The sequence below is a fragment of the Corynebacterium sp. Marseille-P4321 genome (genome assembly GCF_903645305.1).
Lineage (GTDB): Bacteria > Actinomycetota > Actinomycetes > Mycobacteriales > Mycobacteriaceae > Corynebacterium.
Genome location: NZ_CAHJXO010000001.1, coordinates 917,709 through 1,145,593 on the forward strand (window position 1 = coordinate 917,709; position 227,885 = coordinate 1,145,593).

216 protein-coding genes, 8 tRNA genes and 6 pseudogenes (2 of these 230 cut by a window edge) are annotated in these 227,885 nt (G+C 65.0%); 152 read left to right on the forward strand and 78 right to left on the reverse strand.

The features are described from left to right. The 9 genes from rimP to HWX32_RS04140 all read left to right on the forward strand — a co-directional run. Positions 1-411: the 3' portion of a ribosome maturation factor RimP gene (gene rimP, locus HWX32_RS04100; RefSeq protein WP_175934816.1), read on the forward strand. It extends 129 nt beyond the left edge of the window; 411 of the gene's 540 nt are visible here — the last part of the coding sequence; the start codon falls outside the window, past its left edge; the stop codon is at positions 409-411. A gap of 24 nt (positions 412-435) precedes the next feature. After that, positions 436-1,440, forward strand: a complete 1,005-nt coding sequence (gene nusA, locus HWX32_RS04105; protein ID WP_175934817.1) for a transcription termination factor NusA — start codon at positions 436-438, stop codon at positions 1,438-1,440. Positions 1,441-1,683: 243 nt separating this feature from the next. After that, positions 1,684-2,016 (forward strand): YlxR family protein, encoded by a 333-nt coding sequence (locus HWX32_RS04110; RefSeq protein WP_082259900.1) that lies wholly within the window; start codon positions 1,684-1,686, stop codon positions 2,014-2,016. Positions 2,017-2,107: 91 nt separating this feature from the next. Continuing rightward, a complete protein-coding gene (infB, locus tag HWX32_RS04115; protein WP_175934818.1) occupies positions 2,108-5,008 on the forward strand; it encodes a translation initiation factor IF-2 in 2,901 nt (966 codons plus the stop codon). A gap of 105 nt (positions 5,009-5,113) precedes the next feature. Continuing rightward, positions 5,114-5,554, forward strand: a complete 441-nt coding sequence (rbfA, locus tag HWX32_RS04120; RefSeq protein ID WP_075468941.1) for a 30S ribosome-binding factor RbfA — start codon at positions 5,114-5,116, stop codon at positions 5,552-5,554. A 1-nt stretch (position 5,555) separates the two neighbouring features. Further along, a complete protein-coding gene (locus HWX32_RS04125) occupies positions 5,556-6,554 on the forward strand; it encodes a bifunctional oligoribonuclease/PAP phosphatase NrnA (protein ID WP_254868259.1) in 999 nt (332 codons plus the stop codon). Beyond that, a complete protein-coding gene (locus tag HWX32_RS04130; RefSeq protein ID WP_175934819.1) occupies positions 6,551-7,897 on the forward strand; it encodes an MATE family efflux transporter in 1,347 nt (448 codons plus the stop codon). The genes HWX32_RS04125 and HWX32_RS04130 overlap by 4 nt, the downstream gene beginning before the upstream one ends. A gap of 4 nt (positions 7,898-7,901) precedes the next feature. Next, positions 7,902-8,702 (forward strand): metallophosphoesterase, encoded by an 801-nt coding sequence (locus tag HWX32_RS04135; protein WP_175934820.1) that lies wholly within the window; start codon positions 7,902-7,904, stop codon positions 8,700-8,702. Further along, positions 8,702-9,355 (forward strand): 4'-phosphopantetheinyl transferase, encoded by a 654-nt coding sequence (locus HWX32_RS04140; RefSeq protein ID WP_075468938.1) that lies wholly within the window; start codon positions 8,702-8,704, stop codon positions 9,353-9,355. Before HWX32_RS04135 ends, HWX32_RS04140 begins: the two co-directional genes overlap by 1 nt. Positions 9,356-9,412: 57 nt before the next feature. Here HWX32_RS04140 and truB read toward each other — a convergent pair whose 3' ends face one another. Next, complete coding sequence (gene truB / locus HWX32_RS11195; protein WP_175934821.1) at positions 9,413-10,306, reverse strand: tRNA pseudouridine(55) synthase TruB; 894 nt, start codon at positions 10,304-10,306, stop codon at positions 9,413-9,415. Between the two features lie 30 nt (positions 10,307-10,336). Between truB and HWX32_RS04150 the strand changes: the two genes are divergently transcribed. The 4 genes from HWX32_RS04150 (at position 10,337) to HWX32_RS04165 (ending at position 15,089) form a co-directional block, all read left to right on the forward strand. Further along, the gene (locus HWX32_RS04150) at positions 10,337-11,314 is read left to right on the forward strand and encodes a bifunctional riboflavin kinase/FAD synthetase (protein WP_175934822.1); all 978 of its coding nucleotides are present in this window, start codon (positions 10,337-10,339) and stop codon (positions 11,312-11,314) included. Next, a complete protein-coding gene (locus tag HWX32_RS04155) occupies positions 11,311-12,261 on the forward strand; it encodes a nucleoside hydrolase (protein WP_075468936.1) in 951 nt (316 codons plus the stop codon). Before HWX32_RS04150 ends, HWX32_RS04155 begins: the two co-directional genes overlap by 4 nt. A 129-nt stretch (positions 12,262-12,390) precedes the next feature. Next, positions 12,391-12,660, forward strand: coding sequence for a 30S ribosomal protein S15 (rpsO, locus tag HWX32_RS04160; RefSeq protein WP_075468935.1), 270 nt, complete (start codon positions 12,391-12,393; stop codon positions 12,658-12,660). A 137-nt stretch (positions 12,661-12,797) separates the two neighbouring features. After that, entirely contained in the window at positions 12,798-15,089 is a 2,292-nt protein-coding gene (locus HWX32_RS04165; RefSeq protein ID WP_254868260.1) for a polyribonucleotide nucleotidyltransferase, read from the forward strand. A 49-nt stretch (positions 15,090-15,138) separates the two neighbouring features. On the opposite strand, the gene HWX32_RS04170 is transcribed toward HWX32_RS04165, so the two are convergent. The 3 genes from HWX32_RS04170 to HWX32_RS04180 form a co-directional block, all read right to left on the reverse strand. Continuing rightward, the gene (locus HWX32_RS04170; RefSeq protein WP_075468933.1) at positions 15,139-15,393 is read right to left on the reverse strand and encodes a hypothetical protein; all 255 of its coding nucleotides are present in this window, start codon (positions 15,391-15,393) and stop codon (positions 15,139-15,141) included. A 19-nt stretch (positions 15,394-15,412) separates the two neighbouring features. Continuing rightward, on the reverse strand, positions 15,413-16,084 hold the full coding sequence (locus HWX32_RS04175) for a hypothetical protein (protein WP_175934824.1): 672 nt from the start codon (positions 16,082-16,084) through the stop codon (positions 15,413-15,415). Positions 16,085-16,147: 63 nt separating this feature from the next. Then, positions 16,148-16,822: a hypothetical protein gene (locus HWX32_RS04180; protein WP_175934825.1), complete on the reverse strand. Its 675-nt coding sequence runs from the start codon at positions 16,820-16,822 to the stop codon at positions 16,148-16,150. 67 nt (positions 16,823-16,889) lie between these two features. Here HWX32_RS04180 and dapB point away from each other — a divergent pair, with 67 nt between their 5' ends. The 10 genes from dapB to HWX32_RS04230 all read left to right on the forward strand — a co-directional run bounded on the left by dapB (position 16,890) and on the right by HWX32_RS04230 (position 28,383). Beyond that, positions 16,890-17,633 carry a 4-hydroxy-tetrahydrodipicolinate reductase gene (gene dapB, locus HWX32_RS04185; protein ID WP_175934826.1) on the forward strand — a complete coding sequence of 248 codons (744 nt, stop codon included), beginning with the start codon at positions 16,890-16,892 and terminating at the stop codon, positions 17,631-17,633. Then, entirely contained in the window at positions 17,633-18,274 is a 642-nt protein-coding gene (locus HWX32_RS04190) for an FAD-dependent thymidylate synthase (protein ID WP_175934827.1), read from the forward strand. Before dapB ends, HWX32_RS04190 begins: the two co-directional genes overlap by 1 nt. Positions 18,275-18,310: 36 nt before the next feature. After that, positions 18,311-19,219: a 4-hydroxy-tetrahydrodipicolinate synthase gene (gene dapA / locus HWX32_RS04195; RefSeq protein WP_175934828.1), complete on the forward strand. Its 909-nt coding sequence runs from the start codon at positions 18,311-18,313 to the stop codon at positions 19,217-19,219. 2 nt (positions 19,220-19,221) lie between these two features. Continuing rightward, on the forward strand, positions 19,222-21,312 hold the full coding sequence (locus HWX32_RS04200; protein WP_303049134.1) for a ribonuclease J: 2,091 nt from the start codon (positions 19,222-19,224) through the stop codon (positions 21,310-21,312). A gap of 75 nt (positions 21,313-21,387) precedes the next feature. Beyond that, on the forward strand, positions 21,388-21,819 hold the full coding sequence (locus HWX32_RS04205) for a hypothetical protein (protein WP_175934829.1): 432 nt from the start codon (positions 21,388-21,390) through the stop codon (positions 21,817-21,819). Positions 21,820-21,833: 14 nt separating this feature from the next. Further along, positions 21,834-22,277: a hypothetical protein gene (locus tag HWX32_RS04210; RefSeq protein ID WP_075468925.1), complete on the forward strand. Its 444-nt coding sequence runs from the start codon at positions 21,834-21,836 to the stop codon at positions 22,275-22,277. Positions 22,278-22,297: 20 nt separating this feature from the next. Then, positions 22,298-22,927, forward strand: a complete 630-nt coding sequence (locus HWX32_RS04215; protein ID WP_175934830.1) for a TIGR03085 family metal-binding protein — start codon at positions 22,298-22,300, stop codon at positions 22,925-22,927. A 248-nt stretch (positions 22,928-23,175) separates the two neighbouring features. Then, a complete protein-coding gene (locus HWX32_RS04220) occupies positions 23,176-26,400 on the forward strand; it encodes a DNA translocase FtsK (RefSeq protein WP_175934831.1) in 3,225 nt (1,074 codons plus the stop codon). 3 nt (positions 26,401-26,403) lie between these two features. Beyond that, entirely contained in the window at positions 26,404-27,006 is a 603-nt protein-coding gene (locus HWX32_RS04225; RefSeq protein ID WP_175934832.1) for a DJ-1/PfpI family protein, read from the forward strand. A 204-nt stretch (positions 27,007-27,210) separates the two neighbouring features. Further along, positions 27,211-28,383: a TerC family protein gene (locus tag HWX32_RS04230; RefSeq protein WP_175934833.1), complete on the forward strand. Its 1,173-nt coding sequence runs from the start codon at positions 27,211-27,213 to the stop codon at positions 28,381-28,383. Positions 28,384-28,453: 70 nt separating this feature from the next. Here HWX32_RS04230 and HWX32_RS04235 read toward each other — a convergent pair whose 3' ends face one another. Then, a complete protein-coding gene (locus HWX32_RS04235) occupies positions 28,454-28,747 on the reverse strand; it encodes a YciI family protein (RefSeq protein WP_175934834.1) in 294 nt (97 codons plus the stop codon). Positions 28,748-28,799: 52 nt separating this feature from the next. Here HWX32_RS04235 and pgsA (HWX32_RS04240) point away from each other — a divergent pair, with 52 nt between their 5' ends. The 4 genes from pgsA (HWX32_RS04240) (at position 28,800) to HWX32_RS04255 (ending at position 31,245) form a co-directional block, all read left to right on the forward strand. Further along, positions 28,800-29,354, forward strand: a complete 555-nt coding sequence (gene pgsA, locus HWX32_RS04240; protein ID WP_175935030.1) for a CDP-diacylglycerol--glycerol-3-phosphate 3-phosphatidyltransferase — start codon at positions 28,800-28,802, stop codon at positions 29,352-29,354. Further along, the gene (locus HWX32_RS04245; protein ID WP_254868264.1) at positions 29,347-29,883 is read left to right on the forward strand and encodes a CinA family protein; all 537 of its coding nucleotides are present in this window, start codon (positions 29,347-29,349) and stop codon (positions 29,881-29,883) included. Before pgsA (HWX32_RS04240) ends, HWX32_RS04245 begins: the two co-directional genes overlap by 8 nt. 23 nt (positions 29,884-29,906) lie before the next feature. Then, positions 29,907-30,287 carry a helix-turn-helix domain-containing protein gene (locus HWX32_RS04250; RefSeq protein ID WP_175934836.1) on the forward strand — a complete coding sequence of 127 codons (381 nt, stop codon included), beginning with the start codon at positions 29,907-29,909 and terminating at the stop codon, positions 30,285-30,287. A 91-nt stretch (positions 30,288-30,378) separates the two neighbouring features. Continuing rightward, the gene (locus HWX32_RS04255; protein WP_175934837.1) at positions 30,379-31,245 is read left to right on the forward strand and encodes a PspA/IM30 family protein; all 867 of its coding nucleotides are present in this window, start codon (positions 30,379-30,381) and stop codon (positions 31,243-31,245) included. A gap of 74 nt (positions 31,246-31,319) precedes the next feature. Here the strand turns inward: HWX32_RS04255 and HWX32_RS04260 are convergent, their stop codons facing one another. From HWX32_RS04260 to HWX32_RS04270, 3 genes are read right to left on the reverse strand one after another with little or no spacing between them, the layout of a single operon-like run. After that, the gene (locus tag HWX32_RS04260; protein ID WP_175935031.1) at positions 31,320-31,922 is read right to left on the reverse strand and encodes an energy-coupling factor transporter transmembrane protein EcfT; all 603 of its coding nucleotides are present in this window, start codon (positions 31,920-31,922) and stop codon (positions 31,320-31,322) included. After that, complete coding sequence (locus HWX32_RS04265; RefSeq protein WP_175934838.1) at positions 31,922-32,611, reverse strand: energy-coupling factor ABC transporter ATP-binding protein; 690 nt, start codon at positions 32,609-32,611, stop codon at positions 31,922-31,924. The genes HWX32_RS04260 and HWX32_RS04265 overlap by 1 nt, the downstream gene beginning before the upstream one ends. Next, complete coding sequence (locus HWX32_RS04270; protein ID WP_075468914.1) at positions 32,611-33,228, reverse strand: biotin transporter BioY; 618 nt, start codon at positions 33,226-33,228, stop codon at positions 32,611-32,613. Before HWX32_RS04270 ends, HWX32_RS04265 begins: the two co-directional genes overlap by 1 nt. 67 nt (positions 33,229-33,295) lie before the next feature. On the opposite strand from HWX32_RS04270, the gene HWX32_RS04275 reads away from it, so the two are divergent. The 5 genes from HWX32_RS04275 to HWX32_RS04295 all read left to right on the forward strand — a co-directional run bounded on the left by HWX32_RS04275 (position 33,296) and on the right by HWX32_RS04295 (position 37,683). Next, entirely contained in the window at positions 33,296-33,511 is a 216-nt protein-coding gene (locus HWX32_RS04275; RefSeq protein WP_175934839.1) for a DUF3046 domain-containing protein, read from the forward strand. 214 nt (positions 33,512-33,725) lie between these two features. Then, positions 33,726-34,856, forward strand: a complete 1,131-nt coding sequence (recA, locus tag HWX32_RS04280; RefSeq protein ID WP_175934840.1) for a recombinase RecA — start codon at positions 33,726-33,728, stop codon at positions 34,854-34,856. Continuing rightward, positions 34,856-35,428 carry a recombination regulator RecX gene (gene recX / locus HWX32_RS04285; protein ID WP_175934841.1) on the forward strand — a complete coding sequence of 191 codons (573 nt, stop codon included), beginning with the start codon at positions 34,856-34,858 and terminating at the stop codon, positions 35,426-35,428. The genes recA and recX overlap by 1 nt, the downstream gene beginning before the upstream one ends. A 43-nt stretch (positions 35,429-35,471) precedes the next feature. Then, positions 35,472-37,046, forward strand: a complete 1,575-nt coding sequence (gene miaB / locus HWX32_RS04290; protein WP_175935032.1) for a tRNA (N6-isopentenyl adenosine(37)-C2)-methylthiotransferase MiaB — start codon at positions 35,472-35,474, stop codon at positions 37,044-37,046. Between the two features lie 10 nt (positions 37,047-37,056). After that, on the forward strand, positions 37,057-37,683 hold the full coding sequence (locus HWX32_RS04295) for a hypothetical protein (protein ID WP_175934842.1): 627 nt from the start codon (positions 37,057-37,059) through the stop codon (positions 37,681-37,683). Between the two features lie 29 nt (positions 37,684-37,712). On the opposite strand, the gene HWX32_RS04300 is transcribed toward HWX32_RS04295, so the two are convergent. Beyond that, a complete protein-coding gene (locus HWX32_RS04300) occupies positions 37,713-38,792 on the reverse strand; it encodes a GNAT family N-acetyltransferase (RefSeq protein ID WP_175934843.1) in 1,080 nt (359 codons plus the stop codon). Beyond that, positions 38,793-40,187, reverse strand: coding sequence for a DUF349 domain-containing protein (locus tag HWX32_RS04305; RefSeq protein ID WP_175934844.1), 1,395 nt, complete (start codon positions 40,185-40,187; stop codon positions 38,793-38,795). 154 nt (positions 40,188-40,341) lie between these two features. Here HWX32_RS04305 and HWX32_RS04310 point away from each other — a divergent pair, with 154 nt between their 5' ends. Genes HWX32_RS04310 through dapF form a run of 3 tightly spaced genes read left to right on the forward strand, consistent with a single transcriptional unit; the run spans position 40,342 to position 42,622 of the window. After that, positions 40,342-40,929 (forward strand): hypothetical protein, encoded by a 588-nt coding sequence (locus tag HWX32_RS04310; protein ID WP_175934845.1) that lies wholly within the window; start codon positions 40,342-40,344, stop codon positions 40,927-40,929. Next, entirely contained in the window at positions 40,923-41,825 is a 903-nt protein-coding gene (gene miaA / locus HWX32_RS04315) for a tRNA (adenosine(37)-N6)-dimethylallyltransferase MiaA (protein ID WP_175934846.1), read from the forward strand. Before HWX32_RS04310 ends, miaA begins: the two co-directional genes overlap by 7 nt. Continuing rightward, complete coding sequence (gene dapF, locus HWX32_RS04320) at positions 41,822-42,622, forward strand: diaminopimelate epimerase (protein WP_175934847.1); 801 nt, start codon at positions 41,822-41,824, stop codon at positions 42,620-42,622. Before miaA ends, dapF begins: the two co-directional genes overlap by 4 nt. Before the next feature lie 133 nt (positions 42,623-42,755). On the opposite strand, the gene HWX32_RS04325 is transcribed toward dapF, so the two are convergent. Both HWX32_RS04325 and HWX32_RS04330 read right to left on the reverse strand, forming a co-directional pair. Then, complete coding sequence (locus tag HWX32_RS04325; RefSeq protein ID WP_082259897.1) at positions 42,756-43,271, reverse strand: hypothetical protein; 516 nt, start codon at positions 43,269-43,271, stop codon at positions 42,756-42,758. Between the two features lie 21 nt (positions 43,272-43,292). After that, positions 43,293-44,036, reverse strand: coding sequence for a hypothetical protein (locus tag HWX32_RS04330; RefSeq protein ID WP_175935033.1), 744 nt, complete (start codon positions 44,034-44,036; stop codon positions 43,293-43,295). Positions 44,037-44,140: 104 nt separating this feature from the next. Between HWX32_RS04330 and hflX the strand changes: the two genes are divergently transcribed. Beyond that, positions 44,141-45,667, forward strand: a complete 1,527-nt coding sequence (hflX, locus tag HWX32_RS04335) for a GTPase HflX (protein ID WP_082259905.1) — start codon at positions 44,141-44,143, stop codon at positions 45,665-45,667. A 51-nt stretch (positions 45,668-45,718) separates the two neighbouring features. Here hflX and nagB read toward each other — a convergent pair whose 3' ends face one another. Continuing rightward, positions 45,719-46,480, reverse strand: a complete 762-nt coding sequence (gene nagB / locus HWX32_RS04340) for a glucosamine-6-phosphate deaminase (RefSeq protein ID WP_175934848.1) — start codon at positions 46,478-46,480, stop codon at positions 45,719-45,721. Positions 46,481-46,652: 172 nt separating this feature from the next. Beyond that, entirely contained in the window at positions 46,653-46,925 is a 273-nt protein-coding gene (locus HWX32_RS11200; RefSeq protein ID WP_254868267.1) for a hypothetical protein, read from the reverse strand. Between the two features lie 75 nt (positions 46,926-47,000). Between HWX32_RS11200 and HWX32_RS04345 the strand changes: the two genes are divergently transcribed. Both HWX32_RS04345 and HWX32_RS04350 read left to right on the forward strand, forming a co-directional pair. Further along, positions 47,001-47,723 (forward strand): HNH endonuclease signature motif containing protein, encoded by a 723-nt coding sequence (locus HWX32_RS04345; protein WP_254868268.1) that lies wholly within the window; start codon positions 47,001-47,003, stop codon positions 47,721-47,723. Positions 47,724-47,735: 12 nt separating this feature from the next. Then, the gene (locus HWX32_RS04350; RefSeq protein ID WP_175934850.1) at positions 47,736-49,013 is read left to right on the forward strand and encodes a uracil-xanthine permease family protein; all 1,278 of its coding nucleotides are present in this window, start codon (positions 47,736-47,738) and stop codon (positions 49,011-49,013) included. 81 nt (positions 49,014-49,094) lie between these two features. Here HWX32_RS04350 and HWX32_RS04355 read toward each other — a convergent pair whose 3' ends face one another. The 3 genes from HWX32_RS04355 to lexA all read right to left on the reverse strand — a co-directional run bounded on the left by HWX32_RS04355 (position 49,095) and on the right by lexA (position 51,042). Further along, entirely contained in the window at positions 49,095-49,364 is a 270-nt protein-coding gene (locus tag HWX32_RS04355) for an HPr family phosphocarrier protein (protein ID WP_075468900.1), read from the reverse strand. A gap of 65 nt (positions 49,365-49,429) precedes the next feature. Next, positions 49,430-50,209, reverse strand: coding sequence for a DeoR/GlpR family DNA-binding transcription regulator (locus HWX32_RS04360; RefSeq protein WP_175934851.1), 780 nt, complete (start codon positions 50,207-50,209; stop codon positions 49,430-49,432). 140 nt (positions 50,210-50,349) lie between these two features. Next, on the reverse strand, positions 50,350-51,042 hold the full coding sequence (lexA, locus tag HWX32_RS04365; RefSeq protein ID WP_075468898.1) for a transcriptional repressor LexA: 693 nt from the start codon (positions 51,040-51,042) through the stop codon (positions 50,350-50,352). 225 nt (positions 51,043-51,267) lie between these two features. Here lexA and HWX32_RS04370 point away from each other — a divergent pair, with 225 nt between their 5' ends. Next, on the forward strand, positions 51,268-51,633 hold the full coding sequence (locus tag HWX32_RS04370; RefSeq protein WP_175934852.1) for a hypothetical protein: 366 nt from the start codon (positions 51,268-51,270) through the stop codon (positions 51,631-51,633). A gap of 109 nt (positions 51,634-51,742) precedes the next feature. Further along, positions 51,743-52,204, forward strand: a complete 462-nt coding sequence (gene nrdR / locus HWX32_RS04375) for a transcriptional regulator NrdR (RefSeq protein ID WP_175934853.1) — start codon at positions 51,743-51,745, stop codon at positions 52,202-52,204. Positions 52,205-52,270: 66 nt separating this feature from the next. On the opposite strand, the gene hrpA is transcribed toward nrdR, so the two are convergent. Further along, the gene (gene hrpA, locus HWX32_RS04380; protein WP_175934854.1) at positions 52,271-56,206 is read right to left on the reverse strand and encodes an ATP-dependent RNA helicase HrpA; all 3,936 of its coding nucleotides are present in this window, start codon (positions 56,204-56,206) and stop codon (positions 52,271-52,273) included. A gap of 13 nt (positions 56,207-56,219) precedes the next feature. Then, positions 56,220-57,176, reverse strand: coding sequence for a hydrogen peroxide-inducible genes activator (locus tag HWX32_RS04385; RefSeq protein WP_175934855.1), 957 nt, complete (start codon positions 57,174-57,176; stop codon positions 56,220-56,222). A 133-nt stretch (positions 57,177-57,309) separates the two neighbouring features. Here HWX32_RS04385 and HWX32_RS04390 point away from each other — a divergent pair, with 133 nt between their 5' ends. Together HWX32_RS04390 and HWX32_RS04395 are read left to right on the forward strand one after the other, a co-directional pair. After that, positions 57,310-57,906, forward strand: coding sequence for a peroxiredoxin (locus HWX32_RS04390; protein WP_075468894.1), 597 nt, complete (start codon positions 57,310-57,312; stop codon positions 57,904-57,906). Between the two features lie 106 nt (positions 57,907-58,012). Further along, a complete protein-coding gene (locus tag HWX32_RS04395; protein ID WP_175934856.1) occupies positions 58,013-58,537 on the forward strand; it encodes a carboxymuconolactone decarboxylase family protein in 525 nt (174 codons plus the stop codon). A 75-nt stretch (positions 58,538-58,612) separates the two neighbouring features. Here the strand turns inward: HWX32_RS04395 and HWX32_RS04400 are convergent, their stop codons facing one another. The 3 genes from HWX32_RS04400 to HWX32_RS04410 are packed head-to-tail and all read right to left on the reverse strand — an operon-like array spanning position 58,613 to position 63,608. After that, positions 58,613-59,869 carry an FAD-binding oxidoreductase gene (locus HWX32_RS04400; RefSeq protein WP_217702888.1) on the reverse strand — a complete coding sequence of 419 codons (1,257 nt, stop codon included), beginning with the start codon at positions 59,867-59,869 and terminating at the stop codon, positions 58,613-58,615. Positions 59,870-59,921: 52 nt separating this feature from the next. Further along, positions 59,922-62,450 (reverse strand): RNA helicase, encoded by a 2,529-nt coding sequence (locus HWX32_RS04405; protein ID WP_175935034.1) that lies wholly within the window; start codon positions 62,448-62,450, stop codon positions 59,922-59,924. A 57-nt stretch (positions 62,451-62,507) separates the two neighbouring features. Further along, positions 62,508-63,608: a PAC2 family protein gene (locus HWX32_RS04410; RefSeq protein WP_175934858.1), complete on the reverse strand. Its 1,101-nt coding sequence runs from the start codon at positions 63,606-63,608 to the stop codon at positions 62,508-62,510. Positions 63,609-63,810: 202 nt separating this feature from the next. Between HWX32_RS04410 and HWX32_RS04415 the strand changes: the two genes are divergently transcribed. Continuing rightward, positions 63,811-64,959, forward strand: a complete 1,149-nt coding sequence (locus HWX32_RS04415; RefSeq protein WP_175934859.1) for a DUF4192 domain-containing protein — start codon at positions 63,811-63,813, stop codon at positions 64,957-64,959. On the opposite strand, the gene galE is transcribed toward HWX32_RS04415, so the two are convergent. The 6 genes from galE to HWX32_RS04445 all read right to left on the reverse strand — a co-directional run bounded on the left by galE (position 64,956) and on the right by HWX32_RS04445 (position 70,478). Then, positions 64,956-65,939 (reverse strand): UDP-glucose 4-epimerase GalE, encoded by a 984-nt coding sequence (gene galE, locus HWX32_RS04420; RefSeq protein ID WP_175934860.1) that lies wholly within the window; start codon positions 65,937-65,939, stop codon positions 64,956-64,958. The genes HWX32_RS04415 and galE overlap by 4 nt on opposite strands. A 15-nt stretch (positions 65,940-65,954) precedes the next feature. Next, entirely contained in the window at positions 65,955-66,647 is a 693-nt protein-coding gene (locus HWX32_RS04425; protein ID WP_175934861.1) for a metal-dependent transcriptional regulator, read from the reverse strand. Positions 66,648-66,800: 153 nt separating this feature from the next. Continuing rightward, a complete protein-coding gene (locus tag HWX32_RS04430; RefSeq protein ID WP_075468888.1) occupies positions 66,801-67,805 on the reverse strand; it encodes a sigma-70 family RNA polymerase sigma factor in 1,005 nt (334 codons plus the stop codon). A gap of 138 nt (positions 67,806-67,943) precedes the next feature. Beyond that, positions 67,944-68,378, reverse strand: a complete 435-nt coding sequence (gene dtd / locus HWX32_RS04435) for a D-aminoacyl-tRNA deacylase (RefSeq protein WP_175934862.1) — start codon at positions 68,376-68,378, stop codon at positions 67,944-67,946. Positions 68,379-68,416: 38 nt separating this feature from the next. After that, a complete protein-coding gene (locus HWX32_RS04440; protein WP_175934863.1) occupies positions 68,417-69,985 on the reverse strand; it encodes a methyltransferase in 1,569 nt (522 codons plus the stop codon). A gap of 25 nt (positions 69,986-70,010) precedes the next feature. Continuing rightward, the gene (locus tag HWX32_RS04445; RefSeq protein WP_175934864.1) at positions 70,011-70,478 is read right to left on the reverse strand and encodes a DUF3099 domain-containing protein; all 468 of its coding nucleotides are present in this window, start codon (positions 70,476-70,478) and stop codon (positions 70,011-70,013) included. A 51-nt stretch (positions 70,479-70,529) separates the two neighbouring features. Between HWX32_RS04445 and HWX32_RS04450 the strand changes: the two genes are divergently transcribed. Next, on the forward strand, positions 70,530-70,784 hold the full coding sequence (locus HWX32_RS04450) for a DUF3039 domain-containing protein (RefSeq protein ID WP_075468982.1): 255 nt from the start codon (positions 70,530-70,532) through the stop codon (positions 70,782-70,784). After that, positions 70,781-72,550 (forward strand): DEAD/DEAH box helicase, encoded by a 1,770-nt coding sequence (locus HWX32_RS04455; protein WP_175934865.1) that lies wholly within the window; start codon positions 70,781-70,783, stop codon positions 72,548-72,550. Before HWX32_RS04450 ends, HWX32_RS04455 begins: the two co-directional genes overlap by 4 nt. A gap of 82 nt (positions 72,551-72,632) precedes the next feature. Here HWX32_RS04455 and HWX32_RS04460 read toward each other — a convergent pair whose 3' ends face one another. Both HWX32_RS04460 and ppgK read right to left on the reverse strand, forming a co-directional pair. After that, on the reverse strand, positions 72,633-74,225 hold the full coding sequence (locus HWX32_RS04460; protein WP_175934866.1) for an RNA polymerase sigma factor: 1,593 nt from the start codon (positions 74,223-74,225) through the stop codon (positions 72,633-72,635). A gap of 275 nt (positions 74,226-74,500) precedes the next feature. Then, positions 74,501-75,295: a polyphosphate--glucose phosphotransferase gene (gene ppgK / locus HWX32_RS04465; protein ID WP_175934867.1), complete on the reverse strand. Its 795-nt coding sequence runs from the start codon at positions 75,293-75,295 to the stop codon at positions 74,501-74,503. Between the two features lie 208 nt (positions 75,296-75,503). Here ppgK and HWX32_RS04470 point away from each other — a divergent pair, with 208 nt between their 5' ends. Next, positions 75,504-75,797 carry a DUF4193 domain-containing protein gene (locus tag HWX32_RS04470; RefSeq protein ID WP_075468881.1) on the forward strand — a complete coding sequence of 98 codons (294 nt, stop codon included), beginning with the start codon at positions 75,504-75,506 and terminating at the stop codon, positions 75,795-75,797. Between the two features lie 94 nt (positions 75,798-75,891). Here HWX32_RS04470 and HWX32_RS04475 read toward each other — a convergent pair whose 3' ends face one another. Continuing rightward, positions 75,892-76,425 carry a DUF3093 domain-containing protein gene (locus tag HWX32_RS04475; RefSeq protein ID WP_242648306.1) on the reverse strand — a complete coding sequence of 178 codons (534 nt, stop codon included), beginning with the start codon at positions 76,423-76,425 and terminating at the stop codon, positions 75,892-75,894. A 94-nt stretch (positions 76,426-76,519) separates the two neighbouring features. Here HWX32_RS04475 and dut point away from each other — a divergent pair, with 94 nt between their 5' ends. From dut to dxs, 4 genes and pseudogenes are all read left to right on the forward strand, one after another. After that, positions 76,520-76,996: a dUTP diphosphatase gene (gene dut / locus HWX32_RS04480; protein ID WP_075468980.1), complete on the forward strand. Its 477-nt coding sequence runs from the start codon at positions 76,520-76,522 to the stop codon at positions 76,994-76,996. A gap of 798 nt (positions 76,997-77,794) precedes the next feature. Further along, positions 77,795-78,529: pseudogene (locus HWX32_RS11205) on the forward strand (DUF3710 domain-containing protein); the annotation flags it as partial. Then, entirely contained in the window at positions 78,530-79,777 is a 1,248-nt protein-coding gene (locus HWX32_RS04490; protein ID WP_175934869.1) for a class I SAM-dependent RNA methyltransferase, read from the forward strand. A gap of 100 nt (positions 79,778-79,877) precedes the next feature. Next, on the forward strand, positions 79,878-81,803 hold the full coding sequence (gene dxs / locus HWX32_RS04495; RefSeq protein WP_175934870.1) for a 1-deoxy-D-xylulose-5-phosphate synthase: 1,926 nt from the start codon (positions 79,878-79,880) through the stop codon (positions 81,801-81,803). Here dxs and HWX32_RS04500 read toward each other — a convergent pair. After that, positions 81,800-83,065 carry an HRDC domain-containing protein gene (locus HWX32_RS04500; protein WP_175934871.1) on the reverse strand — a complete coding sequence of 422 codons (1,266 nt, stop codon included), beginning with the start codon at positions 83,063-83,065 and terminating at the stop codon, positions 81,800-81,802. The genes dxs and HWX32_RS04500 overlap by 4 nt on opposite strands. A 9-nt stretch (positions 83,066-83,074) precedes the next feature. Beyond that, positions 83,075-83,731 (reverse strand): DUF3000 domain-containing protein, encoded by a 657-nt coding sequence (locus tag HWX32_RS04505; protein ID WP_254868270.1) that lies wholly within the window; start codon positions 83,729-83,731, stop codon positions 83,075-83,077. Between the two features lie 127 nt (positions 83,732-83,858). Here HWX32_RS04505 and hemQ point away from each other — a divergent pair, with 127 nt between their 5' ends. Next, positions 83,859-84,560, forward strand: coding sequence for a hydrogen peroxide-dependent heme synthase (gene hemQ, locus HWX32_RS04510; RefSeq protein ID WP_175934872.1), 702 nt, complete (start codon positions 83,859-83,861; stop codon positions 84,558-84,560). 69 nt (positions 84,561-84,629) lie between these two features. Here the strand turns inward: hemQ and msrB are convergent, their stop codons facing one another. The 9 genes from msrB to HWX32_RS04555 form a co-directional block, all read right to left on the reverse strand. Then, positions 84,630-85,043, reverse strand: coding sequence for a peptide-methionine (R)-S-oxide reductase MsrB (gene msrB, locus HWX32_RS04515; protein ID WP_175934873.1), 414 nt, complete (start codon positions 85,041-85,043; stop codon positions 84,630-84,632). Next, positions 85,040-86,278: a glycosyltransferase family 87 protein gene (locus HWX32_RS04520; RefSeq protein WP_254868273.1), complete on the reverse strand. Its 1,239-nt coding sequence runs from the start codon at positions 86,276-86,278 to the stop codon at positions 85,040-85,042. The genes msrB and HWX32_RS04520 overlap by 4 nt, the downstream gene beginning before the upstream one ends. Before the next feature lie 28 nt (positions 86,279-86,306). Further along, the gene (locus tag HWX32_RS04525; RefSeq protein ID WP_175934875.1) at positions 86,307-86,990 is read right to left on the reverse strand and encodes a dihydrofolate reductase family protein; all 684 of its coding nucleotides are present in this window, start codon (positions 86,988-86,990) and stop codon (positions 86,307-86,309) included. A 42-nt stretch (positions 86,991-87,032) separates the two neighbouring features. After that, positions 87,033-87,108, reverse strand: a tRNA-Gly gene (locus tag HWX32_RS04530). Positions 87,109-87,167: 59 nt separating this feature from the next. Next, positions 87,168-87,242: transfer RNA gene (locus HWX32_RS04535), tRNA-Val, on the reverse strand. Between the two features lie 16 nt (positions 87,243-87,258). Next, positions 87,259-87,332 (reverse strand) — tRNA-Cys (locus HWX32_RS04540). Between the two features lies 1 nt (position 87,333). Beyond that, positions 87,334-87,409: transfer RNA gene (locus HWX32_RS04545), tRNA-Gly, on the reverse strand. 56 nt (positions 87,410-87,465) lie between these two features. Beyond that, positions 87,466-87,540, reverse strand: a tRNA-Val gene (locus HWX32_RS04550). Between the two features lie 17 nt (positions 87,541-87,557). Next, positions 87,558-87,633 (reverse strand) — tRNA-Gly (locus tag HWX32_RS04555). A gap of 260 nt (positions 87,634-87,893) precedes the next feature. Between HWX32_RS04555 and HWX32_RS04560 the strand changes: the two genes are divergently transcribed. The 20 genes from HWX32_RS04560 to HWX32_RS04655 all read left to right on the forward strand — a co-directional run bounded on the left by HWX32_RS04560 (position 87,894) and on the right by HWX32_RS04655 (position 108,447). After that, positions 87,894-87,965, forward strand: a tRNA-Val gene (locus HWX32_RS04560). A 539-nt stretch (positions 87,966-88,504) separates the two neighbouring features. Further along, positions 88,505-89,122: a copper resistance CopC family protein gene (locus tag HWX32_RS04565; protein WP_254868274.1), complete on the forward strand. Its 618-nt coding sequence runs from the start codon at positions 88,505-88,507 to the stop codon at positions 89,120-89,122. Between the two features lie 19 nt (positions 89,123-89,141). After that, entirely contained in the window at positions 89,142-89,684 is a 543-nt protein-coding gene (locus HWX32_RS04570) for a copper chaperone PCu(A)C (protein WP_175934876.1), read from the forward strand. 28 nt (positions 89,685-89,712) lie between these two features. After that, entirely contained in the window at positions 89,713-90,981 is a 1,269-nt protein-coding gene (locus HWX32_RS04575) for a Dyp-type peroxidase (RefSeq protein ID WP_254868275.1), read from the forward strand. 160 nt (positions 90,982-91,141) lie between these two features. Next, positions 91,142-93,193 carry a threonine--tRNA ligase gene (gene thrS / locus HWX32_RS04580; RefSeq protein ID WP_075466669.1) on the forward strand — a complete coding sequence of 684 codons (2,052 nt, stop codon included), beginning with the start codon at positions 91,142-91,144 and terminating at the stop codon, positions 93,191-93,193. Continuing rightward, positions 93,177-93,782: an HIT domain-containing protein gene (locus HWX32_RS04585; RefSeq protein WP_303049135.1), complete on the forward strand. Its 606-nt coding sequence runs from the start codon at positions 93,177-93,179 to the stop codon at positions 93,780-93,782. Before thrS ends, HWX32_RS04585 begins: the two co-directional genes overlap by 17 nt. After that, a complete protein-coding gene (pgsA, locus tag HWX32_RS04590) occupies positions 93,775-94,410 on the forward strand; it encodes a phosphatidylinositol phosphate synthase (protein ID WP_075466671.1) in 636 nt (211 codons plus the stop codon). Before HWX32_RS04585 ends, pgsA (HWX32_RS04590) begins: the two co-directional genes overlap by 8 nt. After that, positions 94,411-95,328 carry a phosphatidylinositol mannoside acyltransferase gene (locus tag HWX32_RS04595; RefSeq protein ID WP_175934877.1) on the forward strand — a complete coding sequence of 306 codons (918 nt, stop codon included), beginning with the start codon at positions 94,411-94,413 and terminating at the stop codon, positions 95,326-95,328. It begins immediately after the preceding gene. A gap of 3 nt (positions 95,329-95,331) precedes the next feature. Beyond that, positions 95,332-96,426, forward strand: a complete 1,095-nt coding sequence (locus HWX32_RS04600) for a glycosyltransferase family 4 protein (protein ID WP_075466675.1) — start codon at positions 95,332-95,334, stop codon at positions 96,424-96,426. Next, the gene (locus HWX32_RS04605) at positions 96,408-96,878 is read left to right on the forward strand and encodes a hypothetical protein (protein ID WP_254868276.1); all 471 of its coding nucleotides are present in this window, start codon (positions 96,408-96,410) and stop codon (positions 96,876-96,878) included. Before HWX32_RS04600 ends, HWX32_RS04605 begins: the two co-directional genes overlap by 19 nt. Positions 96,879-96,956: 78 nt before the next feature. Continuing rightward, positions 96,957-97,709 carry a YebC/PmpR family DNA-binding transcriptional regulator gene (locus tag HWX32_RS04610; protein WP_175934878.1) on the forward strand — a complete coding sequence of 251 codons (753 nt, stop codon included), beginning with the start codon at positions 96,957-96,959 and terminating at the stop codon, positions 97,707-97,709. A 164-nt stretch (positions 97,710-97,873) separates the two neighbouring features. After that, positions 97,874-98,431 carry a crossover junction endodeoxyribonuclease RuvC gene (ruvC, locus tag HWX32_RS04615; RefSeq protein ID WP_075466679.1) on the forward strand — a complete coding sequence of 186 codons (558 nt, stop codon included), beginning with the start codon at positions 97,874-97,876 and terminating at the stop codon, positions 98,429-98,431. After that, positions 98,428-99,042 carry a Holliday junction branch migration protein RuvA gene (ruvA, locus tag HWX32_RS04620; protein WP_175934879.1) on the forward strand — a complete coding sequence of 205 codons (615 nt, stop codon included), beginning with the start codon at positions 98,428-98,430 and terminating at the stop codon, positions 99,040-99,042. The genes ruvC and ruvA overlap by 4 nt, the downstream gene beginning before the upstream one ends. A 3-nt stretch (positions 99,043-99,045) precedes the next feature. After that, positions 99,046-100,122, forward strand: a complete 1,077-nt coding sequence (gene ruvB / locus HWX32_RS04625) for a Holliday junction branch migration DNA helicase RuvB (protein ID WP_175934880.1) — start codon at positions 99,046-99,048, stop codon at positions 100,120-100,122. A 63-nt stretch (positions 100,123-100,185) separates the two neighbouring features. Then, positions 100,186-100,584 (forward strand): preprotein translocase subunit YajC, encoded by a 399-nt coding sequence (yajC, locus tag HWX32_RS04630; RefSeq protein WP_254868277.1) that lies wholly within the window; start codon positions 100,186-100,188, stop codon positions 100,582-100,584. A 190-nt stretch (positions 100,585-100,774) separates the two neighbouring features. Beyond that, entirely contained in the window at positions 100,775-102,715 is a 1,941-nt protein-coding gene (secD, locus tag HWX32_RS04635) for a protein translocase subunit SecD (protein ID WP_175934881.1), read from the forward strand. Positions 102,716-102,717: 2 nt separating this feature from the next. Beyond that, positions 102,718-103,887 (forward strand): protein translocase subunit SecF, encoded by a 1,170-nt coding sequence (gene secF, locus HWX32_RS04640; protein ID WP_175934882.1) that lies wholly within the window; start codon positions 102,718-102,720, stop codon positions 103,885-103,887. Positions 103,888-103,920: 33 nt separating this feature from the next. Beyond that, positions 103,921-105,531, forward strand: coding sequence for an ABC transporter substrate-binding protein (locus tag HWX32_RS04645; RefSeq protein ID WP_175934883.1), 1,611 nt, complete (start codon positions 103,921-103,923; stop codon positions 105,529-105,531). A gap of 28 nt (positions 105,532-105,559) precedes the next feature. Beyond that, on the forward strand, positions 105,560-106,114 hold the full coding sequence (locus HWX32_RS04650; RefSeq protein ID WP_175934884.1) for an adenine phosphoribosyltransferase: 555 nt from the start codon (positions 105,560-105,562) through the stop codon (positions 106,112-106,114). 56 nt (positions 106,115-106,170) lie between these two features. Beyond that, positions 106,171-108,447: a bifunctional (p)ppGpp synthetase/guanosine-3',5'-bis(diphosphate) 3'-pyrophosphohydrolase gene (locus HWX32_RS04655; RefSeq protein WP_175934885.1), complete on the forward strand. Its 2,277-nt coding sequence runs from the start codon at positions 106,171-106,173 to the stop codon at positions 108,445-108,447. Positions 108,448-108,517: 70 nt separating this feature from the next. Here the strand turns inward: HWX32_RS04655 and HWX32_RS04660 are convergent, their stop codons facing one another. Both HWX32_RS04660 and HWX32_RS04665 read right to left on the reverse strand, forming a co-directional pair. Then, positions 108,518-108,769, reverse strand: a complete 252-nt coding sequence (locus HWX32_RS04660) for a hypothetical protein (protein WP_075466691.1) — start codon at positions 108,767-108,769, stop codon at positions 108,518-108,520. Positions 108,770-108,921: 152 nt separating this feature from the next. Beyond that, positions 108,922-109,893 carry a peptidylprolyl isomerase gene (locus tag HWX32_RS04665; protein ID WP_175934886.1) on the reverse strand — a complete coding sequence of 324 codons (972 nt, stop codon included), beginning with the start codon at positions 109,891-109,893 and terminating at the stop codon, positions 108,922-108,924. A 118-nt stretch (positions 109,894-110,011) separates the two neighbouring features. Here HWX32_RS04665 and HWX32_RS04670 point away from each other — a divergent pair, with 118 nt between their 5' ends. After that, positions 110,012-110,653, forward strand: a complete 642-nt coding sequence (locus HWX32_RS04670) for an MBL fold metallo-hydrolase (protein ID WP_175934887.1) — start codon at positions 110,012-110,014, stop codon at positions 110,651-110,653. A gap of 36 nt (positions 110,654-110,689) precedes the next feature. Further along, complete coding sequence (hisS, locus tag HWX32_RS04675) at positions 110,690-111,988, forward strand: histidine--tRNA ligase (RefSeq protein ID WP_175934888.1); 1,299 nt, start codon at positions 110,690-110,692, stop codon at positions 111,986-111,988. Positions 111,989-111,999: 11 nt separating this feature from the next. On the opposite strand, the gene HWX32_RS04680 is transcribed toward hisS, so the two are convergent. Genes HWX32_RS04680 through HWX32_RS04690 form a run of 3 tightly spaced genes read right to left on the reverse strand, consistent with a single transcriptional unit; the run spans position 112,000 to position 115,129 of the window. Then, positions 112,000-113,391 (reverse strand): L-serine ammonia-lyase, encoded by a 1,392-nt coding sequence (locus tag HWX32_RS04680; protein WP_075466697.1) that lies wholly within the window; start codon positions 113,389-113,391, stop codon positions 112,000-112,002. A gap of 29 nt (positions 113,392-113,420) precedes the next feature. Further along, positions 113,421-114,185 carry a CBS domain-containing protein gene (locus tag HWX32_RS04685; RefSeq protein WP_175934889.1) on the reverse strand — a complete coding sequence of 255 codons (765 nt, stop codon included), beginning with the start codon at positions 114,183-114,185 and terminating at the stop codon, positions 113,421-113,423. Between the two features lie 14 nt (positions 114,186-114,199). Next, positions 114,200-115,129 (reverse strand): neutral zinc metallopeptidase, encoded by a 930-nt coding sequence (locus HWX32_RS04690; protein WP_082259735.1) that lies wholly within the window; start codon positions 115,127-115,129, stop codon positions 114,200-114,202. A gap of 196 nt (positions 115,130-115,325) precedes the next feature. Here HWX32_RS04690 and aspS point away from each other — a divergent pair, with 196 nt between their 5' ends. From aspS to HWX32_RS04770, 16 genes and pseudogenes are all read left to right on the forward strand, one after another. Next, positions 115,326-117,200, forward strand: coding sequence for an aspartate--tRNA ligase (gene aspS, locus HWX32_RS04695; protein ID WP_175934890.1), 1,875 nt, complete (start codon positions 115,326-115,328; stop codon positions 117,198-117,200). A gap of 64 nt (positions 117,201-117,264) precedes the next feature. After that, positions 117,265-118,512, forward strand: coding sequence for a phosphotransferase (locus tag HWX32_RS04700; protein ID WP_175934891.1), 1,248 nt, complete (start codon positions 117,265-117,267; stop codon positions 118,510-118,512). Between the two features lie 10 nt (positions 118,513-118,522). Further along, positions 118,523-119,887: a replication-associated recombination protein A gene (locus HWX32_RS04705; protein WP_254868300.1), complete on the forward strand. Its 1,365-nt coding sequence runs from the start codon at positions 118,523-118,525 to the stop codon at positions 119,885-119,887. A gap of 40 nt (positions 119,888-119,927) precedes the next feature. Beyond that, positions 119,928-122,597, forward strand: a complete 2,670-nt coding sequence (alaS, locus tag HWX32_RS04710; protein WP_175934892.1) for an alanine--tRNA ligase — start codon at positions 119,928-119,930, stop codon at positions 122,595-122,597. A 145-nt stretch (positions 122,598-122,742) separates the two neighbouring features. Then, entirely contained in the window at positions 122,743-123,237 is a 495-nt protein-coding gene (ruvX, locus tag HWX32_RS04715) for a Holliday junction resolvase RuvX (RefSeq protein WP_175934893.1), read from the forward strand. Next, positions 123,237-124,388 carry an endolytic transglycosylase MltG gene (mltG, locus tag HWX32_RS04720; RefSeq protein WP_175934894.1) on the forward strand — a complete coding sequence of 384 codons (1,152 nt, stop codon included), beginning with the start codon at positions 123,237-123,239 and terminating at the stop codon, positions 124,386-124,388. Before ruvX ends, mltG begins: the two co-directional genes overlap by 1 nt. Further along, complete coding sequence (locus HWX32_RS04725; protein WP_075466713.1) at positions 124,388-125,236, forward strand: shikimate dehydrogenase; 849 nt, start codon at positions 124,388-124,390, stop codon at positions 125,234-125,236. Before mltG ends, HWX32_RS04725 begins: the two co-directional genes overlap by 1 nt. 27 nt (positions 125,237-125,263) lie before the next feature. After that, the gene (locus HWX32_RS04730; protein ID WP_175934895.1) at positions 125,264-125,680 is read left to right on the forward strand and encodes a prepilin peptidase; all 417 of its coding nucleotides are present in this window, start codon (positions 125,264-125,266) and stop codon (positions 125,678-125,680) included. 92 nt (positions 125,681-125,772) lie between these two features. Next, positions 125,773-127,017 (forward strand): chorismate synthase, encoded by a 1,245-nt coding sequence (gene aroC, locus HWX32_RS04735; protein WP_175934896.1) that lies wholly within the window; start codon positions 125,773-125,775, stop codon positions 127,015-127,017. Positions 127,018-127,156: 139 nt separating this feature from the next. Next, positions 127,157-127,645: a shikimate kinase gene (locus HWX32_RS04740; protein WP_175935041.1), complete on the forward strand. Its 489-nt coding sequence runs from the start codon at positions 127,157-127,159 to the stop codon at positions 127,643-127,645. 44 nt (positions 127,646-127,689) lie between these two features. Beyond that, positions 127,690-128,742 carry a 3-dehydroquinate synthase gene (gene aroB / locus HWX32_RS04745; protein ID WP_175934897.1) on the forward strand — a complete coding sequence of 351 codons (1,053 nt, stop codon included), beginning with the start codon at positions 127,690-127,692 and terminating at the stop codon, positions 128,740-128,742. A gap of 21 nt (positions 128,743-128,763) precedes the next feature. Beyond that, positions 128,764-129,198, forward strand: coding sequence for a type II 3-dehydroquinate dehydratase (gene aroQ, locus HWX32_RS04750; RefSeq protein ID WP_175934898.1), 435 nt, complete (start codon positions 128,764-128,766; stop codon positions 129,196-129,198). Further along, on the forward strand, positions 129,198-130,289 hold the full coding sequence (locus HWX32_RS04755) for an aminopeptidase P family protein (protein ID WP_175934899.1): 1,092 nt from the start codon (positions 129,198-129,200) through the stop codon (positions 130,287-130,289). The genes aroQ and HWX32_RS04755 overlap by 1 nt, the downstream gene beginning before the upstream one ends. A gap of 51 nt (positions 130,290-130,340) precedes the next feature. Then, positions 130,341-130,904 (forward strand): elongation factor P, encoded by a 564-nt coding sequence (gene efp / locus HWX32_RS04760; protein ID WP_175934900.1) that lies wholly within the window; start codon positions 130,341-130,343, stop codon positions 130,902-130,904. Beyond that, a pseudogene (gene nusB / locus HWX32_RS04765) lies at positions 130,904-131,389 on the forward strand (transcription antitermination factor NusB); the annotation flags it as partial. The gene efp and the pseudogene nusB, both read left to right, overlap by 1 nt. Positions 131,390-131,689: 300 nt before the next feature. Next, entirely contained in the window at positions 131,690-132,532 is an 843-nt protein-coding gene (locus HWX32_RS04770; protein ID WP_175934902.1) for a PPK2 family polyphosphate kinase, read from the forward strand. A gap of 3 nt (positions 132,533-132,535) precedes the next feature. On the opposite strand, the gene HWX32_RS04775 is transcribed toward HWX32_RS04770, so the two are convergent. The 3 genes from HWX32_RS04775 to HWX32_RS04785 form a co-directional block, all read right to left on the reverse strand. Continuing rightward, on the reverse strand, positions 132,536-132,997 hold the full coding sequence (locus HWX32_RS04775) for a YbjN domain-containing protein (RefSeq protein ID WP_175934903.1): 462 nt from the start codon (positions 132,995-132,997) through the stop codon (positions 132,536-132,538). Beyond that, positions 132,997-133,527, reverse strand: coding sequence for a YbjN domain-containing protein (locus tag HWX32_RS04780; protein WP_254868278.1), 531 nt, complete (start codon positions 133,525-133,527; stop codon positions 132,997-132,999). The genes HWX32_RS04775 and HWX32_RS04780 overlap by 1 nt, the downstream gene beginning before the upstream one ends. 61 nt (positions 133,528-133,588) lie before the next feature. After that, a complete protein-coding gene (locus HWX32_RS04785; RefSeq protein WP_175934904.1) occupies positions 133,589-134,932 on the reverse strand; it encodes a TIGR01777 family oxidoreductase in 1,344 nt (447 codons plus the stop codon). 141 nt (positions 134,933-135,073) lie between these two features. Between HWX32_RS04785 and pyrR the strand changes: the two genes are divergently transcribed. From pyrR to metK, 11 genes are all read left to right on the forward strand, one after another. Beyond that, positions 135,074-135,667, forward strand: a complete 594-nt coding sequence (gene pyrR / locus HWX32_RS04790; protein ID WP_175934905.1) for a bifunctional pyr operon transcriptional regulator/uracil phosphoribosyltransferase PyrR — start codon at positions 135,074-135,076, stop codon at positions 135,665-135,667. Positions 135,668-135,669: 2 nt separating this feature from the next. Continuing rightward, complete coding sequence (locus HWX32_RS04795) at positions 135,670-136,608, forward strand: aspartate carbamoyltransferase catalytic subunit (protein WP_175934906.1); 939 nt, start codon at positions 135,670-135,672, stop codon at positions 136,606-136,608. Further along, complete coding sequence (locus tag HWX32_RS04800; protein ID WP_254868279.1) at positions 136,595-137,869, forward strand: dihydroorotase; 1,275 nt, start codon at positions 136,595-136,597, stop codon at positions 137,867-137,869. The genes HWX32_RS04795 and HWX32_RS04800 overlap by 14 nt, the downstream gene beginning before the upstream one ends. A gap of 50 nt (positions 137,870-137,919) precedes the next feature. Then, the gene (locus HWX32_RS04805) at positions 137,920-138,393 is read left to right on the forward strand and encodes a carbamoyl-phosphate synthase domain-containing protein (RefSeq protein ID WP_175934908.1); all 474 of its coding nucleotides are present in this window, start codon (positions 137,920-137,922) and stop codon (positions 138,391-138,393) included. A 14-nt stretch (positions 138,394-138,407) separates the two neighbouring features. Beyond that, a complete protein-coding gene (carB, locus tag HWX32_RS04810) occupies positions 138,408-141,779 on the forward strand; it encodes a carbamoyl-phosphate synthase large subunit (protein WP_175934909.1) in 3,372 nt (1,123 codons plus the stop codon). Continuing rightward, positions 141,779-142,606 (forward strand): orotidine-5'-phosphate decarboxylase, encoded by an 828-nt coding sequence (gene pyrF, locus HWX32_RS04815; protein ID WP_175934910.1) that lies wholly within the window; start codon positions 141,779-141,781, stop codon positions 142,604-142,606. The genes carB and pyrF overlap by 1 nt, the downstream gene beginning before the upstream one ends. Before the next feature lie 210 nt (positions 142,607-142,816). Then, a complete protein-coding gene (mihF, locus tag HWX32_RS04820; protein ID WP_075466895.1) occupies positions 142,817-143,140 on the forward strand; it encodes an integration host factor, actinobacterial type in 324 nt (107 codons plus the stop codon). 4 nt (positions 143,141-143,144) lie between these two features. Continuing rightward, positions 143,145-143,732, forward strand: a complete 588-nt coding sequence (gene gmk, locus HWX32_RS04825; RefSeq protein ID WP_075466744.1) for a guanylate kinase — start codon at positions 143,145-143,147, stop codon at positions 143,730-143,732. A gap of 75 nt (positions 143,733-143,807) precedes the next feature. Next, positions 143,808-144,062 carry a DNA-directed RNA polymerase subunit omega gene (rpoZ, locus tag HWX32_RS04830; protein WP_121509018.1) on the forward strand — a complete coding sequence of 85 codons (255 nt, stop codon included), beginning with the start codon at positions 143,808-143,810 and terminating at the stop codon, positions 144,060-144,062. An 84-nt stretch (positions 144,063-144,146) separates the two neighbouring features. Further along, positions 144,147-145,364, forward strand: coding sequence for a bifunctional phosphopantothenoylcysteine decarboxylase/phosphopantothenate--cysteine ligase CoaBC (gene coaBC, locus HWX32_RS04835; protein ID WP_175934911.1), 1,218 nt, complete (start codon positions 144,147-144,149; stop codon positions 145,362-145,364). Between the two features lie 156 nt (positions 145,365-145,520). Further along, positions 145,521-146,741: a methionine adenosyltransferase gene (gene metK / locus HWX32_RS04840; protein ID WP_175934912.1), complete on the forward strand. Its 1,221-nt coding sequence runs from the start codon at positions 145,521-145,523 to the stop codon at positions 146,739-146,741. A gap of 50 nt (positions 146,742-146,791) precedes the next feature. Here the strand turns inward: metK and HWX32_RS04845 are convergent, their stop codons facing one another. Next, a complete protein-coding gene (locus tag HWX32_RS04845; protein ID WP_175934913.1) occupies positions 146,792-147,706 on the reverse strand; it encodes a polysaccharide deacetylase family protein in 915 nt (304 codons plus the stop codon). 100 nt (positions 147,707-147,806) lie between these two features. Here HWX32_RS04845 and HWX32_RS04850 point away from each other — a divergent pair, with 100 nt between their 5' ends. The 18 genes from HWX32_RS04850 (at position 147,807) to secG (ending at position 166,238) form a co-directional block, all read left to right on the forward strand. Then, positions 147,807-149,810, forward strand: coding sequence for a primosomal protein N' (locus tag HWX32_RS04850; protein ID WP_175934914.1), 2,004 nt, complete (start codon positions 147,807-147,809; stop codon positions 149,808-149,810). Between the two features lie 49 nt (positions 149,811-149,859). After that, the gene (def, locus tag HWX32_RS04855) at positions 149,860-150,345 is read left to right on the forward strand and encodes a peptide deformylase (RefSeq protein ID WP_175934915.1); all 486 of its coding nucleotides are present in this window, start codon (positions 149,860-149,862) and stop codon (positions 150,343-150,345) included. Next, positions 150,342-151,265, forward strand: a complete 924-nt coding sequence (gene fmt / locus HWX32_RS04860) for a methionyl-tRNA formyltransferase (protein WP_175934916.1) — start codon at positions 150,342-150,344, stop codon at positions 151,263-151,265. The genes def and fmt overlap by 4 nt, the downstream gene beginning before the upstream one ends. 200 nt (positions 151,266-151,465) lie before the next feature. Then, on the forward strand, positions 151,466-152,824 hold the full coding sequence (locus tag HWX32_RS04865) for an RsmB/NOP family class I SAM-dependent RNA methyltransferase (protein ID WP_254868301.1): 1,359 nt from the start codon (positions 151,466-151,468) through the stop codon (positions 152,822-152,824). Between the two features lie 5 nt (positions 152,825-152,829). Beyond that, entirely contained in the window at positions 152,830-153,492 is a 663-nt protein-coding gene (rpe, locus tag HWX32_RS04870) for a ribulose-phosphate 3-epimerase (protein WP_175934918.1), read from the forward strand. A 26-nt stretch (positions 153,493-153,518) separates the two neighbouring features. Beyond that, the gene (gene ribD, locus HWX32_RS04875; protein ID WP_175935042.1) at positions 153,519-154,508 is read left to right on the forward strand and encodes a bifunctional diaminohydroxyphosphoribosylaminopyrimidine deaminase/5-amino-6-(5-phosphoribosylamino)uracil reductase RibD; all 990 of its coding nucleotides are present in this window, start codon (positions 153,519-153,521) and stop codon (positions 154,506-154,508) included. Further along, positions 154,489-155,076, forward strand: a complete 588-nt coding sequence (locus HWX32_RS04880; RefSeq protein WP_175934919.1) for a riboflavin synthase — start codon at positions 154,489-154,491, stop codon at positions 155,074-155,076. The genes ribD and HWX32_RS04880 overlap by 20 nt, the downstream gene beginning before the upstream one ends. Positions 155,077-155,087: 11 nt before the next feature. After that, positions 155,088-156,350, forward strand: a complete 1,263-nt coding sequence (locus HWX32_RS04885; RefSeq protein WP_175934920.1) for a bifunctional 3,4-dihydroxy-2-butanone-4-phosphate synthase/GTP cyclohydrolase II — start codon at positions 155,088-155,090, stop codon at positions 156,348-156,350. A 13-nt stretch (positions 156,351-156,363) separates the two neighbouring features. Further along, positions 156,364-156,858, forward strand: coding sequence for a 6,7-dimethyl-8-ribityllumazine synthase (gene ribH, locus HWX32_RS04890; RefSeq protein WP_075466764.1), 495 nt, complete (start codon positions 156,364-156,366; stop codon positions 156,856-156,858). Positions 156,859-156,902: 44 nt separating this feature from the next. Further along, entirely contained in the window at positions 156,903-157,415 is a 513-nt protein-coding gene (locus HWX32_RS04895) for a PH domain-containing protein (RefSeq protein WP_075466766.1), read from the forward strand. A 3-nt stretch (positions 157,416-157,418) separates the two neighbouring features. After that, positions 157,419-159,497, forward strand: coding sequence for an excinuclease ABC subunit UvrC (gene uvrC, locus HWX32_RS04900; RefSeq protein ID WP_175934921.1), 2,079 nt, complete (start codon positions 157,419-157,421; stop codon positions 159,495-159,497). 55 nt (positions 159,498-159,552) lie between these two features. Then, on the forward strand, positions 159,553-160,485 hold the full coding sequence (gene rapZ / locus HWX32_RS04905; protein ID WP_175934922.1) for an RNase adapter RapZ: 933 nt from the start codon (positions 159,553-159,555) through the stop codon (positions 160,483-160,485). A gap of 14 nt (positions 160,486-160,499) precedes the next feature. Next, positions 160,500-161,459: a uridine diphosphate-N-acetylglucosamine-binding protein YvcK gene (yvcK, locus tag HWX32_RS04910; protein ID WP_082259737.1), complete on the forward strand. Its 960-nt coding sequence runs from the start codon at positions 160,500-160,502 to the stop codon at positions 161,457-161,459. Between the two features lie 49 nt (positions 161,460-161,508). After that, positions 161,509-162,474, forward strand: coding sequence for a DNA-binding protein WhiA (gene whiA, locus HWX32_RS04915; RefSeq protein ID WP_075466772.1), 966 nt, complete (start codon positions 161,509-161,511; stop codon positions 162,472-162,474). Positions 162,475-162,812: 338 nt separating this feature from the next. Then, positions 162,813-163,823, forward strand: a complete 1,011-nt coding sequence (gap, locus tag HWX32_RS04920) for a type I glyceraldehyde-3-phosphate dehydrogenase (RefSeq protein ID WP_175934923.1) — start codon at positions 162,813-162,815, stop codon at positions 163,821-163,823. A gap of 64 nt (positions 163,824-163,887) precedes the next feature. Continuing rightward, positions 163,888-165,105: a phosphoglycerate kinase gene (gene pgk, locus HWX32_RS04925; protein WP_175934924.1), complete on the forward strand. Its 1,218-nt coding sequence runs from the start codon at positions 163,888-163,890 to the stop codon at positions 165,103-165,105. Between the two features lie 37 nt (positions 165,106-165,142). Further along, a complete protein-coding gene (gene tpiA / locus HWX32_RS04930; RefSeq protein WP_075466778.1) occupies positions 165,143-165,916 on the forward strand; it encodes a triose-phosphate isomerase in 774 nt (257 codons plus the stop codon). 85 nt (positions 165,917-166,001) lie between these two features. Beyond that, positions 166,002-166,238, forward strand: coding sequence for a preprotein translocase subunit SecG (gene secG / locus HWX32_RS04935; RefSeq protein WP_075466780.1), 237 nt, complete (start codon positions 166,002-166,004; stop codon positions 166,236-166,238). Between the two features lie 54 nt (positions 166,239-166,292). Here secG and pgl read toward each other — a convergent pair whose 3' ends face one another. Genes pgl through tkt form a run of 5 tightly spaced genes read right to left on the reverse strand, consistent with a single transcriptional unit; the run spans position 166,293 to position 172,765 of the window. Beyond that, complete coding sequence (pgl, locus tag HWX32_RS04940) at positions 166,293-167,012, reverse strand: 6-phosphogluconolactonase (RefSeq protein WP_175934925.1); 720 nt, start codon at positions 167,010-167,012, stop codon at positions 166,293-166,295. Then, positions 167,009-167,935: a glucose-6-phosphate dehydrogenase assembly protein OpcA gene (locus tag HWX32_RS04945; protein WP_175934926.1), complete on the reverse strand. Its 927-nt coding sequence runs from the start codon at positions 167,933-167,935 to the stop codon at positions 167,009-167,011. The genes pgl and HWX32_RS04945 overlap by 4 nt, the downstream gene beginning before the upstream one ends. Positions 167,936-167,945: 10 nt before the next feature. Further along, positions 167,946-169,490, reverse strand: a complete 1,545-nt coding sequence (gene zwf, locus HWX32_RS04950; RefSeq protein ID WP_175935043.1) for a glucose-6-phosphate dehydrogenase — start codon at positions 169,488-169,490, stop codon at positions 167,946-167,948. A gap of 30 nt (positions 169,491-169,520) precedes the next feature. Then, positions 169,521-170,603 (reverse strand): transaldolase, encoded by a 1,083-nt coding sequence (gene tal, locus HWX32_RS04955; protein ID WP_175934927.1) that lies wholly within the window; start codon positions 170,601-170,603, stop codon positions 169,521-169,523. Positions 170,604-170,620: 17 nt separating this feature from the next. Beyond that, on the reverse strand, positions 170,621-172,765 hold the full coding sequence (tkt, locus tag HWX32_RS04960) for a transketolase (protein WP_175935044.1): 2,145 nt from the start codon (positions 172,763-172,765) through the stop codon (positions 170,621-170,623). Positions 172,766-172,966: 201 nt separating this feature from the next. Here tkt and HWX32_RS04965 point away from each other — a divergent pair. After that, positions 172,967-173,887 (forward strand): annotated as a pseudogene (locus HWX32_RS04965) (heme o synthase); the annotation flags it as partial. A 34-nt stretch (positions 173,888-173,921) separates the two neighbouring features. Here the strand turns inward: HWX32_RS04965 and HWX32_RS04970 are convergent. The 5 genes from HWX32_RS04970 to mptB all read right to left on the reverse strand — a co-directional run bounded on the left by HWX32_RS04970 (position 173,922) and on the right by mptB (position 179,280). Next, positions 173,922-174,884 carry a quinone oxidoreductase gene (locus HWX32_RS04970; protein ID WP_175934929.1) on the reverse strand — a complete coding sequence of 321 codons (963 nt, stop codon included), beginning with the start codon at positions 174,882-174,884 and terminating at the stop codon, positions 173,922-173,924. Position 174,885: 1 nt separating this feature from the next. Further along, positions 174,886-175,773, reverse strand: a complete 888-nt coding sequence (locus HWX32_RS04975) for a heme A synthase (protein WP_075466910.1) — start codon at positions 175,771-175,773, stop codon at positions 174,886-174,888. A gap of 134 nt (positions 175,774-175,907) precedes the next feature. Next, complete coding sequence (locus HWX32_RS04980) at positions 175,908-176,681, reverse strand: ABC transporter permease (protein WP_075466796.1); 774 nt, start codon at positions 176,679-176,681, stop codon at positions 175,908-175,910. Further along, a complete protein-coding gene (locus HWX32_RS04985) occupies positions 176,681-177,607 on the reverse strand; it encodes an ABC transporter ATP-binding protein (RefSeq protein ID WP_175934931.1) in 927 nt (308 codons plus the stop codon). Before HWX32_RS04985 ends, HWX32_RS04980 begins: the two co-directional genes overlap by 1 nt. Beyond that, positions 177,604-179,280 carry a polyprenol phosphomannose-dependent alpha 1,6 mannosyltransferase MptB gene (gene mptB, locus HWX32_RS04990; RefSeq protein WP_175934932.1) on the reverse strand — a complete coding sequence of 559 codons (1,677 nt, stop codon included), beginning with the start codon at positions 179,278-179,280 and terminating at the stop codon, positions 177,604-177,606. The genes HWX32_RS04985 and mptB overlap by 4 nt, the downstream gene beginning before the upstream one ends. A 186-nt stretch (positions 179,281-179,466) precedes the next feature. Here mptB and HWX32_RS04995 point away from each other — a divergent pair, with 186 nt between their 5' ends. The 8 genes from HWX32_RS04995 (at position 179,467) to HWX32_RS05030 (ending at position 187,562) form a co-directional block, all read left to right on the forward strand. Continuing rightward, positions 179,467-180,195 carry a metalloregulator ArsR/SmtB family transcription factor gene (locus tag HWX32_RS04995; RefSeq protein ID WP_303049136.1) on the forward strand — a complete coding sequence of 243 codons (729 nt, stop codon included), beginning with the start codon at positions 179,467-179,469 and terminating at the stop codon, positions 180,193-180,195. Next, positions 180,182-181,633, forward strand: coding sequence for a Fe-S cluster assembly protein SufB (sufB, locus tag HWX32_RS05000; protein ID WP_075466807.1), 1,452 nt, complete (start codon positions 180,182-180,184; stop codon positions 181,631-181,633). The genes HWX32_RS04995 and sufB overlap by 14 nt, the downstream gene beginning before the upstream one ends. Positions 181,634-181,638: 5 nt before the next feature. Further along, positions 181,639-182,844 (forward strand): Fe-S cluster assembly protein SufD, encoded by a 1,206-nt coding sequence (gene sufD / locus HWX32_RS05005; protein WP_175934933.1) that lies wholly within the window; start codon positions 181,639-181,641, stop codon positions 182,842-182,844. Between the two features lie 54 nt (positions 182,845-182,898). Next, a complete protein-coding gene (gene sufC, locus HWX32_RS05010; protein ID WP_075466810.1) occupies positions 182,899-183,654 on the forward strand; it encodes a Fe-S cluster assembly ATPase SufC in 756 nt (251 codons plus the stop codon). Then, complete coding sequence (locus tag HWX32_RS05015; protein WP_175934934.1) at positions 183,654-184,886, forward strand: cysteine desulfurase; 1,233 nt, start codon at positions 183,654-183,656, stop codon at positions 184,884-184,886. Before sufC ends, HWX32_RS05015 begins: the two co-directional genes overlap by 1 nt. After that, complete coding sequence (gene sufU / locus HWX32_RS05020; protein WP_175934935.1) at positions 184,883-185,332, forward strand: Fe-S cluster assembly sulfur transfer protein SufU; 450 nt, start codon at positions 184,883-184,885, stop codon at positions 185,330-185,332. Before HWX32_RS05015 ends, sufU begins: the two co-directional genes overlap by 4 nt. A 3-nt stretch (positions 185,333-185,335) precedes the next feature. Then, positions 185,336-185,710, forward strand: coding sequence for a metal-sulfur cluster assembly factor (locus HWX32_RS05025; protein WP_175934936.1), 375 nt, complete (start codon positions 185,336-185,338; stop codon positions 185,708-185,710). A gap of 223 nt (positions 185,711-185,933) precedes the next feature. Further along, the gene (locus tag HWX32_RS05030; protein WP_175934937.1) at positions 185,934-187,562 is read left to right on the forward strand and encodes an ABC-F family ATP-binding cassette domain-containing protein; all 1,629 of its coding nucleotides are present in this window, start codon (positions 185,934-185,936) and stop codon (positions 187,560-187,562) included. Here HWX32_RS05030 and HWX32_RS05035 read toward each other — a convergent pair. From HWX32_RS05035 to HWX32_RS05045, 3 genes and pseudogenes are all read right to left on the reverse strand, one after another. After that, complete coding sequence (locus tag HWX32_RS05035; RefSeq protein WP_175934938.1) at positions 187,559-188,434, reverse strand: hypothetical protein; 876 nt, start codon at positions 188,432-188,434, stop codon at positions 187,559-187,561. The two genes, HWX32_RS05030 and HWX32_RS05035, sit on opposite strands and share 4 nt — an antisense overlap. A 44-nt stretch (positions 188,435-188,478) precedes the next feature. Further along, positions 188,479-190,113, reverse strand: coding sequence for an HNH endonuclease signature motif containing protein (locus tag HWX32_RS05040; RefSeq protein WP_175934939.1), 1,635 nt, complete (start codon positions 190,111-190,113; stop codon positions 188,479-188,481). Between the two features lie 196 nt (positions 190,114-190,309). Next, positions 190,310-190,474: pseudogene (locus HWX32_RS05045) on the reverse strand (DUF711 family protein); the annotation flags it as partial. On the opposite strand from HWX32_RS05045, the pseudogene HWX32_RS05050 reads away from it, so the two are divergent. Both HWX32_RS05050 and HWX32_RS05055 read left to right on the forward strand, forming a co-directional pair. Beyond that, positions 190,448-190,719, forward strand: a pseudogene (locus HWX32_RS05050) (ABC transporter ATP-binding protein); the annotation flags it as partial. The pseudogenes HWX32_RS05045 and HWX32_RS05050 sit on opposite strands and share 27 nt — an antisense overlap. Positions 190,720-190,740: 21 nt before the next feature. Next, positions 190,741-191,259 carry a DUF421 domain-containing protein gene (locus HWX32_RS05055; RefSeq protein ID WP_254868280.1) on the forward strand — a complete coding sequence of 173 codons (519 nt, stop codon included), beginning with the start codon at positions 190,741-190,743 and terminating at the stop codon, positions 191,257-191,259. Between the two features lie 36 nt (positions 191,260-191,295). On the opposite strand, the gene HWX32_RS05060 is transcribed toward HWX32_RS05055, so the two are convergent. Further along, positions 191,296-192,030, reverse strand: coding sequence for a glutamine amidotransferase (locus tag HWX32_RS05060; protein WP_082259739.1), 735 nt, complete (start codon positions 192,028-192,030; stop codon positions 191,296-191,298). Positions 192,031-192,073: 43 nt separating this feature from the next. Here HWX32_RS05060 and HWX32_RS05065 point away from each other — a divergent pair, with 43 nt between their 5' ends. Continuing rightward, complete coding sequence (locus HWX32_RS05065) at positions 192,074-192,322, forward strand: PLDc N-terminal domain-containing protein (protein ID WP_075466832.1); 249 nt, start codon at positions 192,074-192,076, stop codon at positions 192,320-192,322. A gap of 117 nt (positions 192,323-192,439) precedes the next feature. After that, positions 192,440-193,390: a trypsin-like serine protease gene (locus HWX32_RS05070; protein WP_082259740.1), complete on the forward strand. Its 951-nt coding sequence runs from the start codon at positions 192,440-192,442 to the stop codon at positions 193,388-193,390. Between the two features lie 60 nt (positions 193,391-193,450). Here the strand turns inward: HWX32_RS05070 and HWX32_RS05075 are convergent, their stop codons facing one another. Then, positions 193,451-194,821: a PFL family protein gene (locus HWX32_RS05075; protein ID WP_175934940.1), complete on the reverse strand. Its 1,371-nt coding sequence runs from the start codon at positions 194,819-194,821 to the stop codon at positions 193,451-193,453. Positions 194,822-194,833: 12 nt separating this feature from the next. Further along, a complete protein-coding gene (locus HWX32_RS05080) occupies positions 194,834-195,103 on the reverse strand; it encodes an ACT domain-containing protein (RefSeq protein WP_075466838.1) in 270 nt (89 codons plus the stop codon). A gap of 40 nt (positions 195,104-195,143) precedes the next feature. Here HWX32_RS05080 and HWX32_RS05085 point away from each other — a divergent pair, with 40 nt between their 5' ends. Continuing rightward, positions 195,144-195,857 carry an NAD(P)H-binding protein gene (locus tag HWX32_RS05085; RefSeq protein ID WP_175934941.1) on the forward strand — a complete coding sequence of 238 codons (714 nt, stop codon included), beginning with the start codon at positions 195,144-195,146 and terminating at the stop codon, positions 195,855-195,857. Positions 195,858-195,861: 4 nt separating this feature from the next. Here the strand turns inward: HWX32_RS05085 and HWX32_RS05090 are convergent, their stop codons facing one another. The 3 genes from HWX32_RS05090 to acnA all read right to left on the reverse strand — a co-directional run bounded on the left by HWX32_RS05090 (position 195,862) and on the right by acnA (position 200,114). Next, the gene (locus tag HWX32_RS05090) at positions 195,862-196,593 is read right to left on the reverse strand and encodes a glutamine amidotransferase (protein WP_075466844.1); all 732 of its coding nucleotides are present in this window, start codon (positions 196,591-196,593) and stop codon (positions 195,862-195,864) included. 35 nt (positions 196,594-196,628) lie between these two features. Continuing rightward, complete coding sequence (locus HWX32_RS05095) at positions 196,629-197,195, reverse strand: TetR/AcrR family transcriptional regulator (RefSeq protein ID WP_175934942.1); 567 nt, start codon at positions 197,193-197,195, stop codon at positions 196,629-196,631. Positions 197,196-197,336: 141 nt separating this feature from the next. Continuing rightward, on the reverse strand, positions 197,337-200,114 hold the full coding sequence (gene acnA, locus HWX32_RS05100; RefSeq protein WP_175934943.1) for an aconitate hydratase AcnA: 2,778 nt from the start codon (positions 200,112-200,114) through the stop codon (positions 197,337-197,339). Between the two features lie 186 nt (positions 200,115-200,300). On the opposite strand from acnA, the gene HWX32_RS05105 reads away from it, so the two are divergent. The 3 genes from HWX32_RS05105 (at position 200,301) to HWX32_RS05115 (ending at position 204,193) form a co-directional block, all read left to right on the forward strand. Beyond that, entirely contained in the window at positions 200,301-200,813 is a 513-nt protein-coding gene (locus HWX32_RS05105; protein ID WP_075466853.1) for a DUF6676 family protein, read from the forward strand. A gap of 556 nt (positions 200,814-201,369) precedes the next feature. Further along, on the forward strand, positions 201,370-203,121 hold the full coding sequence (locus HWX32_RS05110) for a DIP1281 family NlpC/P60 protein (protein WP_254868281.1): 1,752 nt from the start codon (positions 201,370-201,372) through the stop codon (positions 203,119-203,121). A 19-nt stretch (positions 203,122-203,140) separates the two neighbouring features. Continuing rightward, positions 203,141-204,193 (forward strand): ferrochelatase, encoded by a 1,053-nt coding sequence (locus HWX32_RS05115; RefSeq protein ID WP_175934944.1) that lies wholly within the window; start codon positions 203,141-203,143, stop codon positions 204,191-204,193. A gap of 18 nt (positions 204,194-204,211) precedes the next feature. Here HWX32_RS05115 and HWX32_RS05120 read toward each other — a convergent pair whose 3' ends face one another. Further along, on the reverse strand, positions 204,212-204,970 hold the full coding sequence (locus HWX32_RS05120) for a hypothetical protein (protein ID WP_175934945.1): 759 nt from the start codon (positions 204,968-204,970) through the stop codon (positions 204,212-204,214). Positions 204,971-205,010: 40 nt separating this feature from the next. On the opposite strand from HWX32_RS05120, the gene HWX32_RS05125 reads away from it, so the two are divergent. Genes HWX32_RS05125 through HWX32_RS05135 form a run of 3 tightly spaced genes read left to right on the forward strand, consistent with a single transcriptional unit; the run spans position 205,011 to position 207,572 of the window. Further along, positions 205,011-205,856: a DUF3097 domain-containing protein gene (locus HWX32_RS05125; protein ID WP_075466867.1), complete on the forward strand. Its 846-nt coding sequence runs from the start codon at positions 205,011-205,013 to the stop codon at positions 205,854-205,856. Between the two features lie 33 nt (positions 205,857-205,889). Next, the gene (locus tag HWX32_RS05130; RefSeq protein ID WP_075466870.1) at positions 205,890-206,318 is read left to right on the forward strand and encodes an NfeD family protein; all 429 of its coding nucleotides are present in this window, start codon (positions 205,890-205,892) and stop codon (positions 206,316-206,318) included. Further along, positions 206,319-207,572, forward strand: a complete 1,254-nt coding sequence (locus HWX32_RS05135; protein ID WP_175934946.1) for an SPFH domain-containing protein — start codon at positions 206,319-206,321, stop codon at positions 207,570-207,572. On the opposite strand, the gene HWX32_RS05140 is transcribed toward HWX32_RS05135, so the two are convergent. The 3 genes from HWX32_RS05140 to HWX32_RS05150 form a co-directional block, all read right to left on the reverse strand. Then, positions 207,541-208,119: a MarR family transcriptional regulator gene (locus HWX32_RS05140; RefSeq protein WP_175934947.1), complete on the reverse strand. Its 579-nt coding sequence runs from the start codon at positions 208,117-208,119 to the stop codon at positions 207,541-207,543. The genes HWX32_RS05135 and HWX32_RS05140 overlap by 32 nt on opposite strands. 63 nt (positions 208,120-208,182) lie before the next feature. Beyond that, positions 208,183-208,851: a TVP38/TMEM64 family protein gene (locus HWX32_RS05145; RefSeq protein ID WP_254868282.1), complete on the reverse strand. Its 669-nt coding sequence runs from the start codon at positions 208,849-208,851 to the stop codon at positions 208,183-208,185. Between the two features lie 48 nt (positions 208,852-208,899). After that, positions 208,900-208,988 (reverse strand) — tRNA-Leu (locus tag HWX32_RS05150). 185 nt (positions 208,989-209,173) lie between these two features. Here HWX32_RS05150 and HWX32_RS05155 point away from each other — a divergent pair. Beyond that, a complete protein-coding gene (locus HWX32_RS05155; RefSeq protein ID WP_175934948.1) occupies positions 209,174-209,707 on the forward strand; it encodes a YbhB/YbcL family Raf kinase inhibitor-like protein in 534 nt (177 codons plus the stop codon). 23 nt (positions 209,708-209,730) lie between these two features. After that, the gene (locus HWX32_RS05160) at positions 209,731-210,078 is read left to right on the forward strand and encodes a hypothetical protein (RefSeq protein ID WP_075468571.1); all 348 of its coding nucleotides are present in this window, start codon (positions 209,731-209,733) and stop codon (positions 210,076-210,078) included. 47 nt (positions 210,079-210,125) lie between these two features. Here the strand turns inward: HWX32_RS05160 and HWX32_RS05165 are convergent, their stop codons facing one another. Beyond that, positions 210,126-211,202, reverse strand: coding sequence for a quinone-dependent dihydroorotate dehydrogenase (locus HWX32_RS05165; protein ID WP_075468569.1), 1,077 nt, complete (start codon positions 211,200-211,202; stop codon positions 210,126-210,128). A 32-nt stretch (positions 211,203-211,234) separates the two neighbouring features. After that, entirely contained in the window at positions 211,235-212,299 is a 1,065-nt protein-coding gene (locus HWX32_RS05170) for a hypothetical protein (protein ID WP_131820128.1), read from the reverse strand. Positions 212,300-212,428: 129 nt separating this feature from the next. Here HWX32_RS05170 and HWX32_RS05175 point away from each other — a divergent pair, with 129 nt between their 5' ends. From HWX32_RS05175 to HWX32_RS05205, 7 genes and pseudogenes are all read left to right on the forward strand, one after another. Next, positions 212,429-213,256, forward strand: coding sequence for an undecaprenyl-diphosphate phosphatase (locus HWX32_RS05175; RefSeq protein WP_175935048.1), 828 nt, complete (start codon positions 212,429-212,431; stop codon positions 213,254-213,256). 30 nt (positions 213,257-213,286) lie between these two features. Beyond that, positions 213,287-214,501, forward strand: a complete 1,215-nt coding sequence (gene mshC / locus HWX32_RS05180; RefSeq protein WP_175934949.1) for a cysteine--1-D-myo-inosityl 2-amino-2-deoxy-alpha-D-glucopyranoside ligase — start codon at positions 213,287-213,289, stop codon at positions 214,499-214,501. A gap of 15 nt (positions 214,502-214,516) precedes the next feature. Beyond that, a complete protein-coding gene (locus tag HWX32_RS05185; protein ID WP_254868283.1) occupies positions 214,517-214,918 on the forward strand; it encodes a hypothetical protein in 402 nt (133 codons plus the stop codon). Further along, positions 214,911-215,618, forward strand: a complete 708-nt coding sequence (locus tag HWX32_RS05190) for an HAD family phosphatase (RefSeq protein ID WP_303049137.1) — start codon at positions 214,911-214,913, stop codon at positions 215,616-215,618. Before HWX32_RS05185 ends, HWX32_RS05190 begins: the two co-directional genes overlap by 8 nt. A 44-nt stretch (positions 215,619-215,662) precedes the next feature. Continuing rightward, positions 215,663-217,078: pseudogene (gene aspA / locus HWX32_RS05195) on the forward strand (aspartate ammonia-lyase); the annotation flags it as partial. 187 nt (positions 217,079-217,265) lie between these two features. Beyond that, complete coding sequence (locus HWX32_RS05200) at positions 217,266-218,576, forward strand: anaerobic C4-dicarboxylate transporter (RefSeq protein WP_303049138.1); 1,311 nt, start codon at positions 217,266-217,268, stop codon at positions 218,574-218,576. Between the two features lie 4 nt (positions 218,577-218,580). Beyond that, positions 218,581-220,260, forward strand: coding sequence for a formate--tetrahydrofolate ligase (locus HWX32_RS05205; protein WP_175934950.1), 1,680 nt, complete (start codon positions 218,581-218,583; stop codon positions 220,258-220,260). On the opposite strand, the gene HWX32_RS05210 is transcribed toward HWX32_RS05205, so the two are convergent. Further along, positions 220,257-221,096, reverse strand: a complete 840-nt coding sequence (locus HWX32_RS05210; RefSeq protein WP_075468554.1) for a RecB family exonuclease — start codon at positions 221,094-221,096, stop codon at positions 220,257-220,259. The genes HWX32_RS05205 and HWX32_RS05210 overlap by 4 nt on opposite strands. 23 nt (positions 221,097-221,119) lie before the next feature. On the opposite strand from HWX32_RS05210, the gene HWX32_RS05215 reads away from it, so the two are divergent. From HWX32_RS05215 to HWX32_RS05230, 4 genes are all read left to right on the forward strand, one after another. Further along, positions 221,120-222,319, forward strand: coding sequence for a M18 family aminopeptidase (locus HWX32_RS05215; protein ID WP_175934951.1), 1,200 nt, complete (start codon positions 221,120-221,122; stop codon positions 222,317-222,319). Between the two features lie 16 nt (positions 222,320-222,335). Next, positions 222,336-223,169 carry a tRNA (adenine-N1)-methyltransferase gene (locus HWX32_RS05220; protein WP_175934952.1) on the forward strand — a complete coding sequence of 278 codons (834 nt, stop codon included), beginning with the start codon at positions 222,336-222,338 and terminating at the stop codon, positions 223,167-223,169. A 27-nt stretch (positions 223,170-223,196) separates the two neighbouring features. Then, positions 223,197-224,720, forward strand: coding sequence for a proteasome ATPase (gene arc / locus HWX32_RS05225; RefSeq protein WP_175934953.1), 1,524 nt, complete (start codon positions 223,197-223,199; stop codon positions 224,718-224,720). Positions 224,721-224,902: 182 nt separating this feature from the next. Further along, positions 224,903-225,919: a bile acid:sodium symporter family protein gene (locus tag HWX32_RS05230; RefSeq protein WP_175934954.1), complete on the forward strand. Its 1,017-nt coding sequence runs from the start codon at positions 224,903-224,905 to the stop codon at positions 225,917-225,919. Here the strand turns inward: HWX32_RS05230 and HWX32_RS05235 are convergent. Beyond that, positions 225,916-227,292 (reverse strand): PLP-dependent aminotransferase family protein, encoded by a 1,377-nt coding sequence (locus tag HWX32_RS05235; protein WP_175934955.1) that lies wholly within the window; start codon positions 227,290-227,292, stop codon positions 225,916-225,918. The two genes, HWX32_RS05230 and HWX32_RS05235, sit on opposite strands and share 4 nt — an antisense overlap. 70 nt (positions 227,293-227,362) lie before the next feature. Between HWX32_RS05235 and pdxS the strand changes: the two genes are divergently transcribed. Next, positions 227,363-227,885 carry the 5' portion of a pyridoxal 5'-phosphate synthase lyase subunit PdxS gene (pdxS, locus tag HWX32_RS05240; protein WP_175934956.1) on the forward strand. Its footprint extends 353 nt past the window's final position, so 523 of the gene's 876 nt are visible here — the first part of the coding sequence; its start codon is at positions 227,363-227,365; the stop codon falls past the right edge of the window.

Below are 227,885 nucleotides of genomic sequence, written 5' to 3' on the forward strand. Positions count from 1 at the left end.
TCGGACGCGCACCCGACGCTGGATGATTTGGAGGAGGTGTCGAATGAGCTTTCCGCGCTTTTCGACGCTAAAGAGGACGCAGGCGAGATCAACTTCGGCGCCGGTTACACCCTGGAGCTGACCACCCCGGGTGTGGACTTGCCGCTCACTGCGCCGCGCCACTTCCGCCGCAATCGGGGCAGGGTGCTCAAGCTTGACGACGGCGCATGGCGTGTCGGACCCCTCAACGCGGAGGAAACGCAGGTCGCGCTAGTGCGTGCGGGCAAAAAAGGCGAAGAAGTGCGTCTGGCGGCGGTTTCCGAATTGTCCGGTGCGGTGGTAGAAATTGAGTTCAACGCGCCGCCGGCCGAGGAGGTCGAGCTGGCGCAACGCACGTTCGACGAGCTGGAAGCGGCCTCGGCCGAGGCGTAACCGGCGTAACTGGAGGGAAGACAAGTGAATATCGATATCAACGCGCTCAAAGGCATCGAAACGCAGCAGGGCATCCCGGTCGAGGACCTGCTGGATACGATCGCCCGGGCGCTTTTGTCCGCTTACCGGGAGTTCAAAGAGGTTCCCGCGGGGGAGCGGATGCCTGCCACGGTGGAGATCGACACCGAAACCGGCGACGTGCGCGTGATGGTCAGCGAGTTCGACGAGGACGGCGAGGTGGTGTCGCAGTACGATGACACTCCGGCGAACTTCTCCCGCATCGGCGCGACCGCTGTGCGCGACGCGATCAAGGGGCGCCTGCGTCAGGCCGAGGCAGGCCGCGTGTACGACGAGTACGCTGGCTTCGAAGGTCAGGTCGTCTCGGGTCTCGTGCAGCGCGACGCGCAAGCCGAGGCTCGTGGCATCTCGATCGTGCAGCTGGGTACCGAGGCTGACCCGCAGGACGGCATCCTCCTGCCGGCGGAGAAGATTCCGGGTGAGGCGCTCAGCCACGGCGACCGCGTGAAGGCGTACGTGGTGGGCGTGAACCGGGAAGACAAGCGCGTGCAGGTGAACCTGTCCCGCACACACCCTGAGCTGGTGCGCGGCCTGTTCGCGCTCGAGGTGCCGGAGGTGGCCGACGGCTCGGTGGAGATCGTCGGCATCGCCCGCGAGGCTGGCCACCGCTCCAAGGTTGCGGTGCGCCCGACGGTGAAGGGCGTCAACGCCAAGGGCGCCTGCATCGGCCCGCGCGGTGCCCGCGTGACCAACATCATGCAGGCCCTTGGCGGAGAGAAGATCGACATCATCGATTACGACGAGGACCCGGCGAAGTTTGTCGGCAACTCGCTAGCGCCGTCGAAGGTAGTCAACGTGGAGGTCGTGGACCCCGACGCGCAGGTGGCTCGGGTGACGGTGCCGGATTACCAGCTTTCGCTGGCCATCGGCAAGGAGGGGCAGAACGCCCGCCTGGCTGCGCGGTTGACCGGCTGGAAGATCGACATCCGCTCCGACGCCGATACCGAGTAGGCGTTTTCCGCGCGCTGCCGCTGTCTGTTGGCAGGCCGCGCCCCGCTACAGGGCCCCGGCCACCGACAGCCCCAACACACTCGCAACCTGGGAGTATTCATCTCGCGTAATTTGGCGTAAGCTGTACTACGGCTTTGCGCCCGCGTCTTACAAGGAATGCTTTCGTAGGCGGGCGGCCAGAAACGCGCAGCACCGCGCGTTCGGCACTGTCGGCACCCGCGGCGAGCGGGAGGAAGGATACGGATGACTCAGACGCGCAAGCGCCCGATCCGTACCCGCACCTGTATCGCCACGCGGTCCGCGCTGCCGGACACGCAACTGCTCCGCGTGGTCGCCGACCCGGATGTACCCGGAAGGGTGCTCGCAGACCCAGCCAGGAAGCTGCCTGGCAGGGGAGCGTGGATTATTCCGACGATGGACGCGTTTGAGCTAGCGGAACAACGCCGGGCCTTTGGCCGGGCGCTCCGCTTGTCCACTGCGGTGGACCTAGGTCATGTACGTGAGTACTTGCAGAATGCATCTGCACGACCCAGACGAACAAAGGAAGACCGAACACTGATGAGTACGCAACCATGAAGCAGCATCAGCGATGAAAGTCACTGACCACGTCTAGGGGCCGGTACCCGTTTTCCGGTGCCGTCTCCTAGCGCAACCAAAGAGGAGACACGTGCCCGGAAAGCTACGCGTACACGAGTTGGCTAAGCAGCTCGGCGTAACAAGTAAGGAACTGCTCGCCACCCTGAAGGAACAGGGCGAGTTTGTGAAGACGGCTTCATCCACCATTGAGCCGCCTGTTGTAAAGAAGATGAAGGCCTACTACGAGGCCCAGAACGGCGGTGCGGAGAAGTCCGCTGAGGCGAAGGAAGAGCCCGCGCCGAAGAAGCCTCCGCTGAAGAAGCCGGGGCAGAACCGCACAGCAGCTCCGAAGCCGGGTGCGGCAAAGACGGCCGCGCCGAAGCCCGGTGCTGCTAAGTCGGACACCCCGGCTGACAAGGCTGAGAGCGACAAGGCGCAGCCCGCACCGAAGCCGACCCCTGCGGCGCCGAAGCCGCAGGCGGCAAAACCTGCTGCGCAGGAACCCGCCCCGAAGCCCGGCGCAGCTAAGCCTGGCGCACCGAAGCCCGGGGCCCCTAAGCCTGCAGCGAAACCCGGCGCAGCCAAGCCGGCAGCAGGCAAGCCGGGTACAGCCAAGCCGGCAGCAGCCAAGCCAGGCGCACCGAAACCTGCGGCGAAGAAGGAAGGCGGCCCGACCCCGGGTGGCATGCCGCGTCCGATGCCGAAGCCGGGCGGTCGCCCGCGCGTGGCGAACAACCCGTTCTCGTCCAACACCGGTGGGCAGCGTCCGCCGCGCCCGGGCGGTGGCCGTGGCGGTCAAGGCCAGGGCCAGGGCGGCCAAGGGCAAGGCCAGGGTCAAGGCGGCCCGCGTCCGGGCGGTGCACGCCAGGGCGGCGGGAAGCGTCCGTCGCCTGCAGATATGGCGGCAGCTCCGTCGCCGACCCAAATGCCGTCGAAGGCGGCTCCGGCTGGCGGTCGCGGTCGCGGCGGCCAGGGCGGTGGCCGTGGCCGTGGTGGCCAGGGCGGTCCTGGTGGCCCGGGTCGTGGCGGTCCGGGCGGCGGCTTCCGCGGACGCGGCGGTCGTCGTGGCGGCACCGCGGGTGCTTTCGGGCGTCCGGGTGGTGCACCGGGTAAGCGTCGCAAGTCCAAGGGTCAGAAGAGGGCCGAGTACGAAGAGATGCACAAGCCGAACGTCATCGGTGGCGTTCGTCTGCCGGACGGCGGCGGTCAGACCGTGCGCCTGCGCCAGGGTGCAACTCTGAGCGACTTGGCGGAAAAGATTGGTACCGAGGCTTCGGCGCTCGTGCAGGCGCTGTTCAACCTGGGTGAGATGGTCACCGCGACGCAGTCGGTGTCTGAGGAGACGCTGCAGCTGCTCGGCGCGGAGATCAACTACGAGGTTGAGATTGTATCGCCGGAGGACGAGGACCGTGAGCTGCTCGAGTCCTTCGACCTGCAGTTCGGCGAGGACGAGGGCGGCGATGAAGCCCTCGAGCAGCGCCCGCCCGTGGTGTCCGTCATGGGCCACGTCGACCACGGTAAGACCCGCCTTTTGGACACGATCCGTAAGGCGAACGTGGGTAAGGGCGAGGCCGGCGGCATCACCCAGGGCATCGGCGCCTACCAGACCGAGGTGGAACTCGAGGACGAACCGCGCAAGATCACGTTCCTGGATACCCCGGGCCACGAGGCGTTTACCGCGATGCGTGCCCGCGGCGCGAAGTCGACCGACTTGGCCATCCTGGTGGTCGCGGCGGACGACGGCGTGATGCCGCAGACCGTTGAGGCGATCAACCACGCCAAGGCGGCTGAGCTGCCGATCGTGGTTGCGGTGAATAAGGTGGATAAGCCTGAGGCACAGCCGGACAAGATCCGCGGTCAGCTCACCGAGTACGGCCTCATCCCGGAGGAGTACGGCGGCGACACGATGTTCATCGACATCTCCGCGAAGCAGGGGCAGGGTATCGACGAGCTCTTGGAGGCCGTCCTGCTCACCGCAGACGCGGCGCTCGAGCTCACCGCTAACCCGGACATGGATGCCCAGGGTCTGGCTATCGAGTCGCACCTGGACCGTGGCCGCGGCCCGGTGTCTACCGTCATCGTGCAGCGCGGTACCTTGCGCGTCGGCGACTCCATCGTGGTCGGCGGCAACTTTGGTCGCGTGCGTCGCATGCTCGACGAGTGGGGCCAGGACGTTGAAGAAGCTGGCCCGTCCCGTCCGGTGCAGGTCCAGGGTCTCAACGGCGTGCCGGGCCCGGGCGACAACCTGCTCGTGGTGGAGGACGACCGTGTTGCCCGCCAGATCGCGGCGCAGCGCGACGCCCGCCACCGGGCGGCGATGCAGGCTCGCACCAAGAAGCGTGTCTCCCTGGAGAACCTGGATCAGGCGCTCAAGGAGACGAGCCAGCTCAACCTCATCCTCAAGGGCGACAACGCGGGTTCCGTGGAGGCGCTCGAGGAGGCGCTTCTGGGCATCGAGGTCGACGACGAGGTCGAGGTGAACATCATCGACCGCGGTGTCGGTGCGATCACCCAGACCAATGTCACCCTGGCCGCCGCGTCGGATGCTGTGATCATCGGCTTCAACGTCCGTGCGGACGGCAAGGCGACCGAGGAAGCGAACAACGAGGGTGTGGAGATCCGCTACTACTCGGTGATCTACAACGTCATCGAGGATGTGGAGAACGCGCTCAGGGGCATGCTCAAGCCGATCTACGAGGAGCGCGATCTGGGCGAGGCGGAGATCCGCCAGATCTTCAAGGCGTCCGCCGTCGGCCTCATCGCCGGTTGCATGGTCACCGAGGGCAAGGTCAAGCGGGGCGCGAAGGTGCGCCTCGTGCGCGACGGCAACGTTGTCACCCCGGACGCGACGATCGACTCGCTGCGCCGCGAGAAGGACGACGTCACCGAGGTGGCGAAGGGTTACGAGTGCGGTATGGTCCTGTCCTACCCGGACATCCAGACCGGCGACCTCATCCAGAGCTACGAGATGGTGGAAGTGCCGCGCGATTAATCAGGCGGCAGCGAAACGTCGTAAAGCAAAATGCCCCGAACCCCGCCTCGAGCAGGCGGGGTTCGCCCATTACACTGTGAGAAGTTTTGAAACGAAGGAGTTGACATGGCAGACAACCCCCGCGCGCAGCGGCTGGCCAAGCAGATTCAGACCATCGTCGCGCAGGCGATCGAGCGCGAGATCAAGGACCCGCGTCTCGAGCTGGTCACTGTCACCGACGTGCGCGTGACCGGTGATCTGCACGATGCCACCGTGTACTACACGGTGCGCGGGCGCGACATCAACGACGAGCCGGATTACGACCAGGCCGCGGAGGCGCTCAACCGCGCCCGCGGGCAGATCCGCAAGATTGTCGGCGATCAGCTCTCCGTGCGCTTCACGCCCACGATCACCTTCGAACGCGACCAGGTGCCGGAGGCCTCCGCGCACATGGAGGAGCTGCTCAACCGCGCCCGCGCGCGCGACGAGGAGCTGGCGAAGCTGCGCGCCAACGCGAAGCCGGCTGGCGACGCGGACCCGTACAAGCGCTCTGGCGAGGAGGACTAGGGTGCCGAAGGCATCACTGTTCCCGGAGGCGCATGACGAGTTCGCGTCGGCTGCGGACCTGTTGCGCGCCCAGGGCGAGGTGGCCGTAGTCGCCCACGTGCGCCCCGACGCCGACGCGGTCGGTTCCGCCTGCGCGCTCGCGGCCGGGCTGAACCAGATCGGCGTGCAGGCCAAGGCGTACATCGGCCAACCCTTGCCGCACTCCGCGAATTTGCGCACCGTGCCGGGCGTGGAGGACATCGCGTACGGCGACCCGGTGCCGGCCGGGGCGTTTGTGGTGACGGTGGACTGCGCTTCCATCGACCGTACCGGCGGCCACCAGGAGCTCATCGAAGCGGACCCGTCACGCGTGCTGGTCATCGACCACCACGCCACCAACCCGGGCTTCGGCGGGCACAACCTGATCGTGGAGTCCGAATCCACCACCGCGATGGTGCGCGAGCTGTTTTTCCACCTGGGCGTGGAGCTGGACTACGAGCTGGCGTACCAACTGTACGCGGGCCTGGTTACGGACACTGGCAGCTTCAGGTGGGGCACGCCGCGCATGCACGTGCTCGCCGCGGAGCTCATGGCGCACGGGTTGAACACGCGCCAGATCGCGCTCGATCTCATGGACACGATGAGCGCGGTGGACCTGCAGCTCATGGGCGCGGTGCTTGCGGAGACGCAGGTGCTGCCGGTGAAGGGGCTGACACTTGCGATCATCACCATCGCCACCCCGGTTCTGGCGCGGATGAGCCAGACCACGGTGGAGGCGATCATCGATTACGCTCGCTCGCTCGAGGGCACCGACGTGGGTGTGGTGTTCAAGGAACAGGCACCCGGCTACTGGGCGGCGTCGTTGCGCTCGACTGCTATCGACGCTTCCGCAGTGGCCAAGACCCTCGGCGGCGGCGGCCACCACGCCGCTGCTGGCTATTCTGCCGCGGGGCGCAGGGAGGACATTGTGCGCGCGCTTGTCGACGCCCTGCCGGACACCACCGCCCCCGCGAACGCATGACGGGGCAGGGAAGTGGGCGGCAAGCGGCCGCTGCGTCGCCAAGCGCGCGCGACATCCTCGCGCTCGCGCTTCCTGCGCTGGGCGTGCTCGCGGCGATGCCGCTGTACCTGCTGCTGGATACCGCCGTGGTGGGCCGGCTTGGTACCGCGCAGCTCGCGGCACTCGCCGCCGGCACCGCGATCCAGTCAACGGTGACCACCCAGCTGACGTTTCTTTCCTACGGCACGACGGCGCGCAGCTCGCGCTTCTTCGGGCAGGGCAGGCGCGACAAGGCCGTCGCGGAGGGCGTGCAGGCCACGTGGGTGGCGCTTGGCGTCGGCGCGCTGCTGGGGCTGGTGGTGTGGGTGTTCGCCCAGCCGCTCGCGCAGATGCTCGCTGGCGACTATGAGACCTCGGTGCGCTCCGCGCAGTGGCTTCGCGTGTCCGCGTTCGCCATCCCGCTGACGCTGACCATCATGGCCGGCAACGGCTGGATGCGCGGCGTGCAGAACACGCGCCGGCCGTTCCTGTTCACGCTCGCAGGCGTGATCCCGGGCGCGGCCGCGCTGCCGGTGTTGGTGGACCGCTTCGGCCTGGTCGGCTCCGCGTGGGCGAACCTGCTCGGCATGGGGATCACCTCGGCGCTGTTCGTGGTGCACCTCGTGCGTGAGCACGGCGCGTACTCCGGCGATTGGGCGCCGCGATGGTATGTGATCCGCGAGCAACTGGTGCTCGGCCGCGACTTGATTTTGCGCTCGCTGTCCTTCCAGATCTCGCTGCTCGCGGCCGCAGCGGTTGCGGGCCGTTTCGGCGTGGTGGCGCTCGCCGCCCACCAGCTCATGTTGCAGCTGTGGAACTTCCTCACGCTCGTGCTCGACTCGCTGGCGATTGCCGCGCAGACGCTCACCGGTTCCGCGCTCGGCCGCGGTGGCGCCGCTCAGGCGCGCGCGGTGGGCGTGAAGACGGTGCAGTACTCCATGGTGTTCTCCGTCGTGCTTGCCGCCGTGTTCGCGCTGTTCGGCACACAGATTCAGTCGATCTTCACCCGAGACGACGCGGTGATCGACGCGCTCGGTGTGCCGTGGTGGCTGCTCATCGCCATGATCGTGCTCGGCGGCGTGGTTTTCGCGCTTGACGGCGTGCTGCTAGGCGCCGCCGACGCCGCGTTCCTGCGCAACCTCACGCTGTTCTCCCTGCTTGGTGTGGCGCTGCCTATCATCCTGGCGTCCTACGCATTCGGCTGGGGGCTCACCGGTATCTGGGTGGGGCAGCTGGGCCAGGTGCTCGCACGCTTGGTGGGCGTGGTGTGGCGCTTTAACTCGATGAAGTGGGCTGAAAACGCGCTCGCGGATGGTAGGAATTAAGGCCATGACCACCACCCTTTGGGCGGTGAGCGACCTGCACGCCGCGGTAAAGCTCAACGGCCCGCAAATCGACGCGATTCAACCGCGCGACCCGTCTGACTGGCTCATCGTGGCCGGCGACGTGGCGGAGCGGCCCGAGCTCATCGTGCAAGTGATGAAGCAGCTCGCGGAACGCTTCGACACCGTGGTGTGGGTGCCGGGCAACCACGAGCTGTTCTGCAAGTCCACCGACCGGCACCGTGGGCGCGACAAGTACGCCTACCTGGTGCAGGCGATGCGCGGCATTGGGGTGGTTACCCCGGAGGACCGCTACCCGGTTTTCGGCGGGGTGACCATCTGCCCGCTGTTCACGCTCTACGATTACTCGTTCCGCGCCCGCCACCTCTCCGTCGAAGACGCGGTGGCCGCCGCGAAAGAGAAGAACGTGATGATGACGGACGAGTTTGCCATCGCCCCGTTCGTCGACGTGCGCGCCTGGTGTTGGGACCGCCTGGCCTACACCACGAAGCGGCTTTCGCGTATCGACGGGCCCACGGTGCTGGTAAACCACTGGCCGCTCGTGCACGAGCCGGTGGAACAAATGATGTGGTCTGAGATCGCGCTGTGGTGCGGCACCCGGCACACCCGGACGTGGGCGCAGCGCTACAACGCTCAGGCCGTGGTCTACGGCCACCTGCACCTGCCGGGTGTGACCACCGTGGACGGGGTGGACCACATCGAGGTCTCACTCGGTTACCCGCGCGAGTGGCAGCACCGCGGCCACGACATCGCGTTCCCGTACCCGGTGATGGAGGTGGAGCAGTGATGCAGGACGTTTCCCTGTTCCCGCCGGAAGCCCGGTGCGTGTTCTTCCTCACCGACGACGCTGGCGACCTCACCCACTACCGCGACCTCCACCCGGATGAGCGCAAGGCGGTCAGCGAAGCCGTCGACGTGCGTAAGGGCGAGTTCGGCGACGCCCGCTGGTGCGCCCACGAGGCGCTCAAGGAACTCGGCGTCGACGCCGCCGGGGCGATCCTGCGCGGCGAGCGCGGCATGCCGATGTGGCCGGCCGGCTTCACCGGCTCGCTCACGCACACCGACGGGCTGCGAGCAGCGGTGGCCGCGCCGACGCGCCACGTGCGATCCATGGGGCTTGACGCGGAGCCCGCAGAACCACTCCCGGAGGGCGTGCTGGGCTCCATCGCGTCAGACACGGAGGCCGCGATGGTGGCGCGGATGCGCGAGCGCGGCCACGCCTGGGCTGACCGGCTGCTGTTCTGCGCGAAGGAAGCCACCTACAAGTGCTGGTACCCGATGACCAGACGCTGGCTGGATTTCTCCGAGGCGGAGATTGAGATCCGCGCCGACGGCACGTTCGTCTCCCAGCTTTTGGCCCGCCCGGCACCGGTCCACGCGTTTGAGGGCCGCTGGGTGGTGCGCGGCGGCTACGTGGTCGCCTCCACCTACGTGCGCTAAGCCGCGCGCGAGCAGCAGCTAGCAGCACCAAGCACCCAGCAGTTACAGCACTACCAGCTACAGCGTCGAGGGCCGCGCCACGAAGGTGGTGGCCAGGCGTTTGCCTTTCTCCTCCACGAGCGCCACCACGCGCCCGTCGGGTCCCTGCGCCGCGTGCACGCCTTTCAATCCCCGCGGCTCGAGCCACTTACCCATGGCGAGAGCCGAGTACTCGTCCGCGGTGACGCCCAGCACCGGCCAGGCACGGGTCAGCGCCTCGTCCATGGTGAGCGTCATCTCGGGGCAATCAGCCAGCGCATCCAGGTTGGCGGCGTCGGTGATGGGGAAGGGGCCGACGCGGAGCCGTCGCAAAGCAATCAAATGCCCCCCGACGCCCAGATCCTCCCCTAAGTCGCGCGCCAACGAGCGGATGTAGGTGCCGGAGGAACAATGCACCTCAACGTCGACGTCCACGAACTCGCCTGCGCGCCGAATTTCGGCGATGTCGAAGGAATGCACCGTCACCGGCCGCGCCGGAATGTCTACCTCCTCGCCTGCGCGCGCCAGTTCGTGCGCGCGCCGCCCGTCGATCTTGATCGCGGACACCTTCGACGGCACCTGCATAATCTCGCCCGTCAGCGCCCGCACACCCACACGGATCGCTTCCTCGCTCACCCCAGACGCATCTTGCTTATCGACGATTGCCCCTTCCGCATCATCCGTCGCCGTCGAAGCGCCCAAACGGATGGTGGCCGCATACACCTTGTCCAGGCCAACGAGGTGGGCGAGCAGCTTCGTGCCACGTTCGATGCCCGCCACGAGCACACCCGTGGCCATCGGGTCCAGGGTTCCGGCGTGGCCGACCTTGCGGGTGGAAAACGCCCGGCGCAGGCGGGCCACCACGTCGTGCGATGTCATACCGGCGGGCTTGTCTACCACCACGATGCCGGAGTGGGCGAGGGGATCGTTCATATCTCACGAGTATGCCGTAGGGTGTTCGCCGTGGATATTTTGCGCGGGTTGGCCAGTGTGCCGGAGACGCTCCGGGCGTCCGGCTGCGTGGTGACCATCGGCGTCTTCGATGGCGTGCACCGCGGCCACCAGCTGCTCATCTCCAAGGCGGTGGAAGTCGCGCGGGCGGCGGGGCTGCCGTGCGTGGTGATGACGTTTGACCCGCACCCCGTAGAGGTCTTCGCTCCCGAGCAGGCGCCCGCGGCGCTGATGAGCCTGGATGAGCGCGCGAAGCACATCGCTGAGCTGGGCGTGGATCACCTTTTGGTCATCGATTTCCGCGTGGAGCTCGCCGGCATGAGCCCGCAGCAGTACGTCGAGGACGTGCTGGTTGAACGCATCGACGCACGGCACGTGGTGGTGGGGGAGAACTTCACCTTCGGCCGCGACGCCGCGGGAACCTCGCACACCATGGTTGAGCTGGGGCAGCAGGCGGGTATCGACGTTACCGTGCTGAGCCTGTTGGAAAACGGCGGCGTGCGCGTGTGCTCAACTGCGATCCGCCAGGAGCTGGCCGGCGGCAACATCACCACCGCCACCGATTTCATGGGCCGGCCCTTTTCCGTCGTGGCAGAGGTGGAGCGCGGCGCGGGCCGCGGCGGGCGCGAGCTGGGCTACCCCACGGCGAACCAGTACGTGGAGGATTCCCGCGCAGTGCCTGCCGACGGCGTGTACGCGGGCTGGTTGACCATCGTCGACGGCGACACCGCAGGACCCATCAAGGGCGACATGGAGCCCGGCGTTGCGTACCCGGCGGCAATCTCCGTGGGCACGAACCCCACCTTCGGGGACGAGCGCCGCAGCGTGGAGTCCTTCGTGCTGGACCGCGAGGCTGACTTGTACGGGCGCATCGCGCGCGTGGAGTTCGTGGATAAGGTCCGCGACATGGTGAAGTTCAACTCCGTCGACGAGCTGCTGGAGCACATGGCCCGCGACGTGGCCACCGTGCGCGATATCTTGGGGGCATGACCCGAAAACTCGTCCTGGATTTGGACACAGGCATTGACGACGCGCTCGCGCTGGCCTACGCGCTAGCCTCGGACGAGGTGGAGCTGATCGGGGTGACGTGCACTTACGGCAACGTCACCGTGGCGCAGTCCGTGCGCAACACTCTGGCCATCCTTCAGCTGTTCGGCCGCACCGATATTCCCGTCTACGCGGGCCCGGAGAAGCCGGGGTTCGAGGTGCAGGAGATCTCCGCGTTCATCCACGGCGAAAACGGCATCGGCGGGGTAGAGATCCCGGATGCCGCCCGTGAGGCGGAAGAGCTCGGCGCGGTGGAGTTCCTCGTCGGCGCCGTGCACGAATACGGCGACGACCTGGTTATCGTGCCGACCGGGCCTTCCACCACCATCGCCGCCGCGGTTGAGTCATCGAACTTCTTCCGCGAGCGCGCCCACATTGTGATGATGGGCGGGGCACTCACCGTGCCGGGCAACGTCACGCCCTGGGCGGAGGCGAACATCGCCCAAGACCCGCAGGCCACAGACACGGTATTTCGCATGCTTCGCGACGTGACGATGGTGGGACTCGACGTTACACTGAAAACGCTGCTCACCGCCGAAGAGACCGCGCAGTGGGCGGCACTTGGCACCGCCGGCGGCAACTTCCTAGCCGCCGTGGCGGACTATTACATCGGCGCCTACAAAACCACCTCGCCGCACCTTGGCGGCTGCGGGTTGCACGACCCGCTCGCGGTGGCGGTAGCTATCGATCCGGGGCTGGTGGACACCTTCGGCATCAACATGAAGGTGGACACCGAAGGCCCCACGCGGGGGCGCACCATTGGCGACGAGGCACGGCTGAACGACCCGGACAAACACGCCGCAGTCGCGCTGCGCGTCGACACCGCCGGTTTCCTGGAACGCCTGATGCACCGCACGACGGTTTTGGCCTTGTCCACGCCCGTCGTGTAACATTCCTCAAGGTCTTTTCGCCCAAGCGACTGCGGTTCGCGGCAGTTGGGGCGCGCGGCACAGGAGTATTCGTCTCCGGTCGCGGACTTGAACACGAAGCGCGGACTGAAATAACTAAGGAGATTCCTCATGGCTCTGACCACTGAGAAGAAGGCTGAGATCCTCAAGGCCTACGGCCTGCACGAGACCGACACCGGCTCCCCGGAGGCACAGGTTGCGCTGCTCACCGAGCGCATCAACAACCTCACGGAGCACCTGAAGAGCCACCAGCACGACCACCACTCCCGTCGTGGTCTGCTGCTCATGGTTGGTCGCCGCCGCGGCCTGCTGAAGTACCTGCGCGAGAACAACGTGGACCGCTACCGCGACCTCATCGCGCGTCTGGGTCTGCGCCGCTAAGCGGGAGCTCGTCGATAAGCTAAGCGCAAAAATAACGCCTCACCTGCATGGTGGGGCGTTTTTTGCTATCATCGTTGCCCGTTCGAAGAATTACGACAATGGCGGCAACGACGACCGCCGAAGGAGAAGGATTTTCTTTGTCCACGTTTAACCCCAAAAACTCGTACGAGGTAGTTGTCGACGAAGATTTCGGAATCACCGAGGCAGTAGCCACCCTGGATAACGGCGATTTCGGCGAGCGCACCATCCGCTTTGAAACCGGGCAGCTCGCGCGCCAGGCCGACGGGTCCGTGACCACCTACCTCGACGACGACACGATGCTTCTGGCCACCACCACCGCATCGAACCAGCCGCGCGAGGGCTTCGACTTCTTCCCGCTGACGGTTGATGTGGAAGAGCGCATGTACGCCGCTGGCAAGATCCCGGGCTCGTTCTTCCGCCGCGAAGGCCGCCCGTCCACGCAGGCAATCCTGGCGTGCCGCCTGATCGACCGCCCGCTGCGCCCCACCTTCGTCAAGGGCCTGCGCAACGAGGTCCAGGTTGTGATCACCGTGATGTCGCAGCACCCGGAGGAGTACTACGACGTCGTGGCAATCAACGGCGCTTCCGCCGCGACCCAGCTGTCCGGCCTGCCGGTCTCCGGCCCAGTGGGTGGCGTGCGCATGGCGCTCATCGCCGACGACAAGCACCCGGAGGGCCAGTGGGTCGCCTTCCCGAACCACGAGGAGCACGAGCGCTGCCTGTTCGAGATGGTCGTCGCTGGCCGCATGGTGGAGCGCAAGCGCGGCAAGAAGACCGTGGAAGACGTTGCCATCATGATGGTGGAGGCGGGCGCCGGTGTGAACGTCGTTGAGCAGGTCAAGGCGGGTCGCCCGGCGCCGACGGAGAAGACCGTCGCGGAGGGCCTGGAGGCTGCGAAGCCGTTCATCGAGACGCTGTGCCGCGCCCAGCGCGCGCTCGCAGACCAGGTGTCGAAGGAGGCAAAGGAGTTCCCGCTCTTTCCGCCGTACTCCGACAAGGTCTTCGACGCGGTGGAGAAGAAGGCCGCGAAGAAGCTGTCCAAGCTGATGACCATCGCCGGCAAGGCCGAGCGCGAGGACGCCACGAACGACTTCATGGAAGAGGTCGAAGAGGACCTGCTGGACAAGTTCGACATTGACGACGATGACCGTGAGGAGCTCGCCGCCGCGTCGAAGGAAATCCGCGCCGCCTACAACGCGGTGCAGAAGCAGATCGTGCGCGAGAAGATTCTGAAGGACGGCTTCCGTATCGACGGCCGCGGCGTGACCGACATCCGCGACCTGGAGGTCGAGGTTGAGCTCATCCCGCGCGCGCACGGCTCTGCGCTGTTCGAGCGTGGCGAGACCCAGATCCTGGGCGTGACCACCCTCGACATGCTGAAGATGGAGCAGCACCTCGATTCGCTGCACCCTGAGGAGTCGAAGCGCTACATCCACCACTACAACTTCCCGCCGTACTCCACGGGTGAGACGGGCCGCGTGGGTTCGCCGAAGCGCCGCGAGATCGGCCACGGCGCGCTGGCCGAGCGCGCGCTCGTGCCGGTGATCCCGTCGCGCGAAGAGTTCCCGTACACCATCCGCCAGGTCTCCGAGGCGCTGGGCTCGAACGGCTCGACCTCCATGGGTTCCGTGTGCGCGTCGACGTTGTCGCTGTACAACGCGGGTGTGCCGCTGGCTGCCCCGGTGGCGGGCATCGCGATGGGCCTGGTGTCCGGCGAGGTGGACGGCGAGACCGAGTACGTCGCGCTCACCGACATCCTGGGCGCGGAGGACGCGTTCGGCGACATGGACTTCAAGGTCGCCGGCACGCCCGAGTTCATCACGGCGCTGCAGCTGGACACGAAGCTCGACGGCATCCCGTCCGACGTGCTGGCCGGCGCGCTCGAGCAGGCGCGCGACGCACGCGCCACCATCCTGGAGACGATGGCCGAGGTCATCGAGGGCCCGGACGAGATGAGCCCGCTGGCCCCGAAGATCACCACCGTCAAGGTGCCCGTGTCCAAGATCGGCGAGGTCATCGGCCCGAAGGGCAAGACCATCAACCAGATCACCGAGGACACCGGCGCCGAGGTTTCCATTGAGGACGACGGCACCGTGTTCGTCTCCGCCGCCAGCGGCGAAGCAGCGGACGCCGCGATTGAGAAGATCAACGCGATCGCGAACCCGCAGCTGCCGAAGGTGGGCGAGCGCTACCTGGGCACCGTGGTAAAGACCGTGGCGTTCGGCGCGTTCGTGTCCATCCTGCCGGGCACCGACGGCCTGATCCACATCTCCAACCTGGGCGGCAACACCCGCGTGGAGAACGTCGAGGACGTGATCAACGTTGGCGACAAGGTTGAGGTGGAAATCCGCGACATTGACAACCGCGGCAAGATCTCGCTTGTCCCGGTCGAAGAGGATGACGCGTAAGCACTTCGCTTATCGACGTTAACGCCCCCGCTTTGGCCTGCCACACCGGTTAATGCGGGGGCGTTTGCTCGTCGTCAAGCAATTGCTCTTCATTGCTGTCACCGTGCCCCATGAGTTCGTCTCTTCGGTGCCAGGCGTAGAGACCGGCACCCGGCGAAAGGCCAATCAGCAGGCCCCACCGCCCCTTCGACTGCTCGTCGAGCTCGGAGTCCCGGATCGAACGCAACGTGGAGTACAGCGCCACCCCGCCGAGCACGATCATGATGACAAGGAAGGCGATACCTGCCCAGCCCGCTGCCGTCATAAGCTTTCCCTCCTTCTCGCTACTGCTGGATGTCCACCACCAGGCGAATCGGGTTCTGCAACGCGTAGACGTTATACGGGCGCTGCGTATCCAGGCCGATGATGTACTGCGTGTCCGCCTCGAACACCCCGCCGTGCGTGATGCCCTTGACGTTGCCCGCGCCGATATCCATCGGGCCCGCCTTGATCAAGTCCTCCCGCGCGGGCATCGACCCCATCGGGGTGCCCTGGATCATCAGCTCCAGGTACGCGTTGCCTGCCACATCCATGGGCAGGCCGGAGGCTTGCTGCAGCGGCTCGGGCGTATAGCCGGTGATGAAGCCGGGGGAGCCGGTGCCAGTGAACTCGAACACCACCCGGTCGTAGCCGTCGTGGCTGCCCGCTCGCACGTCGGCGATCGTCAGATCGGTACCCTGCGCCTGGGGCACGCGACGGTCTTCGATGGTGTAGTTTGCTCCGCCTGCTTGCCCACCTGTCTGCCCTTCTGCCTGTCCGGCAGCCGGGGCGACCGGGGAGGCCTCCTTGGTCACGGTTTCGGTTTCCGTCTCCGGCTTCGCTGTGGTGGTGGACACCGACACCGGTGCAGATGTTTCCGCCTCCGGCAGCTCGTCCTGCTGTGCTGGCGAGCAGGCGCTCGCGCCAAGCGCGACGGCGATTACCGGGGCGATTGCGTACAGGCTCTTTCGTCTCATGTCCTCAAGGGTAGTGGCCTCGGCTGTCGGAGGGGCTCCGTTGCCAGGGGCTCATTCGCCGGCCTACTGCTGAAAGTCGATGACCAGGCGAGTCGGGTCGGCGAGTACGAACGCGCGGTACGGGCGCTCGCGGTCCAGCCCGATGAAGTACTCCGTCGCACCACCCAACGCGGCGTGCGAGCTGGGGTGATAGATGTCCGCAACGTTACCCGCGGCCTGCTCCAGCGAGTACGCTCGCCCGCTATCGGAATCGGTGCCGCGAATCTCCAGCCGTAGAAACGCGTCGCCGCCGACCGGGGCGGGGGAGTTCTCGCCGTGGGGCACGGGCGCCGAGACCCAACGCGTGGTGAATCCGGGAGCGGCGGCGCCGTCGTTGAACTCGTAGACCACCCGGTCGAAGCCTTCGTGGGAGCCGGTGCGGATTTCCATGATGGTCAGCCCGCTGCTCGGACCGTCGATCTCGCGACGCTGCGTCTGGAAGCTGCTGCCTTCAGTGTCCGGGGAGGTCAGCGGAGCTTCGGCGGCCGGAGTCTTTTCCTGTTCGGGCGAAAGTTCAGCGTTCGTTTTCGTCTCGCTCCCCGGCACAGCCTCCGGCGCAGTCTTCGGTGTAGGCTTCGGCGCCGAGCTGATGCGCGTGAACTGTTGGGGTGCCGGCTCGGACGTCTCGCTCGGGCTCGAGGTGCACGAGGCGAGCAACAGGGACGGCAGTAGCACGCAGGCGAGGCGACGGTTGAGCATTCCTCAAGCATAACCGCGTCGGCGCGGGCGCTAGCATGGCGGTCAAGCAAGACGCGAAAGGAGACGCATGATGAAGGTCGGAGTTTTGGGGGCAAACGGCAGGGTCGGTTCGGCTGTGTGCGAGGGGGTGGAGAAAGCTGCGGGGCTCGAGCTCGCCGCGCGCATTGATCGTGGGGATGATTTGCAGCAGCTTATCGACGCTAAAGTGGACGCCATCGTCGACTTCACCACGCCGAATGCCGTGATGGACAACCTGGAGTTCTGCATTAACAATGGTATCCACTGCGTGGTGGGCACCACCGGTTTCGACGAGGAGCGTTACGCGCAGGTGCGTGCTTGGTGCGAAGACAACGAGGGGGTCGGCGTGCTCATCGCCCCGAACTTCGCCATCTCCGCGGTGCTCACCATGGCGTTCGCCCGCCAGGCAGCACCGTACTTCGAGTCGGCGGAGGTTGTGGAGTTCCACCACCCGAACAAGCTGGACGCACCGTCCGGCACCGCGGTGAAGACGGCGCAGGGCATCGCTGAGGCGCGCCGCGAGGCGGGCATGGACGCTGCCCCGGACGCCACCGAGAAGGCCCTCGACGGTGCGCGCGGCGCCGACGTGGACGGCGTGAAGGTCCACGCTGTGCGCATGAGCGGCATGGTGGCGCACGAGGAGGTCATCTTCGGCACGCTGGATCAGTCGCTGACCATCCGTCAGGACTCCTACGGGCGCGAGTCGTTCGTCCCGGGTGTGATCACGGGGCTGCGCGAGGTTGCCGGCCACCCGGGCTTGACCGTGGGCCTGGACGCCTACCTGGGTCTGTAATGCTGGACGTAACTCTCGTTGCCGCCACGCAGTTCCACGGCCCCGCAGCCGATACGGTGGCCACGGACGCGGAGGCGGCGGTGGAGTACGCCGCCCGTTTGCACGGCAGCTCGCTTCCTCCCGCGGCGTTGTTGCGCCAGCTTATCGACGACTCCGATGCCGCCGCCCTCGAGCACGCGACCGCAACCATGCATTTGAGCGGCATCTCGCGCGATGCGGCCTACGTGGTCGCCGCGCACACGGGTTTCGCGGTGACCAGCCGCGACAAGGACGCAACCTTGATCCCGGCCGCGATTGCGGAGGACGAAGAGCTGTCGCGCATCTTTACCTCCGCGGTAGAGGAAGCGGCGTTTGTCCGCGACGAGCTCGTGCACGCACTCGAGGAAGCGATGGCGGACGAGCCGAACGCGCTGGCGCGTCGCAAAGCTGCCCGTCAAGCGGCCGACGCTGTGCTGCCGGCAGCCCGCGAGACGGAGCTCGTGGTCACCGGAAACTACCGGGCGTGGCGCGAGTTCATCGCGGCGCACACCGGCGAGTTCGAGCACCCGGAGATCAACGCGCTCGCGCGGGCGTGCCTGCAGGTGTTGAAGGTCCAGGCGCCGTTGCTGGTGGAGGATTTGGGCGACGGGGCCCGTCGATAAGCAATTGCGATTGCGTACCGGGTATCCTTTGGCCACATGGGCACATCTATGAAAGCTGATCGGGGTGCTGAACACTTCGGCACCGTCTGCGTCGCCATGGTCACGCCGTTTGATTCCAACGGTGAACTCGATCTCGGCGCAGGACGCGAATTAGCCGCCCACCTTGTTGATCAAGGAATCGATTCACTGGTCCTCGCAGGCACCACGGGCGAATCGCCCACCACCTCACCAGAGGAGAAGATTGCGCTCCTGAAGGCGGTGCGCGAAGAAGTGGGCGACCGCGCCAAGCTGGTCGCCGGGGCGGGCTCGAACGACACTCGCCACGCGGTGGAAATGGCCGTCGCGGCCGAAGAAGCTGGCGCCGATAGCCTGTTGGTGGTCACGCCGTACTACTCGAAGCCCAGCCAAACGGGCGTGTACGCGCACTTCAAGGCCGTCGCAGACGCGACGAGCCTGCCGATCTGCCTGTACGACATCCCGGGCCGCTCCGGCATCCCAATCACTGGTGAAACCATCGCCGAGCTGGCGAAGCTGGACAACATCCAGGCGATGAAGGACGCCAAGGGCAACTTCCTGGAGGCCTCGAGCTTGATCCAGGAGACGGGCCTGGCGTGGTACTCGGGCGACGACCCGCTGAATCTGCCGTGGCTGACCTTCGGCGCAACCGGCGTGATCTCTGTAGTGGGCCACGCCGCCCCGCGGCGCTTGCGTGAACTAGTGGAAGCATTCGAGGCTGGCGACCTCACCCGGGCACGGGAAATCAACGCCAACGTCATCAACGTGCTCGCACGGCAACAGGCCGTGCTGGGCGGTGCGACATTTGCAAAGGCGGCCCTGCACCTGCAGGGCCTCGACGTCGGAAACCCGCGCCTGCCGGTGGTTGGAGCCACCGATGAGCAGCTCGCGGCGCTTCGCGAAGATATGGAAAAGGCTGGAGTCCTCTAAGCATGAACGAACCCCGCAACCGCGCCCGTAAAGTGACGCGCAAGGCAGGACCGCCGGAGCCGGCTGAGCAGCAGCCGGTGTTCCAGGCGCCGGAACAGACCCCGGATCAGGCGCAGGGCCAAGGCCAAGCGCAGGATCGGGCACCGCAGAACGATTCGAAGCCGGACCGCGAGTCCGGCCAGGGCAACCAGGGCGGCAATGGCAACGGCGGCGGCAACGGCAACGGCAATGGCGGCAACGGCGGTGGCCGTAACCGTCGTCGTGGCCGCGGCGGCCGTGGCCGTGGCGGCAATGGCGGCGGCAACAACGACGGCGGCCGCCGCAACCCGATGAAGTCCATGCAGGGCGCGGACCTGACAAAGCGTCTACCCGCCCCGCCGAAGCCGGCGAAGGACACGCTGCGCATCTACGCGCTGGGCGGTATCTCGGAGATTGGCCGCAACATGACGGTCTTCGAGTACAACGGGCGCCTGCTGATCGTGGACTGTGGCGTACTGTTCCCGAACTCCGACGAGCCGGGCGTGGATCTGGTGCTGCCGGACTTCGGCCCGATTGAGAACAAGCTGGACAAGGTCGACGCGCTCGTGGTCACCCACGGCCACGAAGATCACATCGGCGCCATTCCGTGGCTGCTTAAACTGCGCCACGACATTCCGATCTACTCCTCGAAGTTCACCAACGCGCTCATCGCGGCGAAGACGCACGAGCACCGTCAGCGCCCGAAGCTGAACGAGGTGAACAAAGATTCCGAGGTCACCGTCGGCCCGTTCCGCCTGCGTTTCTGGCACGTCAACCACTCCATCCCGGAGTGCTTGGGTGTGTCCATCAAGACCGGTGCCGGGCACGTGGTCATGACAGGCGACGTGAAGGTCGACCAGACCCCGTACGACGGTAAGCCGACCGACATCCCGGCGCTGGCCCGTCTTGGCGACGAGGGCATCGACCTGTTCATGTGCGATTCCACCAACGCCACCATCCCGGGCATCTCCGCGTCCGAGGCGGGTATTGAGGAAACGCTCACCCGACTCGTCGCAAATGCGAAGCAGCGCGTGGTTATCGCGTCGTTCGCCTCCAACGTCGCGCGCGTGCAGATGGCGATCAACGCCGCGGTGGCGAACCACCGCAAAGTGGCGTTCAACGGCCGCTCCATGCTGCGCAACATGGAGATCGCGGAGAAGATGAACCTGCTCAAGGCCCCGAAGGGCACGATCATCCCGATCGAGGAGGCCGCGAAGATGGCGCCGCACAAGACGGTGCTCATCACCACGGGTACCCAGGGTGAGCCGATGGCTGCGCTGTCTCGCATGTCTCGCCGCGAACACCGCCAGATCACCATCCGCGACAACGACACGATCATCCTGTCTTCCTCGCTCATCCCGGGCAATGAGGAAGCGGTATTCGCCGTGATTAACAACCTCGCCCAGATCGGCGCGAACGTGATCACCAACAAGGAGGCGCACGTGCACGCCTCCGGCCACGGCTACGCCGGCGAGCTGCTCGCGCTGTACAACGCGGCGCGCCCGCGCAACGCGATGCCGGTACACGGCGAGTGGCGCCACATGCGCGCGAACAAGGAGCTCGCGATCTCCACTGGTGTGAAACCGGACCACACTGCGCTCGCGCAGAACGGCGTGGTGGTTGATATGCACAAGGGCAACATCAAGGTCGTGGGCCAGTACCAGGTGGGCCAGCTCTACGTCGATGGCACGACGATGGGCGACGTGGACCCGGATGTTCTCGGCGAGCGTTCTTCGCTGGCGTCCGGTGGCGTGGTGTCCATCACCTGTGTCATCGACGACCGCACGGGCCGCCTGCTGGAGGCGCCGCAGGTGTCCACCACGGGTTACACCGACGACGACCGCGACTTCAACAAGAAGGTCGTCGAGGGCGTCGAGGCCGTGATGGGCGATCTCGCCGCGGAGGGGGAGAACGACCCGTTCCGCATGGTCCAGCAGATCCGCCGTAAGGTCTCCCGCGCCATCGAGCAGAATTACAAGCGCCAGCCGGTCATTTTGCCGACTGTGGTGCCGATGTCTTCCGAAAACCACCCGATTGCAGAGGCTGACGTCGAGGCCGCGCGCGAGTCGCGCTAGGGAGCAATAGCTTTACGACGGCTTCCGCGCCGGTGCTGCTGTAACAGCAGCACCGGCGTTTTCGATACGTGGGGCATGAACACTTCGAGGAAGGCCGCGGCCGTTATCGCCGCCGTCGCTACCCTTGCCCCCGTCACCGCTCCGGCGGCGCTCGCCGGGCCATTCCGCCCGCTTCCGCCCGGCGCGCGTGTTCCGTACGACCCGGGCTACACCGGTTACTGGGTCGCCCATGACGTGGTGAAGCTGGGGGATAAGAACTACTTCAACCGCAACGTGGAAGGGGTGCGCGTCGTCGGCAAGTTCTCCGGCAGCGAGATCCTATGCGTGCACAACAAGGGCGGCATGCAGGAATGTTTTGTCGACGGCAAGACGGTGACGGACCTGGGTTACGCCAGGTCAGGCCGCGTCCTGACCGTCGATCCGCTGTGGGCAACCTTCGCCCCGGTGATTCGTTTTATCCACCAGGTTTCTACACAGTCGTTCAATTGGACAGTACTGTCGCCCTAGAAAGGAGAAACACAATGCGTCACACGAAAACCGCCGCGGTGCTTCTCACCGCCGCAATTGCACTTGCGCCAACCGCTCACGCTGAACCGGCCACGGACTGGACGGGCGGGCGCCCGCTGCCACCCGGCACCGCGGTTCCGTTCGAGCCGGGCTACGCCTCCGCGTGGAAGATGTACGACGTCGTCCGTCCCGGCGACCCGAACTTCCGTAACTACGAGAAGCAGGGCATCCGCGTACTGGGCAGGTACGACAGCAACCAGATCATGTGCCTGATGAACATGAAGGGTGGGTTGTCGCGCTGCTACGTCGACGGCAAGCCTGTCACCGACCTCGGCTGGGGAACAGGCGGCATGCGCGTGACCACCGATCCTGCGGTTGCGTTCTTCGCACCTCTTATCCAGGGCTTTTACTCCTTGGAGCGTCGGTTGTCGAACTTGAGTAGCTCGTTCCTGCGCTAGCAGCGCCTAAGCTGGAGCGCATGACTTTCGCACAAAAGGAACGCGAGCGTCTCGCGGCGCTGTTGCTCGAGGTTGGCCCGAACGCTCCGACGCTGAACGACGGGTGGACCACCCGCGATCTCGCGGCCCACTTGTTGATCCGCGAGCGCAAGATCCTCAAGGCCGGCGGAATGTTCGTCGACGCACTCGAGGGCGTGCTGAAGAAGGAGACCGAGAAACAAAAGGCGCGCCCGTACGAGGAAGTTGTGCGCGAGTGGGCAGGTGGGCCGCCAGTGTGGGTCAAGCCCTTCGACAAGCAGATCAACACTGCGGAACACTTTATCCACCACGAAGATGTTCGCCGTGGCGACGGCGTGCTTGAGCCCCGCGAGTTTTCCAAAGTAGTCAACGGGGAGCTACTTACCTGGGCCGGCCGGATGGGCAAGCTGGCGCTGAAAGGGTCGCCTGTGCCGGTAGTGCTTACTCCGCCGGACTTGCCGCCCGTAACGGTGGGGGATTCTGCGGGTGTCGCCGAACGCGGCGATCGGGTCCTGCGCGTTGCCGGCGAGCCGGGAGAGCTGCTCATGTGGGTCTCTGGTCGCGACGCGGCTGAAGTTGAGTTGACCGGCGCGGTGGAGGATTTCAAAGAGTTCAAGAGAAAGGGTCTCTAAACCCCAGTTACCCCATCCGGGTCTACCGCGGTTCCGTCCGCCGCTAGACCCGGATTCGTGTGTCTGAGAAACCACTCGGCGTCGCCCCAGGTGGTATGTATGGACAAATCATCGAGGTCTAGTGCTGCTGCTTGAATCGGTAGACCTCGATGGTTCGGCGCCGAGCGGAGCATTCGCATCGCTTTCCGACGGCCGCCACCGGTGTGGCATATGTGGCGAATGTGGTTTCAGATACTAGAGTTACACCCATGTCTGTCAAAAACACCGCCCCACGCTCGACGCGCCACCAGTCGCGCCGAACCGCCGATGGCAACCGTTACGGCGGGCCGGTGTCTATGACACACCCGCCCACCGCGTCCCACGTGGCAGCCGACACCGCGAACGAGCGTGTTGGCTCCGCCTACAGGGAGGTGGGCAGTTCGATCGGCGCCGCGGCCCGCGGCGTCGGTTCGTTTTTCTCGCGGGGCTCAAAACGTCGCCGCGATCGCGATACGCACGAGGAGGAGCAGCTGACCACGCAACGCACGCGCCGCCCGCGTCGGCACGATAACCCCGAGGTGGACGACAACTTCGACGACGATTTCGGCCTCGGCCCGGAAGAGGACGACGTGGAGACGAAGCCACGTCGGGCTGACCGTGGCGGGCGAAACGCAGGTGCCAGCACTTTCGAAACACATGCGGACGCGTGGGGGCTGGTGCTCATTGGTCTCGCTGCGGTGATTGCAGGGTCGGTCTGGTTCGACGTTGCGGGCCCGGTGGGGGAGCTCATCTCGGGCGGGGTGCACTGGCTCATCGGCGCGGGGGCGCTCATACTGCCCGTGGTGTTGGTGGGCGTGGCAGTCGCGCTGATGCTCAATGTCCGCGCGACGGATGCGGTGCGAGCACGCGTGGCGCTGGGTTTGTCCATCATCGCTGTGGCAATGCTCGGTTTGATCCACGTCTTCGCGGGTAACCCGGCGGCGTGGGCGGAGCGCAGAGTAGCTGGCGGCGCGTTCGGTGCGTTCACCGGTGGTCTGCTCGCGGCAGGGTTCTCGTCGTACGTGGCGGTACCCCTGCTCGCATTGGTGATCATTTACGGGGCGTTGAAAACTACCGGCATCACGGTGCGGGAGGCCTACGACTACGTCAAGGACCTCATCGCCCAGCTGCTCAGCAACACCGACACTCCTGATGCCGACGAGGACGAGGACGACGATCCGTACGGCCACGTCAGCGGCGAGCTCGACGACATCGCGGAAGGTCGCGAGCGGCCGCGTCCGGCGGCGCGAGTGCGCCCGTCGTCACCGATGGAGAACTACCCGGCGGACGAAGCGCAGCCCAAGAAGACCCGCAGCAAGCCGAAGAAGCGCAACCTGCAGCGCTTCTTCGGTGGCGACGCAGCGGTTGAAGAAGATGACGACGTTGACCTGTTCGATTTCGCGGACGACATCGCAGACATCGCCGACATCGGCGATGCGCCAGATACCGATGACGCTAGTGATTCCGCCGGCACGACGGTCATGCCGCGCCCGGCAGCCCGGGCCACCCAGGCTGCCCAGGCTGCTCAGAGGCGCCCGGCTGTGCGCGCTCAGCGCCAGAGCCCCGCGCCGGCTGCCGCGCCGGCTCGCGCGGCCCGTCCCGCGCGCCCGGACGAGACGCCGGACGAGACGAGGGTGCTGGAGCGGGATGAAGAGGTAGGGGAGGCTACGGAGCGTCGTGAAGCAACTGCTCCCGATGCCGTAGCCACCTCCCGCGAGCAGATGGCGAAGGCGATTGCGGCGCGCTCGGGAATCGACGCGTCGAAGATCCCGGCCACCACCCCGAAGTCTGAAACCGAAAAGGCCGCACCGAAGCCGGTGAAGCGGATCTCGCAGAACCCGGACTACGCGCTGCCGTCGACAGACCTGCTCATCCCCGGCAACGCGCCGAAGACGCGCACCGAGGCCAACGACCGCATGATCGAGGCGATCACGGACGTCTTCGAGGAGTTCAACGTCAACGCCCAGGTGACCGGTTTCTCGCGCGGACCGACAGTGACGCGCTACGAGGTCGAGCTCGGCCCAGGCGTGAAGGTTTCGAAGATCACGAACCTGCAGTCCAACCTCGCCTACGCCGTGGCCACGGACAACGTGCGCCTGCTCACCCCGATCCCGGGCAAATCCGCCGTGGGTATCGAGGTGCCCAACGCCGACCGCGAGATGGTGCGACTGCGCGACGTGCTCGACGCCCCCAAGGTCGCGTCGCAGGACGACCCGATGCTCATCGGCCTGGGCAAAGACATCGAAGGCGACTTCATCGCCAGCTCCATTCAGAAAATGCCGCACCTGCTTGTGGCGGGCTCGACTGGCTCGGGTAAGTCCGCGTTCGTGAACTCGATGCTCGTGTCGCTGCTCACCCGCGCCACGCCGGAGGACGTCCGCCTGATCCTGGTGGACCCGAAGATGGTGGAGCTCACCCCGTACGAGGGGATCCCGCACCTGATCACGCCGATCATTACGCAGCCGAAGAAGGCCGCGGCCGCCCTGCAGTGGCTGGTGGAGGAGATGGAGCAGCGCTACATGGACATGAAGTCCGCGCGCGTGCGCCACATCAAGGACTTCAACCGCAAGGTCCGCTCCGGCGAACTCACCGCGCCCCCGGGGTCGGAGCGCGAGATGCGCCCGTACCCGTTCATCGTGTGCGTGGTCGACGAGCTCGCCGACCTGATGATGACGGCGCCGAAGGAGATCGAGGAATCCATCGTGCGCATCACCCAGAAGGCGCGCGCGGCGGGTATCCACCTCGTGCTGGCCACCCAGCGCCCGTCCGTGGACGTGGTGACCGGCCTGATTAAGACGAACGTGCCGTCGCGCCTCGCGTTCGCTACCTCCTCCCTCACGGACTCCCGCGTGATCCTGGACCAAGGTGGCGCCGAGAAGCTCATCGGCATGGGCGACGGCCTGTTCATCCCGCAGGGCGCAGGCAAGCCGCAGCGACTGCAGGGCGCGTTCGTCTCCGACGAGGAGATCCAGGCGGTCGTCGAGGCCGCGAAGAGCCAGGACGAGCCGGACTACGTCGAGGGTGTCACCGAGGACAAGCAGGCGGAAGCTAAGGTCATCGACGACGACATCGGTAAGGACATGGACGACCTGCTCGAGGCCGTGGAGCTGGTGGTCACCTCCCAGCTCGGCTCGACGTCCATGCTGCAGCGCAAGCTGCGCATCGGCTTCGCGAAGGCCGGCCGCCTGATGGACCTCATGGAATCCCGCGGCGTCGTCGGCCCGTCCGAGGGCTCGAAGGCGCGCGAGGTGCTGGTCAAGCCGGAGGAGCTGGACACCATCATCTGGATGATCAAGGGCGCAGACCCCGCCGAGGCGCCGAAGGATGTAGACGGTGATTCCTCTGAGGGCTACGGGCTTGAGGAGCCCTCCGAGCTTAACGACGATCCGGGCGCCGACGCGCCAGAAACCCGTACCGTCACCGCCACCTACAACCCGACCGGAGGCGCGTTCTAAGACATGGCTCTTCCATTGCCGCAGAAGATCTCTATTGTGATTTTCGACGATGTGGAGCTTCTCGATGTGGCCGGTCCGGTTGAAATATTCTCAAAGGTCCCGGGCCTTGCAATCGAGATGCTTTCTCCAACGGGCTTGCCTGTGACATCCTCTCAAGGGGTCAGCTTTGGTGCGGATGCCGATTACGGGGCGATCTCAGGCGACACATTGCTGATTCCGGGCGGACAGGGTACTCGCCAGCTCGTCTACGATGAAGCTTTCCTAGCGGCGCTGAAACACACGGCAGAGAATGTGGAAACTGTCATGTCGGTGTGTACCGGATCAGCGCTACTAGCGGCTGCGGGGCTTTTGGAGGGCTATGCGGCGACCAGCAACAAGCGAGCGCTGGATTGGGCGACGAGTTTCGGGACGGACATCGAATGGCAGCGTTCGGCGCGGTGGGTTCACGATCGCGACCGTTGGACGTCGTCTGGTGTGACAGCGGGAATCGATATGACTGCCGCTTTTGTGGCGACCAGGTGGAGCAGCGAAATGGCGTTGGACATCGCCGATTCGATCGAACTCCGGTTGAATCTCGATTCTCACGACGATCCTTTTGCGTCGTAAAGTCGACCTTCTCGTCTCGGGGCCGCAGTGTGTGCGTTCGGTTGACCCATAGCGTAAGGTGATACGCGCTTGGAGGGGAGTACCCCGGAATTGTTCTAGGTCGTCAGCACGGAGCCGTCGATAAGCGATTGCCCCGGCCTAGACAGCCCGCGCTGGCGGGGGAGACCTCCGGTCACCTATGCAAACTCTCTGACCGGAGGAAAGATGGACGTACCTCTTTGGCTGTGGCTTGTCACCTCTGCGGTGATCCTCGGCTTTTTCGTGTTCGACTTTGTCACCCACGTGCGCACCCCGCACGAGCCGACGATGAAGGAATCGGGCGGTTGGGCGCTGTTCTACATGGCCATGGCCTGCATCTTCGGCGGTCTGGTGTGGTGGCTGTGGGACGCCGAGCACGGCGTGCAGTTCTTCACCGGCTACCTCACCGAGCTCTCGCTGTCCGTGGACAACCTGTTCGTGTTCGCGCTGATCATGGGCGCGTTCAAGATTCCGCGCGCGTACCAGCAGAAGGTGTTGCTCATCGGCATCGTTATGGCGCTGGTGTTCCGCCTGCTGTTCATCCTGCTGGGCGCCGTGATCATCGAGGCGTGGTCGGATGTGTTCTACATCTTCGCCGCGTTCTTGCTCTACACCGCCATCAAGCTGGTCTACGACGAGGCGACGGATCAGCCGGAGACCGACCCGAACGACATGTTCGTGGTGAAGACGCTGCGCAAGGTCATCCCGGTAACGGAGTCCTACCACAGTGACAAGCTCGTCTCCGTGACGGAGGCGGGCAAGAAGGCCGTCACTCCGCTGTTCGTGGCGCTTCTGGCCATCGGCTTTATCGACGTGATGTTCGCGTTCGACTCCATCCCAGCCATCTACGGCATCACGCAGGAGCCGTTCCTGGTGTTCACCGCGAACGCGTTCGCGCTGCTCGGCCTGCGCCAGCTGTACTTCCTGCTCAACGGCCTGCTGGACAAGCTTATCTACCTGCCGTACGGCCTGGCCATCATCCTGGGCTTCATCGGCATCAAGTTGCTGCTGCACGCCCTGCACGAGAACAACCTGCCGTTCATTAACGGCGGTGAGGGCCTGAACGTGCCGGAGATCGGAACTGTGGCCTCGCTCGTGGTCATCGTTGGCACCCTGGCCATTACGGCGATTGCGTCTTTGGCCAAGGAACGCCAGATGATCAAGAACGGGGAGAAGGACCCGGAGGGCCCGAAGTTCCACATCGACTACGACGACCACGGCAACCGCCGCAAGGTGGACAACAACGGCAACCACCTCGAGTGGATCGACGACCCCGCCACTTCTGGCAAGGGCGACCACACCGCCACCGGATCGCGCGACACGGACCACCTTGACGTGAAGCGCGGCGGCGCGAACTAAGCGCCCCACAACCCCGCGAGTACCTCATACCCCGCGCGCCGCTGACAGGCCGGCGCGCGGGGTATTTGTCTTATTCGTCGCCGAACGTGTTTGCCACCGCGTTCCACGGCCGCACTTCGCGAGAAGCGAGCGCGCCGGCGGCGATGTAGGGGTCGTCGTCGAGGAACGTCTCGGCGTCTCTCTGCGTAGCCTCGTCGTCGAGGCGCACGAGCACGAGTGCTTGGCGCCCGCCGTCCATGAATGGGCCGGCGGCGATGATGCGACCCGCTTCGAGCTGTCCTTTGACCCATTCGCGGTGGGTGGGACGGGTTTCGTCGACAAGCTCTGTGTCCCCGTATGTGTAGATGGCTGCAAAGTACTTCATGGGTGTGAGTCTACGTTTCCGGGTGGGCGGTATGGTGGCGAGTGTGAGTGAAATGAACGCGAACCCGCCGCCCGCGCAGAAGCCCTCGAATTGGAACCTGCCGAATGTGCTGACGAGTTTGCGCATCCTCTTCATCCCCGTTTTCGCGTGGCTGGTGTTGCAGCTGCACTGGTGGTGGGCGTTTGGCGTGTTTGTGGCGCTGATGATCACGGACAAGCTGGACGGGGATATCGCCCGTGCCCGCGGTTTGATCACGGATTTCGGCAAAATCGCTGACCCGATCGCGGACAAGGCGCTCATGATTACCGCCCTTGTGACCTTGAACATCGCGTCTACGCTGCCGGTGTGGGTGACCGTGGTGATCGTGGTGCGCGAGCTGGGCATCACGTTCTGGCGCATGTGGATGTTGCGCCGTGGCAAGGTGGTGCCGGCGTCGAAGGGTGGCAAGTTGAAGACGGCGTTGCAGTCCGTCGCGGTCGGCATGTACCTGTGCCCGTTGCCGGAGTGGATGGATACGCCGACGTTTGTGGTGATGCTGGCTGCGGTGGCGGTTACGGTGGTCACTGGAGTGCAGTACCTGGTTGATGCGGAGAAGGTTAATGCTTGAGCAGTTGCTTATCGACGAATTACGGGCCCGGAACCAAACCATTTCCTTTTGCGAGTCCCTCACAGCTGGCCTGGCGTGCGCGACACTCGCGCAGGTGCCCGGGGCTTCCGATGTATTACGCGGTGGGCTGGTGACGTACTCGGTGGATTTAAAGTCGCAGCTGGCGGGAGTGGACCCGGCAGTGGTGGAGGCCAACGGCGTGGTCTCTGCCGCGGTGGCGCGCGAGATGGCCCGCGGCGCGAAACGTGTCTGCGGGTCTGACTGGGCGGTGTCGCTCACAGGCGTCGCGGGACCGGATCCCGTGGACGGGCTGCCGGCGGGCACGGTGTGGATCGGGCTGGCTGGCCCGCGCTGGACCGCGGCCTCGCAGGCTGCGGAGATTTCGGAGCCCCAGGACAGCCGTTACGCCTTGCTGCCTGGCGCGCCGGAGCCGGTTCGGGTGCTGGCGGGCGACCGCAACGCGATCCGCCGCGCCGCCGTGCATGCCGCGCTTAGGGGCACGCTTACCGCGGTGCGGGAACAAAACTAACCTTTAGGCCGTTATAGATCCTGATGACAACGACAACACTGCTGTACGACGCTCCCGCGGATCTGCTCGCTCCCGGAGCAGCACCTGAAGCTGCCCCGGCGGCCCCTGCCGCACCCGGGCGTGAACCATTGTTCCGCGAGGCGCTGGGCATGTCCCTGCGCGCGTTCCGCGCCGACAAGGGCGTATCGCTTCGTGCGCTGGCGAAGCAGGCGCGGGTTTCCTCCGGCTACATCTCTGAGCTGGAGCGCGGGCGCAAGGAGGTCTCCTCGGAGCTTTTGGCGTCCCTGTGCGCGGCGCTTGGTACCACGGTGTCGGAGGTGCTGTTGGAGGCGGTTGCGAACATGTCACTGCACTCGTTCAACGAGGAGCTGGCGAATACAACTCCCGCCGCCGCGGAAGCCTAACCTTCAGGCGGGCCGCTGCGTTCACGGCTAAAGTGGTTCACGTTTAGCACTCAACAAAGTTTTTAAACGAAAGGTTTAAAGGGCTTTCAGCATGGCGAATCCCTTCAAGAAGTTCTGGAACTACCTCATGGCGCTCTTCGACAACAAGATCGAGGAGAACGCAGATCCGAAGGTGCAGATCGAGCAGGCCATCAACGAGGCACAACGCCAGCACCAGGCGCTGTCCCAGCAGGCCGCCGCGGTGATTGGCAACCAGCGTCAGCTGGAGATGCAGCTGAACCGTCGCCTGGAGGACGTCGAAAAGCTGCAGGCAAACGCGCGCCAGGCGCTGCAGCTCTCGGATAAGGCCCGCGCCGACGGCGACGCGCAGAAGGCAATGGAGTACGAAAACGCCGCCGAGGCGTTCGCGGCGCAGCTGGTCACGGCAGAGCAGGGCGTGGAGGACACGAAGCAGCTGCACGACCAGGCGCTGCAGCAGGCCGCGCAGGCGAAGCAGGCCGTGGAGCGCAACGCGGCGCACCTGCAGCAGCAGGTTGCTGAGCGTTCGAAGCTGCTGAGCCAGCTCGAGCAGGCGAAGATGCAGGAAAAGGTCACCGAGACCATGCAGTCGATGAACGCGATCACCTCCCAGGGCCCGAACCTGGACCAGGTGCGCGACAAGATCGAGCGCCGCTACGCCAACGCGCTCGGTGCCGCTGAGCTCGCACAGAACTCCATCGAGGGCCGCATGGCCGAGGTAGAGCAGGCGGGCATTCAGATGGCTGGCCACGGACGCCTGGAGCAGCTGCGCGCCGAGATGGCGGGCGAGCTGACCTCCGGTCAGAAGCCAGCGATTGAGCAGGGCGCCTCCCACAGTGCAGGCCAGCAGGCTGGCGCAGCCGGTGCAACGCAGCAGGCACCCGAGGTCAACGACGACGCGGTGGCGCAGCGCATGCGTGAGCTGCGCGGCGACGCGTAACGCGCCACTTTTTCTACGGCACGGCAATCCGCCTTCCGCACACGCGGGAGGCGGATTCTTCTTTGGGGCGACCGCTAATCGACGGCTCCGCGGGCCATCAGCGCCTCCCCAATCATCCGCGCGCGGCGCACGGACCGGATCACAAGTGGCGTGCCGAAGGCGCGAAGCGAGAAGCCGGCTCCGCGGGCTTTGCGTGCGTCGAGCACTTCGTTGGCCGTGGCGAGCATGAGTGGGATAAGCCGGATGGTCAGCGCGATGGTCAGCGACGTCAGCTCGCCGGCGCGGCCGAGCGGGGCGAGGGCGCGGTCGAGGGCGTCCATGAGCGCCTCGACTGTGGTGGTAAGGGTGAGCAGGTTCGCCGCCGCGATGGTGGCGATCAGCCCAATGATCGTGGTCAGCGCCGCGGCTAACCCGTTCTGAAACCACAGAAAGCCAAACAGAATGCCCAGGATCGGGATCAGTGGCACAAGTTGGTTCCACGCCACTTTCGGCGGGATCTGCGCCGAGGCGTAGAGCGCGAGCACGAAGGTGAAAGCGGCCATCGAATGCCACGGCTCGGTTGGCCAGATGGTGACGAAGAGGATGAACGCAACCAGCAGCGCGAACTTCACGCCGGGGCTCAGGCGGTGCAGCCAGGTGTCGGCGTTGATGTATACGCCCAGGGGCAGCTCGCGGATCACGGTTTTGCGTCCATTAGGTCGGTGTAGAACGCGATGGCGTCGTCGGGTGCGCCGTCGAAGGCGAGGTGGGCGTCGTCGATGCACAGCACGCGATCGAATCCGCGCAGCATCTCCAGGTCGTGTGTGACCACGATGAGCTGCTGGTCCAGGGCCTCGAACTCGCGGATGATGCGGCGACGGTTGCGCAGGTCGAGCAGGGTGGTGGGCTCATCGGCGATGATGGTGTCCGGCTCGATGACCAGCACAGAGGCAAGTGCGAGCATCTGCTTCTCGCCGCCCGACAGCGTGTGGGGGGAGTTGTCGGCGAGGTGGTCGAGCTCGAATCGGTGCAGGACATTATCGACGCGCTGCCGCACCTCCTCGCGCGACAACTTGAACCGGCGCAGCGAGAACGCCACATCGTCGCGCACGCGAGGCATGACGATTTGGCTTTCTGCGTCGGAGAAGACGAAGCCCACTCGTTTGCGTACTTCTTTTCCTTCTCGGGTTGGGTCGGAGCCGTCGTAAAGCACCTGCCCTGTCGAAGGTTCCACCAACCCGTTGATCATGCGCACTGTGGTGGATTTGCCCGACCCGTTGGAGCCGATGATGCCCACGCGCTGCTCGTCGAAGCTGACGGTGAGCGGCGCGAGGACTTCGTCGCCGTCGTATGTGACGCTCGCGCCGATGAACTCGATGAGCGGCATTACTTGCTGCCGCGACGCAGATCGGGAAACGCCGCGTGGACGGCGGCCGCGACGGCGACCATGATGCCCACCTTCACCGCATCCGGGCCCATGAAAGGCAACTGCGCCTCCCACGCAGCGACGAAGTCAAGGTCGGCGCGCCACATCAGTCCGAACACGCCGAACAGGTACTGGAAGAACAGCGCTACGAATGCGGCGAGAATAAGAATGAGCACCGTGACGGCGCGGTTGTTCTTGAACGGGGCGAGGTAGGCGATTGCACCCGCAACCCAGGCGGAGACGAGGTATCCCACAAGGTAGCCGACGGTAGTGCCACCGAGCGCGGAGATGACCGTGCGCCCGCCTGCGAGGACCGGAAGCGCAAGGCCGATGAGCAAGAACACGGCAGCGGCGGCTAGCCCGCGGCGACGGCCGAGCACGAGACCGGCAAGGATGACGGATGCATTTTGCAGCACGAGCGGCACGCCGAAACCGCCGACGGGCAGTGCAACAAAGCCGAGTGCGATGGTGATTGCTGCGAAGACGGCGATGAGCGCGATGTCTTGGGCGGTGTTATTTGCCGAGCGGCTGTTTGCGGCGCGGTCGTTGCCGGCGCTGGGGGGTTGGGCAGTAGTCATGCGCGGAAGTGTACCTGAACGGTGTTCAAGAGATGGGCTTTAGCGCCGGGCGTGTAGGTTGTGGGGCATGCGATTGACCGAGTTTCATCAGCTCGTGGAAGACGAGTTCGGCGCGGGCCGGGCGCAGTGGATCATCCAGTCCCAGGTGTTGCCGGGGGTCGAGCAGACCTCCGAGGAGCTTATCGAAAGTGGTGTCGATCCAAAGGTGGCCTGGCAGGGGCTGTGCGACGCGTTCGATATTCCGGAGGAGCGACGGCTCGGCGTGGACCGCCCGGGTTTCTGAGTGTGGCGTGTCGGGTTCGAGTTCGAACAGGCTTGCGTGTATGTTCGATCGTGTCATGGTCGAGTTCTACAGTGGCAGTCAGTTCCGGGCCGGAAAAATTTTCCGCTTGTAGGGAACCGGACCGGTGGCGGTGAACGTCTAAACAAATACACGCGTTACATCCCGCGGGTAGTTTCCCGCCCGCGCACTGAGATTTTTGGAAGGTAGCAGGTTTATGGCAACGAAGAAGAAGGCCGCGGCCTCCGCTGGCAACGACCGCCAGAATGCGCTCGATGCGGCGCTGGCAATGATTGAGAAGGACTTTGGTAAGGGCGCAGTGATGCGGCTTGGCGACGAGAACCGGCCGCCCATCCAGTCCATCTCCTCAGGCAACACCGCAATCGATGTTGCGCTCGGCATCGGCGGCTGGCCGCGCGGGCGCATTGTGGAGATCTACGGCCCAGAGTCCTCGGGTAAGACCACTGTTGCGCTGCACGCGATCGCGGAGGCGCAGCGCGCCGGCGGCATCGCGGCGTTCATTGATGCGGAGCACGCGCTCGATCCGGATTACGCGAAGAAGCTCGGCGTGGACACCGACAACCTGTTGGTCTCGCAGCCGGACACCGGTGAGCAGGCACTCGAAATCGCGGACATGCTGGTGCGCTCGGGTGCAATCGACATGATTGTCATCGACTCGGTGGCGGCGCTGACACCGAAGGCGGAGATCGAGGGCGAGATGGGTGACTCCCACGTCGGCTTGCAGGCGCGTCTTATGTCCCAGGCGCTGCGCAAGATGACCGGTGCGCTGTACAACTCCGGCACCACCGCGATCTTCATCAACCAGCTGCGCGAGAAGATCGGCGTGATGTTCGGCTCGCCCGAGACCACCACGGGCGGTAAGGCGTTGAAGTTCTACGCGTCCGTGCGCTGCGACGTGCGCCGCATCCAGACGCTGAAGGACGGGCAGGATTCCATCGGTAACCGCACCAAGATGAAGGTGGTGAAGAACAAGGTTTCGCCGCCGTTCAAGATTGCGGAGTTCGACATCATGTACGGCGAGGGCATCTCGCGCGAATCTTCCATCATCGATATGGGCGTGGAGAACGGCATCGTGAAGAAGTCGGGCTCCTGGTTCACCTACGAGGGCGACCAGCTCGGCCAGGGTAAGGAAAAGGCCCGCATCTTCCTCAAGGAGAACCCGGACTTGGCTGACGAGATCGAGGACAAGATCTTCCAGGCCCTGCACGTGGGCAAGTACGCCGCCGGTAACGACGAGTTGACGGACGACCCGGTGGACATGGTGCCGAACATCGACTTCGACGATGAGGACGACGAGGTCAGCGCCCAGCCCGCGAACGCGGAGTAATGGCCGACCCGGAAAAGATCGCGCAGCTACAGGCCGCGATCGAGTCGTACCAGCCCGGCGGCCTGCTCGACCGCAGCCACGAGGAGGCGCTCGCGCCGGTGCGCAAGCGCGCCCTCGGCCTGCTTGACCAGCGTGCGCGCTCGCGCGAGGAGCTGCGCGGTCGCTTGATCAAGGCAGAGTTTGAGCAGGAGCTTATCGACGAAGTCCTGGACGACCTCGCCCGCACCGGCCTTCTCAACGACTCAACCTTCGCCGCTGAGTGGGTCCGCCAACGTGCGGCGCGCCGCGGGAAATCTACCCGCGCCCTGGACCGCGAGCTGCGAGACAAGGGCGTCGGCGCAGCCGACCGCGCCGACGCGCTCTCCCAGATCACGGACGAGGACGAGGAAGCAACGGCCCGCGCAGTGGCGGAAAAAGCGGCTCGCAAAGTGAAAACCGCGCCCGCCGACCGGGCAGAGTACGACAAGTATCTGCGGCGCATCGTGGGGGCGCTCGCACGCCGCGGGTTCAACCAATCGATGTCGCTACGGATTGCGAAAGACGCGCTGGAGGCGCGGATAGGCGAGCTGTAAGCCCGGCGCGACGGTTTAGTTCTTCGGTGGGGTGGCCGTTAAGATCACCGGCGTGTCTACGGCTTCTTCCCCCACTTCCACTACACCGCGCACGTACGAGGTGCGTACCTTCGGCTGCCAGATGAACGTGCACGACTCCGAGCGCCTTTCCGGCATGCTCGAGGACGCAGGATACGTCGCTGCCGGTGAAGGCCAGGAGGCCGACCTGGTTGTTTTCAACACCTGCGCGGTGCGCGACAACGCCGACCAGCGCCTGTACGGAACGCTGGGTCAGATGAAGCACGCCAAGGAGCAGCACCCGGGCATGCAGATTGCCGTGGGGGGTTGCCTGGCGCAGAAAGACCGCGACACGGTGGTGAAGAAGGCCCCGTGGGTCGATGCGGTGTTTGGCACCCACAACCTCTCGGCGCTTCCTGCGTTGCTCGATCGCGCCCGCACGCAGGATGAGGCGCAGGTGGAGATCGTTGAGTCGCTCGAGGTGTTCCCATCTGTGCTGCCGGCGAAGCGCGAGTCTTCCTACGCGGGGTGGGTGAGTGTGTCGGTGGGCTGCAACAACACGTGCACGTTCTGCATTGTGCCGAGCCTTCGCGGAAAAGAGGTCGACCGTCGCCCTGGCGACATACTCGCCGAGGTGCAGGCGCTCGTGGACCAGGGGGTCTCCGAGGTGACGCTGCTCGGCCAGAACGTCAACGCCTACGGAGTGAACTTCGTCGACGAGGACCTTGAGCGCGACCGCTCTGCGTTTTCCAAGCTGCTGCGTGCCTGCGGCGACATCGAGGGGCTTGAGCGTGTGCGCTTTACTTCGCCGCACCCGGCGGAGTTCACCTCCGACGTCATCGACGCCATGGCGGAGACTCCGAACGTGTGCCCGCAGCTGCACATGCCGTTGCAGTCCGGCTCGGATAAGGTGCTGAAAGACATGCGCCGTTCCTACCGCACGAAGAAGTTCCTCGGCATTTTGGATGAGGTGCGCGAGAAGTTGCCGCACGCGTCGATCACCACCGACATCATCGTCGGATTCCCGGGGGAGACGGAGGAGGATTTCCAGGGCACCCTCGATGTGGTTGAGAAGGCGCGCTTTACCTCTGCGTTCACGTTCCAGTATTCGCCGCGCCCGGGCACTCCTGCGGCGGAGATGGCGGATCAGATCCCGAAGCACGTCGTGCAGGAGCGTTTCGAGCGTCTCGTAGCGCTGCAGGACCGTATCTCTGCGGAGGAGAACGCGAAGCTGGTCGGCACGCGCCAGGAGTTGCTGGTGCAGGCGGACGGCGGCCGCAAGAACGACCGCACCCAGCGTCTGTCCGGCCGCGCGCGCGACGGGCGTCTAGTGCACTTCGACCCTGTGGCAAGCGAACGCGCCGAAGACTCCGGCATCGACGGCGAGATCCGCCCCGGCGACTACGTCACGGTGACTGTCACGGATTCGAAGCCGCACTACCTCATCGCAGATTCCGGCGTGCACTCGCACCGCCGCACGAAGGCGGGTGACAACTCGCAGATTGGCCAGGTGCCTACCACTGCGCCGGTGGGGGTGGGCTTGGGCTTACCGACGATCGGCCGCCCCGCCCAGCCTGCCACCCCCTCCACCGGTACCTCCTGCTGCGGCGGCGAGGGATAGGCTGGCGATTATGACGCAGCAGGAAAGCAAGGATCTGGCCAAGAAGGAAGCCCGTGCAGCCGCCACTTTGGAGATGGGTTCGCGCCGCTGGGTGCTCGCGGCCTGCGCCGGGTTGTACTTGTTCGCGATGTTTCTTCCGTTTGCCGCGGATGCTTCGGGCTGGGACATACTCGCCAGCACGCAGGCTGCTCAGGACGCGCAGACGAAGATCACGGAGTACGCGTTCGTGTGGTGCTCTTTCATCGGGTTGGGGGTGCTCACTTCGCTGACCGTGATTTTCCGGCGCTTTGCGCTGGGGGTGCCGGCGTGGATGGTCACCACCGTCTCTTTTGCGGTGTCGCTGATGGCAATCTGGTTGCGTCGCTCTAGCTCCACCTACGACCTCGGGTTGCGCCACGGCCTGGGCATCTACCTCGCCATTCTCGCCGTCGCGGTTGCAGTGTTCACACTGTTCCCGGCGCTGTTCGGCCGCAGTGAGCAAGCGCGTGCGGCGGCGCAGCAGCGCGCACGCGCGCAGGGTAGCGACGAGGTGGCGTTGGCGCAGCGTTCCGCGACGAGCAGGGTGGAGGGCAATCCATTGCTTATCGACGATCGCCGCGCCCGCGCCGCCGAACGCCACAAACGTGCGTCCGAGTAATCCGCCATGCAGCCTTGGTCGCTGTTGGCTCAGGCCTTCTGCCACGCGGACGTGGACGAGACCACCTCGGCACCAAGTTGCGCTGCGATTGCCGAGGCCGCGGGTGAATCAGCGGGGTAGGAGCAATACACCGTCTCGAGGTCTTCCCACGTTTCGCGGGCGCGAGTGATGGTGGCTCGCAGTAGGCCAACGCCGATGCCGCGGCCGCGGTACTCGGGAAGCACGTAGACGAGGCCGAGCTCGCAGACCTTCGGGTCGTCGTGGACGTAGCGCACCGCCTCGCACAGACCGACGATTTCGCCGCCCACCCGAGCTAGCCCCGTGAGTTGCAGGCCGCCGCGGTCGCTCAAGCGCGCACCTGCGTCGACGATGCGCTTTAGATCCCACTCGATGGTTTCCAGCGCGAGTTGACCACGCGGGTAGTTCTTTGAGGCGGACGTGAGCAGCGCCGAGAACTGCTCCACCTCGCCCGGTTCCGCGGTACGCGAGCCGGCAAACCCCGGCCCTTCGACCACGTCGAACTCGGCGGTGCTCCCAGTGGGAAGGGAAACGATGGCATCCGCCGCGCATGTGGCTTGTTCTTCGCGAAACGCCAGCGAGTAGCCGGAACCTGCGACCGCCGGCGGTTCGAATGCGCCCGGCGCGTGGGTGACCCAGATTTGGCGGATGGGGCGGGAGAGGGGTGCGGAGAGCTCGTCGATAAACTGCAATGCGCTTTCCCACGGTGCTTTCGGCCACTTGTCGCCGGGTAAGGGCGCGACCTCGGAGTCGAAGACAATATTCGCCTCGATCACCTGCAAGTCCTCGAGCAGCGGCAGGGAAATGAACACCCACGCGTGCGCGAACTCAGTGTCTGCGGGGTAAAGCTCCCGGTAGCCGAGCTCCGTCGCCGGGCGCGGCGCCTGCAGCTCCGTGAGCGCGAACAACAGCGCCTCCGACTCGGCTGAGGGCTCGAGCCGCTTCGCAATGTGCGACGCCGTCACCCCCGAGGTAGCAAGCCCCGTGATGTCCTGGATGGCTAGCGTGGCCGAAAAGGCGTACGCCGCGGTCGCGGCAGCGGTTGCCTCCGACCCGGGATCCGCTACGAGCTGCTGGGGTGAAAGCTCCACTTACCCCTCGTTGACAGCCTTGGCGGCGACGTCCGCGAACTCCTGCCACTGCTTCGCCTGCTCGCGCAGCGCGGCAGCCTTCGCAGAGTCGCCCTTCGCCTCCGCAGCGTCGGCCTGCGCCGTGAACTCGTCGGCGCGGACCTGGAACTGGTTCGCCTTTTGCTGCTGCACGGGGTTGGACTTGCGCCACTGGCGCTCCTCCGCATCCGCCACGCGCTGCTCGATCTCGCCGATCTTGTCCTCGTACTCGCGCACCCGCCCGCGCGGTACGTAGCCGATCTCGTCCCACTTCTCCTGCAGCTCGCGCAGCTTCGACTTCGCGCCGCCCAGGCCCTTCTCCGGGTCGATGAGCGGCGAGTACTCGGCGATGAGGGCATCCTTTGCCTTCGCGTTGTCCTCGAACTCGCGGTCGCGCTCGGCGTTCACCGCGTTGCGCGCTTCGAAGAAGTGGTCTTGGGCTGCGCGGAAGCGGTCCCACAGCTTGTCGTCCACGTCGCGGGGTGCGCGGCCGGCGGCCTTCCACTCCGTCATCAGGTCGCGGTAGGCGCGGGCAGTGTTGCCCCAGTCTGTGGAGTCCTGCAACGCCTCAGCGCGCTCCACAAGCTCTTCCTTCTTGCGCTTTGCGCTCGCGCGGTTGCGGTCCAGCTCGGCGAAGTGGGCGCCGCGGCGGCGGTTGAAGCTGTCGCGGGCGCGGGAGTAGCGCTTCCACAGCTGGTCGTCCGTGGCGCGGTCGATGCCGCGGATGGTGCGCCATTCCTCCAGAATCTCGCGGATGCGGTCGCCGGCTGCCTTCCACTCGGTGGAGTTTTCGGCGAGGTCTTCGGCCTCCGCGGCGAGCGCTTCCTTGCGGGCAATCGCATCTTTACGACGCTCCGCCTTCTTCTCCTTTGCCTCCTCGCGTGCCTGCGCGGACGCGGCGATGACCGCGTCCAGACGGGTTTCCACGGCATCCAAGTCGCCCACAACCGCTGCGTCGTTGAGGGATACCTTCAGCGCCTCCGCGTTGGTGCGCAGCGAGTCCGCGTCCTCGGGGTGGGCGCGAAGGCGCGACTCGATGAGCTCTACTTCGGTGACCAGGTCGTCGTAGCGCTGCCCGTAATGCGCCAGACCTTCCTCGGGTGTGCCTGCCTGCCAGGAGCCGACCTCGCGTTCCTCACCTGCACGGATGACGAAGACCGTGCCGTTTTCATCCACGCGGCCGAACTTCGACGGGTCGGACGCAGGACGCGCCGCCGGCACCGGCGAGGGGGTGGTTGCCGCTTGCGCGCCTGCGCCGGTAGCCCCGGGTCGCGGTGCGGGTTTAGCCCCCGGGCGCGGGCCCGGTTTCGGCCCCGGCTTCGGTGTTTGCGGGGTGTCGGGGGTGTGTGCCTGCTGGTTCGGGTTCGACTCGGTCATCGGAGTATTCCTTTCCGCCGCCCGGAACGGGCCGCTAAGTGCCGCGCGACGCGGCTGCCTGTCGCGCGCCGCACTCAACCGCCTGCGACGCGCAATGTGTGCCCCGATGTTACCCGGGTCACCGGTACAAAGGTGAGGAATTAGGGTGGTTAGGGTGACAGCTGAAGTTTGGATCCTCCCGGGCTCGCCGGCGTTAGTGCGTGAGCTCGCGCCCAGCGACGGCGCAAGTGCTCGCCTGCTCGCTGCTTGTCGCGCCCTGGCCAAGAGCGAAGCTGCAGGTCGCGGGCGCTGCCTGGACATCGTCTGCTCGCAGGACGAGCACTGGCGCACGGAGCACACCGGGTCGTTTCGCGCGTGGGGTGCGCCGCAGGTGCAGGTGCGCGGCGGCAACGTGCTCGGTGAGCTGGTGGCGCGTTACGCACTCGGCGACCCGCGGGTGCGCGAGGTGCGCGGGGAGATCGGCCGCCCGGACCCGGACGCGGTCACGGTGGTGGTTGTCGACGGGCCCGCGGGGCTCACGGATCGTGCGCCGCTCGCGCTCGTGGACGGCGCGCCGCGGCAGCACGAAAGGTTGTGTGGGTGGCTGGGTGGGGCACCGGCAGGCGTCGATAAGCACATGCCCGGCGTGCTGGAGCCGCAACTGTGGCACGAGCTCGCAAACCTTGCGCCGACGCGCGCCGAGCTCATCGACCACGACGACACCCTTGGCGTCGGGCGCTACGTGGCGGTGTGGCAATGCTGAGGCCGATTGCAGTGGTGGGGCCGACGGCGAGCGGCAAATCGGACCTGGGTATCGCGCTCGCGCAGCACTTCGGCGGGGAAGTGGTCAACGTCGATTCGATGCAGCTGTATCGCGGCATGGACATCGGCACGGCGAAACTTCCGCCCGGTGAACGCGGCGACATTCCGCACCACCTGTTGGACATCTGGCCGGTGACGAAGGCGGCGTCAGTCGCCGAGTATCAAGCCTTGGCCGTTGACACCGTGGAGGAAATCGCCGCGCGCGGCAAGGTGCCGATCCTCGTCGGCGGGTCGATGCTGTACGTGCAATCGCTTATCGACGCCTGGCGGTTCCCGCCCACCGACCCAGAAGTCCGCGCAAAATGGGAGCGCCGCTTGGACGCAATCGGAGTTGACGCCCTGCACGCCGAGCTCGCCGAGGTGGACCCGGAGGCAGCGCGCATCATCGAGGACAAGGACCCGCGACGCACCGTACGCGCCCTTGAAGTCATCGAGCTGACCGGCGAGCCGTTCAAAGCCTCCCAGCCGCCGAAAGACGCCGAGCCGCGCTGGGGCACCCGCATCCTGGGGCTTCGCACCACGCCCGAGTGGCTCAACCCGCGCATTGAGCTGCGCACCCGCTTGATGTTTGAGCAAGGGCTTATCGACGAAGTGCTCACGCTGCGCGGCGCGGGTCTGGTGCGCAACTCCACCGCTGGGCGTGCGATCGGCTACGCGCAGGTGCTCGCGATGCTCGACGGCGAACTTTCCGCCGACGACGCACTCGAGCAGACGATCACCGGCACACGGCGCTACGTGCGGCGGCAACGCTCCTGGTTCAACCGCGACAAGCGCACCGTGTGGCTCGACGCCACGGGAGAAGACGTGGTTGACGCGGCGCTAGACTCGCTTGCGTGAAATTCATCAAAGCGCACGCAACAGAAAACGACTTCGTGGTGCTCGTCGACGTCGACGACGCGCTGACACTTACTCCCGAGCAGATCGCGTGGCTGTGCGACCGCCGCGCAGGCATCGGCGGCGACGGCCTTTTGCGCGTCGTGCGCCGAGAAGGCGTGTGGTTCATGGACTACCGCAACGCCGACGGCTCCACCGCCGAGATGTGCGGCAACGGCATCCGCGCGTTCGCGCACGTGCTGGTTGCAGAGGGGCTGGAGGATGCGCGCGAGTTCGACGTGGACACGCGCGCCGGCCGCAAGCGCATCGAGGTGCGTTCCGCCGACCCGGTGGACGCCGTGGTGTCGGTCGGGATGGGTCCGGTGGAGGTCACGGGCGTGTCCACGGCCGCGATGGGCTCGTTCGAGTTCGCCGGCCTCGGCGTGGATGTGGGCAACCCGCACCTCGCATGCGTAATCCCAGGGCTTTCCGCGGCCGAACTCGCAGCGCTCGAGTTCACGCAGCCCGCCTTCGACCCGGAGTTCTTCCCCGAGGGAGTAAACGTGGAGGTGCTCACAGAGCTTCACGACGGCTCCGTAAACATGCGCGTCTGGGAACGCGGCGTGGGTGAGACCCGTTCGTGCGGCACCGGCACCGTCGCGACGGCGCAGGCGGCACTTGCCGACGCGGGCGTCGAAGACGGTGAGGTACTCGTGCGCGTGCCGGGCGGCGAAGTACGCGTGGAGATCCGCGGCGGTGAGGCGACGATGACGGGCCCGTCGCACATCGTGGCCCGCGGTGAGCTCGCGGCGCAGCTGTAGCGCGGGCGCGGGGTTGGCGCGGGCGCGGGGTTGGCGCGGGCGCGGGGTGGCGTGAGGGCGCAGCGTTGACTCTGCCAGCGCGCCGCGGCGGTGCCAGCGCGCTGCGGCGGGCGCAGCGTTGGCTCTGTCCGCGCTAGGCAGGACCGATCTCCTTGGCGGCGCGACGCGCGTCGTCCCACGCCGCCTGAAGCTCGAAGGCGCGCTGGTCTGCGACGTTAATCAACTTCTCCAGCTGTACCCGGTCCGTGCCGGGGCTTTCCAAGTAAGAGTCCACCCGCGCGAGGAAACGGCGGGCGGAAGAGGCACGGAGCAAAAACTCGTTGATCGCCGGGACAGACATATCCGGGTTGGCCAGGGCGGGGAAGTGCAGCGTGCGGTCCGCGATGTCTGCAGCGCTCGCGCCGTTCTGCAGTTGCTCGTAGGCATCGAGCACCTCGGCGATGTCGTCGCGTGCGAACTTCAACGACGAGCGCATCGATTCCAGCTCCGGGTTACCCTGCACGCGCCGACCGAAACCCACCGCCGCGACGCACAGCAGTACAGCGAGCACGAGTCCCGGGATGCGCAACGTGATGACCAGCATCACTGACGCGGCGAGAACGAGCGCGCCCAGTAACGCCCTGGATAAGTCCCGGTCCGACGGATTCATTGCGCCCCAACTCAACCGGGTTTAGTGCCCGCCACAGCCGCAGGAACCGCCGCCACCTCCGCAGCAGCCGCCGCCGGTAGGGGTGGGGATGGAGCCAGCCATCACGGCGGCGCCAGCAATCACCGAGTCGCGGGCAGGCAGCTCGCCGTCGGGCAGGCACGCATCGAAGGGGAACGCCGCGTCCAACGTGACGTGGATGAAACGCTGACCGGCGAGTTCAGAGGTGCGGTGTTCCGCATCGAGCACACGGCCCGAGAAGCTCGCAGCAGCATCCGGAGTGGTGGGCTGGCCAGCCGCAACGGCCTCGGCGCCCGGGGATTCCACCGCGCCGAGCACGGTGTCGGGGTTGGCGGCGAGGAAGTCGTCTACCGACGCGTAGCGCTTCTCGCTGAGTACGAGAGCGGTGACGGAAAGTTCTTGCCAGTCGAGCGCGGAGCCGTCGACAAGCAATGGCTCCTGTGCAAGGTTGACTGTCACTGCAGCCATTTTCCCGCCGCGCGGATCGACGATGTCGGCGAGCGCCACCACGTCGTTGATCGGCGTGATGTGCGCAAACGCGCGAGTAACGGAGTCGAAGCCGGCGAAGGTGGCAAAAGGCTCCACCGCAAGGATGTTCAACTGAGCACCCGACGGATCCGAGTACTGGATGAGCTGCCCGCCGCGCACCTCGCCGGTGACAGAAAGGCGGTTCGACGCAATCGCGGCTTCCACCGCGTCCTGCCACCTGTCGAATCCGAGCCCGATGGCGGAAAGATCAGTGCTGATGGTTTCGCTCATAGCCGCAGATTTTAGCAACGTCGCCAAATCAAGCCGCGCTCCGGGGAAGATAACCGCGCCACCGCGCGTTACATCCGGTAGATATGGAAGCAATGACCAAAACGCAAGTACACCCCGGCGAGCAGCCGGATAACCGCACCGAAGAGGAACGCGCGCACGACGAACTTCTGCGCCAGGCGTTCCGCCACAACGCACCTCAACCCGGCTCCGGCGAACCGACCGTCGGCGCCCTTGACTTGGACGACCGAAACGCATTCCGCTCTGTCGTTGGCGCGACCGAACTGCGCTCCGAAGACCACGCGGACATCTACGAGGTGGAGTACCGAAAGCTCCGCATCGAGCAGGTGCTGCTGGTCGGCGCGTGGACCGAAGGCACCGTCGCCGAAATTGAGGCGAGTATGTGGGAGCTGGCGGCACTCGCGAAAACCGCGGGCGCCCAGGTGCTTGACATGCTGTACCAAAAGCGCGACAAACCGGACCCGGGCACCTACATCGGATCCGGCAAGGTCAGGGAGCTGAAGCAGATCGTGGAGGCGACCGGCGCCGATACGGTGATCTTCGACGGTGAGCTTTCGCCCTCGCAGATGATCGCGCTGGAGGAGGCCTTGAAGATCAAGGTGATCGACCGCACGATGCTCATCCTGGACATCTTCGCCCAACACGCGAAGAGCAAAGAGGGTAAAGCCCAGGTTTCGCTGGCGCAGATGGAGTACCTCTACAGCCGCACCCGCGGATGGGGTGGCAACCTGTCGCGCCAGGCCGGCGGCCGCGCCGGCTCGAACGGTGGCGTGGGCCTGCGTGGCCCCGGTGAGACGCGCATCGAGGCGGACCGGCGCCGCCTACGCACCGAGATGGCGAAACTGCGCCACCAGCTGCGCGATATGACCACCGCCCGCGAGGTGAAACGCTCGCAGCGCCAGCGCTCGACGATCCCGAAGATCGCCATCGCCGGCTACACCAACGCTGGCAAATCCTCGCTGATTAACGCCATGACCGGGGCTGGTGTGCTGGTGGAAGACGCGCTGTTTGCCACCCTGGACCCGTCGACGCGCAAGGCAAAGCTTGCCGACGGCCGCAGCATCGTGCTCACCGACACCGTCGGTTTCGTACGCCACCTGCCCACCCAGCTGGTTGAGGCGTTTAAGTCGACGTTGGAGGAAGTGAGCGAGGCGGACCTCGTGCTGCACGTCGTGGATGGCTCGGATGCGTTCCCGCTGAAGCAGATCGAGGCGGTGAACGAGGTGCTCGCTGACGTCACGCGCGATTCGGGCGAAGAAATGCCGCCCGAGATCGTGGTGGTAAACAAGATCGACGACGCTGACCCGGTGGCGCTCGCTGAGCTGCGACACGCGTTTGAGAAGACGGGACGTGACGCGGTGTTCGTCTCCGCCCTGACCGGCGAAGGCATCAAGGAGCTGGAGGCGCGCATCGAGCAGCACCTCAACTCGCTCGACGCGCACGTCACCATGGTGGTGCCGTACACACGCGGCGACGTGGTCAGCCGCGTGCACGACGAAGGCACGGTGCGCAGCGAGGAGTACGAGGAGGAGGGCACGCGTATCGACGTTCGCCTGCCACGCGTGCTCGCCCAGCAGTACTCCGAATTCGTCGTGAGCTAGGCTGCAGCACTGGCCCGCCGCGCTGCGCTGTGCTGGGACGCCGCGGCCGCGCTAGGCCCAGTACGGGTCGTACGCCTTGTAGGTGTGGAACTCGGCGAGCTCTACGGCGGCTGCCTCGTCGATCACGACGGTCGCGTCGTTGTGCAGCTGCAGCGCAGATGCCGGGCAGTAGGCGGCGAGCGGGCCTTCGACGAGCGCCCGCACCGCGGCGGCCTTGTTGGAGCCGGTGGCGACGAGCACGATGCTGCGCGCCTCGAGAATGGTGCCGATGCCCTGGCTCAGCGCCTGCCGCGGCACCTCGCTTTCGTTGTCGAAGAAGCGGGCATTGTCGGCGATGGTCTGCGGATGCAGGTCGATGAGGCGGGTACGCGAGCGAAGCGAACTGAGCGGCTCGTTGAACGCGATGTGGCCGTTGGAACCGACGCCGAGGAGCTGGATATCCACTCCGCCTGCGTCGGCGATCGCCTGCTCGTATTCTTCGGCCGCCTGGTGGGGGTTCTCGGCGGTGCCGTCGAGGGAGTGCACGTTTGCGTCGTCAATGTCGACGTGGCTTGTCAGTTCGCGGCGGATGGTGGCGTAGTAGGACTGCTCGTGGTTGGCGGGTAGGCCGTAGTACTCGTCGAGAAGAAATGCCCTGCATCCGGCGAAACTCAAGCCTTCGCTGCGGTGTCGGCGGATGAGCTCGTTGTAGGTGGGCGTGGGGGTCGAGCCGGTGGCCAGGCCGAGCGTGGCGCCGCTGCGTACGTAGGGCGCGATGATGTCGGCGGCGCATTCGCCTACCTCTTCGGGTGTGCGGCGGATGATGATGTGCATGGTGTTTAAACCTAGTGATGTTGCTGCCCCGCTGTGCAACGCGCCCGGGGTTCTGTGGATAACTCGCCCTTTTTGTTGACGCCTAGACAAAGTTATCCACAGATTTCGGGAGGGGGTCTTGTGCCGCTTGCCAGGAGTTCTTAGCGTTCGCAACATGACATTCAGTGATTACTTAGACCACAGCCCGCGTGTCGATCACCTGCAAGGTTTCGACCGTCAACTCGCTCTCGCGTCCGGCATGAGCCCGCAGAATGCCACCGCGTGGGCGCAGTTGGAACACATCTATTTCGGAAACCAGCGGCACAGTAAACAACAGGGGAAGGCGCTTCGCCGAGCTAGGGAAGGAAAGTTTTCGGTGGAGCAGCTCGCCATGATTGAGCGCAGACTCAAGCACATCGAGCACGAGGGCACGCGATGGCAGTTGCGCCTGCAGCTGCTCCGACATGTGGGGAGATACAAATCGCTGGAGAAAGCCGCGCAGGAGCTCATACCGAAGGAGAAACCACCGAGGAAGGAATCGATGCGGTTTTCTAGGTCCGAGGACGGCATGCGCTCGTGTCACATCGTGGCGCCGGAACGGTTCCTCGCGGACTTAGAGGCGCTGCTCAGCGCAGACCTGGACAAGTCGTTGCCGCTGGGCCCGCAGTTGCTCGCCAATTTCATCGCATTGCTTCACGACGGCTCCCGCGTTCCCACCGCAGCCCCCACACCACTGCTGCTCGTCCCCCTCGACGTGCATAGAAAGATCCTGCAAGGCGAGGGCGACGACACTGTGCTGGGCATGACCGACGGAACCACAATGACCGGGGCGGAGTACCTCAACCTAGAGCTCGCGGAAGAACTCAACGTGGCATTGTTCCACCCGCACGAGGGAGCTGTGAACCTCTACCGTGGCGAGCGTTTAGCCAACGGGAAGCAGCGCGTGCTTGCGAAAGCCACTTCACCGGTGTGTCTCGTGCCCGACTGCCGGCACGGCGCCGAAGCGTCTGAGGTGCATCATATTCAGGCGTGGAAACGAGGTGGCGAAACGAATATGAGCAATCTCGCGGTGTTGTGCCGATACCACAACCGCACGAACGACGATGACCCGGGCGCCGCCAAACGCGGGCGCATCGAAGTCATCGACGGCCGACCAGTCTGGGTCTCCCCGCGCGGCTACATCGTGCCGAATGCGTACCACCCCTTCGGCGCGATGAACCAGCTGTTCGGGCCTGCGTTTTCTTCGGCGGCGCACGCGGGGTGATAATGACACCCCGTGAGTGAGACTTTCGGATGGAGCCTGCACGGCGATGGGCGTCACGTGCGGCCGGGGGCTGTTGTTGCCCCGGAGGAGCGGCTGTCCTGGCCGCGCACGATCGGCATCGGTATGCAGCACGTGGTGGCGATGTTCGGCGCAACGCTGCTTGTGCCAACACTAACCGGCTTCCCGGTGAACACGACGCTGTTGTTCTCGGGCCTTGGCACCATCATCTTCCTGCTTATCACGCGTAACAAGCTGCCGAGCTACCTAGGATCTTCGTTCGCGTTCATTGCGCCTCTGTCCGCCTCGCAGCAGTACGGAATCGGCGCGCAGCTGGGCGGGGTGCTGGTCACCGGTCTTGCGCTCATCGCGGTGGGCGCGCTGGTGCACGTCGCAGGCAAGCGCGTTATCGACGCCGTCATGCCACCAGTGGTCACCGGCGCGATCGTCGCACTTATCGGCTTCAATCTCGCGCCGACAGCCGTGGACAATGTCGAGACGCAGCCGGGAGTGGCCGGGGTGACGCTGGCGGCGATCGTGCTCGTGACGGTAGCTACGCGCGGCATGCTCTCACGCCTGTCCATCCTCATCGGGGTGCTCATCGGCTGGGCGTATGCGGCGCTTACCGGTGGACTTTCCGACGACGCCCTGGCCACCATCGGAGCCGCTTCCTGGGTGGGACTGCCGCAGTTCCACACGCCAGAGTTCGACGTCTCCGCCATCCTGGTTACGTTGCCCGTGCTCGTGGTGCTTATCGCGGAAAACGTCGGACACGTGAAAGCGGTGTCTGAGATGACGCACCGTGACCTCGACTACCTACAGGGGCGCGCGCTTATCGGCGACGGTATCGCGACCACGCTCGCCGGAGGCTTCGGTGGGTCCGGCACCACCACCTACGCGGAGAACATTGGCGTGATGGCGGCGACGAAGGTGTACTCCACAGCCGCATACTGGGTGGCCGCCATCTTCGCGATCATTCTTGCGTTCATCCCGAAGTTCGGCGCCGTGATCTTCACTATTCCGGCCGGCGTGCTGGGCGGGGCGTGCCTCGTGCTCTACGGCCTGATCGGCATGCTGGGGGTGCGCATCTGGCAAGACAACCGGGTTGACTTCACCGACCCGGTGAACCTCACCGCGGCAGCGGTGGCGCTGATCGTGGGCATCGGCAACCTCACCTTGGAAGTTGGGCCCGTCACACTGGAAGGTATCGCGCTGGGATCAGTGGGGATCATTGTCATCTACCCGCTTATGCGCTGGGTGTTCGGAACAGTCGGGGAGGGGCAGTACCGCTAGCGGCCGCGCGTCGCCGAACAACAAAACGACCGCCCCTTCGAACGAAGGGGCGGCACGGAAGCGTCGATAAGCGAAGTGCTCCTACTCGTCGTCGAGGTTCTTCTCAATCAGCGCCGCGATCTCCTCAACCGCATCCGCGTTGTCGGAGGTCACGACAACCTCGTCTCCGTGCTCGGCACCCATCGCCATGATCATTAGGGAAGAAGCGGCATCCGTCTCATCGTCGTCATCGCCGCCGACAAGAGTGAGCAAAATCTCCTCGTCGTATTCGCCAGCAGCGTCAGCGATCACGGTAGCGGGGCGCGCGTGCAGGCCCACAGTGGAGCCAACCTTCACAGTCTTCGAAGCCATTGATGTGTCCTTTCAGTCGTTCACAGACAGTCTACGCGCAATCCGCGCTCCACCCACGGCGACGACTATGGCTCAACAACGACAACGTCAATGCCCTGTGCCCGCAACTCCTCGATGAAAGAATCCGGAGTGGAACTGTCGGTGATAATCACATCGACGGCGCTCAACGGCGCGAAACTGACCAGGTAGTCGTTGCCGATCTTCGTCGAATCGCACAGCACCACTACCTTGCGCGCGTTGGTTACCATCGCGGATTTCACAGCGGCCTCCTGAGAATCCGCCGTGGAGAGCCCATGGTCGATGGTGAGCGCGTTGGTGCCGATAAACGCCACGTCCGCGCGCATGAGCGCCAAGGTGCGCAGCGCGGTGCCACCAACCACCGCTTGGGCGATCGAGCGAACGGTACCTCCGAGCAACTGCACGTCGGGAAGCCCTGCGGACGAAAGATCGAGTGCGATGGGAAGCGAATTCGTAACGAACGAGCAATCCTGGGCATGCCGTTGCGAAGCAAGAAGCTCGGCAAGACAACTAGTGGTGCTGCCGGAATCCAAGAACACGCCGCCACCCCCGGGAAGAAAATCGAGCGCCGCCCGAGCAATGGCGTGCTTCGCATCCGACGCGGACCGCGAACGGTCGTCCAAGGAAAACTCAGCACTGAGCACCGACTGATTGGCCACGGCGCCACCATGTACGCGCTGCACAATCCCCTCATCGTGCAGGGCGCTGAGATCGCGACGGATCGTCTCGGCGGTGACCTCGAACCGCTCGGCGAGCTCGGTGACACTCACGCGGCCCTCGACTGCAGTTAGAGACGCGATCTGGCGCTTTCGTTCCTCGGCATACATGGCTCACCCTCATTCGGTTCTCGTCAATGCGTGGCGCAGCTACGCGCTAGCGCCGACGCTCAACGGTGAACCACTATTCCAAAACTCAACGCCCGAATCCCTGTGTTTGGGCCCGAATCACCCGGATGTGGGGGCTACCTTTACAGGGTTCGGAACACGGAGACGACCCGACCCATAATCTCGGCCTCGTCGCCCTTGATGGGCGAGAAGGCATCGTTGTGAGGCAACAGCCAGACACCGGATGAATCTTTGTGGAACTCCTTTACTGTGGCCTCACCGTCGATGAGCGCCGCGACAAATTCGCCTTCCTCGGCAACTGGCTGGGAGCGCACAATCACCCAGTCCCCGTCGAGGATGCCGGCATCGCGCATCGATTCGCCGACGACGCTGAGCATGAACACGTCCCCGTCGCCAAGCAACTCGTCCGGAAGCGGGTAGTAGGTATCGACGTTCTCTTCCGCCAAGATCGGAGCGCCTGCCGCGATCTGGCCGACGACGGGAACATAGCGAGCGTTCGACGCATCCTCAGGCACATCTCCAGCCGGGGTTTGCTTCTTGCGCTTCGGTGCCGCGGTGGTCTGCTGCAGGTGGCGCAGGTCCACTGCGCGCGGCTTATTCGGATCGCGGCGCAGGAAACCCTTCTTCTCAAGTTCCTTCAGCTGGTAGGCCACTGAGGAAGTGGACTGCAGCCCGGTCGCGTCGCCGATCTCACGAATGCTCGGCGGGTAGCCCCGCAGTACAACCGCATCCTGAATGACCTGCAGGATCCTGCGCTGTCGATCGGACAGCACGCTCATATCCAATTCGTTCGGATCCGATTTCTTTCGCGCCATCGTATTTCTCCCTTAACTGCTCGCCGTATGAAGTGGTGGGTCACGTAGTTACAGAACATACCAGAGAGGGCAAGCGTGTTCGATACTTTCCATTGCCGGCTAGACACGTGTCGGCCGGTTTGCTATAAATCGAACATGTAATCGCTCGAACGTATGGGCGGGTTAATTTTCGAACGGCGTCGGGCCGGGTCGTAGAATGCGATGCAGTAACGAAAGGAAGATCTCATGGCTATTGCAATTAATCCAGCACAGGGTGCTTGTGAATCCGGGCGTGCGGATCGCTCCGTATCCCGTCCGGCAGAGGTGTGGGACGTTGAATCGCGCACGAATGGGCGCAAGGAATCCTCGGATGTTCGAACTCTGGGGGCAGGTACTCGAACGGGTGAATTAAGAGTGAGGTCGGTTGAAGATGTGACTGATGTCGAGGCCGGTTCGTTCGAACCTCGCCGCGAGAATCGGGAGAGTGTACTGCTCGGGGGCTTGTTCGCAGCGACGCTGATTGTTGGCTCGTTTATCGGTGGCGCCTTTGGGCAGACTGAGGTTGCGCCCTCAGGTGTGCCGCCGCAAGACGCGGTGGTTTCCGCGCGTTAACTACGCAACTAGGGGGCGGGTGCCCTCGGGGGTAGGCTCGATGCGAACGCAGATCGACTGCGGCCGGCGACCGAGAAGGTAAGGCAAGAAGAGAAGGGGTGCATCGAGCATGTTTTGTCCTTTCTGCCACAACGAACAATCCCGAGTGACCGATTCCCGTTTGGTGGATGCGGGCTCAGCGATCCGTCGGCGGCGCGAGTGCACCGCTTGCAGCGGCCGATTCACAACGGTGGAGAAGGCTGTCCTGACCGTGGTGAAGCGCAATGGGGTGAGCGAACCGTTCGATCGCGACAAACTGATCGTCGGTGTGCGACGCGCTTGCCAGGGCAGAGACGTCTCTGACGATGCGTTGAAGCGGCTCGCCCAGGAAGTTGAAGAAGCTGTGCGCGCGCAGGGTAGCTCGCAGGTGCCGGCGAACGAGATCGGTTTGGCCGTGCTGGAACCGTTGCGCAACCTGGACGAGGTCGCCTACTTGCGTTTCGCTTCGGTGTACAAGTCTTTCGAAAGCGCCGACGACTTCGAATCCGAGATCCGGCTCATGCGGCGCCGCGAACGAGATGAACTGAAGTAGCACCGCGCGATAAGAGCTCCACGCGGTTCGCCCGCGGCTAGTACGGGATGTCTATCGCCGCCGTGCCTAGCGCAACTTGTCAATCTTCTTCTCGATGCGCCGCTGGCTCACCGGCTTTGGGGTCCCAAGGCGTTGCGCGAAAAGACTGACCCGCAGTTCTTGTAACTGCCACAGGATGTCCTTGTACTCGCGCGACTTCACTCGGTTGGCGGGCAGGCGGCGGATGCGCTCGTCGAGGTAGGCCTTGGTGGCGTCCACGACGGATTGGCGGTCGGCGTCGCGGTCCGGGTCGAGGCGCATGTCTTCGAGGCGGATGCGTATCGCGTCGATATAGCGCGGTAAGTGCTGCAGATGTTCGATGCCGTGGACGGTCACGGCGTGCTTCGGGAGGAAGAAGGCGAGTTGGCCTCGCATGTCGTCGATGGCCGGTCCCTCCCACTTGTCTAGCTCGGCAGCGATGTTGGCGTAATCGGCTAGCCCCGGTGCCAGTGCCACGACGATTCGGCGTACCGCGCCCGGCACTTTCGGTTTGATCTCTGCGACGAGTGCTTCGAACTCGGCAGGCGTGCGCACTGGGCCGCCGTGGGCGAACATAAGGTCACGGATCACCGCGACGCGCGCGTCCTCTACTAGGCCCTCGGCGCCGCCGTGCGGGTAGCGGTCCACGGCCACCTTGTGGCGCAGGGGTAATCCCTTAGTCATCTGCTGCGCAGAGACGGAGATCTCGCGAAGCAGCAAAGTCAACGTCGCCGTGACCATGGACGCGTCTGCCGCCGCTTTCGTCGGGTGCACGGTGACTTTCACGCCGTCCGTGGTGGCTTCGAGGGCGGGGTATGCGTCGACGTCGTTGCCGTCGATCGTGGTCTGCACCGTCTCGGGCACGGCGCCGAGGTTGTCGGCGGTCCACTGGCGCACCGACTCGGACTCGGACGAACGGCCAGCTTTCGAAACAGAGGACCGGATCTTGCCGGCCTGGCGCCGGTTCAGCGCCGCGAGGTCGGTGTCGTGGTCCACTACGGCGCCGCGGCGGTCGATGGCGGCGTACGTCACCTTCAGGTGCGGCGGGAGCGCAGTCGGGTTGAAGTCGGAGCCGTTGATGCCGCGCCCGCCCAGGTCGTGTAGCGCGGCGGCGAGTGTGTCGGTGAAGGGCACGTCGCCGCGGGGTTCACCGTCGAGGTCTTGCTGAATTTGTGTAACTGCGCGCTCGGCGAAATCGGGCACCGGCACCACGGTTTTGCGCAGGGCCTTCGGCAGGGTGCGGATGAGTTCCGCGGCGAGTTCGACGCGCAGGCCGGGGACAAGCCAGTCGAATCCGGCGGCGTCCACATTTGCCAGTAGAGGCACGGGCACCTCTACAGTCACGCCGTCGAAGGGGTCGCCGGGTTCGAACTTGTAGCGTAGGTCGTAGGTCACGGAGCCTTGGCACCACTGCTCGGGGAAGGCGGTTTCGCCGGCGTCCACGCCTTCGTCGTCAAGCAATGTGCTCGGGTCGAAGTCGAGGTAGTGCTTGTCCTCGCGGCGCTTTTTCTTCCACCAGGAGTCGAAGTGGCGCGCGGTGGTCACGTCGCGCGGCAGGCGGGAGTCGTAGAACTCGAACAGTGTGTCTTCGTCGACCACGAGGCCGCGGCGGCGAACTTTCTCCTCTACCTCGGCGGCCTCGCGCAGCAGTGCTTCGTTGTGGTCGATGAAGTGGTGGTGGCGGTTCCAATCGCCCTCCAGCAGCGCGTGGCGGATGAACATGTTGCGGGCGCCGTCGGGGTCCACGCGGTGGTACGGCACGAGACGGTCGCGCACAATGGTCACGCCGTAGAGCATGGATTTTTGGTGCACCATCGCGGCTGAGCGCTTACGCGACCAGACAGGCTCTGAGTACGAGTGCTTCATCAACGCGCCGGCGGCCTGTTCCACCCAGGTTGGCTCGATCTTCGCCACATCGCGGGCCCACAGGCGCGAGGTTTCCACTAGCTCGGCGGCCATGACGAACTCCGGGGGCTTTTTGCTTAACGACGAGCCCGGGAAGATCATGAACCGCGTCCCTCGCGCGCCGGCGTATTCCTTGGAGTTGCCGTCTCGGGCGCCGATGTTGGACAAAAGGCCGGTGAGCAGCGATTTGTGGATCGCGTCGGCGTCGCGTTCGCCAGCGACGTTCTCGGCGCGGGACCAGCCGAGGCCGCGTTCGACGTCGCGAAGCTGGCGCACGAGGTCGTACCACTCGCGAATGCGCATGTAGTGCAAAAACTCGCGCTTCATGCGTTTGCGGAACGCGTTGCCTGACAGTTCGTCGCGCGAATCGTTGATGTAGTCCCACAGCTTCAGCGCGGAGAGGAAGTCGGATTCTTTGTCTTTGAAGCGCGCGTGGGCTTGGTCGGCTTGTGCTTGGAACTCGAGCGGGCGTTCGCGCACGTCCTGGATGGTCATGTTGGCCACGATTACGGTGACGTCGTCGAGCACGCCGAGTCGGTTGGCTTCCACCAGCATGCGGGCCATCTTCGGGTCGACGGGGATGCGGGAGAGGTCCCGGCCGATGTCGGTGAGTGTGGGTGCGCCGCCGCGCTCCTGGTCGGTGATCGCGCCGAGTTCGTGTAGGAGCATCAGACCGTCACGTACCGATTTCGGGTCTGGCGGTTGGATAAAGGGGAACTCGGAGATGTCGCCGAGGCGCAGCGAGATCATTTGCAGGATCACGCTGGCAAGGTTGGTGCGCAGAATTTCGGGGTCGGTGAACTCGGGGCGGGCCTCGAAGTTCTCCTCTGAGTAAAGGCGGATGGCGATGCCGTCGGCGGTGCGGCCCGAGCGGCCCGAGCGCTGGTTGGCCGAGGCCTGCGAGATCTCCTCGATGGGCAGGCGCTGTACTTTTGTGCGCGTGGAGTAGCGCGAGATGCGCGCGAGGCCGGTGTCCACCACGTAGTGGATGCCCGGTACGGTCAGCGAGGTCTCCGCGATGTTGGTGGACAGCACGATGCGCCTGCCCGAGTGAGGGGCGAACACGCGGTGCTGCTCGGCGTTGGACAGGCGGCCGAATAGCGGCACGACCTCCACTCCCCAGCGCTTCTTCTCAATCGCCTCCATGCAGTCGCGGATGTCGCGCTCGGATGCGAAGAAGCACAGGATGTCGCCCTTGCCTTCGCGCATGAGCTCGGCGCACGCGTCGACTACACCGTCGATCATGTCGGTGTCGACTTCCTTGACAGTCCCGTTTTTCTGTTCCACCTGCGCCACGAGCGGGCGGTAGCGGATCTCTACGGGGTAGGTGCGCCCGGAGACTTCGATGATCGGTGCGGGCGTGCCGTCGGCGTCGGCGAAGTGGTTGGCGAAGGCCTCCGGGTCGATGGTCGCGGAGGTGACAATCACTTTCAGGTCCGGCCGTTTCGGCAGTAGGCGTTTCAGATACCCCAGGAGGAAGTCGATGTTTAAGGAGCGCTCGTGCGCCTCGTCGATGATGATCGTGTCGTATGCGTTCAAGTAGCGGTCGCGCTGCATCTCGGTGAGCAGGATGCCGTCCGTCATGAGTTTGACGGCGGTGGTTGGCGAGACTTTGTCGTCGAAGCGGATGGCATAGCCGACGGTTTCGCCGATTGACTGGCCCAGCTCGTCCGCGATGCGTTCGGCGACGGTGCGGGCGGCAAGGCGGCGCGGCTGCGTGTGCCCGATGAGCCCGCGGCGCCCGCGTCCGAGTTCGAGCAGCATCTTCGGGATCTGGGTGGTCTTGCCCGAGCCGGTTTCACCCGCGATGATCACGACTTGGTTGTCGCGGATGAGCTCCATGATGTCGTCGCGCCGCGCGGAGACAGGCAGCGAGTCGGGATAGGAGATTTCGGGCACAAGGGCATCGCGCTTATCGACGGCCTCCCGGGCACGCACCACATCCTCCCCAATAGCGCTGAGCGCTTCAGGCGAGCGTGCTTTTTTCAGGCGGCGTTGGAACCGGCGGACGTCGATAAGCGATACGCCCTCGAGCGCGTCGTAGAGCTCTTGCTTCGTGGGGGGAGTGGGTGCAGCCATAACCCGGGCAAGCTTAGCGCGGGAGCAGCTCGGCGCTGAATTCCTCCGCGTCGGCGTAGGCCTTCTTCACTAGCTCTCCGAGCTGCTCGAATTCAGCGGCGCGGCGGGTGGAGGCGCGGTAGGCCAACCCCACGGTGCGCTTCGCGTCCACCGCGTCAGCGAAGGTGGCCACAGCGATACCGGGGCGGGCGCATTCCGCAGCGACCGCTGACAGCGGCACGAGCGTTGCACCCAAGCCCGCGACCACAAGCTGGACGATGGTGGTCAACGACGCCGCCCGGGTCACCGACTGTGCGGTGGCGGACTGGTTCACCTCGGCCATCTTGCACAGGTCGACGATCTGGTCGCGCAGGCAGTGGCCGTCGGCCAGCAGGAGAAGGTTGACGTCGTCAAGCGAAGCGATCGCGAGGTCGCTGCGGCCTGCAAACAGGTGGTCTTCCGGTACGACCATGACAAAGTCCTCGTCGTAGAGCGGCAGGTCCGTCACGCCCGCGGTGTTGGTGGGGGTGGCCAGGACGGCGAGGTCGAGGTTGCCGTCGCGAAGCGCAGTGAGCAGCACCTCGGTCTGGCCCTCCACGATGCGCGGCTCCAAGTCCGGGTACTCCGTCTCAATCTGCTTGAGCAGGCTGGGCAGGATGTACGGCGCGATGGTTGGGATCACGCCGATGTTCAGCGGGCCGGCGAGCACGCCGAGGGCGCCGCGGGACGCGGCGACGAACGCGTCGGCAGCCTCCAGCGTCGCCTTGGCGTAGGGGAGGAGTTCCTCGCCGCTCGGGGTGACAATTACGCGGCGGGTGGAACGCTCGATCAGCTGGATGCCCAGCCCGTTTTCCAGTGACGCCAGGGCCTGGGAGAGCGACGGCTGCGAAATGCCGAGCTTTGTAGCGGCGGCAACAAAGTGCTTTTGCTCCGCGATGGTGACGAAGGTGCGCAGCTGCGCGAGCGTCGGTTTATATTCCCTATTAGCCATGCCTATGAGGTTACACCCCGGCAATAGGATTTCATTGAAAGCTTCGGTGGGTTGTGTCATACTGGTTCACGTTGGGTGCCACGGAGCACCCGAGCGGAAAAACCGAGTCTTTGAAGCTTTTTGGAGGATCACTATGCCGATCATGACCGTTGGGGAGCGTTTCCCGGAGTTCGACCTCACTGCACTGAAGGGTGGCAACCTGAAGGAAGCTAACGCCTCTTCGCCGGACGACTACTTCGAGAACGTCTCCCTGGACAAGTACGAGGGCAAGTGGAAGATCGTCTTCTTCTACCCGAAGGACTTCACCTTCGTCTGCCCGACGGAGATCGCCGCGTTCGGCAAGCTCAACGAGGAGTTCGAGGACCGCGACACCCAGGTGCTCGGCGGCTCGACCGACAACGAGTACTCCCACTTCAACTGGCGCGCAACGCACGAGGATCTGCTCGACGTTCCGTTCCCGATGTTCGCCGACGTGCGCCACGACCTCATCCGCGCCCTCGGTGTGGAGAACGCTGACGGTGTTGCAGACCGCGCGACCTTCATCATCGACCCGGACGGCGTGATCCAGTTCGTGTCCGTTACCCCGGACGCTGTGGGCCGCAACGTTGACGAGGTGCTGCGTGTGCTCGACGCCCTGCAGTCCGAGGAAGTTTGCGCTTGCGACTGGCAGAAGAACGACCCGACCAAGAACATCGACAAGATGGCTGTGGTTCAGGAGTCCCTGAAGTAAACGCAACCCAAGCCCCGCCGCGCGGAGAAGAAGCGGCGGGGCTTTCGCGCAACATCGCGCGAGGAAAAAGTTATCAACGAAACACTCACTGAAAGGAAAGAAGAATATGTCTATTGAGAACCTGCGCGGCGCACTGCCGGAGTACGCCAAGGACCAGAAGCTCAACCTCGGCTCCCTGACCCGCTCCACCGAGCTCAACGAGCAGCAGCTGTGGGGCACCCTGGTTGCTTGCGCCGCCGCGACCCGCAACGCCACCGTGATCTCCGAGATCACCGACGAGGCGAAGGAGCACCTCTCCGAGGAGGCCATCGACGCAGCGTTCGGCGCCGCGACGGTGATGGCGATGAACAACGTCGCCTACCGCGCGAAGGGCTGGCTGGGCGACGACTACGCGAACGTGAAGTTCGGTCTGCGCATGAACATCATCTCCAAGCCGGGCGTTGAGAAGTCCGACTTCGAGCTGTGGTCGCTCGCCGTGTCCACCATCAACGGCTGTGAGCACTGCGTAGTCGCACACGCGAACACCGTGCGCGAGGAGGGCCTGACCAAGGAGCAGGTCTGGGAGTCCGTGAAGATCGCGGGCGTTGTCCAGGCAGTTTCCCAGGTCATCGAGATCGAGGACGCACGCTAAGCAGTAGCTTGACGACGAAAACCCTCCCGTGGGAGCTCCCACGGGAGGGTTTTGGCGTCGATAAGCAATGTGCCCCTAGATGCCACCGAAGGGGCCACGCAGCGGGTCGAACGGGGCGATCGTCTCGTCGACCTCACCCGTCTCGATCTGCTTGGCAAGCATCTTGCCCGACAGCGGGCCCAGAATGATGCCCCACATGCCGTGGCCGCCGTTGGTGTAAACATTCGGAACCTTCGTCGCACCCACGAGCGGCAGACCGTCCGGGGTGACCGGGCGCGAACCGACCCACTCGTCCTGCCGGTCCTCCCAGTTCACGCCCTTAAAGAACGGCTTGGTGGCGTGGATCATGGAATCGACGCGGCCCGGCTGGAACGGCTCGTCCGGACCGCGGAACTCCATCGTGCCCGCAACGCGGAAACGCCCCTGGTACGGGGTGCAGGCAATCTTCGGGTCCGGCAGGTACACGGGGCAGGTCACCGGCTCGTCCGTCTCCACAGAGAAGGAGTAGCCGCGGCCAGCCTGCACCATCGTGGTCACACCGAGATCGCGGGCCAGCTTCGGCAGCCATGCGCCCGTGGCTAACACGACGTTGTCTGCGCTGAGCCAATCGCCCGTAGCCAGCTTCACCGCGGGCTTGCGGGTGGAGCGGACCTCCACGACCTCCACGCCGGTGGTCACCTTGCCGCCGCGCTCCACGATGGAGTCCGCGATGGCTCGGCAGTACGGGCCCGGCTCAATGAAGCGCTGGCCGCCCATCTTGTAAATCGCGCCGACCTTATCGGTGAGGATAGGGGCCAGCTCGCGCGCCGACTCCAGCGAAATCTGCTCGAACGGCACATCCTGGCCGTGACGAATCGCGCCCTCGACCTCCTTCAGGAAGCCGCCAGCCTGCTTCTCGCTCTCAAAACCGATGATGAACGGGCCCTCGTGGCTGCTCGCCTCCACACCGCCCGCCTCGAGCTCGTCGAACGCGGCGAGTGCAGCGATGTCAGCCTTAGTCAGCCCCGCCATGGTCTTATCCCACGCGCGGTCGGTCGCGTGCGCCATGAAGTTGGCAACGAAGCGCCACAGCTTCGGATCGACGCGCACCGGCACATCCAGCGCGGCGTGCTTGTCGAACAGAGCGGTTGGGCCGTACGCCCACAGCGAGCTATTGGACAGTGGAATGGTTTTACCGGGAGCGAGCCATCCGGCATTGCCCCAAGACGAACCGGCGGCGACGTCGATGCGCTCCAGCACCTCCACGTCGTGGCCGTACTCCTGCAAATACCAAGCGGTGGCAAGACCGGTCATGCCGGCGCCGACAACGATCGTACGAGTCATGCGATTAATGTAGGACACATCACATGGCGCGCGGGCAGAAATTGGGTGTGATTCGCCCGCGCTACCCCTGTATGAGCGTGAGCGACGCGAGGCGCACCTCGCCAACCTCGTCGGAGGCGTCCAGGTCCACCACGCCGTGGAGCTGGAACGAGTTGTCGCCCTCCGGGTCCTTCACAATCTGGGTGACCTGCCACCGCCGGCCAGACTGGTCGCCGAGGCGGAAGTACTCGGGCCCGCGTGCGTCGGGGCCGAGTTCCACGTCGTCGTACTCGTCGAAGTAGTCGTCCATCGCGGCCGGCCAATCCACACGTTCATCCGGCTCGAGGTAGTCCAGCATCTCAGTGAGCTGGTCCTCCTTCTCGTACGCGAACAGTTCCACCAAGCGGAAGAAGTAGTTGCGCACCATGATGGTGAACGCGCGGCGGTTCGCAGTGAGCGCCGTCGGATCTTCCACGCCGAAAGCAAGCTCGCGCTCCACGGTTTCGGCCGAGACGGGTTGGTCTTCGCCCGTCATGTGCGCCCATTCGTCGATAAGCGACGAGTCCACCTGGCGAATCATCTCGCCGAGCCACACCACGATGTCCTCCAGCTCCTCGTTCATGTACGCGTCTGGCACCGAAAACGACAACGTGCGCCACGCGTCGGAGAGGTAGCGCAGCACCACCCCCTCCGAGCGGGCGAGACCGTAGGTGGCGATGAGGTCCGAAAACGTCATCGCGTGTTCGATCATGTCGCGCACCACAGACTTCGGTGAGAGCTCGAACTCCTTCGCCCACGGGTTGCCTTCGGTAAACGTGTCGTAGGCGTCCTCCAGCTCATCGGCGAGCGGCTTGGGGTAGGTGACCTCCTCGATGATGGACATACGCTCGGTGTAGTCCACGCCCTCGGCCTTCAGCGCCGCGATCTCCTCGCCGCGCTCCTTCTTCTGCTGGGCCTGGAGCAGTTGGCGCGGGTCGTCCAGAATCGCCTCGAAAGTAGACACCACGTCGAGCACGTACGTATCGGACTCCGGGTCGAGCAGCGTGAGAAACGCCAGCGCGAACGGGGAGAGCGGCTGGTTCAGCGCGAAGTCACGGTCCAACTCCTGGGTGAGCGTGTACGGGCGAAACGCCGGCGAATCAGGCGTGCGCACCACCACGCCTGCGTTGATAAGACCGCGAAACAGCTCCACCGCAGTGAGGATGTCCCGGTTCTGCTTCGCGCGCGTGTCGTGGTTGTCGCGCAAGAGATGCCGCATGTGCTCGTAGCCGTCGCCCGGGCGGGCCACCACGTTGAGCAGCATCGAGTTCGACACCTTGAACTGGCTCGCCAGCTCCTCCGGCTCAGCCACCTTGAGCCGTTCGAACGTCTTCTCCGACCAGGACACTTCGCCGTCGCGCGCGGACTTTTTGTGCAGCTTCTTCAGCTTCTGTGGATCGTCGCCAGCCCTGCGCCGCAGCTTCACGTTCTCAATCTCGTGCTCCGGCGCCTCCACCACCACGGTGCCCTCTGTATCGAAACCGGCGCGCCCGGCGCGGCCCGCGATCTGGTGGAACTCGCGCGACTTCAAAATGCGCTGCCGCGTGCCGTCGTACTTTGCCAACCCAGTCATGAGCACCGTACGGATCGGCACGTTAATCCCCACGCCCAAGGTGTCGGTGCCGCAGATGACCTTCAGCAGGCCGGTCTGCGAAAGACGCTCCACCAGGCGGCGGTACTTCGGCAGCATGCCCGCGTGGTGCACACCGATGCCGCGTCGCAGCAGTTTGGATAAGGTCTTGCCGAATGTCGTCGTAAAGCGAAATGCCCCAATTTCCTCCGCGATCCGCTCCTTCTCCTCGGCAGTGACGATATTCATGCTGGTCAGTGCCTGTGCCCGCTCGGTGGCCTCGCGCTGGGAGAAGTGGACGACGTAGATGGGCGCCTTGCCGTCGTCAAGCAACTGCTCGATGGTCTCGTGCACCGGCGTGAACACGTAGTGGAAGTCGAGGGGGACCGGGCGCTGCGCACCTCCGACGTACGTCGTCTCTCGGCCCGTGCGGCGCGTCAGGTCCTCCTCCAGCCACGCGGTATCGCCCAAGGTGGCGGACATGAGCAGGAACTGGGCGCCGTGCAACTCCAGCAGGGGCACCTGCCACGCCCAGCCGCGCTCGGGCTCGGAATAGTAGTGGAACTCGTCCATCACCACCTGGTCAATGCGGGCGTTTTTGCCTTCGCGCAGCGCGATGTTGGCCACGATTTCCGCGGTCGCGGCGATGATAGGCGCGTTGCCGTTCACGGTTGCGTCGCCGGTCATCATGCCAACGTTCTCGGGACCGAAAATCTCGCACAGGGCGAAGAACTTCTCGCTCACCAGCGCCTTAATCGGAGCGGTGTAAAACGAGCGCTGCCCGCGCGCCATGGCGATGAAGTGAGCGGCGTTGGCCACCATCGACTTGCCTGACCCGGTAGGCGTGGCCAGGATGACATTGTCCCCGGCCAACAAGGCCAGCGAAGCCTCCTCCTGGGCCGGGTAAAGCGTGATGCCCCGGGAGGCGGTCCAGGCTGTAAACGAGTCCCACACCACGTCCTCAAACAGGTTCGCGGGGGCCTCTTGAATGTCGGCGAGCATGTCGGTGAGCGTCACGCACACCACCGTAGCCGACGTGCCGGTTGCGCCCGGTGTGCGCTACTGGTCGCGGGTGGGATCGTTGCCAGCGCTGCCGTCGCGCCCGCCGTTTTCGTCGCGCGGCTCGCCGCCCTCTTCGGCGCCTGCTTCAACGTCCGTGGCATCAGGGTCGATGAAAAAGTGGTCGCGCAGCCGCTGGTCCGTCTCCTCGCTGCGCGGGAGGCTGGGGCGCTCGCGGTCGCGGTCCTCGATCGCGGTGAGGTAGTTCTCGAACGCCTCGCTGATCTCCTCGCCGGTGGGCATCTGGGCCTCGCCCGGCATCATTGCCTGCGGGTGCTGGCGGCGGTACTCGGACATCTCGGTGTCGTAGTGCTCCTCCAGCGCGCGAACAACCTGGGTGATCTCCTCCGAGTTCGCGGTCTGCTCCGCGAGCTGCTGCGAGACGCGCTGCATGTCCGACTCGATGGCGCGAAGCGGGAACTGAAGCTTCGTGGAGTCCTCCACGGACTGCAGCAGCTGGAACGTCGCGTGCGGGTACGGCGAGGATGCCACGTAATGCGGCACGTGCGCGGTGTAGCCCGCCACCTTGCGCCCGCGCTGGTTCAGCTCGCGCTCGATGAGAATGGACGCGGAGCCCGGGATGGACACCATGCCATCGAACGTGAACATCGAGCCCACCAAGTCGCGGTCATTGCCGTGCGCGGACACCACGAGCGGGCGTGTGTGCGGCGCACCCATCGGCGCGGCGTACAGGCACACGGTCTTGTCCACATCGAAGCGCTCCGCCAAATCGGCCACAGCACCGGAGAAGGCCTCCCAGCGCAAATCCGGCTCGGGCCCGGAAAGGAGGAGGAAGGACTCACCGGAGGCGTCGCGAAGCACCCGCATATCCAGCTGCAGGTCCGCAACGTCCGTGATCTCTGCGTGTGCCAAGGTCACCGTTGGGCGGCGCGAGCGGTAATCAATGAGCTCGTCGTTGTTAAACGTCGCCACGGTGTGCGACTCCAGCGCCGCCTTGAGGTGGTCCGCCGCGGATTCAACCGCGTGGCCCGCGTCGGCGTAGCCGTGCATCGCCACAATCAGGGTGGGGCCAGCCGGCGAATCGTCGCCAACGGCAGGCGAGGGGTACTCCAAGTCGTACATGCGGCCTGCATCCGTCATCGCGTGTTCCTCCTGAACCTAACTGAACCTAACTGAACCTAAGTGCCTCAGCTTTTCTCAACTCCCACACCATAACGGCCGGGGGCGCTGAATCATTCCAACCTACAGCAGGCGAACCAACGCGGCGCGCCGTCTGCGGGCCGCTGACCTGCGTGTGAAAAGTCGTATGGAACCGGCAGCCGATTTCTAGCGTCTGATGTACATGAACGATGCACACTCACAGCCGCAAGAAACGAACCAGCCGGACGGGTTGCCCGCCGGCGCGAAACCAATTGACATTCTTTCCTCACCCGCCAACCTCATCGCCTCGCTGCCGGGCGCACTTGGCTTCTTCCCGAACGAGGCCGTGGTGCTGATCAACCTGCGTACCGGCCCCGCCGCGCCGGGGGAGCTGCACGTCGGCCCGTACCAGTGCGTGGACCTGGGTAGCCCGTCGCGGCTGCATGAGGAGTTCTGTCGCATTCCGATGCACCAGCGCGCCACTACGTTCGCCGTGGTGGTCTCGCGGGTGCCGGATTCCGGGATGGTGGCACTCGCGGCGGAGATGCTCAGCCGCGTGGGCGACGAGTTCGGACCCATCATCGAAGCGTGCTGGATTGTTTCTGAGGTCGCGGAGGGCACACCGTACCGCCTACTATTCGGACCGGAAGAAGATTTCGACGAATGGGGGTGGGCCAACGCGATCCAGGCTGGCGCCGTCTCGTCGGTGGTGGCGTCGCCCGCGATGCGCCCGCTGCTTGACCACGGGGTGCTGCCGGAGCTCGACCGCGCGGACATCTTCGAGCACTTCGACCCGGTCTCGCTCGCGGACACAAACGTGTGCGAGCAGGTCGCGGCCGCCGCGCACCACCGCGGCATCGAGCTCGTGGAACTCACCGTCGTCGCCCCGAACTTGGCCAGGGCTGACATCGAGCGCGGGTGCGATCTCTTCCTCGCCGCGCCTGCGCTGAGCATGGTGGACACAGAATGCAGCTTGCTTATCGACGACATCTTTGACAACCCCGAAGACATCGAACTCCTCGCGGCCTTGCTGTCGCGCAACCGGTTGCGCGACAGTCTCATCTTGGACGCGATGACCTCACCGCGTCGCGCCGGGGCGCTCCTGCTCACCATGGCACGCAACTTCACCGGCGTGATTCGCGCGAATGCTCTGTGCCTGTGGGCGATGGTGGCGGTGACGCAGGGGTTGCTGCCGTGGGCCGCTGTTGCGCTCCAACGCGCGGAGGAGGAAGTGGAGCACCACCAGCTTTCGATGCTGCTCAGCCAAGCGATGCAGATGGGCAAACTCGAGGAGCTGGTGCATGCGGCCACGGAGGGGTGTCGCGACACCTGGCGCGAGATGGGGCATTAGCGCGGCGCGGAGTGGGAGCGGTCGCCGAGACGCTCGGTGAACGCCCACGCATCCTCGACGATGCGGCGCAGCTGCGTGCGCGTGGGGTCCCACCCGAGCTCGCTGCGGATCTTCTCAGACGACGCGATGAGTACCGCGGGGTCGCCCGCGCGTCGCGGCGCCACCTCTGCCGGGATGGGGTGGCCGGTGACATCGCGGCATACTTCGATGACCTCACGCACCGAGTACCCGTCGCCGGAACCGAGGTTGTAAATGCGGTGCTCGCCTGGCCGGTTGGTGTCCAGCGCGAGCGCGTGCGCGTCCGCGAGGTCGCGGATATGGATGTAGTCGCGCACGCAGGTGCCGTCCTTGGTGGGCCAATCGTCGCCGTAGATCATGATCTTGTCGCGGTACCCCATCGCCACCTGCAGCACGATCGGGATGAGGTGGGTTTCAGTGATGTGGTTCTCGCCGAAGTCCCCGTACGCGCCGGCGACGTTGAAGTAGCGCAGACTCGTCGCTCCCAGACCGTAGGCGCGGCAGTACGAGCTGATGGCGTAATCGATGGCCAACTTGGTCGCGCCGTATGGGTTGGTCGGCGCAGTAGATGCGTCCTCGGTGATGGGCACCGTCTCCGGCTCGCCGTAGGTCGCCGCGGTAGAGGAGAACACGAGCGAGGGGACGTTGTAGCGGCGCATCGCGTCGAGAAGCGAGAGCGAGACGTCGAGGTTGCCGTGCCAGTACTTTGCTGGGTCCTCCACAGACTCGCCCACCAACGAGCGGGCAGCGAAGTGAAGCACGCCGTCGTAGTTTCCAGCGCCCAGAACCTCGTCCGCCACCTCGACGATATCGCCCTCAACCAGGTGCGCACCCGTGGGGACTGCGTCGCGGTTGCCGGTGCTGAAATCATCGATCACGGTCACGTCGTGGCCCGCTTCGAGCAACGTAGCCGCGCAAACACTTCCCACGTAGCCGGCACCGCCGGTGACCACTAGCCGCATTCGTCCGCCCCAGCCCTAGTCGAGCAACTCGACGCGCAGTCCGTGCGCGACGTCCGGGGTGAGGGTGACCGTCTCACCGCCCTGCTCGCGCTCGACCTCCACACCACCGCCGTCGATGGGGGTGAGCGTCACTGTCTCGCCGATGATGTCGCCAGCAGCGGTGAGCGACTCCCCGCTGGGCAGGGGCACCTGCAGGATCTCGCTGATCTGCAGGACCTTCGCGCGTGCCGGAGCTTTCAGGCGTAGGTCGTTCACGCGGGTGCCGAACTCGGCAGGCGCATTAGCTGCGGCGCCGAGCTCATCCAGCGCCGGAATGGGATTGCCAAAGGGGGAGCGAGTCGGCTCATCCAATACCGTCACAACGCGGCGTTCGACTTCCTCGCTCATCACGTGCTCCCACCGGCAGGCTTCCTCGTGTACTTGGGCGAGGTCGAGCTTCAGCACGTCGGTAAGCAGCCGCTCCGCCAAGCGGTGCTTGCGCATGACTGCCGTTGCGCGCTCGCGTCCCTCCTCGGTGAGCGAGAGCGAGCGGTCCTGCTCCACCACGATAAGGCCGTCGCGCTCCATGCGCGCTACGGTCTGCGACACGGTCGGCCCGGACTGCTCGAGGCGCTCAGCGATGCGGGCACGCAGCGGGGTGATGCCTTCTTCTTCGAGCTCGTAGACGGTACGCAGATACATCTCTGTGGTATCGACAAGATCACGCACGTTTAAGAATCCTTCCAAGCGTGGCGGGAAAGGGATAGCAATCACTGTAGCCCAGCCGTGGCCGACAGGACCGCGCTAAGGCGCGGCGACTTCAGCGAAAGTAAACGAGGCCGCGCCACAACGGGCGCGGCCTCGAGGCAAGGTCGGGGCGAACTACATGGCGTAGTCGCGCAGACGGTCAGCACGCTCACCGACGCGCAGCTTCGCCATCACCTCACGTTCGATCTGGCGCACACGCTCGCGCGACAGCCCAAACTCGCGGCCAATCTGGTCCAGTGTGCGTGGCACACCGTCGGTCAGGCCGTAGCGCATGCGGATCACGTCCTGCTCGCGCTGCTCGAGCCCGTTAATGATGTCCTCGATGTCGTCGTGGCGCAGCGTGGTCACCACAGCGTCTTCCGCATCGGTGGCCTCAGCGTCCTCAATGAAGTCACCCAGCGGCGCCTCTTCATCAGCACCGACCGGCATATCCAGGCTCACCGGGTCGCGGGACTGGCGCAGTAGCATCTCAATCTTCGATTCCTCGATGCCGGACTCCTCCGACAGTTCCTCGTTCGTCGGTTCGCGCCCCAGGGACTGATACATCTCGCGGCGGATGCGGGAGAGTTTGTTCACCTGCTCCACGAGGTGCACTGGGAGGCGGATCGTGCGCGACTGGTCGGCCATACCGCGGGTAATAGCCTGGCGGATCCACCAGGTGGCGTAGGTGGAGAATTTGAAGCCCTTCGAGTAATCGAACTTCTCCATCGCGCGGATCAGCCCCAGGTTGCCCTCTTGGATCAAGTCGAGCAGCGGCATGCCGCGGCCGGTGTAGCGCTTCGCGAGCGAAACAACCAGGCGCAAGTTCGCCTCCAGCAGGTGGGCGCGGGCTTTTCGGCCCTGCTTCGCCAGAATCTGCAGATCGCGCTTCTTCGCACGGGTGAGCTTCGTATCCGGATCATCCAGCAGGTACTGGGCGTAGAGCCCAACCTCGATTTGCTGCGCCAGCTCCACCTCTTCCTCTGCGTCAAGGAGGGCGGTCTTGCCGATACCGTTGAGGTAGACACGAACCAGGTCCGCCGACGGGTTGTCGTTCGTCTGGTTCCGGCGGCTCCCGCGGTCGACGTTCTCGTCGTTGTCCGCGTTGTCCTTCGCCGCGGCGAGATCCGGTTGGGTCATGTGGCAGTGCCTCCTCGGATAGTGGAACAGCTGGGGAATCTGTGTAGTCAACGGCTCGGGTAGCGTGATTGTTCCCGGGGCGCGATTTACATTCAGGGCCGCATGTCGAGTGAGGTGAAAAGTTCGAGGTGAAAAGTTCTAAGCCTCCACTAAGACGGTGAACGGGCCCTCGTTGACGCTCGCCACGCGCATCTGCGCCCCAAAACGGCCTTCTTGCACCTCGATGCCGCGGGAGCGAAGTTCCTCCGCGATGCGGGCGATGACGGGTTCTGCCACATCGCCCGGGGCTGCGTCGCTCCACGACGGCCTCCGTCCCTTTGCGGTGCGCCCCATCAGGGTGAACTGGCTGACCAGCAACACGGGGGCGTTCGCGTCTACGACGGAGCGTTCGCCGTCGAGAATGCGCAGTTCGGCGATCTTGCGCGCCATGGTTTGCCATGCGTCGTCGGCATCTTCTTTGCCCACGCCTACGAGTGCGAGCACTCCGCCGGTGTCGGGGCAGTCGATCGCGCCGACAACTTCTCCATCGACGGTGACGGACGCGCTTGAGACGCGTGTGAGTACGGCTTTCATTCCACGCTCCTTCAGAAAGTTTTGCGGGTGAGTCGGGCCTACAGTTGAGCCAGCTCCGCGATCTCGGCGGGAAGCACAACCCCGTGGCGGATGAGATCCACCACGGCGCTCACCGCGGATTTTTCGAGGTCTTCGACGCTGGCGGTTTCGTCGGTGCGATCACCGGCGCGGGATACTGCGTAGAGGCCTACTACGTCGCGAAGCGACAGGCCCTGTGGGTGCAGGCCGGAGAGCAGCGCGAGAAGGCCCGAGTCCACGTCGTGGGTAAAGCGGGGGCCGTCGGTGCGGGTGACACGGATGGCTTCCGTGGCAAAACCCATGCCCACCTCAGTGTCGGCCAGGGAGATTTCCTCCAGGGCCACCCCGGGGCGCACGAGATACGACGCATCCAGGATGGCGTCGGCATCCTTGCCACGCAGCCACTCGGCACGGGTGAAGTACTCCTCGGCCTCTGGACCCAGCGGGTCAGTGAAAGGTTGAGAGACGGTCTCCGCGGTGACCTCGCTCGGAGCATCCCCGATGTCGCGCAGGAAGATCCAGCCGAAACCGATGGCGTGCACGTTGCGCTCGCGGAAGTGGTCCAGCCAGTGCAGGGTCTTGCTTACACCCTCAGGCGAGCGTGGGTCGATCGATTCGTCCTTGAGCCAGGTGGAGACGTACATGCCCGGGTCCACCACGTCGCGCTGCAGCACCCAAGCGCTCACCCCATGGGAGGGCAGCCAGGACGCCACACGAGACTGCCATGCCTCGTCCAACACGTGCGCCCACGAGCCGAGGATGAACGCGCTACCGCCTTCCGCAAGGTGGTCCCCCGCCTGGCCAGCCACCAGTTGGGTGGCGCCGTCGAGGTCCAGGCCGGAGTCGCGGTAGACGTGGCCGACCTCCGGCGGACCCACCACGAACGGCGGGTTGGCCACGATGCGGTCGAAGCGCTCACCAGCCACAGGATCGAACCAGGTGCCCTCGCGCAGCTCGACGTTATCTACCCCGTTCGCGACGAACGCCGCCTCGGCGAGCTGCAGTGCGCGGGCGTGGATATCTGTCGCCACAACCCGGTTCGCGCATGTTGCCTGGGCGAGGGCCTGCACACCGGAGCCCGTGCCCAAATCAAGCACGGAATCCACCGGAGTAAGCGGTGCCGCAGATAGCAGCGACAACGAGGCCGAACCAACCCCCAGAACATGGTCGCGGCCCGGCACGTGCTCGGTGACAGACGCGTCCGGGTCAGACAACACCAGACGAGGAGTGCCCGCGATGACATGCGGGCGCACATCCAACGCCGGGACATACTCATTCGATGCGCCAGTGGGGGCGGCCAGGCCCTCGTCGATAAGCAAAAGCGCCAACCGCGGCGAAACCATCTCCGCGAGCTGCTCCGCTGTGGCGGGGCGGCGCAGAAGGAAAAAGCGGATCAGCGCGGAAAGCTGGGACGAATCGCCGCACGCATCGAGCACGACACCCGGCTCGCGACGGTAGAGTGCCTCAGTGGCCTCGGGCCCAAGGTGCGCGGCGATGCCGTCGGCGGTGAACCCAGCCTGCGAAAGCGACTCCGCGAGCAGACGGGCCGCGGAGGGAAGTTCAGGCGAGAGCGGGAAAACGTCGGACACGCGGGCCTCCTCAACGTCAGCGGAATTAATCCTGATGGTCGATGATAGCGGGGGAGTTGCCCGTAGAACCCTCGGCTTCGCCCAGCTCCGCGCGCTGCTGCGCAACCAGCCGCTCGTGCTCACGCGCGGCGGCCGGCTTGTACACGTTCTTCGTGCGCGAATCGCGTTTTTCACCCTGCGCGTTGCCCAGCACCACCGCAATCCACGGCAGCGGGACAGAAATGACGAACAGCACGGAGGCAAGCACCCACGCCTCATAGAACGCGGCCGCAATCGCCGCCAGAATGAACGGGATGCGAAGCCCCTGCAAAATCGCGTACTGGCGCTCGCGCGACTGGCGGTTTTGTTCCGGCGAGCGCACTGCGTCCGTGATCAACGCGCGGGTCCGCGTCCGCCTGCGTGCGCCGGACTTCGCTTCCTCAATCTCGGCATCCACCGTTTCCGGTTCGCTGTTTGAACCGGTGTTGTGGAAGTGATCGTCGCGTGCGCCCATGAACCTCAAGGTTAGACCTTCGGCTTAAGTTCCCGCCCGTTGTGGGGCATGATGGGTAGCGTGAATACGACGACGAAGACCCTCGAGCGGCCGGACCTGAGAGAAGACACCTCGTCAACCACCGACGATGGGACCCCAAAGTTCTTCCACTACGTGAAGAAGGACCAGATCGTCGATTCGGCGATCTCCGGCAAAATGGTCGTCGCCCTATGCGGGGAGACGTTCCCCGTGAAAAAGCAGGCGAAACCGGGCTCGCCCGTGTGCCCTGACTGCGAGCGCATTTACAAGGGGTTGCGCCGCAAGTGACCTCTCCGTCCAACGGGCCTCAGCTCCGCCACTGGCAGCAAGAGGCCCTTGATGCGTTTCTGCGGGAAAAACCCAGCGATTTCCTCGCCGTCGCTACCCCGGGAGCAGGTAAGACCACCTTCGCGCTCACGTTGGCGCAGAGGCTTGTCGACGATAAGACGGTGCAACGCATCATCGTCGTCGTGCCCACCGAGCACTTGAAGCACCAGTGGGCTGACGCGGCGAAACGTTTCGGGCTTTCCCTCGACGCGAACTTCACCAACTCCTCGGCCGTGAATGCGGCGTACGACGGCATCGTGGTGACTTACGCGCAGGTGGGCATGCACCCGTTCAAACACCATGCGGTGGCCTCGGCACGGCGCACGCTGGTCATTCTGGACGAGATCCACCACGCTGGCGACGCAAAGAGCTGGGGCGACGGCGTGTACGAGGCGTATAACGACGTCGAGCACCGCCTCGCACTCACCGGCACCCCGTTTCGTTCTGACGACTCGCAGATCCCCTTCGTGCGCTATGAAGAGGACGGCGAGGGCCACCTGGTTTCACAGGCCGACTACACCTACGGGTACTCGCACGCGCTTGCCGACGGTGTGGTGCGGCCGGTGGTCTTCCTCGCGTACTCGGGCGAAGCGCAGTGGAAGGACTCAGCGGGCGAGGAGTACTCCGCGCGCTTGGGCGAGCCGCTCAACGCGGAGCAGACTGCCCGGGCCTGGAAGACCGCGCTCGACCCGAAGGGCGACTGGATCGCCGCAGTGCTGCAGGCAGCACACACCCGACTGATGAAAATCAGGGTGAACATGCCGGACGCCGGCGGCCTGGTGATCGCTACGAACAAAACCACCGCACGCGCCTACGCGAAGATCCTGGGACAACTTTCCAACACCCCGGTCACCGTGGTGCTCTCCGACGAGGCGGGGGCCAGCGAGCGTATCGACGAGTTCTCGGCGTCGCGTGACGAGTGGATGGTGGCAGTGCGCATGGTGTCCGAGGGCGTGGACGTGCCGCGCCTTTCCGTCGGCGTATACGCCACCTCTGCATCGACCCCGCTGTTCTTCGCGCAGGCCATTGGGCGCTTTGTGCGCTCAAGGATGCCGGGGGAGTCCGCGTCGGTGTTCCTGCCGTCGGTTCCCGTGCTGCTTCGTCTGGCGGAGGAGATGGAGGTCTCCCGCGACCACGTGTTGGGCAAACCCCACCGCGAATCCGGGTGGTCCGACGAGCTGCTGGAGCAAGCCAACCGGACGCAAAACGAACCCGAGGATGCCCCGAACTATGAGGCTATCGGCGCGTCCGCCGAGCTCGATTCGCTTATCTTCGACGGCTCCACCTACGGCACCCCAACGGCGGCAGGATCGGACGAGGAACAGGATTTTCTTGGCCTGCCAGGGCTTCTCGACGCTGACCAGGTACGCACGCTGCTGGCCAAGCGGCAGAGCGACCAGCTAGATGCCCGTGATGCCGAAGAAAAGGCCCGCAGGGCCGAGGAACGAAAGGCGCGCGAGCGGGCGGAGATCCTGGGGGAGACACCAGAGCCAGCGACGCCCGCAGCCAAGGCGGCGTCGGATGTGCCTGATGCGTCACTTTCTGCGGACGAGCTACCGGAGCTGCGCAAGGAACTCAACGCCCGCGTGGCCATCGCGGCGGGGAAGACCGGCCGCCCGCACGGCGCGATCCACACTGAGGTGCGCAAAGCGTGCGGGGGGCCGCCAACGGCACTCTGCAGCGCGGAACAACTCCGCGAGCGCATCGCCTACCTGCGCGACTGGTAAGCGGGTAGGCGGCGGGGCAAGGAGGTAGGGCCCTTCGGCGGGCTGAAAGGGGCCGATGGGCGCCGACAGGCACCGATAGGCGCTAGTCCAGGTAGTCGCGCAGCACCTGGGAGCGCGACGGGTGGCGCAGCTTCGACATCGTCTTCGACTCGATTTGGCGGATGCGTTCGCGCGTCACGCCGTACACCTGACCGATTTCGTCGAGGGTGCGCGGCATGCCGTCGGTAAGCCCGAAGCGCAGGCGCACCACGCCAGCCTCGCGCTCGGACAGCGTGTGCAGCACGTCCTGCAGCTGATCCTGCAGCAGGGTGAACGAGACCGCGTCTACAGCAACGACAGCCTCGGAATCCTCGATGAAGTCGCCGAGCTGGCTGTCGCCTTCGTCGCCAATTGTCTGATCCAGCGAAATGGGCTCACGAGCATACTGCTGGATCTCCAGCACCTTCTCCTCGGTGATGTCCATTTCCTTGGCCAGCTCGAGCGGCGTCGGCTCGCGCCCAAGGTCCTGCAGCAGCTCGCGCTGGATGCGGCCGAGCTTGTTGATCACCTCGACCATGTGCACCGGGATGCGGATGGTGCGGGCCTGATCGGCCATCGCGCGGGTGATTGCCTGGCGAATCCACCACGTGGCGTAGGTGGAGAACTTGTAGCCCTTCGAGTAGTCGAACTTCTCCACGGCGCGGATCAGACCCAGGTTTCCCTCCTGGATCAGGTCCAGAAACGCCATGCCGCGCCCGGTGTAGCGCTTCGCCAGCGAAACCACGAGACGCAGGTTCGCCTCCAGCAGGTGGTTCTTCGCCTTGCGGCCGTCGCGAGCCACCGCACGCAGATCGCGCTTCAGCGCCGGCGTGAGCTTCGCGTCCTTATCGCCCTCAGCGGCGGCACGCTCCATCTCGTCCAGGCGGTGCTGCGCGTAGAGTCCAGCCTCGATGCGCTTGGCAAGGGAGACCTCTTGCTCGGCGTCCAGCAGGGCGACCTTGCCGATCTGCTTCAGGTAAGCACGCACGGAGTCGGCCGAGGCGGTAAGCTGCGCGTCCTTGCGGGCTTGGCGCAGTGCCGCAGATTCCTCGATATCCCAAACGGAAGAGCCTTCGTCCTCCTCCTCGTCCTCTTCGGACTCGGATTCATCTTCCTCGTCGTCGGCCTCAATGCCTTCGGCGACGCGGACGCCATTCACTTCGCCCTCGTCGTCTTCCTCGAGGTCTTCGTCTAACTCTTCGTCGTCAAACGCCTCGTCGTCTTCCTCGTCATCGAGTTCCGGATCGAAGTCCTGGGCATCCTCGTCGGCGTTGTCCACGTCGCCCAGGTCAGTGGAATCGGTCGCCGCGTCATCGCTATCGATGTCCTGCTGGTCCAGGGTTTCTTCAGCCTCGGTACCCAGCAGTGCCTCGTCGACCTCCGCCTTCGCCGCGACCTTCTTTGTCGCTTTCTTGCGGGTGGTTTTCTTAGCTGTCTTCTTGACGGTCTTCTTTGCCGCCTTTTTGGCAGTTTTTTTCGCCGTCTTCTTCACGGCCTTCTTTGCCGTTTTCTTGGCGGTTTTCTTTGCGGCCTTCTTCGCCGCAGCCTTGCCGCCGGTGCCCGCCGTGGCCTTTACGGTGCCGTCGCTTACGCCACCGTCGGACGCCACAGATGCGTCTTGCCCGGTGTTGTTGCTTGAAGCTTCGCTGGCTACCACGTACGCCCTTTCGCCAAATCGAACTGTCCCTGGGGCCGAGGCTTGCGCACCAGCCCACCTTGGACGTGAACACTAGGAGACCCAGGGTACGTATGACTCTCCCAAATTTCTAAAGCGTCCACAGTAACAACTCCTGCGCCGTGTTATTCCCACCCGGTCTTCACACAGGCGACGAAGGGCGCTTTCGAAAAAGATTTGCCACCTACCCTGGGGCCGCTGAACGCGCTCCACCGTACAGCATGCCCAGCGCCAAGCTGCCTACGACACCACCACTTCTACGGGGCAACGTGATCGCGGGCTGCCATGGCGGCACCAACGATCCCGGCGCGGTTGCGCAACTTTGCTGCGGTTACCTCGGCATTGACTGTAAGGCGGGGGACCCACTTTTCGGCCTTGCGGGAAATGCCGCCGCCCACCACGAACGCCACTGGGTTGAACAGACGCTCGTACTCGTGCAGCACGGAATCTACCCGTGCGGCCCACTTTTTGTAGCTGAGCTCCTCGCGGTCTTTCACTGCGGAGGAGGCGAGGTGTTCGGCCTCGGAGCCGTCGATAAGCAAATGCCCCAGCTCCGTGTTGGGGTACAACGTGCCGTCGACAAGCAGCGCTGAGCCGATGCCGGTACCGAACGTTAAGAAGATGACCGGGCCTTCGCGGCAAATGTCGTCGCCGAAAGCCACCTCGGCCAAACCCGCGGCATCGGCGTCGTTGAGCACCGCAACCTCGCGCGCACCCAGGGCCTGCGAGAAGAGGTCGTGCACGTTCGTGCCCACCCAAGCATCGTCGATATTCGCGGCAGTGCGCGCAATCTGGTGGGTGATTACCGACGGCAATGTGAGCCCAACCGGGCCGTCCCACTCAGCCTGTGCCACGATCTCCGCCACGACCTGCGCGACGGCCTCAGGGGTGGACGGCTTCGGCGTGGCGATCTTGATGCGCTCACCCACAAACTCCCCGGTGGCAAAATCCACCTTCGCGCCCTTCACACCGGAGCCGCCGATGTCGATGCCAAAGCCAAAATCGCCCGACCCGTACCCGCCAGCATTTACCGCGCCATCCGCTTCACTCATGCACCGCAGTGTACAAAGCGGAAGTAAACCCCGCGGGCGAATGTGCCACACCCCGAATCAATGCGTCAGTCGCAATGGGTGAAACCACGCGTTTTCAGCCGCTGAGCTGCAAAGATGACATCCCGGCTGCCATCCTTTAATATTCCCCGCAAATACCCGGGATTCGACCGGGCAGGGACACCCACGTTGAGCTGGAGGAAAAGTCACCATGGCCACCGATTACGATGCGCCGCGCCGCCGAATGGATGACGAGATTGAGACGGATTCCCTCGAGGGCCTGAAGGCCGCCGAGGTTGCGGGCAGCAGCATGGACGACGACGGTGAGATCGTCGAGCCGGTCGAGCCGCCCACCCAGGATCTCTCCGGCGAAGAGCTCAACGTTGAGGTCAAACCGCGTCAGGACGACGAATTCACCTGCGCGTCCTGCTTCCTCGTGCAGAAGAAGAACCGCCTGGCCTACGAGGAGCCGGACGGCACTAAGATCTGCCTCGATTGCGAGTAGTTTTTCGCGCAGAGGGGCTTTGCTTCTCGACGTCTACCTGGACGGCGGCTCACCTTTTTCGGTGAAGCCGCCGTTTTCTTCTTGGTGACGTTGTTTATCCGCGGGGCGCGCCGTCCGGCAGGAACGCGTCCAGCACGGCCTCTGGGTCCTTCGCCGAGATGAGCCAGTAAGGGGTGGGGTCCTCCGGGTCGTCGAGGACGATGAGCACGTGCTCCGGCACCCACGCGTGTGAGACCAGGAATGCCGCCGGATCGAGTTGGCGGCCGAGCGCGTTCTGCCGGGCGGAAGCCGGCACGACCATCGAGCGGTCGACGACGGTGTTGGGCAGATTCGCATCGTCGACAAGCAACCAGCGCGTGCCGTCCGGGTCTTCCTCAACGGCGAGTGTGGTGCGCGAGAGCCACACGAAGAACCACGCGACCAGGGCGCCTACGGCAATAAGGGGGATGATGAACCACCACACGTTGCGGTTCAGTGCGAACTGGGCGGCGAGCAGTAGTGTCAGGCCGAGACCCGCGGCCCACCAGTACCAAGGCACCCACTGACGTTCCTTGTACAGCACGCGCGGCTGGCCAGCCGTGGTGGCTGGCTGGGTGGGCTTGGAATGGTTCACCGGTTGCTCGCTCACCCTTCTCACTTTAAGCCAGGGGGGTCGTTGCGCATACTCACGTAAGGTGGGCCGGGTGGAACACGAAGTTGAACGTGCGGACGATACCGAGACAATGAGTCGGCCCGATGGTGCGGTCGGCGTTGGTGCGACAGTGCCTCCCATCGCCGTGAAGCGGCTGGATAAAGACCTGCCGTTGCCGATGCGCGCACACCCGGAGGATGCCGGTGCCGACCTGTATGCGGCGGAGGATGTCACACTCGCGCCTGGCAAGCGGGCGCTGGTTTCCACCGGCGTTGCCATTGCGTTGCCGGTGGGCACCGTGGGGCTCATCCACCCGCGGTCGGGGTTGGCGGCACGCCACGGGTTGAGCATTGTGAACACGCCCGGGACTATCGACGCGGGCTACCGCGGCGAGTTGAAGGTGTGTCTTTTGAACACCGACCGGGCAGAGCCGGTGGAGATCACCCGCGGAATGCGCATCGCTCAGCTCGTGGTCCAGCGCGTGGAATTGGTGGATTTCGTGGAGGTGGAAGAGCTGGATACCACTGCACGCGGCGACGGTGGCTACGGCTCCACCGGCACTCATTAGCTTCCCGATGCTCGAGCCGGGGTGCGGGTGAGACAGCCTGGGGTGAAACGGCTACAGTCGGAACGAGCAACACTTTAGAAATTCTGCGCAGTTGCGCCGCGCACAGTGAGATAACGCATACCGCGCCACATGATCTGCCGTTGTGAAACAGGTCATTTTGGCGGCTGGCGACGTTTAACAAATACCGAGGAGACGTAAGACACCATGGCGATCTGGCCTTTTGGCAAGAAAAAGAAGCAGGAGACGGCGGAAGCTGAGGCCACAGCGGCTGAGCACCAGGATGCCCAGGAGGTACAGGAGGTGGAGGCCACTCCGGGCGAAGAGCGCGATTGGCACCGCTACAGCGCTTCCGAGGCGGAGGCTAACGCGTCTGAGGCCGAAGCTCGCGCATCTGAGGCCGAGGCCGACGCGTTTGAGGCTGAGTCCCGTACGGCGAACGCGAACGCCAACGCCTCCGAGGCGGAGTCTCGTACCGCTAACGCGAACGCGGACGAGGCTGAGGCGCGCTTTGCTGCGACCGGCGCAGGCGCAGATGAGGAAGAGAAGGGCACGGACTGGCACCGCTACAGCGCCTCCGAGGCGGAAGCGGGAGCATCCGAAGCTGAGGCGCGCGCATCTGAGGCGGAGGCTGGTGCCTTCGAGGCTGAGTCCCGCACGGCGAGCGCAAACGCCGCTGCTTCCGAGGCGGAGTCGCGCTCCGCTAACGCCAACGCGGATGCTTTCGAGGCTGAATCCCGCACCGCAGAGGCCAACGCCAACGAAGCGGAGGCCCGCAACCGTGTCGCCCCGCTGGAAAACTACGACCCGGTGGACGGCTCCACCGGCCCGTTCGACGGCGACAACGTGGAGATCGAAGACTTCGACTTCTCTGATTTCTCCCAGGTGACGCTGAACCTCGGCTCAATTCGGATTCCGATGCCGCAGGAATCCCAGGTGCAGGTCGAGATGGGTGAGCAGGGCCCGAAGATGGTGCACATTGTCACCCGCCACGGCCGCATCACCCCGGTCGCTTTTGCCGCGCCGCGCAGCGGTGGCCTGTGGGCTGAGTCCACCGAGGAGATCGTCGAGGGCATGCGCTCCGAGGGGATGCCGGTTGAACTCGAGCAGGGCCCGTGGGGCACCGAGATCGTGGGCACCGGCACCAACGGTGTCATCCGCATCATTGGTGTGGAGGGCCCGCGTTGGCTCTACCGCGTGACCCTCGCCGCCCCGAGCGGCATGGAGGACCAGCTGGCGGAGCTCGGCCGGGAAACCATCGCGCGTTCCTTCGTCTACCGCGGCAACGACCCGATTCTGGCGGGCAACTCCCTGCCGGTCACCCTGCCGGCGCAGCTTGCGCAGCAGGTACAGCAGGCCGTAGAGGCCCGCGCCCAGCAGGCGCAGGGCAGTCAGCAGCCGCAGGAGGGCAACCCGAATGCCCTGTCCGACGCGCTGCAGCAGATCATCGCGCAAAACGCCGAGCACCAGAAGCAGATCGACGAGCTGCGCCGCAGTCGCCAGCAGGGCAACGGCTCCGGCAACGCAGACGCGTAGATGGCTGACGCGCTTGAGCGCGGCCAGCGCGTCCAATTGCATGTGCGCGCTATGGCGCACGGTGGGGAGGGCATCGCGGACGCCCCGGACGGCCGGGTCGTGTTCGTCCCCGGAGCGATCCCTGGCGACGTAGTGGACGCGACGCTGGGCCGAGTGAAGAAGCGCTGGGCCCGGGCTGAGTCCGCTACGGTGGTCAAGCCATCCCCGGATCGAATTGAGCCAGGTTGCCCGGCAGCCGCCGCGGGGGCGGGGTGTTGCGACTACTCCCACATCCGTCCGGAAGCGCAGCTGCGCCTCAAGGCTGAAGTACTTACTGGCCAGCTGAGATCGCTCGCTGGCAGCTCGAGCGTGCTCGCTGGGTTAAAGGGCCCGGGAGACTTCGACGCGGTGCAGCTCCAACCGGCTACAGGCTGGCGTACGCGCGTGCGTCTCGGTGTGGATTCAAAGGGGCGCGCTGGTATGCGCAAAGCCCGATCGAACGATGTTGTTGCGGGGATAGTGTGCACCCAGCCTGTGCCCGGCTTGCTTGACGGCCTTGTGGGTCCAGACGCGCAGCGGTTCACCCCGGGCGCTGAACTTGTGGCGGTTATGGATAGCGACGGCGCGCGCCACGTGGTCGAGACGGCTGCGCCTCGACGAGGCCAGCGCGTCGAGCACGCCGAGCGCGTCATCGAAGGCGACGGCGAAGTTGTCCAACGCGTGCGTGGCCACTCGTTTCGCTTCCCTCCAACGGCATTTTGGCAGGCACACGTCAACGCCCCGGAGGCGTACAGCAATTTCATCGCCGCGACCGAGCTGCCGCAGGAAGCCCCGCGCGTTGGTTGGGACCTTTACGGTGGCGTCGGTGCGTTCGTCCCCGCGATCCACGCGGCGCTTGGACGGGGCGAGGTTCACACCGTGGACATGTCGGATTCGGCGGCGCGCTCGAACGCGGCACTCGCGGACGCAGATTGGCACTACCACCGCGCGATAGGGCAGGAAGGGGTGGCCCAGCTGCCGCGGCCTGGTCTGGTGGTGCTCGACCCGCCGCGCGCGGGTGCCGGCCAACAGGTCGTGGAGGCGGTAGCTACCGTGAACCCCGCACGTGTCGTGCATGTGGGCTGCGACCCGGCGACGTTCGCACGCGATGCTGCTTACTTCGGCCAGCAGGGCTACGTCATCGAACGCATGGTGCTTATCGACGCTTTCCCGTCCACCCACCACTTCGAGGTTTTAGCAGCGCTAGCGCCTGCCTCAAGCCGTGGTTAGTCCCGGGTAGTGAGAAGTGTAAAATGGCCGGAACGAGCCGGGGACACGCGCGTGGGACCGGATAAAACACACCAGCCATGCGAAGGAGAGCAACGGGACTGTGGGACTGCTTGAGCATCTTCACACGCCAGCTGACCTAAAACGGCTGTCGACCGGCGATCTCACGGAGCTGGCCGAGGAGATTCGGGAGCTGCTCGTGCAGCAAGTCTCGGCAACGGGTGGGCATCTGGGGCCGAATCTAGGTGTGGTGGAGCTGACAATCGCGCTGCACTACGTGTTCAATTCGCCGACGGATCCGATCATCTTTGATACGTCGCACCAGGCGTACGTGCACAAGATCCTCACGGGGCGCGCGGGCCAGTTCGACACGTTGCGCAAGAAAGACGGTCTATCCGGCTACACATCGCGCGCCGAGTCGGAGCACGATTGGACCGAGTCCTCGCACGCGTCGGCGGCCCTGTCGTATGCGGACGGTTTGTCAAAGGCCATGGAGCTTAAGGGGCTAGACGACGACCACGTCGTTGCCGTGGTAGGCGACGGTGCACTGACAGGGGGAATGTGCTGGGAGGCGCTGAACAATATCGCGGCGGGGGACCGCAACGTGGTGATTGTGGTCAACGACAATGGCCGCTCCTACTCGCCGACGATCGGTGGGCTGGCGAACAACCTGACCAAGATGCGCGACCAGCTCGCCTCCATCCGCATTCAGCCGGCGTACGACGATGTGATGGAGTCGGGCAAAAAGGCCCTGAAGTCTATGGGCTGGGTCGGCGAGCGGACCTTCGACGCGCTGCACGCATTGAAAGACGGTGTTCGTGCCCAGGTCGTTCCTACGGAGATGTTCCCCGAACTGGGAATGAAATACGTCGGCCCTGTGGAAGGGCACGACATGAAGGCGCTTGTGCAGGCGATGCGCTACGCGCGTTTATTCGACGGCCCCCTCATTGTGCACGTGGTGACGGAAAAAGGCCACGGCTTCGCTCCGGCGGTGAACGACACGGCGGATCAGATGCATTCCACAGGTGTGATCGACCCGGTTACCGGCGAAGCCTTGGGGAGGACGAAGCCGGGCTGGACTGCGGCGTTTACCGAAGAGCTGCTGCGTGCGGGCCATGAGCGCGAGGACATTGTGGCTATTACCGCGGCGATGGCGGGCCCGACGGGGTTGCAGCCGTTCGCTGAGCAGTTCCCGGAGCGATTCTTTGACGTGGGTATCGCCGAGCAGCATGCCGTCACGTCTGCCGCGGGGCTTGCCCTCGGAGGCATGCACCCGGTGGTGGCGGTGTACTCCACGTTTCTGAACCGGGCCTTCGACCAGCTGCTCATGGATGTCGGATTGTTGCGCCTTCCGGTCACCCTCGTGTTGGATCGAGCCGGTGTCACGGGTTCTGACGGTGCGAGCCACAACGGCGTGTGGGATTTGGCGATGTCGTCCATCGTTCCTGGAATTCGCATCGCGGCGCCCCGCGACACAGCACGGTTGCGGGAGGAGTTTTGGGAAGCACTCGCGGTTGACGACGGTCCCACAATCGTGCGTTTCCCCAAAGGCAGCGCCGGGGCCGATATCGCTGCGGTGCATCGACTCCCTGGTGGCACAGAAGTGCTCGTTGCTCCAGATGGGGAGGCCAACGAGGACGAGATTGACGTCCTGTTGGTAGCAGTCGGGCCATTTGCGCAGTACGCAATAGAGGTCGCTGAACAGCTGCAGGCAGACGGTATCCGGGTGCGCGTCGTCGATCCCCGCTGGGTGATTCCGGTGAACCCGGAGATCGTGGAACTTGCGGTCGAAGCCGACTTGGTTGTCGTGTACGAAGATGGCGTAGTGCGCGGAGGGGTTGGCTCCGCTGTGGGCGAAGCGCTCGCCGCGGCAGAGGTGGACACCCCGGTGCGTCAGCTGGCGTTTCCTGACGTCTTTCCGCAGCACGCCTCCCGCGACGAAATCTTCGAAGAATACGAACTCGACCCGGCACACGCCGCGCAGCGCGTGCGCGAGTGGGCGCTCGCGCTGGCTGACCCGGACGCTTAGCGTTTCCTTCTCGGGCGCCGGACAGACTCCGCGCGTTCAGGGGCCGCGTCGTTTGTCGCGTGCGCGTAAGCGTCGGCAAGCAGCGGCGCGGTGAAGTCGACCTGCCACGGGCGCGCGCCCGCGTTGCGAAGCTGTAACGCTGTGGCGTGCGTATCCCACGCAGCAGTCGCTCCGCCGCCGGGCGTGATCGGTGCTTTCCACACCACTTGCCGCAGCGTGGCGGGGGCAAGCAGGATTTCCGGCTGCATCTGCAGCTCACGAGCAGTCTCGGATACCGATGATCGGGCGAACTGCAGCATCTCCCAGGATTCGGGTGCGATGCGTTCCCACACTGACTTCGACGGCGGCGTGCTCGCCGGGCGCGTTGCCCGATGCGGCCAGGTGGATTCGTCGGCGGCCAATGCCTTGTCGACAACCTGCTGCCATCGCTTCGCCTCCCCGGTACTCAAGCGTTGACGCCCCGCGGCGCGGGCGAGCTCAGTAGGGTTGCCCGGCTGCGCGCGAGCAATATCGACGATCGCCTTGTTCGAGAGCACACGGCCCGGGGAGGTGTCGGTGCGCCGGCTAACTGCATCACGCTCACGCCACAGCTCCTTGGCCAGCTGCATGCCTGATGGCGTGCGAACGGCGGAGACGCCTTTGACCTCTCGCCAGGTTTTCTCTGCGGGTGCTGAAAGTGCATGGGTGGTGATGAGGTGGTCAAACTCCTGCGTGGCGTACCCAAGTTTGCCCGCGGCGTCGAGCTGCTCCGTGAGCGCTTCGGCGAGGTCGTTGAGGTAGACGACGTCTAGGGCGGCGTAGTCCTGCCACTCGCTCGGTAGCGGGCTTGCGGACCAGTCTTCGTGGCCGTGACCTTTCTCCAACTCAACGCCGATGAAATGCTCGACCATCGCGCCGAGGTTGGGCCGGTCGAAGCCAGCCATGCGCGACGCCAGCTCGGTGTCGAAAAGCGAGCCGGGCACAAGCCCCAGCTTCGCAAGGCTGCGCAGGTCTTCGCCCGCGGCGTGAATGATCCACTCGGCGCCGCTCATAACCGGTGCGAAAATCTCGCGGATCCTTCGGCGGTGGCCCTCGGGGGCGATAAGGAACGTGCCAGCACCCCGGCGGTATACCTGGACTAGAAAGGCCCTGTCGTCGTAGCGAAACGACGACGCCCTCTCGGTGTCCACCGCGAACGGGCCGTAGCCCGCCTGCAAAGCTCGGGCGGCCTCCGCGAATTCCGCCGGATCGCTGACAAGGCGATAGGACACCCGAGGTTGCATGGCGAAAAGCTACCGCGCGGAAATCTGGGTGACGCCCTCTGGCGGCAAGCCCGCGACGTGCGCCAGCACCTTGGAGAAGGCCTCAACGTGGGTGCGCAGATCGATCCCGTCTGCTGTCCAGGAGGCGCGCATCTCGAGCTGGTAGGCACGCGGCGGCCCACCGATCTCGCCGAAGCGCACCGACGCGGTGGAGGTCACGGTGCCGCCAAGGTTGGTGAAGCCAGCGCCCGTTTCGGCGAGGGATTCGTTGAGCCACTGCCACGCCACATCTGGAAGGAGCGGGTCGGAGGCTACGGCGTCGTCCATGTCGGCCTGGATGTAGGCCACGAGACGCATCGACCCTTCCCAGGCTTCCTCGGCGGCGGGGGAGTGCAGGAGGATGAGGCGGCCGAACGCGTCGCCTTCGGAATCGACGGGCACGTGCCCGCTGTCTTCGTCCGGGTGCGCCACCTCGAGGCCCACAGCGTGGGAGAACGGCGCGGGGCGCTGCGGCGGGCGGATGGTGCCCAGGGAGATCTCTGGCCGCAAACGCGCCGCGTGCATCGACTCCACAGCGGCGGAGAACTCCGCGGGCCAAGAGTCGTTGCCGCCGTGGGCTTGACCGGTGGCGCCCGCAGCGTCGGCAGGTGCGGGGGAGGAGGTGTCCGGATTCATCACAGGCTCCAAGCTATCCAGCGCCGGGGGAGGTGTGGGGAGGCGCGCCGAAGTATCGGGTGAGGGAGCGCGTAGACTGAAGCCATCATTCTTTAGTTTGATCCGCCTATGTGGGGCGGGAAGGGAGTTTGGTGCCGCCATGGCGAAGCTTGATTTTGATGCCCTGAATTCCGTGCAGCGCTATCTGCAGTTCGCGGTTTTCCGTGCCATCCCCGGTGCGCTGGGGTCAGAGCGCGAGCAGGTGATTGAGGAGGCGCAGGCATTCTTCAACCGCTTGGAGGAAGAAGGCGTAGTGACGGTGCGCGGTATCTACGACAACACCGGCATCCGCGCCGACGCCGATTTTATGGTGTGGTGGCACGCCAAAGAGTTCTCCCAGCTGCAGAAGGCGCTGGCGGACTTCCGGCGCACAACCACGCTGGGCCAGCTGGTTGAGCTGAGCTGGATTGGTAACGGCCTGCACCGCCCGGCGGAGTTCAACAAGTCCCACCTGCCCAGCTTCATCATGGGGGAGGAACCGGGCGATTGGATCACCGTCTACCCGTTCGTGCGCTCTTACGACTGGTACGTCATGGAGCCGACCGAGCGCCGCCGCATCTTGGCGGAGCACGGCATGGCCGCGCGCGACTTCGCGGACGTGCGCGCCAACACGGTCGAGGCGTTCACGCTCGGCGACTACGAGTGGATGCTCGCCTTCGAAGCGCCGACGCTGACCCGCATCGAGGAGCTCATGCACCAGATGCGCTACACCGAAGCCCGCCTGCACGTGCGCGAGGAGATCCCGTTCCAGACCGGTCGCCGTGTGTCGGACATTGGGGAAATCGTCCGGGTCCTGCCGTAAGGGTGCAGACGCGAAAGCGCGTCGATAAGCAATGTGCTTGCAATGCTTATCGACGCGCTTTCGCTATATCTAACGCTTCTCCAACGTGAGCGAGATGGAGTTGATGCAATAACGCAGATCGGTTGGGGTGTCATAGCCCTCACCTGCAAAGACGTGACCAAGGTGGGAGCCGCAGTTTGCGCAAAGCACCTCAGTGCGGTCCATGCCATGGGAAGTGTCGCGGCGTTCGATCACGCGATCGCCCGCGAGCGGGGTGAAAAAAGATGGCCAGCCACAGTGGGCGTCGAACTTCGTCTCGGAACGAAACAACTCCTCACCACAAGCGCGGCAGCGGTACACACCCTCGGCCTTGGTATGGACGTACTCGCCGATGCCGGGCGCCTCAGTGCCTGCCTCACGCAGCACACGGTATTCGTCGGGGGTGAGACGCTCCCGCCACTGTTCCTCAGTGAAGTCCTTAAAGTTCGGCGTGGATTCGCTCATTGCTTTCCTGCTCCCGTCGTCTCGTTCACCCGATGATCTGGCATCGCGGTCAAGGCTTGCCTTCCCTCAGATACTACCCACGCAGCGACGGCGACAATGAAAATCATCCACCCCGCTGTAGGTAGGAACGTATTCAACCACTGACCGGCCGCAGGGTAAAACCGGCTGCGGAAATCGAGCGGGAGCAGGCACAACGCGACACCGAGCCAGGTGGGCCACGCGTGTAGCGGGCTCGCAGGGCGCAAAGCAGTAAACAGAGCGGGGAAAAGCGTCATGGAGTAATACGCCTGACCGAGCGAAGACAGCACGCACACACCCGCGATGAGCACCGCGCTGCTCACGGTCAGCCAAAGCCACTCGTCGCTGTAGCGCCACCGGGCCAGCCCAAGCACCGCCACCACCACAGCGAGAGCAACCAAAATGAACAGCAGCGCGTGTGCCCAGCCCGGCATCCCGAAATACACCGCGAAGCCGGCGAGGGAAGAATTCGCGTAGTCGCGCGTCTGGCCCAGGTACGGCACCACTATGTCTATGTAGTCCCGTGCGCCCGGGGTGAGCGGCCAGGCCAAAAGATTCAGCACGACAGGCACAGCGATACCCGCGGTGACAACGCGCCAGCGCAGCTGCATCAACGGCAACACAAGCAGTGGGGCGAACATCGGCTTGACCACCACCGCCAAGCCCAGCACGACACCGGCTGCGACGTCGCGACGGGAGGCATGCAGCGCGAGGTAGGCCGTGAGTGCGAGGAGCAGCACGCCGTTGATGTTGGAAAACACCAGTGTGTTAGTCACGGCCTCCGTCGCGAATGCCAGCGCGATCGAGACAGGAAACAGCGGGTGGGAAAGTGTGAGACCAGTCAGGCGCGTGAGCCACCCCAGCGCGGCTACGATGCACACCGCGTTAGCCAGGATGAACCACGGCCGCGCAGACTCCATCGTCGGTATGAGCCCGAGCGGCGACAGCAGCAGCGTTGCGCCGGGGTTGTACAGGTAGTGCGGGTCCACGTGGTGGTAAACCTCGTTGTACACGGGCACACGCTCCACGAATCGGCGCGCCGCGGACCACACCGTAGTGAAGTCGTCCGTGGGCGAGCCCTCCCGCGCGAGCACGAACAAGCGGTGCAGCACCAAGAGCACGGCGACCGGCCACGCCGCAGCGTTCAGCGCGCGTTCGCGGCGCGCAGGCGTGGGCGCCGGTGCGGGCGAGGTGAAAAACGTCGCTGCAGATATCACGCGCTCAACCGTACCGGGCCGGGCCCGGCTACTTTTCGTGCGCGCGCCGGTAGCGGCAAAACAGCATCGAGTCCCGCGTGGCGCGGGCATCCTCGAGGGTGAAACGCCGCGTAAACGGTTGGCCGCTTTCGATGTTCAGGCCGTAGGGTTCATCGTCGTGGCCCAGCGTCGGATCGACGGTGAGGTGCAACACGTCCACTAGGTCGGCGGCGAGCATGTCCGCGTAAAGACCGGGCCCGCCCTCGCACGTAACCCGATTGAAGCCGGCACTGCGCAGCGCCGCCGCGATCTCGTCCACTTCTCCGCCGCCGGTGGATACCAAGCGGGCGCCTGCGCGCTCTAAAGCTTCGCGGTTGGGCTTCAGGGAATCGTCGATAAGCGACTGCTCCGGGGCAAGCACGAGCACCTCCCCCTCAAAGACACCGAGCGAGGTGTCGATATCCAACGAGCGCGAGACGATCGCGTACGGCGTGTCGGACCGGCCGTATCCTTCGGCGCGGACTGTGCCGGCGCCGACGAGGATCACATCCGCCCAGTCGCGCAATGCGAGCAGCAGTGCGGAATCCGTCTCGTTTCCGAAGGGCCCCGACGTGCCTCCGCGCCCGAACGCACCAAAGATGGTGGTGGCGGTGATCGCCCGGATCTCGGGCTCGGCGGGGGAGAGGACCGGGCCGATCAGCTCAGCTGGGTCGATACGCTCGGGAAAAACCATGGCAACACAGTAGCCCCGACGCGCACGCGCCGGGGCTTAGAGTGGAGCGGATGACGAGACTCGAACTCGCGACCCTCACCTTGGCAAGGTGATGCGCTACCAACTGCGCTACATCCGCATTGTGCGAACTTCGTACGCACAACGAACCTATTCGGTTGTCAGGAACCGCGAGGTTCCTGGTGCACGATACTGGGATTGAACCAGTGACCTCTTCCGTGTCAGGGAAGCGCTCTCCCGCTGAGCTAATCGCGCTGGGGTGAAAGGAAAGTGGAGGTGGATACGGGAATCGAACCCGTGTACACGGTTTTGCAGACCGTTGCCTAACCACTCGACCAATCCACCGTGGAGCGGATGACGAGACTCGAACTCGCGACCCTCACCTTGGCAAGGTGATGCGCTACCAACTGCGCTACATCCGCATTGTGCGAACCTCGTCCGCACAAGACCTATTCGGTTGTCAGGAACCTGGGGTTCCTGGTGCACGATACTGGGATTGAACCAGTGACCTCTTCCGTGTCAGGGAAGCGCTCTCCCGCTGAGCTAATCGCGCATACGGCATAAAAACCGTGGAGCGGATGACGAGACTCGAACTCGCGACCCTCACCTTGGCAAGGTGATGCGCTACCAACTGCGCTACATCCGCATGCTCCGCCGCAACTTCCGTTGCTGTGCAGTGCGAGAACACACTGTATCCGCTGCACGTCCCGCAATACAAATCCGCAGTTCAGCGCGCGTGCGACGATGTCGGCATCGGCGGGCATGTTGGCAGGGAAACTTACAGCGGTGGGATTCGGCATTGCAGAAGCACTTGCTTATCGACGCCTTCCGGTACGCCCCAAACACCCGCCCTATGCTGGCGATTCGTTTGCGGCGCCGGGTGCGGTGTAATCTTCTTTCTCGTTCGGTCCTATGGCTCAGTGGAAGAGCGTTCCGTTCACACCGGAAAGGTCGCTGGTTCGATCCCAGCTAGGACCACAATTACAGCCCCGGGCTGCGCATGGTGAGAAGCGCGGTCCGGGGTTTCGCGTTCGGCGCCCAGTGTCGCTGTGTCGTAACTTCAGCGTGGGTTGTTTGTTCAGCGTGCGTTGGTCGCTCTGCGTGCATCGCTTGTTCTGCGTGCTTCGTTGCGCTGGCGCCTACAGGAAACGCTGGCGTCTACATTTGTGATTCGCGAAGTAGACGCCAGCGTTGGGGTCTACCGCAAAGGACCTGGTCGCGAGATCCCTGGCGACTACAAGAGGCACTGGCGTCTACTTCGGGCCCCGGCCGTTGTAGACGCCAGCGTTGGGGTCTACAGCTGGCGCGCGTGAGGGGGACGCAAGCGGGCGTGAGGGGGACGCGAACGCGCGTGAGCTGGCGCGCGTGAGGGGGACGCGAGCTGGCGGGCGAAGCGTCACCGTCGCAGGACCCCAGGACGCTATGCAATGCCGTGTTTCCTCACAGCACGCACATGGAACTAACGTGGGTGGTTACACGACTACCTGCATACGTCCAACGCGAATTGAGGAGTGTACGTGAGTGATCAGCCGTTTCGATCGTCGTTTAGCGTGGCAGCGCTGGCGGGCGCGACAGCGACTGCGTTAGCTTTTGCGCCGGCGACGATGGCGCACGATGTCGTGCTGGCGTCGAATCCGGACAACGGCGGGGTGATCGACGAGTTCCCTCAGCGGATTGAGCTTGAGTTCTCCGGTGAGATCCAGGAAGGCTTCAACACTGTGGCGCTTTCGCGCCAGGATGCCGGTAATACGGAAGTGTTGTTCTCGGGCGAGCCGAATATTGAAGGACGCGATGTCACGATGGATCTGCCGGCGGACATTGACGCGCAGCCCGGCGAGTATCGCGTGGGATTCCAGATCATTTCCTCCGACGGTCACTCCACGAAGGGCATGACCCAGTTCACCTACGACCCGGACGGCACACTGAGCGCGGGCGGCGAAGTAGCGAACGCGGGTGAAGATGGTGAGGCTCCGAGCTCGCGCACTTTGTCGCTGCTGCTCGCAGGCCTGGCGGTGATCGCGGCCGCGGGTGCAGTCGCGTGGGCGCGGAGTCGTCGTTCGGCTACGGCCAAATCTCAACCACGCGAATCTCAACCACGCCCAGATGCCCAGCACCACGGCGACACCACAAACTAACGCGTAAAGGAGCACTCCCATGCACACAAAACTTCGCACACTTACCCTTGTCACCTGCAGCGTGCTCGCACTCGGGGCGTGTTCTGAAGACACGTCCGATCGTGTTGATTTTGCTGGCAGCAGCGGAATAGCGACAAACGCCAGCGGGGAAGTGGTAACCACCGGGCCGCAGATTGGGCAGAACGCGCTCGAGCTAGACGACGGGGTTATCTACGCCAAGCCGGCGGCGGACGCGGAGGGCGGTAGTGAGGAGACCCCGATCTACGGAACGTTGCGCAACACCACCACGACCGACATTGAGATCACGGGCTTTACCACCTCGCTGGGCACTGCCGCCGAGTACGAGATCCACGAAACGGTCGACGGTGAAATGCGGGAGCGGGAGGAAAGCATCCTCATCCCCGCTGGTGAAAGCCACGAGTTTAAAGAGGGTGGCGATCACCTCATGATTGTTGGCTACGGGCAGGAGCTTCCGGACGGCAGCACCCTCGACATCACCTTCGATATTGTGCCGCAGCAGAAGGTGGCGGTCTCCGGTGTGCCGGTGCGCAAGCAGCCGTAAGTCACGACAGGAGGAACTCACCGAAGCAATGGAAGGCGGACAGCAGTTGGACAGCGCAGGGCGGGCGAGTACAGAGGTAGGCAGGCGCGGGTTCCTTATGGGGGCGGCGGGGGTGACCGGGATGGCGTCGATAAGCATGCTTAGCGCATGCGCCGACAGTGACAATCCCGCGGGCGTGCCGAGCAACTCCGACGAGGACCAAGAACCGCTCACCGAAGCGATTGTCGCTTTCGACGGGCCACGGCAGGCGGGCATCGAAACGCCGACGCAGGCGGATATGAACCTGGCCGGTTTCAATCTGAAGGACGACGTGGACGCTGCGGGAGTCGCCCGCCTGATGCGCCTGTGGACGGAGGACGCGCGCGAGCTCACCGCCGGGCGCAACCCGCTTTCCAGCCTGGAACCGGAGATGGTGGAATGGCCCGCCAACCTCACTATCACCTGCGGTTTCGGCGAGCGTATCTTCGACATCGCCGCGAAAGGCAAGAAGCCGAGCTGGCTGCACGACATCCCCGAAATGGACCGCGACGAGCTCGAAGACGAATGGGGCCAGACCGACCTCGTGCTGCAGATCTGCTCCGACGATCCGGTCATGAGCGCCTGGGCGTTGCGCCACATGACGCGCGCGGGCATGGATTACGTGGAGCCTGCCTGGGTGCAGCAGGGGTTTATGAACGCGTACGGCTCTATCCCCAAAGGGCAAACTCCGCGCAATCTCTTCGGCCAGGTCGACGGCACTGTTAACCCGTACAGCGAGGAAGAATACGACGAGCAGGTCTTCGCCGAGGACGGCTCCAGCTCGCTGGTGGTGCGCCGCATCCACATGGATTTAGATGAGTGGGAGCGCCTCGACCGCACGTCGCGCGAGGAGGCAGTCGGGCGCAAGCTTTCCGACGGTGCCCCGCTCACCGGCACGGATGAGTTCGACGAGCCAGATATGGAGGCCATCGACAGCTACGGGCTGCCCGTGATCGACAAAAACTCGCACATGGCACGCTCCATGCCACCGGCAGACAAACCGGAGCAGCGTTTCAAACGCCGCCCCTACAACTACAACCTGCCACCCACACCCGGCTCCGGGCAGCTGTCCAACGCCGGCCTGATCTTCATGGCCTACCAAAAAGATCCGGACGTGCAGTTCACCCCGGTGCTCAAGCGCCTGGACGAGGCGGACCGGCTCAACGAGTGGATCACCCACATCGGCTCCGCGGTGTACTGGATCGCGCCGGGTACCGCGCCCGCAGGTAGTTCAGCGGATGGGCGCGACACGTTCTGGGGCGAGTCGGTGCTGACGTAGCGCGACGCCGCCCGCCGCCCGCAACGTCGCCCGCGCGAAACGCAACGGGTAGACTTCGTGGGCGATCCGGCGCGCTGACGCGCCGTCGGGACAAGTAAACGATCGGGGCGCGTCCAGGTATGACGCACCCCATGACGCGCAAAGGAGCGCAGCGAAGCACATGTCTGAAGCACTCATCGAGTTCGAGCCGTTTACGGTTCCCGCCGGCACCCCGGTCGGCGCCGCAATGCGGGAGTTGAACCTGCCGAACAAGGGCGAGCAGGCTGTGGTCTGCGTCCAGGACGCCGAAGGCGAGCTCAAAGACCTCTCCCACGTCCCGGAGGAGGAGGCAACCTTCATGCCGGTGGCGGCGAACACGGAGCTGGGCCGCAGCGTGATCCGCCACTCCTGCGCGCACGTGCTGGCGCAGGCGGTGCAGGCGGAGTTCCCCGGCACGAAGCTGGGTATCGGGCCCGCGATTAACGACGGGTTTTACTACGACTTCGATTCCCCCGAGCCGTTCACGCCCGAGGATCTGAAGACGCTGGAAAAGCGGATGAAGAAGATCATCAAACAGGGACAGAAGTTTGTCCGCGGCATCTACGCCTCGCCGGAGGAGGCGGCAGCAGACTTGAAGGATGAGCCGTACAAGCTTGAGCTTATCGACGATAAAGGCAACGTCGACCCGAACTCGGACGAAGCCACTGAGGTCGGCGCTGGCGATCTGACGCACTACGACAACGTCAACCCGCGCACCGACGAGGTGGAGTGGCGCGACCTGTGCCGCGGCCCGCACGTGCCGACCACGAAGTACATCCCGGCGTTCTCGCTGACTCGCTCGTCTGCCGCCTACTGGCGCGGCGACCAGTCCAACGCGGGACTGCAGCGCATTTACGGCACTGCCTGGGAATCCAAGGAGAAGCTCGACGAGTACCTCACCATGCTCGCGGAGGCTGAGAAGCGTGACCACCGCCGCCTGGGCAACGAATTGGACCTGTTTTCCTTCCCGGACGAGGTCGGCTCCGGCCTTCCGGTGTTCCACCCGGACGGCGGTATTGTGCGCCTGACCATGGAGGAGCACTCCCGCCAGCGCCACCTGGCTGCCGGCTACTCGTTCGTGAACACCCCGCACGTGACCAAGGGCGACCTGTTCAAGAAGTCTGGCCACCTGGATTGGTACGCGGACGGTATGTTCCCGCCGATGAAGCTCGACGGCGAGGTTGACGATGAGGGCAATGTGACCAAGCAGCCGGTGGACTACTACGCGAAGCCGATGAACTGCCCGTTCCACAACCTCATTTTCGATTCCCGCGGGCGCTCCTACCGTGAGCTGCCGCTGCGTCTGTTCGAGTTCGGAACCGTCTACCGCTACGAGAAATCCGGCGTGGTGCACGGGCTGACCCGTGCGCGCGGCTTCACCCAGGACGACGCGCACATCTACTGCACCGAGGACCAACTGGAAGAAGAGCTCACCCGAGTGCTCGAGTTCATCATCTCGCTGCTCAAGGATTACGGCCTGGACGACTTCTACCTGGAGCTTTCCACCAAGGACCCGGAGAAGTACATCGGCGACGACGAGATCTGGGAGCGCTCGACGAACATCCTGCAGTCTGTGGCAGAGAAGTCCGGCCTGGAGCTCGTGCCGGACCCGGCGGGCGCGGCGTTCTACGGCCCGAAGATTTCCGTGCAGGCACGCGACGCGATTGGTCGCACCTGGCAGATGTCCACCGTGCAGCTGGACTTCAACCTGCCGGAGCGCTTCAACCTGGAGTACACCGCGCCAGACGGTTCGAAGCAGCGCCCGGTGATGATTCACCGCGCACTCTTCGGCTCCATCGAGCGATTCTTCGGCGTGCTGCTGGAGCACTACGCTGGCGCGTTCCCGGCTTGGCTCGCCCCGCACCAGGTGGTGGGCATCCCGGTTGCCGATGCGTTTGGGCCGCATTTGGACGGAGTCGTCGATAAGCTGCGTGCCCGTGGCGTGCGTGCCGAAGTCGACCACTCGGACGACCGCATGCAGAAGAAGATCCGCACTCACACCACAGGCAAGGTGCCGTTCATGCTGCTTGCCGGCGAGCGCGACCTGGAAGCGAACGCGGTGAGCTTCCGCTTCCTGGACGGTAGCCAGATCAACGGCGTGCCGGTGGACGAGGCGGTTGAACTTATCGCGGCGTGGATCGCCTCGAAGGACAACACCCAGCCGAGCGAGGAAGCCGTTGCAGCCCGCCGATAACCTGGACCCGGTCGGCGCCGAGGCGGGCACGTTCACCGACACAGGTGTGGGCGACGAAGACCGCCTCACCCGCCTGTGGGCGCCGTACCGGTCGAACTACATCGCCAAAATGCCCTCCGACGGGGGAGCGAGCCGCTCGTCCGACCCGTTCGTGGAGATCCCCACGATGAGCGACGAAGACGGGCTCATCGTCGCACGCGGCGAAACCGTGTACGCGGTGCTCAACCTCTACCCGTACAACTCCGGCCACCTCATGGTGGTGCCGTACCGCAAGGTCGCGGATTTGGAGGCGCTCACCCAGGCCGAGTCCGCCGAGCTGATGGCATTTACCACCCACGCGGTGAAGACACTGAAACACGTGTCTCGCCCGGAGGCGATTAACGTGGGCCTGAACCTGGGTAAGGCCTCGGGCGGCTCGGTGGGCGACCACCTGCACATGCACATCGTGCCGCGTTGGGCTGGCGACTCGAACTTCATGACGGTCATCGGCGGCACCAAGGTGCTCCCACAGCTGCTGCGGGAAACACGCGAATTGCTGGCTGCCGGATGGATCGAGGTGGAGCAAGAAGGCGAGGTGGGCGATGCTTAGCGTGCATGGGCGCAAACCCGCGGCGGTGGTGGTAGAACCCGTCGCGCGGGGGCTGCTGAAAATGGGCCTGACGCCGAACGTGACCACCGTGGTGGGCACCGTTGCCACGATGCTTGTAGCCGTGGTGCTCATCCCGGCCGATCACCTTGTGGCCGCCGCTGTGCTTTCGGCATTCTTCGCGGCGTTTGACATGGTCGACGGCACGATGGCCAGGCTGCGCGGCGGCGGCACAGCTTACGGCGCCACGCTGGATGCGAGCTGCGACCGTATTACCGACGGCGCGCTCTTCGGCGCGATTGCCATGTGGCTCATCTATGTCGAGCAGGCGGCGCGCGCACACGTGGCGGCGTGCCTGGCGGTGCTCGTGTTGTCCCAGGTGATCAGCTACGTCAAGGCGCGCGGTGAGGCAGGCGGCTTGCGCATCGTGGGCGGCCTGGTGGAGCGCCCGGAGCGACTCATCGTCGCGCTTTTGGGCCTTGCGCTGCAGGGCTTTGGAGTGCCGAATGCGGTGGTGGTATCCCTGTGGATCCTGCTTGCGGGCTCGGTATTCACAGTGATTCAGCGCCTTGTCTTCGCGCGCCGCGATCCGCGGGCGAACGTGCGCATCGGCCCGCCGGCGGGGGCGTAGATGGCTTTCCGGGATCGCGCGGTTGCCGCCGCCTACATCGCTGGCTGGAAGCTGGTGGGGAAGTTGCCGCCGCGCTTAACTGCAAAGCTTTTCGACGCCGCCGCGGACCGCGTTTCACTCCAAGGCGCCGGCATGGACCAGCTGCGCCGTAATCTCACCCGTGTTGTCGGCGCGGAGAACGTTACCCGGAAACTGGTGCGCGATTCGATGCGTTCGTACGCACGCTACTGGCGCGAGGCCTTCCAGCTGCCGCGGCTTGCCGGGGATCCTGAGCTCATGCGGCGCCTCGACCCTGCGGTGAAAGGACTCGAGCACCTCGACGCTGGCCTGGCGAAGGGTAGAGGTGTGGTGCTGGTGCTGCCGCACTCAGGCAACTGGGATATGGCGGGCATGTGGCTGGTGCAGCGTTACGGGCAGTTCACCACGGTTGCAGAAAGGCTGAAGCCGGAGGCGCTTTTCGACGCGTTCGTGGACTTCCGCCAGTCCTTGGGCTTCGAGGTGCTCGCGCTCACCGGCGAAAAAACCCCGCCGTACGCCCGCTTGCGGGAAACGCTTGAAGCGGGAGGGATTGTGTGCCTGCTCGGCGAGCGCGACTTCAGCGGCCGCGGTGTGCCCGTGACTTTCTTCGGCGAGGGAACGACCTTCCCGGCCGGCCCAGCGAAGCTTGCCGTGGAAACGGGGTCTGAGCTGCTCGTCGTGCATTCGTGGTTCACGGGGGATGCCGCCGGCCCAGGCTGGGGTTTGCAGGTGAGTCCGCCGCTGGAGGTGACCACGGTTGCCGAGACTACCCAGCGCATCGCGGACGGGTTTGAGGCAAACATTGCCGCCCATCCAGAGGATTGGCACATGCTCCAGCCGCTGTGGCCCGCCGACCGCGAGCTGCGACGTCGCTTGGACCCGCGGCGGCGGGAGGGCTAAGCCATGCGGGTGGGATTGGTGTGCCCGTACTCTTTCGACGAGCCGGGCGGGGTGCAGGCGCACGTGCTCGATCTTGCGGAGCAGCTGCGCGCAATGGGCCACCACGCCCAGGTGCTGGGTCCAGCCTCGGAGGGGACGGAGTTGCCCGAGTACGTTACCCGGGGCGGGCCGGCGGTGCCGATTAAGTACAACGGTTCCGTTGCCCGTTTGTCCTTCGGGCCGCAGGTGCGCCGTATCACCCGCGATTTCATCGAGGGGGGCAACTTCGACGTGCTGCACCTGCACGAGCCGAATTCGCCGAGCTACTCGCTAGCGGCCGCGGGCATGGCGCAGGGGCCGATTGTTGCGACCTATCACGCGTCCGCGGATTCGTCGTTGGCGCTGCAGCTGGCGCTGCCCGCGCTGCGGGCGCGTCTGGAGAAAATCCGTGCAGGCATCGCCGTGTCCGAGATGGCCTACAGGTGGCAGGCCGAGCAGGTGGGCACAGACCCGGTGATCATCCCGAACGGAGTGGACACCGACCGTTTCGCCGCCCAGCGCGCGCCCCGCAACCACTCCCGCGAGGTGGAGATCGCGTTTCTGGGCCGCCTGGACGAGCCGCGCAAGGGGCTAGACATCCTGCTCGAGGCGCTGCAGCTTATCGACGCCCCCGTGCGTGCCACGGTGATGGGCGCCGGCACGCCGCGCGAGGTTGACGGGGTGACCTTCACCGGCAAAGTCACGGAGGCGCAGAAGGCGGAGATCCTCGGCCGCGCGGACATCTTCGTGGCCCCCAACACCGGCGGAGAATCCTTCGGCATCATCCTCGTCGAGGCGATGGCTGCAGGTTGCGCGGTGGTGGCCAGCGACATCGAGGCGTTTAGCGCCGTCGAGGCGGGCACGGGGCTGCTGTTTCCGGTCGGGGATGCTTCGGCGTTGGCGCGGCAGTTGCAGTTGCTTATCGACGATGCCGGGCTGCGAAACCACCTCATCACCGCAGGGCAGGTGCGCGCCCAGGATTTCGATTGGTCTACCGTGGCCCGCAAGATTCTGGCGGTGTACGAAGCGGTGGCTAACGAGGAGAAAGTAGGGGTGCAGCGGTGGACTTTGGGATCGTAATTGCGGTTGTCGCCGCCGTGGCGCTCGCGCTTGTGCTGGCGTGGGCGTTTTACACTGCGCAGCGGCTTAACCGCCTGCACATCCGCCTGGACCGCTCGCGCGATGCGCTGCAGGCGGCACTTGACCGGCGCTGCGCTGTCGTCGCCACGCTGTATCCGCAGCTCGCTACGAACGCCCGGGCGACGGAAGAGGTGCGCCTCACCCCGCATGACCTGGACTCTCGTTTGCAGGCTGAGGCGGCCTTCATGGCGGAAGTCGCAAAGTTAGAGGCCGCAGGTGGCGCAGCGCCGGCGCAGCTCGAAGACGCAAGTACTCGCGTGATGCTCGCGGCGCGTTTTTACAATGATGCGGTGACCGACACGCTCTCCTTGCGCCTGCGCCCGTCGGTACGCGCGCTGAGTCTCGGCGGCACCGCGGCACTTCCTTCATATGCCGGCGAGCACCGTCGATGATTCGTACGTTAACGAGGTGCGTATACTGAACTGTCGTTCATTGACACTATCCGTCGACCGAGGAAGAAGGGGTGCGCGATGGCTGGCCACTCAAAGTGGGCTACAACGAAGCACAAGAAGGCTGCGAACGATGCGAAGCGTTCGAAGCTGTGGGCGAAGCTAATCAAGGACATTGAGGTCGCGGCCCGTACGGGCGGCGGCGACCCGGCTGCCAACCCCACCCTCGACGACATGATCAAAAAGGCCAAGAAGGCCTCTGTGCCGGGCGACAACATCGAGCGCGCCCGCAAGCGTGGTTCCGGCGAGATCGCCGGTGGCTCGAACTACGAGACGGTGATGTACGAAGGCTACGGTGTGGGCGGCGTAGCCGTGCTCATCGAGTGCCTGACGGACAACCGCAACCGCGCGGCAACCGACGTGCGTACCGCCATGACCAAGAACGGCGGCAACCTCGGCGAGTCGGGCTCCGTGGCCTACATGTTCGAGCGCACCGGCGTGGGGACCATCAAGAAGGGCGACCTGACCGAGGACGACGTGCTCATGGCGGTTCTCGACGCTGGCGCCGAGGAGGTCAACGATCTGGACGAGGAGTTTGAGATCATCTGCGCACCCACCGACATTCCTGCTGTAAAAGATGCGCTCACCGCCGAGGGTATCGAGGTGGAGGATTCGGAGCAGGAGTTCCGCGCCGACGTGGAGGTTGAGTTGGACGCCGAGGGGGCGAAGAAGATGATGCGCATCATCGACGCGCTCGAGGAGTCCGACGACGTGCAGAACGTGTACACCAACATGAGCATCTCGGACGAGGTCGCGGCGCAGCTCGACGATTAATCTCGCTGAAAAAATCTGCGAAGTGGGGCCACCGACTCAGGTGGCCCTTTTTTGTTGTTGGCACGCGACCGCCGACACACACGAGACGCGGCCGTACATGAAATGCCGACGGTATGTGGTAGAACATATGTGTCAAGCACGCCACCAAGCCGGAAGGAGACGCAGTGAACCTGGAAGGGTTGCGCGTGATGGGGATCGACCCGGGGCTGACCCGGTGCGGCCTTTCCGTGGTGCAAGCGGGCCGCGGGCGCCAAATTATTCCGGTTGCCGTCGGTGTGGTGCGCACCCCCTCCACAGCCGAGCTGTCGGAGCGCCTGCTTCGGATCTCGCGGGCAGTCGGGGACTGGATGGACGAGTATTCCCCGGATGTCATCGCGATGGAGCGAATCTTTGAGCGGGGTAATGTGTCCACCGTGATGCACACTGCACACGCGGTTGGCGTGCTGGTGCTTGCCGCGGCCGAGCGCGGCATCCCAGTGCACATGTACACCCCGTCCGAGGTGAAGAAAGCCATCTCCGGAAACGGCCGGGCCGATAAGAAGCAGATGACGTCCATGATCACCCGTATCCTGGGGCTTTCGGAGGCGCCGAAGCCTGCCGACGCGGCCGATGCGCTCGCCATTGCCGTGTGCCACTGCTGGCGCGCCCCGCTGATGGCACGGGCGAACCAGGCTGCCGCGCAGTTACAGACCAACACCACCCAGAAAGCGGTATCTCGATGATTGATTCTCTCAACGGCGAAGTGCTCTCGATCGGCTTGGATCACGCCGTGATCGAATGCGGCGGGGTGGGGTACCGCTTCCTGGCCACACCGCAAACGCTGGGTCGTCTCACTCGCGGCGAGCAGCGCCGGGTGATGACCTCGATGGTGGTGAAAGACGACGGGATAACGCTGTTCGGGTTCTCCGATGCGGATTCGCGAGAAATGTTCCACAAGCTGCAAGGGGTCTCCGGATTGGGGCCGAAGCTCGCGCTGGCGGCGTTGTCCGTGTTCGATCCCGGGGAGTTGTCGTCTCGTATTGCAAACGGGGACGCGAAGGGCATCCAAACCATTCCTGGAGTGGGGAAAAAGATGGCCGAGCGCATCGTGCTTGAGCTCAAAGACAAAGTGGAGGCGTTTTTACCTGCACAGTCGACGCGCGCTGGTGCGGCAGCATCGTCGTCAAGCGCAGGTGCCTCCTTGGCTGCTGAGCAAGTCGTGGAGGCTCTCCAGGGGCTCGGATTCAACGAGCGCCAGGCGCGACCTGTGGTAGATGCGCTGGTGGAGGAAACTCCGGACGAAGACGCCTCCGCGCTGCTGCGTAAGGCGTTGAGCCAACTGGGGAAGAAGTAACCGATGTCGGACGTAGAGAAGACAGAGTTTGAGCTTCCGGAGGGCTTTGCAGCGCGCAGCCCGTCACCGGTAGACGCGCACGCCACTGCTGAGGAACATGACGTCGAGCGCTCGCTGCGCCCGAAGTCCATCAGCGAGTTCATCGGGCAGCCGAAGGTGCGCGAGCAGCTCAACCTCGTTCTTGCTGGAGCCCGCTCGCGCGACGTGGTGCCGGACCACATCTTGCTTTCCGGGCCTCCCGGCCTGGGCAAGACCACGATGGCGATGATTGTGGCGCAAGAGCTCGGCACGTCGCTGCGGATGACATCCGGCCCGGCTCTCGAGCGCGCCGGCGACCTGGCGGCGATGCTGTCGAACCTGATGGAAGGCGACGTCCTATTCATCGACGAGATTCACCGCATCGCGCGCCCGGCCGAAGAAATGCTTTATATGGCGATGGAGGATTTCCGCATCGACGTCATCGTCGGCAAAGGCCCGGGTGCGACATCCATTCCGCTGGAAATCCCCCCGTTTACGCTGGTCGGCGCGACGACACGTGCCGGTATGCTCACGGGCCCGCTGCGTGACCGATTCGGCTTCACCGCGCAGATGGAGTTCTACGACGTGGAAGACCTCACCAAGGTGGTTGACCGCGCGGCGAACATTCTGGGCGTACGCATCGACCGCGACGCTGCGGTGGAGATTGCGTCGCGCTCACGTGGGACACCGCGTATTGCCAACCGTCTGCTGCGGCGCGTGCGCGACTGGGCCGACGTGCACGGCGACGGTCGCGTGGACTTAGAAGCGGCGCGCGCCGCCCTTGATGTGTTCGACGTCGACGAGCTCGGCCTCGACCGTCTCGATAGGGCGGTACTGAGTTCGCTGATCCGCGGGCACGGCGGCGGGCCGGTAGGTGTCGGCACGCTTGCAATCGCGGTGGGTGAGGAGCCCAGCACGATTGAGGAAGTATGCGAGCCGTACCTGGTTCGAGCAGGGCTGATGTCTCGCACCGGACGTGGGCGCGTAGCCACCGCGGCAGCCTGGGAGCACCTCGGATTGCAGGCGCCCCCAGATGCGCCGGGCCAGATGTCGCTGTACTAGCGAGCGGTATGGATGCTCGACGTACTTTTTGGCACAAAAGCCGATATGGAACAATTGGGCGCTATGGATCTGATCTTTCTCGTAATTCTCCTGCTCCTGCTGCTCCTGCCGACCATTTTGATGACACGGGGGCAGAAGAAGCGCCAGCAGCAAGTCCAGGAGATGCAGGCGTCGCTTCGCCCGGGCGACCGGATTGTAAATGTGGCTGGGTTCCACGGCACCGTCGTGGCCACCAACGGCGAGGTGCTCGAGGTGGAGATTGCGCCCAACACTGTCGTTGAGATGGAAGTCGCGGGTGTGATGAAGAAAGTGGAAGACGCCCAGGTCGCGGCGGAGGGGCTCGGCGAGGTACCGGGTTCTGCAGGCGAGGCTTGGGAGGGCGGCGAAAACTCTGTCGCCCGAGAGTCCTACCCGGGCGACGAGCTGCCCGGTGAACCCGAGGGGGGCTCGAAGCGCATCTAGTCCCGCGCCCATTCGCCACGTCCGGTTCCTTTCAGAAGGGGACCGGACTAAGTTTTTGTCGAGCTATGACGTAGCATGTCTGGTTGTGTCTCTGCAGGAGCGCCATCTCAGCGCGCGCCGAATCGGCGTAGGTGGGGCGGGTCCGCGGAGCGATTGAGAAACAGAATCTGGTTTAAGAGGAGTCGGCTCAGTGCCTCAAAACACTCGGCGATCCGGTGAGGCGAATTCGAAGCGGCGGTGGCCCGCGCGAGCGCTCGCCCTATTCGTCCTCATAGTTGTCATTGTTTACTCGCTGGTGTTTTTCACGGGCTCGAAGTCCGCGGAGCCGAAGCTGGGCATCGACCTGCAGGGTGGCACCCGCGTCACCCTGGTCCCGCAGGGTGAGGAGCCAACCGCCGAACAGCTGCAGGACGCCCGACGGATTCTTGAAAACCGCGTCAACGGCATGGGTGTCTCCGGCGCTTCCGTTGTGGTGGACGGAAACACAATTGTTATTGAGGCGGCGGGCGACGACACCTCTGAGATCCGCAACATCGGCCAGACGTCCCAGCTGCTGTTCCGCCCAGTTATGCAGCCCCCGGCCGCGGACCCGGCCGTGGTTGACGGCGTGATCATGGACATGATCGAGGAATGGGTCAAGTACGGAATCTTTACCCCGGATGAGGCGCAGTCGGTGCTCACCCAGCTCGCCACCCAGCAACAGCAGGCGGAGCAGGACGCGCAGAACGCTGAAGAGGGGACCGAGGAAGAAGCGGACAACACCGAGGGCAAGGATCCGGTTCCCACCACGGCACCGGAAGAGGTGCCGGAGGTAGACGTGCCGGAGGTCACCGCCCAGCCGCTGCCGGAGCCGGAGGGCCCGGTTGAGGCGGCGGAGCGCCGCCAGGAAACGACGGACATGCTGCGCCGCACGCGGCAGTCGCAGGACCCGAACGAGCAGTTCGCGGCCATGACGCTGATGCAGGCGCGCTGCTTCGGCCAGACGACCGACCCGCTCGCGGGATCGGATAAGGAGGATCTGCCGCTGGTGGCGTGCGACCCGTCGACCGGGCAGACGCTCTTGCTCGCTGAGGTGCCGCTGCTGTCCGGTGTGACGGAGGCAGACGGTCCGCGCCTGACCGGTGAGCAGATTGATACCACGCGTCCAATTACCGGAGGCTTCAACCCGCAGTCCGGCCAGATGGAAATCAGTTTCGCGTTCAGCCAGGACGGCGACGTCAACGGCTCCAGCACCTGGGCGCAGCTGACGAGTGAGATGCTGCAGGAGCAGATTGCCATCACGCTTGACTCGCAGGTTATTTCCGCACCGGTGATCCAGGGTGCTACGCCGGTCGGCTCCGCTACCTCGATTACCGGCCAGTTCACCCAGGAGGAAGCCGAGGCGTTGGCGAACAACCTGCGTTACGGTGCGCTGCCGCTGTCGTTTGCCGGCGAGGACGGCGAGCCGGGCGGCACCGCGCTGACCGTCCCACCGTCACTGGGCCAGGCTTCGCTTCAGGCCGGTATCTACGCAGGCCTGGTGGGCCTGCTCTTGGTGGCCATCTTCGTGTTCGCCTACTACCGCCTCTACGGCCTGATCTCTCTGATCACGCTCGTGGCTGCCGGTGCGCTCGTCTACGGCGCACTCGTGCTGCTGGGTCGCTGGATCGGCTACGCGCTCGACCTGTCTGGCGTGGCCGGTCTGGTCATCGGTATCGGTACCACCGCGGACTCCTTCATCGTCATCTACGAGCGCATCAAGGACGAGGTGCGCCGCGGCAAGACGTTCCGTTCCGCCACCGCCTCCGGCTGGGACCGGGCGAAGGACACCATTATCACCGGTAACATGGTCACCCTCATCGGCGCGGTGATCATTTACTTCCTCGCCGTGGGCGACGTGAAGGGCTTTGCGTTCACCATGGGCCTGACCACGGTCTTCGACCTGCTGGTCACCTTCTTGGTCACCGCGCCGCTGCTCATCCTCGCGTCCCGCAGCTCGTTCTGGTCGAAGCCGTCCGTCAACGGCATGGGTAAGGCGTTCGCCACGGCCGAGGCCAACCGTGCAGCTTGGGTAGACCAGGCTGGCGAGGTAGTCGTCGATAAGCAACCGCTCGTTGAGGCGGCCCCTGCCGCCGCGATTGAGGAGAAGTAACGATGTCGAGCACCAAGGTAACTGCAACCGAAACGGCGCAGACTGAACAGGCGCCCACCCCGGGGCGCCGCGGCGGCGAATCGCTGTACGAGGGCACCGGCGCGATCGACTTCGTCGGCCGCCGCAAACTCTGGTACGGCATCTCTTTGGCCCTGTTGATCATCTCGCTGCTGGCAATGCTGTTCCGCGGCTTCAACATGGGCATCGACTTCGAGGGCGGCACGAAGCTGTCCATGCCCGCCGGCGACCTGGTCGTCGAACAGGTCGAGGAGACGTTCACTGAAGCCACCGGCATCACCCCGGAGCTCACCCAGATCGTCGGCGCGGGCGATGCACGCACTTTGGAGATCAACTCCGCGCACCTCTCGCAGGAGCAGATTGACGCCGCGCGCCAGGCAATTTTCGACGAGCACCAGCCGACCGACCACAACGGCGAGCCCTCGGCTGACGCGATCGGCGACTCGACGGTGAGTGAATCCTGGGGTTCCACCATTACCAACCGCATGCTCATCGCAATGGTGACCTTCCTGATCGCGGCCGCGGTATACGTCGCGCTCCGTTTGCAGCGCGAGATGGCGTTCGCAGCGATGGCCGCGCTGCTCTTCGACGGCGTAGTGATCATGGGCATCTACGCACTGTTCGGTTTGGAAATCACCCCGGCGATGATCATCGGTCTGCTCACCGTGCTTACCTTCTCCCTCTACGACACGGTGATCGTGTTCGACAAGGTGAAGGAGAACACCTCCGGCGTGCTGGATTCGCGTCGCTCCACCTACGCGGAGGAAGCGAACCTGGCGGTGAACCAGACCGTGATGCGCTCGATTTCCACCTCCGTCATCTCCGCGCTGCCGATTGTGGCGCTGATGCTGGTCGCCGTGTGGATGCTGGGCGTGGGCACCCTGCGCGACCTTGCACTCATCCAGCTCATCGGCGTGGTGGAAGGCGTCATTTCCTCGCTGTTCCTGGCTACTTCCTTGCTCGTTTCTGCGGTGTACCGCAAGGACAAGTACAAGCGACACGACGAAGAGGTCCAGGCGTACCGCAACGGTGGTGCAGACGAGGAGGCTGAGGTCTCCGCGGCGCCGAAGCGCCAGGTCACTGCGCCGGCATCGCGCACGGCCGGTGAGAGCGCCTCGAGTTCCGCGGCAACCTGGCGCCCGAACAGCCGTTAACCGTTGAGGTCCGGTCTACAGCGCGGAGGAAGCGTGAACGTGAACCATCAGGCATCGAAGATTGCCGCCGTCCTGGCGGCGGCTGCGCTTGCGCTTTCCGCGTGTTCTAGCAACGAATCGGATGGCGGGGTGGAAAAGGACCACTTTGGCTACCAGGTGCTCAGCGGAATCCGCACCACGAACGCGGGCACGCTTGAAGGCTCGACCGATCTTGTGCAGATGCTTTCCGGCCGGCTGTATCCGGGCGTGTATGTTCCGGGGCCCAACGGCCAGATGATTCCCAACACGGACCTGGTGCGCACCCAGGTGATCCCTGGCGATCAGCGCAAGGTGGTCTACACGCTGTCGGATGAGGCGGTGTTCTCCGACGGCACTCCGGTGACGTGCTCGGATTACTTGCTCACGTTCACCGCCGGGCAGTACCCCGAGGCTTTCGGGGCGCACCTGCCGCTTTTCGACGACGCCGAGGCGCTTTCGTGCACCCCTGGCTCGAAGGAGTTCACGCTCACCTTCAAAGAGGAGCGTGGCGCGCGATGGCGCGGTTTGTTCGAGGCAGGCACGGTGTTGCCCTCCCATGCAGTGGCGGCGAAGTTGGGAAAGAGCGTCGAGGCGCTTGTCGACGATCTCAACTCGGACGATATTGCGCGCCTGAAGCCCATCGCCGATGTGTGGCGCCGCGGTTTCAACTTGGCGGAGTTCGACCCGGATCTGCAGGTGTCGTTCGGCCCCTTCAAGATTGAACAGGTGGGGGAGCAGGGCGAGGTCCGGCTTGTTGCCAACGAGTTCTACTACGGCGACGCCCCGGCCACCGAGGAGGTCACGGTGTGGCCCGGTCACGCCGACACCGAGCAATTGGCGCAGGCCGGCGCGTTGCGAATCGGTGACCTGCGTGATGCTCACCCGGCCTGGTTTAACAAGGACGCAGAGGGAAACACGTTGAGCGTGGACACCGAAGTGGGCGAGCTGACGGAGACACTGACGTTCCCGGACGTCGGCCTGTGGGCAGAACCGTTCAATCGTCAAGCGCTGTCGCGATGCGTGGACCCGCGCGCGGTCGCGGCGGCGTCTTCGAAGGCTTCGGGCGTCGAGGTGCCCGCGGTTCCGCTCCACGTGGTGCGCCATACCGACCCTCTCGCGCAGCGGCTCAACCACACCGCTGAGCAGAACATGGACGTCAACATTGAGGCGGCTTCCGCAATGGCGGGCACCCAGCTGCGAGTCGGCTATGCGCACCCGAACGCAAGGATGGCGGCGATGGTGGAATCCATGCGCCGCACCTGCGAGCCTGCTGGCATTGAGATCATCGACGTCACTGAGGGCGGCAAGACCCTCGCCGATTTGCCTCGCTCTGTAGTCAACGAGTGGGGCGTGGAGGAATGGACCGAAGGCGGCGCCGACGCGATCTTGCATGCGGTGGACCCGATGCACGAGTACCCAGCGGCTGATAACAGAGCCGAGGATTTGGGCGCGTTGCGGGCCCAGGAGAAGTTTTTGTGGACCGAGCTACCCTCGATTCCGCTCGCTGCCCAGCCGCGCACATTCGCTATCGACGATTCAGTGCGTAACGTGGTGGCGTACACCGGCCCGTCCGGCATCGGCTGGAACATGGACCGCTGGCAGCTAGCCACCGACGAAGCCAAATAAGGACACCACCTACTAGGAGCCAAGCCTCATGTCATCCAACGAAAACCAGTACGCGGACGCTAGGGCCGCGCTGAAGGACAAGATCCGTCTCGTGCAGGACTTCCCGGAAGAGGGCGTGCTGTTCCAAGACCTCACCCCGGTGCTCGCGGATCCTGATGCCCTGCGTGCCGTGATCCAGCAGATGGCGGACGCGAGCCGTAAGCTGGGCGCGGATCTGGTGGGCGGCTTGGATGCACGCGGCTTCCTGCTCGGCTCGGCAGTGGCGTACGAGATGGGCACCGGCGTGCTCGCGATTCGCAAGCAGGGAAAGCTTCCCCCGCCGGTGATCACGCAGGAGTACACCACGGAGTATTCCACGGCCGCGCTCGAGCTGCCTGCGGAGGGCATGGACATCAAGGGAAAGAGCATTGTGCTTGTCGACGATGTCTTGGCAACCGGTGGCACCATGGCAGCGGCCCACGACCTTATTGAGCGTGCGGGAGGCACCGTTGCGGGCTATGTGGTGGTGCTTGAGGTGGAGGGCCTGGGCGGCCGCGAAAAACTTGGCGACGCTCCCGTGGTAGTGCTGAACGAGGGCGCGTAGCCCACGACTAGGATGACTGTTTTAAACAGTTTGAGACCTGGGATCGGAGGCTTGCCATGACCGACAAACCGGTGAAGCGGTCGGGGCCGAGCATGCGCAGCGTCTCCGCGCGGCTTGCGCGCTCGCTGACCGGTGGCGGGCGTCCCCGCACGAACCCCGTGCTCGATCCGCTACTGTCGGTTCACCGCAAGTACCACCCGAAGGCAGACGCGGAAATGCTCAATCGCGCCTACGAGACGGCCGAGCGGCTGCACGAGGGGGTATTTCGTAAGTCTGGCGATCCCTACATCACCCACCCGCTGGCTGTAGCCACGATCTGCGCGGAGATCGGCATGGATACCACCACGCTAGTGGCGGCGTTGTTGCACGACACGGTGGAGGACACTGATTACTCGCTGGCCGACCTGGAGCGCGACTTCGGGCCAGAAGTGGCGAAGTTGGTCAACGGCGTGACCAAGCTGGATAAGGTCGCGCTCGGCGCCGCGGCGGAGGCGGAAACTATCCGCAAGATGGTTGTCGCGATGGCCGACGACCCGCGTGTGCTGGTGATCAAAGTCGCGGACCGTTTGCACAATATGCGGACCATGCGTTTCCTGCCGCCCGAGAAGCAGGCGAAGAAGGCGCAGGAGACCCTGGACGTCATCGCACCGCTTGCGCACCGCCTGGGTATGGCGAACGTGAAGTGGGAGCTGGAGGATCTCGCGTTCGCGATATTGCAGCCGAAGAAGTACGAGGAAATCGTGCGGCTCGTTGCAGACCATGCGCCCTCGCGCGACAGGGCGCTGCGCGAGATCACCGCGGACCTGCAACGCGAGCTGAAAGCCAACGGTATCGAGGCCGAGGTGATGGGCCGCCCGAAGCACTACTGGTCGATCTACCAAAAGATGAGCGTGCGCGGCCACGACTTCAACGAGATCTTCGACCTTGTGGGCATCCGCGTTCTCGTGGACACCGTGAACGATTGCTATGCCGCTGTCGGCGTCGTGCACGCCCTGTACTCGGCAATGCCGGGCAGGTTCAAGGACTACATCTCCAATCCGCGCTTCGGTGTGTACCAGTCGCTGCACACCACGGTGATGACACAGACGGGCCGCCCCCTCGAGGTGCAGGTGCGCACGCACGAGATGCACTACAACGCCGAGTTCGGCGTGGCCGCGCACTGGCGCTACAAAGAGACGAAGGGTTCGCACAAGGGCAATCAGGCCGAGGTGGACCAGATGGCCTGGATGCGTCAGCTGCTGGACTGGCAAAAAGAGGCGGCAGACCCCAACGAGTTCTTGGATTCGCTGCGCTACGACTTGACCAGCCAGCAAATCTTCGCCTTCACCCCGAAGGGCGATGTGGTGGACCTGCCCGCGGGTTCCACACCGGTTGACTTCGCGTATGCCGTGCACACCGAGGTTGGCCACCGCTGCATCGGCGCGAAGGTGAACGGCAAGTTGGTCACCCTGGAAACCGAGTTGAAGAACGGCGACAGGGTGGAGATCTTCACCTCCAAGGACCAGAACGCGGGCCCTTCGCGCGACTGGCAGGATTTCGTCGTCTCGCCGCGTGCGAAGACGAAGATCCGCCAGTGGTTTGCCAAGGAGCGCCGCGAGGAGCAGCTAGAGGCAGGCCGTGACGCGCTCGCCGCCGAGGTGCAGCGCGGCGGGCTACCCATGCACCGGCTGTTTACCAACGAGTCCATCCGCCAGGTGGCCACCCGCTTGCACTACCAGGACGTGGACGGGCTCTACACCGCAATCGGTGCGGGTAACGTCACTGCGGCGCACGTGGCGCGCCTGCTCATGGAGATGTTCGGCGACGAGGACGACGCGGTCGACGCACTGGCGTCCCGCGCCCCGATGTCGGCGCTCGTGCGCCCGCAGAGCACCGGCGACGGCCCCGGCATCCTCGTGGAGGGCAGCCCCGACGTGATGGCGAAGCTGGCGAAGTGCTGCCAGCCGGTGCCGGGCGATGAGATTTTCGGGTTCGTCACGCGCGGCGGGGGAGTATCCGTGCACCGCGCCGATTGCACGAACGCGACGAAGCTGAACGAGGAACCGGAGCGGCTGATTAACGTCTCGTGGGCCTCGGCAAGCTCGACGCGCAGTGCCTCGCGCGCGACGATCCAGCTTGAGGCGCTGGACCGCAATGGGCTGCTCACCGAGACCACCGGTGTGCTTTCGGATGCGAAGTTGCCAATCCTGGCAATGTCGTCCCAAGCCGGCGACGACCGTATCGCCACCATCCGGCTCACCATCGAGGTTTCCGACATCAAGCAGTTGGGTTCCATCATGAACCAGATCCGCAACATCGAGGGCGTTTTCGACGTCTACCGCGTCACGGCCTAGGGCTGCTGCTGGAAACAAGAATGGCCCGGCCCACATATAGGGGCCGGGCCATTACACGTAGAAAAGCGTACTAGCGCGCCAGGCGACCGAGCACCGTCAAGATTTGGGCGACCAGCGCAATGATCGCGGTGATCGCAGCGATCCAGTCCTTGATCTCCTGCGGCGTGAGATCCTTCGCCGAGCTGTTCTGAATCTCACCCCACAGCGAAGTGTCCGTACCCGCCGGATCCTTGGCCACCGGCTTCGCGTCGGCAGCCACGGCGCCCGAAGTCAGCACAGCGGCGGCGGTGGTGGCGGCTACAAGGCCGGTACGTAGCTTCATTGAAAAACCCCAATCGTTTTGAAAATGAGATGCTGTCGCGTTACCCGCGGGAAAGTGGGCGTGCACTGCCGAAAAGGCTAGTGGCCGCGTGCCCCCTGCGCAAGCATGCGCGGCCGGGGCAAGCGGCCACAATTTCAGGCCAGCCGCAAAGGCTACTTCACGGTGACCTTCTCAATACGGACCTCGTCTGCCGGTGCGCCGTCCGGGGCACCGTCTTCCACACCCTTGTCTGCGATCTTGGCCAGCGTGTCCAGGCCTTCGTCGCTGATCTGGCCGAAGTAGGTGTACAGCGGGGGCAGCACGGAGTCCTCGTAATTCAGGAAGAACTGCGAGCCGTTGGTGCCCAGGCCTGCGTTCGCCATCGCGATGCTGCCGCGCGGGTAGAGCATCGGCTTTTCCTGCAGCGCGTAAGAGGTCGCCATGTTCTTCTCTTCCTCGGTGGCGTCTTCGGTCAGGCCGAACTGCTCGAGGTCGATGTCGCCTGCTTCCTCAAGTGCCTCGTCGGTGGGGAACTCGTTGGGGAACTGGAAGCCCGGCCCGCCGGCGCCGCTGCCGGAGGGGTCGCCGCACTGCAGCACCTTCAGGCCTGCGGAGGTGGTTAGGCGGTGGCACACGGTGTCGTTGAAGTACCCCTCAAGCGCGAGGTACTCAATAGCGTTTACGGTGCACGGAGACACTGCGCGGTCGAGCTCCATGCCGATCGGGCCCTGGTTGGTGTCCAGCTCCACGTTCACGGTGCCCTCGGTGGAGACATCGTCGGTTTGCGGCACGCCGACGGAGTACTCGTCGCTGTCCGCCGCTTCCTCGTCGTAGGTGCAGCTCACCGTGGCCGGCAGGGCGGTGGCGCGGGTGGTGGCCACAGCCTCGTACTGGCTGGTGTCAAGCTCTTCGTTCTCTTCCGGCTGCTCCTCAGTCGCGATCTCGGCGTCCGTCTCGTTCGCAGTGAGGTCTTCCTCGCCGCCTCGGGTGGCTGCGAAGTAGATGCCGCCGCCGATGGCCACCATGACTAAAAGCGACAGGGCCGCCACAGTCCAGGGGCGGGACTTTTCCTTGCGGTCGCGCGATTCCAACTCGCGTTCCAGGTTGGACAAGGCTTCCTTGCCGCGCTGTTCGTTCGATGCCACCGGGGTGAACCTCACTTTGCTCGGGGGTGGGGAGCGGAGCCGTCGATAAGCAACTGCTCCTTTAACAACGTGTCAGACTAGCAGCCGCGCGGACCGAAGCGCGCTTATATTGGGCTGCATGCGTATTGCGGGATTTGCAGCGGGGCCGTTTCAGACGAATTGCTATGTCGTAGCGGGCGACGAGGCGGGGGAAGCCTTCGTGGTGGACCCGGGGATGGGCGCCCACGCGCGGGTCGAGGAGCTCGTGCGCGCCGAAGGGCTGGAGGTGGTTGCGGTGGTGCTCACCCACGGCCACATTGACCACACGCGCGACGCGGCGGCGTTCGGGGTACCCACCTATATCCACCCGGCGGATCGGTACATGCTCGACGGAGGCAAGGGGCTTGGCGCGGAGACGCTCCAGCTGCACGACGCGGCGCACATGGGGGAAATTGAGCAGGTGCTGGATCTGCCGGGGGAGGGTGAAATTGAGGTTGCGGGCATTTGCTTATCGACGATCCACGCGCCCGGCCACTCACCCGGCTGCGTCATGCTCACCACGAACGAAGTGGTCTTCTCAGGCGATGTGTTGTTCCGCGGCTCGATCGGACGCACCGACTTCGACCATTCCGACCCGGACGCGATGCGCGAGACCCTGCGCGGGCCGGTGTGGGACCTTGACGATCAGCTCACGGTGCTGCCCGGCCACGGCCCCGCCACCACGGTGGCGCACGAGCGGGCCACCAACCCGTTCGTGCGGGAGGCGAACCAAGACCGCTAGGCAGCCAGGCGCGTGGGAGGACTAGACTTTCCATCCGTGAGCGAGAAAGTAGAAGACCAGTTTCAGAAGCTGTCCGCGCCCAAGGGTGTGCCGGACTACGTGCCGCCAGCGTCCTCGACGTTCATCCATGTGCGCGACGAGTTTGCCAAGCAGGCCCGCCTGGCCGGCTACCAGCACATTGAGCTGCCGGTCTTCGAAGACACCACGCTGTTCGCCCGCGGCGTCGGCGAATCCACCGACGTGGTGAGCAAGGAGATGTACACCTTCGCAGACCGCGGAGGCCGCTCCGTGACGCTTCGCCCGGAAGGCACCGCCGGCGTTATGCGTGCGGTGATCGAGCACAATTTGGACCGCGGCTACCTGCCGGTGAAGCTGAACTACTACGGCCCCTTCTTCCGTTATGAGCGCCCGCAGGCGGGCCGCTACCGCCAGCTGCAGCAGGTGGGTGTGGAGGCGATCGGCGTGGACGATCCTCTGCTGGACGCCGAGGTCATTGCGCTTGCGGATCGCTGCTACCGCGAGATCGGCCTGACGGGCTTTCGCCTCGAGCTGACCAGCCTGGGGTGCCGCGACTGCCGCCCGGCGTACCGCGAGAAGCTGCAGGGGTTCCTCTTCGAGCTCCCGCTGGATGAGGAAACCCGGCACCGCGCCGAGATCAACCCGCTACGCGTACTCGACGACAAGCGCGAAGAGGTGCGCGCGATGACCGCGGATGCGCCGCTGATGCTCGACCACCTCTGCGAGAACTGCCGCACGCACTTCGAGGTGGTTACCGGCACGCTGGATGATCTGGGAGTCGCGTACGAGATCAACCCGCGCATGGTCCGCGGGCTGGACTACTACACGAAGACCACGTTCGAGTTCGTCCACGACGGCCTCGGCGCGCAGTCCGGCATCGGCGGCGGGGGCCGCTACGACGGTCTCATGGCGCAGATCGGCGGCCAGGACCTCTCCGGCATCGGCTTCGGCCTCGGCGTGGACCGCGCGGTGCTCGCGCTCGAGGCGGAGGGCGTGCAGCTCGAGGGGGTCGACGCGCGCGTGGACGTCTTCGGCGTCGCCCTCGGTGAGGAGGCCACGAAGCGCATGAGCTTGCTTATCGACGAGCTCCGCGCAGCCGGCATCGCCGCCGACATGGCCTACGGCGGCCGCGGGCTTAAAGGCGCGATGAAGGGCGCCGACCGCTCCGGCGCCCACACCGCCCTCGTGCTCGGCGAGCGCGAGCTTGAGGCGGGTGAGGTGACGGTGAAGAACCTCACCGATCAGTCGCAGCGCACGGTGGCACTGGACATCGACGCCATCATCCAGGCGATCTTCATCCCGGAAGATGAAGCTTAAGGCCTAAACTGCTAGCACTCCGTGATGTTCACGGGCAGGCCGAGCTGCACGGCGAGCCCGCCCATGGACGTTTCCTTGTAGCTGGACATCATGTCGCGGCCCGTGGCTGCCATCGTCTGGATGACGTCGTCCAGCGTGACGATGTTGGTGCCGTCGCCAAGCTTCGCCAGGCGCGCGGCGTTGATGGACTTCACCCCGCCGATGGCGTTGCGCTCAATGCACGGCACCTGCACCAGCCCACCCACCGGGTCGCAGGTCAGGCCGAGGTTGTGCTCGAGGGCGATCTCGGCGGCGTTTTCCACCTGCGCCGGAGTGCCGCCGAGTACTGCGCACATGCCCGCGGCCGCCATCGAGGATGCGGAACCGACCTCACCCTGGCAGCCGACCTCCGCGCCTGAGATTGAGGCGTTCGTCTTGATAATGGAACCGATCGCGCCAGCGGTGAGCAGGAAGTCGCGAGCTTCCTTCGCCCCGAAGTTGTCGGTGAAGTCCCGGCAGTAGTGCATCACTGCGGGGATAATTCCGGCGGCGCCGTTGGTGGGGGCGGTGACAATCTGACCGTGGGCGGCGTTTTCCTCGTTGACCGCCAGCGCGTACAGGTTCACCCACTCCATTGCGTCGAGACCGCGCGCCGTGGATGCCTCGTACTCCGCGGTGAGGAGCCTGTGCAGCCGGTTCGCCCGGCGGCGCACGTTCAACCCTCCTGGTAGGGTGCCTTCGGTTTTCAGGCCGTGAGCGACGCACTCCTGCATGACGTCCCAAACGGCGTCCAGGTGTCCGTCGAGAAGCTCCCGGCTGTGCATGCGCTCTTCGTTGGCGCGCACGATCTCCGCAATCGTCATTTCGTGCCGCTCGCACAGCGCGACCAACTCGGCGGCGGAGCTGAACGGGTAGGGCACCACCGTCGGGTGGCTCGCCGTTGCCACGCCCGTTTCGTCGCCGTGGTCCGCCATGCCCTCGCGGTCCAAGATGAACCCGCCGCCGACGGAGAAATAGTCGACGTTTTCCGCGAGCACGTTTCCGTCCGCGTCCCACGCGGTGAACGTGAGGCAGTTCGGGTGTTCGGGCACGGGCTCGGGGTCGAAGATAACCTCGTAGTCCACTGCACCGGTCAGCCCCTCGATGGTGCCCTGCGCAGGGATGGGCTCGCCGGGAAACGGCGCGATGTCGGCGGACGTAGTGGTGGGGGTGTAGCCGACGAGCCCCAGCAGCGCGGCCCGGTCGGTGCCGTGGCCGACACCGGTGGCCGCGAGCGAGCCGCGCAACACGATGCGCACGGCTGCTGGCTGGGTGCCGAGTGTTTCGATGAACGCGTTGGAAGCCCGCATGGGCCCGACCGTGTGAGAGGACGACGGGCCGATACCGATAGAAAACAGATCGACAACGCTAACCGTTTGAGCCATGGCGCGAAGTTTAACCGACGAGGTTGAACTTAGGATGCAGACGCCAACGCGGGAATGTCGGTGGCTCCGAGGACCGAAAACGGCTTTTGTGTGGGTTTGCCGTGTTCAGAGATGATTGCCAGGCGCGGCATGGCTCCGCTTTCAAGCGGGGTGGTGAGTGCTTCCACCGCCGCGGCGGCGGTGACCGTGCGGGGCAAAAACACTGGCTGATCCAGGCGGCCTGAGTGTTCGAGTACCTCACCGATGGTGGCGGGGTGGATGCGGTCGTCGTCGCCAAGCTCCGCGGCCACCCAGCGCGCGATTGCGTTGGTGGTGAGCAGGCCGACGCACTCGCCGCCGTCGTATATGGGAAACTGCGCCAGTCCTGTCTCGAAGATGGTGGCCAAAGCGACGTGGATGTCCTCATCCGGCGTGAATGTGATCACCCGCTGCTGCGCAACGACGTCCGCGGCGAGAGCAGGGCGGATCAACGTGTCGCGCAGCTGCTCAATCTCAGCGACCGTCTCCGGTAGCGGCTCGGCGATGGGGCGTAAGTCCTCGTACTCGCCGTGGCTGATCGCGTTGCGCAAGTCCGCAAACTCTTGCAGCGTGTCGGACTGCTCGCGGGTAATGATGCCTTTCTTCGCCGCCGTGCGGGCCATCCAGGAAAACCCGTCCGATCTCTTCGCATCCAACTCGCTACGAAGAAACGCCTCGATCGCGTTGAACGCGGCGAGGAAGGGCACCGCCCTGTTCGTCCCCGTCCTGTTCGTCCCCGTCTTGTTCGGCTCTGCGCTGTTCGTCTCTGCGCTCACGTGGTCAGCGCTTTCTAGTCGCGGTACGCGCCGCGGTTCAGCGTGTCGCAGCTGGACATCTTGCCGGAGTTGTAGCCGGAGAGGAACGCGTCCATGCGCTGCTGCGACGATCCGTGGGTCCAGGCGTCAGGGTTGACCTCGCGGCCGGACTGCTCCTGAATGTGGTCGTCGCCGATCGCCTGGGCGGTCTTCACGGCTTCGCGCAGCTGCTCGTCGCTAATCGGCTCCAGTGCCGCATTCTCACCCTGGGATGCGTGGTGGGCCCAAAGGCCCGCGTAGCAGTCCGCCTGCAGCTCGATCGCCACGGCCGCAGAGTCCTGGCCCGGGTTGGAGTAGTCGCTCATCCCGAGCGTGCCCTCGAGCTGCTGAATGTGGTGGCCGTACTCGTGTGCCGCCACGTACTCCTGGGCCAGCGGGCCGTTCGAACCACCCATTTGGTTCAGCGCCTCGAAGAACGCGACATCCATGTAGGCGGTGGTGTCGCGCGGGCAGTAGAACGGTCCGGTATCGCCGGTGGCGTAGCCGCAGCCGGTGACCACGTCGCCCTTGAACAGTTCCAATTCCGCCTTAGTGAACTTCACGTCTGCCTGGGCGGGCAAGAGGTCAGCCCAAATATTGTTCAGGGACGTCATGGTCGCGGCGATGCGGCAGTCGTCGAACTCGTTCGATGCGTTGGGTTGGTCGCAGTGCGCCAAGTTGTAGTCGCCGGATTGCTGTCCTTGGCCCTGCGGAGCGGTGCCGCCGCCCCCGCCACCGCTGCCCCCGAGAAGCAGCCAGAGGACGAGCAGCAGAATGATCACGCCGCTGCCGCCTCCGCCGAGGAGCAGTGGCAAAGCCAGTAGCCCGCCGGGGCCGCCGCCGCGGCGGCCGCCTCGCCCGCCGGCTCCCGAGCTCGTGCGGACACTCCCGCCTTGTCCCTGCGCATAATCGCCTTTGAATGTCATGTAAAGAAATATGCCAAATAAAGCTGCGCCGTGTGGCAGGACTGGCCAGGGTGGGGCTTAAGCGACCCAGCGATGATGCAGTGCAGCGGCCAGCAAAACCAGTAGGGGCCCTGGGGCCACCGGCAGGTGAAAGCGGGGGCGGGTAAACTCTTCGAGGTTAGATTCGCGAACACGAGAAAAGGACGTGGAAACTACCGTGCTGCGCACTCACCTTGCGGGAAACCTCGGCAAAGAACTTGAGGGCCAAACTGTCACCCTCACCGGCTGGGTCGCTCGTCGCCGCGACCACGGCGGAGTGATCTTCATCGACTTGCGTGACCGCTCAGGCTTGGCCCAGGTGGTCTTCCGCGAGTCCGAGGTGGCGGAGGCTGCGCACGATCTGCGCAGCGAGTACGTCATCAAGGTCACCGGCGTGGTGGAGCCGCGCCCGGAGGGTTCTGCAAACCCGAACCTCGCTTCCGGCGAGATTGAAATCAACGTCAACGAGCTTGAGGTGCTGAACAAGGCCGCCGCTCTACCGTTCCAGATTGAGGACGCATCCTCGCAGGAGGTCGGCGAGGAGACGCGCCTGAAGTACCGCTATCTGGATCTGCGCCGCGACCGCCAGGCCAAGGCGATGCGCCTGCGTGCAGCCGCGAACCAGGCGGCCCGCCGTGTGTTGGATAGCCACGATTTCGTAGAGATTGAGACGCCGACGCTGACCCGTTCCACCCCGGAGGGCGCACGCGACTTCCTGGTGCCTGCTCGCTTGAAGCCTGGTTCCTGGTACGCCCTGCCGCAGTCGCCGCAGTTGTTCAAGCAGCTGCTCATGGTCGCGGGCATGGAGCGCTACTACCAGATTGCGCGTTGCTACCGCGACGAGGATTTCCGCGCCGACCGCCAGCCGGAGTTCACCCAGCTTGACGTCGAGGCTTCCTTCGTGGACCAGGACGACATCATCGCCCTCGCCGAGGAGATCCTGGTGGAGCTGTGGAAGCTCATCGGCTACGACGTCCAGACCCCGATCCCGCGCATGACCTACGCGGAGGCGATGGAGAAGTACGGCTCGGACAAGCCGGACCTGCGCTTTGACATCCCGCTGGTGGAGTGCACCGAGTTTTTCAAGGACACCACATTCCGCGTGTTCAAGGCCGAGTACGTCGGCGCTGTGGTGATGGAGGGCGGCGCCGACCAGCCGCGCCGCCAGCTCGATGCGTGGCAGGAGTGGGCGAAGCAGCGCGGCGCGAAGGGTCTCGCGTACATCCTGGTCAAGGAGGACGGCGAGCTCGCTGGCCCGGTGGCCAAGAACATCACTGAGGAAGAAAAGGCGGGCATCGCCGAGCACGTCGGCGCGAAGCCGGGCGACTGCATCTTCTTCGCGGCAGGTGAGACCAAGGCGTCGCGCGCACTCCTCGGTGCGGCCCGCGGCGAGATTGCGGAAAAGCTTGGGCTTATCGACGAAAACGACTGGGCCTTCACCTGGGTCGTTGACGCGCCCCTGTTCGAGCCTGCTGCTGATGCCACCGCCTCCGGTGATGTGGCACTCGGCCACTCGAAGTGGACCGCAGTCCACCACGCGTTTACCTCGCCGAAACCGGAGTACCTGGACAACTTCGACGACAACCCGGGCGAGGCACTCGCGTACGCCTACGACATCGTGTGCAACGGCAATGAGATCGGCGGCGGCTCCATCCGTATCCACCAGGCTGACGTGCAAAAGCGCGTGTTCGAGGTCATGGGCATCACGGACGAGGAGGCGGACGAGAAGTTCGGTTTCCTGCTCGACGCGTTCAAGTACGGCGCTCCGCCGCACGGGGGCATCGCATTCGGTTGGGACCGCATTGTGAGCCTGCTCGGCGGGTTCGAGTCCATCCGTGACGTCATTGCTTTCCCGAAGTCCGGCGGCGGCGTGGACCCGTTGACTGACGCGCCTGCGCCGATTCCGGCGGAGCAGCGCCGCGAAACCGGTGTGGATTTCAAGCCGAAGAAGCAGGACGCGCAGGCCGAGGACGGTAAGCACAACGAGGTTGTGCTCGACGACGTCGCGGCCGACAACGAAGCAGAAGCGGCCGGCGCGGGCGACGCGAAGTAGGTGTCTCGCCTACAGGCGCATCCACCGCGCCTCTAGGCCGGGCCTGCGGAAGGCAGCAAAGCAGATGGAAAACGCGAACGGCATCATCACCCAAGCGACGGATATCCTCACCCGCCGCTACGGCGGTGCCCAGCACCTCACCGACGTTGAGCGGCTGAGCGGGTCCGGTCTGGGCGAGGTGTACCGGGCGAAGGTGGCGAAGAATCCGTTCTTCCAGCACCGCTCGGTGGTGGTCAAGCACGCCCCCTCGACGGGCAACGTGCTTGATGATGCTGCGTTCCTGCGCGAGGTGGTGGCCTACCAATTCACCACCTCGCTCAGCAGCCAGGTACGGCCAGGCCCGACACTTTTGGGTTACGACACCGAGAAACGCCTGATTATCATCTCCGATTCCGGCGACGGTGAAACACTCGCGGACGCCCTCGAGCGGGCGGACGCGGAGGAGCACGTGACCATCCTGCGCAACTTGGGCACCGCTCTAGGCAAGATGCACGTGGGCACCTCCGATGAGGAGGACGCGTTCAATGTGTTGTTCCACCGGATGACGCGCTCGCGCACTGGTGCAGCGAAGGTGCAGCAGTTGCGCGACAGGCTGCTGGCACACCGCATCCGTTTGGGCGTGGACATCGTTGCGAGAAGCGGCATCGAGGTGCCGCACGAGGTCGAGGCGACTGCGGCGAATGTGCGCAGCCGTCTGCTACGCGGCGGTATGCGCGCGTTTACGCCATTTGATCTCGCGCCCGACAACATCATTTACGCCGACGGTAAGCACCACTTTTTGGATTACGAGTGGGCTGGTTTCCGCGATGTCTCTTTCGACGTGGCGTTTGTGGTTGCGCGTTTTCCCATGTTCCTGGCAGCGCAGCCGTTTAGCGCCGAGGCGACGCAGGCGTTCATCGACGCTTGGGTTGCCGAGGTGAAATCGCGTTGGCCTGGCGTGGAGCACGCGGACACACTGCGTGCGAGAATTACCGGCGCGATGATCGGCTGGGCGATGAGTTCGGTGACCGCGCTCGATCCGCAGACGGTGGCGGGGCTCCTAGCCGACGATGCCGCGTTGGCAGCCGAATTTAAGGCAGCCGGAGTGGAGAGCTTCGACACGTCCGATGATCCGGAGGAGACCGCTGAGTGGGCGCGAGGTGACATCTTGCGCCCCCGCAACGAGGCGCCGTTCACCGAGGAGGAGATGCTCGTGCGCCGCGACCTGCGTGAGACGTTCGAGGCGCTTTCTGGGTTCGCAGGTGAGGGCGAGGATCCGGCTTACCGCACCATTGCAGCGTTTGCCTCGAACGTGGCGCGCAGGCTGCAATAGGAGGTTGGGATTGCAAGACGGGCTTTTCGACGCCGACCCAGCACCCGGCTCCCCATCCAGCGCCGCGGGCAACCGCGGTTCGAGCTTCTTCGAGGCCTCCGCTTCCGCGCCACTGGCTGCACGAATGCGGCCGCGCAGTTTGGACGAGATCGCCGGCCAGCGTCACTTGCTGGCTGAAGGCAAGCCGCTGCGCCGCCTGATCGAAGGCTCGGGCGCGGCTTCGGTGATTCTCTACGGCCCGCCGGGCTCCGGCAAGACCACGATTGCTTCGCTCATCGCTTCGTCGATGGGGCAGAACTTCGTCGCGCTTTCCGCGTTGTCTTCCGGGGTGAAAGAGGTTCGCGCGGTTATCGACGAGGCCCGACGCGACCTGGTCCGCGGCGAGCGCACCGTGCTGTTTATCGACGAGGTGCACCGGTTCTCCAAGACGCAGCAGGACGCGCTGCTTGCCGCGGTGGAGAACCGCACGGTGTTGCTCGTCGCCGCAACCACGGAGAACCCGAGCTTTTCTGTGGTGGCGCCGTTGCTGTCGCGTTCGCTGCTGCTCAAGCTCGAGCCGCTCGACGAGGAAGATCTGCGTGGGGTCATTGACCGCGCACTTGCCGACTACAGGGGCCTGAACGGGGCATTTTCGCTTGACGACGACGCCCGTGAGCAGCTCGTCCTGCTCGCCGGGGGCGACGCCCGCCGCGCGTTGACCTATCTCGAGGCCGCCTCCGAGGCGGTGAAGCCCGGCGAGACAATCACCATCGAGGTGGTGCGAGATAACGTCAACCGTGCGGTGGTGCGCTACGACCGGGATGGCGACCAGCACTACGACGTGATTAGCGCGTTCATCAAATCTATCCGAGGCTCCGACGTGGATGCCTCGCTGCACTACTTGGCGCGGATGATCGAGGCGGGCGAAGACCCCCGTTTCATCGCGCGGCGTTTGGTCATCCACGCCTCCGAGGACATCGGCATGGCGGACCCTACGGCGCTGCAGACCGCTTCGGCGGCAGCCCAGGCGGTGCAGTTCATCGGCATGCCGGAGGCGCGGCTGGCGCTGGCGCAGGCAACGATCCACCTGGCCACGGCCCCGAAGTCCGCATCCGTGTACAAGGCGATCGCGAAGGCGCAGGAGGACGTTCGGTCGGGTAAGGCCGGCCCGGTGCCGCCGCATCTTCGCGACGGTCACTACGAGGGGGCCAAGGCCATCGGCAGTGCGGTGGGCTATGTGTACCCGCACGATGACCCGGCAGGCGTCGTAAAGCAACAATATGCTCCGGACGGGTTGCAAGACGCCGTGTACTACGAGCCAACCGGGCACGGAGCCGAGCGACGGGTGAAGGATTACCTGCCAAGACTACGAAACATGGTGCGCGGAGTAGAGTAATGCCGGATAACCACCGGCAGTATCGAAAGGACCTTCCCGCGTGCAGACTCATGAGATCCGAGAGCGGTTCACCAACCACTTCGTTCAAGCAGGGCACACCAACGTGCCCAGCGCCTCGCTGATTCTGGACGACCCGACCCTTCTGTTCGTCAACGCCGGCATGGTGCCGTTCAAGCCGTACTTCCTGGGCGATCAAACCCCGGATTTTGCAAACGGCACCGCCACATCGATTCAGAAGTGCGTGCGCACCCTCGACATCGAGGAAGTCGGCATCACCACCCGCCACAACACTTTCTTCCAGATGGCGGGCAACTTCTCCTTCGGCCAGTACTTCAAAGAGGGCGCGATTAAGCACGCCTGGAGCCTGCTTACCTCCTCTGTCGAAGAGGGCGGCTACGGGCTCGACCCGGAGCGGCTGTGGGTGACCGTCTACCTGGACGACGATGAGGCGGCCGCTATCTGGCGCGACCAAATCGGCGTTCCGGAAGAGCGCATCCAGCGCATGGGCATGGAGGACAACTTCTGGTCCATGGGCATCCCGGGCCCGTGCGGGCCGTGCTCCGAGATCTACTACGACCGCGGCCCGGAGCACGGCGTGGAGGGCGGCCCAATTGCCGACGATAACCGCTACATGGAGATCTGGAACCTCGTGTTCATGGAGTCCATCCGCGGCGAGGGCGACAAGAAGGGCAACTTCGAGATCGTCGGCGAGCTGCCGCAGAAAAATATCGATACCGGTCTTGGCATCGAGCGCGTCGCCTGCATCCTGCAGGGCGTGGACAACGTCTACGAGACCGACTTGCTGCGCCCGGTCATCGACGCCGCAGTGGAGCTCACGGGCGCGAAGTACGACGCCGGCAACCAGGAAGACGACGTGCGTTTTCGCGTGATCGCGGACCACGCCCGCACTGGCATGATGATCATCCTGGACGGCGTCACCCCGTCGAATGAGGGCCGCGGCTACATTCTGCGCCGCCTGCTGCGTCGCATCATCCGCTCCGCGCGCCTTCTGGGCGCCACCGGCCCGGTGATGGAGACGTTCATGAACACCATCATGGACACGATGACGCCATCGTTCCCCGAGATCGCGGAGAACCGCGAGCGCATTCTGCGCGTAGCGGTGGCAGAGGAGAAGGCGTTTTCCAAGACACTTGAATCCGGCACGACGCGTTTCGACGAAGCGGCCGGAGCAGCGAAGTCGGCCGGTGCCGGTGTGCTGCCAGGTGAGCAGGCCTTCGAGCTGCACGACACCTACGGCTTCCCAATCGACCTCACCGTGGAGATGGCTCGCGAAGCAGGCCTTGAGGTGGACATGGACGCCTTCAACGTCGCAATGCAGGAGCAGCGCGACCGCGCAAAGGCGGACAACAAGGCGAAAAAGCACCGCAATGTCGACGAGTCGCTGTACCGCGAATGGGTGGACAGCAACCCGACCGAGTTTGTGGGCTACGACCAGCTCACCCACGACGGCACCGTCATCGGCCTGGTGCGCGACGGCGAGAAAGTCGGCGAGGTCTCCCAGGGCGACGAGGTTGAGGTCATCCTGGATGTCACCCCGATGTACGCCGAGTCCGGTGGCCAGATGGCCGACCGCGGCCGGTTGGTCATGGGCGATACCGTGCTCAACGTGAACGACGTGCAGCGCGTGGGCAAGAAGCTGTGGCTGCACAAGGCCACGGTGCAAAACGGTGGCCTGGATGTGGGTTCCACGGTTACCGCGGAGGTCGACGGCGCGTGGCGCCACGGAGCGCGTCAGGCGCACTCCGCGACCCACCTCATCCACGCCGCCATCCGCCAGGTGCTCGGCCCCACTGCAGTGCAGGCGGGCTCGCTGAACAAGCCGGGCTACCTGCGTTTCGACTTCAACTACACCGAGGCACTCACGGACGCACAGCTCGAAGAGATTGCCACCATCACCAACCAGGCAGTCGACGCGGACTTCGAGGTCAACACCATCGAAACCACGCTGGATAAGGCGAAGGCGATGGGTGCGATGGCCTTGTTCGGCGAGAACTACGGCGATCGGGTTCGCGTGGTGGAAATCGGCGGGCCGTTCTCTATCGAGCTTTGCGGCGGCACGCACGTCAGCCACGCCTCCCAGATCGGCCCGGTGGCGGTGCTGGGTGAGTCCTCGGTGGGCTCCGGTGCGCGTCGCATCGAGGCGTACTCCGGTATGGATTCCTTCCGGTTCTTGTCCAAGGAAGCAGCGCTCGCGTCCGGTCTTGCCACCGAGCTGAAGACCCCGACCGAGGACCTCCCGGGGCGCATCGCGCAGCTGACGCAGCGTCTTCGCGCAGCCGAGAAGGAGATTGAGAACCTGCACCGCCAGAATTTGCTCTCGGGCACCGCGGAGCTGGCGGCGCAGGCGGAGACGGTTGGCGGCTTTAGGCTCGTCGCAAAGCAACTGCCCGACGGCATTGCGGCAGGCGACCTGCGCACGATGGCGAACGACCTGCGCGGCAAGCTGCAGGGCGAGCAGGCCGTGGTGGTGCTGGCCTCCAACGCCGACGGCAAGGTGCCGTTCGCCGTGGCCGCTACCCCGTCTGCGGTGGAAGCCGGCGTGAAGTCCGGCGACCTTGTGAAGCTGGTCGGCGAGTACATCGACGGCCGCGGCGGCGGCAAGCCCGACTTGGCGCAGGGCTCTGGTGCTAACCCGGCAGGAATCCCCGCGGGGCTTGCAGCGGTAAGCGACGCGTTGTTGAACCGCTAGTAGCGGGGCGGCCGCGTAAGCGCGCGGCGGTGTGAGCCGAGGGGTGAACCTAAGGCGGACACGCCGGGGATTCTCGCCGTTTCACCCAGGAAACCGCTAGGTTGAACACAGGTCACGCGCGAAACCACCTACAAGGAGCGAACGGATGAAGCTGGAACCGGACCAACCTGGGGTCGATGACCCGGGGTCGGGACGCCGTGTCGGCATCGATGTCGGCACCGTGCGCATCGGTGTGGCTGTGTCCGATCGCGACGCCAAGCTGGCTACTCCGGTGGAAACCGTTTCCCGCGCCACCGGGTTCAAAGACCGCGATGGGGAAGATATCGAGCGCTTGCTTGAGCTCATTTCGCAGTACGACGCTGTGGAGGTTGTCGTCGGCTTGCCGCGCGACCTGAAGGGCAACGGCTCCAAGAGCGTGAAGCACGCGAAAGAGATCGCGTTTCGTATTCGCCGCCGCATGCCGGAAATGCCGGTGAAAATGGCCGACGAGCGGTTGACCACCGTCGCGGCCACCCAGTCGCTGCGCGCCTCGGGCGTGAGTGAAAAGGCGGGCCGTGCCGTCATCGACCAGGCCGCCGCCGTGGAGATTTTGCAATCGTGGCTCGACGGACGCCACCACTACCTCAAGGAGAATGCATAGTGTCTACCCGCCAAGCCGCCGCACGGCGCACACGGGGCACCGCAGTGCTCGTCGCCTCGATTCTGCTTATCGTGGGGCTGATCGCGTGGATCGCGATCGCTCGCGGCAGTGGCTCGTCCGCCGACTATTCTGGCGCCGGCAACGGCGAAGAGATGGTGGTGGAGGTCCCGGAGGGCTCGAACCTGTCCGCACTGGGCCCTGAGCTGGAGGAGCGCGGCATCGTGCGTTCTGACGGGGCGTTCCAGACCGCGGCGGCGAACAACCCGGACGCCGATAACATTCAGCCGGGCTTCTACCGGCTGGAGGGGGAGATGAGCGCCGAGTCCGCAGTGGAAGCGCTGCTCGACCCGGAGCGTCGCATCACGCCGCTGCAGGTCTACGGCGGTGCCACGCTGATGGACGTCAACGTGGTTGGGGGTCAGACCCGCATGGGTATTTTGTCCATGATCCAGCAGGTTACCTGCGGCCCAGAGCCGAAGCCGGGTTGCGTGGATGTGCAGCAGCTTAACGACGTTGCGGCGAACGCGGACCCCGCGGCACTGGGTGTGCCGCAGTGGGCCCTGGAAGTTGTGGGTGCCCGCGCGGGCGATCCGAAGCGTCTCGAAGGGCTTATCGCCCCGGGTGAGTACATCATCGACCCGGACGCATCCGCGGAAGCCATTCTCACCGACCTGATCACCCGCTCGACGAAGCTCTACGATTCCACGGACATTGAAAAACGCGCTCAGGCAATCGGTCTGACGCCGTACGAGCTGCTCATCGCCGCGTCTCTGGTGGAGCGTGAGGCGCCCGCCGGCGAGTTCGACAAGGTCGCCCGCGTGATTTTGAACCGTCTCGACGAGCCGATGCGCCTGGAATTCGACTCCACCGTGAACTACGGCTTGGAAAACGTCGAGGTAGCCACCCGCACCGAGGACCGCGAACGCGTCACCCCATGGAACACCTACGCCATGGACGGTCTGCCGCAGACCCCGATCGCGTCGCCGTCGATGGAAGCCATCGAAGCGATGGAGCACCCGGCTGAGGGCAACTGGCTCTTCTTCGTCACCGTCGACCAGGACGGCACCACCGTATTTAACGACACGTTCGAGCAGCACCTGGAGGATACGCAGCGCGCATACGACTCCGGCATCCTGGATTCGCAGCGCTAATGACGCAGGTAGTTTCTCCCGGCTCGCAGGCGCGCCACCGGGCCGCGGTGCTTGGTTCGCCAATCAGCCATTCGCTGTCGCCCGTGCTGCACTCCGCGGGCTACGAGGCCGCGGGGCTTCAAGGGTGGGAGTACTCCCGCATCCTCTGCGAGGCGGAGGATTTGCCCCGCGTGGTTGGGGAGTGCGATGCGTCCTTCCGCGGGTTCTCGGTGACCATGCCGTGTAAGTTCGCGGCGCTTGAGTTCGCTGATGACGTGACCGACCGCGCCCGTGAGGTCGGGTCAGCCAACACGCTCGTGCGGCTTGACGACGGGCGTTGGCGCGCAGACAACACCGACGCCGAAGGCGCAGTCGTGGCGATTCAGGAGCTGCTCGGGGAAACCGAGCCAAAGCGGGCCGTGCTCGTTGGCGCTGGCGGAACAGCGCGTGCCGTGATGTGGGCGCTTCGGACCCTTGGCGCCCGCGAGGTGGTGGTGGTGAACCGCACCGACCGCTCGGGCGAGTTCGCCGATCTGGCCCGCGGGATGGACGTCCGCTTCGTCGGTGTGGATGAGGATGTCACGGACATCACGTGCGCGGCCGACATCGTAGTATCCACGGTGCCCGCACACACGATCGGCGAGCGAGCCGTTGGTTTGGCGCATGCGCCGGTGTTTGACGTGATCTACGATCCGTGGCCGACCTACTTGGCCACCCGAGCGGCCGCGAATGGCTACCCGACAGTGGGTGGGCTCTCTATGCTGGCGGGCCAGTCGTATTCCCAGTTCGAGCAGTTCACCGGTGTAGAAGCACCGCGTGAGGCGATGCGCGATGCCCTGCTTCGCGCGAGACAGCACCAGCAAAAGTAGCTGCCTGCCGTAGTAGGCTCCCCAGGTATGGGGAGCGGGGGAATCTGGGTGCTATGCCTCGGTGGCGCCACGAGTCTTTGCTGGGCAGTGGTGCTTGTGTACTACGACATCACGTCGCGGCGTCTGCCGAACCCGCTGACGGCCCCGCCCGCGCTTGCCGCAGTCGTGGCGTGCGTGGTGTGGCCGTCGCTTTCGCCGGGGTTGGTGTGGCCTGCCGCGTACTTGGTTTCCGGCCGCGGCATCGGCGGGGGAGACGTGAAGCTCGCGGTGCCGCTCGGCGTGGCGTGCGCTGCCGCGGGCGGATACTTCGCGGTGTTGATGGCGGTTGCGCTTTCCGGAGCGTTCACGTTGTTGTTTGCGGCGCTGAACAGGAGAAAGGCGATTGCGCACGGGCCGTCCATGCTTGCAGCGACGGCTGTGGTGATAGCGGGTTTCATGACTTGAGCTCGCGCCGTGTGGCCTGTGGGGGTGCCCCGTTCGGGGTATAAGCCAGGTGTGACGGTATGGCGGACGCTTTGCTGTGCAAGAATATCGCCATGCTTCGTTGGACTACCGCCGGTGAATCGCACGGCCAGGGTCTTGTTGCACTCGTTGAGAATGTTCCCGCAGGGGTGCCAGTGCGCAAGGAAGAAATCGCCCACCAGCTCGCCCGCCGACGTCTCGGCTACGGTCGCGGCGCACGCATGAAGTTTGAGGCGGACGAGCTCACCCTGCTAACCGGCGTGTTGCACGGTGAGTCCATTGGCAGCCCGATCACCATCCAGATCGGCAACACCGAGTGGCCGAAGTGGACCACGGTGATGTCGGCGGAGCCGGTGGACATGGATGACCCCGAGGTGGCAAAGGCGATGTCATCTGGCCGCGCGGCGGCGTTGACGCGCCCGCGCCCGGGGCACGCGGACTTCGCGGGAATGGTGAAGTACGGTTTCGACTCCGCCCGTCCGGTGCTGGAGCGCTCATCGGCCCGCGAGACTGCGGCGCGTGTGGCCGCAGCATCTGTGGCGCGCAGCTACCTGCGCGAGACCCTCGGCGTCGAGGTGTTTTCGCACGTGATTTCCATCGGTGAATCCGCGCCATATGCGGGGCCGAGCCCGAGCTTTGAGGACATCGAGGCTATCGACGCTTCCCCGGTCCGCGCCTTCAACAAGAAGGCCGAGGCGGACATGGTGTCGTGCATTGAGGCGGCGAAGAAGGACGGCGACACGCTCGGCGGCATCGTCGAGGTGATCGTCGATGGCCTGCCGGTGGGGCTTGGCTCGCACGTGTCCGGCACCCGCCGCCTGGATGCGCGCCTTGCCGCGGCGCTGATGGGTATTCAGTCGGTGAAGGGCGTGGAGATCGGCGACGGCTTTGAAGAGGCGCGCCGCCGAGGCTCGCAGGCGCACGACGAGATGGAGCTTGACGATGGTGCGGTGGTGCGCGCCACGAACCGCGCCGGCGGGCTTGAGGGCGGCATGACCAATGGTGAGCAGCTGCGCGTGCGCGCCGCGATGAAGCCTATTTCCACTGTTCCGCGCGCGCTCAAGACGATCGACATGGCTACCGGCGAGCCCGCGACCGGTATCCACCAGCGCTCCGACGTGTGCGCGGTGCCCGCTGGTGGTGTGGTGGCCGAGGCGATGGTTGCGCTGGTGCTCGCAGAGGCCGTGAGTGAGAAGTTCGGCGGCGACAGCGTCGAAGAGGTACGCCGAAACGTGCAGGCCTACGCCGACGCGGTGGCGCGCCGGCTCGAATTCGCAGATGAAACGGGGGAGACCACGGAGGTGACTCAGGGTGACTAACACGCCCGCAGACATTGTGAACGACTTGTTCGATGGCGACACTCAGGCTTTTGTCGAAGATGACGCCCCGAGTGCGTCGGAGGTGGTCAACGCGGCGCCGTCGATAGTGCACTCGGCTCCGCGCGTGGTACTGGTGGGTATGCCGGGATCGGGCAAGTCCACCATTGGGCGCCGGGTGGCGAGTGCGTTGAACTTGCCGATTGTGGATTCGGACCTGCTCATCGAGCAGGCCACCGGCAAGCCGTGCGGCGAGGTGTACGCCGAGTTGGGCGAGGAGCACTTCCGCGAGCTGGAGGAGGAATACGTCGCGCGCGCCTTGGCCACCGGCGGTGTGGTCAGCCTTGGCGGTGGCGCGGTGCTCTCCGCTGCAACCCGCCAGTTGCTCAACCGCCACACGGTGGTGTGGATCGACGTGAGCGTCGAGGAAGGTCTGCGCCGCACGGCGGACGATACGTCACGCCCGGTGCTCGCCGCGGACGAGGACGGCGACCGTGAGCGACGCTACCGTGAGCTGATGGAGTACCGGGAGCCGTTCTACCGCGAGGTGTCCACGTTCAGGGTGCGCACCGATGAGCGCCCGCCGCAGCGTGTGGTCGCGGAGATCCTCGGGTTTATCGAGACTGACTAGACCTGGCCGCGCTAAAGCCCGGCCGCGAAAGGGAGCGAGAAAGCATGGCTGTAGTTGAGGTAACTGGGCCGAGCCCGTACGAGATTCACATCGGGCACGCGAATCTGGACCAGGCGGCGGCACGCGTGGTGAGTATCGGCGCGCGCAATGCGCTCATCGTGCACCAGGAGCCACTTGCGGGCGTGGCGCAGCGTTTAGTCGGGCAGCTTGCTGGGTCGGGCATAAACGCGGTGCCAGCGCTCATCCCGGATGCGGAAGTAGGAAAAACGCTTGAGGTCACCGGTTCGCTGTGGGACACACTCGGCGAGCACGGCTTCTCCCGCCAGGACGTAGTGGTGGGCCTGGGCGGGGGAGCGGCAACCGATCTGGCTGGCTTTGTCGCCGCGACCTGGATGCGCGGCATCCGCGTGGTGCAGGTGCCCACTACGCTGCTCGCCATGGTTGACGCGGCCATGGGCGGCAAGACCGGCATCAACACAGCCGCGGGCAAGAACTTGGTCGGCGCGTTCCATGAGCCGGACAGCGTGTACATCGATCTCGACCGCATTGACACTCTGCCCGAGGTGGAGGTGGTCTCCGGTTCCGCGGAATTGGTGAAAACGGGTTTCATTGCGGACCCGAAGATTCTGGATCTCTACCGCGACGGCGCGCAGAACCACTGGGCTGAGCTGGTGCAGCGCTCCGTAGCGGTGAAGGCGAGTGTGGTGAGCCAGGACTTGAAGGAGTCGGGCCTGCGCGAGATTTTGAACTACGGCCACACGCTCGGCCACGCCATCGAGCGCCGCGAGAACTACACCTGGCGCCACGGTAATGCGGTTGCGGTGGGCATGATGTTCGTCGCGCACTTGGCAAAGGGCAGGCAGCTTATCGACGATTCCTTGGTCGCCCTCCACGAAGAAATCATCACGAGCGCCGGCTTGCCTACCCGCTACGAGGCCGGTGCATTTGACGAGCTGTACGAAGGCATGACGCGCGACAAGAAGAACCGTGACGGGCGCATCCGTTTCGTGGTGCTCGATGGGCTTGGGTCGTGCACCAGGCTGGAGGACGCGAGCGTGGAGGAGATGCGCGCGGCCTACGAGGCGGTTTCGGAATAGAGCGGAAGGGTGGTTAGCGGCATGAAGGTGTTGGTGCTCAACGGGCCGAATTTGAACCGGCTGGGAAAACGCCAGCCGGAGGTGTACGGCTCGACGACGCTTGCGGACGTCGATAAGCAATTGCTCCAACGCGCCGACGAGCTGGGCGTGGAGGTTGAGTCCCGCCAATCCAACTACGAGGGCGAGTTGATCGGCTGGGTGCACGAGGCGGCGGATGCAGGCTGGCCCGTGATTATCAACCCCGGCGGGCTGACGCACACCTCAGTGGCGCTGCGCGACGCGCTCGCGGAGGTGGCCGACGGCGCAGGCTTCGTGGAGGTGCACATCTCGAACGTGCACGCCCGCGAGGAGTTCCGCCACCACTCGTACCTTTCACCCATCGCGGTCGGTGTGATCGCGGGGCTGGGCACCCGCGGTTACACGCTCGCGCTCGATTTTCTTGCAGGGAGGCAGTAATGGCACTGGCAGATACCCGTTTCGAAACGCGCCGCCGGGCGCTGGCCACGAAGTGCGCAGAGAAGCGCATCGACGACATGTTGATCACGCACATCACGCACGTGCGTTACTTCTCCGGATTCTCCGGCTCGAACGGCGCGATGCTGGTGTCGAAGGACCAGACCGCGAAAATTTCCACGGACGGGCGCTACACCACCCAGATAGCCCAGGAAGTGCCGGACATCGAGGCGGCGATTGGCCGCCACCTGGCGCAAGACCTGCTCGCTGGCGTGGCGGACGGCCACCGTGTGGGCTTTGAGGCGGACTACGTGAGCGTGTCCCAGCTGCGCAAGCTGGAAAAGGCCTGCCCTGAAAACGTCACGCTCGTGCCAGTGACCGGCGTGGGGGAAGCGATCCGCCTGCGCAAGGACAACCTCGAGCTGACCCGGCTCACCGAGGCCGCGGAGCTCGCCGCGCAGGCGCTGCGTGAGCTGGTGGACGCGGGCGAGCTGCGCGCGGGCCGCACCGAGCGCGACGTGGCCGCCGACCTGGAATACCGCATGCGTCTTCTCGGCGCGGAGCGTCCCAGCTTCGACACCATCGTCGCCTCGGGCCCGAACTCGGCGATGCCGCACCACGGCGCGGGCGACCGGGTGATCGAAAGCGGCGATCTAGTCACCATCGATTTCGGTATGCACCGCCTCGGATTCAACTCGGACATGACGCGCACCTTCGCCATCGGAGAGCCGAACGAGCTGCAGCGCGAGATCTACGAGGTCACCCTCGCGGCGCAAAAGGCCGGCGTGCGCGCGGCGACGAAGGGCACCAAGCTTGTCGACGTGGACGCGGCCTGCCGCGACATCATCACCGAGGCGGGCTACGGGGAGTACTTCGTGCACTCCACCGGGCACGGCATCGGGCTGGATGTGCACGAGGCGCCTTCAGCGTCGAAACTCGGCGAGGGCAAGTTGGAGGAGGGGATGACGCTGACCATCGAGCCGGGCATCTACATCCCCGGCAAGGCAGGTGTGCGCATCGAGGACACCCTGATCATCACCTCGGCGGCGCCCAAAGTGATTACCAACTACCCGAAGGAACTCACCATCTTGTAATATTGCTGTGTTTGCACACGTTGAACCCCACACGAGGAGAAGGTGACCCACATGGCAACTACCGCCGATTTCAAGAACGGCCTTGTGCTGAAGAACGAAGGCAAGCTGCAGCAGATCATTGAGTTCCAGCACGTGAAGCCTGGTAAGGGCCCGGCGTTCGTGCGTACGAAGCTTAAGGATGTTGTCACCGGCAAGACCGTGGACAAGACGTTCAACGCGGGCGTGAAGGTGGAGACCGCGACGGTGGACCGCCGCGACATGACCTACCTGTACAACGACGGCACCAACTACATCGTGATGGACGACAAGACCTACGAGCAGTACGAGCTGCCGGCCGACAAGTTCGGCGACGCGGCCCGTTTCCTGCTGGAGAACATGCGCGTGCAGGTCTCTTTCCACGAGGGCGACGCGCTGTTCGCTGAGCTGCCGATCTCCGTGGATTTGACCATCGAGCACACCGAGCCGGGCCTGCAGGGCGACCGTTCCACCGGTGGCACGAAGCCGGCGACGCTGGAGACCGGCGCCGAGATCCAGGTGCCGCTGTTCCTGGAGACGGGCAACGTGGTCAAGGTGGACACCCGCACCGGCGAGTACCTCTCGCGCGTGAACAACTAATGCCCGATTACAAACGCCACGGGGCGCGCTATCGTGCGCGTCGCCGTGCTGTGGACATCCTGTTTGAGGCGGAGACTCGCGACGTCGACCCGGTTGCCATCATGATGGACCGCGTCGAGCTCTCGCGCGACCCGAATAATGCGGTCGCGCCGGTGGCTGAGTACACCCAGACGATTGTGAGGGGTGCCGCGGAGAAGCTCGACGATCTCGATGACGCGATTGAGCGCCACCTGAGCGAGGACTGGGAGCTTTTCCGCTTGCCCGCGGTGGACCGCCAGATTCTGCGTGTCGCCGCGTGGGAGATCCTGTTCAACGACGAGGTGGACGCGCCGATCTCCATCAAGGAAGGCGTGGAGATGGCCGCGGAGTACTCCGCCGCGCAAGCCGCGCCGTACATCAACGTGGTGCTCGACGGCATCGCGCAACGCCGCGACCCGGAGGCCCCGTTCGCGGGAGAGCAGGCAGAAGACGCGTTCCCGGTGGAGGATGAGACGAATATCGAGGAGCAGTTGCTTATCGACGGCTCCGCGGACGCCGACCTCGCCGAAACCGCCGACCTGGCCGAAACCGCCGACCCGGCCGACGCCGAAACCGCCGACCTGGCCGACGCGGAGCGTGCCGAGGCGGCAGAAGCAGCCGAGGTTGCCGAAAGCACCGAGGACATCTCTGCCGCCGGCGACACCGAACCCGCGGACAGCTCGGAAAGCGACGTAACCGGCAGCCGAGCTAACAGCACCGAGTAGCCGCGCCCAAGGCGTCGCGAGTACACGAGGAGGCTAATCACCATGTCGAAGTTGACCATCGAGGAAGCCCAGCAGTTCCGAGTCGGCCCGGATTTCCAGATCGCCGACGTAGATCCTGCGGCCACCCCAGGCGTGGACGACGTGGACGATGCATTCGACACCTACAACGACGACTTGGACGACCTCCAAGAGTGCCTTTACGCCAACGGCAGGGCCGACAACGAGGACGCCGGTTCCGTGCTGCTGGTGCTGCAGGGCATGGACACCTCGGGCAAGGGCGGCATCATCCGCCACGTCATCGGCGCGACGATGGACCTTCAGGGCGTGCACGTGAAGGCCTTTGGTCGCCCGACCGAGGAGGAAGCGGCGCACGACTTCCTGTGGCGCTTTGACCCGCACCTTCCGGAGCCGGGACAGATCTCCGTGTTCGACCGATCCCACTACGAGGACGTGCTTGTGCAGCGTGTCAAGCAGATGGCCCCGCCGGAGGAGATCGAGCGGCGTTACGGCGCGATCGTGGACTTCGAGAATGAGGTCGCGGCCCGCGGCACGAAGATCATCAAGGTCATGCCGCATATTTCGCGGGAGTTTCAGGCCGAGAACTTGAAGAAGCGCATTGAGCGCGAAGACAAGCACTGGAAGTACAACCCCGGCGACATCGACGACCGCCAGCTGTGGTCGCAGTACATGGCGGCCTACCAGATCGCCATGACACGCACCTCCACCGACGTCGCGCCGTGGTACTGCATCCCCTCCGACAACAAGACGTACTGCCGCACCGTGGTGAAAACACTGCTGCGCGATGCGTTGCAGTCGCTCGACCTCTCCTGGCCGAAGCCCGACTTCGACCCGGAGGTGGAGCTGGAGCGCCTGGCGCGCTCCTAATAGCTATTCGCCTTGACCCGCCTCGATTTCGTCGCGGGTCTTTTGGATCTGCTCCATCATGACCACCATGGCGTTCTGCGCCTCGAGTACGCCGTCGACGACGCGCTTGAGCGCCGTGCCGAGTTGTTCGTCGTTGAGACCCGCGGCGACGACGACATCCTTTTCGGTGCGCACGATCAGCTGCTCGGTCTTGTTCACCACGAGCGCGCGCGAGTTGAGATAGGCGCTGTTGACCTGGTTGGCGGCCAAGTACAGCGTGGCATCGGGGGAATCGGCCGGGATGTCGGTGAGTGCGTCCGCCCGGACGATGACCACAGAATCAAGCAGCACGAACAGCAGGTTGTAGCCTTCGACGTTGGCGTGGCCGGCGCGGCCCGAGGCATCGTCAGCAACCTCAATGCCGTGGGTGGCCATCGCGGCGATGATGCGGTCGATGGTGACTTCAGAAACGGTACTGGTTGCCATTAGTTTGCTTCCTCCCAGGTGACGGCGGCGGGGAACGAGGCGGCGAGGAATTCGAAGGCCTCGAGTGTTGCCCCGATCGAGCTGACAATGAACGAGCCGAGCTGGTTAAACGACGCTCCGTGGGTGATATCCATCGCCCGGACCGCGCTGATGGCGAGGTGTTCGCCGCTTTCGAAGAAGCGCAGAGTGGGCGCGAACCGGGTCTGGTTGAACTCGTTGATGGTAAACAGCACCTCGCCGGCGTTGTCGCGCGGCAGCTCACCGCGCCACAGCGCTTCGAAGACGAGGTTGTTGTCGTCGAAGGCAACCACGATGGCGGCGTTAATGAAGCCGGAGCGGACAATGTCGTCCTCGATGCGGTACTCGAGATTCTCTTCCTCGAAGATTGCCGCGACCTCCTGCTTCGTCACCTCGCGCACAGTATCGCGCTCAGGGTCGAGGTCAGTGGCAGCCGTGGGGTCGACCTGTTCTGGGGCCTGGTCTGGGTCCTGTTGTGGAACTGGGGTGGGTTCTTGGTTTTCGGTACTCACGCCTGCGACCCTACCTGCCGGGCGCCCGCGGCCGCCGTTGCGCGGCCGCGGGCGGGAAAGCTCAACCCAGAAGGTCTTCCTTACCCAGCTCGTGGCGCAACGCAGCTTCAAGCGTGGGGTAGCGGAAGGTCCAACCCCGATCCTGAGCTGCCGCGGGGATGACGCGCTGGTCGGCGAGCGCAAGCTCGTGTGCGCCTTCGCTGCCGAGCAGCAACTTCGGGCCGAATTCCGGAATCGACAGGAAATCGGGGCGCGTGAGCATGGAGGCAAGCGTGGACGACATCTCGTCGTTCGTCACCGGGTTGGGTGCGGTGGCGTTGACGGGGCCGGACACGGAGTCGTCGACAAGCGCGCGCATGTAGATGTCGGTGAGATCGTCCAAAGCTACCCAGCTCATCCAAAAGTCGCCGTCGCCGAAGCGCGCAGACATACCGGTGTTCACCGACAGCTTGAGCACCGGCAGAAGCCCGCCTGCCGAAGAAAGCGCGAGGCCCGTGCGGATGTTCACCACACGCATCTCTGCACCCGCTCCCGCGCGTGCGCCGTCGTGGGCCGCCTCCTCCCACTTCGCGCACACCTCCGCCAGGAAGCCGTCGCCCGGGCCGTCCGCCTCCGTGTGGGCGTGCCCGCCGGCGTTGGTGCCGTAAAAGCCCACGGCGGACGCGGAGATGAAGGTCTTTACGCCAGATTCGGCCGCAAGGCGGGCAAGCTTGCGCGTGGGTTCCACACGGGAGGACTCGATCTTTTCCTTCTTTTGCTCGGTGAAGCGCCCCATGATGGATTCGCCCGCGATGTGGATCACCGCGTCCACTCCTGCAAGCAGGTCGCGTGCGGGGTTGTCCATATCCCAGTGGCGCTGCCCGGGGCCTGCCTCGCCGCGCACCAGTTGAATCACTTCGTGCCCGGCGGTAGTGAGCTGCGCGCGCAGGTGGGTGCCCACCAGCCCGGAGGAGCCGGTCATGGCCACCACGAGCGGCTCGGAGTCGGGCAGGGAATCGATGAACTTCAGGTCCTCCAGCAGCTGGTGCTGTCGGTACGCCCAGGGCGCGCGGAGGGCTAGTTCGGGCACGTTGGCCGAGACATCGTCGATAAGCAATGTGCCCTCTCCATCCTCCTGGAAGCAGTGCGTGTGGCGCCATTGCGTCAGTGCCCGCACGGGCTGGTTAGCAGCGAAATCGACGAACTGCTCACCGGGGACGTAGCCGGTGTCGTCGTGCTGAGCGACCCATCTCATACCGGCGGGGAGTGCGAACTCGGTGACGCCGCTGCGCAGGCTGCGGGCCTCTTTGTGCACCTCCATCGGCAGGAAACCTGGGGTGAGGCGAGTAACGGCGCCGGGGCGCGCGTGCCACTGCCAAACTGTCTCGCGGTCAAAGGGGAGAGTGTAAGCGGCGTTGATGCCCATGAGGGTTTCCTTTTTAAGAAGTTTTGTAAAGACCAGCAGATTTAGCGCCGAGCGTACACACAGGCCAAGAATGGACTAGTCTTTCTTACGGTTCCATCACATCCTTTAAATTCCGCACTGTGAGGCGGGGAAGGAGGTTCGATGAGTGACAACGAACGGACGACCGTTGAGCTGCTTGATGCGCAAGACGTCGGCCGTACTATCGCACGCATCGCGCACCAGATCATTGAGAAAACTGCGCTTGATTCAAAGGAAAGCCCCAGCGTAATGCTGCTGGGTATTCCCTCCGGTGGCGTGCCGCTCGCGCAGCGCATCGCCGCGGCGGTGGAAGAGTTCGCCGGGGTTGCCGTGCCGGTTGGCAGCCTGGATGTCACCCTCTACCGCGACGATCTGCGCGACAAACCACACCGCGCACTGCGCCCCACCCAGATTCCGGGCGACATTAACGGCGCTGTAGTGATTCTCGTAGACGATGTGCTCTACTCCGGTCGCACCATCCGCGCCGCGCTCGACTCCCTGCGTGACGTCGGGCGTCCGCAGGCCATCCAGCTCGCGGTGTTGGTCGACCGCGGCCACCGCGAGCTGCCCATCCGCGCCGACTACGTGGGCAAGAACATCCCGACCTCGAAAGACGAGGACGTCACGGTGTCGCTCGCCCCGCTGGACGCGGCGGACGGTGTCACGCTCACCCGGGCCGCCAGCAAGGCTGCGCAGGCCGACAGGACGGAGGCATAGCTATGAAACACCTCATTGACATCGCTGACCTGTCCCGCGAGGAAATCGTGGGGATCATGGACGAAGCGGACCGGTTCCGCGAAGCGCTCGAAGGCCGCGAGATAAAGAAGCTGCCCACCTTGCGGGGCCGCACGGTGATGACGCTGTTTTACGAGAACTCAACGCGCACGCGCTCGTCGTTCGAGACGGCGGGTAAGTGGATGAGCGCCGACGTGATCAACATATCCGCGTCGAGCTCCAGCGTGAAGAAGGGTGAGTCGCTCAAAGATACCGCAGCCACCTTGGCCGCGGTGGGCGCGGACGCGATCATCATGCGCCACCCCGCCTCCGGTGCTTCGAAGCTGCTCACGAAGTGGCTGCCGGAGACCAGCATTATTAACGCGGGAGACGGCCAGCACCAGCACCCCACGCAGGCACTGCTCGACGCGGTGACGATGCGCCAGCACATCGGTGATGTCTCCGGCCGCAAGGTGCTCATCGTCGGCGACATCCTGCACTCGCGCGTGGCGCGCTCCAACGTCGACCTGCTCAGCGCGCTCGGCGCCGAGGTAGTCCTGGTCGCTCCGCCGACGCTTTTGCCAACGGGTGTGGAACATTGGCCGTGCCGCGTGGCGTACGACTTCGACGCGGAGATCGACGCGGACGTTGACGTGGTGATGATGCTGCGTGTGCAGGCCGAGCGCATGCACGGTGGGTTCTTCCCCTCGCACCGCGAGTACGCGACGCTCTACGGGCTGTCGAAGGAGCGCGCCGAGCGGTTGCCGGCAGAAGCGCTGATCATGCACCCGGGCCCCATGCTGCGCGGCATGGAGATCAACTTCGCTGTGGCGGATCGGCCGAACACTGTGGTGCTGGGCCAGGTGTCCAACGGTGTGTACACCCGCATGGCGGTCCTATTCACCCTGCTCGTGGGAGAGGAGAACTTCATTGTTCGCACTTAACAACGTCCGCCCGTATGGCGAGGACGTCAAGCATGTGCTTATCGACGGTGGCGTGATCGCAGACATCCGCGACACCGAAATCGGAGCCGAAGAGGTTGAGCACGTCGTCGACGGCGGCGGCCACGTTCTTCTTCCCGGCCTGGTGGACATGCACGTCCACCTGCGCGAGCCGGGCCGCGAGGACACCGAGACCATTGCCACCGGCTCCGATGCAGCCGCCAAGGGCGGATTCACCGCGGTGTTCACCATGGCGAACACGAACCCGGTGATCGACCAGCCGTTCCTAGCGGACGCGGTGTGGGAGAAGGGTCAGGCGTACGGCAAGTGCGACGTGTACCCGGTCGGCTCCATCACCAAGGGCCTGGAGGGCAAGGAGCTCACCGAGATCGGGCTTATGGCGCGTTCGGGCGTGCGGATGTTCTCCGACGACGGCAAGTGCGTGAACGACCCGCAGCTGATGCGACGCGCCATCGAGTATGCGAAGGCGCATAACGTGATCCTCGCGCAGCACGCCGAGGACCACCGCATGACCGCGGACGCGGTGGCACACGAGGGGGAGACCGCTGCACGACTCGGCCTGGGCGGTTGGCCGCGAGTGGCGGAGGAATCCATTGTGGCGCGCGACGCGATCATGACACGCGATTACGGCGGCCGCTACCACGTTTGCCACGCCTCGACGCAGGGCACAGTGGAACTGCTGCGCTTCGCGAAAGCCCAGGGCATCGAGCTCACCGCGGAGGTCACGCCGCACCACCTGATTCTCACGGACGAGAAGCTGGAGACCTACGACGGCAACTTCCGCGTCAACCCGCCGCTGCGTGAGGAGCGCGACACCCTGGCACTGCGCGACGCGCTTCTCGACGGCACCATCGACGTGGTGGCCACCGACCACGCCCCGCACGGCTCTGAAGACAAGTGCGTGGAGTTCGAACACGCCCGCCCGGGCATGCTCGGCCTAGAGACCTCGCTCGCAGTTGTGCACCAGGTGTTCGTGGAGACGGGCCTGGCTGACTGGCGCTTTGTTGCCAAGGTGATGAGCGAACGTCCCGCAGCCATCCTGGGGCTGAAAGACCAGGGCCGCCCGATTGTGGCAGGCGAGCCGGCCAACCTCACCCTCGTGGACCCGGAAAGCTCCTGGACCGCGCACGGGGAGGACATGGCATCCAAGGCCTCCAACACCCCGTACGAGGACATGGCATTCAACGCGCGCGTTGTCGGCACCTGGTTGCGCGGTAACCGCACCTACATCGCTTCGAACTAAAACTGCTTCCAACTAACACTTCCGAATTGAGCAAAGGCAGACACAAAATCATGACTACTACACGAACCGCTTCACGCACTCGCGCGAAGCTCCTGCTCAACGGGCAGGAAAGCTTCTCGGGCCTTTTCATCGGCGACGCCCCAAGCGACACTGAAAAAGGCGCGATTGAAGGAGAGGCGGTGTTTACCACCGACATGTTCGCGTACCAGCGCGAGATGACCGACCCGGCGAACGCGGGCAAAGTGCTGGTGTTCGCCACCCCGCAGATCGGCAATGTCGGCTGGAACGACGAGGACAACCACCCTGACGGCGACGGCACGATTACCCCGGCCGCGGTTGTATTCCGCGACCTGTCGCGCACCGTGTCCAACTTCCGCGCCACCGGCTCGCTCGAAGAGGCGCTGCGCACCCAGGGCGTACCCGCGGTGGGCTCCGTGGATACGCGTGGTGTCGTGCGGGCGCTCTCTCAGGCGCAGGGGCCGGTCACGGTGCAGGTAAACGTCGATAAGCAAAAGCTCAACTAGCCAGGAGGAAAACAATGAAGCGTAACGATTTGAACCACGTCCTGGTTATCGGCTCTGGCCCGATTGTGATCGGGCAGGCCTGCGAGTTCGACTACTCCGGCACCCAGGCGTGTCGCGTGCTCAAGGCCGAGGGGCTGCGGGTGACGCTGGTGAACTCCAACCCGGCGACGATTATGACGGACCCGGAGTTCGCCGACCACACTTACGTCGAGCCGATCGAACCCGAATACATCGACCGTATCCTCACCCGCGAGGCCGAAGCTGGCCACCCGGTGGACGCGATCCTGCCGACGCTCGGCGGGCAAACCGCACTGAACACCGCGATCAAGCTGGATCGGCTGGGCATCCTGGCCAAGCACGGCGTGGAGCTCATCGGCGCGGACATCGACGCGATCGAGCGCGGCGAGGACCGCCAGAAGTTCAAGGACATCGTAGACAAGATCGGCGGCGAATCCGCCCGCTCCCGCGTCTGCTTCACCATGGAAGAGATCGAGGAGACGGTTGCTGAGCTGGGATTTCCGTGCGTGGTGCGCCCTTCGTTCACCATGGGCGGCCTGGGCTCCGGTTTGGCGTACGACATGGATGACCTGCACCGCATCGCCGGCGACGGTCTGGCCGCCAGCCCCGAGGCGAACGTGCTCATCGAGGAATCGATCCTGGGTTGGAAAGAGATCGAGCTGGAGCTCATCCGCGATTCCGCGGACAACTGCATCACCATCGCCACGATTGAAAACGTCGACGCGATGGGCGTGCACACCGGCGATTCCGTCACCGTCGCGCCTGTGCTCACCATGACTGAGCCGGAGGTGACCGAGATGATCCGCCAGGGCAAGGCGATCATCCGCGAAGTGGGCGTGAAGACCGGCGGCTGCAACATCCAGTTCGCGGTGAACCCGGAAAACGGCCGCCTGGTGACCATCGAGATGAACCCGCGCGTGTCGCGCTCCTCGGCGCTTGCGTCGAAGGCCACCGGCTACCCGATTGCGAAGGTGGCCACACTTCTGGCTATCGGTTACACGCTCGACGAGATTGATAACGACATGACTGGCGGCGCCACCACCGCGCTTGCGGAGCCGACGTTGGACTACGTCATTGTCAAGATGCCGCGCTTTACCTTTGAGAAGTTCCCTGGCTCCGACGAAACCCTGGGCACCTCGATGAAGGCAGTCGGCGAGGCGATGGGCATCGGCCGCAACTACATCCAGGGCCTGAACAAGGTCATGCGCTCCATGGAGGACAAGCCGAACGGGTTCTGGACGAAGCCGGACGAGTACTTCGCTGGCGAGCGCGCGGGTGATGTCGCAGCCGTGCTCGAGGACCTGAAGGTCCCCACCGACAAGCGCCTCTACGACGCGGAACTTGCGCTGCGTCTCGGCGCCTCGGTGGATGAGGTCTACGAGGCCTCCGGCATCGACCCGTGGTTCCTCGCCGAGATGGCCGGGCTAATCGAGTTTCGCAATGAGCTTATCGACGCTCCCGTGCTCGACGCGGAGCTTTTGCGCGAAGCCAAGAACTTCGGCCTGTCCGATGCCCAGATCGCGGCGCTGCGCCCGGAGCTCGCGGGCGAGGACGGCGTGCGCACCCTGCGCTGGTCGCTGGGCATCCACCCGGTGTTCAAGACTGTTGATACCTGCGCAGGAGCCTACGAGGCGAAGGTGCCGTACCTGTACTCGGCGTACGAGCTGGACCCCAACGCCAAGAGCGAGGCGGTGCGCGCCGCAAGCGACGCGCACCAGAAGGAGAAGGTGATCATCCTCGGCTCCGGCCCGAACCGTATCGGCCAGGGCATCGAGTTCGATTACTCGTGCGTGCACGCGGCGCTGGAGCTGTCGCGCGTGGGCTACGAGACGGTGATGGTGAACTGCAACCCGGAGACCGTCTCCACCGACTACGACACCGCAGACCGTCTCTACTTCGAACCGCTCACCTTCGAAGACGTCATGGAGATCTACCGCGCGGAAAGCGCATCCGGCACCGTCGCCGGCGTGATCGTGCAGCTTGGCGGCCAGACCCCGCTGGGCCTTGCGCAGCGGCTTGCCGACGCTGGCGTGCCGGTTGTGGGCACCACCCCTGAGGCGATCGATATGGCTGAAGACCGCGGTGAGTTCGGCAAGGTGCTCGACGCCGCGAACCTGCCGGCCCCGGCGTTCGGCACTGCCACCTCCTTCAATGAGGCCCGCGATGTCGCCGAGCGCATCGGCTACCCCGTACTCGTGCGCCCCTCCTACGTCCTTGGCGGGCGTGGCATGGAGATCGTCTACGACGAGGCCAGCCTGGAGGACTACATCAACCGCGCCACCGAGCTTTCCCCGGACCACCCGGTGCTGGTGGACCGCTTCTTAGATTCCGCGATTGAGATCGACGTGGACGTGCTCTGCGACGGAGAGGAGGTCTACCTCGGCGGCGTGATGGAGCACATCGAGGAAGCCGGCATCCACTCCGGTGACTCGGCGTGCGCACTGCCGCCCATGACCCTTGGGCCGGACGACATTGCAAACGTGCGCCGCTCGGCCGAGGCGCTGGCGCACGGCATTGGCGTGAAGGGCCTGATGAACGTCCAGTTTGCACTCAAGGACGACATTCTCTACGTCATCGAGGCGAACCCGCGCGCGTCGCGCACCGTGCCGTTTGTGTCGAAGGCCACAGGCGTGCACCTGGCGAAGGCGGCGAGCCGCGTGATGATGGGATCCACCATCGCCGAGCTGCGCGAAGAAGGCCTCATCCCTTCGGAGTACGACGGCGGCTCCCTGCCGCTCGAACACCCGATTGCGGTGAAGGAGGCGGTGCTGCCGTTTACCCGTTTCCGTCGCCCGGACGGCGCGGTGCTGGACACCATTTTGGGCCCGGAGATGAAGTCCACCGGCGAGGTGATGGGCCTTGCTCCGAGCTTCGGTGTGGCCTACGCGAAGGCTGAGGCCGCCGCGTTCGGTGCGCTGCCGACCCAGGGCAAGGTGTTCGTTTCCTTAGCCAACCACGACAAGCGCACGCTGATCTTCCCGATTCAGCGCCTATACACCATGGGCTTCGACGTGGTGGCAACCTCAGGCACCGCGCAGATGCTGCGGCGTAACGGCATCGAGTGCGAGACCGTGCTCAAGGCCTCCGAGGTGCGCGAGGGCGCCGAGGGGCGCTCGATTGTGGACCGCATCACAGACGGCGAGATCGACTTGGTGCTCAACACCCCGGCGGGCTCCTCCGGTGCGCGCCACGACGGCTACGACATCCGCGCGGCTTCCGTGGTGGCGGGCGTGCCGATCATGACCACCGTCCAGGGGGTCACCGCTGCGGTGCAGGGCATCGAGGCGCTGCGCGGCAACGAGATCACGGTGATGAGCCTGCAGGAGCTCGAGCACGCTGGGAGCGAGCACGAGGAGACCGAGCAGTAGTGGTAGCGCAAGCGGGCTTTGGCGAGCGGCTGGTTGCCGCCGGTAGCGAGTACGGGCGGCTGTGTGTGGGTATCGACCCCCACGCAGGGCTGTTAGAGCAGTGGGGGCTTGGCAACGACGTCGCTGGCCTGCGCCGCTTCAGCGAGATCTGCGTGGAGGCGTTCGCCGGCCACGCGGCGCTGGTGAAGCCGCAGGTGGCGTTCTTCGAGCGATTCGGGTCTGCGGGCTTTGCGGTGCTCGAGGAGACGCTGGCCGCGCTGCGCGGCACCGGCACCTTGGTGGTGGCGGACGCGAAACGCGGCGACATCGGCTCCACAATGGCCGGCTACGCACGCGCTTGGTTAGAGCCGGGTTCCCCGCTCGAAGCTGACGCGGTGACGCTCACGCCATACCTCGGCGTTGGCTCGCTCGCGCCCGCGATCGAGCTCGCCCAGGAACACGGAAAGGGCGTGTTCGTCATGGCGGCGAACTCGAACCCGGAAGCCGTGGAGTTCCAGACCGCTGAGCTTTCCGTGGGCGATTCACCCCGGACGGTCGCGCAGTACATGGTGGACGAATGCGCCGTATTGAACCCTGGCCCCGGTGTGGGAAGTGTGGGTGTCGTGGTGGGGGCCACCGTCGATAAGCCGCCTGTGCTCGATGCGCTCAATGCTCCCGTGCTCATGCCTGGTGTGGGCGCTCAGGGCGCGACGATGGAGGACGCGGAAGCGATTGCGGGCGAAATCTCGCACCTGGTGTTCCCCAGCGTTTCGCGTGGCGTACTCGCCGCAGGACCCTCAGTGTCTGAACTGCGAGAACGTGTTGCTGAGCTGGGGAAACGCAAGTAAATGGCGGGGCTATTTATCAGCGGCGAAAAACCCTGGTAGTTTAGTTCCGTCGCACCGTTGACGTGGACAAATGCAACCCGTTGGCGGGGCAAAAAGCAGACGCAGTGCTAAACTGGCGCGGACCCGGTGAATCGCACCGCTGTGATTCGCTGGCGCCAAGCTGGCGCCAGTAGCCTGGATAATGTTCGTACTACACACATGGAGGAACCCGTGGCACTTCCACAACTGACCGATGAGCAGCGCAAGGCAGCACTTGAGAAGGCAGCAGAGGCACGCAAGCAGCGCGCCGAGCTGAAGGCTTCTCTCAAGCGTGGCGAGATCACCCTCAAGGACGTGCTTGACAAGGCTGACACCGACGAGATCATCGGCAAGACCAAGGTCTCCGCACTGCTCGAGGCAATGCCGAAGGTGGGCAAGGTGAAGGCTCGCGAGATCATGGAAGAGCTGGAGATCGCTCAGACCCGTCGTCTGCGCGGCCTCGGTGACCGCCAGCGTCGCGCTCTGCTCGAGCGCTTCGGCTACGAAGAGAACTAGGCCGGTGGCTGAGGTGGCACCCCGCGGGCGGCTCGTCGTTCTGGCTGGCCCGTCCGCAGTGGGAAAGTCGACGGTGGTGAGCCGTCTGCGCAATGACGTGCCGAACCTCTACTTCTCTGTGTCGATGACCACCAGGGCGCCACGCCCGGGAGAGATCGACGGGCAGGACTACTTCTTCGTCACCGCGGACGACTTCCAGCGTCGCATCGACGCCGGAGAAATGCTGGAGTGGGCCGACATTCATGGTGGCCTGCAACGTTCCGGCACTCCGGCTGGCCCGGTGCGTGAGGCGATGGATGAGGGGCGTCCTGTGTTGGTCGAGGTTGACCTTGTCGGGGCCCGCAACATCAAGCGGCTCATGCCCGAGGCGCAGACCGTGTTCCTCGCGCCGCCGTCGTGGGAGGTGCTCGTGGAGCGTCTCACCGGCCGTGGCACCGAGACTCCTGAGGTGATCGAGCGCCGGCTGGCCACAGCCCGTGAGGAGCTCGACGCGCAAGGGGAGTTCGACGACATCGTGGTCAACGACGACGTGGATGTGGCGGTGCAGCGCATCGTGAACATCCTGTCAGATCAACCTTCCAACAACAGTTAGCGAGTGGGTTTTTACGTGAACGACACAACGAACGAACTGTCGCCAGACGAAACGGCCGGCGAGACCCGGCAGGAGATGGTCTACGACACTCCGGAGGGCATTACTGCGCCCCCGATCGACGAGCTTCTCACCAAGGTTTCCTCGAAGTACGCGCTGGTGATTTTCGCCGCGAAGCGCGCACGTCAGATCAACAGCTTCTACCAGAACTCCGAGGACGGCGTCTTCGAGTTCATTGGTCCGCTGGTGTCGCCCGAGCCGGGCGAGAAGCCGCTTTCGATCGCGCTGCGAGAGATTGAGGCTGGTCTCCTCGAGCACGAGGAAGGGCAGTAAGCTTATCGACGGCTCCGCGCCGCCCCGCACGCACAAGTGATGGGGCGGCGCTTTTGTGTGCCCGGGTTTGTATGCTTGGGCCACATGAGTGATCCGAAGCATGTGGTCGTCGGTGTGGCCGGCGGCATCGCTGCGTACAAGGCCTGCCACCTCATCCGCAACTTCAAGGAGGGTGGAAACGATGTCCGCGTGATCCCGACGGAGGCGGCGCTGAACTTCGTGGGGGCGGCAACCTTCGAGGCGCTCTCCGGCAACCCGGTGGACACAGGCGTGTTCACCCGCGTGGACGAGGTGCAGCACGTGCGCCTCGGCCAGGAGGCGGATCTCATTGTGGTCGCACCCGCCACCGCGGACCTGCTCGCCCGCGTTGCGGCGGGGCGCGCCGATGATTTGTTGGCCTCGACCATCCTTGTTGCCACGTGCCCGGTCGTGCTCGCGCCCGCGATGCACACGGAGATGTGGCTCAACGCTGCGACGCAGGCGAATGTGGACACGCTGCGCTCGCGCGGCATCACCGTGTTGGAACCGGCGCACGGGCGCCTCACCGGCAAAGACACCGGGCCGGGTCGCCTGCCTGAGCCAGAGGTGATTGCGGAGCTCGCACGCACGGCGTTGGAGACGGGGCCGTTTGGGCGTGAGCTCGTCGATAAGCATGTGCTCATCTCTGCCGGCGGTACGCAAGAAAATATTGACCCGGTGCGCTACATCGGCAACCGCTCCTCCGGCAAGCAGGGCTTCGCGCTAGGCGATATCGCGGCGCAGCGGGGCGCGAAGGTGACCATCGTGGCGGGCAACACCGTTGAGCTCGAGGCGCCGTCGGGGGCTGAGGTGGTGTGGGTGCGCTCCACGCGCGAGATGGAAGCGGCGATGCGCGAACGCGCCGCCGATTCGGACGTGATTGTCATGGCTGCTGCGGTGGCCGACTACCGCCCAGAGAACGAAGCAGACAAGAAACTGAAGAAGGGCGCCAGCGACGACGCGCTTTCCACCATCCACCTCACCGAGAACCCGGATATTCTGCGCGGGCTGGTTGAGATGCGCGACGCCGGGCAGACGCAGGCGACGATCGTGGGATTTGCCGCGGAGACGGACAACGAGCTGGAGAACGGCCGCGCGAAGCTTGCCCGAAAGGGCGCCGACATGCTCATGCTGAACTCGGTCGCCGGCGGCAGCGTTTTTGGACAGGCGAACAACTCGGGCTGGTTCCTCAGCGCAGACGGGGGAGTAGAGGAGATCCCGGACGGTTCCAAGCATGTGGTGGCCGCGCGGATTTGGGACGCGATTGGGCGGTTTAGCGGGTAGGTGTGGCCGCCCGGGGCCTTGCGCGGCGGGTCGATCTTGCAGCTTTAGACAGCTTGGTCTATCGTTGGCAGGGTTCGACCGCGACCTTGCATCACCCGCGTTATTGTCGCGAGTCCCAGGTTGACGCAGATTAGTTCTTTCAAAGGAAATACCGCTATGTCCATCGATTCTTACTACCGCCTTTTCACCTCCGAATCCGTCACGGAAGGCCACCCGGACAAGATTTGCGACGCGATCTCCGACTCCATCTTGGACGACATGCTCGCCCAGGACCCCGAGTCCAAGGTGGCGGTGGAAACTCTCGCCACGACCGGTCAGGTGCACGTGGCGGGTGAAGTGCGCACTGAGGCGTACTCCAATATCGCTCAGATTGTGCGTAACAAGCTCGTCGAGATCGGCTTTGACTCCTCCGAGGTTGGCTTCGACGGCCGCTCCTGCGGCGTAAACATCGCCATCGGCGACCAGTCCGCCGAGATCCACGATGGCGTGGTCACTTCTCAGGAAGTGCGCGAGAACACCTCCACGGGCGAGGACGACCAGTCCGGTGCCGGCGACCAGGGCCTGATGTTCGGCTATGCGTCTAACGAGACGCCGGAGTACATGCCCCTGCCAATCGCAACCGCTCACCGCCTGGCGCGTCGCCTCTCCCAGGTGCGCCACGAGGGCATCGTCGACGGGCTGCGCCCGGACGGCAAGACCCAGGTCACCTTCGCCTACGACGGTGACACCCCGGTGTTCATCGACACCGTGGTTATCTCCACGCAGCACGCGCCCGGATTCACCGGCGAGGCGCTTGAGCGTGCCATGCGCGAGGACGTCATCGAGTGGGTAGTCAAGGACGCGGGCCTGGAGAAGTTCTACAACGAGACCACCAAGATCCTCATCAACCCGTCCGGCTCGTTTGTCCAGGGCGGCCCGATGAGCGACGCGGGCTTGACCGGGCGCAAGATTATCGTGGATACCTACGGTGGCATGGCTCGCCACGGCGGCGGCGCGTTCTCCGGCAAGGACCCGTCAAAGGTGGACCGTTCCGGCGCGTACGCCATGCGCTGGGTGGCCAAGAACATCGTCGCGGCCGGTCTGGCAGACCGCGTGGAAGTGCAGGTGGCCTACGCCATCGGGCGCGCAAACCCGGTGGGCTTGTACGTGGAGACCTTCGGCACCGCCGCCGAAGGCCAGACCGATGAGACGATCCAGCAGGCTGTGGAGAAGGTTTTCGATCTTCGCCCGAACGCCATCATCCGCGAACTGGACCTGAAGCGCCCGATCTACGCGCAGACCGCGGCGTACGGCCACTTCGGCCGCACCGACATCGACCTGCCGTGGGAGCAGCTGAACAAGGTCGACGAGCTTAAGGCCGCTGCGGGCACCAACTAAGGGCGATCGCGAGACAAAGGCGGAAATTCTCCGCGCTCACCGGAGCGAGTCTACTGCTTCGCGGTGTACACCCGGCCGGGTTGCGCGCCCGGGATCAGCTCGTCCAGCGTCACCGGGCGCAGGCCTTTGGCGCGGAGCCCGTCGATAATGCACTCCACCGCGTTCACCGTCGGGGCGTGGATGTCGTGCATGAGCACGATGGATCCAGCCCGCGCGTTGGAAACCGCGATGTTGCACGTGGTTTGCGCGTTGCGGTGCTGCCAGTCGCGGGTGTCTACGTCCCACAGGGCGAGCGCCATGCCGCGTTGCTTCGCGGCGGCCTGTACGCGGGCGTCGTACTCGCCGTAGGGCGGGCGAATCCAACGCGGGTTGGGCCGCCCGGTGACGATGCGCATGGTGCGGTTGGAAACGTCCATTTGCTGGGCGATCGCGGGATCCGAAAGCGCCGGCAGTTTCGGGTGGGTATCGGTGTGGTTGCCGATGGTGTGCCCGCCGTCGCGGATGCGGCGCAGCGTCGGCGCGTAGCGCTCCGAATTCACGCCGACCACGAAGAACGACGCTTTCGCGTGCTTGCGGTCCAGGATGTCCAGCAGGCGGTTCGTCTCCGGGACTGGGCCGTCGTCGAACGTAAGCGCCACACAGTTGCTGCAGTTCGGGTCCGGCTTCGGCTCTGCGGGCTTGCCGGGGGTGTGCGGCTCTGGCCCCGGCTTGGGCACGGCGCTGGTCGGCCGCGGGCGCATCTCCGGGGGCACGGCCGCGCGGACCTTAGGCGGCATCGCGCCGTACGCGCCGCGCCAAGAGTCCTGCACCGCGGAATCGATCTGGTGCACAGCGCCCGACACCGTGTCGGAGCTTCCAGAGCTCCCCGGCAATGCAGGTGCAGCGACAGCTGCGCCCGCCAGCAGCGGCACGGCGCACACGGCGGCGATGATCGATGTGAAGATCGACGTGGTGAAGCGTTTCAATTGAATTCCTGTGAAAAGGGGTTGTGACGCACTGAATATAACCCCTTCGAATACCTTCCGCGGGGAGAGCGCGTCGGGGTGTCGGTTACTATTGCTGCCCATGTCATCTACGCGCGCCTCCGACCGCCCGATTGCGCGCGTGCTGCCCATGTTGGGCTTGGCTCAGCTCGACCGCCCGTTTGACTACCTCGTGGCGGAGGAGGATTCGGCCGCGGCGCAGCCGGGTGTTCGGGTTCGCGTGCGGTTCGCAGGTCGGCTCGTGGACGCGGTGGTGCTCGAGCGCGCCACAGAGTCAGGTCACGAGGGCCAGCTGCGGTTCATCGAGCGGGTCATCTCGCCGGAGGTGGTGGCGCCGGAACGGTTGCGCATGCTTATCGACGTCCTGGCGGAGCGTTACGCCGGCACGAGAAGCGACATTTACCGTGCTGCGATCCCGGCGCGCCACGCGAAGGCCGAGGAGACGGATACTTCCACACCCTGGGATGAGCTGGGGGAGGCGACAGAGCCGGACTTGTCGGCGTGGTCGGCGTACGAGCACGGCGAGTCCTTCGTGGATGCGGTGGTGGGCGGCAAGCTGGCGCGCGCGGCGTGGCAGGTGGCCCCGGGGGACGACTGGGCGGGCGCACTCGCGGCACTCGCGGCGAAAGTGGCTATCGACGGTTCCGGCGCGCTCATTGTGGTGCCGGACCAGCGCGACGTCGACAGGGTGGAGGCCGCGCTCAAGGAGCTGGTTGGCCCGCGCCAGATCACTACGCTTACCGCGTCCCAGGGGCCGCAGGCGCGTTACTCACGCTACCTTTCGGTGCTGCACGGGCAGGGCCGGATTGTGGTGGGGACGCGTTCGGCGGCGTTCGCTCCCGTCGATAAGCTTTCGCTCATTGCGGTGATGTTTGACGGCGACGATTCGCTGGTGGACCCCCGCGCACCCTACGTGCATGCCCGCGAGGTGGCCACGACGCGTTCCGGGTTGGAGCGGGCCTCGTTGGTGCTCGGGGGCTTCGGGCGTACTGCGGAGGCGCAGCTTTTGGTGGAGTCTGGCTGGATGCACGACTTGGTCGCTCCGCGCGAGGTGATTCGGGCGCGCTCGCCGTACATTCACGCCGCGGGTGACAGCGACTTCGCCTTGGAGCGCGACCCGCGCGCGAAGCAGGCGCGCCTTCCCTCGGCGGCGTTCCAGGCGGCGGGCAAAGCGCTTGAGGAGAACCGGCCGGTGCTGTTTCAGGTGCCGCGCACGGGTTACATTCAGGCGCTGGCCTGCGGTCAGTGTCGCACGCCGTCCCGGTGCCGCTGGTGCAATGGCCCGCTCGGGCTTCCCTCGGGCGGCGAGGCGGCCGCGCCGACGTGCCGCTGGTGCGGACGCATGGACCCGGCGCACGTGTGCCCGGTGTGCGGCTCGCGCAGGGTGCGCGCCGTGGTGCTAGGCACCGAGCGCACCGCGGAGGAGCTTGGCCGCGCGTTCGCGAAGTACCGGGTGGTCACCTCAGGCGGCGAGCGCATCCTGGATTCGGTGGAGCAACGCGCCGCGATCGTGGTGGCCACTCCAGGCGCGGAGCCGGAGGTTTCCGGCGGGGCCTACGGTGCGGCGGTGCTGCTGGACGCGTGGGCGCTCATGCAGCGCCCCGATCTGCGTGCCGTGGAAGACACGCTGGCGAAGTGGATGGGGGCCGCACACCTGGTGGCGTCGGATGGGGAGGTGGTGGTGGCCGCGGAGCCGTCGTTAAGCGTTGTGCAACACCTCATCCGCTGGGACGCGCGCGGTTTCGCGGCCCAGGAGCTTGCGCAGCGCCGCGACGCCCGCTTCCCACCGGCGGTGCATGTGGCGGTGGTGGACGCCCCGCGCGACGCGCTTGAGGCGTTCTTCTCCCGTACGGAGCTGCCGGAACACGCCGAGCTGCTCGGACCCGTGGACCTGCCGGGCGGGGTGGGGCTGCCGGGCACGTGGAACGTGGCGCAGCACGGCCCGGCACAGCGCATGCTGGTGCGTTCCCCGCTGGCCGGGCGCACTGCGCTCGGGCGTGCGCTGCGGGCGGGCCGCGTGGCGTGGGACGCGTCCAAGCCTGAGGTGCCGTTGCGGGTGCAGGTCAACCCTGTAGACATCGGGTAGCGCCCGGGGTTGAGTGCGGGCTGGTGGGGCCCAAGTACACTTGGCGCTCATGGCTATTCGCGATATCCGCCTGTTCGGCGACCCGGTGCTTAACACCGTCGCGGACGAGGTGGTGCACTTCGACGCGCAGTTGCGCCGCCTGGTGTCGGACATGCTGGAAACGATGGATAACGCTGGCGGCGTGGGGCTGGCGGGAAACCAGGTCGGGGTCGCGCGGCGCGTATTCGTCTTCGATTGCCAGGGCATGCGCGGCCACCTTGTGAACCCGGTGTGGCGCCCGCTCGGCGAGCAGATGCAGCACGGCCGCGAGGGCTGTCTGTCGGTGCCTGGCATTACCGGGGATGTGACCCGCCACGACACAGTGGTGGCCCGCGGGGTGGATATGTTTGGCCGCCCGGCTGCCCTGCGTGCCACGGGCCTGCTCGCCCGCTGCATCCAGCATGAAACGGATCACATAGACGGGGTGATGTTCATGCGGCGGATGGACTCGGCCCAGCGCAAGGAAGTTATGTCACAGATCAGGAGGAACGGATGAGACTCGTCTTCGCAGGAACCCCGGAGCCCGCGGCGGTCGCGCTGGAGCGACTGATCGCCTCGGAGCACGAGGTGGTTGCGGTGCTTACCCGGCCGGACGCGCGAAAGGGCCGCGGCCGCACGCTGCACCCCTCGCCGGTGAAGGAGGTTGCGCAAAAGCACGGCATCGAGGTGCTCACGCCGGAGAGCTTGAAGCTTAACGACGTTATCCGTGACCAACTTGCTGAATTAAAGCCGGACTGCATCCCCGTGGTGGCGTACGGGAACTTGATCCCGGCGGACATGCTGGATATCCCGGTGCACGGTTGGGTGAACCTGCACTTCTCGCTGCTGCCTGCCTGGCGCGGCGCGGCACCGGTGCAAGCGGCGATTCTCAACGGCGACGAGGTCACCGGCGCGGCGACGTTCCGCATCGACGAAGGCCTGGACACCGGCGACGTGCTGGGCACCATAGAGGAGGCGATTCGCCCGACCGACACCGCCGACGATTTGCTTAACCGCCTCGCCTACGCGGGCGCGGACCTCCTGGTGGACACGATGGATGCGTTGGAAAACGGCACCGCCGAGCCGAAGCCCCAGCCGGAGAACGGCACGTACGCGCCGAAGATTGTCACTGCGGACGCACGCGTGGACTGGCACGCTCCCGCCGAGTCCGTGGATCGCGCGGTGCGCGCCTACACCCCGGGGCCCGGCGCGTGGACGGAGCTCAACGGCGAGCGGTTCAAGATCGGGCCGGTCACGGTGGCGGACACCGATGTGCTTGCGCCTGGCGTGGTTTCGATTGGCAAGAACGAGGTGCGGGTGGGCACCGGCAGCGCAGATGTGGTCTTGGGCCAGGTGCAGCCGCCGGGGAAGAAGAGGATGGCCGCCGCCGACTGGGCGCGCGGGCTGGGTGAGCAGGAAGGCGTGGTGTTTCAGTGAGCGGTGGATTCAGGTCGCGTTCTGAAGGCAGGCGTAAAGACACGCGTCCGCCGCGCCCCGCGGGGCCTCAGCAGGGCAAGAAGCGTGATGACGAGCGCGGCGCCGGCAGAAATGGCGGCCACAACCGCGGCCACAACCAGGGCGGAAACCAGGGCGGAAACCAGGGCCACAACCAGGGTGGCGGTCGCCAGCGCTACAGCGTGAAGGGACGCCCGGCAAGTATCGGCGATCCCGCCCGCGAGGCCGCGTTCGAGGTGGTGCTGCGCGTGGCTCGCGATGGGGCGTACGCGAACCTCACGCTGCCCGGCATCCTAAAGGAGCGCAAGATCAAGGGCCGCGACGCGGCATTTGCCACCGAGCTTGCTTACGGCACGCTGCGTACCCTGGGTGTGCTGGACGAAGTTATCGCCGCGAACTCCTCACGTGGGCTGGAGCGCATCGCCCCGGAGGTTCTCGCGGCGCTGCGCCTGGGCACCTACCAGCTGCTCTACACCCGCGTGGACGACCACGCCGCGGTGGACACCTCCGTGCGTCTGGTGCAGGCCGCCGGGCAGGAGCAGGCGAAGGGTTTCACCAACGGCGTGCTGCGCTCGATCGCGCGCACGCCAGCGCCGGAATGGATGCGCAAACTTGCTCCCTCCGGTGAGTTGGCGGCGCTCGCGTTCACGCACGCGCACCCGGAGTGGATCGCCCGCTCCTTCAAGGAGGCGCTGGGCCCAAGCGCGGACGAGCTGGAGGAGGCGCTTCGCGTGGATTCGCAGCGCCCGGTGGTGCACTTGGTGGCGCGTCCCGGCGAGATCAGCGCGGAGGAACTCGCGCTCATCACCGGCGGGGAGCAGGGCAAGTACTCGCCGTACGCGGTGTACTTGCCGGAGGGCGACCCGGGCAGCCTCGAGCCGGTGCGCGACGGGCTCGCAGCCGTGCAGGACGAGGGCTCGCAGCTCATCGCCCGCGCGATGACCGAGGTGCCGGTCGATAACGATCAAGGGCGCTGGCTTGACCTGTGTGCGGGCCCGGGAGGCAAGGCGGCGCTCATCGGGGCGATCGCGGGTATCGACGGCGCCCGCGTCGACGCCGTGGAGGTCAGCCCGCATCGCGCCGAGCTCATCTCGAAGACGGTGCGCGACCTGCCCGTCACGGTGCATATCGCCGACGGGCGCGACCCCGGGCTCGAGCCGGGTTTCGACCGCGTGCTTGTCGACGCACCCTGTTCCGGCCTCGGGGCACTCAGGCGCCGCCCGGAAGCACGCTGGACGAAGGCTGAGGGAGACATCGCAGAGCTGAACACGCTGCAGGCCGAGCTGCTGGAAAGCGCGGTGAACTTGGCGAAGCCGGGCGGTGTCATCGTGTACTCGACGTGTTCGCCGGATGTGCGTGAGACGCGGAGCATCGTCGATAAGCAACTTGCCCTAGGAAACGTCGAGGAGCTCGACGCGCGACAGTGGGCGATGGAGGACGTCGGGGAGGGGCCGAGCGTGCAGATGTGGCCGCACCGCCACGGCACCGACGCCATGTTTTTCGCGGTGCTGCGGAAGACCCCGCAGGACGGGATAAGGTGAAACCCATGATCTACATCGCCCCCTCCATCCTCGCCGCCGACTACGCGAACCTGGGTGCCGACGTGCGCAAAGTGCCCAACGCTGAGCTCATCCACGTGGACATCATGGACGGCCATTTCGTGCCCAACTTGTCATTCGGCCCCGACGTGACGAAGGCGGTCGACGGGGTGACCGAGCAGTTTCTCGATATGCACCTCATGATCGAGCGGCCGGAAGCCTGGTTCGAGACCTACATCAAGGCCGGCGGCGACCGCCTGGTGTTTCACATCGAGGCCACAGACGACCACATCGCGGCCGCGAAAAAGTGCCACGAGCTTGGCGTACAGTCCGGTTTCGCTATCAAACCGGGCACCCCGATCGAGCCGTACCTGGACGATCTGGAGCACTTCGACGAGGTGATGGTGATGAGCGTGGAGCCCGGCTTCGGCGGGCAGAAGTTCATGCCGGAGGTGCTGGGCAAGGTCATGGCGCTGCGCGACGCGATTGCGCAGCAGGGGCTGGACACGATCATCGGCATCGACGGCGGCATCGGCAACGCCACCATCGCGCAGGCGGCCGAGGCGGGCGTGGACGCATTCGTGGCCGGATCCGCAGTCTTTGGCGCGGACAACCCTGCGGAGGCAGTCGACCGGCTGCGCGAGCTCGCCCGCGAGGCGAAGCAGGCGTGACGGAAGACATCCACGGCGGCTCCGGCATTTCCGGGGCGGCCTCCGCAGCCATTGAGGCGGGGGGGGCGGGGCGCGGCACCCCCTCGCCAAACCCGCCGGTGGGCTGCGCGCTTATCGGCGCCTCCGGGGAGCTCATTTCGACCGGCGCCACCTCACCCGCTGGCGGGCCGCACGCCGAAGTCAACGCGCTGAGCGAAGCCGGGGAGCGCGCCCGCGGAGCCACCGCGGTGGTGACCTTGGAGCCGTGCAACCACACCGGCCGCACCGGCCCGTGCTCGCACGCGCTGGTTGAGGCGGGAGTAAAGCGGGTGCTGTACTTCACCGCTGACCCGTTTGCGCCTGCCGCCGGTGGGGCAGGCTACCTGCGCGATCACGGCGTAGAGGTGGAGTTTCAGCCTGTGCGAGTCGCGGCGCTGCAGCCGTGGCTGCGCTCGGTGCGCCACAACCGGCCGAGCGTGACGCTCAAGTTTGCCTCTACCCTCGACGGGTTCACGGCGGCCGCGGACGGCACCAGCCAGTGGATCACCGGCCCCGAGGCCCGCGAGCTCGTGCACGAGGACCGGGCGAAGCTGGATGCCATCATTGTCGGCACTGGCACGGCGATCGCGGACAACCCGTCGCTTACGGCGCGCCACCCGGATGGAACGCTGCGGGAGCACCAGCCGCGGCGGGTGGTCGTCGGTAAGCGCGATGTGCCCGATGGCAACCTGACCCGCTTGGGTTTCGAGCAGTACGCCACGCCCCAGGAGGCCCTGGATGCGCTGTGGGCGAGCGGTGCACGCGACGTGCTCGTCGAGGGAGGGGCGTCGCTCGCGGCGAGTTTTTTGGAGCTTGACCTGGTGGACGCGGTGCAGGCGTATATCGCGCCTGCGCTGCTCGGGTCTGGCCGCGGGGTGCTCGACCGCGCGATCGCTACCACCATCGCAGATGCCCGCCGTTTTCGCACCACGTTCGTGCGGCGGGTGGGCAACGACGTGTGCATAGAAATGGAGAGGGATGTTTACAGGGCTAGTTGAGGAAGTGGGCAGTGTTAAGGAGCTTGTGCAGCTTGACGACGCCGTCCGGGTAGCCATCCGCGCCCCCAAAGTCACCGCCGACGCCGCCCCGGGCGACTCGATCGCCGTCGACGGGGTGTGCCTGACCGTCGTGGATAACGTCGAGGGCGTGTTCACCGCGGACGTGATGCGTGAGACGCTCAACCGTTCCCGCCTGGGCGCCTACGAGAAAGGTGCGCGCGTGAACCTGGAGCGCGCGCTGGCCGCGGGGCAGCGCATGGGAGGCCATATCGTGCAAGGCCACGTGGACGCGGTGGCGGAGCTGGTCTCGCGCACCCCGAGCGAGCACTGGGAAGTGTTGCGCTTCACGTTGCCGGAGGATCTGCGCCGCTACGTGGTGGAGAAGGGATCCATCGCGGTCAACGGCACGTCGCTGACGGTCTCCGCGGTGGGCGAGGGGTTCTTCGAGGTTTCGTTGATCCCCACCACGCTGGCGGAAACTACCGCTGGCCAGCTCGCGGTCGGCGATCCGGTGAACCTCGAGGTTGACATTGTGGCCAAGTACGTCGAGCAAATGGTGCGGGGATAAGGTAGACGGTTATGAAGAATTCGAGGCTCGACACCGTTGAGGACGCAATCGCTGCTATCGCCGCCGGCGGGGCAGTGGTGGTGGTCGACGACGAGGGCCGCGAAAACGAAGGCGACCTCATCTTCGCCGCCGAGGACGCCACCCCGGAGCTGGTCGCGTTCATGGTGCGCTACACTTCCGGCTACATCTGCGTGTCCATGGACGACTCACGCGCCACCGAGCTGGCCCTGCCGCCGATGGTGGCGCAGAACCAGGACCTGCACGGCACCGCCTACGCCGTGACCGTCGACGCCGCGACCGGCACGACCGGTATCTCGGCGCGCTCGCGGGCGGTGACAATCGCCAAGCTTGCCGACGATGCCTCGACCCCGGAAGACTTCACCCGCCCAGGCCACGTGGTACCGCTTCGCGCCCGCCCCGGCGGCGTACTCGCCCGCGACGGCCACACCGAGGCTGCCGTGGACCTATCGCGGCTGGCGGGCAAGCGCCCGGTGGGCGCGCTGTGCGAGATCGTCTCTGAAGATGATCCGACGGATATGGCGCGCTTCGACGAGCTGCGCCGCTTCGCGGATGCGCATTCGCTGCCCATGATTTCCATCGAGCAGCTCATCGCCTACCGCCGCCGGCACGACCGTGTCATTGAGCGCGTGGTGGAAACTCGCCTGCCCACCGAGTTCGGTGAGTTCACGGCCGTCGGCTACCGCAACCCGGTTGACGGCGTCGAGCACGTCGCGCTCGTGGTCGGGGACCCTGCTGAACTTGCAGGGGCGCGGGACGTGCTTGTTCGCGTGCACTCGGAGTGCTTAACCGGCGACGTCTTTGCCTCCAAACGCTGCGACTGCGGGCCGCAGCTCGCGGAGTCGATGCGGCGCGTGCAGGAAGAAGGCCGCGGCGCGATTGTATACGTGCGCGGCCACGAGGGCCGCGGCATTGGCCTGATGGGAAAGCTTGAGGCTTACCGGCTGCAGGACGAGGGGATGGACACCGTCGACGCGAACTTGGAGCAGGGCTTGCCTGTCGACGCGCGCGAGTACTCCGTCGCCGGGCAGATCCTCGCCGACCTCGGCGTGGGCACCCTTGAGTTGCTCACCAACAACCCGGAGAAGGCGGGCGCGCTCACAGGTTACGGGCCTGAAGTGGCGCGCCGCAGTAGGATCGAGATCGTCCCAACCCACGAAAACATCGCGTACCTGCGCACGAAACGCGATCGGATGGGCCACGACCTGCCGTCGGTAGACGAGTGGCTCGACGCACACCCCGGGTACGCACGCTAAGGAGCATCACGCCGTGGCATCCACAGGAGCCCCCGAAGAGTTCACGCTTACCCCGAGCGCCGCTGAAGGCCTGAGTATCGCAGTCGTGTCCACCCAGTGGAACGAAAAGATCGTCGAGCAGCTGCGCGACCGGGCCATCACCCAGGCCCGTCAGCTCGGCGTGAAAACCGACGAGTACACCGTCGCAGGCGCCATGGAGCTGCCAGTCGTGGTGCAGGCCTGCGCCCGCCGCTACGACGCGGTGATCGCGCTCGGCTGCGTCATCCGCGGCGAGACAGCCCACTTCGAGTACGTCTGCGACTCCGTCACCACGGGGCTCACCCGCATCGCGCTGGATGAATCCACCCCCATCGGCAACGGTGTGCTCACCGTGGAGGACGAGGACCAGGCGCATGAGCGCGCCGGCGGCGAGGACGCCAAGGAAGACAAGGGCGCTGAAGCGGTTCGCGCCGCCGTCGCCGCGGCGGTGGAACTCAAGCGAGTTCGCGCGCTGCCGTTGAAGGACTAGGGTTTAGGGGCGGAAGCAATCGTCGATAAGCAAAGGAGTGCGAGTTGAGCAACCAAAACAACCAGGAGGTTGCCTACCTCAACGCGCTCGACCCGCACGCAACCACCACCACAAAGCCGTGGGAGCTGGTGATTACCTCTAAGTACCTGCGTAAGGTGGCCGCAGTGTGGATTTTGGTGGTCATGGCGGTGCACTTTTTCATGGCGTGGGCCGTGGACGCCGAATTCTCCGGCGTGGCGATCACCGGCCTGGACAAGTTCGCGTTCGTCGGCGTGGGGATAGTCATCTCCGTGCTGTCCTGGATCGCGCTGACCCGGCCGCACGTGAAGGCCAACGAAGACGGGGTGCAGGTGGCCAACATCATTGGCACCCGCTTCTACCCGTGGGCCGTGATCTACGGCCTGTCGTTCCCGCAGGGCTCCCGTATGGCGCGCCTGGAGCTGCCGGAGTTTGAGTACGTCACCTTGTGGGCGATCCAATCCGGCGACAAGGAGCACGCGATCAAGGCGGTGCGCGACTTCCGCGAGCTCGAAGCCAAATACATGCCGCAGGATTAACCCTTGGCAAACCCGCAGGACTACCGCCCGGCGCCGGGCACCATCCCCACCGAACCCGGCGTGTACAAATTCCGCGACCGCGACGGCCGCGTGATCTACGTGGGCAAAGCGAAGAACTTACGCGCGCGGCTGAACAACTACTTCCAGCCGCCGCACACCCTGCACCCGCGCACCCGCCAGATGGTGCACACCGGGGCCTCGGTGGAGTGGACCGTGGTGGCCTCCGAAGTGGAGGCCCTGCAGCTGGAGTACACGTGGATCAAGCGCTTCGACCCGTGGTTCAACGTGATGTACCGCGACGACAAGACGTACCCCATGCTCGCGGTGAGCGTGCGGGAGCGCTACCCGCGCGCGTTCTTCTACCGCGGGCCGAAGCGCAAAGGCGTGCGTTACTTCGGGCCGTTCTCCCACGCGTGGGCGGTGCGCGAAACCCTTGATCTGCTCACGCGCGTGTTTCCGATCCGCACCTGCTCCAACGGCGTGTTCAACCGGCACGAGCAGCTGGGGCGGCCTTGCCTGCTGGGCTACATCGATAAGTGTGCCGCCCCGTGCGTGGGCCGGGTGACTGAGGCCGAGTACGACGAGATCGTCCAAGGGTTCATGGGTTTTATGTCCGGACGCACCGACGCGTTGGTGCGTGGCATCACCTCCCAGATGGAGGAAGCCGCGGAGAACCTGGAGTTCGAGAAGGCGGCGAGGCTTCGCGACGATTTGGGCGCCGTGAAGAAAGTCATGGAGCGCCAGACCGTGGTCTTAAGCCCCGACACGGACGCGGACGTGATCGCTTTCGACACCGACGAGCTCGAGGCTGCCGTGCAGATATTCAACGTGCGCGAGGGACGCATCCGTGCGCAGCGCGGCTGGGTGGTGGAGAAGACGGGCGACGAGCCCGGGGCCGCTGAGCGCCTCGAGGAAGGGCAAACCGACCCGACGCTGCCCACCTTGATGCAGAACTTCCTTGTGCAGTACTACTCCGACGCCGTGGAGCGCGTCCGCCTGGAGGCGGAGGAGGACCGCAAGATTGAGGCACAGAAGGTGCGACGCCGCGGCGTGGACAAGCAGTCGCGCGACGCGGTGAAGCCTGCGATGCCAGTGCCGCGCGAAATTCTGGTGGAAACGCTCCCGGCGGAGTTGAGCGAGGTCACCGAGCTGCTCGGCGAGCTGCGCGGGGGACCTGTGGACATCCGCGTGCCGCAGCGCGGCGACAAGCGGGCGCTGATGGAGACGGTGCATAAAAACGCCGCGGAGGCACTGCACCAGCACAAGCTGAAGCGCGTCGGCGATCTCACGGCACGTAGCCAGGCGCTGCAAGACATCCAGGACGCGCTGATGATGGACGAGGCGCCGCTGCGCATCGAGTGCACGGATATCTCCCACATCCAGGGCACGGACGTGGTGGCCTCGCTGGTGGTGTTCGAGGACGGGCTGCCGAAGAAGAACGATTACCGCCGCTACCGCATCAAAGAGGCCGCGGGCGACGGTCGCTCGGACGATGTCGGCTCGATTGCGGAGGTCACCCGGCGCCGCTTCAAGCGCTACAACGAGGACAAGTTGGCTAACCCGGACGAGGTGGCCGAGGAGCAGACGTTTTCCGACGAGCGCGACGATGCCGACGAGACCCCCGGCGGCGCCCCCACCAAGCGTTTCGCGTACCCGCCGCAGCTGTTCATCGTCGACGGCGGCAAGCCGCAGGTGAACGCTGCCCAGGCCGTCTTCGACGAGTTGGGCATCGTGGACGTGCAGCTCATCGGCCTGGCGAAGCGGCTCGAGGAGGTGTGGGTGCCCGACGACGACGAGCCGGTGATTCTGCCGCGCAACTCCGAGGGGATGTACCTTTTGCAGCAGATCCGCGACGAGGCGCACCGCTTCGCCATCACGTACCACCGCCAGCAGCGCTCCAAGCGGATGCGAGCCTCGGCGCTGGACGCGGTGCCGGGCCTTGGCCCTGCCCGCCGCACCGACCTGGTGAAGCACTTCGGCTCCGTGAAGAAGATCAAGGAGGCCACGGTGGAGGAGATTCAGGAGGTCAAGGGAGTGGGCCCGAAGCTTGCGGAGACCATCTACAACCACCTGCATTCCTAGGAGCATTTCGCTTATCGACGCCTCCGTGGCCCACGCATTGGTTAGGATGAGCGTCATGCCCGCAACACCGCAAAAAGTGCCCCCGGAGCCCGCAGCGTCTTCGCAGCTTGACGAGTTCATCGCGCCACAGTTGCGCCCGGTGATTATCACCGGCCTGTCCGGCGGTGGGCTGTCCACGGCTGCCAAGGTGTTCGAGGACAAGGGTTTCTTCGTGTCCCAAAACCTGCCGCCCCAGCTCATTCTGGACTTGGTGGATCTTTCGGCCGCGGAGGATTCGCCGGTGGACCGCCTGGCGGTGGTCACCGATGTGCGCGCGGACGCGTTCAGCGGCTCGCTGGCGGAGACGATCGCGGCGATCAGGGAGCGCGGCTTCAATCCCTTCGTGTTGTTTTTGGAGGCGCGCGACGACGTACTGATCCGGCGCTTCGACTCGGTGCGCCGCACCCACCCGTTGCAGGGCGACGGCACGCTGCAGACCGGAATTGTGCGCGAGCGTGAGATGCTCGAGGAGTTGCGTTCGAAGTCGGACGTGATCATCGACACCTCCAACTTGTCGGTGCACGATCTGCGGCGCGCGGTGGAGGCGTCGGTGGGTGAGCTGCCCGCAGACCGCCCGCACGTCACTGTGGAGTCCTTCGGCTTCAAGCACGGCTCTCCCCGCGACGCGGATGTGGTGCTTGACGTGCGCTTTCTGCCGAACCCGTACTGGGTGGAGGAGCTGCGCGATTTCCGAGGCGTGGATGAGCCGGTGGCGGATTACGTGTTGTCGCAGGAAGGTGCCAGCGAGTACATCGACCGGTTCGTGGAGCTGCTTTCCAGCACGCTGGCTGGCTACAGGCACGAGGGCAAGGACTTTATCACCGTGGGCGTCGGGTGCACCGGCGGCCACCACCGCTCGGTTGCGGTGTCGGAGGAGATTGGCAAGCGCCTGCGCCAGCAGGGCAACGTTGATGTCAATGTGATCCACCGCGACCTCGAGCGCCACTAGAAGGGCTGAAGCATTTGACGACGTTTACCTGCCTCGGCGGGGGACATGGCCTGTACCAGACGCTCTCCGCGGCCCGGGCGGCCGACGCGCAGCATGTTAACGCGGTGGTCACCGTGGCGGACGACGGGGGCTCGTCCGGCCGCCTGCGCCGCGAGATGGACATCATCCCACCGGGGGATTTACGCATGGCGCTCGCGGCGCTCACAGACGCCGAAACCGACGGTGGGCTGTGGCGCGACACCCTGCAGCACCGCTTCGGCGGCCACGGCGCGATGGCGGGCCACGCCTTGGGCAACCTGCTCATTGTGGGCCTGGCGGAGCGCCTCGGCAGCATGCAGGCCGCGCTCGACCAGGTGGGTGAGTGGACCGGGGCCGTGGGGCGCGTGATCCCGGTCAGCCCGCAGCCGTTGGACATCGAGGCAGACGTCGCGGGCCTTGACGACGACCCCCGGGTGCTGCGCTCCGTTCGCGGCCAAGTTGCCGTGGCGACTACCCCGGGAACGGTGCGGCGGGTCCGCCTGCTGCCGGACCAGCCGGCGGCGAGCCCGGAGGCGGTGCGCGCTATCCTCGACGCGGACGTGGTGACCATCGGGCCCGGGTCCTGGTTCTCGTCCGTAATCCCGCACCTGCTCATCCCGGAGATCACGCAGGCGCTCAACGAAACGGAAGCCACCGTGGTGGTGATTCTGAACTTGTCGCCGGAAGCCGGTGAGACCCATGGGTTTACCACCGAGCGCCACATCCACGTCTTCTCGCAACACGCTCCGGACCTGCACGTGGACTATTTCCTCGCAGACGATTTCAACCCGTCCACGAAGGGGGAGCGTGAGAACCTGCGCCGCGCGGCCGAGCGTCTCGATGCGCAGGTGGAGTTCATGCCGGTGCGCGAGTTGGGCCCGGACGGTGCGCCGGAGAACCGGCATGATCCGGCTCGGTTGGCGGCGGCGCTGAAGGCGCTGACCGCGCGGGGCTAGAATCTTCGGGAAGTGATTTCGGCGTGAGGAAGCTGGAGGATTAGAAATCGTGGCGCTAACCGCGAAGGTGAAGGACGAGCTGCTCGGTGTCGTGTGCTCCCAGCAGGAGACGCGCGCGGCGGAGGCCGCTGCCCTGATCCGGTTTGGCGGTGAGCTGGAGATGACGGAGCGCGGTGTTGCCATCGTCGCCGACTTCGCCGAGGAAGCGGTGGCCAAACGTCTCGCCGATTCGCTTTCCGTACTGTGCTCGGTTGATCCGGAGCTGCACGAGGTGCCGCCGGGATCGGGCAATAAGGAGACGAGGTACGAGGTGCGCGTTGTCGACGGCGCCGCCGAGGTGATCCGTCGCCTGAAACTTGTCACAGCTTCCGGCCACCCCGTGGTGGGCATGCCGCGTCAGGTGATCTCCGGGTCGATCTCTGGCGTCGAGGCAGCGTGGCGCGGCGCTTTCCTCGCCCGCGGGCGCCTCACCGAGCCGGGGCGCACCGCGACCCTTGAGGTGGCGTGCCCGGGGCAAGAGGCGGCACTCGCACTCGTCGGTCTCGCGCGCCGGTTGTCGGTGAGCGCGAAGACCCGCGAGACCCGCGGGGTGGAGCGGGTAACCATCCGCGACGGGGAAACCATCGGCATCCTGCTTAGCCGCATGGGGGCGCCGCGCACCCGCATCGAGTGGGACCAGCGCCGCGAAAGCAAAGCGGCGAACGCAAAGACGGGGCACAGGCTGGCCACGTTCGACGACGCAAACACGCGCCGCTCGGCGCAAGCCGCGGCCGCCGCGGCCGCAAGGGTGGAGCGCGCCATGGAAATCCTGGGCGACGACGTGCCGGAGCACCTCGCTGAGGCCGGCTACCTGCGTGTGGAGCACCGCCACGCCTCGCTTGAGGAGCTTGGCCGCCTCGCCGAGCCGCAGATGACCAAGGACGCGGTGGCCGGGCGCATCCGGCGGCTGCTCTCGCTGGCGGACAAGCGCGCCGCGGAGCTCGGCATGCCGGATACGCACGGCGCAACACCCTAAACTCCTCTCGCGCGACACGGTGTGACTGAGTTCATAGCCGCGTTCTTGGCCGCCCATTGCGGGCGGCTTCCTTCTTTCGGGTACGTCGGGCGGGGGCGAGGCGGCGTCGATAAGCAATTGCTCCTCGCTCAAAGCTGCCGAAAACCCACAACCGCAACATTGAGTCTGCGTGCTTGTACCCCCGCATTAGGAAACGCAGTTTGCTCCCGCGGAGAGGACAGTTTTGGCGCCCTGCAGGCTTTGCGCTGCGTCGTTACACTGGCCAATGACGGGCCGCCCGGTTGGCGGCTTGGCTAACAAGGGATAGAAGTCTCAAACAACTCATAAGGAGCAAACACGTGACTACCCGCATTGGCATCAACGGTTTCGGCCGCATCGGCCGTTCCTCCTTCCGCATCATCGAGGAGCAGTTCAAGGGCGAGCTCGAGGTTGTGAAGATCAACGATCTCACCGACAACGAGACGCTCGCGCACCTGATGAAGTACGACACCGCGTACGGCCAGTTCAACCACGAAATTGAGTACGACGACAACTCCATCACCGTCGACGGCCGCCGCATCGAGGTCACCGCTGAGAAGGACCCGGCAAACCTCGCCTGGGGAGATGCGGGCGTAGACATCGTCCTCGAGTGCACCGGCGTGTTCCGCAAGGGCCCGCAGTGCCAGGCCCACCTCGACGCGGGTGCGAAGAAGGTCATCATCTCCGCACCGGGCAAGGAAGTCGACGGCACCTACGTGTGGGGCGTGAACCACCACGACTACACCAACGACGCCAACATCATCTCCGCCGCATCCTGCACCACCAACTCCCTCGCCCCGGTGGCGAAGGTGCTCGACGAGGCGTTCGGCATCGAGCGCGGCCTGATGACCACCATCCACGCCTACACCGGCGATCAGCGCCTGCAGGACGCCCCCCACAAGGACCTGCGCCGCGCCCGCGCCGCCGCCCAGAACATCGTGCCCACCACCACCGGTGCCGCGAAGGCTGTGGCTCTGGTGCTGCCGAACCTCGAGGGCAAGCTCGACGGCTTCGCAATGCGCGTGCCCACGATTACCGGCTCCGCCACCGACCTCACCGTGACCCTGGGCAAGGACGTCACCGTCGACGAGGTCAACGAGGCTGTGAAGAACGCCGTGCAGGACGCCGAGTTCAGCCAGGCGCTGCAGTACTCCGAGGACCCGATCGTGTCCTCCGACATCATCGGCAATGAGCACGGCGCGATCTTCGACGCCCCGATGACCCGCGTCATCGACGGCAACCTGGTGAAGATCATCTCCTGGTACGACAACGAGTGGTCCTACACCGCCCAGTACATCCGCCTGACCAAGCACGTCGCGGACAACCTCTAAACTGAAATCGACCACAGGCCCGCGGCAGTGTTGCTGCGGGCCTTCTTTCAAAAGGAGAAACCCCATGGCAACCAAGAACCTGCAGCAGCTTCTCGACGAAGGCGTCGACGGCCGCCACGTGCTCGTCCGCTCCGACTTCAACGTGCCGCTGGACGACGACGGCAACATCACTGACGCGGGCCGCATCGACGCGTCCATCCCGACGCTGAAGGCGCTCCTCGACGGTGGGGCGAAGGTCATCGTGATGGCGCACCTCGGCCGACCGAAGGGCGAGGTAAACCCGAAGTACTCCCTGGCGCCTGTGGCGGAGGCCCTGTCGGAGCGCCTGGGCCAGTTCGTGCCGCTCGCCGGCGACGTGTCCGGCGAGGATGCGCATGAGCGCGCCAACGGCCTGACCGAAGGCGAGATCCTCCTGCTGGAAAACGTCCGCTTCGACCCGCGGGAGACCTCCAAGGACGAGGCCGAGCGCGAAGAGTTCGCAGGCGAGCTGGCAGCGCTTGCCGCCGATAACGGAGCATTCGTCTCCGACGGTTTCGGCGTGGTGCACCGCGCGCAGACCTCGGTCTACGACGTGGCGAAGAAGCTGCCAGCATACGCGGGCTACCTGGTGGAGAAGGAGGTGGAGACCCTTTCGTCCGTGAAGGACGACCCGCAGCACCCGTACGTGGTGGTGCTGGGCGGCTCCAAGGTTTCCGACAAGCTTGGTGTGATTGAGGCGCTGGCAGAGAAGGCCGACTCCGTGATCATCGGCGGCGGCATGTGCTACACCTTCCTCGCCGCGCAGGGCTACGACGTGCAGAAGTCCCTCCTGCAAGACGACATGGTGGACACCTGCAAGGGCCTGATTGAGAAGTACGGCGACAAGCTGCTGCTGCCGGTCGACGTAGCTGCCGGCGCCGAGTTCGACAAGGACACCGAGAAGCAGGTCGTCCCCGCCGGTGAGATCCCGGAGGGCTGGATGGGCCTGGACATCGGTCCGGAGACCGCCGAGAAGTACGTCGTGGCCATCAAGGATTCCAAGACGGTGTTCTGGAACGGCCCGATGGGTGTGTTCGAGTTCCCGAACTTCGCCGACGGCACGAAGGCTGTCGCTGAGGCCATGATCGCCGCGACCCGCGACAACGGTTCCTTCACCGTGGTCGGCGGCGGCGACTCCGCAGCGTCCGTGCGCACCCTTGGCCTCGACGAGGACGGCTTCAGCCACATCTCCACCGGCGGCGGCGCTTCCCTCGAGCTCATTGAGGGCAAGGACCTGCCCGGCGTTTCCGTCCTGGCGAAGTAGGCGTGAAGTAATCGGCAAGAAAGGAGCCTTGATTCTCATGGCACGCACTCCGCTCATTGCGGGTAACTGGAAGATGAACCACGACCACCTCGAGGCGATCCAGAGCGCCCAGAAGCTCGCCTTCGCGTTTCCGAAGGAGGGCTACGAGCGCGTCGACGTCGCGCTGACGGTCCCGTTCACCGACCTGCGCTCGATTCAGACCCTCGTGGAAGGCGACAAGCTGCAGTTCACCTACGGTGCCCAGGACGTTTCCGCGCACGACAACGGCGCGTACACCGGCGAGATCTCCGCAGCCATGCTGGAGAAGCTTGGTTGCACCTGGGTGGTCGTCGGCCACTCGGAGCGCCGCGAGTACCACAACGAGACCGATGAGCTCGTCGCGGCAAAGGCGAAGAAGGCGCAGGAGCACGGCATCACCCCGATCGTGTGCGTCGGCGAGCCGCTCGAGGTGCGCGAGGCGGGCGACCACGTGGATTACGTGGTGAAGCAGACGCGCGCATCGCTCGAGGGCGTCGACCTGGCCAAGGCCGTCATTGCTTACGAGCCGGTCTGGGCGATCGGCACCGGCAAGGTCGCCTCCGCCGACGATGCGCAGGAAGTTTGCCACGCCATCCGCGAGCTCGTGCGCGAGCTTTCCGACGATGCCACGGCCGACGCCATCCGCATCCTCTACGGCGGCTCGGTGAAGACCGACACCGTCGCCGAGATCGTCGGCCAGCCCGACGTGGACGGCGGCCTGGTTGGCGGAGCGTCGTTGGACGGCGAGGACTTCGCGAAGCTCGCGGCGGCGGCCGCCAACACCGTGAATTAACCCGCGCCGGTTCCGGCGCAGCGAGGTAGGTGGTGTAGACTCTACGGAGTTTGCACCACTATCTATTTGCGGAAGGCACACATTCATGGCGTTAACGCTTGAGATCGTCCTCGTCATTTCGGCGATCCTGATGACGGTCTTTGTCCTGCTGCACAAGGGCAAGGGCGGCGGCCTGTCCAGCCTCTTCGGCGGCGGCGTGCAGGCGAACCTGTCCGGCTCCACCACGGTGGAGAAGAACCTGGACCGCTTCACCATCATCCTCGCGATCATCTGGATCGCCTGCATCTTCGGGCTGAACCTGATCCACACCTACGCGGTCTAGGCCGCAACACAAAGCGAATCCCCGCCATTGAAGTGGCGGGGGTTTTTCGCGCGCTTAGAGGGCGCCGGCCGCGTCCTGGGTGATAAAGAGCGTGGTTTCCTCCCGCCCCTTCGCCCCAGCCACCGGCCACGCTTCGGGGCTTGCTTGCTTATCGACGGCTCGCGCCGCCGCCTCCGCCTTCTCATCGCCAGCCACCAGCAACCACACGTGTGCCGCCGATTGCACGGCGGGCAGCGTGAGGGTGGCCCGCTCTGCCGGTGGCTTCGGCGAATCTGTCACCGCCACCACGAGCTGCTCGCGCTCGCGAACCGCGTCGGTGTCGGGGAACAGCGAGTTGATGTGCCCCTCGCCACCCATGCCAAGGAGGTGCAGGTCGAAGCCGCGGGGAGCGAACGCGCGCAGGGTCTCCCTGTAGCGCGCCACCGCGTCACCCATGTCGCCGCCGTCGAGGCCGTAGCCGTGAATGTTCGCCTCAGGTACCCCCGCCGGCCCCAGCAGCGCGGCGCGGGCCTGGCCCTCGTTGGAATCTGGGTTATCGACCGCGACGTTGCGTTCGTCGCCGAAAAAGATGTCCACGCCCGACCAATCGACGGGCGCGTCGGCGAGGCGCTCAAGCAGCGCGATTCCGGCGGTGCCGCCGGTGAGCACCACACGCGCCCGCCCGTCGCCGTGCAGGCCACCCTGCGAGTTTGTCTGGATGCTCGTGATGAGGTCGACGAATTGGCGCGTGGCATCGTCGATAAGCAATGCGAGGCTCTCGTGCACGCGAATCATGCCCGCACCACCTTCTCCATGCCGCGAAGCGCCGCCGCGAACGTGGTGTCGGGCCCGAGGTGGCGAAGCTCCTCGGCGAGGCACTCCGCGTCGCTGCGTTCCTGGGTGGCCATGTACAGGTCGGCGCGGTTAGGCACCGACACACGCATCGTGTGGGCGTCCTGCATGGTGACCTCCACGTCGCCGCTATCGCAGTGCAGCACCAGATCCTTAATGGGGAAGCCGTCCTTCGCGAAGTGGTCGCGCCGCTTCACCTCTACGCCAAGGCTCTCCGCGAGCCAGCCGGCAGCGATGTCCACGCTCGGGTCGCCCGCAATGCCCGCGATGTCGGCGGAGCGCACCGCGTGCCCCGGGTAGCGGTCCAGCGCCGAGGCCACCACGCCGCGCCACGGGGTGATGCGCGACCACATCAGGTCCGAATCACCCGGCACGTAGCGCTCGGCCATGCCTTCGGTGCCAGGGCCCTCAACGCCGAGACGGGTGTTCGTGATGCGGCGCTGCGCGATGCGACCCAGCGGATCGTCCGCCGGGTGCCTCGGCGCATCGGCGGGCCAGCACGCCACGATTGGGGTGTCGGGCAGGAGCAGGGGAGTGACCACGGAATCGAGGTGTTCCGCGAGCTCGCCCTGGATGCGCATCACCGCCATCTCGGAGGCGCCGGCGTCGGCGGCCACGAGCACGGTAGCGTCGATACGCGACGGCCCAGTGTGCTCGCCCAGGGTAAGGACCAAGACGCGGGCCGGGTGCTCGGAGGAAGTATCCCGCAGCGTGTCGAGGATGGATTCCATATCGTCCGGGCCGTCCTCGTGCGCCGCAACCAAAAAGGTGAGCACGCGCCCAGTAGCCAGCGAGTAGCTGTCGCGGGCATCGGCCAGCGTGCGGGCGATCTCCGCGGTAGTGGTGTTGGGAAGGTTAATGATCATCAGCCTGCTCCTATGGCCTGCGCCACTCGCGTCCGTCTTTTGCCAGCATTCGGTCGGCGGCCTCCGGGCCCCACGTGCCCGCCGGGTAATCCTCGGGCCGGCCGCCCGACTCCCAAAATTCCAGTACCGGGTCCAAGATCTCCCAGCTGCGCTCCACTTCCGAGTTGGTGGGGAACAGGCTCGACTCATCAAGCAGCGCATCGAGGATGAGACGCTCGTAGGCCTCCGGCGACTGTTCCGTGAACGCTTCCGAATAGCGGAAATCCATGTTCACGTCGCGCAGCTCCATGCCGGGCCCCGGCACCTTGGAGCCGAAACGCATGAGCACACCCTCGTCCGGCTGGACGCGGATCACTACCGCGTTGTTGGTCAGCTGCGCGGTCTGGTCGCCATCGAACGGCTGGTACGGCGGGTGCTTAAACACCAGGGCGATCTCCGTCACACGCCGGCCCAGCCGCTTGCCCGTGCGCAGGTAAAACGGCACCCCGGCCCAGCGCCGCGACTCGATCTGCAGCGTCATCGCGGCGTACGTCTCGGTGGTGGAGGCCGGGTCGAAGCCCTCCTCCTCGCGCAGGCCGACCACGTGCTCGGAGCCCTGCCAGCCGGCGGTGTACTGCCCGCGGGCCGTGGTCTCATCGAAGGGTCCGACCGCCGAGGTGGCGCGCAGCACCTTGAGCTTCTCGGCGCGCAGCTGGTTGGGGGAAAAGCTCGTCGGCTCCTCCATCGCCACCAGAGCGAGCAGCTGGATGAGGTGGTTTTGAATCACGTCGCGCGCCGCACCGATGCCGTCGTAGTAGCTTGCGCGCCCACCGAGACCGATGTCCTCGGCCATGGTGATCTGCACGTGGTCGATGTAGTGCGAGTTCCACACCGGCTCAAACATCTGGTTGGCAAACCGCAGCGCGAGAATGTTCTGCACCGTCTCCTTGCCCAGGTAGTGGTCGATTCGGAACACCGACGACTCGGGGAAGACGGCGTTGACCACCTCGTTGAGCTCGCGCGCGGAGGCCAGGTCGTGCCCGAACGGCTTCTCGATGATCACGCGGCGCCACTCTTCGCTATGCCCCGCCTGCGCCATCCCGCAGCGGTCGAGCTGGTGCACCACATCGGCGAAGAACTCCGGCGGCACGGACAGGTAGTACGCCCAATTGCCGGCAGTGCCGCGCTCGTCGTCGAGGCGCGACAGCGTGGCGGCAAGGTTGTCGAAAGCCGCGTCGTCGTCGAAGTTGCCGGAGACGAACTCTAACCCGTCGGCAAGCCTGCGCCACACATTCTCGTGGAACGGTGTGCGCGCGCCCTTATCGACGGCTTCGCGGACATACGCTTCAAAATCTTCCTTCGACCAATTCCTTCGGCCGTAGCCCACCAGGGTGAAGCCGCCGGGCAGTAGGCCACGGCTGGCAAGGTCGTAGATCGCGGGAAGCAGCTTCTTGCGCGCCAGGTCGCCGGTTACCCCGAAGATCACCATGCCCGAAGGCCCGGCGATCTGGGGCAGCCGCTTGTCGTCCTGGGAGCGCAGCGGGTTGCGCCACGCCTCGGCCGAATTTGTCGCCAAATCAGTCACAGCGTGACAGTCTAGGCGACGCTACGACAGGCGGGTGGTCATGGACTCGAGAAGATCGCCCCAGGCATCGACGAATTTCTCCACGCCCTCGCGCTCGAGCACGCGAACCACGTCGTCCATGTCGATGCCCACCGCCTCCAACTGCGCAAACACCTCGCGGGAGGCGTCGCCGGTGCCGGAAAGGGTGTCGCCGCGGACGCCGCCGCCGGCAAGCACTGCATCGATCGTCTTCTCCGGCATGGTGTTTACCGTGTCGGGTCCGGCGAGCTCGGTGACGTACAGCGTCGCCGGGTACTCCGGGTTCTTCACGCCCGTGGATGCCCACAGCGGCCGCTGCGCGTTCGCCCCATGCGGCAAGGCGCCGCCACCAAGTTCCTGCTGGAACAGCTCGTATGCCAGGCGTGCGTTGGCCACACCGGCCTTACCGCGCAGCGCGAGTGCCTCATCGGTGCCGATCGCCTCGAGCCGCTTGTCCACCTCGGTGTCCATGCGCGATACAAAGAACGACGCCACCGAGTGGATCTTGGACAGGTCGTGCCCGTTCGCCTCGGCGCGGCGGATGCCGTCCTTGTACGCCTCGATGACCTGCCGGTAGCGCTCCACCGAGAAGATGAGGGTGACGTTGACAGAGATGCCTTCGGCGAGCACATCGCTTATCGACGGCAGCGACTCATCCGTGGCCGGAATCTTGATCATCAAGTTCTCGCGGCCGACTTTCTCCCACAGCTCGCGGGCCTGGGCGGTGGTCTTCTCCTCGTCCGCTGCGTAGCGCGGGTCCACCTCGATGGACACGCGGCCGTCCTTGCCGCCGGTCGCCTCGTAGGTGTCGCGGAAGAGGTCGCAGGCGTCCTGGACATCCTTGATGCTCATGGCGTAGACGGCGGCATCCGCGGTGGAGCCAGACGTCTTGAGCTCATCAAGCTGGGTGTCGTAGGAGGTGCCGGAGGACATCGCGGTGGCGAAGATGGCCGGGTTGGTGGTCACGCCCACGATGGACTTGGCCTTCTTCACCTCCGCCAAGTTGCCGGTCTCGATGCGCTCGCGCGACAGGTCGTCGAGCCAGGTGGAGGTGCCAGCTTCGTACAGTTCGTCGATAGCAGTCATGGTAAGTAGATCCTTTCTTACTTGCCGTCGCCGCGGGTGGGCTCGGACTCGGTCTCGCCGACCCGCTCGGAGGTGGGCACCGTGCGGTTATCGCGTGCGCACTCGAGGGTTTCGCGGGCGACGCGGACCACGTTTTCCGTCGTAAAGCCAAAGCGCTCGAAGAGTTCCTCGCCTGGGGCGGACGCGCCGAAGTGCTCGAGCGAGACCGCGCGGCCGTGCGTGCCTAGGAAGCGGAACCACGGCATGGAGGTCGCCGCCTCGACGGAGACGCGGGCCTGCACCTCGCGCGGAAGGATCGAGTCGATGTAGGAATCGTCCTGCTCCATGAACCAATCCATCGACGGCATGGACACGACGCGGGTCGCGGTGCCCTCAGCCTCGAGCACCTTCGCGGCCTCGACGGCGTACTGCACCTCGGAGCCGGTGGCCATGAGGATCAGATCCGGGGTGTCCTTCGAAGCATCCACGAGCACGTACGCGCCGCGGGCGACGCCCTCGAAGGCCTTCTCCTTGGTGCCCTCGAGCACGGGGAGGTTCTGGCGGGACAGCGCCAGCGCTTTCGGCTGCTCTTTCGCCTCGAGCGCGGCCTTCCAGGCTGCGGAAGTCTCGTTTGCGTCGGCCGGGCGGATCACCGCGAGATCCGGGATGGCGCGCAGTGCGGCAAGTGTTTCCACCGGCTGGTGGGTCGGGCCGTCTTCGCCGAGGCCGATGGAATCGTGCGTGAACACGTAGTAGCCGTCGATGCCGGACAGCGCCGCGACACGGATGGCGGGGTAGAGGTACTCCGAGAAGATGAGGAAGGTGCCGCCGTAGACGCGGGTGCCGCCGTGCAGCGCGATGCCGTTCATGATCGCGCCCATGGCGTGCTCGCGGATACCGAAGTGCAGGTTGCGCCCGTAGGGGTCCATGGAGAACATCTCGGTGGAGCGCTCCTCAGGTCCGAAGGACTTCTCGCCCTTGATCAGGGTGTTGTTGGAGCCGGCGAGGTCGGCGGAGCCGCCCCACAGCTCCGGTAGCGCTGCCGCGGCGGCCTGGATTGCGGCCTCGGAAGCCTTGCGGGTGGCCAGGCCCTTCTCATCCGCGTCCCAGGTGGGGAACTCCTTGTCCCAGCCCTCCGGCAGCTCGCGAGCGGTGAGGCGGTCCAGCAGGGCCTTAGCTTCCGGGTTCGCCTCGGCCCAGGCGTTGAACTTCTCGTCCCAGGCGGCGCGCTTCTGCGCCGCCCGGTCACGCAGCCCGCGGGTGTGGGCGATGACCTCTGCCTCCTCGGGGAAGTCCACGTCCACGTCGAAGCCCAGCTCCTGCTTGACCAGCTTGATCTCCTCGGCGCCCAGCTTCGCGCCGTGGATCGCGCCGGTGTTCATCAGGTTTGGCGCCGGGTAGCCGATGACGGTCTTCACCCGGATGATGGTCGGGCGCGCCGTGTCCGCCTGAGCTTCGGCCACGGCGGCCTCGATAGCCGCGACGTCTTCGCCAGACTCCACGGTGAGGGTCTGCCAGCCGTAGGACTGGTAGCGCGCCATCACGTCCTCGGTGAACGCGATCTGGGTGTCGTCCTCGATGGAGATGCGGTTGTCGTCCCAGAACAGGATCAGGTTGCCCAGCTTCTGGGTGCCCGCCAGTGAGGACGCTTCCGCGGTGACACCCTCCTGCAGGCAGCCGTCGCCTGCGATGACGTAGATGAAGTGGTCGAACGGCGACTCTCCCGCGGGGGTCTCGGGGTCGAAGAGTCCACGCTCTCGTCGTGAAGCCATTGCCATGCCCACCGCCGACGCGAGGCCTTGGCCGAGCGGGCCAGTTGTGATCTCGATGTGGTCGGTGTGGTTGTACTCCGGGTGGCCCGGCGTCTTCGAAGCCCACGTGCGCAGCGTCTTTAGGTCCTCCATCTCGAGGCCGAAGCCGCCGAGGTAGAGCTGCACGTACTGGGTGAGCGAGGAGTGGCCATTGGACAGCACGAAGCGGTCGCGGCCGATCCAGTCCTTGTCCGCCGGGTCGACGTTCATCACGCGCTGGAACAGGGTGTACGCCAGCGGCGCCAGGCTCATCGCGGTACCCGGGTGGCCGGAGCCACACTTCTCGACGGCATCCGCCGCCAGCACCCGCGCCGTATCAACTGCGCGGGTATCAGTGTCCGTCCAATCCTCCGGGTAGTTGCGGACGGTCATCTTTTGCAGCTCAGGGGGCAGCGTCACAGTTTCCTCACTCAAATCGGTTGGGGTGTACGTCACCGCAAGCTTATCCCTTAACCGGCGGCGGGCGTGTTCGATTCGTTCCGCGGCTGGGGGAGGGGATAACATCGTCCAAAGGATTGACCCGGAACTAAAGCGGGGTCCTGGCCGACTACTTGGGGGCACAGCCGCAGGCGGTATAGGAGGAGAAGTTTTTTGGAGACCATTAAGGCGTATTTCGCGTTGACGAAGCCGAGGGTCATTGAACTTCTCTTGGTCGCCGCGATCCCTGCGATGCTGCAGGCGGACCGCGGGGAGGTACACCTGTGGCTCATCCTTGGCACGCTGCTCGGCGGCTGGATGGGTGCCGCGGCCGCGAACACCTTCAACATGGTCGCCGACTACGACATCGACCAGAAGATGGGGCGCACCCGCGCAAGGCCCCTGGTGCGCCACAAGGTGACTAAGGAAAAGGCACGCGTGTTTGCGTGGGTCTTGCTGGTGTTGTCGGTGCTGTTCCTCGGCGTGGTGTGCAACTCGTGGCTCGCCGCGTTCTTCATCGTGCTGACGAACTTCTTCTACATCTTCGTCTACACCAAGTGGCTCAAGCGCCGCACCTGGCAAAACGTCATCTGGGGCGGGGCGGCCGGCTGCATGCCGGTGCTCGTCGGCTGGGCAGTCATCCGCGACAACGTCCACGACGGCTCGCCCGACCGCTGGTGGCAGGCAATCGTGATGTTCCTCATCATCTTCTTCTGGACACCGCCGCACACCTGGGCGCTGGCCATGAAGTACAAGGACGACTACGCCCGGGCCAACGTGCCGATGCTGCCGGTGGTGGCCTCCGCGGAGGAGACCTCCAAGCAGATCCTCATCTACTCCTGGATCACGGTGGCGGTCTCGCTGCTCCTCGTGCCGGCAGCGAGCTGGATCTACCTCGTCATCGCGGTGCTTTCGGGCGCGGGCTTCCTCGTCATGGCGACCAAGTTGCACCGCGGCATCGTCCGCGGGGAGAACGTCAAGCCGCTGAAGTTGTTCATCCTCTCGAACAACTACCTCGCCGCACTCTTCCTGGGCCTGTCCGTGGACGCGGTGCTCGGCTTGCCGACGCTGCTCTAGCGCCAGCGTCAAGCAACAAGCGCGACGAGCGCAACTAGCGCACCTGCAACACCACGGAGCCCGTGGTCTTGCGCGCCTGCAGGTCCTCGTGGCACTGCTTGGCATCCTCGAGCGCGTACGGCGGGTGAATACGGATCTTCACGGTGCCGTCTTCGACTGCTCGCGCGACGGCCTGGGCGCGCATGAGGAACTCGTCGTCAGTCGCGACGTAGTGCTTCAACGAGGGGCGAGTGAGGAAGAGTGCGCCGTGGGCGTTGAGCTCCTGGATCTTAAACGGCTCCACATCGCCCGAGGCCGAACCAAATGAGCACACGAGCCCGCGGGGCCGGGTGACGTTCAGGCACATGTCGAAGGTGTCGTTGCCCACGCCGTCGTAGACCACGTCCACGCCTTCGCCGCCGTTGGCCTCCTTGATCTCTTCGGCAAGGGAGTCGCCGTAGCGGAATACTTTCGTGGCGCCGGCCTCGTATGCCAGCTTCTCTTTCTCATCGGTGGAGACGACCGAGTAGACCGTGGCCTCGAGCGCCGCCGCCATCTGGGTGAGGATGAGACCCACCCCGCCGGAGCCAGCGGTGACCACCATCGTGTCGCCGGGCTTCGTCTCGCGCACCCCGTGCAGCAGGTAGTGGGAGGTCATGCCCTGCAGCAGCATCGAGGCAGCGACGGCCTCGTCGACGCCCTCCGGCACCGCGACGACACGGTTGCGGTCCACCACCACCCGCTCCGCGTAGGAGCCGGGGGCGTCGTGCCAGGCGACCAGCGTGCCCGGGGCGATCGCGCCCTTCGGGTCCTCGACCACGCGGCCGGCACCTTCCGTGCCGGGAATGTAGGGCGGCTCGGAGGCGTAGGTACCGGAGCGGAAATAGGTGTCGATGAAGTTGACGCCGGCAAAGGAGACGTCGACAAGCAATTGCTCATCGCTTGGCGACGGCTCCGCGACCTCACCGTACTCTAAAACCTCTGGACCGCCATGGCGGGTGACTGTAATGGCCTTCATGTCAGACCAGCGTAGGCAACCTGCGCTTCCCGTGGGCGAAAAGGAACGCGGAGAACGCGACCACAATAGAACTCATCGCGATGTGGGCGGGAATGGTCCAGCGTGGCACACCCAAGTTGAACTGGGTCACACCGATGGCCCACTGGACAACAATCATTGCCACGAGCACGAGGGATGTATTGAAGGCGTCCTTCGGGGCGTTGTGCTTCCGAAGCAAGTACACCGTGATCAGCGTTGCCGCCAGGTAGATGTACATGCAGGCGGCGTGAACGTAGGCGAGGATCTCGGTGTCCATGTCCAGGCGACCGTCCATGCCCACGCCCGAGTCACCAGAGTGCGGGCCGGAGCCGGTGACCATGGTGCCGGTTACAAGCACGAAGGCGAGCGCGACGGCGGCCGCAACCGTCCAGGCGCGGATGTGCGCCGGGAAGCGGTCGGTGGGCGTGGCGTGATCGGGCTCCGCGATGCGCATGTAGAGCATGGCGGCGACCCACACCAGCGCCATTGAGGGCAGGAAGTGGACGGCCACGGACCACCAGCGCAGGTCGAGCAGCACCGAAATGCCGCCGACAATGGCTTGCAGCACCACACCCCCGAGCGAGATCCATGCAAGCGTCTTGATCTCGGTGCGGCGGCCCGCGCGGATCACCGCGAACAGGACCGCGATCGCAGCGGCCGCCACGACGAAGGTGAGCAGGCGGTTGCCGAACTCGATGGCCTGGTGGATCCAGGGAGCGGCGCCGGCGACCGGCACGAGGGAACCCTCGTGGCACATCGGCCAAGTGTTGCACCCCAGGCCGGAACCGGTCACGCGCACCAGCGAGCCGGTCACAGTGATGCCGCCCTGGCACAGCAGCAGGATCATCGCAAGGATGCGCTGCAGCTTCAGCGAGGGGTTGAACTGGTTCGCCGGTTCGGCACCGGCCGGGGTCGTAGCTGCGTTCGCCTCGACGTTCGTCGTGCTCACTTCACGCTCCATCTCCAACTTTGGTTTGACTGATAGGTAGTGTATCCGAGGGGGGCTTAACCATCGAAACGGAACAGGCGGACCGCGCCCGCAATTGCCGCGAGTGCCCACGCGGCAAGCGAAATCCACGCGGGCCAGTTCACCGCGATCTGCAGGGCCTGGGTAAGCGCTCCGGCGAGGGCCACGGTGGGCACAACGTTCCACCAACCGGCGGCCGCGATGTCGCCCGAGTACGCCACCCAACCCAACATTCCCATCAGGATGAGCCAGATGAGGTTGGCGAACGCCAGCACCATCTCCGAGCTCAGCGTGCCACCCATCAGCAGGCCGAGCGCCGTGAACGCCGCCACGCCAAACAGCAAGGCGACCAGACCGAACACAGCGCCCGCCAGGGACACCCGCCAGCCGAGGGCAAACGCGAGTGCGCCCAGCACAAGGATCTGCACGACGACCATTGCCAGCACGCCAAAAATCTTGCCAGTGATGATGGTCCAGGCCGGCACGCCGGATGCGCCGGTACGTTTCAGTGCGCCGTAGCGGCGGTCGAAGGCCAGCGCGATCGCTTGGCCCGTGAACCCGGCCGAGGTTGCGGCGACGGCGAAGACGATGGGCACCAGCTCATTGAAGTCTGTACTCGCGCCGAAGATGGGCAAGTAGACGGCGGCGACCAAGATGGCCGCTGGAATGATCAGGTTGAGCAGCAGCTGCTCGCCGTGGCGCAGCATGAGCTTCGCCTCGATCTTGCCCTGCGCCAGCGCCATCTGCCCGAACGGGGCGCGCTGCGGGGCGGGGGTGAACACCCCGGGTTTCAGTTTCGTAGAAGTGGCCATCAGCTCCTCAACTCCTTGCCGGTGAGGTCCAAGAACACGTCCTCTAAGTTTCGGTGGGACACATTCAGCTCCCTGATCAGTACGCCCTGGCGCGCGGCCTCCGCCGCCACCGCGGAGATCACTTCCGGTCTGGCGTCGCCACGGACCACATAGTTAAGGGGGCGCAGTGCTTCGGCGGTGAGGTGGTGGGGCGCGAGCGCGTCGATAAGCAATTGCTCATCGAGCGGCGCGGCAGTGTGCACCGACACCACCGGAAACTCCGAATGGCTGGTCAGCTCGGCGGGGGAGCCCTGTGCGACGAGCTGACCGTGGTCGATGATCACCACGTCGTCCGCAAGCGTCTCCGCCTCATCCATGAGGTGGGTGGTGAGCACCACCGTGGTGCCGTCGCGCTTCATCGCCTGCACAATGTCCCACACGGCGTGGCGCGACTGCGCGTCCATCCCGGCGGTCGGCTCGTCGAGGAAGATCAGCTCCGGGCGCCCGATCATCGCGAGCGCGAGCGAAAGACGCTGCTGCTGGCCGCCAGACAGGCGCCGGTAGCTCGTGTTAGCCACGCCCCTCAACCCCAGCAGGTCGATGAGCCAGTCCGGGTCGTGCGGATTCGCGTTGTAGCTCGCGGTGAGTTTGAGCATCTCGCGCACCTTGATGCCGGAATATGAGCCCCCACCCTGCAGCATGATGCCAATGCGGTCGCGCACCTTCTGCGGCTGCGCCACCGGGTCCATGCCCAGAACTCGGATATCGCCGCTGGTGGGGCGGGTGAAACCCTCGCACATCTCAATAGTGGTTGTTTTTCCCGCCCCGTTCGGGCCGAGCAGCGCGAGCAGCTCGCCGCGGTTCGCGCTCAACGTCAGGCCCGCGACGGCGGTCTTGTCGCCGTAACGCTTCACTACGTCACGCACCACCAACGCTTCCTTCGTCATGCAGGTGAGTGTAGACCCCGCAAGCGCGATTTCCCGCAGCGCTTCCGGGCAACCACGGCGATCGCGACGAGCACGGCGAAAGCAACGGCGGCAGTGAAGTAGACATTGACCACCGAAGCAGGCGGCAGCCCAAGGCCACGTGGCAGCACCAGGAAGCTAAAAACCGCGGAGTAGGCGGCCACGGAGGCGCGGAAGAAAATTCGGTTCGCCCACGCCGCCAACGGCAAGATCGCCCACAGCGGGTACCAGGGGTGCACCACTGGGAAGAGCGCAACCATGACAAGCGTGGCCACTCCCAGCCCGCCGACGGGGTGGATCGTGCCCTTGAACGTCGCCCACAACATGCGGATAAGAAACGCCGCGGCGAGAATCACCCCGGCCCCGCGCGTGACGACAAGCATCGCGTCAGTGTGGTCGCCCAGCCCAAGCCACATGCCCAGAGTGCCTCCCGCCACGCCGATGTCAGTGGTGAGCGAGAGCCAGCTGCGTATCGACGCTGCCCCGCCCTGGCCAGTCACCCACCCGAAGCCGATCCCAGTCACCCAGGCCACCAGCGCGGCAGTGGCCGTCAGCACCGCGGTCTGCAGCGCGGCAGACGCGGCAGTAGCTACGGCGGGGCGGGCGCCACGGGTGGGGAAATGGCGCGCTAGGGCCATGCCGATAAAGCCCAGCCCAATGAAGCCCGTCACTTTCACCATGCCCGCGCAGCTCAGCAGGGCTCCGGACGCGACGACTGCAGCCCACCCGCGGGTCCTGAACTCGTCGAGCTCGCTGAGTACATCAATTCCGCGCAGGCCAACCTCCATGCCGACTAGGACGAACCCCAGCATGATCGCCTCGTTGTGTATGCCGCCCACGAGGTGAAGGATGGTCAACGGATTGAGCACCCCGAGCCAAAGCGCCGCCGCTGGGTCGACTCCGCAACGCTTGGCCAGGCGGGTCAGCGCCCACGCGGCCGCGAGAATCCCAGCCACCGACACCGCGCGGTGTGCGAGCACGCCCCACAGAATCGAATCGGCCGTCATCCCAGAGATCACCGCCGCGATGCCAAGCGCGACCGGCCCGTACGGGCTGGGGGAGTGCGCCCAGATGAACGGGACGCTGCGCGCGAGGTGGTGGTCCACCCCCAAGATCTCCACCGGCCCCGCCGAGTACGGGTCCAACCCCTGCCTCACGATTGTGCCGTTGGCCAGGTACGAGTAAATGTCCTGTGTAAACAGCGGAGCGGTGACCATCAGGGGAAGCACCCAGGCGATGAGGGTGGTGCGCAACCGGGAGGCGTCGATAAGCGCCCTGCCCCCCGCAATGCCCACGAACGGCGCCATGGCGAGCCAAGCCGCGACGAGCAAGCCCACGCCGACGAAGACGACGGCGTTCGATGCGATCATCATGCGGCCCATCGCCGCGCCGAGCGCAAAGTCGTACCAGGGGTTTTCCACAACCGGTAACGCGCCGCCGCCGAAGCCGCCCAGGGCAATTAGCATCGCGCCGAGGGTGCCCGCCCAGCGCAGGACACCGAATCTGAGACGTTGGCGACGACGCTGATCCGCGCTGCTCACAGCGGTGCTTCCGCTGGCGGCGTCCTCCGCGTGCAGTTCCGCTGACCGCGAACCGGCATGGCCGAGGCGGGGCAGCTCCTCGGCGATACTCGGGCTTGGCGGGCGGGATTTCACGCACGCGAGTCTAGCCGGGCGCAGGGCGCGTGGCGGGACCCGAGAAAGCGAAATGAATTAGCACACACTAGTGTTGTGAAAAGGCGGTAGGGAGCCTCGAACGCAACCCGCCGACCTTGCAAGCACAACTGGCAAGCGGCACCGGCAAGCACCGTTGCCCGCAGCGACGAGAAAGGAAGTGGCGCAGTGACAGCAACGGACTCGCACAGGGACACCCCCGGCGAAACCCGCTCACGGGTGATGTCCGTGCTGCTGCGCCAGGGCCCAGTCTCAGCCGCGGACATCGGTGAACAGCTCGGACTGTCTGCCGCCGGGGTGCGTAGGCATGTGGACAAGCTTCTCGACGAGGGCCTGGCCGAAGCCTGCTCGCCCCGCCCAGTCGCCGGCGAGGAAGCCGGCCGCGGCCGCCCCGCGCGGCACTTCCAACTCACCGAGGCTGGCAGGGGCCACTTCGGCTCCGGCTACGACACCCTCGCATTGGATGCGGTGGATCTCGTCGAGCAACTCGGAGGCCAGGACGCAGTCCGCGCCTTTGCTCGCAACCGGGTGGAGAAGATCCTCGGCCCGGCAGCCGCGGGTGGTGCGGATCCCGCAACCGAGACAGAGGTATCCGACGCGGTGGAACGCGTCGCCGACGCGCTCGAGCGTGCAGGTTACGAACCCAGCGTTCGGCGCACCGGGGCAGGAATCCAGCTGTGCCAGCACCACTGCCCGGTATCGGCAGTTGCCGCCGAGCACCCGGAGCTTTGCGAGGCGGAGCACGAGGCAATCGCCGAGATTGTCGGCACCCACATCCAGCCGCTCGCGCTCATCGCGGACGGCCACGGAGTGTGCACGACTAACATCCCCCTTGCCGCGGTCGCGGCGGGAACAACCACCGAAAGGAAAAGGAGCGGAGACCATGACGAAAGCTAATCCCGCGCCAGGCCTGAACCAGAACACGCCCAAGACGGACGATGAAATCATCGCCTCGATGGGCCCGTACAGCTACGGCTGGCACGATTCTGACGAAGCTGGCTCGATCGCACGCCGCGGCCTCGACGAATCCGTCGTACGCGAGATCTCGGCAGCGAAGAATGAGCCGGAGTGGATGCTCAATCAGCGTCTGAAGGCGCTGGAGATCTACAACAAGAAGCCGCTGCCCACCTGGGGCCCGGACCTGTCCGGCATCGACTTCGACAACATCAAGTACTTCGTCCGCTCCACCGAGGGCCAGGCCAACAGCTGGGACGACCTGCCGGAGGACATCAAGAACACCTACGACAAGCTGGGCATCCCGGAGGCCGAGAAGCAGCGTCTCGTGGCCGGCGTGGCCGCACAGTACGAGTCGGAGGTGGTCTACCACCAGATCCGGGAGGACCTGCAGGAGCAGGGCGTTATCTTCGTGGACACCGACACTGGCCTGCGCGAGTACCCGGAGCTGTTCAAGGAGCACTTCGCCTCTGTCGTTCCGGCTGGCGACAACAAGTTCTCCGCCCTGAACGCGGCGGTGTGGTCCGGCGGCTCCTTCATCTACGTGCCGAAGGGCGTGCACGTGGAGATCCCGCTGCAGGCGTATTTCCGCATCAACACCGAGAACATGGGCCAGTTTGAGCGCACCCTCATCGTCGTCGACGAGGATGCCTACGTCCACTACGTCGAAGGCTGCACCGCTCCGATTTACAAGTCGGATTCGCTGCACGCCGCGGTGGTGGAGATCATCGTGAAGAAGAACGCTCGCTGCCGCTACACCACGATCCAGAACTGGTCGAACAACGTGTACAACCTGGTCACCCAGCGTGCCCGCGCCGAGGAAGGCGCAACGATGGAGTGGGTCGACGGCAACATCGGCTCGAAGGTGAACATGAAGTACCCGGCCGTGTGGATGACCGGCCCGAACGCGCGCGGCGAGGTGCTCTCCGCCCAGTTCTGCGGTGAGGGCCAGACCCAGGACACCGGTGCGAAGGTTGTGCACATGGCACCGAACACCTCCTCGAACATCGTGTCCAAGTCCGTCTCCCGCAACGGCGGCCGCGCCGCCTACCGCGGCCTGGTGCAGGTGAACGCGAACGCGAAGAACTCCGTGTCCAACATCGAGTGCGACGCGCTGTTGGTGGACAACATCTCTCGCACCGACACCTACCCGTACAACGACATCCGCAACGACCACGTCACCCTCGGCCACGAGGCGAAGGTGTCGAAGGTCAGCGAGGACCAGCTGTTCTACCTCATGTCGCGCGGTATCTCGGAGGAGGACGCTATGGCCATGATCGTGCGCGGGTTCATTGAGCCGATCGCGAAGGAGCTCCCGATGGAGTACGCGCTCGAACTCAACCGCCTCATTGAACTGCAGATGGAAGGATCGGTGGGCTAAACAGCATGTCCGATACGCAAAATTCGGCTGTGGCCGTCGAGGAGCCGAAGAAGAAGGCCGTCGGCAACGCCACGTTCCACGACAACAAGGGTGACTTGTTCTCCTCGTACAACGTGGAGGACTTCGACGTGCCCCAGGGCCGCGACGAAATCTGGCGCTTCATCTCCCTGCGCCGCCTGCGCGGGCTGCACAACGGCACGTTCGCCGAGCAGGTTGAGGCGAAGGTGGATATCGCAGCACCCAGCGAGGTGGGCATCGAGCAGGTTGCGCCTGACGACGCTCGCGTGACCACCACGCCCGCCCCCGTCGACCGCATCGCGGCGCAAGCGTGGACGTCCATGCCGCACGCGACACTGGTGACCATCCCGGCGAACGCCGACCTCGCCGAGCCGGTGGTAATTACCACCACCGGCGCCGGCGCGGACGCCACTACGTTCGCAGGCATCCACGTTGAGGTCGGCACCTCGGCCCGCGCCACGGTGATCGTGCAGTACACCGGCTCCGGTACCCACGCCGACAACGTGAACTTCAACATCGGCGACAACGCGCACCTCTCCGTCGTTGTGGACGACGAGTGGGACACCGACGCCGTGCACGTCGGCGCGCAGAGCATCGTCGTGGGCCGCGACGCGGTGCTGCGCCACACCATCGCCACCTTCGGCGGTGAAGTGGTCCGCAACACCCCTCGCGTGAAGTTCGCAGGCCCCGGCGGCGACGCGGAACTTACCGGCGTCTACTACGCGGACGACGGTCAGTACATCGAAAACCGTCTGCTGGTGGACCACAACCACCCGTACTGCCGTTCAAACGTGCTGTACAAGGGCGCACTGCAGGGCGATCCGAGCTCGAAGCTTCCCGACGCGCGCACGTGCTGGGTCGGCGACGTCCTCATCCGCTCCAACGCCTCCGGCACCGAAACCTACGAGGCGAACCGCAACATCGTGCTCACCGACGGCGCGCGAGCAGACGCCATCCCGAACCTGGAGATCGAAACGGGCGACATCCCGGGCGCAGGCCACGCCGCAACCGTGGGCCGCTTCGACGACGAGCAGCTGTTCTATCTGAAGTCCCGCGGCATCCCCGACGGGGAGGCGCGCCGCCTGATCATCCGCGGCTTCTTCAACGAGGTACTCAACCGTGTGCCGGTGGAATCGGTGCGCGAGGAGCTCATCGCGCGCGTGACCGGCGAGCTCGAGCAGGTAGACCTTTAACGGACCCAACACTCGGCCAGCACGAAATTCGACCAGCACAAAAGGAAACAACCTATGTCCACCCTGGAAATTAAGAACCTTCACGCCTCCGTTCTGCCCACCGAGGAGGGCCAGGAGCCCACTCCGATCCTCAAGGGCGTGAACCTGACCATCAACTCCGGCGAGACCCACGCGGTGATGGGCCCGAACGGTTCGGGCAAGTCCACCCTCGCCTACACCATCGCGGGCCACCCGAGCTACGAGATCACTGACGGCGAGGTGCTCCTCGACGGGGAGAACATCCTCGACATGGAGGTCGACGAGCGCGCCCGCGCCGGTGTCTTCCTGGCTATGCAGTACCCGGTTGAGGTTCCGGGCGTGTCCTACTCCAACTTCATGCGCTCCGCAATCTCCGCCGTGCGCGGCGAGGCCCCGAAGCTGCGCGAATGGGTCGGAGAGTTCAACGGCGTGCGCGACGAGCTGAAGATCGACCCGTCGTTTAGCGAACGCTCCGTGAACGAGGGCTTCTCCGGCGGCGAGAAGAAGCGCCACGAGGTCATGCAGCTCGCGCTGCTGAAGCCGAAGTTCGCCGTGATGGATGAGACCGACTCCGGCCTCGACGTCGACGCCCTGCGCGTCGTCTCCGAAGGCATCAACCGCTACCAGGAGCAGACCGGCGGCGGCGTGCTGATGATCACGCACTACAAGCGCATCCTGAACTACGTCCAGCCCGACTTCGTCCACGTCTTCGCCGACGGCAAGATCGTGGAAACCGGTGGCGCCGAGCTCGCCGACCAGCTCGAGGCCGAGGGCTACGAGAAGTTCATCTAATGGCACTCGACGTTTCATCCATCCGCAAGGAGTTCCCGATCCTGCAGCGCACCGTCCGCGACGGGAAGCCTTTGGTGTACCTCGATTCGGGGGCTACCTCGCAGCGCCCCCAGCGCGTGTGGGATGCCGAGCGCGACTTCGTGCTGGGATGCAACGCGCCGGTGCACCGCGGCTCGTACCAGCTCGCGGAGGAAGCCACGGATGCCTACGAAACGGCCCGCGAGCGCATTGCAGCCTTCGTCGGGGCGAGCGGCGACGAGATCGCCTTCACGAAAAACGCCACCGAGGCGCTCAACCTCGTCGCGTACGTGCTCGGCGACGAGCACGCCGGCGACCTTCGGGTCGGTGAGGGCGACACCGTGGTTGTAACGGAGCTCGAGCACCACGCGAACCTCGTGCCGTGGCAGGAGCTGTGCCGTCGCACGGGCGCGCAACTGAAGTGGTACTCGATGACGCCGGACGGCCGCATCGACCTCGATTCGCTCGAGCTCGACGACACCGTCAAGGTTGTGGCGTTTACGCACCAGTCGAACGTCACTGGCGCCCACGCCGACGTCGCCGAGATGGTGCGCCGCGCCAAGGCGGTCGGGGCGCTGACTGTGCTCGACGCGTGCCAGTCGGTGCCGCACATGCCTGTTGACTTCCACGCCCTCGACGTCGACTTCGCGGCGTTTTCCGGCCACAAGATGTGCGGCCCGAACGGCGTCGGCGCGGTGTACTCGAAGCACCTGCAGGAGCTGCCGCCGTTCCTCACGGGCGGCTCGATGATCGAGGTCGTGCGCATGGCCGAATCCACCTATGCACCCGCGCCGCAGCGCTTTGAGGCGGGCACGCAGATGACATCGCAGGTTGTCGGGCTCGGCGCCGCCGTGGAGTTCCTCGAAGAGGTCGGCATGGAGGACATCGCCGCGCACGAGCGTGAGCTCACCGCCTACGCGCTCGAGCAAATGCAGCTTATCGACGGGCTCCGCATCGCCGGCCCCCTCACCGCCGAAAACCGCGGCGGCGCGATAGCGTTCAGGGTCGAAGGGGTGCACCCGCACGATTTGGGCCAGGTGCTCGACTCCGAGGGCGTGGCGATCCGTACCGGGCACCACTGCGCGTGGCCTGCCCACCGCGGTCTCGACCTGCAATCCACGTCGCGGGCCAGTTTCTATCTGTACAACACGATGGATGAGGTGGACACCCTTGTGGCGTCGATAAGCAAAGCGAAGGAGTTTTTCGCGCGATGAACCTAGAAGCGATGTACCAGGAAGTCATCCTGGACCACTACAAAAACCCGCAGCACGCTGGGCTTCGCGAGCCGTACGAGGCTGAGGTGCACCACGTCAACCCGTCTTGCGGCGACGAACTGACGCTGCGAGTGCACCTCTCCGAAGACGGCTCGACCGTCGAAGACGTCTCGTACGACGCAGTAGGCTGCTCCATCTCGCAGGCATCGACCTCGGTGATGGCGGAAGAGATCATCGGCCTGCCGGTCGACGAAGCGATGGAGAAGCTCGACGCGTTCGACGAAATGATCACCTCGCGCGGCACCGTCGAGGGTGATGCGGAAAAGATCGGCGACGGCGTGGCGTTCGCCGGTGTAGCCAAGTTCCCGGCGCGTGTGAAGTGCGCGCTGATGGGGTGGAAGGCGTTCCAGGCGGCGACGTCGGACGCCCTGGGAGAAAAGGAGTAAGCGATGACTGAAGCAGAAAAGCAGGCTGAGCGCCCGCAGCAGACCGAGGAGCAGCTCAAGCTCATCGGCGAGGTGGAGGAGTACCTCCACGACGTGATCGACCCGGAGCTGGGCATCAACGTCGTCGACCTCGGCTTGGTCTACGACACCTGGATCGAGGAGCGCGACGGCAAGACGGTCGCGATGATCAACATGACGCTGACCTCGCCGGCCTGCCCGCTCACCGATGTGATCGAGGACCAGGCGACCCAAGCGGTCGTCGCCAACACCGCGGTTGATGAGCTCGACCTCAACTGGGTCTGGATGCCGCCGTGGGGCCCGCAGTTCATCACCGAGGAGGGCCGCGAGCAGCTGCGCGCCCTCGGTTTCGCGGTCTAAAACACCTCTTGAAATCCCCCCAGGTTGTTAACCTGTGGGGGATGTTCCTCGTTGTGAAGGAGGATTGTTGTGAACGTTGGGCTTGCTGAAATTCTGGTCATGCTCGGTACCGCCGGCCTGCTTGCGCTGAAAGTCGCGCTGATTGTCGCGCTGGTCTATTGGATCGTGCGCTCCATCTCGAAGAAGTAGATCTCGATTTGGGGGCTGTTGATACAGTTTCCCCGTGATTGTCACCAATGATCTCGAGGTCCGCGTCGGCGCGCGCACGCTTCTCGACGCCCCCGGCCAGCATCTCCGCGTCCAACCCGGCGACCGCATCGGCCTAGTCGGCCGCAACGGCGCCGGCAAGACCACCACGATGCGCATCCTGGCGGGGGAGACCGAACCCTACGGCGGCTCGGTGACGCGCTCGGGCGAGATCGGCTACCTCCCGCAGGACTCGAAGGAAGGCGACATCGAGCAAACCGCCCGCGACAGGGTGCTTTCCGCGCGCGGCCTGGACCAGATTCAGCGTTCCATGGCGAAGCAGCAGGGGATCATGGAAACCACCGACGGGGCGGCGCGCGACAAGGCAATCGCGAAGTTCTCTCGTCTGGAGGAACGCTACCAGGCGCTCGGCGGGTACGAAGCGAACTCCGAAGCCGCCCAAATCTGCGATAACCTGGGCCTTCCGGAGCGCGTGCTCGACCAGCCACTGAAGACGCTTTCGGGCGGCCAGCGCCGCCGCGTAGAGCTCGCCCAGATTCTGTTCGCATCCCGGCAGGGTTCGGGCAAGTCGCAGACGACCCTGCTTCTCGACGAGCCCACCAACCACCTCGACGCCGACTCCATCTCCTGGCTCCGTGGATTCTTGTCCAAGCACGAGGGTGGGCTCATCATGATCTCCCACGATGTTGAATTGCTCGACGCGGTGTGCAACAAGGTGTGGTTCCTCGACGCGGTGCGCGCAGAAGCCGATGTGTACAACATGGGGTTTTCCAAGTACAAGGATGCCCGCGCGCTCGACGAGGCACGCCGCCGCCGGGAACGCGCCAACGCCGAGAAGAAGGCGTCCGCGCTGCAGAAGCAGGCCGCGAAGCTCGGCGCGAAGGCGACGAAGGCGGCCGCCGCGAAGCAAATGCTCGCGCGCGCCGACCGGATGATGAACGAGCTCGACGAGGTCCGCGTCGCCGACCGGGTCGCCTCCATCTCGTTCCCAGAACCGGCGCCGTGCGGCAAGACCCCGCTGTTCGGCAAGGGGCTGACCAAGATGTACGGCTCGTTGGAGGTTTTTGCGGGGGTTGACCTAGCCGTCGATAAGGGCTCGCGCGTGGTGGTGCTGGGCACCAACGGTGCAGGCAAGACCACGCTGCTGAAGTTGCTCGCCGGGGTGGAGCGCACCGACGGTGAGGGCGGGGTGGTCTCCGGCCATGGCCTGAAGATCGGGTACTTCGCTCAGGAGCACGACACCATCGACGGGAACAAGACGGTGTGGGAGAACACCATCGAGGCCTGCCCCGACGCCGGCCAGCAGGATCTTCGCGGTTTGCTCGGCGCGTTCATGTTCTCGGGGGACAAGCTCGAGCAGCCCGCCGGCACGCTCTCGGGAGGCGAGAAGACCAGGTTAGCCCTTGCCACGCTGGTCTCCTCGCGCGCGAACGTGCTGCTTCTCGACGAGCCCACGAACAACCTGGACCCCCAATCCCGCGAGCAGGTCCTCGACGCGCTGAAGACCTACACCGGGGCCGTCGTGCTTGTGACCCACGACCCGGGGGCGGTGCGCGCCTTGGAGCCGGAGCGGGTGATCATCATGCCCGAGGGCGACGAGGATCTTTGGAGCGACGAATACATGGAAATCGTGGAGCTGGCCTAGAACGGGTCCGTGACCGGGCTTGGGATGTAATCGGGGTGAAGCCCCAAGATGTCGGACATTTGCATCTCGCGTGGCTTGATGCGGCCGTCGAAAGCCTTTTGCACCCGCGCGAGCGCATCTTCCTCGAGGTCGGCGACCATGATGAGCCCCCCGTCCACCTCGCTGAGGCGGAGGCACCCCTCGGCCAGGTCGATGGTGAGGTGGGGGCAGTCGGAATCCCAGCGCGAAGGCGTGGTCGGGGCGTAGATGTCGTCGAGGCGTTCGTTCTGGAAAGGCACCATAGTGGGCGGGGTGTCGGTGGCGAACCATAGCTCTGCGACTGCCGATTCGCGCGTGACCGTTTGACAGCGGAGGAGCCGTTCGAGGATATTGTTGACCGCCTGCGGGCCCTGAATCGGATAGAGAACGTCGAGGCCGGATCCGAGCTCGCCGGCCTGCTCGACGATGATCCTCACGCAGGCTCGCCGCGGCATTTCGCGGGGCTCGATGTATCCGAGTGGCTCGTAGTAGTCCAGGACGGCTTCGAGCAGGGGGCGGACCGATTCTGCGCTGAGTGCGCTCCGCATCGTCTCGCCTCCCTTGAGGCGAAGGAGCACTTCGCCGCGGGCGAAATCGATGGTGAGAGAATCGGAGCCGACCTGCTCGAGGGAGTCACTGTCGAAGTCGATGCCGAACAGGATGGAAGACCAGTAGAACACCTCGTTGAGGATGTCGCGCATCCCGCGGGCAGGATCGTGGATGTTGAAGCGGTGGATAGAGATGTAACCGAGGATGTTCTCGAATTGGGCGATGCTTGATTCGAGGGTGACCCCTCGGGGTTCGCCGTCAACGCGGCCGGTGATGACGCGAAGGTGGGGTCGGTCGGTACGCATGGGTGCTCCTCTTTAAGCATTGGTTGACTACCCGCAGCAGCGGGTTAGAACGGTGGGTAGGGGTCCTGGTCGCGAGCCCAGGGGGGAGGCTGGGCCGGTTCGCGCGGCGGTGGGGCAGGTTGGGGTTCCTGCGGGCGGTGGGGAAGCGGAATTGATTCCGGTGGCGGGGGAGACGGGGGTTTCGCCGCGCGGACGGAATGTTTGCGAAGCTGGTTGGCGGCGCTGCGTTCGGCGGGGTCGCTGGAATTGAGCGTCACCCCTGTGCTCCCGGGCACTCTTACACCTGGTCTTCCGGTCTCCGGGCATCGGTCGATGTGGCTGGTGTTACTCCTGTGGTCTTTGAAATCGTTGTTCATCCGGTGGTGGTGCCTGCAGAGCGCCGCCAGGTTGTTGATGTCGGTGCCGCCGCCTTGAATCCAGGCGTCGATGTGGTGGACCTCGCACTCTGAAATCGGGGCGGTGCAGCCCGCCCACGCGCACACGCCCTGCAGGGCGAGCAACGCGATGCGCTGGGCGAGCGAGGCCGTTCGACGGCTCCGGTGCAGATGTAGCGGAAGGTGCGTGGCGTTGTCCAGGGTGAGCACGAAGTCGGCGGCGCCGCCCACCCCGAGACGGACCAGGTCGAAGGCGTTCAGCTCGACGCCGCAGTTCGTCTGGAAGAGCGTGGACGCGTCCGCGTCCGCGATCTGGTCGAGGGTCACGCTGACCACGACCGATGCGCAGCCCCCTCCGGCGGGCCGCTCGCAAGTGTCGAAATGCTTCAGGATGCGGACGAACTCGTCGTAGCGGCGCTGCTCCGGCCGGCGGTAATCCGGCGCATCTTCGTCCAGGTTCGAGTGCGGGGCCAGGCCCTTGTCTGTGATGGCCTTGAACAGGGCGGCGTCGCCGGCAACTGCCTTGATCAGGATGTCGAAGGTGCCGTCAGCATTCTGGTCCAGCACCCGGGCGGATCGCTTTTCCATCCCGGCGTTGGGGTCGGCGGGGTCGACGTGCTTCGCGTTCTCCTCGTTTACCCAGCGGCGCAGGAGCGATCGCAGATCCTTTGCGTCGCGCTCCTTCGCCTCGTGCATGGCGGCGGCGTAGAGCCGGTTGCGGGCACCCTTCGCCGCGTCCACAAGCTTGTCCAACTCGAGGCGGATGATCCTCAGCTTGGCCTCACCGACCTCCGCGGCGTCCTTGCGGGCCTGCTCCTGCTTGCGCCGCGCCTCGTCTTTCCGCCGCGCCTCTTCCTTCTTGCGCTCTTCCTCTCGCCGGGCCTCCTCCTCACTCGCGGCGGCGTCATCTTCGTCCCCGGCTGCACCGCCGAACAGATCGAACGGCTCGTCGCAGTCCTCTTCAGGCGCAGGCCCCTCGACCTCAGGCTCCTCGATCTCGGGCTCGCCGAACATGTCGCGGCCGGCCGCGAGCCGGTCGTAGGCCTGCCCGGGCTGCAACCCGAGGCAGCGCTGAAGGTAAGTCGTAGCGTGCTTCGAGCCGACGTACCGGCCCGCTTCGTCGCGCTCGCAGATGAACGCGAATGCGGCGTCGATGACCGCTTTCGGTGCCATCGCAGCCTCGAACGTCTCCATGCACTCGTGCACGTCTGCGAACGAAAGTGTGGAGGGGTCCGAGAAGATGTCGTTGATCCGCAGCATGGCGTGCGCCATGGTTGCGACGAGTTTCTCCAGCTCCTGCGCCATAACCCCTCCCTTCGCGAACTCCCGAATAACGTTTCGAGATGCACGTTATAAGGCGCGCCGACGTAGAACGGCTCTATGTCCAGAGGGAGAGACATAGTCCTAGAAAGTGTGATACAAATCACTAAAAGGCGACATTACAAGCCGTCGCAAAGCAATTGCGTATTGACGGCCCTTAGCGCGCGTACCTCTCCGCGAAGTCGCCGATCTCGGCGGTCGGCGCGAGCGAGAGGTCCACGGTGCCGAAGGGCACGCCGAGGTGCACGGAGGCCATGGTGCCCACCAGCTGGCCGGCGTGGGTGATCTTGAAGGCGGCCTTTTTGATCTCCTCGGCGCGGGCGATATCGACCGGGTTGCCCTCCACACCTGCTAGGCACTGGTGTCCTCGCGCGCGAACGTGCTGCTTATCGACGAGCCCACCAACAACCTCGACCCCAGTCCCGCGAGCAGGTCCTCGACGCGCTGAAGACCTACACCGGCGCAGTGGTGCTGGTCACCCACGGCCCGGGCGCAGTACGTGCGCTGGAGCCGGAGCGCGTGATCATCATGCCCGAACGCGACGAGGACCTTTTGAGCGACGAATACATGGAGATCGTCGAGCTCGCCTAGCGTGCGCCTACAATCGCCCCAGTGAGCGAAATCTTTTACAACGATGCCCAAACTGTCCTCAGCACCGCAGCAAAAGGAATCCTGATCTACATCGCGCTTATCGCGATGCTGCGGATCACCGGTAAGCGATCACTGTCCAAGTTCAATATCTTCGACTTCGTGATCACGGTCGCGCTCGGCTCGGTGTTTGCATCAACGCTCACCAGCTCGGACGTGAAATTGGCGCAGTCGGTCACCGCAATCGTTGTATTACTTGGTGGCCAGTACCTCATTTCGCAGCTGGCCCTGCGCTCGGACGGCTTCGAAAAGGTCATCAAATCCGACCCTGCGCTGCTGTACTCGGGCGGCAGCCTGAACCGGGCCACGATGAAGCGCGAGCGGGTGACCGAGCGCGAGGTCCTGCAGGCGGTTCGCAACAGCGGCTCCGCCAGCTTGGACGAAGTGGAAGCGGTCATCTTGGAAACCGACGGCACCATGTCAGTCATCGCTGCAACGGACGGCGGCAGCAGGAAAGCGATCTACGCACCAGTGAGGAAGTAGGAACTTCGCCGCGATTACCCCTACCGCGGATTACCCCTACCGCGCGTACATTTCTGCGAAATTCGCCAGGATCCGATTGTTCCAGGTGAAGTCCCCGGTGTAGGCCTCAGCGATGTTTGACTCCATGACATCTGCGCGCACGTAGCCAAGGTGGGCATACAGCCGCAGCCGCGCCTCGAGCGCAGGAGCCGTGAGCTCGGGGTGGAACTGCGTTGCGTAGACATTTTGTCCGACCCGGAACATCTGGATCGGGCACGCTTCTCCCGAAACCAGCACGGTCGCAGTTTCGGGAACGCTGGACACGGCTTCTTTGTGGCCAACCAGGGTGTCAAACTCCTCTGGCAAGCCATCGAGAAGAGGGTCATCAACACCGCGCTCGGTGAGGCTGACCTGGATGAGGCCGGCTTCTTCGGCGTACTCGTCGCCAAGTGTGGCCCCAATGAGCGTGCCCACCGTGCCGATGCCGTAGCAAGCGCCCATGAGCGGAAAGTCGCGGTCGATGATCTCGCGCACGAGGGTGCCTACCTCACGTTCGACCCGCAGCTGCGTCTGCGATTTCACCAGATCAGAGTTGTTGAATGGGCTGCCGCCGAGGAGCACACCGGAGTAGGCCTCCAGATCCACATCGCCGAGTGGTGCCGATTCCAGGCGCCGCTGCTCGATGGCACCCTCCGGCACCTGCATTCCGGCGGTGAAACTAGCAAGTTCTTCAGCGGCCGCCTCATCTTCGGGGCGGGTGCTCAGCAGGAGGAAGGGGCGATTCACGGTCACCTGCTCAAATCTAATGCACCTTATCGCGCGTACGATATTTGGCATGGCAAACATCACCCGAGAACTTGCAGGCACCGTGAAGGATTCGTGGAACGCGCTCTCCGCCGATCAGCGCACCATCGTTGGCGTCCTCGCAACCATTGATTTTGCGGGCAAGAGCATCGCGCTGTGGGACATGGCGCGTACCGACGACCGGAAGCTGCGTGGCCCGAAGTGGCTGTGGACGCCCGTGATCGGCGCGGTGAACACGCTTGGCTGGGTGGCGTACTTCACCGTGGGGAAGAAACGCTAGCTTCCCGCACTCCACGGGCGCCAACAGGCTCTAAATGTGTGGCGTAAATGGGGGTAAAGTACACACTTATTACTGCGAAGGGCGAATCCGGATGAAGATTCGATTTAAACTTGGCTTATGTTGAATCGTCGCTATCTCGCCGTGTTGGCGGCCCTCACTCTCGGTTGCCCAAGCCTTATCCCTGTGTCAGCGCATGCTGAATCATCGCGAGAGAGCGATGCACCATCGCCTACAGACTCATCCTCTAACGAATCGTCTTCTGGGAGCGCTGATGGTTCGTCGGTCCGCGGTCGTCTTGAGGTTAACCAGGGCTGGGCGTTCTTCACAGTGCAAGGAACTTGCACCATCGGGTTCAATGACCCTGTGAACCGCGTGAGCTATACGGCCGCGCACTGCGCTGACATTGAACGAAGAGTTTTTCTTGCTACTCGGAGTGGGATCTTTCCCCAGAGCGTCATTCCGGCGGGGAGGATCAAACCTGCACCGTCGTATGATCGAAAGACGCATTCGAACGATTGGGCTGTCATCGAATGGGAAGACGGGGTGCAGATTAACGAGAATACTTTCGGTGGTCCAAGGCTTATGCCTGTATCCGAGTTAAAGCGCGGTCAAGAGATTTGTTTCCACGGATTTTCTGCCCATAAAGCGAGTAATGAGTGGTCTTGTGGCTCTGTGTTAGGAACCGCGGGTGAAGTGATCATGATGGAGTCTCCCGGTAATGCTGGTCCTGGCGATTCCGGAGGTCCCGTTTTCGTGCCTGGTCGCGGCGTCGTCGGCTTAGTAAGCGGCGGAGACGATTTCACTGATAGCCGCGGGAACAAGTTTCAACTAATGCAGGTGAACGCACCGCGTGAAGGTCGCATTGTTTCCCGTGCCGAACAGGCAGAGATTGTAAGCGCAGCTAAGGCGACGGATATCCATATTGGCGATAACCCCGACCGCCCCAATTCGGTGCTGAGTAGCCGTCTAGTTGAAGCCGGTTCTAGCGATCCGGAGCTTGTAGGGATAGTGCTAGGGGTTATCTGGTTCCTCCTGTTGAACCTCGCGCTAAATAACCTTCTTCAGTAACACGAATTAGCCACACCGAGCCCACTCCAAGACGTCGTGGGCTCGAAGCCAGCCAACCCCTTAGTTCCTGAACCCGTGCACCGGCGCCGGGATGAACCCGCCGCGTTTGATGAACGCGTCGTTGCCCACGGTGTTCACCGGGATCACGGGCGCGTAGCCGAGAAGCCCGCCGAAGTTGACCTCGTCGCCGGGCTTTGTGCCCGGCACCGGAATCAACCGGGACGCGGTGGTTTTGTGGTTCATCACGCCGATCGCGGCTTCGTCGGCAATCATGCCCGCGATGAGCTCCGCTGAAGTGTCGCCCGGGATGGCGATCATGTCGAAGCCCACGGAGCAGATTGAGGTCATCGCCTCGAGTTTGTCCATGGAGATGGCGCCCGAGTTCACCGCGTCGATCATGCCCTTATCCTCAGAGACGGGGATGAACGAGCCGGACAGGCCGCCGACGCGGGAGCAGGCCATCATGCCGCCCTTCTTCACGGCATCGTTGAGCAGTGCCAGCGCCGCGGTGGTGCCGTGGGTGCCCACCTGGTCCAGGCCCATGGATTCCAGCACGTGCGCCACGGAGTCGCCCACCTCGGCGGTTGGGGCCAAGGAAAGATCCACGATGCCGAAGGGCACGCCGAGGCGCTCGGAGGCCATGGTGCCCACCAGCTGGCCAGCGCGGGTGATCTTGAAGGCGGCCTTTTTAATCTCCTCGGCGATCTCGTTGAGCGCCGCGCCCTCGAGCGGCTTGATGGCGTTGTCAACCACGCCGGGGCCGGACACGCCCACGGAGACGACCGTATCGGGTTCCTCGATGCCGTGGAAGGCGCCCGCCATGAACGGGTTGTCGCCCACTGCGTTGGCGAAGACCACGAGCTTCGCGCAGGCTATGGAGGAGCGGTCCGCGGTCAGTTCCGCAGCCTCCTTCACAATGCGGCCCATGGTTTTCACCGCGTTCATGTTGATGCCAGCGCGTGAGGTTGCCACGTTCACCGAGCCGCACACTGCGTCCGTTTCGGTCAGCGCTTCGGGGATGGAGTAGATCAAGCGTTTGTCGGCCTCGGTGCCGCCCTTCTCCACTAGCGCGGAGTACCCGCCGACGAAGTTCACGCCCAGTTCGCCAGCCGCGCGGTCGAGTGCGCGGGCGATGTCCACTGGGTTGCCTTCTACGCCTGCGGCCACCAGCGCGATGGGGGAGACGGAGATGCGCTTGTTCACAATGGGGATGCCCAGCTCGCGTTCGATGCCTTCGCACACCGGCACGAGGTTCTTCGCGCGCGAGATCACTCGGTCGTAGACGGCTTGGGCCGTGGCCTCCATGGAGCTGCGGGTGCAGCCAATGAGCGAGATGCCCATGGTGACGGTGCGGATGTCTAGGCGGTAGTCCTCAATCATCTGGATGACGTCGAGGATGCGGTGGTTGCCCAGGTGGAAGTTCGTGCTCATGTACCGAACCCCTTAGATATCGTTCATCGCGTCGAACAGAGCCTCGGACTGGATGCGCGTGACCATGCCGAGCGGTTCAGACACGCGGTCGAGCTCAGCCTGCAGTTTGGCCATGTCCACGTCGCCAGTAGGCAGCTCCACGCGCATGATCATGGTGAAGAAGTCGGCCATGAGCGTCTGTGAAACGTCGACGATGTTCAGGTTGTGCTCGGCGCAGGACTGCGCGACAGCGGCAATAACGCCGGGGCGGTCCTTGCCGGTCATGGTGATAATTGCGTGCATGCGCAAAGTATAACTATTGCTCCGGGGTTACAGTGGTCGTATGACTGAATCGACTCCACAGACTCCACAGACTCCACAGACTCCACAGACCGATAACCCCCAGCAGCACGTGATTGTCCTCGGCGCGGGTGGCAACGTGTCGCGCCACACGGTGCCGAAGCTCGTGGAGGAGGGGCATTCGGTCAGCGCGCTTGTTCGCAATCCGCAGCACGCGCAGAAGCTTGTCGACGATGGCGCGACCGTGATCGTCCGCGACCTCACCACCCTCGACGCGGAGGGGTGGGCGCGTTTGCTCACGCCGTTCGACGTGGTGGTGTGGTCCGCGGGCGCCGGCGGCGGTTCCGCAGAACGCACCTACGCCGTGGATAGGGACGCGGCGCTCGCGATGATCGACGCGCTGGAGGAGCTCGAGGAGTTCGCGCCGTTCCTGGTCAACGTGTCCTACGCGGGCGCAGCCGAGGCGACTGCGGAGGAGGACGATTCGAACTCCTGGTACGCGTACGTGGAGAGTAAGAAGGCGGTGGACCAGCGGTTGCTCGCGTCGAACCTGTCGTACGAGATTCTTGGTCCCACCGCGCTGACCGACGAGCCCTCGCAGGGCATCAAGGTGCTCGACGGCGCAGCGCAGGCGGGTTCGAAAACCTCGCGCGAGCTAGTCGCCGACGTGATCGTCGAGGCAGTCGGCCGCGGCAAACCGTTTGCCCGTAACCCTCTCGAGTTCGAGGATGGCGCGGAGCCCGTCGATAAGCTCTAAGGCCTTAACACCCGCGGCATAGCCGGGCGAAGTTGCGCAACAGCGCGTTCGCCCGGTTGACGTCGTGGTTGGGCAGGTCGGCGACGATGCGCGCGTACTCCTCGGCGGGGAAATAGCCGTAGTCGTAGTAGAAGTCCATCCGCGTGCGCATCGCGTCTGCGTCCATCTCCGCGTGGAACTGCGTCGCCCACACGTGGTCGCGGTAGCGAACCATCTGCACGGGGCAGGTTGGGCCGGATGCAAGGAGCACAAGCTTATCGACGCCATCCGGTAACTTCTCCGGGTTCTCCGTGTGGCCGGTCAGCGCGGTGAAAGTACCCGCCCCGCCCAAGAGGGGGTCATCGGCGCCCGCCGCAGTCACCTCAACCGTGGTGGGGCCGGAGTCTTCGGGGTGGCTGTGGCCGATCTCGCCGCCGAGGTAGTCCACCAGCCACGACAGGCCGAAGCAGACGAAAAAGACCGGCAGGCCAGACTCGACTACCTCTTCGAGCACCTCGTCGATGTGGAGGTGCCACGCGGAGCGCCCGCTGTCGGTGATGTTCAGCGAGCTACCGCCGACGATGATGCCGCGCACCGCATCGAGTGGGCCGAGCTCGGCGTGCTCGTCGTCAATGATGCGCAGCTCCATGTCCACCTCGTCCATACCGGTGGCGCGCAGGGCGTCGTGGTACTCGGCGCGGGCTACTTCGGGCCCGATCTCGCCGTTGCGGAGGGAGAGGAAGAGCATGTTCGACATGCCGGACAGTCTATACCGCTTGGTCTAGTTTGTGGCTATCCGGGGTGGCTGAGCGTGCGGACCGACTGTTCCACCAGGTCCAACATCCCTTCCAGCCGCTCCGACGCCTCACCGGCCGCGAGCTTGGTTATAAACCCCTCCAGCACCGTCTCAAGGTAAGTCTGCACCACCTCAACAGGCACATCCCGTCGCATCTGCGGGTTGGAGGCCAGACGCTGCCGCACAGCGTAGTCAAGGACCTCTTGGTGCTTCCGCCATCGCGCTTCGAAGACGGGGTCGGTTCGCAGGCGGCGGAGGATCTCGGCGCGGGTGGTGAACCAATCATTCGACTCTTGGTCGCGCAGCATGCCACGCATCACGTCGACAAGCCCGCGCTCGCTGACCACCTCTGCCTGGCGCTGCGCGTCGGCTTCTGCGATGGCGAGGAAGAGTGACTCCTTGTCGCCGAAATGGTGGAAGATCGCTCCTCGTGTCTTGCCCGTAGCTTCCTCGAGCCGGGCGACAGTGGCGCCCTCGAAGCCGTAATGCGCGAAGCACTTCCGGGCGGCGTCGATGATCTCGCTGCGGCGGCGGGCGAGTTCTTCGTCGCTGACAATCGGCATGGCGGGTTGAAACCTCTCAGTGTTTTGCAGGTTTTGCAGGTTTTGCGGGGGAGGGGGCAGGCAAAACCCCCTAGCGGAAGCCCTCGCGCGGTTTATCTCCGCGCGACGGACGCAGCTAGGGGGTGAGGCGGGGAAGAGGTGTTAGCTCTTCACCATCTGGCGCAGCACGTACTGCAGAATGCCGCCGTGGCGGAAGTACTCAGCCTCACCAGGTGTGTCGACGCGGACCACTGCGTCGAACTCGACAGCGTCGGCGCCGTCCTTCTCGGCCTTCACCTTGACCGTGGATGGGGTCTCACCGTCGTTGAACTCGGTGATGCCGGTGATGCTGAAGGTCTCGGTACCGTCCAGTCCGAGCGAGCCGTGCGACTCACCCTCCGGGAACTGCAACGGGAGCACGCCCATACCGATGAGGTTGGAGCGGTGGATACGCTCGAAGGACTCAGCAATCACGGCCTTCACGCCGAGCAGGTTGGTGCCCTTCGCAGCCCAGTCGCGGGAGGAACCGGTGCCGTACTCCTTGCCGGCAAGCACGACGAGCGGAATGTTCTGCTCGGCGTAGTTCATCGCGGCGTTGTAGATGAAGTCCTGCGGTGCGTCCTCCTTGGTGAAGTCGCGGGTGTAGCCACCCTGCTCATCCACCAGCTCGTTCCGCAGACGGATGTTCGCGAAGGTACCGCGAACCATGACCTCGTGGTTACCGCGGCGGGAGCCGAAGGAGTTGTAGTCCTTGCGCTCGACGCCGTTGGCATCCAGGTAGTCCGCGGCCGGGGTGCCCGGCTTGATGGAGGAAGCCGGCGAGATGTGGTCGGTGGTTACCGAATCGCCGAGCTTCGCCAGCACGCGGGCGCCCTCGATGTCGGAGATTGCCTCCGGCTCCTCCGGCATGCCGTCGAAGTACGGAGCCTTGCGGATGTAGGTGGAGTCCTCGTTCCAGTCGAAGGTCTTGCCCTGCGGGATGTCCAGGCCCTGCCACTGCTCGTCGCCCTTGAACACGTCGGCGTAGTCCGCCTCGTACATCTCGCGGGAGATGGTGCCAGCGATGGTCTCCTCGATCTCCTCGGTAGACGGCCACACGTCCTTCAGGAAGACGTCGTTGCCGTCAGCGTCCTGGCCCAGCGGCTGGGTTTCGAAGTCGAAGTCCATGGTGCCCGCAATCGCGTAGGCGATAACCAGCAGCGGGGACGCGAGGTAGTTCATCTTCACGTCCGGGGAGATGCGACCCTCGAAGTTGCGGTTACCGGACAGCACAGCAGTCGCGGTGAGGTCGTACTCGTTGATCGCCTCGGAGATCTCGTTCGGCAGCGGGCCGGAGTTACCGATGCAGGACGCGCAGCCGAAGCCGGAGAGGTAGAAGCCCACGGCTTCGAGGTCCTTCCACAGGTCGGCACGCTCGTAATAGCCGTCAACCACCTGGGAGCCCGGCGCCATGATGGTCTTCACCCACGGCTTCGCCTTCAGGCCCTTCTCCGCGGCCTTGCGGGCGAGCAGCGCCGCGCCGACCATCACGGACGGGTTGGAGGTGTTGGTGCAGGAGGTCACCGCGGCGATGGCAACCATGCCGTGGTCGATGGTGTACTCGCCGCCCTGCGGGGACTCAACGATCACCGGCTTGGATGCACGGCCTTCCGCACCCTCAGCGGCAGACTCGCCGTTGCCCGGCCAAGACTCGTTGTAGGAAACCGCGTCGACCTTCGGCGCGCGCACCGGCTCTTCGGTGCCCTCGCCGGCGGTGTTGTAGTCCGGCAGCTGGTTGCGGAACGTATCCTTGGACTCGGAAAGCAGGATGCGGTCCTGCGGGCGCTTCGGGCCAGCGATGGACGGCTTGACCGTGGACAGGTCCAGCTCGAGGTACTCGGAGTACTCAGCCTCTTCCGCGTCCTGCTCGAGCCACATGCCCTGCGCCTTGGCGTAGGCTTCGACGCGGTCGATGTGCTCCTGGGAGCGGCCGGTGAGGTGGAGGTAGTTGATGGTCTCCTCATCGATCGGGAAGATCGCACAAGTGGAGCCGAACTCCGGGCTCATGTTGCCGATGGTGGCACGGTTCGCCAGCGGGATTTCCTTCACGCCGTTGCCGTAGAACTCGACGAACTTCTGCACCACGCCGTGCTCGCGCAGCATCTCGGTGATGGTGAGCACCACGTCGGTCGCGGTCACGCCAGCCGGGATCTCGCCGGTGAGCTTGAAGCCGACAACGCGCGGGATGAGCATGGAGACCGGCTGGCCCAGCATGGCCGCCTCAGCCTCGATGCCACCGACACCCCAGCCCAGGATGCCCAGGCCGTTTTCCATGGTGGTGTGGGAGTCGGTGCCGATGCAGGTGTCCGGGTAAGCGAGACCGTCGTTGTCGAAGACGACGCGGGAGAGGTACTCGATGTTCACCTGGTGCACGATGCCGGTGCCCGGGGGCACAACGCGGAAGTTGGAGAAGTTCTCCGCGCCCCAGCGCAGGAACTGGTAGCGCTCCTCGTTGCGTTCGTACTCAATCTCGACGTTCTTGTCCAGAGCGTTGTCGGAACCGAACGCCTCGATGATCACGGAGTGGTCGATGACCATCTCGGCCGGCGCCAGCGGGTTGACCTGGTCCGGGTTGCCGCCGAGCGTGGAGACAGCCTCACGCATGGTGGCAAGGTCGACGACACAGGGCACACCGGTGAAGTCCTGCATGAGCACGCGTGCCGGGGTGAACTGGATTTCCACGGACGGTTCCGCGGACGGGTCCCAGTTGGCGATGGCCTTGATGTGGTCTTCGGTGACGTTCTTGCCGTCCTCGGTGCGCAGGAGGTTCTCGCCCAGCACCTTCAGGGAGTAGGGGAGTTTCTCCATGCCCTCAACAGCGTCGAGCGCGAAGTAGTCGTAGGACTTGTCGCCGACCTCGAGCGTTTTCTTGGCACCGAACGAGTTCTTGCTTTCTGCCACGGTGAGCTCCAATTCTCGTCGTATACAAAATCAGGGATTGTCGATCCTATGGTGGTCAAACCTCAATGATATGCGACCGGCCATAGTTCCGCGTCCATAGTAACAGTACGCCCGTTATGTTTTCTACCCGCCACGCCGCGCATTGCTTATCGACGCTTCCGTATCGCCACCATTACACTTTCCGGCGTGACCGAGCCTGTAGTTGAACCCCAGGATCCAGCTGCCCCCGCGGATGTTGATATTGACGCCATCGCAGGCCAGCTTGCGAGCGCGCCCGTGGCGTTCGGCTCGCAGAATCCGATCAACGAGCAGCTTGGCCACGACATCGCCGACGCGATTGGACGAGTGGACAGTGCCAATGCGGGGAATCTCGGCTCCGTGGGGGTGGTTGTGCTCGAGCACACCCCGCCGCACGTTCCGGATGTTCGCGATATAGCGCAGGACGTGGCCAACGCCTCCGGACTCGACACCGTAGTGGTTCGCACTCCGCACGTTGCGGTGGGAGTGAGCGACACCCTTTCCCGTGCAGAAGTGGAGCAGGGGCAGCGGGCGATGGTCGCTGAGCCGGATTACGCCCGCGGACTGGAGGCTTTCGCGGAAGCGTCGAATGCGTTCAGCGTTCCGTGGGTCCCGGTAATGATCGTGATTGTGGCTGCATTGATCCTCGCGGCAGCATTCACTTTTCGATCAACCCGCTAGGTGAACGTAAAGCCCCTCTCCTTGACCCCACAATGCGCGGCAATACCTTAGCCGTGGCCGAACCGTGACCCCAGCTCGGTACTGTGATCATCATCACAAGCGAAATGTCATCACTGTGTTTTCGCAGACGAGGCGCGTGTGAGTCATGTGGATTTCCTTGACTCGCGTTATTGTTTGTAACAAAAGGGATACAAGTCAAAAGACTTGACGTATGGTCTCCGTGTCGGCTCGTGAGTCGAGGAACGTCACAACCGCTTCGGTTGCAACACACGTCGCGCTAGTCACGCGATAAGAGAAATGGTTCGGGCATGTGGGGAAGCACGCCGAGTACCGTTTCGACACCCACCGGGGTGTCAACGTGTTGCCCCAAAGGGGTTGCAGCGCACCGCGCCCACGTTGCCGCGTCAGTAGTCAACGTCTAACTACCGTGCGCGCGCACCGGTAGCGGCTCTAGTCAAGCCGCCAACCGGTACGTCGGCGCGTGCCTTAGGGCTTTCTTGATCGCCCCGAAAGGCTTGCTCCGGCATGCGTGTTGCGCGGTGTGAGGAGCACCTTCGTGGCGATTCCACAAAGGGGCACCCGGTTTCGCCGTGCGCGTCGCGCATCCGGCTTAGTCGCGTGCGCCACCACCTTGTCCCTTGCGGCGAGCATGCTCAGCCCGTCCGCGTCCGGCCAGAGTTCGACCTCTGCAGTTGGCGAGCTCGTCACTGCAGTCTCGCGCGCCCAAGCGAACGTGGACGAGCTCAACCTCGGCCTCGGTGAGCTCCAGGAGTCGGTCAACCGCGCCCTGGTCGATCTGCACGATTCTCAAGCCCGCGCGGAGCAGGCGCGCCTGGGTGTGGAAGAGGCGAAGTCTAGGGTTGCGGCTGCGCAGGAACGCGTCGATAAGCTGCGAGCTGAACTCGACGAACTCACCCGCTCTCAGTATCGCGGCGTCTCCACGGCGTCTAACTTTGGCGCGTTAGGTGGTGCCGGTTCGCAGCGCGATCTGCTGGAGAAATCCGCTTTCCTGCGTCAGCGCACCGAGGAGCAACAGAGCAAACTCGCGGAAGCGGAGAAGGCCCGCGCAGAAGCTGCCAACGAGGCAGCCGTGCTCAGTGAAGCGAGCGAGCTTGCCGACGCGGCGGCCGAGGAGGCTGCACAGGCCGAAGCGCAGGCGCGTGAGCTTCTCGACGCAAACCGCGCCTCGCTCGCGGCCAGCACAGCTAAGCGCGACGAGGCACAGCGTGCCCTCGAGGCGGCGCAGGATGCACTCGCCGAGGAACGCCCGGAAACCGTCGCTGCACCAGACGCGCAGCAGCGGGGGGAGCCGGCGGGCGAGCAGGCCGCGACTGCGATGGCTCCGGGCGCCGAGATTGGCGGCGTAGAACACACGCAAGAGGCGATCAATGACGCTCCGGGCGCGCCAGAGGCGGAAGGCGTAAAGGTAAACGCTGAACCCGAGTCCGGGATTGTCGCCGCTCCATACGCTGGCTCGGCAGGTCAGATCGAGGTGCCACCTGAGGTTATCGAGGCGGTGATCCGCGAGGTAGTGGAAATAGCCCCCGAGCTTCCCGTGCCTAGCGCAGGGGAAGTGGCCGATGCGGTACGCACCGCGCTGCAATCGACGTCCAGCATCAACCCGGCTGCGCTGTCCTCTCAGATCACCCTGCCGGATATCAATGCGGAGACGATCGCTGCCGCGGCTGCAGTCATCGCCGGTGTGGCCATTGTGGGCAACGCCGCGGCGAACCACGGATCGTTTGAGAACCCCTTCGCGGGCTCGTCCAGCCAGACAGGTGAGCTGGTCACTGCGTTCGCTGGTGGTCTCCAGAACGCGCTGGGTAACGCCGGTGGGCTCGCGGAGGTGCTGCCCGATGTTGCGACCTCCGAATCCCTCACCCGCCAGGCGCAGGCCGTGATCGCGCCGTCGAACACCTCCCAGATCGAGACGGTGATTGCCCGCGCGGAATCCGCAATCGGTACCCCGTACGTCTGGGGTGGCGGCGACGCAAACGGCCCCACAACCGGTGTCAACGGCGGCAATGTGGCCGGATTCGATTGCTCCGGTCTCGTGCTGTACGCCTTCGCGGCCGCAGGCATCTCCCTTCCTCACTACACCGGGTACCAGTACCAACACGGCACCCAGGTGCCCACGAGCGAGGCGAAGCGCGGCGACCTTCTCTTCTGGGGCCCGGGCGGAAACCAGCACGTGGCGATCTACCTGGGTGACGGCATGATGATTGAGGCGCCGCAGGCAGGGCAGAACGTGTCCATTACCCCGGTTCGCTGGTCGGGCATGACTCCGAACGCGGTCCGGCTGCTCTAGTTGGCTACCATCTGGGGTTATGGCACTACTCCAGTACGACGCACTCCTCGTCCTTTCCTTCGGTGGCCCCGAAGGAAAGGACGAGGTTATTCCTTTTCTTGAGAACGTCACCCGTGGCCGAGGCATCCCCCGCGAGCGTCTCGCCGAGGTGGGCGAGCACTACTTCCACTTCGACGGCGTGAGCCCGATCAACGAGCAGAACCGTCAGCTCATCGCCAACATCGAAGCCGAGCTGCAGAAGCGGGGCTACGACTTGCCCGTGTACTTCGGCAACCGCAACTGGCATCCGTTCGCCGAAGACACCGCCCGCCAGCTGAAGGCCGACGGGCGCACGAGAGTCCTTGTTTTCGCCACCAGCGCCTGGGGTGGTTACTCGGCATGCCGCCAGTACGACGAAGACATCCAGCGCATGCGCGAACTCACCCCGGAAATCGAGTACACGAAGCTGTGGCAGTTCTACGGCGACCAGAAGTTCGTCCAGCTCATGGCTCGGGGCCTGCGCGATGCAGTGAACGCGGTTTCGAACAAGCGCACGGCGGTGCTGTTTACCGCGCACAGCGTGCCGAACGCCGCCGACGATGCCTCCGGCGGCGCGGCAGACCCGAACCTTTACTCACGGCAGGTCAAGGAGGCATCCCGTCTGGTAGCCAAGCGCGCCGATGTCACCGATTACGAGGTGGTCTGGCAGTCGCGTTCCGGTAACCCAGCCACACCGTGGCTCGAGCCTGACGTGGTGGACCGGGTGCGCGAGCTGCACGAAGAGGACCGCATTGAGCACGTCATCTGCGTGCCGATTGGCTTCATCACCGACCACATGGAGGTGGTCTGGGATTTGGACACCGAGCTTCAGCAGGCTTGCGACGAGATGGGCGTCACCCTGGACCGGGTGCCCACAGTGGGGCTCAACCCGGAGTTCGCCTCCATGGTCGTTGAGCTCGCAGAGCGCGTCGCCGTAAAGGTTAAGCCGGAAACCTTGTCCTTGGAGCCCGTGCAGGGCTGCACGGTAAACGGCGAGCCGTGCAAACCAGATTGCTGCGCGCCGGTAAAGCGCCCCACCCCGGCGGCGAATTAACTGAGGCCGGTTGGAGAGCTAAGACCGCATCCACTCGCGGCGGTAATCCACCACCGCGTCTGACACCCCAGCCATCCGTGCCGAGCGCACTTTGCTCCACAACGCGAAGAGGTGGGGATCGAAGCTGTGGTCGTCCAGCCGGTCGCTTACCGTCTCCACGATTGCCGCGACCCGGTCAGCTCGGGCGAAGAGCTTCGCCGCCCTCGGAGTCACTCCGGCAGGTAACCCCGGGGTGTCGTAGAAATCTGAAAGTGTCCCCACGGTCAGGCGCGGGTTCGGTAGGTCGTGGCGCACGCCACCGGCGGCTTCGATAAGTGTGGCCGCCTCGTCGGTCGCTCGGGCCAGCATCTGGTCAGCCTCCCCGGGGGTGAGCCATTCCGGCTCGGGCACACGCTCCGGATCCTCGAACCAGCGCCAAGCAACGCCCGTTTCGGAGTATTCCGGTACGAGAATGTGGCTCACGCCCTCGTGGCCGCGCACCACCAAAGCGCCTGCGCGGGTCAGCGCCTCTATCGCCGGTGAGTCCGCGCGCAGTCGGGGTGCCTGGCCGGGCCCCCACAGCACGAGACGAACCACGGGATCTTCTGATTCGAGGTCGGCGACCCGGCGGATGCCGCCAAGCAACTGCGCCATCGGGGCCGTGCCGTACGTGTGCGTGCCGCCGAGATCGGTGAGCGCATCTAGCGTGTCGTCGGTGGATTCCACACCGTAGAGCCAGGCGGCGAACCACACGGCGGTGTTTTGCAGCGGTGAATAGACTTCCGGGCGGGTGTGCATCCCGGCAAGTGTAGGCGGGCGGTTTAGAATACGTCGCACTATGCATCGCGACGACCGTTACAGCGCAGACATTTTCAAAGGCCATGCCCGCAACACCCGCCCGACGTACCCGCAGGTGCCGGCGGAACCCGGGATCATCGTGGAGATCGTGGGAAACGACTTCGTTGGCGCGGTGGTGGGCTTCGAGCGCACCTACGACGGCGACTTTGTCCGTCTCGAGGACCGCTACGGCACACAGCGGCTGTTCAAGATGCTGCCCGGCGCCTTCATGGTGGAGGGCCAACGCGTCACGCTCACCCGCTATGTCGCGCCGCGCCAGGACGCTCCGAAACGGTCGAACTCAGGCTCGCGGAAGGTGGACAACGTCCAGGCGAAAGTCGCAATGCCTTCGCGCATCTGGGTGGAGGGCATCCACGACGCGGCGATTGTGGAGAAGGTGTGGGGCCACGACCTGCGCGTCGAGGGTGTGGTGGTGGAGTACCTCGAGGGGCTAGATAACCTGCCGGAGCGGCTCGCCGAGTTCCAGCCGGGCCCAGGTCGGCGCATCGGGGTACTCGCCGACCACTTGATCGAGGGGACGAAGGAGTCGCGCCTTGTGGAGGGCGTCGGCGAGCACGTGCTGGTCACCGGGCACCCGTACATCGATATCTGGGCGGCGGTGAAGCCTGCGAGCGTGGGTATCGCAGCTTGGCCCGAGGTGCCTTACGGGGAGGATTGGAAGAAAGGCGTGTGCCGGCGCCTGGGGTGGTCCGACCCGAAAGAAGGCTGGCACCGCGTGTACTCCTCGGTGAACACGTTCCGGGATTTGGACCACACGCTCATCGGTGCGGTGGAGCGCCTCGTGGATTTCGTGACTAACCCGGAGCTGACAAAATCGGATTGCTAACCCTGCGTCGGGGGCACATGTAAACTGCGCGTCGTGGGAGCACTTATTTGGTTTGTCGCTGCAGCGCTACTCGCGTGCCTCGAGCTGGCCGTGGGGGAGATGACGCTTCTCATGCTTGCAGCTGGGGCGCTTTCCACGTCGCTGGTTTCGCTTGCGGGTGTGCCGCTGGGGGTTGAGATCGCGGTTTTCGCGGCGTCGTCGGCAATGTTCTGGTTCTTCCTGCGCCCAGTGTTGCGTAAACGTCTCGACGCGCCCAAGGTGCTGGACGAGACGCCACGCGCGCTCGTGGGGCAGGGCGCCGAGGTGGTGGAGGCAATCGGGCCGGGTTCGGGGCAGGTGCTTATCGACGGTTCTTTGTGGTCCGCTCGCTCCCTCGACCCGGCAGATGAAATCCCGGTAGGCGGCCGCGTCACTGTATACGATATCGACGGTCCGGTGGCCGTCGTGGGGAAGGAGATGTAAATGGGTGGATGGATCGTCCTTTTAGTAATATTCCTGCTGCTGGTAGCGGTGTTATCGGCTTCCGTGAAGCTGATTCCTCAGGGTGAAGCCGCAGTCATCGAGCGTCTCGGCCGCTACACACGCACCGCCTCGGGCGGGCTGACGTTGCTGGTGCCGTACGTGGACAAGATCCGTGCGCGGGTAGACACCCGTGAGCGTGTGGTGTCCTTCCCGCCGCAGGCGGTGATCACGCAGGACAACCTGACGGTGGCTATCGACATTGTGGTGACGTTCCAGATCAACGACCCGGCGAAGGCCATCTACGGCGTGGACAACTACCTCGTCGGCGTGGAGCAGATCTCCGTGGCTACGCTGCGCGATGTGGTCGGCGGCATGACCCTGGAGGAGACACTTACCTCGCGCGAGACCATTAACCGGCGCCTGCGCGGCGAGCTCGACGCGGCGACCGCGAAGTGGGGTCTGCGCATCAGCCGAGTGGAGTTGAAGGCGATTGATCCGCCGCCGTCCATCCAGCAGTCCATGGAGATGCAGATGAAGGCGGACCGGGAAAAGCGCGCCATGATCCTCACCGCTGAGGGTAAGCGCGAATCCGACATCAAGACAGCCGAGGGCGAGAAGCAGGCGAGAATCCTCTCGGCTGAGGGCGAGAAGCACGCGGCGATCCTCGCAGCGGAAGCGGAGCGCCAGGCAATGATGCTTCGCGCCGAGGGCGAGCGCGCGGCGCGCTACCTCAACGCGCAGGGTGAGGCCCGCGCGATTCAGAAGGTCAACGCCGCGATTAAGTCTTCCGGGGTGACCCCGGAACTGCTTGCGTACCAGTACCTGGACAAGCTGCCGAAGATCGCGGACAACGAAGCCGCCACGATGTGGATGATCCCCTCGCAGTTCGGCGACTCGCTCGAGCAGTTCGCGAAGGCCTTCGCGAAGCAGGACGATGACGGGGTGTTCCGCTACGAGGCGGAGCGCGTGGACGACGCCACGAAGGAGATGGCGGGCGAGGAGGACACGGACCGCTGGTTCGACACCTCTCAAGACCCGGAGCTTGCCAAGGCACTGGCAGAAGCCCGCGCGGTGGCGAATAAGCACGTCGACGACCCGGATCCCACCACGCAGGCTGACGCGCCGACCGCGCCCGCGACGCACTCGGGGCAGGTGCAGCGGGAGATCACTTCCCGGCCGGAAGCTGAGACGGCGGCAGGCGATATCGCTGTTTCGCGCCCGGTCACTCCGCGTCAGGATCAGCAGCCCGAGTAATCAGGTTCAGCGCCAGTTGCCAGCCGGCCTGCTCCGCGGGCCAACCGGCGGCCTGCAGGCGCTGGCTGATCGCCTGTTTCGAGATTCCTAGCGTGTTTGCCGCCTCATTCTGGTTCATGCCGCTGCGCACCAATGAGGTTGCCTCGCGCCCTTCGTAGGTTCGCTTGTGCAGCACGTGGGCGAGCAGCGCGAACGCTGCGGCGATGTCTGCAGCGTCTGTGGTGGCCCCGCGTTGTTTCACCACGACTTTTACCTGCCCCGCCCTCACACCGACGGCCTTCGTGCTGGCTTCTGCCGCGGTATTGTCGGCAGCATCATCCGTGCCGGGGGCGATGCCAATGCCGATGGCCCAGTTGCCGTCTGAAAGTAGCGCCATGATGAGGTTGAGCGCGTGTTCCGGCGACTCGACCACAGTGCGGACATCTTCTACTCCCAGCACTGCCACGGCGCCGACGCCCGGGAGTGACGCGAGCGCTTCGGCGGAGCGCTCCACAACTTGGGCGCGCGCCTTTTCACGCCCCCGATACTTGCCGTGCACGCCAATCATGGGCGCTAAGTCTAAGCGGTCTACCCTAAAGCCTTGACTGTGCCACGCCGGGATCGCGCGAGCTTAGTGGCCTCGCATATCTGCCGCGGAGCTTGACCGGGTTGGCAACTTCGCATCGAGCACGAGTCCGCCTACGCCCACGAGTGCCAGAATCGCCATCACCGCCACGTAGAGGGGGTTCGCCTCGCCGGTGAGCGTGTCGCCGAAAATTGCCACCAGGATGGTGCCCGGCGCAGAGCCGATCAGGGTGGCAACCGCGAAGGGCAGCACTCGCACCCGGGTGAGCGCCGAGGCGTAATTCATGATCGAAAACGGCACGGCCGCGATCATGCGCAGGCTGAGCACAGCCAGCCAGCCGCGTTCCTCCAGCCGCTGGTTGATCTGCTGCACCATGGGGTGGGTCAGCCGCGCTTCGACGAAGTCTCGCAGGAGGAACCGGACGACCACAAGGGAAATCACCGCGGAAACGGTCGTGGCGGTCAGCGCGATGAGGATGCCCTGGAACGTGCCGAACAGGATGCCGGCCGAGATCGTCATGATGGTCCGCGGGATGGGGAACTGGGTGATCAGCACGTAGAGGAACCAGAAGATCGCCGGGAACCATAGGCCAGTGGCGTCTGACCATTCGCGCAAAGTGGCCAGCGGGGGAACGTCGAGAAGCGCCCAAGCCCCGATGAACACCGCGACGGCAAGGACGACCACAACTCCCTTCAGCGGTGCGCGACCTGCCACGATGCCTCCTCGAACGAAAAAACCGGCTCCTCGTAGGAGCCGGCTGGTTGGTGCCCGAGGGGGGACTTGAACCCCCACGTCCGTTAATAGGACACTAGCACCTCAAGCTAGCGCGTCTGCCATTCCGCCACCCGGGCTTTGGGTGTTGCAGCCTTTCGGCTGGGCACTCGCTTAACTATAGGGGTGGGCGCAGGTGGCACCAAATCCCCAGCGCAGGCGCCATAATTGCTACCGCCGGCGGAGCGCAACACCTCCGCGGATCAGTGGTCGGTCTGCCGGTAACGGGGTGTCGGGGACCGAGTTTTCCTGTACAAAAGGAACCATGACTGCTTCTTATGTATCTGACCGTTTCCCTGGCCCCGATCCGTACGCACCGCTAAAGGACGTGCCATCTTTCGAGCTCACCTCCGCAGATATCTCCGACGGCGAGCGCCTCGACGACAAGCTGGCGGGTGACAACGCGACGAGTCCGCAACTGGCCTGGTCCGGGTTGCCAGAGGGCACCAAGTCCATTGCCGTGACCTGTTTTGACCCGGACGCGCCGACGGCCTCCGGCTTTTGGCACTGGTCCGCGTTCAACATCCCCGCTGATGTGACCGAACTGACGGCAGGTGCTGGCTCTGAGGACGGCCTAGGCGTTGGTGCAACTGTGCTCACCGGTGATTCTGGCGTGCAGGGCTACTACGGTGCGAACCCGCCAGAGGGCCACGGCCCGCACCGCTACCTCTTCGCCGTGCACGCGGTGGACACGGAGCTGCCTGCGGATGAGATCGCGAATCCGACGCAGCTCGGCTTCAACCTGTACTTCCACACGCTGGCGCGCACGGTGATCTGGGGCTGGTACGAAAACGCCTAGGACCCACCCGGTAGTCTCAACGCATGGTTCCAGTGCAGTTACGCGTCGGCGGGGCGTTTCTCGGTCTCGCCGCGGCCATGATGTTGTACGCCATCATCGGGTTCCTCGGCAGTGAGGCGACCTTCGCGATTACACCGCAGGTGCTCACTGTTTTCGCCGCGATTGGGCTGCTCGGCGCGTTCGCGACGACGAGCACGCAGCAGAACGGCTCTCGTACGCAGGTCATCGCGCTCGCGGTGGCCGTCGGCCTAATCGGCCTCGGCATTTTGCTCCCGGATGTGACGCTCATGGTCACCACCCCTGTGTGGCTGGCAGCGTGGGCCGTCGCCGCGGCGCTTTGTGCCGTAGTACTGCGTCGCAGCGTGCTTTAGACGTCCGCTCGAGGTCGCGAGAGCGAGCCCGGGCGCGCTACAGCGCGTTAATCTCGCCACTCCAGCCCGCTTCCCACGGCTTGCTCAATCGAGTCGAGGCCGTGGGCTTTAATCTGTCGCGCAATGCCTGTGTGGATACCGCGGATCCACCCCAGCCCGCCGTAGATAAACGGCGTGTAGCCCTGCAGCAGGCTCGCGCCAGCGGTGATGCGCTCCCACGCCTGTTGCGGGGTGGAGATGCCGCCGACGCTGATCAGCACGAGCTGGTCTCCAACTCGCGCGTTGAGCCGCTTGAGCACTTCGAGCGAGCGCTTCGCGACGGGTGCCCCGGAGATGCCGCCAGCCCCCATGTCTTCCACGTCGGCTGCGGGGGTGGCCAAGCCCTCACGGGAGATCGTGGTGTTTGTGGCGACGATGCCTGCCAAACCCAGCTCGACTGCGAGGTCGGCGACTGCGTCAATGTCCTCGTCGGTAAGGTCCGGAGCGATTTTCACCAGCACCGGCGTGTCGGTGCTGTCTTTGACTACCTGAAGGATGGGGCGCAGTTCTTCGACCGCTTGCAGGTCGCGCAGCCCCGGTGTGTTCGGCGAGGAAACGTTCACCACGACGTAGTCGGCCAACGGAGCGAGCGCGGTCGCAGTGGCGCGATAGTCGGCCACCGCGTCTTCGGATGTCTTGTTCTTGCCAATGTTGATCCCCACCACGTCGCGGGACTTTCGGGTGCGAAGGTTATCCGCCACGTCGAGGGCGCCCTTGTTGTTGAAGCCCATGCGGTTCAAAATCGCCTTGTCCTCCGGGAGTCGGAACAGGCGCGGAGCGGGGTTGCCGGGCTGTGGCTTCGGGGTCACGGTGCCCATCTCGGCGTAGCCGAAGCCAAGTGCGCCCCACGCGTCGATCTCGTCCGCGTTCTTGTCGAAGCCGGCCGCAAGCCCCAGTGGCGCAGGAAACTCCACCCCGAACACTTCTTGGCGCAGCACCGGGTCATGCACTCGCACTACCTTCTCCATGGCCCGGTTCACCGGGGAAAGGGTGTGCAACACCCGAAGCCCGCCGCTAATAATGCCGTGGATGCGCTCCGGCGGCAGAAGGAACATCACCTTCAGTGCGGCGTCGTGCAAAGACATGGTCAAGCCCCTTTCCGGGAAAGTGAGGGTGGTTACTGGGAGGCCCCGTTGTCAGGATCCAAGAACTGCAGGCCGTCGCCGGTGGCCGAACCGAGGACCAGGGTGCCGCTATCGAGCGAGGCGATGCTGCGCGCGTTCGCTACCGTACGCAGCGACTGACGCTCCAGCGGCACACCTTGCGAGATGTCGTAGCCGGTCAGACGGTTTTCCGCCGTGGAGGTTACCCAAGCCAGTTCGCGCTGCGCGTCCCACGCCGTGTCCCAGGGGCCCTCCGGCACGGGCGCCATCTGGTGGAGGCGGATGATGTCGTCTGTGGTGTACACCAAAAGCTGCGAGCCGGTGGCATCGGCGGCGAGCACGGTCCCGTCGCCCGCGGAAATCTTGCCCACTCCCAGGCCGACTCGCAGCGTGCCGCCTTGGCGCGAGCCCGTCCAATCCAGGTCCTGGATAGTGGTGTCGAAGCTGCACACGCGCACCACCGCGTCCTCCTGGCCGGCCACCGGCACGGCCTGCAGCTGGTCAGTTTCACGCGCCACGGAGAAGGCGTCCGCCTCCTCGCCGTCGCGGAAGAGCCACACGGTGCGCTCGGTGTCGCTGCCCGCGAGCACCTCGCCAGTCGTGGTCACGGTCGCGCTGGTGACTGGGTGATCGGTGGCAATAGTCTCCTCGCGCTCGCCGAAGACGCGGACCTCGCCGTCGCACGCCACGGCGAAGGACCCGGCGTTAGCGGAGACATCGCCACAGGAGGCGTCGAGGTCGTGCGTGGCCCCGCCGCCCCGAGCGAGCTCCTCGGCGGTGCCGATGATCAGAGAGTTCTCGGTGCGCACACCCAAGGTGTCACCGGTCGCATCCAGGTCGCGCACCGCGTCGAAGGCTACTACCTCGCCATCCGGATCTCCGGTCTCGCTGGTGGCTGGGGATTCTGCCGGCTCCGCATTACCCATAAACACGGCGTCGGAGGTGGCCTCCTCCACGGGACCGCCGCAACCGGTCAAAAGCGCCGAAACCGGCAGCAGTGCCGCTGCGGCGGTGAGGGCAGCGACCTTTGGACGTCGATAAGCACCTGCGATATTCAAGCGGGAAGGCAAAGCATTCACGAAAGCTCAGCCTAGCAAGACCACCTTGCCAGCTAGGCGTTGCACGTGGACGGCCGGGGCGGTAGTAGTGTGTCCGCCATGACTGACCCAACCCAGGTGGCAGACGCCGCTGGCTCACTCGCCGAGAACATGACATGGCTGCAGGTAATCGTGCTGTCAATCGTGCAGGGGCTCACCGAGTTTCTGCCGGTGTCCTCATCCGGACACCTGCGCATCGTCTCCGAGCTGTTCTGGGGCGAGGATGCTGGCGCGTCTTTTACCGCGGTGATTCAGCTCGGCACCGAGCTTGCCGTACTGGTGTTCTTCGCGAAAGACATCGTGCGCATCATCGCCGCCTGGTTTAAAGGACTGACCAACCCGAAGATGCGGGGGACCGACTACCGCATGGGCTGGATGGTCATCGTGGGCACCATCCCCGTCGGGCTGGCGGGCGTGCTGCTCAAAGACCTAATCCGCGAGAACTTCCGCAATCTGTGGATCACCGCGACCGTGCTCATCTTGTTCTCCTTCGTGTTCATCCTCGCTGAGCGCATGGGCAAAAAGACCCGCGGCTACGAGGAACTTCGCATGAGGGACGCCCTGGTCATGGGCCTGTGGCAGTGCCTCGCGCTCATCCCGGGCGTGTCGCGTTCCGGCGGCACCATCTCCGGCGGCCTGTTTCTCCACCTGGACCGCGAGGTGGCCACGCGATTCTCCTTCCTGCTGGCTATCCCGGCAGTGCTCGCCTCCGGCCTGTTCTCGCTGCCGGACGCCTTCGACCCGCAGGCTGGGCAGGCCGCGAGCGGAATGCAGCTGCTTGTCGGCTCCGGCATCGGGTTCGTGCTGGGCTACATCTCCATCGCGTGGCTGCTGAAGTTCGTCTCGCACCACTCCTTTGCCTGGTTCGCGGCGTACCGCATCCCGCTCGGCCTGATCGTGATGGTGCTGCTTGCTACCGGAGTGATGCAGCCGTACTAGCGAATCGGTGCGCCGAGTAGGGTGGGGCGCATGCATGCTTGGCCGAACCCTGCGATCCCAGAAGTCGCCGGTACTCCAGTACCGCTGAAGCTCTACGACACCGCTGATCAGCGGGTGAAAGAGGTAGACACCACCCCGGATGAGAAGGGTGAGGTTGGCCTGTACGTCTGCGGCATTACCCCGTACGACTCCACGCACCTCGGCCACGCCGCGACGTACCTCACGTTCGACTTGGTGCAGCGCCAGCTCATCGCCAACGGCCACAAGGTGCACTACGTGCAGAACATCACGGATGTGGACGACCCGCTGTTTGAGCGCGCCGAGCGAGACAACGTGGATTGGCGCGAGCTGGGTACCAGCCAGATCGACCTGTTCCGCAGCGACATGGAGATCCTTTCCGTCATCCCGCCGCGCGACTACATCGGCGCGATGGAGTCGGTGGATGAGGTGATTGAAATGGTGCAGAAGCTTCTCGACGAAGGCTCCGCGTATCAACTCGACCAGGGCGACATCTACGCCTCTATCGAAGCCACGGAGCAGTTCGGCTACGAGTCGAATCTGGATCGTGCGACGATGGAGGAGTATTTCGCGGAGCGCGGTGGCGACCCGCAGCGCGAGGGCAAGCGCGACCCGCTGGACGCGTTGGTGTGGCGCGGCCACCGCAACGGCGAACCCGCGTGGGAGTCTCCGTTTGGGCCGGGGCGCCCGGGGTGGCATGTGGAGTGCTCCGCTATTGCCACGAACCGCCTCGGGGCGAGCTTCGCCATCCAAGGCGGCGGCTCGGACCTAGCGTTTCCGCACCACGAGTTTTCCGCGGCACACGCGGAGGCGGCACTCGGAGTCGACCGCATGGCGGGCCACTACGTGCACGCCGGCATGATCGCCCTCGACGGGGTGAAGATGTCCAAGTCGCTGGGCAACCTCGTGTTCGTGCACAAACTCACCGAGGACGGCTACGAGCCGGCGGCGATCCGGGTGGCAGTGTTCAACGGGCACTACCGCGATGACCGGGACTTCTCGTACGCGGCTCTGGACGAGGCCGCGCAGCGCATCGCGCGCTGGCGGGAGAATCTGGCGGCGGAAGTGGATGAGGTCCGTGCGCGGGAGACCGTCGATAAGCTGCGTGCTGCTCTCGCCGACGACCTAGACACCCCGACTGCGCTTCGCGTGGTGGACGAGGCGGCCGGCGACCACGCGGGTATCGTCGCCGCGGCGCTGGACGGCTTACTCGGCGTGCGCCTGTAAGGAAACCGGGGGACAATGGCACCCATGACCGCGGAGACCTCCATCCGGGCCCAGTTTCAGCCCGAAGTTGAAGAATTCATCGACGACCTGACCACGTTCGCTTCCGGCTCCTATCTCAATGAGGAAGATAAGGAGCTGTGGGAGGAACCCTTCGACCCGGCGGTCCTGCCGGATTTGAAGCACCTGCTGGAGATGTTCCTCGACGCGCTCGACCTGCTGGGCGACGATCCGGAAGGCGAGCAGCTGGCGAAGGTGGTTGGGCCCTTCTACGAGAACTTGGAGCAGTTCAACGCCAAGCACGCCGACGCGGTGTTAGAGCCGGAGGAGAAGGCGGACATTGAGACGTTGGTGTTCCGCGCCGCGGCCGCAACCGGTGCGACCGACGAGGCGTTGGCGGAGTTGCCTGAGCTTGAATAGCGCGCAACCTGCCGCCGTGTTTTGGGACATGGACGGCACGCTCATCGACACGGAACCGCTGTGGGGCAAAGCCACTTACGAGCTGGGCGAGCTGCTTGGTCGCCCGCTTACACCCGAGGTGCGCGCGAGAACCGTCGGCGGCAGTTTCCCGGCCACGTTACGCATCGTCGCCGAGTGGGCAGGCGTGGAGCTGCGCGAGGGGGACCTCGAGCGCTACCAAAGGTGGATGTTCGACCGGATGGCGGAGTTGTTTTCGCAGGGCATTGAGCTTAACGACGGCATCCGCGGCGTACTCGAATCACTTACGCAACGCGGCACCGCCATGCTGGTCACCACGAACACTGCCCGCGAACTGGCCGACGCCTGCATTGACGCGATCGGCCGCGGGTTCTTTACCGACACCATCTGCGGCGACGAGGTGGAACGGCCCAAGCCGGCACCTGACATGTATCTGGAGGCGGCGCGGCGTGTGGGCGCAGCGCCGGGGGACTGCCTGGTGTTCGAGGATTCTTTTAACGGCATGAGTGCCGCGGCCGCCGCCGGCTGCGTGGTGCGCGGGCTAGCTACACCGGGCGCGAATGTGCCGGACGGGGTTGTGCCGCTTGACCCGGGCGAGTTCGAGGGGGCATCGGCCGCGGATGTGGACCGTTGGTTCGCCGAGGCGCGCGACGCGGTCACGGCGCGCGTTTTCCGCAGCTAGCGCACCAAGACGGGGCCAGCAGGCATTTACGTATAGTTGGGTGTATGAGCACTCGTACTGAAGAAGACCTGCTTGGCACTAAAGACGTCCCCTCGGACGTGTACTACGGCATCCACGCACTGCGCGCGGTGGATAACTTCCAGCTCTCGCAGAGCACCGTCAACGATTTCCCGGAGTTCATCCGCGGCATGGTGCAGGTGAAGAAGGCGACAGCGCTTGCGAACCGCCGCCTGCACGTGCTTCCGAAGGATAAGGCCGAGGCGATCATCAAGGCATGCGACCTGATCCTGGAGGAGGGCCGCTGCATGGACCAGTGGCCGACCGACGTGTTCCAGGGTGGCGCGGGCACCTCGGTGAACATGAACACCAACGAGGTGGTGGCCAACCTTGCGCTTGAGACGATCGGGCGCGAGAAGGGCGAGTACGGCGTCATCAACCCGAACGACGACGTGAACATGTCGCAGTCCACGAACGACGCGTACCCGACGGGCTTCCGCCTCGGCGTCTACTACGCGGTGCAAGGCCTGCTGGACGAGCTGGACGAGCTGCAGAAGGCGTTTCGCGCGAAGGGCGACGAGTTCGCCGACATCCTCAAGATGGGCCGCACCCAGCTGCAGGACGCTGTGCCGATGACGCTGGGTCAGGAGTTCACCGCCTTCGGTTCGAACCTGGCTGAGGAGCAGCGCACGATCTGTGCTGCTGCGGATTCGCTGCTCGAGGTGAACCTCGGCGCGACCGCGATCGGCACGGGCATTAACACGCCGAACGGCTACCGCGACCAGGTTGTCGCCGCGCTGCGCGAGGTGACCGGCCTGGATGTGCAGGCGTCGCCGGACCTCATCGAAGCCACCTCGGACACCGGCGGCTACGTGATGATGCACGGCGCGATCAAGCGCGCCGCGATGAAGCTGTCGAAGATTTGCAACGACCTGCGCCTGCTGTCGTCCGGCCCGCGCGCGGGCCTGAACGAGATCAACCTGCCGGAGCGCCAGGCGGGTTCCTCGATCATGCCGGCGAAGGTGAACCCGGTGATCCCCGAGGTGGTTAACCAGGTCTGCTTCAAGGTGTTCGGCAACGATGTCACGATCTCCATGGCGGCGGAGGCGGGCCAGCTGCAGCTCAACGTGATGGAGCCGGTGATTGCCCAGTCGCTGTTCGAGTCGATCCGCCTGCTCACCAACGCAGCGCGCACGCTGCGCGAGAAGTGCGTCGAGGGCATCACGGCGAACAAGGAAGTCTGCGAGGCGTACGTGACGAACTCCATCGGAATCGTCACCTACCTCAACCCGGTGATCGGCCACCACAACGGCGACGTGATTGGCCGCGAGGCGGCGGAGACCGGCAAGAGCGTCTACGAGCTGGTGCTGGAGAAGGGGCTCATCGAGGAAGACGACCTGAAGAAGCTGCTGAGCAAGGAAAACCTCATGCACCCGGAGTACCGCGGCAAGGTCTACATCGACGGTGAAGGCGCTGACGTCACCGAGCAGGCGACGGACGTCGTGGACCGTGGCGAAGACGCTGACGGGGAGTAGCGCAGGGTGGCGCCGTATTTTCGGCGGGTGTGACAGCTACTGATCGAACGGGCGGTAGCGGAAGTCACACCCGCCCTTCCCGTCTTTGGTGTGACCTAAAGGGGATAATGGAGTCATGTTGTTAGTGCTCCATCTCATTATTCTTTTCGGTGCCATCGTCCTCGGCGCACGGATGGGCTCCATCGCCATTGGATTCGCAGGTGGCTTGGGGGTTCTGCTACTCGGCGCAACTGGGATGCCGGTGAGCGCCGAGGCGATCCCTTTCGACGTCATCGGCATCATCATGTGCGTCATCGCCGCGATCTCGGCGATGCAGCTCGCGGGAGGCATGGACTACCTGGTGTACCTGGCCGAGAAGTTCCTCCGGCGCAGCCCGAAGAAGATCACCGTCTACGCTCCAATTGTCACGTGGCTGATGACGCTTTTGGCGGGCACCGGGCACACCGCGTTTTCCACGATGCCCGTCATCGTGGAGGTGGCAAAAGAGGGCAAGGTACGCCCATCCCGCCCGTTGTCAGCGGCCGTGATTGCGTCACAGATGGCCATCGTGGCTTCGCCGATCTCCGCTGCGGTGGTGTTCATGGCGTCCGCCTTGGAACCACTCGGAGTGGGCTACCTGCAGCTACTCGCAGTGATGATCCCTGCCACCTTCCTCGCGATCTTCCCCACGGCGTGGGTGGCCAACCGCTCCGGACGCGACTTGGAAGACGATCCGGTGTACCAGCAACGGCTTCGCGACGGGCTGGTGGCGCCGCCTGGCGGCATGGCCGATTTCCGGGTGAAAGAAGGAGCGAGGACCTCCGTGTGGATTTTCCTGGTGGCCATCCTCGTCGTCATGGCGTACGCGACGCTTATCTCGGAGCAGCTCGGTTTGGTGGAAGAACCCACTATCCCGCGCAACGAGGCAATCATGGCGATCATGCTGGCCGCCGCCGCGGCCATCGTGCTTGCCACGAAATCGAAGTCGGCCGAAGTGCTCAACACCCAGGTGTTCCGCTCCGGCATGTCGGCTTGCGTCTGTGTGCTCGGCGTGGCGTGGCTGGGCACCACGTTCATCAACTACTACATCGACGACATCCAGGCGATCGCGGGTGATGTGCTCAACGCGCAGCCGTGGCTGCTCGCCGTCGTGCTCTTCTTCGCGGCCTCCCTGTTGTACTCGCAGGCGGCGACGGCGAAGGCGCTGATGCCAGCTGCTCTGGCGATCGGTGTGAGTCCCCTGACGGCGCTCGCATCCTTCCCGGCGGTTTCCGCACTGTTCGTGCTGCCCACGTACCCGACTCTGCTGGCCGCGGTGGAGATGGACGATACGGGTTCGACCCGCATCGGAAAGTACGTCTTCGACCACCCGTTCCTCCTCCCAGGAGTGGTGTGCATCGCAGTCAGCGTTGTCCTCGGGTACGGCATCGGCGCTGCGGTACTCTAAGTGCATGACTGCAAACAATTCATCCGCCCCAAAGTCCGACGTTGAAATCGCCCAGGCGCACGAGCTTGAGCCCATCACCGCAATCGCGGAAAGGGCGACGGTGAGCGAGGAAGCGCTCATCCCGTACGGCAAGCACATGGCCAAGGTGGACATCACCAAGGTGCCCGATAACGCCCCCGGCAAGCTGGTGTTGGTCACCGGCGTTTCCCCGACGCCGGCGGGCGAAGGTAAGTCCACCTCGCTGATCGGCCTCACCGACGCGTTGGCACAGCTCGGGCACAAGGCCATGGTCGCACTGCGCGAGCCCTCGCTCGGCCCGGTGATGGGTATCAAGGGCGGCGCAGCTGGCGGCGGGTACTCCCAGGTCGTGCCGATGGAGCAGATCAACCTGCACTTCACAGGCGACTTCCACGCGATTACCAGCGCCAACAACACGCTCGCGGCACTTATTGACAACCACATCCAGCAGGGCAACGACCTGGGCATCGACCCGCGTCGCGTGACCTGGCAGCGCTGCCTGGACGTCAACGACCGCAACCTGCGCAACGTGGTCACCGGCCTCGGCGGCCCGGGCAACGGTATGCCGGCTGAGACTGGCTTTACCATTACGGCAGCCTCCGAGATCATGGCGATTCTCGGCCTGGCGACCGACCTGGCGGATCTGAAGCGCCGCCTGGCCAACATCACGATCGGCCTGACGTACGACAGGAAGCCCGTCACCGCGGGCCAGCTCAACGCACAGGGCGCGATGGCGGCGCTGTTGAAGGAGGCGGTGAACCCGAACCTGGTGCAAACCTTGGGCGGCACCCCGGCGTTCATCCACGGCGGCCCGTTCGCCAACATCGCCCACGGCTGCAACACGCTTATCGCCACCCGTACTGCGCAGCGCTACGCCGACATCGTGCTCACCGAGGCCGGCTTCGGCTCGGATCTGGGTGCGGAGAAGTTCTTCGACATCAAGGCCCGTTACGGCGACCTGGACGTCGCCGGCGCGATCGTGGTGTGCACCATCCGCTCGATCAAGTACAACGCTGGCGTGGCGAAGGCCGACTTGAACGAAGAAAACATCGACGCGCTCAAGGAAGGCATCGTGAACCTGGAGCGTCACGTGGAAAACGTGGCGAAGTTCGGCGTAACACCGGTCGTGTCGCTGAACCTGTTCACCTCCGACACGGATGCCGAGCGCGAGTTCGTCCGCAACTGGGCAGATGAGAAGGGTATCGCGCTGGAGGAATCCGAGGTGTGGGCCAAGGGCGGCGACGGCGCCATCAAGCTCGCCGAAACCCTGCTGGCAAACCTCACCGAGGGCACCTCCAAGCCGCTCTACGACCCGGCGGACGGCATCGAGAACGCCATCGAGACCATCGCGCGGGAGATCTACCGCGCAGATGACGTGCAGTACTCAGCTGCGGCGCTGAAGGATCTGCAGACGCTGAAGGACAACGGCTTCGACACCCTGCCGGTGTGCGTGTCCAAGACGCAGTACTCCTTCTCCGACGATCCGTCGCAGCTTGGCGCGCCGACCGGCCACACGCTGCACGTGCGCAACCTGCTGCCGCGCACCGGCGCGGGCTTCGTCGTGGCGCTCACCGGCGATGTGATGACCATGCCGGGTCTGCCGAAGGTGCCTAGCGCCAACAACATCGACGTGGACGAAAACGGCCAGATCTCCGGCCTGTTCTAGTCCTCGGCTGTAGCCGGATCGTCTTCCGGCCCGGCTTCCGCCTCGTCCGCCCGCGACCCCGGCCACCCGGGGTACGCGGGCGGCGTGCCTCCGAAGGCGGGGCACAGCGACTGGAAGGCGCACCACCCGCACAGCTTCGACGTTTGCGGCCGGAAGGTGCCCTCCACACCGTCGCCCTCGATCTTGGCCCACAGGTCGGCGAGGTCGCGCTCAAAATACTCGAGTTCCTCGCGCGAAGGGGTGAGGATCATCGAATCCATCACCTTCAGGTACATCAGTTTCAGCTGGGTGGGTACGACGCCGAACAGGCGCCAGTACACCAGGGCGTAGAAGCGCATCTGGAACTGGGCGTCCTGGGAGTAGCGGGGAAGAGGCTTCTTGCCGGTTTTATAGTCCACCACGCGCACCTCGCCGGTGGGCGCGACGTCCACTCGGTCGATGAAGCCGCGCACCGGCACGCCGTTGGGCAGCACGAAATCCACGGGCATCTCTTGGGCGAAGGCGTCGAATCCGAGCGGGTTTTCCATGGTGAAGTAGCCGCGCAGAAGCGCGCGCGAATCGACGAGCAGTTGGTGGGTGTCGGTGATGGGTTGGGCGCACTCGGGGGCGTCGATCAGCATTTGCTCCCAATGCGGCTTGAGTCGCTTCACGGCGGCCGGGTACGTGCGCTTCTCGCGCGGCCACGTGAACATCTCCTCCAACACCGCGTGCACGAGTGTGCCGCGCACCTGCGCTTCGGTGGTGGGTTCTTCGAGCCGGTCGATGGCGCGCAGCCGGTACTGCAGCGGGCAGCGCTTGTAGTCGGAGGCGCGGGAGGGGGAGAGGGCAAGTGACATGGGAGTTATTTTAAGGTGGGTGCATGATCGACTTCATCGCAGCCAGCCCGAGCGCGTTCCACGCCGCGGCCAATGTCGCGGCACGGCTTGAGCAGGAGGGCTTTTCGCTTGACGACGCATCCGTGGACCCCGCCTCCCCCGGAGGCCACTACATCTGCCGCGATGGCGCCGTGATCGCTTGGTGGGTGCCGACGCATGCCGAGCCGCGCTTCCGCGTGGTTGGCTCGCATACCGATTCACCGGGGCTGATGGCTAAACCGGTGCCGGATATCCACCGCGAGGGCTACCACCAGGTGGCGGTGGAGGTCTACGGCGGCGCGATTTTGCCCAGCTGGTTCGACCGAGACCTCACTTTCGCGGGCCGCGTGGTCACCGCGGACGGCGAGGAACACCTGGTGAACACCGGGCCGGTGGCGCGTGTGCCGAACTTAGCCATTCACCTGTACCGCCAGAACGCGCCGGAGCTCGACCGTCAGGCGCACACGGTCCCGCTGTTGGGCGTGGACCAGCCGCTGCTGGAGCTCACGGCGGAATCTGCGGGCATCGGCGCAGCCGACATCGTGGCGCATGAGCTCATCACCGCCGATGCGCAGCGCGGCCAGCTGCTGGGCGACTACATCACCGCCGGGCGCTTGGACAATCTGACCAGCGTGTGGGCCTCGCTCGAAGCGCTCATCGCGGCGAAGGACGACGCGAGGGAAATCCTCGTGCTTGCGGCGTTCAACCACGAAGAAGTCGGCTCTGCGTCCACGGCTGGCGCGGGCGGGCCGATGCTCGAGCGCGTGCTGCACCGGGTAGCCGGCGGGTTCGGGGAGCCGGGGGAGATCATCGCCAACTCGATCCAGGTCTCGGCGGACGCGGCGCACGCGGTGCACCCGAACTACCCACAGAAGCACGACACCACCCATCACCCGGTGCTCGGCGGAGGGCCGGTGCTGAAGGTCAACGCGAACCAACGCTACGCCTCGAACGCGGTGACCGAGGCCGCCTGGATCGCGGCCTGCCGCGCCGCAGGTGTGCCACACCAGACCTTCGTGGGCAACAACTCGGTGCCGTGCGGATCCACCATCGGTCCGATCTCTTCGACCCGGCTGGGACTCCCCACGGTTGACGTCGGTGTTGCACTACTATCCATGCACTCGGCGCGCGAAATGTGCTCGGCGCGCGACATGGAATACTTCACCAAGGCACTCACCGCGTTTTACGCCGGAGCGGGGCGCTAAGGCATACTCGGAAACCATGTATTCCGGCCCATTTCAACCAGGCGACAAGGTTCAACTCACCGACGCAAAACGGCGCCACTTCACCTTTGAGCTCGTGGAGCACGGACAGTTCCACTGCCACAAAGGCATCGTGGAGCACGACGACATTATCGGTGCCGACGAGGGCTCTGTGGTGCAGTCCACGCTGGGGGCGGATTTCCTCTGCTTCCGCCACCTGCTGGTAGACCACGTGTTGTCCATGCCGCGCGGCGCCGCAGTGATCTACCCGAAGGACGCCGCGCAGATTCTGGTGGAGGGCGACATCTTCATGGGCGCCCGGGTGCTTGAGGCAGGGGCGGGCTCGGGCGCGCTGACCATGTCGCTGCTGCGCGCCGTGGGGCCGGAAGGCAAGGTGTTCTCCTACGAGATCCGCGATGACCACCTTGCTTACGCCAAGGACAACGTGGCTGACTACTTCCAAGGCACGCCCGAGTGGTGGGAGCCGCGTCTTGGCGATTTCGGCGAGATCACCCCGGATGACCTCGGCGGCCAGGTGGACCGCGTCATTTTGGACATGGTGGAACCGTGGCACTTCATCGACACGGTAAAAGACGTGCTCATCCCTGGCGGCGTATTCATGACGTACGTGGCCACAGTGCCGCAGCTGATGAACATCATGGAGGCCATCCGTGAGGCGAAGTGCTTCACGGAACCACGCGCGTGGGAGACGCTGCTGCGTGAGTGGAAGGTTGAAGGCCTGGCCACACGCCCGGAGCACCGGATGAACGCCCACACCGCGTTTTTGGTGTGGACGCGAAGGCTCGCGGACGGTGTGACTCCGCCGCGTCCGCAGCGAAAAGCCCGTCGATAAGCAACCTGCTCCCGTAGGCTCAGGTTTATGTCTGGATTTATTGAAGATGACGGCTTCGGCCCGGAGCTGCGCAACCTCCGCACGGAGAACCAGAACCTGGGCGAGCGCAATAAGAAGCTCGCCGAACTGCTGAAATCCAGCCGCGACAAGCTCAACGACTTGTATGCGAAGGTGGAGGAGCTGGGCGAGCCGGCCACCCCGTACGGCATCTATCTCGGTGCCTCAACACGGGACATGGAAGCCGAGGTGTACACCTCCGGTCGCCGCATGCGCGTGAAAGTCTCCCCGATGGTGGATATGTCGGCGCTCGTGCCGGGCACGCTCGTGCGCCTAGGTCAGGGCACCGTGATTGTGGAGGCCTGCGGGTTCATGCCCACCGGCAACCTGTACACCATGGTGGAGCGCGTCGGCGAAGACCGTGCGGTGGTGGCCGACCAGCAGGGGCTGGAATCGCTGGTCATGCTCGCCGAGCCGCTGCTGAAAACTGCGCGCGCAGGTGACACCGTGCTGGTGAACGCCTCCGCGGGCTACGCGTTCGAACGTGTGGCGAAAACCGAGGTAAACCAGCTCTCGCTCGAGGAGGTGCCGGATGTCACTTATGCCGACATCGGTGGTCTGCGCTCGCAGATTGAGACGATCCAGGACTCGGTGGAGCTGCCGTTTTCCAACCCCGGCTTGTACGCGCAGTACGACCTGAAGCCGCCGAAGGGCTTGCTGCTGTACGGCCCGCCCGGTTGCGGTAAGACGCTCATTGCCAAGGCGGTGGCGAATTCGCTTTCGCAGCGCCTGGGCGACGGTGGCCGGGCCCACTTCATCAACGTCAAGGGCCCAGAGCTTTTGAACAAGTTTGTCGGCGAGACGGAGCGCCGCATCCGCCTCATCTTCGAGCGTGCACGCGAGCTGGCCTCCGAAGGCACGCCGGTGATCGTGTTCTTCGATGAGATGGAGTCGATCTTCCGTACCCGCGGCTCGGGCATCTCCTCTGACATGGAGACCACGGTTGTGCCGCAGCTGCTCACGGAGATCGATGGCGTGGAGGACATCGCGAACGTGATTGTCATCGGCGCGACGAACCGCGAGGAGCTCATCGACCCGGCGATTCTTCGCCCCGGCCGACTGGACATCAAGGTGCGTGTCTCTCGCCCGGATAAGGAAGAGGCCAAGGACATCCTGGCGCGCTACATCACGCCTGGCATCCCGCTTGCGGGCACGCGAGAGCAGCTAATCGACGCTGCCGCTGACGCCATGTTCGAGCCCCGCCCGTTCGTGCGCTTGGAGCTTGTCGACGGTTCCACGGAGACCCTGTACTACTCCGACTTCGTCTCTGGCGCGATGATTGCCAACGTGGTGAACCGGGCCAAAAAACTGGCTATCAAGGACCACCTGTCGGGCGTTTCTGAGACCGGCATCACCGCAGACCACTTGCGCCAGGCTGTCCGCGACGAGCAGGACGAGAGCGAGGACATGCCGAACACCGCCAGCCCAGACGAGTGGGCGCGCATCACCGGACGGCAGGGCAAGCGCGTGGTTGGCGCTGAGGTGGTGGGGTAGCGGCCCGCGCCACCTGTACCCGCGCCACCCGTACCCGTAGCGCCGCGCCGGATTGCCCGGTGCGGCGTTTGGCGTTTGTAAAGGTACGACCACGAAATGGCTGTTTCGCCGCGAAGGGTCCAGTACAGTAACCCCCATTCCAAACAGTGGGCACATATCCCACACAGTGAGTAGGAGGTTGTATGAGTACGTCAGTTGAACCGGAGTTCACGTCGCAGAAGGACCGCTCGGCCGCGATTGCTGTGGCTGCCTTTCCCGCGTTCATCCTTGCCGGCGCGGCAATTGCATTCTTCTTCCCCGCGCCGTTTCTTCCGCTGACGGACTACATCACCTACTTCCTCATGATCATCATGTTCGGCATGGGGCTGACCCTGACCATCCCGGACTTCAAGGAGGTTGCGCGCCGTCCCGTGCCGGTGGTCATCGGTGTCATCGCGCAGTTTGTCATCATGCCGCTGGGCGCGGTGTTTGTGGCGAAGGTGTTCGGTCTCAATCCCGCGCTGGCGGTCGGCCTGCTCATGCTGGGCTCCGTGCCTGGCGGAACGTCGTCGAACGTCATCGCCTACTTGTCTAAAGGTGATGTCGCGCTCTCGGTGGCGATGACCAGCGTGTCCACGCTCATCGCTCCGATCATGACCCCAATTCTGATGTACCTGCTGGCCGGCGCGAACGTGGAAGTCGACGCAATGGGTATGGCGAAGTCGCTCGCACAGACCATTCTCATCCCGGTCGTCGGCGGCCTGGTGCTGCGCTACCTCCTGGATTCCTGGATGGAGAAGATCTCTCCGATCCTGCCGTGGATTTCCATCCTCGGCATCGGCGGCGTGGTGTTCCCCACGGTTGCGAAGAACCGCGAAGCGTTGCTGGAAGTCGGCGCGATCGTCTTCCTCGCTGTGTTGGCGCACAACGTCTTCGGCTACGCACTGGGTTACTACACCGCGAAATTCACGGGCCAACCGGAGAGCTACCGCCGCACTGTAGCCGTGGAGGTGGGCACCCAGTCCGCTGGCCTGTCCAGTGGCATGGCTGGCAAGTTCTTCTCGCCCGAGGCCGCGCTGCCGGGCGCGGTTGCTGCTGTGCTGCACAACATCACCGGCGCGGTCTACGCATGGCTCGTGCGCCGCACGCCGACGGAGAAGGAACTCGCTGCCCAGCCGGCAGAGCGCACAGACCACGACGTAGAGGTCACCGTCTCTTAGGCCCCGGCCTCTGCCCCCGATGCTGCCGCGGCGACCGCTTGCAACGCCTGCACGAAGTCGTCCGGCGTGAGGTGCGCGAAGCTGAGCACCAGCCCGTCGCCGCCGCCGGACCACAGCGCGGATTCGTGCCCGCACTCCACGCCACGAGCTGTGAGACTGTGTTCGAACCGGGTTCGCGCCGCATCGTCGCCGAAGCGAACGGAGATATCCGCCCCGGAATCATTCATCAGTGCCGCGTGCGCGCCGGAGCCGGCGAGCACGGGCAGCAGCTTCGCTTGGAGCTGGATCCTTCGTTTCGCAAGCTGCGCGTGCGTGGCCTTGGTGTTACGCCTCACGACACCGCTGGAGAGCAGGTTTGCGATCGCCCGTTGTGTCACGGTTGCTACGGGCATGCCCAGTACCGCGCGTGTTTCCCGCAGCCGTGGCGCAAGCTCGGGGGACGCCACCACGTAGCCTGCGGCGAGCTCCCGCGATAGCAGGGTGGAGAAGGTTCCCAGTGTGAGCACGTCCGCAGACGGGGAAAGCGCTCCGAGGGTTGGCTGCGGAGCGATGCGGTAGCGCAGCTCGGCGTTGAAGTCGTCTTCGATGAGCAGGGTGTGCGTTTCGTGCGCCCACTGCAAAAGAGCGCCCCGCCGGGGTGCGGGCATGGCACCACCGTGGGGGTAGAGGTGCGCGGGCGTAACCAACAGTGCGTCGAGGTCGCAGGGCAGCTTATCGACGTCAACCCCGCCGGCATCCGACGCGCATTCCACCAGCGTGTGTCCCAGCATCGGCACCACGCGCCGCAAGCCCGGGTGGCCCGGGTCTTCCACGCCGACCCGAAGTCCGTGGCCCAGCGTGTGCAGCGCCAGCATCAAGCCTTCGCGTGATCCTCCTGTGACCACCACCTGCTGCGGCGCCACCGCCATTCCACGGGCCAGCCTGAGGTGTTCCGCGATTGCCGCCCGCAGCTCGGGTTCGCCCGCCTTATCCACGCCACCGCCCAAGTCGTCGGCCGCGTCGCGCCACGCTTTGCGCCAAGCGGCGGGGCGGACCGCGCCTGCGTTGCCAGGCGAGGGTTTCAAGGAGATACGGGCCCGCGGAAGGCGCCGTGAAAGCGCACCGGTCTGTGCTGTGCTGGGGGCGGCGGTGACTGTAAGGCCCGGATGGATACGTGTCGCCGCGCCCTGCGAGGACAACAGGTAGCCCTCGCCGGCGAGCAGGTCGTACGCGGTAACTACGCTGCCACGGGATACGCCGAGGCGGTTCGACAGGTCACGGGTGGACGGGACCTCGTCGCCAGGCACCAATGCTCCATTCGCTACCTCCGCTCTGATGCCCGCGGCGATCTGGGCGGGAAGCGGCGTCGGCGACGAGCGGTCGATACTGATCATCGTGTACCCCAACTGGTCCAAAGAATGAAAAGCGAACTGGCTCTAGGAATCTACCAGTGGTCGGTCGAAGATGGAGCGCATGACTGATATCAACGAGCAATTCATCGGCGGCGTGATTATGGACGTCGTTACTCCAGAGCAGGCGAAGATCGCTGAGGACGCAGGTGCCGCGGCCGTCATGGCGCTCGAGCGCGTGCCAGCAGACATCCGCGCCCAGGGCGGGGTGGCGCGCATGAGCGACCCTGATCTCATCGAGGGCATCATCGACGCTGTTGATATCCCGGTCATGGCCAAAGCGCGCATCGGCCACTACATGGAGGCAAGGATCCTCGAGCACCTCGGCGTGGACTACATCGATGAATCGGAGGTCCTGAGCCCTGCCGACTACGTCAACCACATCGATAAGCAGGGCTTCGACGTCCCGTTTGTTTGCGGCGCGACCAACCTGGGTGAGGCACTGCGGCGCGTCAACGAGGGCGCGAAGATGATCCGCTCTAAGGGCGAGGCAGGCACCGGTGACGTCTCCGAGGCCACCAAACACATTCGCACCATCAAGGGCGAAATCGCGAGCTTGCAGGCCATCTGGGCGGGCA

Excerpts from the sequence above, each read along its gene's own strand:
- HWX32_RS11200 (WP_254868267.1), bottom strand. The coding sequence starts at position 46,925 with ATGTCGGAGCAGCTGCAGGCGCAACTGCCATCGCGTGCCCTCGTGCTC.
- HWX32_RS04775 (WP_175934903.1), bottom strand. The coding sequence starts at position 132,997 with ATGGCAACCAGTACCGTTTCTGAAGTCACCATCGACCGCATCATCGCC.
- HWX32_RS05185 (WP_254868283.1), top strand. The coding sequence starts at position 214,517 with ATGGCACCCATGACCGCGGAGACCTCCATCCGGGCCCAGTTTCAGCCC.
- HWX32_RS05075 (WP_175934940.1), bottom strand. The coding sequence starts at position 194,821 with ATGAGCACGAACTTCCACCTGGGCAACCACCGCATCCTCGACGTCATC.
- HWX32_RS04985 (WP_175934931.1), bottom strand. The coding sequence starts at position 177,607 with ATGACGAAGGAAGCGTTGGTGGTGCGTGACGTAGTGAAGCGTTACGGC.
- rpsO (WP_075468935.1), top strand. The coding sequence starts at position 12,391 with ATGGCTCTGACCACTGAGAAGAAGGCTGAGATCCTCAAGGCCTACGGC.
- HWX32_RS04570 (WP_175934876.1), top strand. The coding sequence starts at position 89,142 with ATGCACACAAAACTTCGCACACTTACCCTTGTCACCTGCAGCGTGCTC.
- rapZ (WP_175934922.1), top strand. The coding sequence starts at position 159,553 with ATGCCCGCAACACCGCAAAAAGTGCCCCCGGAGCCCGCAGCGTCTTCG.
- nrdR (WP_175934853.1), top strand. The coding sequence starts at position 51,743 with ATGTTTTGTCCTTTCTGCCACAACGAACAATCCCGAGTGACCGATTCC.
- HWX32_RS04225 (WP_175934832.1), top strand. The coding sequence starts at position 26,404 with ATGGCTCTTCCATTGCCGCAGAAGATCTCTATTGTGATTTTCGACGAT.
- HWX32_RS04445 (WP_175934864.1), bottom strand. The coding sequence starts at position 70,478 with ATGGGCGCACGCGACGATCACTTCCACAACACCGGTTCAAACAGCGAA.
- HWX32_RS04395 (WP_175934856.1), top strand. The coding sequence starts at position 58,013 with ATGTCTATTGAGAACCTGCGCGGCGCACTGCCGGAGTACGCCAAGGAC.
- arc (WP_175934953.1), top strand. The coding sequence starts at position 223,197 with ATGTCTGGATTTATTGAAGATGACGGCTTCGGCCCGGAGCTGCGCAAC.
- tal (WP_175934927.1), bottom strand. The coding sequence starts at position 170,603 with ATGACTGCTATCGACGAACTGTACGAAGCTGGCACCTCCACCTGGCTC.
- HWX32_RS04130 (WP_175934819.1), top strand. The coding sequence starts at position 6,551 with ATGACGGGGCAGGGAAGTGGGCGGCAAGCGGCCGCTGCGTCGCCAAGC.
- HWX32_RS04210 (WP_075468925.1), top strand. The coding sequence starts at position 21,834 with ATGCGTCACACGAAAACCGCCGCGGTGCTTCTCACCGCCGCAATTGCA.
- HWX32_RS05070 (WP_082259740.1), top strand. The coding sequence starts at position 192,440 with ATGTTGAATCGTCGCTATCTCGCCGTGTTGGCGGCCCTCACTCTCGGT.
- carB (WP_175934909.1), top strand. The coding sequence starts at position 138,408 with ATGAAGCGTAACGATTTGAACCACGTCCTGGTTATCGGCTCTGGCCCG.
- HWX32_RS05175 (WP_175935048.1), top strand. The coding sequence starts at position 212,429 with ATGACATGGCTGCAGGTAATCGTGCTGTCAATCGTGCAGGGGCTCACC.
- HWX32_RS04110 (WP_082259900.1), top strand. The coding sequence starts at position 1,684 with ATGACTCAGACGCGCAAGCGCCCGATCCGTACCCGCACCTGTATCGCC.
- efp (WP_175934900.1), top strand. The coding sequence starts at position 130,341 with ATGGCAACTACCGCCGATTTCAAGAACGGCCTTGTGCTGAAGAACGAA.
- HWX32_RS04980 (WP_075466796.1), bottom strand. The coding sequence starts at position 176,681 with ATGGCCACTTCTACGAAACTGAAACCCGGGGTGTTCACCCCCGCCCCG.
- truB (WP_175934821.1), bottom strand. The coding sequence starts at position 10,306 with ATGAACGATCCCCTCGCCCACTCCGGCATCGTGGTGGTAGACAAGCCC.
- HWX32_RS04450 (WP_075468982.1), top strand. The coding sequence starts at position 70,530 with ATGGGTAGCGTGAATACGACGACGAAGACCCTCGAGCGGCCGGACCTG.
- lexA (WP_075468898.1), bottom strand. The coding sequence starts at position 51,042 with ATGGCGCGAAAGAAATCGGATCCGAACGAATTGGATATGAGCGTGCTG.
- HWX32_RS04795 (WP_175934906.1), top strand. The coding sequence starts at position 135,670 with ATGAAACACCTCATTGACATCGCTGACCTGTCCCGCGAGGAAATCGTG.
- HWX32_RS05090 (WP_075466844.1), bottom strand. The coding sequence starts at position 196,593 with ATGTCGAACATGCTCTTCCTCTCCCTCCGCAACGGCGAGATCGGGCCC.
- pgsA (WP_175935030.1), top strand. The coding sequence starts at position 28,800 with ATGAACGCGAACCCGCCGCCCGCGCAGAAGCCCTCGAATTGGAACCTG.
- msrB (WP_175934873.1), bottom strand. The coding sequence starts at position 85,043 with ATGAGCGAATCCACGCCGAACTTTAAGGACTTCACTGAGGAACAGTGG.
- HWX32_RS04700 (WP_175934891.1), top strand. The coding sequence starts at position 117,265 with ATGGAAAACGCGAACGGCATCATCACCCAAGCGACGGATATCCTCACC.
- HWX32_RS04410 (WP_175934858.1), bottom strand. The coding sequence starts at position 63,608 with ATGACGGATGCAGGCCGCATGTACGACTTGGAGTACCCCTCGCCTGCC.
- HWX32_RS05210 (WP_075468554.1), bottom strand. The coding sequence starts at position 221,096 with ATGTCACTTGCCCTCTCCCCCTCCCGCGCCTCCGACTACAAGCGCTGC.
- HWX32_RS04850 (WP_175934914.1), top strand. The coding sequence starts at position 147,807 with ATGTCATCTACGCGCGCCTCCGACCGCCCGATTGCGCGCGTGCTGCCC.
- HWX32_RS04325 (WP_082259897.1), bottom strand. The coding sequence starts at position 43,271 with ATGAATCCGTCGGACCGGGACTTATCCAGGGCGTTACTGGGCGCGCTC.
- HWX32_RS04135 (WP_175934820.1), top strand. The coding sequence starts at position 7,902 with ATGACCACCACCCTTTGGGCGGTGAGCGACCTGCACGCCGCGGTAAAG.
- HWX32_RS04880 (WP_175934919.1), top strand. The coding sequence starts at position 154,489 with ATGTTTACAGGGCTAGTTGAGGAAGTGGGCAGTGTTAAGGAGCTTGTG.
- HWX32_RS04230 (WP_175934833.1), top strand. The coding sequence starts at position 27,211 with ATGGACGTACCTCTTTGGCTGTGGCTTGTCACCTCTGCGGTGATCCTC.
- HWX32_RS05085 (WP_175934941.1), top strand. The coding sequence starts at position 195,144 with ATGACTGAATCGACTCCACAGACTCCACAGACTCCACAGACTCCACAG.
- pyrR (WP_175934905.1), top strand. The coding sequence starts at position 135,074 with ATGAGTGACAACGAACGGACGACCGTTGAGCTGCTTGATGCGCAAGAC.
- HWX32_RS05120 (WP_175934945.1), bottom strand. The coding sequence starts at position 204,970 with ATGCACACCCGCCCGGAAGTCTATTCACCGCTGCAAAACACCGCCGTG.
- def (WP_175934915.1), top strand. The coding sequence starts at position 149,860 with ATGGCTATTCGCGATATCCGCCTGTTCGGCGACCCGGTGCTTAACACC.
- HWX32_RS05165 (WP_075468569.1), bottom strand. The coding sequence starts at position 211,202 with ATGTCTTTGCACGACGCCGCACTGAAGGTGATGTTCCTTCTGCCGCCG.
- HWX32_RS04385 (WP_175934855.1), bottom strand. The coding sequence starts at position 57,176 with ATGGCTAATAGGGAATATAAACCGACGCTCGCGCAGCTGCGCACCTTC.
- HWX32_RS05140 (WP_175934947.1), bottom strand. The coding sequence starts at position 208,119 with ATGATTGGCGTGCACGGCAAGTATCGGGGGCGTGAAAAGGCGCGCGCC.
- HWX32_RS04415 (WP_175934859.1), top strand. The coding sequence starts at position 63,811 with ATGAACGATGCACACTCACAGCCGCAAGAAACGAACCAGCCGGACGGG.
- secG (WP_075466780.1), top strand. The coding sequence starts at position 166,002 with ATGGCGTTAACGCTTGAGATCGTCCTCGTCATTTCGGCGATCCTGATG.
- dut (WP_075468980.1), top strand. The coding sequence starts at position 76,520 with ATGAGTCGGCCCGATGGTGCGGTCGGCGTTGGTGCGACAGTGCCTCCC.
- tpiA (WP_075466778.1), top strand. The coding sequence starts at position 165,143 with ATGGCACGCACTCCGCTCATTGCGGGTAACTGGAAGATGAACCACGAC.
- recA (WP_175934840.1), top strand. The coding sequence starts at position 33,726 with ATGGCAACGAAGAAGAAGGCCGCGGCCTCCGCTGGCAACGACCGCCAG.
- HWX32_RS04490 (WP_175934869.1), top strand. The coding sequence starts at position 78,530 with ATGGCTGACGCGCTTGAGCGCGGCCAGCGCGTCCAATTGCATGTGCGC.
- thrS (WP_075466669.1), top strand. The coding sequence starts at position 91,142 with ATGTCTGAAGCACTCATCGAGTTCGAGCCGTTTACGGTTCCCGCCGGC.
- HWX32_RS05025 (WP_175934936.1), top strand. The coding sequence starts at position 185,336 with ATGACTGAAGCAGAAAAGCAGGCTGAGCGCCCGCAGCAGACCGAGGAG.
- HWX32_RS04205 (WP_175934829.1), top strand. The coding sequence starts at position 21,388 with ATGAACACTTCGAGGAAGGCCGCGGCCGTTATCGCCGCCGTCGCTACC.
- HWX32_RS05205 (WP_175934950.1), top strand. The coding sequence starts at position 218,581 with ATGACTGCAAACAATTCATCCGCCCCAAAGTCCGACGTTGAAATCGCC.
- aroQ (WP_175934898.1), top strand. The coding sequence starts at position 128,764 with ATGAAGGTGTTGGTGCTCAACGGGCCGAATTTGAACCGGCTGGGAAAA.
- hflX (WP_082259905.1), top strand. The coding sequence starts at position 44,141 with ATGACCAAAACGCAAGTACACCCCGGCGAGCAGCCGGATAACCGCACC.
- HWX32_RS04680 (WP_075466697.1), bottom strand. The coding sequence starts at position 113,391 with ATGGCTCAAACGGTTAGCGTTGTCGATCTGTTTTCTATCGGTATCGGC.
- HWX32_RS04470 (WP_075468881.1), top strand. The coding sequence starts at position 75,504 with ATGGCCACCGATTACGATGCGCCGCGCCGCCGAATGGATGACGAGATT.
- HWX32_RS05215 (WP_175934951.1), top strand. The coding sequence starts at position 221,120 with ATGATCGACTTCATCGCAGCCAGCCCGAGCGCGTTCCACGCCGCGGCC.
- miaA (WP_175934846.1), top strand. The coding sequence starts at position 40,923 with ATGCTGAGGCCGATTGCAGTGGTGGGGCCGACGGCGAGCGGCAAATCG.
- HWX32_RS04405 (WP_175935034.1), bottom strand. The coding sequence starts at position 62,450 with ATGCTCGCCGACATTCAAGAGGCCCCCGCGAACCTGTTTGAGGACGTG.
- rpoZ (WP_121509018.1), top strand. The coding sequence starts at position 143,808 with ATGGTCTACGACACTCCGGAGGGCATTACTGCGCCCCCGATCGACGAG.
- HWX32_RS05155 (WP_175934948.1), top strand. The coding sequence starts at position 209,174 with ATGACTGCTTCTTATGTATCTGACCGTTTCCCTGGCCCCGATCCGTAC.
- dapA (WP_175934828.1), top strand. The coding sequence starts at position 18,311 with ATGGGCACATCTATGAAAGCTGATCGGGGTGCTGAACACTTCGGCACC.
- HWX32_RS04250 (WP_175934836.1), top strand. The coding sequence starts at position 29,907 with ATGACAACGACAACACTGCTGTACGACGCTCCCGCGGATCTGCTCGCT.
- HWX32_RS04155 (WP_075468936.1), top strand. The coding sequence starts at position 11,311 with ATGACCCGAAAACTCGTCCTGGATTTGGACACAGGCATTGACGACGCG.
- HWX32_RS05160 (WP_075468571.1), top strand. The coding sequence starts at position 209,731 with ATGGTTCCAGTGCAGTTACGCGTCGGCGGGGCGTTTCTCGGTCTCGCC.
- HWX32_RS04245 (WP_254868264.1), top strand. The coding sequence starts at position 29,347 with ATGCTTGAGCAGTTGCTTATCGACGAATTACGGGCCCGGAACCAAACC.
- dapB (WP_175934826.1), top strand. The coding sequence starts at position 16,890 with ATGATGAAGGTCGGAGTTTTGGGGGCAAACGGCAGGGTCGGTTCGGCT.
- HWX32_RS05040 (WP_175934939.1), bottom strand. The coding sequence starts at position 190,113 with ATGGCGCAGGAGCTGGAGAAACTCGTCGCAACCATGGCGCACGCCATG.
- HWX32_RS04345 (WP_254868268.1), top strand. The coding sequence starts at position 47,001 with ATGCGGTTTTCTAGGTCCGAGGACGGCATGCGCTCGTGTCACATCGTG.
- fmt (WP_175934916.1), top strand. The coding sequence starts at position 150,342 with ATGAGACTCGTCTTCGCAGGAACCCCGGAGCCCGCGGCGGTCGCGCTG.
- pgsA (WP_075466671.1), top strand. The coding sequence starts at position 93,775 with ATGCTTAGCGTGCATGGGCGCAAACCCGCGGCGGTGGTGGTAGAACCC.
- HWX32_RS04265 (WP_175934838.1), bottom strand. The coding sequence starts at position 32,611 with ATGCCGCTCATCGAGTTCATCGGCGCGAGCGTCACATACGACGGCGAC.
- HWX32_RS05135 (WP_175934946.1), top strand. The coding sequence starts at position 206,319 with ATGGGTGGATGGATCGTCCTTTTAGTAATATTCCTGCTGCTGGTAGCG.
- HWX32_RS04390 (WP_075468894.1), top strand. The coding sequence starts at position 57,310 with ATGCCGATCATGACCGTTGGGGAGCGTTTCCCGGAGTTCGACCTCACT.
- HWX32_RS04255 (WP_175934837.1), top strand. The coding sequence starts at position 30,379 with ATGGCGAATCCCTTCAAGAAGTTCTGGAACTACCTCATGGCGCTCTTC.
- metK (WP_175934912.1), top strand. The coding sequence starts at position 145,521 with ATGTCCATCGATTCTTACTACCGCCTTTTCACCTCCGAATCCGTCACG.
- HWX32_RS04690 (WP_082259735.1), bottom strand. The coding sequence starts at position 115,129 with ATGACATTCAAAGGCGATTATGCGCAGGGACAAGGCGGGAGTGTCCGC.
- sufB (WP_075466807.1), top strand. The coding sequence starts at position 180,182 with ATGACGAAAGCTAATCCCGCGCCAGGCCTGAACCAGAACACGCCCAAG.
- HWX32_RS04655 (WP_175934885.1), top strand. The coding sequence starts at position 106,171 with ATGACCGACAAACCGGTGAAGCGGTCGGGGCCGAGCATGCGCAGCGTC.
- HWX32_RS05200 (WP_303049138.1), top strand. The coding sequence starts at position 217,266 with ATGTTGTTAGTGCTCCATCTCATTATTCTTTTCGGTGCCATCGTCCTC.
- HWX32_RS04650 (WP_175934884.1), top strand. The coding sequence starts at position 105,560 with ATGTCATCCAACGAAAACCAGTACGCGGACGCTAGGGCCGCGCTGAAG.
- secF (WP_175934882.1), top strand. The coding sequence starts at position 102,718 with ATGTCGAGCACCAAGGTAACTGCAACCGAAACGGCGCAGACTGAACAG.
- nagB (WP_175934848.1), bottom strand. The coding sequence starts at position 46,480 with ATGCACATCATCATCCGCCGCACACCCGAAGAGGTAGGCGAATGCGCC.
- HWX32_RS04370 (WP_175934852.1), top strand. The coding sequence starts at position 51,268 with ATGGCTATTGCAATTAATCCAGCACAGGGTGCTTGTGAATCCGGGCGT.
- HWX32_RS04275 (WP_175934839.1), top strand. The coding sequence starts at position 33,296 with ATGCGATTGACCGAGTTTCATCAGCTCGTGGAAGACGAGTTCGGCGCG.
- HWX32_RS04805 (WP_175934908.1), top strand. The coding sequence starts at position 137,920 with ATGACTACTACACGAACCGCTTCACGCACTCGCGCGAAGCTCCTGCTC.
- HWX32_RS05065 (WP_075466832.1), top strand. The coding sequence starts at position 192,074 with ATGGCAAACATCACCCGAGAACTTGCAGGCACCGTGAAGGATTCGTGG.
- ppgK (WP_175934867.1), bottom strand. The coding sequence starts at position 75,295 with ATGAGTGAAGCGGATGGCGCGGTAAATGCTGGCGGGTACGGGTCGGGC.
- HWX32_RS04770 (WP_175934902.1), top strand. The coding sequence starts at position 131,690 with ATGTCGAAGTTGACCATCGAGGAAGCCCAGCAGTTCCGAGTCGGCCCG.
- HWX32_RS04140 (WP_075468938.1), top strand. The coding sequence starts at position 8,702 with ATGCAGGACGTTTCCCTGTTCCCGCCGGAAGCCCGGTGCGTGTTCTTC.
- HWX32_RS04660 (WP_075466691.1), bottom strand. The coding sequence starts at position 108,769 with ATGAAGCTACGTACCGGCCTTGTAGCCGCCACCACCGCCGCCGCTGTG.
- aroC (WP_175934896.1), top strand. The coding sequence starts at position 125,773 with ATGCTTCGTTGGACTACCGCCGGTGAATCGCACGGCCAGGGTCTTGTT.
- HWX32_RS04885 (WP_175934920.1), top strand. The coding sequence starts at position 155,088 with ATGAAGAATTCGAGGCTCGACACCGTTGAGGACGCAATCGCTGCTATC.
- HWX32_RS04215 (WP_175934830.1), top strand. The coding sequence starts at position 22,298 with ATGACTTTCGCACAAAAGGAACGCGAGCGTCTCGCGGCGCTGTTGCTC.
- sufD (WP_175934933.1), top strand. The coding sequence starts at position 181,639 with ATGTCCGATACGCAAAATTCGGCTGTGGCCGTCGAGGAGCCGAAGAAG.
- HWX32_RS04190 (WP_175934827.1), top strand. The coding sequence starts at position 17,633 with ATGCTGGACGTAACTCTCGTTGCCGCCACGCAGTTCCACGGCCCCGCA.
- HWX32_RS05230 (WP_175934954.1), top strand. The coding sequence starts at position 224,903 with ATGAGTACGTCAGTTGAACCGGAGTTCACGTCGCAGAAGGACCGCTCG.
- HWX32_RS04725 (WP_075466713.1), top strand. The coding sequence starts at position 124,388 with ATGACGCAGGTAGTTTCTCCCGGCTCGCAGGCGCGCCACCGGGCCGCG.
- HWX32_RS04175 (WP_175934824.1), bottom strand. The coding sequence starts at position 16,084 with ATGAGACGAAAGAGCCTGTACGCAATCGCCCCGGTAATCGCCGTCGCG.
- rbfA (WP_075468941.1), top strand. The coding sequence starts at position 5,114 with ATGGCAGACAACCCCCGCGCGCAGCGGCTGGCCAAGCAGATTCAGACC.
- coaBC (WP_175934911.1), top strand. The coding sequence starts at position 144,147 with ATGAGTGATCCGAAGCATGTGGTCGTCGGTGTGGCCGGCGGCATCGCT.
- sufC (WP_075466810.1), top strand. The coding sequence starts at position 182,899 with ATGTCCACCCTGGAAATTAAGAACCTTCACGCCTCCGTTCTGCCCACC.
- HWX32_RS04755 (WP_175934899.1), top strand. The coding sequence starts at position 129,198 with ATGGCACTGGCAGATACCCGTTTCGAAACGCGCCGCCGGGCGCTGGCC.
- HWX32_RS04970 (WP_175934929.1), bottom strand. The coding sequence starts at position 174,884 with ATGAAGGCCATTACAGTCACCCGCCATGGCGGTCCAGAGGTTTTAGAG.
- mshC (WP_175934949.1), top strand. The coding sequence starts at position 213,287 with ATGCATGCTTGGCCGAACCCTGCGATCCCAGAAGTCGCCGGTACTCCA.
- HWX32_RS04730 (WP_175934895.1), top strand. The coding sequence starts at position 125,264 with ATGGGGAGCGGGGGAATCTGGGTGCTATGCCTCGGTGGCGCCACGAGT.
- HWX32_RS04200 (WP_303049134.1), top strand. The coding sequence starts at position 19,222 with ATGAACGAACCCCGCAACCGCGCCCGTAAAGTGACGCGCAAGGCAGGA.
- HWX32_RS04235 (WP_175934834.1), bottom strand. The coding sequence starts at position 28,747 with ATGAAGTACTTTGCAGCCATCTACACATACGGGGACACAGAGCTTGTC.
- HWX32_RS04270 (WP_075468914.1), bottom strand. The coding sequence starts at position 33,228 with ATGACTACTGCCCAACCCCCCAGCGCCGGCAACGACCGCGCCGCAAAC.
- HWX32_RS05035 (WP_175934938.1), bottom strand. The coding sequence starts at position 188,434 with ATGCGTACCGACCGACCCCACCTTCGCGTCATCACCGGCCGCGTTGAC.
- HWX32_RS04295 (WP_175934842.1), top strand. The coding sequence starts at position 37,057 with ATGACGCAGCAGGAAAGCAAGGATCTGGCCAAGAAGGAAGCCCGTGCA.
- ruvB (WP_175934880.1), top strand. The coding sequence starts at position 99,046 with ATGTCGGACGTAGAGAAGACAGAGTTTGAGCTTCCGGAGGGCTTTGCA.
- HWX32_RS04360 (WP_175934851.1), bottom strand. The coding sequence starts at position 50,209 with ATGTATGCCGAGGAACGAAAGCGCCAGATCGCGTCTCTAACTGCAGTC.
- HWX32_RS05015 (WP_175934934.1), top strand. The coding sequence starts at position 183,654 with ATGGCACTCGACGTTTCATCCATCCGCAAGGAGTTCCCGATCCTGCAG.
- HWX32_RS05080 (WP_075466838.1), bottom strand. The coding sequence starts at position 195,103 with ATGCACGCAATTATCACCATGACCGGCAAGGACCGCCCCGGCGTTATT.
- tkt (WP_175935044.1), bottom strand. The coding sequence starts at position 172,765 with ATGACCGTCCGCAACTACCCGGAGGATTGGACGGACACTGATACCCGC.
- yajC (WP_254868277.1), top strand. The coding sequence starts at position 100,186 with ATGGATCTGATCTTTCTCGTAATTCTCCTGCTCCTGCTGCTCCTGCCG.
- HWX32_RS04355 (WP_075468900.1), bottom strand. The coding sequence starts at position 49,364 with ATGGCTTCGAAGACTGTGAAGGTTGGCTCCACTGTGGGCCTGCACGCG.
- HWX32_RS05125 (WP_075466867.1), top strand. The coding sequence starts at position 205,011 with ATGCATCGCGACGACCGTTACAGCGCAGACATTTTCAAAGGCCATGCC.
- HWX32_RS04525 (WP_175934875.1), bottom strand. The coding sequence starts at position 86,990 with ATGGTTTTTCCCGAGCGTATCGACCCAGCTGAGCTGATCGGCCCGGTC.
- HWX32_RS04305 (WP_175934844.1), bottom strand. The coding sequence starts at position 40,187 with ATGACCGAGTCGAACCCGAACCAGCAGGCACACACCCCCGACACCCCG.
- ruvX (WP_175934893.1), top strand. The coding sequence starts at position 122,743 with ATGAAGCTGGAACCGGACCAACCTGGGGTCGATGACCCGGGGTCGGGA.
- HWX32_RS05220 (WP_175934952.1), top strand. The coding sequence starts at position 222,336 with ATGTATTCCGGCCCATTTCAACCAGGCGACAAGGTTCAACTCACCGAC.
- hemQ (WP_175934872.1), top strand. The coding sequence starts at position 83,859 with ATGGCGAAGCTTGATTTTGATGCCCTGAATTCCGTGCAGCGCTATCTG.
- hrpA (WP_175934854.1), bottom strand. The coding sequence starts at position 56,206 with ATGGCTGCACCCACTCCCCCCACGAAGCAAGAGCTCTACGACGCGCTC.
- sufU (WP_175934935.1), top strand. The coding sequence starts at position 184,883 with ATGAACCTAGAAGCGATGTACCAGGAAGTCATCCTGGACCACTACAAA.
- galE (WP_175934860.1), bottom strand. The coding sequence starts at position 65,939 with ATGCGGCTAGTGGTCACCGGCGGTGCCGGCTACGTGGGAAGTGTTTGC.
- HWX32_RS04170 (WP_075468933.1), bottom strand. The coding sequence starts at position 15,393 with ATGACGGCAGCGGGCTGGGCAGGTATCGCCTTCCTTGTCATCATGATC.
- pgk (WP_175934924.1), top strand. The coding sequence starts at position 163,888 with ATGGCAACCAAGAACCTGCAGCAGCTTCTCGACGAAGGCGTCGACGGC.
- ruvA (WP_175934879.1), top strand. The coding sequence starts at position 98,428 with ATGATTGATTCTCTCAACGGCGAAGTGCTCTCGATCGGCTTGGATCAC.
- aroB (WP_175934897.1), top strand. The coding sequence starts at position 127,690 with ATGGCTGTAGTTGAGGTAACTGGGCCGAGCCCGTACGAGATTCACATC.
- HWX32_RS04430 (WP_075468888.1), bottom strand. The coding sequence starts at position 67,805 with ATGACCCAACCGGATCTCGCCGCGGCGAAGGACAACGCGGACAACGAC.
- HWX32_RS05235 (WP_175934955.1), bottom strand. The coding sequence starts at position 227,292 with ATGATCAGTATCGACCGCTCGTCGCCGACGCCGCTTCCCGCCCAGATC.
- HWX32_RS04500 (WP_175934871.1), bottom strand. The coding sequence starts at position 83,065 with ATGCAACCTCGGGTGTCCTATCGCCTTGTCAGCGATCCGGCGGAATTC.
- pgl (WP_175934925.1), bottom strand. The coding sequence starts at position 167,012 with ATGATTCGCGTGCACGAGAGCCTCGCATTGCTTATCGACGATGCCACG.
- HWX32_RS04220 (WP_175934831.1), top strand. The coding sequence starts at position 23,176 with ATGTCTGTCAAAAACACCGCCCCACGCTCGACGCGCCACCAGTCGCGC.
- HWX32_RS04180 (WP_175934825.1), bottom strand. The coding sequence starts at position 16,822 with ATGCTCAACCGTCGCCTCGCCTGCGTGCTACTGCCGTCCCTGTTGCTC.
- HWX32_RS04610 (WP_175934878.1), top strand. The coding sequence starts at position 96,957 with ATGGCTGGCCACTCAAAGTGGGCTACAACGAAGCACAAGAAGGCTGCG.
- recX (WP_175934841.1), top strand. The coding sequence starts at position 34,856 with ATGGCCGACCCGGAAAAGATCGCGCAGCTACAGGCCGCGATCGAGTCG.
- HWX32_RS04600 (WP_075466675.1), top strand. The coding sequence starts at position 95,332 with ATGCGGGTGGGATTGGTGTGCCCGTACTCTTTCGACGAGCCGGGCGGG.
- dtd (WP_175934862.1), bottom strand. The coding sequence starts at position 68,378 with ATGAAAGCCGTACTCACACGCGTCTCAAGCGCGTCCGTCACCGTCGAT.
- HWX32_RS04670 (WP_175934887.1), top strand. The coding sequence starts at position 110,012 with ATGCGTATTGCGGGATTTGCAGCGGGGCCGTTTCAGACGAATTGCTAT.
- HWX32_RS05115 (WP_175934944.1), top strand. The coding sequence starts at position 203,141 with ATGGCACTACTCCAGTACGACGCACTCCTCGTCCTTTCCTTCGGTGGC.
- HWX32_RS04945 (WP_175934926.1), bottom strand. The coding sequence starts at position 167,935 with ATGATCATTAACCTTCCCAACACCACTACCGCGGAGATCGCCCGCACG.
- HWX32_RS05095 (WP_175934942.1), bottom strand. The coding sequence starts at position 197,195 with ATGCCGATTGTCAGCGACGAAGAACTCGCCCGCCGCCGCAGCGAGATC.
- HWX32_RS04595 (WP_175934877.1), top strand. The coding sequence starts at position 94,411 with ATGGCTTTCCGGGATCGCGCGGTTGCCGCCGCCTACATCGCTGGCTGG.
- HWX32_RS04575 (WP_254868275.1), top strand. The coding sequence starts at position 89,713 with ATGGAAGGCGGACAGCAGTTGGACAGCGCAGGGCGGGCGAGTACAGAG.
- HWX32_RS04785 (WP_175934904.1), bottom strand. The coding sequence starts at position 134,932 with ATGGGCATCAACGCCGCTTACACTCTCCCCTTTGACCGCGAGACAGTT.
- rpe (WP_175934918.1), top strand. The coding sequence starts at position 152,830 with ATGATCTACATCGCCCCCTCCATCCTCGCCGCCGACTACGCGAACCTG.
- HWX32_RS04740 (WP_175935041.1), top strand. The coding sequence starts at position 127,157 with ATGCCGGGATCGGGCAAGTCCACCATTGGGCGCCGGGTGGCGAGTGCG.